This window comes from Anaeromyxobacter sp. K, from assembly GCF_000020805.1.
Classification (GTDB): domain Bacteria; phylum Myxococcota; class Myxococcia; order Myxococcales; family Anaeromyxobacteraceae; genus Anaeromyxobacter; species Anaeromyxobacter dehalogenans.
This window is the reverse complement of the sequence record NC_011145.1, coordinates 503790-728231: the sequence shown is the minus strand read 5'-3', so window position 1 is coordinate 728231 and position 224442 is coordinate 503790. Positions and strand designations below refer to the sequence as shown.

The window sequence follows — 224442 nt, the reverse complement described above, 5'->3', positions numbered from 1 at the left end:
GGCACCCTCGCCCTGCTTCGCCCCGGTGAGCGTCTGCTCGGCGATGGCGGCCACCATCTGCGCGTTCTCGGCGATCTGGTGCGAGGCGCCCTTCAGCTCCTCCATCGTGGCGGTGGTCTCGTGGATGGCCGAGGCCTGCGCGCTGGTGGAGGACTCGTTCTGCGTGGCGGCGGCGAGCACCTCGGCCGAGGAGGTCGAGAGCTGCAGCGCCGCCTCGCGGATCTCGGTGACGAAGCGCTTCAGCGTCTCCATCACCTGACCGATGCCGGCGATGAGCGGCGCGAGCGCCGCGTCGCTCACGCCCAGCCGCAGCGTGCCCGAGAGGTCGCCCTGGATGACCAGGCGGATCATCGCCTCGATGGCCTCGTCCACGCCGGCGGTGACGACCTGCACGCGCTGGCGCGACGCGTCGAGCTGCCCCGCCGCGTGGTCGGCGGCCGCGTTGGCGGCCTCGGCGATGCCGCGCAGCATCGGATCCGCGAACGCGGAGACGTCGAGCCGCGCCACCCCGTGCTCGCCGGCGGCGAAGGAGCGCAGGAACGCCTCGACCTGCAGCGCGTCGCCGGGGGCGACGCCGGTCTTGCGGGCGGGCCGCGCGGCGCGGGCGGGCTTCTTCTTCGGCTTGTCGAGTTCGGAGGGGTCGCGCATCGGTGTGGGCCTCTTCAGGCGGTGAGCTCGGGCGCGGCGGGGGAGCGCTCGCGCACCAGGGTGGGGAGATCGACGAGGAGCAGGGGCGCGTCGTCCAGCATGACGAGGCCGGTGACGGCGCCGGAGACGAGGCAGGCGGCGGCGAACGCGGGGAGCGGCTGGACGTCGGCCTCCGGCACGCTGCGGACCCCGACCACCTGGTCCACCACCAGCGTGCGCTCGGTCGCGCCCTCGTGGCTCGCCACCACGATGCCGCGCTCGCGCGCGAACGGCGCGCCCAGCGCGCTCTCCAGCACCAGGTCGTCCTCGGAGACGTCGCGCACCGCGCCGATCCGCACGGCGTCGTGCACCACGGCCGCGAACACGCGCGCGCCCACCTGAAACAGGAGGATCTCGCTGGTGGGCTCGGTCACGCCGCCGGGCCCCCCGCCGGAACGGCGCGCGCGCGGGCGGTCTCCACCAGGCGCGGCAGGTCGAGCACGGCCACCGTGCCGGCGCGATCGCGCCCGACGCCGGAGAGGAACTCGGCCACGCCGGAGGACTCGGCCGGCGGCGGCTCGATGGCGCGCCGCGGGATCGAGACCAGCCCCTCCACGCCCTCGGTCAACACCGCCACCTTCCACGGGCCACAGTGCACGATGGCAGCGCGGGTGCTGGCGCGGATGGGGACGGCGCCGTGGCCCACCAGCAGGCCGATGTCGAGCACCGGCAGCACCTCGCCACGGTGCGTGAACACGCCCGGGAGGAAGGCGGGCGCGGCGGGCAGCCGGGTGAGCGGCCCCAGGCGCACGACCTCGGTCACGAGCGGCGCCTCGAACGCGTAACGCGCGCCCAGCAGGCGGAGGCAGAAGTACCAGGCGTCGGCGCCCGTCGCGTCGGTGGGCTTCGGGTCGGCCATTCGGCGCGGGATTATCCGCGAGGGTGGGACGGCCGGGCAAGATCGGTGCTAATTTCTCCCGTCCCGAGGGAACGCGTGAAGGTCCTCATCTGCTGCGAGAGCGAGATCATCCTACAGGTGACCGGGATGGCGCTGGAGGCCGCCGGCCACCAGGTGGCGCTGGAGCGCGAACCGCACGCGCTGCTGGCGCACGTGCAGGGCGCGGCGGCGCTGCTGGTGGACGCGGGGCGCGCCCGGCAGGCGCCCGCGCTGCTGCGCGATCGCGGCTTCGCCGGCCGGTCGCTGCTGGTGGGTGAGGGTGCGCAGGAGGAGCTGGCCCGCGCCGCCGCGGAGCTGACGCTGGACGGCGCGGTGGCCTCGCCGGCCACGGACGACTTCGCGCAGCGCTTCACCGCCGCGGTGGGCGCCCGGCGGCGCGTCCTCATCGTCGACGACTCCGAGATCGTCGCGCGCCTGCTGCAGGAGGAGCTCGAGGCGAAGGGCTTCGAGATCCACTACGCGCCCGACGCGGAGAAGGCGACCTCGATCATCCTGAAGCGCCAGACCCGCCCCGACCTCATCCTCCTCGACGTCAACATGCCGAAGGTGGACGGCGGGCAGTTCTGCCGGTTCGTGAAGAAGAACGAGCGCTTCCGGTCGATCAAGGTGCTGTTCTGCTCGGGCGAGGACAAGGAGAAGGTCCAGCGCCTGGTGGCGGAGTGCGGCGCGGACGGCTTCCTCTCGAAGGGCGAGCTGCTCGGCAAGTGGATCGCCGAGAACGCCGGCTGACGCGGGGTCAGAGCGCGCCCGGCGAGCCGGCGGCGCAGGCCAGGTTGGCGGCGACGTCGGGGCCCGCGGGATCGCGCTTCACCGCCGCGGCCTCCGCACAGACCGGCGCGACGCCGCCCGCCCCGAAGCTCGCCACCATCGCCCCGCTCCCGTCGAGCAGCAGCAGCTCCGGCGGGCGATCGTTCGCGATCCCGCCGAGCAGCGCGGTGGCGCCGCAGGCGAGCACGCGCGTCCCCGCCGGCAGCGCGTACCGTCCGTCATAGGCGCCGCCCGCCAGCACCACCACCTCGCCCGGCGCGACCACCGCGTCCGGCGGGAGCGCGCACGAGGAGAGCGCGCCGGTGGAGGTGCGCTTGGCCAGCCGGTGGCCGTACAGGTCGAGCGGCCCCTCGCCCAGGTTGGCGAGCTCGGCGTACTCGCCGCCCGCCTCCGGCGTGGCCGCGTCGGCGCGGACCTCGGTCAGCGCCGGGGCCGGTGGAGGCCCGGCGGCGGCGCCGGTCTCGAACGTCGCGATCGACGGCCGGCGGCGACCGTCGGCGTCGAGCACCGGCCGGCCATCCGCCGCGCGGGCCCGCGACGAGAGCACGAGCGCGTATCCCGCGTGCGCGCGGAGCGGTGCGTCCGGCCGGAGCACCGCGCGCGTGCCGTCCGCATCCAGCGCCGCGCGCGCCGGCACCGCCTGCGCCAGGCCCGCCCCGCCCTCCTCCGACTCGACCGCGTCGAGCGCTGCCTTCACCGCGTCGGCCGGCACGAGCACGAGTCGCGCCCCGTCCGCCAGGCCGGCGGGGTCCACCGGCGCGCTGAACGTCACCGCCGCCTCGGCCAGCTCCGGCGCCACGCCGGGCCCGGCCGGCTCGAGCGCGATCACCCGCACGTGCGGCGCGGCCTCGGGCAGCCCGCAGCCCGCCGCGAGCGCCGCCGCCCAGACGACCGCGGGGAGCGCCGCGCGCCGCCCGCTCACCGGCCCGACCCGGCGGCCGCTCACCGCGCCACCCCGGCGCCGCCGGTCACCGCGTCCAGCTCGGCGCCGAGCCGCGCGATCTCCAGCTCCAGCTCGGCGCGCGCCAGCGCCTCCGCCGGCGGCGCGAGCACGAGCCGGACCCGGAGCCGCTGCCGCTCGAAGTGGAGCCGGGTGGCCCGCGCCACCGCCTCGTCCCGGCGCCGTGCGCGCGCCGCGTCCTGCGCCGCCGCCTGCAGCTCACCCGGCGCGGCCACCAGCCGCCCCAGGTCCCAGGTGGCGCGGAGGAGGAACGTGTTGCCGGGCGCGACGCGCAGGTAGTCCACCTCCCCCGAGCCCTGCAGCCCCACCACGCGGTTCGACTGCTCCTCGTGGCGGTACTCGGCGGTGATGCGCGGCAGGAGCGCCGCGAGCCGCGCGCGCGCCGGGAAGGAGCCGGACAGTGAGCCGGCGCGCTCGGCACGGCGTGCGGCCGCGGCCTGCAGCGCGGCGACCTCGGCGTCCGCCGCGTCGCCCGCGCCGGCGGGATCGGCGGCGCGGGCGATGGCGGCGGGGGGCGCGGCGTAGACGATGGCGTACGGCGCGCCGGCGGGCGGTGGCGCGGCGCGGGGCTGGGCGCGCGCGGGCGCCGCGGCGCAGAGCGCGAGCGCGGCCGCGAGGAGGTCGAGGTGGGGCGAGGCCATGCGGCCCGACGAGAGCACGGGGCGGACCAGCGCGCCGGGCCGTCGTTCCGCGGCCTTGCGCGGTGGGCATGGGACGCACCTCGGCCGCGCGGTACGCCGCCCGGGCGGTCACGCGTCCCGGGGACAGGTGCGTCCTCACCCACGCGCGCGCGACCCGAGGGGCCGCGGCGACCCGGCCCCGCACGCGCTCGCGGTGGAACGACTGCGGGTACGCGTCCGCGCCGGCCGGCGCAGGTGCCGCACCGGAGGGCGGAGGCGCGGCGCGGGTCGGCCGCATCTTGCCGCCGTTCCAGGGAAATCCGATCGGCCGCCGGGTGTGTGCGCGCTCCCCCGCGGCGACCACACCGTCCCGTGGCGCGGGGACGCCGCGTGGTGCCAGGCTTGCACGGAGTGCGAGGCCGACCTGGAGGCGAGATGGAGCGGAAGAAGATCCTGCTCGTGGACGACTCGAGCACCGTGCTGCTCATGGAACGCATGATCCTCGCGAAGAGCGCGTACGACGTGGTCACGGCGCGCGACGGGCAGGAGGGGATCGAGAAGGCGCGGGCCGAGCGGCCGGACCTCATCCTGATGGACGTGGTCATGCCGCGCATGGACGGCTTCGAGGCGTGCCGCAAGCTCCGCGAGCACGAGGAGACGGCCGCCATCCCGGTGATCATGGTGACCACCCGCGGCGAGCTCGCCAGCGTGGAGACCGGCTACGCGAGCGGCTGCACCGACTACGTCACCAAGCCCATCAACGGCCTCGAGCTGCTCGCCAAGGTGCGCAGCTGCCTCGGCCAGTAGCCGGAGCCCGACGCGCATGAGCGACATCCGTGGCAAGCCGGGCGGCACCGGCCGCGACCTGCAGCAGGTGAACGAGAAGCTGCGCGAGCTCATCAGCTCGCTCCGGACCGAGAAGGAGCGGCTCTCCGAGTCGCGCCACTCCGCCTCGACGCCCGCGCCCGTGCCGGCCGCCGCCGAGCCGTCGCCGCCCGCGGCGGTGGACCTCGAGAAGAAGCGGCTCGCGGCCGAGCTGGCGCTGGCGCGCGAGGCGGTCGAGCACGCCACCGCCGAGCGCGCGCGCCTGCGCGACCGGCTGGCGGAGATCGAGGCCGAGCACCAGCGCGTCTCCGACGACTACGTGGCGGTGGAGGAGCGCCACTCCGAGCTGGCGCAGCTGTTCGTGGCGCTGGAGCGGATCCACGGCGCGCCCACCCGCGCCGAGGTGCTCACCGCGCTCCAGGAGATCGTCATCAACGTGGTGGGGACCGAGGAGCTCGCGCTGCTCGAGGTGCGCGACGGCAAGCTGGTGCTGGCGCACGCGTTCGGCGTGGCGCCCGGCCCGCTCCGCGAGATCGCGCTCGGCGAGGGCGCCATCGGGCGCACCGCCCGGACCGGCCGGCTGTACGTGGCGGGCCGCGACGGCTCGCCCGACGAGGCGGACCGGGACCTCACCGCCTGCATCCCGCTCCGCGTCGGCGACCGCGTCACCGCGGTGCTCGCGATCTTCCGGCTGCTCGGCCACAAGCCGGGCCTGGGCGAGTCCGACCAGGCGGTGTTCGACCTGCTCTCGGCGCACGCGGGCCTGGCGCTCCACCTCCGCGCGCAGGCCGAGCGCGCCGGCGCGGCGAGCTGACCGTGACCCGCACCACCGGCGCAGCGCCGGATCGAGCAGCGCCGGCGGCCGGGGAGACCCCGGGCGGCGGCGGCCGCGCCCAGGTGTACCTGCACGCGGGCCAGATCGCCGTGGCGGCCGAGCCGACCGCGATCGTCACCGTGCTCGGTTCCTGCGTGGCGGTGTGCCTGCACGATCCGGTCGCGCGGGTGGGCGGGATGAACCACTTCCTGCTGCCGCTGCACGTCGAGCGCGAGCAGTCGGCGCGCTTCGGCACGGTCGCGGTCCCGCAGCTCGTCGAGGCGGTGGAGCGGGCCGGGGCGCGGCGGGCGCGCCTGGTCGCGAAGGTCTTCGGCGGCGCCAGCGTCATCGGCGCGTTCCGCGGCGCGCGCAACCTCGGCGACGAGAACGTACAGCTGGCCCTGCGCCTCCTCGAGGAGGCGCGCATCCCGGTGCTCGACCGCGACGTGGGCGGCGCGCGGGGCCGCAAGCTCATCTTCCACGTGGACGACGGCGCCGCCTGGGTGCGGCAGCTCTAGGGAGCGGTGATGGACGAGCTCGAGATCGATCGCGAGGCGCTGCTCGCCACGTTCCTGGCGGAGGCGGACGAGACGTTCGCGCACATGGAGCAGCAGCTCCTCGCGCTGGAGCGCACGCCGGAGGACGACGAGCTCCTGAACGCGCTGTTCCGCGACGTGCACACGCTGAAGGGCGCCGCGTCGCTGGTGTCGTTCGACGGCGCGCGCGACGTGGCGCACGACCTCGAGGACGTGCTGGAGCGCCTCCGCCAGAAGACGCTGGCGGTCACCGACCCCCTGGTGACGCTGCTGCTCCAGTCGGTGGACGTGCTCCGCGGGGCGGTGGCCGAGGCCGGCGCCGGCGGGGGCGGCGCCTCGGATGCGGTCCTGGCGTTCCGCGCCAGGCTGGCCGAGGCGGCCCGGGCGGCGGTGGCCGAGCGCGCCGCGCCCTCGGGCGCCGCCGAGGCGCCGGACGCGCACGAGCCGCACGCGCCGCACGCGGCCGCCGCGCGCACGCTCCGCGTCGACGTGGGCAAGCTCGACCGCATGCTCAACCTGTCCGGCGAGATCGCCATCGCGCGCGGCCGCCTGGGCGAGATGCTGGAGCGGCGCGGCGGGGTTTCGGCGGAGGACGCGCTCGACGCGCACCGCGAGGCGGACCGGCTCTACCTCGACCTGCAGGAGCTGATCATGAAGGCCCGCATGGTGCCCATCGGGCCGACGTTCCACCAGCACGTGCGCACGCTGCGCGACCTCGCCTCGAACCTGGGCAAGCAGGCCCGGCTGGTGATGGAGGGCGAGGACGTCGAGGTGGACACCGCGGTCATCGAGCACATCCGCGACCCGCTGCTGCACATGGTCCGCAACGCGCTCGACCACGGCATCGAGCGCCCCGACGAGCGCCGCGCCGCGGGCAAGCCGCCGGTGGGCACGCTCACGCTGCGCGCGTTCCACGACGCGGGCAGCATGGTGGTGCAGGTGCTGGACGACGGGCGCGGCCTGGACGTGCGGCGCATCGCGCAGCAGGCGGTGGCGCGCGGGCTCGCCTCCGACCCCGCCCGCATCGGGCCCGAGGACGCGGCCGGCCTGATCTTCGAGCCGGGCCTGTCCACCGCGGACGCGGTCACCGAGCTGTCCGGCCGCGGCGTGGGCATGGACGTGGTCCGGCGCAACATCGAGGCGCTGCGCGGCTCCGTGTCGGTGGAGAGCGAGCCGGGGCACGGCACCGCCATCACCCTGCGCGTCCCGCTCACCCTCGCCATCATCCAGGGCTTCAAGGTGGGCGTGGGCGGCGAGACGTACATCCTCCCGCTCGACGCGGTCTCCGAGTGCCTGGAGCTGCCGCCGGAGGAGACGCGGGCCGGCGCGCCCTGGGGCGTCATCAACGTGCGCGGGAAGCCGCTCCCGTACCTGCGGCTCCGCGACCACTTCAAGGTGGCCGGCGCCGCGCCGCAGCGCGAGAACGTGGTGGTGGTGCAGCACGGCGCCCAGGTGGCGGGCGTGGCGGTGGACGTGCTGCACGGCGAGAGCTCGACGGTGATCAAGCCGCTGGGCGGGCTGGTGGGCGCCGTGGCCGGCGTCTCGGGATCGTCGATCCTGGGCAACGGCCGGGTGGCCCTGATCCTGGACGTGGCGGGCATCCTGCGCGAGACGCTCCGCCGGGCGGCGGCGCAGGCGGCCGCCTGAGGCATCGCGAACCCGAGGGAGGAACCATGGCCGAGAGCACCGAGAGCGCGCAGCGCGCACAGTACCTGTCCTTCTCGCTGGGGGGCGCCGAGTACGGCGTCGGCATCCTCAAGGTGAAGGAGATCCTGCAGTACGAGACGATCACGCGGGTGCCTTCCACGCCGCGCTCCGTCCGCGGGGTCATCAACCTGCGGGGCGCGGTGGTCCCGGTGATCGACCTGGGCGTGAAGTTCGGCCTGGCCGAGACCGAGGTGACCCGCCTCACCTGCATCCTCATCGTCGAGGCGCTGCTCGAGGGCCAGCCCACGGTCGTGGGCGTCATGGCCGACGCGGTCCGCGAGGTGATCGAGCTCGGGTTCGACGACGTCGAGCCGCCCCCGTCGTTCGGCACGCAGGTCCGCGTGGACTTCCTGCTCGGCATGGGCAAGGTCGGCAAGCGCTTCGTGCTGCTGCTCGACCTCGACCGCGTCATCTCCGCCGACGAGAAGGAGTTCGCCGAGGCGGTGCGCGACGGGCTGCCCGAGGCCGAGGCGCCCGCCGCCGAGGGCGCGGGAGAGGCCGCCGCCGCGCCCGAGCCCGCCGCGGAGGCGCCGCCCGCCCCGTGAGCCGCGCCGCCGAGGAGGGCGCGCCCCGCCGCGCCGCGCTGGTCGAACCGCGCCCGCTCGCCACGGTGAGCGACCGCGACTTCCTGCGCTTCCAGGCGCTCATCAACCGCGAGGCGGGCATCTGGCTCGCGCCGGTGAAGAAGGCGCTGCTGGTGGGCCGGCTGGCGCGCCGCCTGCGCGAGCTCGGGCTGCACGGCTACGGCGAGTACTACGACCGCGTGGTGGAGGACGGCGCCGAGCGCGTGCGGATGCTCGACGCCATCTGCACCAACGAGACGCACTTCTTCCGCGAGCCGCGCCACTTCGACCTGCTGGCGGAGCGGATCGTCCCGGCCTGGGTGGCCGAGGCGGACGCGGGCCGGCGGCCGCGGCGGGCGCGCGTGTGGAGCGCCGCGTGCTCCACCGGCGAGGAGCCGTACTCGCTCGCCATGTCGCTGCTGGCCGGGCTGCCCGGCTGGGAGGTGGAGATCGTCGCCACCGATCTCTCCACCAAGGTGCTGGCGCGCGCCGAGGACGGGCTGTGGCCGGTGGAGAAGGCGAAGGAGATCCCGACGCCGTACCTGAAGGCCTACATGCTGCGGGGCTTCGGGAGCCAGGAGGGCCTCATGAAGGCCGGGCCGGAGATCCGCCGCCTGGTCCGCTTCGCGCGCCTGAACCTCAGCCAGGAGCCGTACCCGGCCATCGGGCACTTCGACCTCGTGTTCTGCCGGAACGTCCTCATCTACTTCGACCGCGACACCAAGGCCAAGGTGGTGAACCGGCTCATCGACCGGCTGGTGCCGGGGGGCCACCTGTTCCTCGGCCACGCCGAGAGCCTGGGCGGCCTCTCCACCCGGGCGCGCGCGGTCGTGCCCACCGTGTACCAGCTCGCCGCCGACGCGCCGCCGGCGCGTTCCGCCTGAGGTCCTGCCCGTGGCGCCGCGCATCCTGGTGGTGGACGACTCGGCGGTGGTCCGGATGGCGCTGTCCCAGATCCTGGGACGGGCCGGGCTCGAGGTCGAGACCGCCATCGACCCGCTGGTGGCGATGGACAAGATGCGCCGGGCCCGCCCGGACGCGATCGTCCTCGACATCGAGATGCCGCGCATGGACGGGCTCACGTTCCTCGACCGCGTCATGGCCCAGGATCCCGTGCCGGTGGTGGTGTGCTCGGGCCTGGCCGGGCCGGGGAGCGAGGTGGCGCTGCACGCGCTGGAGCACGGCGCGGTGGACGTCATCGAGAAGCCGCGCCTCGGGGTGAAGGGGTTCCTGGAGGAGTCGGCGCGGCGGATCGTGGAGGTGGTCCGCGCCGCCACGCAGGCGCGCCTGCGGGCCCGGGTCCGCGCGCTCCGCCCGCTGCCCCGGGCGCCGGCCGGCGCCCAGCCCCGGCCCGCCCCCCGGCTCGCGGCGCGGCCCGGGCGCGCCGAGCTGGTGGTGGTGGGCGCCTCGACCGGCGGCACCGAGGCGCTGCGCGTGCTGCTCGAGGCGATGCCGGCCGACGCGCCCGCCATCGCGGTGGTGCAGCACATGCCGGAGGTGTTCACCGAGCAGTTCGCGAGGCGCCTCGACAAGCTCTGCCGGATCGAGGTGAAGGAGGCCGCCGACGGCGATCGGCTGCTGCCCGGGCGCGCGCTGGTGGCGCCCGGCAACCGTCACCTCTCGGTGAAGCGCGCGGGCGGGCTGGTGGCGGTGGTGTCCGACGGCCCGCCGGTCTCGCTGCACCGGCCCAGCGTGGACGTGCTGTTCCACTCGGCCGCGCGCATCGCGGGACCGGGCACGCTCGCCATCCTGCTCACCGGCATGGGCGATGACGGCGCGGACGGGATGGTGGAGCTGCGGCGGGCCGGCGCGCACACGGTCGCGCAGGACGAGTCCACCTCGGTGGTGTTCGGGATGCCGAAGGAGGCCATCGCCCGCGGCGGGGCCGTCGAGGTGCTCCCGCTCCCGCGCATCGCGCCCGCCCTGCTGGCCTGGGCGCGATAGGCCGCTACTCGACCTCGTCGAGCCAGGCCATCTGGATGGCCTCGAGGACCTTCTCGCTCGACTTCTCCGGGTCGTCGGCGAAGCCGGGCAGCTCGCGGACCCAGCGGTGCAGGTCGGTGAAGCGCACCGAGAGCGGCGCCACGCCGGGGTGGCGGTCCGCCAGCTCGATCGCGATGTCCCGCACGTCCGTCCACTTCATGTTCGCCTCCAGCGCCGGCCGCGGCGGCCGCGGCTCACGACGCGATGCGGTTGCCGGGGATGCGGACCACCACGTCCTCGCCGCCGACGCAGGCCTGGCACCCGAGCCGCGAGCTGGGCGAGAGCCCCGCCGCCTCGTTCAGCTTGTCGTCCTCGCGGTCGCCGAGCTCCGAGAGCGAGGCGAGCCCCTGCTCGATCCACACGTGACAGGTGGTGCACGCCGCGACCCCGCCGCAGTTGTGCGGCAGGTCCACGTCCGCGGCCTCCGCCGCGTCGAGGATCGAGGTCCCCGCCGGCACCTCGGCCGACTTCCCGTCCGGGAGGAAGGTCACCCTCGGCACGTCAGCCCTCCTCCCCGTGTTCCTGGTCCTCGCCCTTCGCGCCGGTGGCCGGCGGGGCGTCGCCGAACTCGTCCACGCGGTGGCCGGCCATGGCCTTCGCCACGTGCTTGTCCATGCGCCGCTCCGCGAACGCCTTGGAGGCCGCGTCCACCGACTCGATCCAGGCCTTCACCGCCAGGTAGTCGGTGCCCTCCATGGCGGTGCGCAGGCCGCGCATCCGCTCCTCGACGGCGGCCCGCTCGTCGGGCCGGAGCAGCTCGCCGTCCATCGCGAACGCGGTCTCGAGCGAGGAGAGGATCCGGTCGCCCTCCACCCGCCACTCGCGCAGGAAGCGCTCGGACACGTCCTCCTCGGCGTGCTCGATGCTCTCCACCAGCATGTGCTCGACCTCTTCCTCGGTGAGGCCGTACGTGGGCTTCACCTGGATCCGCTGCTCGATGCCGGTGGTGAGCTCGCGCGCCGAGACCTGCAGGATGCCGTCCGCGTCCACCGAGTAGGTGATCTCCACCCGTGCGATGCCGGCCGGCATGGGCGGGATGCCCTTCAACGTGAAGCGGGCCAGCGAGCGGCAGTCGCGGGCCAGCTCGCGCTCGCCCTGCACCACGTGGATGACCATGCCGGTCTGGCCGTCGGCGTAGGTGGTGAACTGCTGGGTGGCGGAGGCCGGGATGGTGGAGTTGCGCAGGATGATCTTCTCGACCACCCCGCCCATCATCTCGACGCCGAGCGAGAGCGGGATGACGTCGAGCAGCAGCACGTCCTCGCGCCCGCCGCGGTCGAGCGCGTCGGCCTGCACCGCGGCGCCGAGCGCCACCACCGTGTCCGGGTCGAGGTCGGTGAGCGGCTCCTGGCCGAAGAGCGCCTTCACGTGGCGGCGCACCAGCGGCGTGCGCGTGGCCCCGCCCACCAGCACCACCCCGTCCACCTTCTCGACGCCCGCGTCGCGGAGCGCCGCCCGGCACGGGATCGTGGTGCGCTCCACCACCGGCAGGATGAGCGCCTCCAGCTCGGCCCGGGTCAGCCGCGCCCGCAGGTGGTGGCCCTCCGGCAGCTCCACCTCGGCCTCGACCGTCTCCTGGTCGGTGAGCGCCTCGCGGATCCGCTGCGCCGCCGCCACCGCGCCGCGCAGCACCGCCGGCGACGGGTCGGGGTTCGGCGGGGTGAGGCCGCCGTCGAGCAGCGTGCGCGCCACCAGCCGGTCGAAGTCGTCGCCGCCGAGGTGCGTGTCGCCGACGGTGGAGAGCACCTCGAACACGCCCTCCTCCAGCCGCAGGATCGACACGTCGAACGTGCCGCCGCCCAGGTCGTAGACCGCGAACACGCCCTGCGAGCGCTTGTCGAGGCCGTACGCCACCGCGGCCGCGGTCGGCTCGTTCAGCAGGCGCAGCACGTCGAGCCCGGCGAGCCGGCCGGCGTCCTTGGTGGCCTGGCGCTGCGCGTCGTCGAAGTACGCCGGCACGGTGATCACGCAGCCGCCCGGGGCGCCGCCCAGCGCCTCGCCCGCCGCGCGCCGCAGCACGCGCAGGATCTCCGCCGAGACCTCGATCGGCGTCACCGTGCGCTTACCGCCGCCGACGCGGAGGCGCACCATCGCGCCGGCCTCGTCGAACTGGTAGATGCCCCGGTCCTCCGGCCGGATGTCGCCCGGACCGCGGCCCATGAAGCGCTTCACCGACAGGATCGTGTCCACCGGCCGCTCGGGGGCGCGGCGCTTGGCGGCGCCGCCGACCTCGACGCTGCCGTCCGGCGGATAGAACACCGCCGACGCGAGCAGCGGCCTGCCCTCGTCCACCGGGAGGATGCGGGGGCGGTTCCGCTCGTCCACGTGGGCGACGAGCGAGTTGGTCGTGCCGAGGTCGATCCCGATCGCGCGGGGCATGGCTTTCTTCTACTACGGATCGCTAGGACGCGACCGCCGCGCTGGCGCGCTCCGCGTCCGCGATGATGTGGTCGTAATACCGGGCGCGGGAGAGCAGGCGAGCGATCTCGATCACCAGCTCCGAGAACCAGTGATCGTCCTCGAAGCAGCGCGCCACCTCGGTCTCGAGGGCCTGCAGGCGGGCCCGGGCGCGGGCCGCGATGTCGCGCAGGCCGGCCGCGTCGCGATCCGACTGGGCGAGCGCCATGTCCTCGCGCCACTCCAGCTGCTCCTCGAGGAACTGCGGGTCGGCGAAGGTCCTGCCCTCGGCGAACACGTCGGTGCCGGCCAGCTTGAGCAGGTAGGCGGCGCGGAGGCGCCAGTCCTTCAGGTAGCGGTGCGCGTCGTTCAGCCGGGTGGCGCGCTCCAGCGAGAGCCGGCGCTCGCGCGCCTCCGCCTTCGCGAAGCGATCGGGGTGCAGCGAGCGGGAGAGCGTGCGGAAGTTGCGGTCGAGCTCCGCGGGATCGAGCGCGAACTGGCGCGGCAGGCCGAGCAGCGAGAAGTAGTCCTCGGTGCGTCCGACCGGCTGGATCTTCTGGCAGCTCGGGCAGAAGGGGGTCTGCTGCTCCTCCTGCGCCTTGCAGCTCCAGCAGTGCGCCACGCGGCCTCCGTGGCCCCGATAACGATCGTTCCCGCCCTGCCTGCGCGCCGTGGCGCGGGGCGAAGCGGGAACGCGATCCAGCCGGGGCGGCTAGATCGTGAAGGACTCGCCGCAGCCGCAGGCGCTCTTCACGTTCGGGTTCCGGAACACGAACCCGGTCTGCATGAGCGTCTGCTGCCAGTCGATCACGGTGCCGGCGAGGAACACCGCGCTCTTCGGGTCCACGAACACGCGCGCGCCGTCGCGCTCGATGACCTGGTCGAACCTGGCCGGCTCGTTCGACCAGTCGATGAAGTACGACAGGCCCGAGCAGCCCCCGCCCTTCACGCCGAGGCGGAGCCCGCCCGCGGGCGTGCCCTTCTGCGCGCCCAGCGCCTTGATCTGCACCGCCGCCTTCTCGCTGATCTCGATCGCCGCCGCCATGTCCCGCGCTCCTAGATCCCGGACTTCAGCACGCCCTTCTCGATGAGCGCGCTGCGATCGCCCTGGACCGTGTTCGGCTTCACCGACGGCTCCCGGCCGTGCTTCTTCTGCCAGTCGGCCACCGCCGCCTTGATGGCATCCTCCGCCAGGACCGAGCAGTGGATCTTGACCGGCGGCAGGTTCAGCTCGTTCGCCACGTCGGTGTTCTTGATGGTGAGGGCCTCCTCCACCGTCCGGCCCTTCACCCACTCGGTCACGAGCGACGACGAGGCGATGGCCGACCCGCAGCCGAACGTCTTGAACTTCGCGTCCTCGATGACGCCGTCGTCGCTGACCTTGATCTGCAGCTTCATCACGTCGCCGCAGGCCGGGGCGCCCACCAGGCCCGTGCCGACGTCCGGATCGTTCTTGTCGAGCGAGCCGACGTTGCGGGGGTGCTCGTAGTGGTCGATGAGCTTCTCGGAGTACGCCATCGGTCGTTCCTTCCCTCGTTCCCGTCCACGTGGACCGGCTCGAGCAGTCCCGGTCCTAGTGTGGGTTCGCCCACTCGATCTGGTTCAGGTCGACGCCGTCCTTCACCATCTCGTAGAGCGGCGACATCTCGCGCAGCTTGCGGACCTTCTCGCCGAAGAGGCGGATCGCGTAGTCCACCTCCTCCTCCGTGCTGAACCGGCCCAGGCCGAAGCGGATCGACGAGTGGGCCAGGTCCTCCGACACGCCCATCGCCCGGAGCACGTAGGACGGCTCGAGCGACGCGCTGGTGCAGGCGGAGCCGGAGGAGACCGCCACGTCCTTCACCGCCATCATGAGCGCCTCGCCCTCGACGTAGGCGAAGCTCACGTTGAGGTTGCCGGGGACGCGGTGCTCCAGGCTGCCGTTCACGGTCAGGAGATCGAGCTCCTTCTCCAGGCCCTTGCGCAGCCGCTCGCGGAGCGCGGTGACGCGGACCGCCTCGGCGTCCCGCTCCAGCCGCGCCAGCTCGGCCGCCTTGCCCATGCCCACGATGCCGGGGACGTTCAGCGTGCCCGAGCGGAAGCCGCGCTCGTGGCCGCCGCCGTCCATCTCGGCGACGAGGCGCACGCGCGGCTTGCGGCGGACGTAGAGCGCGCCCATGCCCTTCGGGCCGTACATCTTGTGCGCGGAGATCGAGGCGAGATCCACGTTCATCGCCTCGACGTCGAACGGGATCTTGCCGATCGACTGCACCGCGTCGCAGTGGAACACCACGCCCGCCTCGCGGGCGATGCGGCCGATCTCGGCGATGGGGTGGACCACGCCGGTCTCGTTGTTCGCGTGCATCACCGAGACGAGGATCGTGTCGGGGCGCAGCGCCGCCTTCACCTTGGCGGGATCGAGCCGGCCGTCGCGCTCGGGCTCGAGGAAGGTGACCTCGAAGCCCTGCCGCTCGAGGGCGTGCATCGAGTCGAGCACCGCCTTGTGCTCGGTCTTGCAGGTGACGAGGTGCTTGCCCTTCGCCTGGTAGAAGTGCGCCGCGCCCTTGACCGCGAGGTTGTCGGACTCGGTCGCGCCGCTCGTCCAGACGATCTCCTTGGCCGAGGCGCCGATCAGCTTCGCGACCTCCTCGCGGGCTGCCTCCACCGCCTCCTCGGCCTTCCAGCCGAAGGCGTGGCTCTTCGACGCGGCGTTCCCGTACTCCGTGGTGAAGTACGGGAGCATGGCCTCCAGCACGCGCGGATCGACGGGCGTCGTCGCGTGGTAATCCATGTAGATGGGAATCTTCATCGCGCCCGGAACCTCTAAGATGCAGGGGCCTCGGCCGTGACCAACGTGGACGGCCGGGGTCGAGTATAAAGATTCACGTCATCGGGTCAAGCGGCCCCCCTCTACCAAACTATCGGGCGCGACAGGACTTTTTTTCTTAGATCTGCAAGGCCATTCGAATGCGCTTCGCCATCCGCACCCTCCTCGCCGCACTCACCTTCGCCGCCGTGGCGTGGATTCCAGACCTGATCGGTCTCGGACCCGCTGGGGGGTCGAGCGATCTGCGCCTCGGCGCACTGCTGGCGGAGGGGTCCGTGCTGGCGTTCGCGGTCGCGTTCGCCGGCGGCGTGGCGACCAGCCTCACGCCGTGCGTGTACCCGCTCATCCCGATCACCGTCTCGATCTTCGGCGCCCGCAAGGCGGGCTCCCGCGGCGAGGCGATGGCGGTGTCGGCGCTCTACGTGCTCGGCATCGCCGCCATGTACTCCGCCCTCGGGGTGGGTGCGGCGCTCACCGGCAAGGCGTTCGGCAGCGTGATGCAGAACCCGTGGGTGATCGGGTTCGTGGCGCTCGTGCTCGCCGCCATGGCGGCCTCGATGTTCGGCGCGTTCGAGCTGCAGCTCCCGGCCTCGATGCAGGCCCGCCTGAACGGCGTGGGCGGCGCGGGCCGCGCCGGCGCCTTCGCGATGGGGCTCGTCTCCGGGATCATCGCCGCGCCCTGCACCGGGCCGGTGCTCGCCGCCGCGCTCACCTTCGTGGCGGCCAAGGGCTCGGTCGCGTTCGGCTTCGGCATCATGTTCGCGTACGCGCTCGGCATGGGGCTGCTGTTCTTCCTCATCGGCGCGTTCTCCATCTCGCTCCCGAAGAGCGGGGCGTGGATGGAGACGGTGAAGTCGGTGTTCGGCGTGGCGCTGCTCGCGGCCGCGCTGATCTTCCTGAAGGACGCGTTCCCCGCGCTGAAGCCGCTGTTCTCGGCGGCCCGCGGCGCGGCGTTCGCGGCGGCCGCCGCGGCGGCGCTCGGCGTGCTGGCCGGCGCGCTCTCCGGCAGCTTCCACGCGCCCGCGCGGCAGCGGCTCGCGAAGGGGCTCGGCGTCGCGCTCCTGGTGGGCGGGATCGCCTACGCGGCCGGCGCGGCCGGCGCCCGCGAGCGGGCGCGCGCGCACGCGGGCTTCACGTGGCTCCACTCCGAGGCGGAGGCGCTCGCGCTCGCCAAGGCCGAGGGCCGGCCGGTCATCATCGACTTCTGGGCCGACTGGTGCACCGCCTGCAAGGAGCTGGACAAGATCGCCTGGGCGAAGCCGGAGGTGCAGGACGAGGCGGCCCGGTTCGTGGCGGTGAAGCTCGACGGCACCGACGGCTCGGACGCGTTCAACGCGCTCGCCGAGAAGTACGGCGTGGTGGGCATGCCCACCGTGATCTTCATCGACCCGCGCGGCCGCGAGGTGCCGGACCGGGTGATGGGCGCCATCTCCGCCCGCGAGATGGTGCAGAAGCTCCGCGCCGTGGACCGCGCCTGCGAGGGCCAGCCGTCGCCGGCGAAGCCCGCCGCGGTGCAGGGCGAGCCGGTCGCGATGGCCTGCGCCTCGCGCTGGTAGCCGAGGCGTTCGACCGGCCCGGCCAGCGGGGCGGGATCCGCTCCGGGGGAGCCCGTCGAGCCGAGCGGACGGCGCTGCCACGGTCCTGGGACGCGTCGCGCCCAGTCGCACTGTCCCGGCGGACGGGGGCGGCGCGATCCCGCGGCGACGCTCCTCCGGCCGGTGCTAGGAAGCGCGCGCCGCGTGCGGCGGATGGGCGAACGTGCCCGCCGCTGCGCGCGCGGGGGACATCCCCGGGGCGCCCCTCCATCGGCCCCGGCCCGGGTTCGACACCATGCGCTTCCGCACCGCGCTCGCCGCCGCCGCGATCGCCCTCTCCGCCGCCTGCTCCGGCTCGTCCGGCGCCCCCGGCCCGTCCGGCGGCCCGCCGCCCGCGCCGCTCACCGTGGTCGAGGTGGTCCCGGCCGACGGCGCCACCGAGGTCTCCCCGAGCGCGCCGGTGCGCATCACGTTCTCCGACGCGGTGGACCCGGCCACGCTGCCGGGCGCGATCGCGGTCGCCGGCGCGACCGGCACCGTGACCGTCGCCGGCGCGGTGGCGACGTTCACCCCGGCGGTCCTGCTCGGCGACACGACGTACGCGGCCCGCGTGAGCGCGGGCGTGCGGAGCCTGGCGGGCGGCGCGCTCGCCGCGGATCACGCCTGGTCTTTCACGACCGGCACGAACCGCGCGCCGGTGGCGGTCGCCGGGGCCGATCAGGACGTCGCGACCGGCGCCGCGGTCGCGCTCGACGGCTCGGGCAGCGTAGATCCGGACGGGGCCGGCCTCGAGCATGCGTGGACGCAGGTGGCCGGGCCGGACGTGACCGGTGGTGCGGGCGCGCTCCACGGGGTGGCGCCGGCGTTCACCGCGCCGGCGGAGGTCTCCACGCTGGTGTTCGATCTCACCGTCCGCGACGGCCAGTCGGAGAGCGCGCCGGACCGCGTCGTGGTGACGGTGCTGCGCAACCCCGCCGCCGCCGTGTTCGTCGCGCCCGGTGGCGACGACACCGCCGCCGGCACCCGCGGCGCCCCGCTCGCCACGCTGGGCGTCGCCCTCCAGCGGCTGAGCGCTCCCGGCGGCGCGGTGCCCGGCGCGGCCGTGTACGCCGCGGCCGGCACCTACTTCGGGCCGATCGTGCTCGCGAGCGGCGTCTCGCTGTACGGCGGGTTCGACGCGGCCACCTGGCTCCGCGACGCCGCCGCGCCGACCGTCATCGGGAGCTCGCTCCGCGGCATCGTCGGCACCGGGGCGACCGGGGTGGTGGTGGACGGCTTCACCGTCGCCGCCGCCGACGCGATCTCGCCGGGCTTCAGCTCGTTCGGCGCGTTCCTGGTGGACTCCGAGGTGACGTTCTCGCGCTGCTCGATCGCGGCGGGGAACGGCCAGGCGGGCGCGGCGGGCGGCCGCGGCGTGGACGGGGCGGCGGGGAACGCCGGGGGCTCCGGCGGCGGTGGCTCCTGCGACGGCGGCACGGTGGGCGCGGGCGGCGCGGCGGGGCTGGGCGCGTGGCCCGGCGGCGCAGGCGGCGCGGGCGGCGCCGAGGGCGCCAACGCGGGCAGGAACGGGTCCTCCGGCGGCGGCGCGAACGGGGGCGCCTCGGGCGGCGGCGGCGCGTACGGCAAGCCGGGCCAGCGCGGGCAGGACGGGTCGAGGGGCGGCGACGGCTTCCAGGGCCTGAACGGCGCGCCCGGCGGCGGGTTCGGCGGGCTCCTGCCGCTCCCCGACGCGTACCGCGCGAGCGACGGGTTCGGCGGCGGCAACGGCGGCGACGGCTTCGGCGGTGGCGGGGGTGGAGGCGGCGGCGGCCAGGGGCCCTGCGGGTTCCTGGAGTGCGACGAGGGCTCCGGCAACGGCGGCGGCGGCGGCGGCTCGGGCGGGAGGCTCGGCACCGGCGGCGGGGCTGGACGCGGGGGCGGCGCCTCCCTGGGCGTGGTGGTGGTCCGCGGCGCAGTGGTGCTGCGCGACACGACGGTGCGCGCCGGGAACGGCGGCGCGGGCGGCGCCGGGGGCGCCGGCGGCCTGGGCGGCGACGGCGGCCGCGGTGGGACCGGCGGCGCCACGTGCACCGGCGAGGTCGGCGGAGGCGGCAACGGCGGGGCCGGCGGGCGCGGCGGCGACGGCGGCTGGGGCGGCGGCGGAGGCGGTGGGCCCAGCGTCGCGCTGCTGAACGAGGGCGGCGCGGTGACGGTGGAGGGCGCGAGCACGCTCACCCCCGGCGCCGGCGGCGCGGGCGGCTCCGGGGCCAGGCCCGGCGCGCAGGGCGTCACCCACGCGCGCTGGGACCGCTGAGCGCGCAGCAGGAGTGGCGCCCCGACCGCTCCGCCGGCAGTGCGGGGGCGCAGCGGTGGCGCCACCAGCAGGGAGGGGCCCCAGCCGCAGGCTGGGGAGGGGTGCAACCCCTCCCCGCGGGGACCGCTCGCGCGCCCGCGCATGCGGGCGCGAGCGGTCACGGGCTCCGCGCGGCAGGAATGGGGCCCCGACGGCTCCGCCGGGCAGTGCGAGGGCGCAGCGGTGGCGCCACCAGCAGGGAGGGGCCCCAGCCGCAGGCTGGGGAGGGGTGCAACCCCTCCCCGCGGGGACCGCTCGCGCGCCCGCGCATGCGGGCGCGAGCGGTCACGGGCTCCGCGCGGCAGGAGTGGGGCCCCGACGGCTCCGCCGGCGGGGCGAGGGCGCAGCCCTCGTTACGATCAGAACGCCCGGAATCCGCCCACCACCAGGAACGTCAGCTCCCCGCGCGTCTCCTTCAGCGGCGCGTCGCCCGCGCCGGCGCGCACGCCCACGCCGGCGCGGGCCCCCAGCGTGAAGTCGCCATAGAACGGCGCCTCGTACGCGAAGGTGACCCGCGGCAGGAACAGCAGGCCGGCGTCGTGCCGGACGGTGAACACGAGCGGCAGCTCGCCCAGCGCCGACGCGACGCCGCCGCCGGCGCGGCGCGAGAGCGCGAGCCCGGGCGCGACCTCGAGCCCGCGGTCGGTGTGGTTCTTCGAGTCGATCCAGGTGCCGCCGAAGTTCGCGTACCAGGCCACGGCCAGGCGGGCGGCCACGTCGAGGCCGCTCGAGCGCCCCAGGCCGCGGCGGTACCAGCCGCCGAGGCGGAGCTCGGTCTTGGCCCAGTCCAGCGAGGCGAGCGCGCCCAGGTCGTCGATCCGGGTGAGGCCCTGGCCGTACATCGCGCCGAGCGACGGCCAGCCCGCCTCGACCTCGACGGCGGAGCCGCCGCCGAGCGGCTCGGCGGAGAGGAGCGAGCGGAGCGGGGCCCGGGCGGCGCCGTACGAGGCGGGGGCGGCCGGCGCCGGCGCAGGCTCGGCACGGGCGGGCGGCGGACGCGCGGGCGCGGGGGCCGGCGCGGGCCGGGCCTCCGGCGGCGCGGCGTCGGTGGGCGCGCCGGGGGGCGCGTCCTGGGCCGGCGGCGGCGGCGGGGGGAGCATCGCGCCGGGCGGCGGCGCCGGGCTGCGCTTCCCCTTCTCGGGCAGCGGCGGGTTGCCGCCGAAGGGCGCGTCGCCGGGGTTCGCCTGGGCGAGCACGGTGCCCGGGGCGGCGAGGACGAGGTGGAGCGCGGCGACGGTGGCGAGCATGGTGATTCCTCCGGAGTCGGCGGATTCTAGACGGCCGCTCCGGCTTCGGGAACGCTCCGCGAGCGAAGCGATTCCGCGTGCGTCGCGGCCGCAGCCCCGTGCGCGAGCGCAGCCCCGTTCAGAAGCCCCGCGACGGCGCGTTCCCGCGAGCGCAGCGAGCGCTGCCGGGGCGCCGGCGCGGAAGCGGCGCAGCCGCTCGCGCCGGCGCACGGGACCCGGCGAGCAAGGTGGGGCCCCACGGGGCTCCGCTCCGTGGGGCGGGGCGCAGGCCCCGTACTAGTTGACACCCCGGCCACCCCCGGCTAGAGAGGAGGCCCCTTCGCCCAGGTGGCGGAACTGGTAGACGCACCAGATTCAGGGTCTGGCGGCCTCAAAACCGTGGAGGTTCGAATCCTCTCCTGGGCACTGACCGGCGGGCGAAAGCCCGCCGGTCTTTTTTTCGCCTCCAGGCGCCGCTCCGGCCCGCTCCCGTGCCCGCCCGCGCCCCGATCGCCCGGCGCGCCCGCGGGCCCGGCCCGGCGCGTATTGACATCGCGGGCCGACTGCATATTTATGCACCCCCATGCATAGCCATTCGGCCGCGGTGATCGGCGCGTCCGGTTACTCCGGCCTCGAGCTCACCCGCCTGCTGGCGCGCCACCCGCACGCGCGCCTCACCGCGATCTACTCCGACCGCTGGAGCGGCGAGCGCGCCGGCGCGCGCCTGCCGCTGCCCGGCCCCGCCGCCTCGCTCGCGTACCTGCCGCTCGCCGAGGGCGAGTCGGCCGACGCGGACGTGGTGTTCCTCGCCACGCCGGCCGAGGTCTCGGCCGACCTCGTGCCGCGGCTGCTCGCGCGCGGGGCGAAGCTGGTGGTGGATCTCTCCGGCGCGTTCCGGCTCACCGACCCCGCCGCCTACCCGGCCTGGTACGGCTTCACCCACCCCGCCCCCGAGCTGCTCGCCGAGGCGCGCTACGGCTGCCCGGAGCTGGGCCGCGAGGCGCTGGCCGGCGCGCGGCTGGTGACGAACCCGGGCTGCTACGCCACGACCATCGCGCTGGCGCTCGCGCCGCTGGTGCGCAGCGGCGTGGCCTCGCCGGACGGCATCGCGGTGACCGGCCTCTCCGGCGTGTCCGGCGCCGGCCGCAAGTCGAGCGAGGACTACAGCTTCGTCGAGGTCTCGGACGACCTGCGCGCCTACCGGCTGGGCCGCCACCAGCACGTCCCCGAGATCGAGCAGACCGTGGCGCGCCACGCCGGCGCGTGCGGCCCCATCTCCTTCTCCCCGGTGCTCGTGCCCATCCGCCGCGGCATCCTCGCCACCGCGGTCCTGCGCCCCGCCCCCGGCGCGACGCAGGCCGACGTGGCCGCTGCGCTGGAGCGGGCCTACGGCGACGAGCCGTTCGTCTCGGTGCGCGCGCCCGACAAGGTGGCGGTGAAGGACGTGGTGCACACGAACCGCTGCCACGTGGGCGCGGCGCTGGACGCGCGCGCCGGCGCCCTGGTGGCGGTCTCCGCCATCGACAACCTGGTGAAGGGCGCCGCGGGGCAGGCGGTGCAGTCCATGAATGCCGCGCTGGGCTGGCCGGAGACGGCCGGCCTCGACCTGCTGGGAGGCTAGTGGTGAGGATCCCGAAGGGCTTCCGGTTCGGCGGGGTGGCGTGCGGCCTGAAGCCGCAGCGCCGCGACCTCGCGCTCGTCGTCTCCGACCACCCGGCCGCCGCGGCCGGCCTGTTCACCATCAACCGCGCCGCCGCCGCGCCGGTGATCGACGCCCGCACGCGCGTGCCGGCCGAGGGCATCCGCGCCATCGTGGTGAACTCCGGGAACGCGAACGCGCTCACCGGCCCGGCCGGCCTCGACGACGTCACCGTGATCCGCACCGCGGTGGCCGACGCGCTCGGGCTCCAGAAGCGCGCGGTGCTCACCGCGTCCACCGGCGTCATCGGCGCGCGGCTGCCGGCCATGAAGGTGGTCACCGCGCTGCCGGCGCTGGTGGACCAGCTCGGCGACCACCCGGATCTCGCCGCCGAGGCGATCATGACCACCGACACGCGGCCGAAGATGGCCGCGCGCGAGGTGACGCTGGGCGGGAAGACCGCCATCGTGACCGCGATCTGCAAGGGCTCGGGCATGCTCGCGCCGCAGCTCGCGACCACCATCTGCCTGCTCGTCACCGACGCGGCGGTGACGCCGCGCGCGCTGCAGGACGCGCTGGCGCGGGCGGTGGAGCGGACGCTGCACATGGTGACGGTGGACGGCGAGATGTCCACCAACGACACGGTCTACGCGCTCGCGAACGGGCTGGCCGGCAACCCCCGCATCTCCGACCCGGGGCCGGACCTGGATCGCCTGGAGACCGCGCTCACCGACCTGCTGGAGGAGATGGCCCGCGCCATGGCGGCCGACGGCGAGGGCGCCACCAAGCTGGTGGAGGTGGTGGTGTCCGGCGCCCCGTCCGACGAGGCGGCGCGCGACTGCGCCCGCGCCGTCGCCTCCTCGCCGCTGGTGAAGGCGGCGCTGTTCGGGGCCGATCCGAACTGGGGCCGGGTGCTCGCCACGGTGGGCGCGCGGGCCGGCGCCATGAACTACCCCATCGACCCGTACCGGGCGCGGGTGGTGCTGCAGGGCGTGACGGTGTTCGAGGGCGGCGCGCCGGTCGAGCTGGATCGCGAGGGGCTCCGGACGCGCATGCGCGACAGCCGCATCGACGTGCTGGTCGAGCTCGCCGACGGGACCGCGCGCGCGGTGGCCTGGGGCTGCGACCTCTCCTACGACTACGTCAAGATCAACGCCGACTACACCTCGCTCATCGTGCAGCGGCCCGACGGCGGCGTCGGCAAGGACGACCGCGTCTCCAACTACAGCCCGGCGTTCAAGCGGACCCTGCTCGCCGAGGCGCTGAAGTACATCGCCGCGTTCTCCGGGCAGGTGGCGGTCATCAAGTACGGCGGCGCCGCCATGGTGAAGGACAGCCTGAAGGCCGCGTTCGCCGAGGACGTGACGCTGCTGAAGAAGGTCGGGCTGAAGCCGGTGGTGGTGCACGGCGGCGCGCCGGAGATCACCCGCACGCTCGAGAAGCTGGGCGAGCGCAGCGAGTTCGTGGACGGGATGCGCATCACCGACGCGCAGAGCCTGCCGGTGGTGGAGATGGTGCTCACCGGCAAGGTGAACCAGGAGCTGGTGGCGCTGCTCAACGCGCGCAGCGCCGGCGCGGTGGGCCTGTCGGGGAAGGACGGCCAGCTGCTCCGGGCGCGCAAGGCGGTGCACGAATCCGGCCGCGACCTCGGCTACGTGGGCGAGGTGGTGGAGGTGAACACCCAGTTCCTGCGCATGTTCCTGGACGGCGGCTACGTCCCGGTGATCTCGCCCATCGGCCTCACCGACGACGGCACCGGCCTGTCGATCAACGCCGACGACGTCGCCGCGGCCATCGCGGTGGCGCTCGGGGCGCCGAAGCTCATCTACCTGACCGACGTCGCCGGGGTGCTGGAGTCGGCGCCGGACGGGCAGCTGGTCCGCCAGCTCACGCTCGCCGATCTCGACCGCCGCATCCAGGCGGGCGCCATCACCGGCGGGATGAAGTGGAAGGCCTGGGCCATCCAGACCGCGCTCCGCGGCGGGGTGGGCCGGGTGCACGTCCTCGACGGCCGGCAGCCGCACACCGTCATCGCCGAGCTCTTCACCGACCGCGGGGTGGGCTCGCTCCTCACCGCCGAATGACCTCCGCCGACCGCCGCCGCGACGCCGTCGCCCGCATCATCCGCGCCCGCCGCATCGGGACGCAGGAGGAGCTGCTCGCCGCGCTGGAGCGGGCCGGCTTCCGCGCCACCCAGGCGACGCTCTCGCGCGACCTCGCCCGCCTGGGCGCGCGCCGCGTCTCCGGGCCGGAGGGCGCGGTGTACGAGCTGGGCGCCGACGGCGCCGACGGCGGCCTGGCCGCGCTGCGCGGCCTGGTGAGCAGCATCGCCGCGAACGCGTCCATGGTGGTCATCCGCACCCACCCCGGCAGCGCGCCCGCCATCGCGCGCGCCATCGACCTGGCCCAGCCGCCGGAGGTGCTCGGCACCATCGCCGGCGACGACACAATCTTCGTCGCGCCCGCCGGCGAGCTGCGCCCGCGGCGGCTGGCGGCGCGGCTGGCCGAGCTGCTCGGCACCCCCTCCGCGCTGGCCGGCGACGGCGGCGAGCGGACCCACTGAGGAGCGCCGCGCGGCCCGAACTCGCGCTTTGCCGCCGCACGTACCCGTCGTAGGTTGTGCCGGCATGCGCCGCCCCCCCCTCCCCCGGCCCGCCACCCTCGTCGCGGCCGCGCTGCTCGCCGGCACGTCCGGCTGCGTCGCCCACATGCCCCGCTCCGACGAGCCCACCATGCTGCTCGAGCGCAGCTACGTGGGCGCGTCCACGGCGAGCGGCCAGTCCTTCGAGGCGGCGCCGGCCCTCCACGTGCTCCTGCACAACGGGCTCGACGACCCGGACGTCTTCGAGCGGGGCGGGTGGGCCAGCGCGCTCTCGGCCTCGTTCCTGGCCACGCTGCGCGTGTCGCGCGGCGACTCGGCGCCGGTGCGCACGCCGACCTACGAGCCGCACGCGAAGCTGCAGCTCTTCCATCTCGATCCGGCCGGTGCGCGCCCCGCGCCCTCGGCGCCGCAGCCCTGGATGCGGATGGCGGTGCTGGAGCTGGGCGGCGGCCACCGCTCGAACGGGCAGCGCGGGTGCTCGCTGGACGAGCACGTCCGCCGCCCGGGCGACGGCGACTGGGAGTGCGCCCCGGCCACCGACCCGCCCTCCACCGCGCTCAACCTCGACGACGGCAGCTTCACCACGAACTTCGTCGCCGGGGGCGCGTACCTGCGCCTGCTCCGGACCGGCGACCAGCCCGGCGCGTTCACCTCGGCGGTCACGGTGGGCGGCGGGCTCGAGTACGAGGTCGCCTGCGGCCTCGGCGCGTGCATGCCGCAGGGCATGCGCCGCCGCTTCGGGCCGGTGAACGCCCGGTACCTGGCCGAGTGGGAGGCGCTGGTGCTGCGCGGTCGCACGCGCCGCGTCCCGCTGCTCGGCACCGTCCACCTGGACAGCAGCGTGCGGGCGACGCTCTCGGGCAACGTGCACCTGGGGGCGGGGCGCGGCCCGTTCGGCGACCTGTCGGCGGAGGTGGCCATCCTGCCCCGCAACCCGAAGGGCATGGTGATGGGCCTCTTCGTGCGGCGCCACGTCGGGTACGACTATCTCAACATCCGCTTCGAGGAGCGGCTCGACGCGTGGCTGTTCGGCCTGGTGCTCGACCCGACGCCGCTCGACGGCGCGCGGCGCTGATCAGCCGGCGACCCGCTTCCACTCCTCGTTGGAGCGGAGCACGCAGTCCTCGATGGCGAGGCCGGCGAAGTAGTTGCCGGTGACGGCGAGCTTCCCGCCCGCCAGGCAGCGGTCCAGCTCCGCCACGATGTCCGCGTGCCCGAGCGCCGGCGACGGCAGCGTGGTCCGCCGCTCCACCGGCGTCCCCAGCCGCTCCACCGGCACGCGCAGCACCTCGCTCATGCGCTTCAGGCGCTGCTCGCGCGAGGTCCCGTCGCGGAAGTGGAACGCGAAGGCGCGCATCCGCGGGTCCGGGAACGGGTCGCGCGTCACGCACGAGAAGAACAGGTCGTCCACCGGCACCAGGAACGCGCACTCCGGCATCCAGCACTCGGCGCGCGGCAGGACCACGCCCATGCTGTCCACCCGGACCGTGCCGACCCGGCGGATCCCGGTGGCGAGCTCGTGGAAGTCCTGCTCGAGCATGGCCGCCGCCGCGTCGGGCGGCGCCGCCACCGCCACCAGCGGCGCCTCCAGCGTGCGCCCGTCGGCGGTGGTCACCGCGAAGCCGCCGGCGGTGCGCGCCACGCGGCGGACCTCGACGCCGGTCTCCACCGTCACGCCCTTGGAGCGGGCCGCCGCGTCGGCCACCAGCTGCAGGCCGCCGTCGAACCCGAAGCTGCGGACGAACTCCTCCCGCCGCGGCCGCTTCTTGAACAGCGAGCCGGCGCCCTCCAGCGGGAAGCCGTCCGCCTTCTGCGACGGCACCGCGGCGAAGAACGGCGAGATGACGCGGTCGTAGTTCCCGCGGCCGAGCAGCCGCGAGTAGTACGAGTAGACGGTCTCCCCCTCCTTCTTGCGGAAGATGCCGGCGGGGAAGTGCACCGCGGCCTCGAGCCAGCTCAGCTGGAGCAGGACCTTGGGCGGGGTGAGCCAGCGATAGGTCCCGTCGCGGAGCAGCCCGAAGCTGGCGCGGGCCGGGCCGCGCTGGACGATCTTCCCGGCCACGCCGCCGCCCACCGCGATGTCCAGGAACGCGCCGTAGCTGTTGTAGACGGTGTGCGCGCCCATCTCGAACCAGTAGCCGTCGGGGCGCCGCTCGGAGTGCAGGCACCCGCCGACGCGCCGGTCGCGCTCCAGGACCAGCACCTGCTTGCCCGCCTGCCCGGCCTTCCAGGCGAACGCGAGCCCGCTGATGCCCGCGCCGACCACGATGACGTCTGCCATGTCGATGGACCTTCCGCTGCGTGGCGTCCCCGCCGAGAGGACGAGGAAGCCTCGCAGAGAACGCCGCGACGCGCCAGAGGGCTTTTCGCCGGCCTCCCGCACGGCCGCGGGGCACGCCCGCGCGGCGCTGCGCCGCGCTGGCCGGGGCCGTTCGATTGATCTAGAGATCTCGGATGCGCTTGCGGATCGGCTTCATCGGCCTCGGGACGATGGGCGAGCCCATCGCCAACAACCTGCGCCGGGCTGGCCACGACCTCGCGGTCTGGAACCGCACGCCGGCCCGGGCGGACCACCTCGTGTCCAGGGGCGCGAAGCGCGCCGCCACGCCGCGCGAGTGCGCGAGCGGCAGGGACGCGGTGTTCACCTGCGTGTCCGACGAGCGCGCGCTCGACGCGGTCCTCGACGGACCCGACGGCGTGCTCGCCGGGCTGCGCGAGGGCGACGTGCTGGTGGACCTCACCACCGCGGGCGTCGCCTCCGCCCGCGCGGTCGCCGCCGGCGCGAAGGCGCGGGGCGCGCGCTTCGTCGCCTGCCCGGTGCTCGGCTCGAAGACGGCCGCGGAGCAGGCCCAGGTCGTGCTGGTGGCGGGCGGCCCCGGCCCGGCGCGCGAGCGGCTCCGCCCGGCGCTCCACGCGATCTCGGCCCGGCTGTTCGAGCTGGAAGACCCGGCGCAGGCCGCGCTGATGAAGCTGTGCGTGAACGCGGTCGGCGGCGCGATGATGACCGCGTTCGGCGAGGCGGTGGCGCTCGCCTCCGCGGGCGGCGTCGAGCCGTCGCGCCTGGTCGAGGTGCTGCAGGCGTCCGCCTTCCACTCGCCGCTCTACCTCATGAAGGGCGAGCTGGTGCAGAAGAAGGACTGGGCGCCGCGGTTCCGCATCGCGCTCGCGGAGAAGGACCAGCGCCTCGCGCAGGAGGCCGCGGCCGAGCTGGGCGCGCAGGTCCCGGTCAGCGAGGCGGTCCGCAAGCTGATGGCCGCCGCGACCGAGGCCGGCCGCGGGGACCAGGACGTCGCGGCGCTCGCCGACCTGTACCTGGAGTGGACGCGGAGGCGGTGACGCGCGTCGCGCCTACGGCGCACCTTCCGCCAGCGCGGGTCGCGGCGGTCCGGCTTGCTCGAGCGCCTCGGCCACGGCGCGGACCAGGTCGTCGAGGTGGAAGGGCTTCCGCACGTACCCGGCCGCCGGCGCGATCCGCTCCACCTCGCGCGCCACCTCGTCGGGCGGCGACGCCGACACGAACAGCACCCGCGGGCACCGCTCGCCGAGCGTGGCGCGCAGCTCCTGGAACAGGGTGGCGCCGTCCATGCCGGGCATGCGGAAGTCGAGCAGCGCGAGGTCGGGCGGGTTCCGCCGCGCGAGGACGAGCGCCTCGGCGGCGTCGCAGGTCGACACCGCGACGTGGCCCATCCGGCGGAGCGCCAGCTCGATGGCGCGCCGCACGATGTCGGTGTCGTCCACGATGAGAACCTGCGCCACGGCGTCCTCCAGCCCCCTGCCGTTGACGCGTTGCGTGCCGCGTGCCGGGCGCCGGCCCGTGTTTTCCGGAGGGATCCCAGGGCCGTCGCGCGACCCTGGGTCATTCGTTCCCGGGACAGCGGCCCCACCCCGTACGGTGCGTGCCGGTCGTACCCCGCGCGTCAGCGGTAGCGCGCCAGCGTGCGGCGCACCGTCTCGGCGAACGCGCGGCGCGCCGCGGCCGGCGCGACCACCTCGGCGCCGCCACCGAGCGAGAGCGCGAACCGGGTGGCCCAGTCGTTCCCGGCGCCGGCCACCTCCACCACGGCCCCGCCGCCCGGCGTCCGCTCCACCAGCGAGATGCCGGGACGCGACACCGCCCAGGGCGCCGCCTCCGCCCCGAGCCGGATCCGCACGGGCTCGCCGGCCGCCTCGGAGAACAGGCGGGCCCTGGCCAGCTCGACCTCGGTGGGCGGCTCGAAGCGCTCCGGCAGCAGCGTGCACTCCCGGATCCGGTCGAGCCGGAAGGCGAGCGCCTTCCCCCGCTCGGCGTCGTGGCCGTACAGGTACCAGTGGCCGAAGCGCTGCGCGAGCGTGTACGGGCGCACGGTCCGGTCGGTCTCGGCGTCGCGCGAGGCGGAGTGGTAGGCGAGGCGCACCGCGCGCCGCTCGGCGATGGCGCGCTGGAGCCGGCCCAGCACCGAGTCCCGCGCCGGCGGGGCGCCGGCGTAGATGCGCTCCACCAGCTCGTCGAAGCTGGCGCGCCGGTCGCGGGGGACCGAGTCGCGGAGCGCCTTCACGGCGCGCTCGCGCCCCTCGCCGCCCAGCGCGGCCGCGGCCGCGGCGAGCGCGGCGGCCTCGCTCTCGGTGAACCGCGGCGGGCGCGAGAAGCTCTGGTGCAGCGCCACGTAGACGCGGTCGCCCTCGACGTAGAGGTCGAGGAAGTCGTCGGGGGCGAACGGGGGCGAGCCGACCTCGAGCAGGAAGTCGAGGTCCTCGAGCAGCTCCTTCTCGGTGCAGCCGCAGCGCCGCGCCAGGTCGCGCACCGGGATGCCCGGGTGGCGGACCGCGTAGGGCACGAGGAACAGCACGCGGCGGAGCCGGTCGCGCGGGTCGGCCTTCTTCGGCGCCGCGGGTGCGCGGGCGGAGGGACGCGGGGCGGCGCGCGCAGCACCGCGGGCCGGCTTCGCCGCCGGCGGCGCCTTGGCGGCCGCCGCCTTCGTGGGCGCCTTCGCGGGCGCCTTCGCGCGCGCCCCGGAGGCGGGACGGCGCCGCGACCCGGCGGCGCTCACGCCAGCTCCTCCGCGAGCTGCTCGAGCACCGCCCGCGCGCGGTCGCGGAGCGCCTTCGGCGCGAGGAGCTCGGCTCCGTCGCCCAGCGCGAGCACGTGGCGCAGCAGCCCCTCGCCGTTGGTGGCGTCCACCTCCACCAGCGTGGCCGCGCCGTCCTCCCGCACGCGGGCGCGAGGGCCGAACGAGGCGAGCACCTCGGCCGAGACCGGCGGCTCGAGCCGCACCTTGCACCGCACCGGCGCGTGGACCGAGTACTCCCAGGCCTCGCGGGTGGCGTGATCGGCGAGCGAGAAGTCCTTGCGCGGCTGGAAGTCGGGGGTGCGCGGCGCGGACGGGTTCACCGTCAGCGACTCGATCCGGGACACGTGGAACGTGCGCAGGTCGCGGCGCAGGTGGCACCAGCCCACCAGGAACCAGGCCCCGCCCCGCTGGAACAGGCCGTACGGGTCCACGTCGCGCTCGGTCTGCTCGCGGCGCTCGGCGCCCAGGTAGGCGAGGTGCACGCGCTTCTTCAGCGCGATGGCGCGCGACAGCTCCTCCACGATGGGCCCGACCGCCGGCCCGGGGCCGTCGCCCTCGCCCAGCCGGCGCGCGGCGAACGCGGCCGCCTCGGAGGCGCCCGGCGCCCGGGCCGCGAACGACAGCTTGTTGAGCGCGTGGGCGAGATCGCGGGCGTACGGGAAGGTGCCGGTGGCGAGCGCGGCGGAGCCGGCCAGGTAGAGCAGCGCCAGGTCCTCGGGCGGGAGCTTCAGGTCCGGCAGGTAGAACTCGTCGCGGTCGATGAGGTAGCCGGCGGGGAGATCCTCGTCGCCGCTCGCGTAGCGCACCGGGATCCCGAGCTCGAGCAGGTCGGCCTTGTCGCGCTCGAACTTGCGGATCGCGGCCTCGCCCTTGCCGCCGTAGTCCTCGGGGAACTGCTCCTGGATCTCGCGCCAGGAGACCGGCTCGGCGGCCTTGAGGAGGAGCGCCGCGAGATCGAGGAGCCGCTGATCCTTCTGCATCGCGCGAGAACGTCGCAGAGCCCGCCCGGCCAGTCAATGTGCTAAACTGGCGGTTCCCCCGGGAGCGCGGGAGCGTGCTGATGGCAGGGCTGGGACTCGGTCCACCCGACTTCGCGCTGTTCGAGCTCGGCGATCCCGACGAGCGCGCCCGGGCCCTCGAGGAGGAGCTCCAGCCGAAGCTCCTCGCCCTCGGCGCCCAGTGCAGCTCGGGCCTCGCGCGCGTCGCCGGCAAGGAGCTGTTCGTCCACCCGGGCAAGCTGCCGCGCCGCCGCAACGCCGCGCCCGAGGAGGTGCTGGTCGCCTTCTCCGACAGCCCGAAGGGCTACCGCGGGCTCGCCTTCCTCGCCGTGGTCATGACCCGCGAGCACCTGCACGCCCGGGTGGGCGTCCGGGGCGACTCGCCGCGGCGCGCCGGCATGCAGCGCGCGCTCGAGCGCGAGGCCACCAACCTGGCGCGCAAGGGGAAGCCGTTCCGGAAGCTCCGCGAGTTCCTGGACTGGAACCACGAGGAGCTGCCCGAGCTGGCCCCGGCCCACTCGACCGCGTTCTGGCTGGAGATGGGCGAGGCGCTCGCGCCGGGCGGCGCGGGGCTCGACCTCGGGATCGCGTGGACGCAGGAGGAGGCGCGGAGCATCGCGCTGGGCGACCTGCTGGGCGTGTTCCGCGATCTGGCGCCCTTGTACAAGGTGCTCGCGAACGCCGAATGAACGGATGGCGGGCCGTGCCGCCCCGCCCCGCCGAGCGAAGCGCGTCGGGGCCCCACCCCTGGCTGCGCGGGTCCCGTGACCGCGGGCGCCCGCGTGCGCGGTCACGCGCGAGGTCCCCGCGAGCGCGGCTGCGCCGCGCCGCTGCCCTACGCCGCCGTCGATCCGCCGGGCTCGGGCTCGCCCTCGCCGTCGCCCTCCGGCGCGGCGGGCGGCGTGGCCGCCTCGGCGCGGGCGGCCTCCTTCTGCGTCAGGCGCCGCTCCTCGCGCGCGGCCTGGCGCACGGCCTCGACCAGCTCGTCGTGATCCTTGCGCAGTGCCTCGTGGCGGCGGCGCAGCTCGGCGTACCGGTCGCCGGCGAGCTCGAGCTCGCTCTTCTGGACGATGAAGACCCGCTTCTCGGTCTCGAGCCGGCCGCGGACGTTCTTCACGTCCTTCTCCAGGTCGGCCACGCGCTTGCGCGCCTCGGCGAGCTTCGCCTCGGCCTTGTCGGCCCGGTCCTTCTCCGCCGCGAGGCGGCCGTCGTCGACGGCCGGCGCGGCCGGGGCGGCGGGCCTCGGCGCGGGCGCGACCGGCGCGGGCGCGGCGACCTCGACCGGCCGGGCCTCGAGCCGCTTCACCGCGGCGGCGGCCTTCTCGAGCTCCTTCTCCAGCGCGCGCGCGCGGGTGGCCTGGTGCTCGGCCTCGGCGCGGGCCTCGGCGAGCCGGGCGGCGAGCTTGTCGATCTCGGCGCGGAGCGCCTGGGCGCCGCCGGCCTTCTTCGCCGCCTCCTGCTGCTCGAACGCCTTCTTCTTGGTGCGCTCCAGCTCCGCCTTCACGGCGGTGGCGTCGTCGCGCCGCTCCTTCGCCTCGGCGCGGGCGGCGCGCTCCGCCTTGCGGGCCGCCTCCAGCTCCTCGCCGCGCTTCACGTCCTCCGCGGCGCGCGCGGCCAGGGCGGCCCGGGCGGCGCTGGCGCTGCGGAAGGAGAGCACGGCGATGGCGATGCCGACGAGGGCGACGACGAGGGCGAGGCCGGTCATGAGGTGAAGGCTCCGGTGTGGGACTCCTTCACTACCCCAGGTGCTCGCGCCTGGGAAGCACCACGGCCATGCGAGCGGGCGCCCGGCGCGGCGCTTGCGGGTGGCGCCGGTTAGGAACGTTCCCGCCCGCCGCCGGGCCGGGCACGGTAGGATCGCCGGCTCCCCCATGCGACGCGTCGCCACCAAGATCTTCCTCACCTTCGCGGTCGCCCTGGCGGCGTTCGCGGCGGTGGCCGGGTTCGGTGTGGCGCGCCTCCACGACCTGCGGCGCGACCTGCGCACGCTGTCCTCCGGCTACATCCCGCTCACCCGGATCGCGGCGCAGCTCGACGTGAAGGACTGGGTCACCGCCCGCGCGCTGGAGGCGCGGGTGCTCGACCCCGCCGCCCGGCGGGCCTACCTCCCGGTGGCGAGGGCGCACTTCCCCGCGCTGGTGCGCGAGAAGATCGAGGAGGGCAAGCGCGTGGCCGCCGGCGCGCGGCTCAGCGCCTCCGGCGACGACGCCCACTTCCTCGGCGACGTGCTCGCCCGGCTGGACGGCCTCGCCGCGCGGTGGGCCGACTACGATCGCGAGGCGCGCGCGCTGCTCGACGCGCTGGAGGGCGGGGCGGGCCTGGGCCCGGGCGCGGCGGCGTTCGACGCGCGCGTGGCGGCGGTGCGCCAGCTGGAGAAGGGGCTCAGCCTGGACGTGAAGCTGCTGCAGGTCGCGCTCGAGACGCAGATCGCCGACCGCGTGCACGCCGCCGAGCGGACCGAGGGGAACACCGTCGCGCTGACGGTGATCTACTCCCTGCTCGCGCTGGCGGTGGGCGTGGGCGCGGCCGCCATCTCGCAGCGGCTGCTCGCGCCCATCCAGACCTTGACCGAGGGCGTGAAGGCGGTCGCGGCGGGCGACCTCACCCGCAAGGTGGAGGCGCGCGGCCGGGACGAGATCTCGGTGCTCGCGCACGAGTTCAACGCCATGGCGGCCTCGCTCGACCGGCAGCGCGCCGAGCTGCTCCGGGCGGAGCGGCTGGCCGCGGTCGGCCGCATCTCGGCGCAGATCACGCACGAGATCCGGAACCCGCTGAACGCCATCGGCCTGAACGCCGAGCTGCTCGCCGAGGAGATCGCCGCCCTGCCAGCGCCGCCGGCCGAGGCGACCGGGCTGGTGTCCGCGATCTCGCGCGAGGTGGACCGGCTGAACGCGGTGACCGAGGAGTACCTCCGCTTCGCGCGCCTCCCGCGCCCGCAGCTCGAGCGCCACGACCTGAACGAGATCCTGGGCGGCCTGCTCGACTTCCTCGGGCCCGAGCTCGCCGCCGCGCGCGTGGCGGTGCACCGCGCGCTCGCGCCCGGCCTGCCCGGCGTGCGCTGCGACGAGGGGCAGCTCCGCGCGGTGTTCCTGAACCTCCTGCGGAACAGCCGGGAGGCGATGCCCGGAGGCGGGACCGTCACCGTGGTGACCCGCCGGGCGGACTCCGGCGCGGCCGTCGAGGCCGAGCTGGGGGACACCGGGGGGGGGATCCCCCCAGGTGACCTGACGCGGATCTTCGAGCCGTTCTACTCCACGAAGGAACGCGGCACCGGCCTGGGGCTCGCGTTCACCCAGCAGGTCGTCGAGGAGCACGGCGGGACCATCCGGTGCGAGAGCACCGTGGGCCGGGGAACGATCTTCACCCTCCGCTTCCCGGCGGTCCAGGACAGGGTGGAACACGAGGTGGGTGCAGCCACATGAGGCGGTCGAGCCGGCAGGTGCGGGTGAAGCAGCGCAAGGATGCGTCGGAGAAGCGGGGCGGCGCGTTCCGCGTGGCGCTGCCGCGCGCCCGGGTGGCGGCGCGCGTCCGGCGCGCGCAGGAGGACTGGGGGGAGGTGCACCGGACCGTGCTGCCGAACGGCCTCCGCGTGCTCACCGCCCGCGCCCCCGGGCTGCACTCGGCCATGATCGCGCTCTACGTGCGCGCCGGCTCGCGCCACGAGACCGAGGCGCGCAACGGCGTCTCGCACTTCCTCGAGCACCTGTTCTTCCGCGGCTCGGTGGGCTACCCGGACACGGTCGCGATGAACGCCGAGGTGGAGGCCGCCGGCGGGAGCCTGAACGGGATCACCGCGCGCGACCACGGCTGCTACTACACGCCCATCCACCCCGAGGAGGTCGGCACCGGCCTGGCCGTGCTGGGCGACCTGATCCGGCGGCCGCTCCTCAAGGAGATGGACGTCGAGCGCGAGGTCATCCTCGAGGAGATCCTCGACGAGGTGGACGCGTCCGGCCGCGACATCGACCCGGACAACCTCTCGAAGAAGATCGTCTTCGGCCGCCACCCGCTCGGCTTCAAGATCGCCGGCACGCAGGAGATCGTGCGGCGACTCCGCCCGCGCGACGTGCGCGCGCACCTCGAGCGCTTCTACACCGGCTCGAACCTGGTGCTGGCGGTGGCCGGGCCGGTGCGGCCGGACCAGGTGGCGGACCTCGCCGAGCGGCACCTGGGCCGGCTCCCGCGCGGACAGCTGAGCGTGGACGTCCCGGCGCCGGGCTGGCCGGAGGGGCCGCGGCTCGAGATGGTGGAGCACGACGACGCGCAGGCGGAGTTCTCGCTGTCCTTCCCCTGCCCGCCCGAGCGCCACCCCGACTACCCGGCCCACATGTGCCTGCGCCGGATCCTCGACGACGGGCTCTCCTCGCGGCTGCCGTTCGAGATCGTGGAGCGGCGCGGCCTCGCCTACTCGCTGCACGCCGGCATCGACACGTTCGCCGACGCCGGCATGACGGTCATCGACGGCGCCTGCGCGCCCGCCAAGCTGCCGCGGGTCATCGAGGAGGTCCTGCGCGTGCTCGGCGGACTGGCCGAGCGCCCGGTGCCGGAGGAGGAGCTGCTCCGCGTCCAGCGGCGCCACCGCATGACGCTCGCCTTCTCGCTCGACTCCGCCGCCGACCTGGCCGGCTGGTACGGCGCCGGCGAGGTCCTGTCCGCGCCGGAGGGCTTCGAGGAGCGCTGCCGGCGCGTGGAGCAGGTGACCGCGGCCGACCTGCTGCGCGTGTCGCGCGAGACCTTCCGCCGCCGCAACCTGGTCGCGGTGGTGGTCGGGCCGTCGCGGCGCCGCGAGCGTGCGGCGGTGGAGCGCGTGGTCCACGGCACCGACGCCCTGCCGCGCTAGGCAGCGCGGGTGCGGCGCCTCCCGCGCGGCCGCGCCATTCACGCTGCGTGTCGCCCGCGAGGGCCGGCGGCGCGATCCGCTTGACCTGCGTCAGCGAGGCCCTTCCGCGCGCTGCCGCACGACCTTACCGTGGACGTGGCTGCGGGGGCCCGCCATGGCTTTGCACTGGACGAGCGTGCTGTCGATCGGCGTCCCCGAGCTGGACGCCGATCACCAGGAGATGTTCAGGCGGATGGACCGGCTGCACGACGCGATCCTCGCGGGCGATCGCTCGGAGGTCTCGCGCATGATCGCGTTCCTGCGCGAGCACGCGGTCCGGCACCTGGCGGCCGAGGAGACGATGATGCTCGCGATCGGCTACCCGGAGCGCGAGCATCACCTCCGCGAGCACGAGGCGTTCCTCGCCACCGTCCGCGAGCTGGCGCGGCGGCACGACGCGAACGGCCCGACCGCGGTGCTGGTGCACGACGTGGAGCGCGCGGTGTCGAGCTGGATCGAGGGGCACCTCGCCACGCACGACGTGGCGCTTGGCGCGTTCGCCCGCGAGCACCAGCGTCGCGGCCAGGTGGGCGAGCGCACGCCCGCGTAGGCGCCTCGGCGCGCCCTCGTCAGGCAGCGCGCACCGCGCGCAAGGGTGCGACCGGAGTGCGTCCGGCCGGCGGGCTTCATGCTAGGCTCGACGCTCCATGGCGGACTTCGTCATCCGCGCCGTCGAGCGCCTCCGGGAGGACCCCGGCTTCAGCCGCAACCGCTACTTCGTGGCGCTCTCCTCGCCCGAGGGGAAGCGGGCGCTGCGCATCCACCGGCACCTGCGCTCGCTCGAGCACGACCTCTCCGACGGCGCGACCGCCACGGTCGCGCACGACGCCGAGCGGGTGCGGCTCACGCTGCGCGGGAAGCGCGGCGCCCGCACCGCCTGGCTGACGCGCGCCGAGTACCGGCTGCTGCTCACCAGCCCGGTGGCCCGCGCCGCGCTCGCGGCGGGCGGGCTGGACCCCGCCGGCTAGCGCCGCACCGTTCGCGCAGCCCCCGCGGTCAGACCTCGAGGAAGCCGGACAGGAACTCGGCGGCCCGGCCGGCGATGCGGACCTTGCCGGCGTCCGGCTGGTCCTCGCACGCGAGCCGGCCGCCGCGCCGCGAGACCTGCAGCGCCTCCAGCGTCCGGCGGCCGAGCCGGTCCGCCCAGTAGGGCACCAGCGTGCAGTGCGCCGAGCCGGTGACCGGATCCTCCGGGATGCCGACCTGCGGGGCGAAGTAGCGCGACACGAAGTCCACGCCGGGCGTGCTGGCCGGCGCGGTGACCACGATGCCGTGGCCGGGCAGCTCCGACACGGCGCCGAGATCGGGTTTCAGCAAGCGCACCTCCTGCTCCGTCGCCAGCACCGCCAGGTAGTCGCGGCCGAGCAGCGTCGCGTCCGGCGCGCGGCCGCCGAGGGCCCGCACCAGGGCGGGCGGCGGCCCGGCCGGCGCCGGCGGGCGGCGGGGCAGCGAGAGGGCGATGCGGCCCGCGGCGTCGCGCGTGACCGTGAGCGTGCCGGCCTGCGTCCGGAACGCGACGGCGTCGCGCCCGCGGGCCAGGTGCTCGAACACCACGTGCGCCGAGGCGAGCGTCGCGTGCCCGCACAGCTCGACCTCGACCTCGGGCGTGAACCAGCGCAGGTGCCAGCCCTCGCCCTCGGGGACCAGGAACGCGGTCTCGGAGAGCGCGTTCTCGGCGGCGATGGCGAGCAGCGTGGCGTCGGGCAGCCAGGCGTCGAGGGGGCAGACCGCGGCGGGGTTGCCGGTGAAGACGCCGCCGGTGACGAAGGCGTCCACCTGCCAGATCGGGATGCGCATGCGGCCGTTCTACACGAGCGGCGTGCGCGCGCCAGCGCCCGCGAGGAGCGCGCGCAGTCCCTCGGCCGCGTCGCTGCCCTCGAACGCGAAGCCGCCCGGCGCCTCGCGCAGCACCTCCGGCACGCGCGCCTCCGACGGCCCGCACACCACCACCGGCAGCCGCTGCACCTTCACCAGCTCCTCCAGCAGCGGGTCGATCCCGTCGGCGGGCAGGAGCACCAGCGCGCCCACCGCGCCCGCCGCGAACGGCCGCCAGAGCGGCATGAGCGCGCGATCGCCCGGCAGCTCGGCGAGGTCCACCCGCACCCCGTCCGCGAGCGTGACGCGCCCCACCGTCCCGAAGCCACCGGTGGGCGGCTCCGGCTCGGGACGGAACCCCGGCACCGCCTGGAAGCGCGAGAGCGCGGCGCGGCGCGCCAGCGGCCCGCCGCCGGCCACCACGACCTTGCCGACCGTCTGCGGCCCGGAGGAGCGGCCGCGGGCGATGCGGGCGCGGAGCGCGTGCAGCTCGTGGGGCGCGAGGAGCTGGCCGCGCGGCTCCGGGGCGAGCGCCTCGCGCCGGCGGGCGTAGCCGTGCTCGAGCAGCGCGCCCACCGCGCGCATCGCCTCGAGGTCGGTGGCGCGGCAGCGGTCGAGCAGCTCCTGGAACGGGCGCGCGGCGCCGGACTGCAAGAGGCCCAGCACCTCCTCGGTGACCGGGTGCAGGCCGGCCGGGATCTCGCTGGGATGCACCGCCAGCTCCACGCCGTCCTCGGGCGCGGGCAGCTCCGGGAGCAGCCGCGCCACCTCGTCGGCCTGGCGCAGCCCCTCCAGCACCAGCTCCTCCACGCGCCGGTCGATCCGCTGCGCCGCGGGCGGCAGGCCGGGCAGGAACGCGAACTGGCCTTCACGGTGCGTGAGCAGCCGGTACAGCGCCTTCTCGCCGACCACCGTCCCCATGGCCGCGTCCACCACCCGCCCCTCGGCGAGCGCGATGGAGGCGCGGTCGCCCTCGCGCTCGACCGTGAGCGTGCCGGACTTGCGGTTCACCGAGAGGATCTGCAGCAGGTCCACGAGCGGGATCTGCGCCAGGTTGCCCTCGATCTCGCGCCCGTCGCCGGAGACCGCCCTCGACGCCTCGGCGCGGCGGAACACCTGCTCCACCCGCGCCAGCACCTCGTCCAGGTTGAACGGCTTGCGCAGGTAGAGCCCCAGCCGCGAGCGGTCCGGGTCGGACGAGACGCCGGTGATCACCACCGGGATCCGCTCGGTGCGCGGGTTGGTGCGCAGGATGCGGACGAAGCTGCGCGCGTCGAGCAGCGGGCAGTCCTCGTCGAGCAGGATGAGGTCGGGGAAGCGGAGGATGGCGGCCTGGAGCGCGCGCGAGCCGTCGCGGGCCGCGTGCACCTGGTAGCCGCGCTGGCGGAGCACCGGCGCCAGCGCGCGCACGGTGGCCGGGTCGGGATCGGCGACGAGGATCTTGCGGACGGTGGCCATTCGCGCGGTCGCTCAGATCGGCTGGAGGTCGTACGCGGTCTGCAGCTTCGAGACCAGCGCGTCCACCAGCGGCATGTCGGAGGTGTGGAAGGTCCGGCCGTCCGGGCCGGCGAGCAGCGCGTACGCGGAGCGCTCGGAGAGGAACAGCAGGAACTCGTGGCCGGCGAAGCGCTGGTCGCCGTCCACGTACACCTCGGTGACGAGCGGGTGCGGCGCCGCCTCGGCGTCGGTGCCGCGCGGGCCGAGCAGGTACACGCGGGCGGAGGGATCGCCGGCGCGCGCGGCCGGGTCGCCGGGCGGCAGCGCCGCCCGGACCGGCGACGCGGCGAGCGCGGTGCGCAGGCCGACGTAGAGCAGGCCACGGGCGCGCGGGTCGCGCGCGATCTCGCGGGCCGCCTCGCGCTGCGCGGCCGCGAACAGCTCCGCGTCCGGCTGCAGCCGCGCGCTGGCCGAGCTGTCCGGCAGGCGCGCCGAGCCGGAGAGCAGCACGTCGGTCAGCTCCCAGAACGCCCCCGGCTCGAGGTCGCCGAGGTGCAGGCGGCGCAGCAGCGACCCGCGCTGGTCCTGCACCCGGTCGCGCGCCCAGTGGAGCAGCTCGTCGAAGTCCTCCCCGTCCTTCGGGAAGCTGGCGGCGCCCATCGAGAGGAGCACCGGCACGCGCTCCTCCATGGTCCGGACCGACGCCTCGCGCCGGACCTCCTCGGTGGCGCGGCGCACGAACATGAGCGCGCCGAAGTAGTCGGTCTCGGGGAGCAGCACGTAGTACTCGCTCTCCGAGACCTTCGCGAGGATGTCCGCGTCGCGGACCGCCCGCCCCACCGCCGCCACCAGGTCGCGCATCAGCCGCCGGAACGGCTCGCGCCCCGCCTCCTTGCGGAGCTGCTCGACGTTGTCCACCGAGAGCACCACCAGCGAGAACGCCCGGCCGTAGCGGCGCGCCTTGTAGAACTCCTTGCCGGCGTAGTCGACGAAGTAGGACAGGTTGTACGCGCCGGTCTCGCGGTCGCGCAGCCCCACCCGCTCCACCGCCTGGAAGCGGCGCGCGTTCTTCACCGCGATGGCGGTGAAGTCGGCCACCACGAGCGCGGCCGCGTGCTCGTCCCGCCCGAAGCGCCCGCGGGCGCGGTCGGAGAGCAGCGCCAGGCCGAGCGGCTCGTCGTCGGCCACGAGCGGCACCAGGAACGCCTCGCCGCCCCAGCCGTCCGGCGCCAGGAACGGCGCGCCGCCGCGCAGCGCGTCGGCGAACGCGGGGTCGCGCGGGTCCACCCGGACCGGCAGCGCCGCCCGATCGACGAGCCCGCGGTAGCCGCGCAGCGCGAGCTGCCCCTTCTCGTCGGCCACCCACAGCGCCGCGCCCTGGGCGTCGGTGGTGCGCGCCAGCACCGAGAGCGCCAGGTCCACCAGCCGCTCGCCGTCGAGCGTGGCGAGGATCTGCAGGCCCTGGCGGTAGAGCGCCTGGGCCTTCACGAACTCGAGGTTCTCGGTGAGGAGCTGGCTGTGCTCGCGGCGGAGCCGCACCCGCGCCAGCACCCGCTCCGCCACGCGGAGCAGCTCCCCGGGCTCGAGCGGCTTCGTCAGGAAGTCGGAGCAGCCGGCCTTCATCGACTCGACCGCGAGCTTCACGTCCTCGCGCCCGGTGACCGCCACCACCTCCAGCTCCGGGTCGCGCCGCCGCGCCTCGCGGATGAGCCCCAGGCCGTCGAGGCCCGGCATCACCATGTCGGTGAGCAGCAGGTCCACGCGCTCGGCGGCGAGCACCTCCAGCGCCTCCTCCGCCGAGGACGAGGTGCGGACCGCGTGCCCGGCGCCGGTCAGCACGTCGCGGAACAGCTCCTGGAAGAACCGCTCGTCGTCGACGACCAGGATCCGCCCGTTCGCCATCTAGAGGTCCGTCTCGCCGGTGAAGGCGCGCTCGGCCGGGCCGCGCATGGTGACGCCGACGAGATCGGGGGCCACGGTGATGGCAAGCGCGCCGCCCGGCAGCCGGACCTCCACCGGCGCGGCGGCGCGGGCGAGGCCGCGCGAGACCGCGGCCACCGCGGCGGCGCAGGCCCCGGTCCCGCAGGCGTCGGTCAGCCCCGCGCCGCGCTCCCAGACCACCAGGTCGATGCCCGACGGGCCGGGCCGGGCGAAGCCCACGTTCACGCCGCCCGGCACGAGCCGCTCGAGCTCGGGGCCGACCGCGAGCGCGCGCGCCCGCTCCGGCGCGTCGAACAGCACCGCGTGCGGGTTGCCCATCGACACGCGCAGCGCCCGGAGCGCCTCGCCGCCCACCCGGAACTCCTGCTCGCCCTCGAGCCGCGCCGGGCCCATCTCCACCGAGACCGCTTCCACCGCGCGGTCCGCGCCGCGGTGGATGGTGCAGCGCTTCGGGCCGGAGTCGGTGTCCACGACGAGGTCGCCGTCGAGGCCGCGCGTGTCGGCGAGGTGCCGGGCCACGCAGCGGATGCCGTTCCCGCACATGGCGGCCACCGAGCCGTCGGAGTTGAAGATGTGCATGGTGGCCGTGGCGCCGGCGGTGCGCGGCGGCAGGACCGTGAGCACGCCGTCGGCGCCCACGCCGCGGCGGCGGTCGCAGATCCGCCGGGCGCGTTCGGCGTCCATGAGCGGCCCGTCCACCACCACGAAGTCGTTCCCGAGGCCGTGGTACTTCACGAAGGGCAGCGGCACGCGGCGCATCATATACCGGCGGCGCGCCCCGCGCTCCCGGTGCCCGCCGCGCCGGATCCGGCCCGGCCGCCGGACCGCGGGTGGCGCAGGGTGGTGCCCGGCGGCAGGCGCGGCCAGCCGCCGGCCGGCGCACGCGCGCAGGCTGGCGGCGCGGCCGTCCGCGGGGTAACCCTGGGACCGTGACCACCGCGCAGGCGTTCCAGCCCGAGCTCCTCCTCGCCGGCGGCTCCCTCCACGAGGGGGCCGCGCTCTCCGTCAAGGACGGCGTCGTCGCCGCCGTGGGGCCGCCGCTGCCCGGCTTCGAGCGCGTCCCGCTCCCCGGGCGCATCCTGGTCCCCGGCTTCGTCTCGGCCCACGGCCACTCCTTCCAGCGCGCGCTGCGCGGCCGGACCGAGGCGCGCGCCGGCGCGGACGGCCGGAGCGACTTCTGGGGCTGGCGCTCGGCCATGTACGCCGCCGCGCGCCGGCTCGACCCCGACCTGCTCGAGGCGGTGGCCCGCTTCGCGTTCTTCGAGCTGGCTCGGGCCGGTATCACCTGCGCCGGCGAGTTCCACTACCTGCACCTCGACCCCGACGGCCGGCCCTACGCCGACCCGTCGGAGCTGGAGCTGCGCGTGGTCTGCGCCGCCCGCGCCGTCGGCCTGCGGATCGTGCTGCTCCGCGCCGCGTACGCGCGGGCCGGCGCGGGGACCGACCCGGACCCGGCCCAGCGCCGCTTCGTGGAGCCGTCGCCGGAGGTGTTCCTGGAGCGGCTCGACCACCTCGCCCGCCAGGTCCGCAACGACGACGGCGTCCGCGTGGGCATCGCGCCGCACAGCGTCCGGGCCTGCCCGCCGGCGTGGCTCGCGGCGCTCGCCGACGCGGCGCGCGCGCGCGACCTGCCGCTGCACGTGCACGCCGCCGAGCAGCCGGCCGAGGTTGCCGCCTGCCGGGCCGAGCACGGCAAGAGCCCGGTGGCGCTGCTCGAGGCGGCCGGCGCGCTCGAGGCGCGCACCACGCTCGTGCACGCCATCCACCTCGACGACGCCGACGTCGCGGCCATCGGCCGCGCCGGCGCGACGGTCTGCGCCTGCCCGCTCACCGAGCGCAACCTGGGCGACGGGGTGGTCCCGGCCGACCGGCTGGTGGCGGCCGGGGCGCGCCTGGCGCTCGGGGTGGACGCGCACGCCGAGGCGGACCCGCTCGGCGAGGCCCGGGCGCTCGAGCTGCAGCTCCGGCTGGTGCGCGGCGAGCGGGCGGTGCTGGACGGGCAGCAAGGCACGCTCGCGGCGCGGCTGTTCGAGGCGGCGACCGCGGGCGGGATGGCGTCGCTCGGGCTCCCGGGCGGGCGGCTCGCGGTGGGCGAGCCGGCCGACTTCGTGCTCGTGGACGTGGACGATCCGTCCATCGCCGGGGGCGAGCGGGACGCGCTGCTGCCCTCGCTCGTGTTCGGCGCGCAGCCGGGGGCGGTGCGGAGCACGTTCGTCGCAGGGCAGCCGGTGGTCGAGGACGGGTGGGCGCCGCCGGGGCGGCCCACCGGCGCGGACCTGCTGAAGGACTTCCGGGCCGCCATGCGCGCCCTGTGGGGCGGCGCGTAAGAGAGAAGCGGCGCGGCGACGCGGCCTCGCGTAGGCTCGGGAGCGCATGGATCTCGTCCCGCTGCTCCGGTCCCTGGTCGCGCTCGACACGACCTCCGCCCGCACCAACCTGCCCGCGCTCGACCTGCTCGAGCGCGAGGCGCACGCCGCCGGCTTCGTCACGCGCCGCCAGCGCTGGACCGACGCCGCCGGGGTCGAGAAGGGCAACCTCGTCTGCCGGCGGGGGCCGGACGTGCCGGGCGGGCTCGCGCTGGTGGGGCACACCGACTGCGTGCCGTTCGATCCGGAGTGGAAGGAGGCGCTCTCGGGCGAGCTGGTGGACGGCCGGCTCGTCGGCCGCGGCTCCGCCGACACGAAGGCGTTCCTCGCCGCCGCGCTCACCGCGGCGCGCGCCGCCCGGCCCGGGCGCCTCCCGCTCACGCTGGTATTCACCGCCGACGAGGAGATCGGCTGCCTGGGCGCGAAGAAGCTGCTCGCGGAGGGCGCGCTCCACCCGGCCCACGCCATCGTGGGCGAGCCCACCCGCCTCACGCCCATCCGCGCGCACAAGGGCTACTGCGCGGTGGAGGTGGTGGTGAGCGGCATCGAGGGGCACAGCGCCTACCCCGAGGTCGGCGCCTCGGCCATCCACCACGTCGGCCGGCTCTGGCCCGAGCTCGAGGCCATCGGCGCGGACCTGACCCGCGAGACCGACCAGGCGTTCTCGCCGCCGTACACCACCTGGAACGTGGGCGTCATCCGCGGCGGCAAGGCCCGCAACATCATCGCCGGCGAGTGCCGCTTCACGTTCGAGTGGCGGCCGCTCCCCGGGCACGATCCCAAGCGCGCGCTCCGGCTGCTCGAGGACGCCTGCGGGCGCCTCGCGGCGGCGAGCGGCGGCAAGGTCGCGGTGAAGGTGATCCCGCTCCGCACCGACGCGGCCGCGGTGACGCCGCCCGATGCCGGCATCGTGAAGTTCCTCGAGGCCGAGAGCGGGAACGAGGCCGCCACCGTTCCGTTCGGCACCGAGCTGCCCGAGCTCATCGGCATGGGGGCCGAAGCGTGCGTGTTCGGGCCGGGCGACATCCGCGAGGCGCACCGCACCGGAGAGTCGGTGCCGCTCGACCAGGTCGAGCGGGCGGTGACGATCCTCGGGAACGCGATCGCGCGCTTCTGCGCGTGACCGTTTTACGCCGTCCGCTCATCCCGACCCTTCGACTCGGTCCGCTCATCCCGAGCGTAGCGCGGCCCACCGGGCCGCGCGGAGTCGAGGGACGCTCAGGGTGAGCGGGTGATTCCGGTGAACTCGCGCGGAGTCGAGGGACGCTCAGCGTGACCCTTCGACTCCGTCCGCTCATCCCGACCCTTCGACTCCGTCCGCTCATCCCGAGCGTAGCGCGGCCCACCGGGCCGCGCGGAGTCGAGGGACGCTCAGGGTGAGCGGGTGATTCCGGTGAACTCGCGCGGAGTCGAGGGACGCTCAGGGTGACCCTTCGACTCCGCCCGTGCCTTCGGCACGGGCTACGCTCAGGGTGAGCGGGTCAACAGAACTTCGCTCATGGTGAGCCCCGTCGAACCATGAGCGGGGCGCAGGGCCTGCCCCAGCTCACGGCACGATCAACGCGGCCGCGTCGAGGTCGAGCTTCACCCGCTCGATGGACTTCGCCACCACGTCGCGGTGGTGGCGCAGCACCGCCAGCGCCGCGTCGATCCGCTCGCGCGGCGCGCCGCCCGCGAACGCGGCCTCGATGAGCCGCTCCTCCTCGGCGTCGGCGTGCGCGACGAGCAGGCCCACGGCCTCCTCGCGGCGCCGCTCCATCACCAGCCGCGCCTCGCGCTCCGCCGCGGCGCGGGCCGCCTCCAGCGCGGCCGGCGGCGGCGCGCCCACCCGCGCGTCCTGCACGTCGTCGATCTCGTCCTCGAGCCGGTGCCCGGCGCCCGGCAGCACCCGGTTCCCGGCCTCCAGGTCCACCACCACCGCGATGGGCGAGAGGTCGAGGTAGCGCGAGGCCTGCCGCGAGGCGACCCGCGCGCCCGGCGCCACGTCGGCGGCGGTGGCGAGGCGCGGCTCGAAGCGCGCGTACAGCCCGCCCCGGCGCGGCGCCCACTCGCGCTTCACCGCGGCGCTCCGCCCGGCGTCGCCGTCGCGCACCAGCCCCAGCAGCGCCTCCACCAGCTTGTGGCCGGTCGCGTACCAGTGCAGCTCGTCGCGGGCGACCGCCGTCTCGCGCCAGAAGCTCCCCACGAACGTCTCCGGCTCGTCGGGGATCTGCATCCCCGGCAGCGCCTCGATGCGCATGCCCGAGCCGAGCGTGAACGCCACCTCGAACGGCTGGACGTTCTGGTCGGTGTCCACGTCCATGCCGACCCGTCGGCCCACGTCGGCGCAGACGTCCTCCAGCTCCTCCTCCAGCCAGCGCGAGAGCGTGATGAGCGACTGCTCCAGCGCGGCCCCCGCGCCGTCGCCGCCGTCGATGCCCTCCGGCGCGTCCTCGCCCATGCGCTCGAACGCGCCGCGCACCAGGCGCCCCAGCTCGGGCAGCGAGGCGGAGCGGATGTCGAGGAGCGGATCGCCCTCGTGCTGCGCCTTGCGGGCCGCGGCCACGCGGCGGGAGAGGTCCTTGCGAAACGCCTCGCGGGTGCGGTCGGAGCGCTTGCGCTGCAGCGCCGCCAGCTCCTCCGGCAGCGAGGCCAGCACCGCGTCCAGGCCGCCCACCGGCTCGTCGAAGATGCCGATCTCCTTCTCGTACAGGTCGGCCAGGAACGCCTCGTCGCCCGGCTCCACCGGCACGTGGATCTCGACGGGCCGCGTCTGGCCCAGGCGGTCGAGCCGGCCGATGCGCTGCTCCAGCACGAGCGGCGACGCCGGCAGATCGGCGCAGACCAGGTGGTGCGCGAACTGGAAGTTGCGCCCCTCGCCGCCGGACTCGCCGGAGAGGAGCAGCATGGGGCCCTCCGGATCGCGGAAGCGGGCCACCAGCCGGTCGCGCGCCTCGAGCGAGGGCGCGTCGTCGTAGAGGAGCGCCTCCAGCCCCGCCTCGGCGAGCCCGCCCTGCAGCCCGCGCAGCGCCTCGAGGTCGCCGCCGAACACGAGCACCTTCTCGCCCCCGCGCGCGAGCCCCGCGCAGAGGTCCACCAGCGCCTTCGGCTTCTCGCCCTCGCCCACGTCCACGCGGCGGAGCACACGGGAGGTGAACGCGCCCACCTTCACGCGGCGGTTGCGGATGAGCCGGGCCGACAGGCCGTAGCGCTCCGAGAGGTGCGCGAGGAGCGCGACGCGGTCGAGCGCCGGCTTGGCCTTCGAGAAGACCGGGTCGTCCGGCGCGAGCGCGCGGAGCCGCTCCGCCGCCGCGGCGAGGTCGCCGCCGGCGAGGAGCTCGCGGGCCACCTGCGCGTACGCCTCGTGCTGCTCCAGGCGGGCGAGGAAGTCGTCGAGTGAGGTGGACGGGACCGGCTCGACCAGCGAGAGCAGGCGGAAGTACTCGCGCGGATCCAGGCGCACCGGCGTGGCGGTGAGGAGGAGTACGCCGAAGGAGGCGCGGCAGATCGGCGCGATCCGGTCGTGCAGCGCGTCCTCCGCCAGGTGGTGGGCCTCGTCCACCACCACGAGGTCGAGCGGCAGGTCCGCCGCGGCCTCGGCCAGGTCCGGGTCGGCGCGGAGCGCCTCGAAGGAGACGATGGCGTGCGGCGAGCGGGCCAGCGCCGCCTCCGGGCCGCCCAGCGCCTCGATGCGCTCCGGGGTGAGGAGCGCGAACAGCGCGTTGAACTTGTGGAACAGCTCGGCGAGCCACTGGAACGCGAGGTGCTCCGGGACGACCACCAGGACGCGCTCGGCCAGGCCCAGCTGCCGCATGCCCGCGAACACCAGGCCCGCCTCGACGGTCTTGCCCAGGCCCACCTCGTCCGCCAGGACGAAGCGCGGCATCCGGTCGGAGAGGATGCGCCCCGCCGCGCCCACCTGGTGCGGCAGGACGTGCACGCGGGAGGAGAGCAGCGCGCCGAGCGAGTCCGCGCGGCGCAGCGCCTCCAGGCGATTCACGCGGGTGCGGAGCGCGAACGCGGAGGCCGTGGCCGGCTGGGCCGAGCCGAGCGCCTCGATCGGTCCCGAGGCCACCTGCTCGATCGGCGTGTCCGCCGGGACCTCGACCAGCGCCTGATCGCGGCCCGAGACCACCGTGATGCCCTCGCGGCCCGCGAACCGGACCGCCAGGCGGCGGCCCTCGTCGGCGACCTGCACCACCACCCCCACGCCCCATGCCCTCTGGGCGCGGTGGACCACCTTCATCCCTGCTTTCCAGGCCATCGCGCGCCCCTTACCATCGGCACCCAGGCCGGTCCAGCAAGACCGTTGCCTGATCGATCCCCCCGACCGGACGGCTGGTTCCGTCCCGGGCCCTCCCGTGAGAGAGCCCGTTGACACCGCCGGCGGGTCAAGCTAGAAACCCCACGCTTTCGCGCCTTGGGCGGATAGCTCAGGGGTAGAGCGTCGCCCTTACAAGGCGAGGGTCACAGGTTCGAAGCCTGTTCCGCCCACCAGTTCTTGGGGAGTTAGTTAAGTCGGTTATAACGCCGGCCTGTCACGCCGGAGGCCACGGGTTCGAGTCCCGTACTCCCCGCCACTCCACGAGGCCGGGACCCTGAGCAGGGGTCCCGGCCTTCGTCTTTTTGGCGTCGCGCGATCCGAGGTTCCTGCTTTGTGCGGGGACCTGCCTCCCAGCGCGGCCCACGCCCGCCGCCCACGCCCGCTCTCGCACGCCCTCGCACGCCCTCCGTCCCGCCCCGCTCACCCCGAGCGTAGGGCCCGGAGTCGAGGGGCCCAGCCGCCGAAGCGCGCGCATCGAAACCCTGACCAAGGCTGGCGCCTGGTCAAGCTTTCCATAGAAACCTTGACTAAGGCATCCCGCTGGTCAAGCTTTCCAGAGGATGTCCCGGTACGAGACCCGCTCCTGGCCCGCCGACCCGTCCGCGCCCGGCGGCCGCGCGGAGCGCCGCGCGTTCCGCTACCGCGCGTTCGTCCCGGACGCCATCGCAGAGCTCCAGCTCGCCCTGCCGTCCAGCGTCGCGGCGGCCGTGTCGACCGCGGAGCGCGCCGTCGACGCCCTGAACCGCGATCCCCCTCGCCTCGCCAGCCTGGAGGTGCTCGCCCGCCGGCTCCTCCGCGCCGAGTCGGTCGCGTCGTCCCGGATCGAAGGGCTCGTTCTCTCGCAGCGGCGCTTCGCGCGCGCCGAGGCCGAGGCGCCCGACGCCCGCGACGAGACCGCCCGATCCGTCCTCGGCAACGTCGCCGCCATGGAGCACGCCGTTGCGCTCGGCGCCGGCGCCAAGCCTCTCCGCCTGAACGACCTCCTCGAGATCCACCGCCACCTGATGCTGGCGACGACCACGCCCGAGATCGCCGGCAAGCTCCGCGTCCGCCAGAACTGGATCGGCGGCAACGCGTTCAACCCCGGCCGCGCCGAGTTCGTCCCGCCCGCGCCCGAGCGGGTGAAGGACCTCATGGACGACCTGGTCGCGTTCGTGAGCCGGACGGACCTCTCGCCGGTGGTCCAGGCCGCCATCGCCCACGCGCAGTTCGAGACCATCCACCCGTTCGCCGACGGCAACGGCCGCGTCGGCCGAGCCCTCATCCACGTCGTCCTGCGCCGGCGCGGGCTCGCGCCGCGCTACGTCCCGCCGGTCAGCCTCGTCCTCGCCGCCGACGCGAAGACCTACGTCGGCGGGCTGACCGCTTTCCGGGAGGACCGGACTGCGGAGTGGATCCTCCTGTCTGCGCACGCGATCGCGCGAGCCGCGGCGAAGGCTAGCGAGTTCGCGCTGCGCCTTGCAGAGCTTCAGGAACGCTGGCGGGAGCGTGCAGGTCGCCCGCGCCGGCACTCCAGCGCCGAGGCGCTCATCGTCGAGTTGCCCGCGCATCCCATCGTCACCGTCGCGACCGCCCAGGCGTTCCTCGGCCGCTCCAAGCAGGCCGTGAACGAGGGGATCGCCACGCTCGCAGACAAGGACGTTCTCCACCCGATCACGCTCGCGAAGCGGAACCGCGCCTGGGAAGCCCGCGACCTCTTCGACCTCATCAACGACTTCGAACGGGAGCTCGCGACCTCGACGGACGGCGACGAGCCGCCCCGGCCATCACCTCGCCGCGTTCGCTGATGGAGGCCTACTCCTTCGAACAAGCCGGCATCGAAACGACGTGGTTGCCCTTCGGCGTTCGCTCCTTCGCGCCTAGTCCCTGGATAACGACTTCGCCGTTGCGGTGCATGCGCCCGATGACGTCATTGAGGTCCGGAAGCGTGATGTGGCGCTTCAGGAGTACTTGCGGCCAGAGCACCTCATACCGCACGGGACCTCGATGAAGTACAGCGAGCACGTCCTGCGGAACGGAGGCCAAACCGTCCCCGTGCAGGCGGTCATACGAAAGATCCGCGACGGGCCTCGTATCGAGTAGAGAGAGTTGCGGGTTCCCCCTGTTCCTCGCTTCGTCCCGAACCTCCGCCGCCTCCAACCCGCAGACCTTCCTCTCCACATCACGGAAGAGCTTGATACTCGCGATGTGGTGAGCGCCTACGACGAGGCGGAACCACGTCCGCTCCTTCCGCGGGTGCGGGATAACGAGGTCCGCGACGAGCGGGACCCGGCACTTCGCCTTCACCTGGGATCGGTACAACTCGAACAGACCTTCCTCGTCTAGGCCGCTCGGAATCGCGCCTTCACCAAGCCCGAAGAACTCAGCAATCTGAGTTCGGAGAAACTCGCGCCGGTCGTCCTTGAACCGGTTCAGGTCGTTGAACATGACGTTGATGAGAACGTCACGGGTGGGCGCCGCCGCGAGAGGCGCGATGTACTTCATCGCGGCGCCGTTCCAGCCGGTTGGGTCGACGAAGAGGAAGGCCGGGTCGGAACCGATCCGCCTGTTAATTTGATCGACCGCAGCCCCGAACTCACCGGGGATCGCCACAACATCGATCCCGTGACTGTGCGTCTGGAGGTACGCCGAGAGCGCAGCGAAGGACCTTTCCTTCTTCTCGACGAAGATTGCCCCGAGGTCGACCTTGTGCCCCCCTTGCTCCCGCCAGGTGTTCGCGGCGTTGCGCAGCTCTGCGAGCCCGATCGCGACAGACGTGTCACTGAGCTCATCATCTGCGCTCTTCCACGGACCGGCAAAGCAGTCCACGTACCAGAGCTTCGTCGCCTTGTAGCGCGCGAAGGAGCCCAGCTTATGAGCCCAGGGCCGCAGGTACTCCTGAAGGACGCGGTGCTTCAGGTACGTCTGCTCTCGTCCCTCGTATTCTTTCCGAATCGCCACGCATCCCCCATCACGCGAGCGGCTATCAGAGTTCCGGGTTATACATCCGTTCAGAGGATCGACTCATGAGCGACCGGACCGCCATCGAATGGACTCACGCTACGTGGAATCCGGTCCGCGGCTGCACGAAGGTTTCCCCCGGTTGCAAGCACTGCTACGCCGAAACATTCGCGGAGCGATTCCGCGGCGTTCCGGGCCACCCCTTCGAACAGGGATTCGACCTTCGTCCCGTACCCGAGGCGCTTGAGCTTCCACTGCGCTGGAAGACGGGCCGCTTGATCTTCGTGAACAGCATGTCGGACCTGTTTCACGAGGACATCCCCGACACGTACATCAAGAGGGTGTTCGACATCATCGGCAGGGCTTCGCAGCACCAGTTTCAGATTCTGACGAAGCGCGCCGAGCGCATGCGGGCGTTCACTTCTACTACGAGTGTACCACCGAACGCATGGATGGGCGTCAGCGTAGAAACGGCCCAGTATCGCTGGCGCATCAAGGAGCTGCGCGGGGTGACGGCCTCGGTCCGATTCCTGAGTCTCGAGCCGCTCCTCGCGTCCGTCGATACCCTCGACCTTCGCGACATCCACTGGGTCATCGTCGGCGGCGAGAGCGGGCCCGGCGCAAGAGAGATGAAGCCGGAGTGGGTGCGGGACATCCAGCGGCAGTGCAAGCGCGCCGGTGTTCCGTTCTTCTTTAAGCAGTGGGGCGGCGTTCGGAAGGGCCTAAATGGCCGGACTCTTGACCGGCGCACGTTCAGTGAGATGCCACACGCCGCGAAGCGCCTCGGCCCTGAGTCGCGGGCAGGCTAATCGGCGAGCCCCTTCGTTCTACGCTGCCTCAACCAGCGGACGATCTATCGTCCGCAGCCGCGACTACCTTGCCCGTCACGAGTCGTGCGTCAACTGCGCGTACGATTCACGAGCTTGGCAAACGGGCCGTTCCCGCTCGCCCTAGACCTACACTTCCATTCACCCATAGCATCTCCGCCCTGCGCGCTCCGTGTATCCTCCCTCGGGGAGGTGATCGCATGAGCTGGTGGAATCGGAAGCCCGCCGTCGAGCAAGCGGGTTCGGTGCTGTTCCGCGGGAAGTGGGCGGCGCGGCCGGAGGACTTCGCCTCGGTCGCCGAGCACGGTGTGCGGCTCGGAGCGGTGGTGCGCGGCGCCGAGGGCGGCTGGACCGCGGAGCTCGAGCACGACCGCTGGGGCAAGGCGACGCTGGTGGTGCTGCCGGACCCGCCGCTCCCTCCGGGCAGCCTCGCCGACATGGACGGGCGGCTGACCGCCGCCGAGAAGGAGGCGGTGAAGTCGTGCCGGTACGCCGCGGCCGTCACCACCGGCTCGCGCTCGGGGAACGTGCTCGCGGACCGCAAGGACCTGCTGCGCTTCCTCCGCGCGGTGATGGGGCGCGAGGGCGTGGCAGCGGTCGATCATCAGGCCCAGGCGTTCTGGTCGCGGGACGGCCTCGACGACGAGCTCGCCCACGACGCGGACCTCGACATCGACGCGATCCACACGCTGCACCTCCTGTACGACCCGGACGCGCCCGGCGACGGCGACGGCGACCGGCGGGTGTTCTGGCTCCACAGCCACGGCCTGAAGGAGATCGGCTTCCGGGACTTCGACGTCCTCCATCCGGCGCCCGCGGTGAACGGCCACGCGCACGACCTGCTGCGCGCGCTCGCCTTCGGCGTGGTCGAGGGGCGGCTCGCGCCGGGCAGGGAGCCGATGCCGCTCGCCGATCGGGAGCAGGTCCTCGCGGTGCCCGCGCGCACGTTCCTCGCGGGCACGGGCCGCGACCACGCCGACTACCGCGCCAGCGTGGACGACGAGCACCTCGACGGCCACGTGGTCGTCTGCGACGCGGCGAGCGGAGGCTGGCTCGCGCGCCTGGTCGGCCGGGGCGGGCCTCGCCCGTCGCGCTTCCTCCAGGGCCCGCTGCCGGACGAGGTCCTCATCCACTACTCCACCTCCGCGACCGAGCTCATGGCGCACCGCGCCCGCGAGACGCTCGGGGTCCTCCGCGGCGCGGTCGAGGAGCTCGCCGAGTTCGAGTTCCCGGCGCTGGTGAAGCTCGGCCTGCGCGTGGACGGCGGGGCGGAGGACGATCGCGAGCACCTGTGGTTCCAGGTGCACGGCTTCCAGCCGGACGCCGTGGACGCCAGCCTCGTCAACGCGCCGTTCCACATCGCGCGCCTGAAGGAGGGCGACCGCGGCGTCCACCCCCTGGAGCTGCTCAGCGACTGGGTGATCTTCACGCCGGGCGGCCGCATCGATCCGCGCCAGACGCGCACGCTGCGCTTCATCCGCGACAACCTGCCGGAGCTCCGCAAGGCGATGAGCGCGGGCGCCTAGGAAGCCCGCTCGCGTCGCGCGCGGTGGGGCTCCATTCGTGCCAGCCCCGATGAAGCGGGCGTCCGGTCCCGGGGACGGGTAGGCGAGGCGCGCCACGACGCGGGCCTCGGGCCGCCGGGACGAGCGGCGAGGTCCCGCATCGGAAGGAGCGGGAGATGAAGACCCCGATCGCGCTGTCCATCCTGGGCGCGCTGCTGCTGCTGCCGGCAGGCAGCGCCAGCGCCGCGGAGAAGGCCGCCAAGGGCGGCGGCAACCAGACGTACCTCGTCACGACCACCCACACGCCGGAGCAGTGCCTCCAGGCGCTCGACGAGATGGCCGCCAAGAACAAGAAGATGCTCGGCAACATGGAGTGGGGCTGCAAGTCCGGGGATCACACGGGCTACGCGTTCGTCAAGGCGGCGAGCGAGCAGCAGGCGCTGGCGCAGCTACCGGAGACGAACCGGGCCACCGCGAAGGCGACCCCGGTCACGAAGTTCACCCCGGAGCAGCTGGCGGCGATCCACAAGCAGATGGGGAAGCAGGAGTCGCAGCAAGAGATGAAGCACTAGCGCGCGGCTCGCGGTGCTGGCGGCCGGCGCGGCGGGGCAGCGCGGCCCCTCACCGCGCCGGCGGCGCCCTCGGACCGGGCTCCACCACCTCGACGAGCGCACGCGTCTGCCGGTCGAAGGTGACGCGGAGCGGACCGACGGCACCGGGACGACTCGCGCGGAAGTGGACGTCCCAGACCGGGCCGCGGGGGTGCGCCTCGACCAGCACGCAGGCGTAGCCGCTCGCGCCGCACCAGCCGTAGCCGCGCTCCACCGCCTCCCGCCGCGCCATGGGGGGAGGTGGCGGCGGGGGAGGCGGTGGACGCGCGGGCACCACGACGACGGCGCGCGGGGGCGGCGGCGCCACGATGACGGTGCGCGGGTGGGTGACGACCACGGTCCCGGCGATGGCGAGGGACGAGAGGGCGGCGAGCGGGGCGATCATGGTTCGGCTCCGGAAGCGAGGACGATCGGCTCAGCGCTGCGAGGCGGCGGCCACGCGGTGGCCGTGTACCTCGATGGTCCCGGTGCCGCGGCGACCCTGGATCTCGGCGTGCGACTCGAGGCGCGCGATCGCGCCGTCGGCGTCGAAGGTGATGCGGGCCCGGGCCTCGGACACGCGCCCGCCCTCCCCGCCCCCCGGCACGACCTCGAGCGCGCGCTTCGCGCCGGTCGCCGGGTCCACCTCGACGACCACCGCGGAGATCGCGCCGCCGGCGGGCGACCTCACCTCGACGAGGACGCTCCCGCCCGGCCCCGCCGATGGGCGCACCGCGAGCTGCGCGCCGGGCACGGAGAAGGGCGCGAGCGTGAGCGGCGCGAGGAGCTGCACGCCACCGCGGCCGCTGCGCCCGCCCTCGCTCGAGCCGGAGAGCTGGCGGACCTGCACGCTCCCGTCGGTGGCGTAGGTGATCTCGCGGGTCCAGGCGAGCTCGCGGGAGCGCCGGCCTCCGGAGGCGCGCCCCTCGGCCTGGACCTGCACCGGCGATCGCGCCAGCGCGGCGAGCTGGGCGGCTTCCTTGGCGCGCGCCCGAGCCACGAGGTCGGCGTCGGCCGCCGACGCGGTCATGGGCGAGGAGAGCGCGAGCACGGCGAGGGCGAGCAGCGACAGGGGTTCGGTGTGCATGTCCCTTCGGACGCCGCCAGCCCGTGGCGCCCTACGCGCTGCCCCGCCATGATGCGGGGCCGTAGGGAGCGGGCGGGCGGCGGCGTCGAAGGGATGAGCGCGAGGAGAACGCGAGCGGGCGGGCGGCGTGCCGGATCGTCGAGAGGCCGACATGGAGCGGATCGTCCGGGAGACCGCGCCGCGGCTCTACCGGCTCGCCGCGCGCCTCACCGGCGATCTCGCGGACGCGGAGGACGTCTTGCAGGAGAGCTACGCGCGGGCCTGCGTCCAGCTCGCCGGCCGCGGCTTCGAGGGCCGGTCGTCGACCGAGACCTGGCTCCACCGCATCGTGGTGAACGCGTCGCTGGACGTCCTGCGCGCGCGCCGGCGCCGCAGCGCGCGCGAGTCCCGTGGCGCGCCCGTGGACGAGGTGCTCGACCCGAGCAGCTCGCTCGAGGCGCGCGCGGCGCTCCGCGAGCTGTCGACGTGGCTGGACGACCTCCCCGCCGAGCAGCGGGCGGCGCTGGTGCTGAAGGAGGTCGAGGGCCTCAGCGCCGGGGAGATCGCGAGCCTCCTCGGGTGCTCCGAGGGGGCGGTGGAGCAGCGGCTGGTGCGCGCGCGGGCGTTCCTGCGCGAGAGGAGGAAGCATGGCTGACCACGAGAGCGACGACGCGCGCCTGGCGCGGATCCGGAGCGCCACCGAGGCGCTCGCGCCGCCCGCGGGGCTGATCGCACGGCTGGAGGCGACGGTCGCGGCCCGGCTGCGCGAGCCGCCCGCCTGGATGCTCATCGCCGGCCGGGCCCGGCCGCTGGCGCTCGGCGCGCTGGCGCTCACCGCGGCCATGCTGTTCCTGGGCTGGCGCGCCGAGGGGCGCTTCGAGGAGCAGGTCGCGCGCTCCCCCTACGTCCTGGAGGCGCTGCCGTGACGCGCGCCCGCTGGCAGGTGGTGCTGGTGCTCGCGCTCGTGTTCCTCGCGGGCGGCGTGACCGGGGCGGTCACCTCGCGCGTCCTCGTCCAGCGCGCCGTGGCGCGCTTGCTCGACGCGCCACCGGAGCAGGTCCGCGCCCGCGCGATCCTCTTCCGGCTGAACCGCGAGCTGGACCTCACGCGCGAGCAGCGGGCCGCGCTCCGCGCGGTGATCGAGCGGCACCAGGCCGAGCTCGCCGCGGTCCGGCGCACCGTCGCCCCGCAGCTCGAGGCCGCGCGGCGGAAGCAGTGGGCCGAGATGCGCGCGCTGCTCGACGAGCGGCAGCGCCCGGGGTTCGACCGCACGGTCGAGGAGATCGAGGGGCGGCTGGCCCGGTCGATGGCGCCCCAGCCGCGCTCGGCGCCGGCGCCCATCGAATGAGGGCGCTCGGGGCGCCGCCGGTCTCGTCGCGCAGCTCCGGCCCTCACCCGAGCTGCGCCTTGATGAGCTCCGTGATCCAGCCCATGACCAGGCGCACGTGGCGCGGGACGTTGCGACCGTGGGGGTGGACGAGCGAGACGGGGAGCGGCTCGGCGGCGTGCTGGGGCAGGACCTCGACGAGGTCGCCGGCGGCGATGCCGGGGAGCACGCCGGCGCGCGGCGCCTGGATGATGCCGAGCCCGGCGAGACACGCCGCCTGGTAGGAGTCACTGCTGTTGACGGTCACGAGCGCGCGCATGGGCCGCTCGCGGTAGCGGGCGCCGTCCTGGTATTCGAAGCCCGGCGCGCCGACGCCGAACCGTGACGCGTAGTGCACCACGAGGTGCCGGTCGAGGTCTTCGAGCGAGCGCGGGGTGCCGTGCCGCCGCAGGTACCCGGGGCTGGCGCAGTTCATGAGCGGCATCTCCCCGAGCCGCCGCGCGACCAGCCCGGACGCATCGAGCTTGCCGATCCGCAGCACGCAGTCGAACCCCTCGCGGATGACGTCCACCCGACGGTCGGTGGTGGAGAGCTGAACCTCGAGGTTGGGGTGGGCGTCGAGGAGCGCGGGCAGCCTGGGGATGAACAGCGAGCGCGCCAGGCTCTGGGGCATGTCCACCCGCACGCGCCCGCCGAGCGCGCTGGGCGCGCGGAACATCCCGGCGAGCTCGTCCGCCTCGGTCACGAGCTGGCGAGCGCGGGCGAGGAGCGCCTCGCCGCTGGTGGTGAGGCGGACGGCGCGGGTGGAGCGCTGCAGCAGCTGGCTTCCCAGCTCGAGCTCCAGGTCCCGTACCGCGGCGGACACCCGCGCCTTGGAGAGGCCGAGGTGCTCGGCCGCCCGGGTGAAGCTCGCCAGCTCGGCCACCTTCACGAACATCCGCAGCGCGTCGAGGTTCATGACCTCATGTTCGCTTTTCAGAGACAGTGTGTCACCTCCTGCCGGGCTTCTCTCGGTGACTACCGGCTCCTACTGTTCCCCCACACCGAACGACAACCCCCGGTGCAGGAGGAAGGACCATGGCAGTCACCCCTCGGACCCCGATCGCGCTCATCACCGGCGGCAGCCGCGGCCTCGGGCGCAGCATGGCGCTGCACCTCGCCGCGCGCGGCGTGGACGTCCTCTTCACCTACCGCTCCGCGGCCGCCGAGGCGGACGACGTCCGCGACCGCATCCGCGCCCTCGGGCGCAAGGCGGTCGCGCTCCCCCTCGACGTGGCCGACAGCGGCTCGTTCTCCGCGTTCGCGGCCGCCGTGGCGGCGGAGCTGGAGCGAACCTGGGGGACCCGGCAGCTCGACTACCTCATCAACAACGCCGGGATCGCGCTCCACGCCAGCATCGCCGAGACCACCGAGGCGCAGCTCGACGAGATCTACGCCGTCCATCTCAAGGCGCCGTTCCTGCTCACGCAGCGGCTCCTCCCGCTCATCGCGGACGGCGGGCGCATCCTCAACGTGTCGAGCGGGCTGACGCGCATGACCTTCCCCGGCTCGGCGGCGTACGGCGCGATGAAGGCCGCGGTGGAGGTGTTCACGCGCTACCTGGCGAAGGAGCTCGGACCGCGCCGGATCACCGCCAACGTGATCGCCCCCGGCGCGATCGCGACCGACTTCAGCGGCGGGCGGGTCCGGGACGATCCGGAGGTGAACCGGATGGTCGCCTCGATGACGGCGCTGGGCCGGGTGGGCCTGCCGGACGACATCGGCGGCGCGGTGGCGCTCCTGCTCTCGCCCGAGGGCGCGTGGATCAACGGCCAGCGGATCGAGGCGTCGGGCGGCCAGGGCCTGTGACCTGCGTCCCGCCTCACTCCCCCGCCCCCGACCTTCGCTCGATCCGGCGGTCGGGGATGAACCAGAGCGCGGCGACGAGCGCGTAGACGGCGTCGGCGGCCCAGGTGCGGACGAACGAGAGCGCGATGGCGGTCAGGTAGAGGAGCGGCGACAGCTTCCCTTTGAGGTCCGCGCCGATCATCCGCCGCAGCGAGCCGCCGGCGCGGATGATGGCGCGCTGCAGGACGAGCCACGCCAGCGACGACGCGAGCAGGACCACGCCGTAGAAGGCCGTGGGCAGGGGCGACACGGGGTAGTGGTCGGCCCAGGCGGTGACGGCGGGGATGAGCGACAGCCAGAACAGCAGGTGGAGGTTCGCCCACATGACGCCGCCGGTCACGCCGTGGACGGTATGCAGCAGGTGGTGGTGGTTGTTCCAGTAGATGCCGACGTACACGAAGCTCAGCACGTAGCCGAGGAACGTCGAGCGCATCGCGGCGAGCGCCTCGAGCGAGTCGCCGGGCGGCACCTTCAGCTCGAGCACCATGATGGTGATGATGATCGCGAGGACGCCGTCGCTGAACGCCTCGAGTCGCTGCTTGTTCATGGGCCGCGCACCCGCATGGCGCGAGGATGAGATCGGGCCGCCGCGCCTCGACCAGCGGGATCGGGCGCACGCCCCGATTTTCGGGCCTCGCCGAGCTCACCAGACGGCGAGCCCGTCACGGCACCGTGGTCGTGCCGGCGCTCAGGGGACGACGATGGCGCAGGACACGCCCTCGCCGTACGCGGTCCGGCACAGGTTGCCCTTCCAGGTGTTCGGTCCGCTCTGCGCCCAGATGTCGTAGCCGGGGCTCGTCCCGAGCACGATGTTCGACGCGACCGTGTTCCCGGACGACCCGCCCACCTGGATGTTGAGCCCGATGCCCGAGAGCACGTTGTCGAGGACCTTGTTCCCCTCGATCCTCGAGCCGGTGATGTCCATGAAGCCGAGCCCCTGGATGCTGTCGCTCACCGCGTTGTCCACGATGGTGAGGCCGGTGCACCAGGCGGCCGTGATCCCGCCGCCCACGAACCAGTACATGGGGTGCCAGCGCCCGGCGCGGGTGACGTGGTTGCCGGCGACGGTGACGTCGGAGGCGTACTCGACGTTGATGCCGGCCTGGTCGTCGGTGAACACGCTGTCCTTCACGCTCCCGGAGTTGGGCACGTCGCCCGGCGCACAGTCGCCACACGCGAAGCCCACGCCGTCCTTGAAGCCGCGGATGTGCACCCCCTGGAGGTCGGCGTTCGTCACGCGCTCGAGCAGGATGCCGCTGTCCGGCGCGACGATCTCGTCGAAGTAGCTCGGGACGGGTCCGGACGCCGTCAGCGTCCGGATCGACACGCCGGCGCTGTTCCGCGCGACGATCGCCGGGCTGCGGCTGGCGAGCGAGATCGCGGCCATCGAGATGCGGACGTCGGTGCCGTTCCGGATCGCGATGGGCCCCGAGTCCGTCACCTTCACGTTGGTGATCCGCACGGCGCTGCTGTCGCGCACGAACACGCTCATGTCGAGCTGGTCCGCGAAGGCGAGGTTCTGGATGACCGCGCCGACCGTCCCGTGGCGGATCGCGACGCCGTACCGGAAGCCGACGATCGTGCCGTTCATCACGCGGACGTTCTGCAGGGTCAGGGTGTGCTCGGTCTTCACCCCCGACCACGCGGCGTCGCCCGGCGCCCCCGGGACGCTCGCGATCGTGTGGCCGCCGAGATCGATCGTCACGTCATCGGCGCCGATGACGAGCCCGCTCGTCTCGCAGGTCAGGTCCTTCTCCAGCGTCAGGCTCGCGGTGACCAGGTCGCCGCACTCGGTCGCGCGCGCGACCGCTCCTCCGAGTCCGAGCAGCACCGCTCCGCACGCGAGGGCCAGACGCCTTGCGACTGTCATCCTTTCCATGGTCTTCCCCCTGCGACGCCGACCGTCTCCGCAGCGGCCTCCAGGCGCCGCAAGAGAAGTCGAGCGCTGCCGGTGCGAGACGTCGAGCCGGCCCCTGGGGCCGGTGGATCGCGGTAGCGGCCCCGGGTGCGTCCGGGAGTCCGTCCTGGCCGGGCTCCCGCCGGATTGCACGCTTCGCGGCCGCGTGGCAGCATCCGCGCCCTTCAGGAGCGTTCCGCGATGCACCTCTTCTCCCCGGCCCAGGTGGCCGGGTACGTGGCCCTGGTCCTCGGGGTCACCGGCTTCCTCCAGCGCGACGACCGGCGCCTCAAGCAGCTCGTGACGGCGGAGTGCGTCGCCTACGTCTTCCACTTCGCGCTGCTGGGCCGGCCGCCGGCGGCGACGAGCGCGGGCGTGTCGGGCGTCCGCACGCTGCTCTCCATCCGCTACCGGTCGGCGTGGCTCGCCGCGGCGGCCATCGCGGTGAACGTGGCCCTGGCGATCGGGGTCGGGACCCGCGGGACGGGGTGGGTCCCGGTGGCGGGCTCGTGCCTGGGCGCGATCGCCGTCTTCACGATGCAGGGCATCCCGATGCGGCTCGTGCTCCTCACCAGCACGTTCGCCTGGCTCGCGAACAACCTCCTCGCCGGCTCGGTCGGCGGCACGGTGCTCGAGTCGCTCATCGCCGCCGCGAACATCACCACCATCGTGCGCCTGGCGCGCGCCGACGCGGGCGAGGCGCTCACGCGCCCCGGGCCCGCTCGCCCCGCGGGATGGTGAGGACGATCGAGACGATCGCGACGACGACCATCAGCTCGTTGAAGCCGAGCGCGACGATGGCGGCCTCGCGCACGGCGAGGTTGTCCTGCCGGCCCTGGAACGTGATCACGCCCTCGAGCCAGCGCACGCTCTGCGGCGCGGCCCGGAGCGCGGTGAAGATCGCCGCGGAGATGGCCACGCCGAACGCGGCGCCGAGGGACGAGGCCATCTTGTAGAGGCCGGACCCGGCGCCGGCCTGCGACGCGGGCAGGCTGGAGAGCGCCGCGTCGGTGGACGGCGTCGCGTAGAACGCCAGCCCGACGCCGAACAAGGTGTAGCCGATCACGGCCATCGCCTCGTACCGCGCCAGCATCACGTTGGACGGCGCGAGCAGCAGGATCGAGGCGCCGGTGATGACGCAGCCCCAGAGCATGGGCCGGCGCGCGCCGAAGCGCCGGAGCAGCTTCTCGCCCACGCGGATGAACGCGATGATGGCGACGGCGTAGCCCAGCGTCAGGACGCCGGCGCGCTGGGCGGTCATGCCACCGCCCACCTGCACCAGCTGCAGCGACACGATCAGCGTCCCGGCGACGCCGTTCAGCAGGAAGTTCGAGACGGTCGCGCCGGTGTAGGTCGAGCTCCGGAACAGGCCGAAGTCGATGAAGGGGCTGCGGGCCCGGCGCTCGACCCGGAGGAACAGCCAGCCGAAGACGACCGTGGCCGCGGCGAGGCCGAGCGACGCCGGGCTGGTCCACCCGAGCTGGTTCCCCTGCGTGACCACCACCTGCAGGGCCACCATCGCGACCATGAACGTGAGCACGCCGGCGAGGTCGAACCGGTAGTCGGCCGCGCCGCCGTCGGCCCGGCTCTCCGGCGTCCCGCGCAGCAGCAGCAGGCCGGCGACGGCCACGCCCACCGAGGCGAAGAAGATGTAGCGCCACCCCAGGTTCTGGCTCACGAGCCCGCCGAACAGGGAGCACACCCCGGAGCCGCCCCAGGAGCCGATCGACCACAGGCTGATCGCGCGCTGCCGCTCGGCGCCGTCCCAGTACGCCTTCACGAGCGCGAGGCTCGCCGGCATGATGCACGCGCCCGAGAGCCCCTGCAGCGCGCGTCCCGCCAGGAGGAACGCCGTCGCCAGCCCGCCGGCCGGCGCGAGGCCGACCAGCAGCGAGCCGGCGATGCTCGCCAGGAATCCCAGCCGGACCATCCTCACGCGCCCGACGCGATCGGCGAGGCCGCCCATCACCACGATGAAGATGCCGGAGAACAGCGCGGTGAGCGCGACGGCGATGTTCATCACGCTCTCGCCGGTGCCGAGGTCGCGGCGCATGTCGGGCGCGATGTTGAGCGTCGTCTGCGCGAACAGCCAGAAGGTCAGGACCCCCAGGATGATCCCGACCAGCAGGCGATCGTTTCCGCGGAACGGCGCGACGCCGTCGTTCGCCGTGCGGGTGCCGGCCGTGCCCATGCCGACGACGGTCGTCGCGCGCCGCCGCGGCGTCCAGCACCGATGCGCGGCTCTTTGGGGAAGCGGCCGGGCGAGGGGCACGACCCGGGGCGCAGCCGAGCCCCGGGGCCGATGCCACCGATGGGGAGGCGGGCGCAAGCGGTGGCAGGCGCCGTTCGCCGGGAGTAAATGGTCGGGCCCGAGCCGGAGGAGACCCAGACCATGACGAAGCCCCTGGAAGGAAAGGTCGCGCTCGTGGCCGGCGCGACGCGCGCGGCGGGGCGCGGGATCGCGGTCGAGCTCGGCGCCGCGGGTGCGACGGTGTACTGCACCGGACGCAGCACGCGGGCGCGGCGCTCGGAGATGGACCGGCCCGAGACCATCGAGGAGACGGCCGAGCGGGTGACGCGCGCCGGCGGGCGCGGCATCGCGGTGGCGGTGGATCACCTGATGCCGGCGGAGGTGCGCGCGCTGGTGGAGCGGATCGACCGTGAGCAGGGCGCGCTGCACGTGCTCGTGAACGACATCTTCGGCGGCACGAAGATGGAGTGGAACAAGACGGTCTGGGAGTCCGACCTCGAGTACGGCCTCCACACGCTCCGGCTCGCGGTGGACACGCACGCCATCACCGCGCACCACGCGCTGCCGCTGCTCATCCGCTCGCCCGGCGGGCTGATGGTGGAGGTGACCGACGGCACCGCCGACTACAACGCGCGGAACTATCGCGTGTCGTTCTTCTACGACCTCGTCAAGGCCGCGAACCTGCGCATGGCCTGGTCGCTCGGGCACGAGCTCGCGCCGCACCGCGGGACGGCGGTGGCGCTCACCCCGGGCTGGCTGCGCTCGGAGCTGATGCTCGAGGTGTTCGGCGTGACGGAGGCGAACTGGCGCGACGCGCTGAAGCACCAGCCGCACTTCGCCATCTCCGAGACGCCGGCCTTCGTCGGCCGGGCGGTGGCGGCGCTGGCGAGCGATCCGGACGTGGCGCGCTGGAACGGCCAGTCGCTCTCGAGCGGCCAGCTCGCGAAGGTCTACGGCTTCACCGACGTGGACGGCAGCCGGCCCGACGCGTGGCGTTACATGGTCGAGGTGCAGGATCCGGGGAAGCCGGCGGACGTCACCGGGTACCGGTGACGCGTGGCAGGCTGGCGTCCCGCGGACCCATTACGCGACCCGCGCCCTGGTGGCGAGGTACACTGTGCGTCCACGGAGGTGGCAATGGACCGTTCGCCCGAGCGCCGTACCGCGGCGATGATCTGGGGCGCGCTCGTCGCGGGCCCGGCGCTGTTCCTGGTGGTGGCGCTCGCGCTGCCGCTGGCCGGCGACCCGGCGCCGGGCATCGTGCAGCCGCTGCTCCTCGTGCTCGTCGCGCTGGTGCTGGTCGAGGTGCCGCTGTCGTGGCTGTGGGCCGTCCGGGCGCGGCTGGTCGGAAAGGCCGGCGGTGAGGCGATCAACGTCGAGGAGCAGGCGCGCACCCGGCTCATCATCGCCGCCGCGCTGTGCGAGGGCGCTGCGCTGTTTGCGGTGGTGGTGTTCATGGTGACGCGCGACCTGCGCGCGCTCGCGCTGTTCGCGATCGCGTTCGCGGGACTGATCTCGCACTTCCCCAGCGACCGCCACTGGGCCCGGCTGTCCCGGGAGCCCGGCGCCGCGAGCACGCGGTCGAACCCGCTCATGCGCGAGTAGCGCCGCCCGGGCGTCGCGGCGATCTCGGCGACCGCTCCGGGATGGGCGGTAGGCCGGCGATCGCCGCCGCGAGGCGCGGCGCGGCGAAGTCCACGAACGCGCGCACCTTGGGCGCGACCAGCCGCGCGTGCGGGTGGACGAGCTGGACCGGCACGGGCGGCGGGGCGAAGCGGCCCAGCACCGGGACGAGCCGCCCGGCGGCGATCCGCTCCGCCACCATGTAGGAGAGCGCGAGCGTGATGCCGTCGCCGGCCTCGGCGGCGTCCAGCGCCGCGAGCGCGTCGTTCACCACCAGGCGCGGCGCGACGGGCACCGCCACCGGCCGGCCGCCGTCCACGAAGCGCCACTCGCGCCCTGCCTGCAGGCCGGTGAACGCGATCGCCGCGTGCGCTCGCAGCCGGGCGGGCGAGGACGGGGCGCCGTGCGCGCGCAGGTACGCCGGGCTCGCCACCAGCACCCGCCGGATCTCGCCGACCTTCCGCGCCACCAGATCCGAGTCGGGGAGCTGGCCGATGCGCACCGCCACGTCCACGCCCTCCTCCACCAGGTTCACGACGCGGTCCACCAGCACGAGCGAGGCGGTGACGCCCGGGTGCAGGCCCAGGAACGCGCGCACCACCGGCGCGAGCGCCCACCGCCCGAACGTCACCGAGGCGGTGAGCGTCAGGTGGCCGGAGGGCGCCGCGCCCTCGCCGGCGGCCTCGCGCTCGGCGGTCTCGAGGTCCGCGAGCACCCGGCGCGCGGGGTCGAGGAACCGGAGCCCGGCCTCGGTGGGCCGGACGGTGCGGGTGGTGCGGTTGAACAGGCGCGCGCCGACCCGCCCCTCCAGCGCGGCGATCGCGCGCGTCACCGCGGGCGGCGAGAGGCGGAGCCGCGCGCCCGCCCGGGCGAACCCGCCCGCCTCCGCCACGGCCACGAACACCTGGAGCTGGTGCAGCCGGTCCATCGTTCCTCTCCGCGGAAGAATGCCTTGCGCGCACCACGTATTCTTTCGGGCGGCCGCCCGCGCCACCTTCTCTCGCGTCCGGGGGCACTCCCGCCCCCGCGTTGAACGAGAGAGGTCCACGTGATCCCCATCCCCCCGACCCGCCGCCCCGCGCGGCCCCTCGCCGCGGCGCTCCTCGCGGCGCTGGCGCTCGCCCCGGCCGCGCTGCCGTCCCGCACGGCCGCGGCCCCGGCGCGGCAGGCCTCGACCGCCGCGCAGGTCCGCTACCGCACCGTGAACCTCGACGGCGTGGAGGTCTTCTACCGGGAGGCCGGCCGCCCCGGCGCGCCGGCGATCCTCCTGCTGCACGGCTTCCCGACATCCTCGCACATGTTCCGGAACCTCATCCCGGCGCTCGCGGACCGCTACCACGTCATCGCGCCCGACTACCCCGGCTTCGGCCACTCCGCCATGCCGGCCCGCGACGCGTTCTCCTACACGTTCGACCGCTACGCGCAGGTGGTGGAGGCGCTCACCGAGCGGCTCGGGCTCCGGCGCTACGCGCTCTACGTGATGGACTACGGCGCGCCGGTGGGCTTCCGGCTCGCCACCGCGCACCCGGAGCGCGTGACCGCGCTCGTGGTCCAGAACGGCAACGCGTACGACGAGGGCATCCGCGAGTTCTGGGATCCCATCAAGGCGTACTGGGCCTCGGGCAGCGCCGCGGACCGCGAGGCGATCCGCTGGCTCACCTCGCTGAAGGCGACCCACTGGCAGTACACGAACGGCGCGCCCGACCCGTCGCTCGTCAGCCCGGACACCTGGACGGTGGACCAGGCCCGGCTCGATCGTCCCGGCAACCAGGAGGTCCAGCTCGACCTGTTCTACGACTACCGCACCAACCTCCCGCTCTACCCGGCGTGGCAGGCCTACTTCCGCTCGCACCGCCCGCCCACGCTGGTGGTGTGGGGGAAGAACGACGCCATCTTCGTGGCCGCCGGCGCGGAGCCGTACCGCCGCGACAACCCGTCGGCGGAGGTCCACCTCCTCGACACCGGCCACTTCGCGCTCGAGACGCACGGGCCGGAGATCGCGCGGCTCATCCGCGAGTTCCTCGGGCGCGCGGTGCCCGCGAAGGCGGCGGGGAACTGAGCCGGCCCGTCCCGCCCGCGTCCGGCCGCCGTCACGGCGCCGGGCGCGGGCGGGGCCGGCCCCCGCTCACGGAGCGCCAACCATGGGACACCGATTCGCCGAGCTCGCCTTCACGCCGTCGGTCCGCGCGGCGCAGGAGGCGATGGGGAGCCGGGCCGCGTACGCGCGGATGGAGGCCGGCCCCGACCACCACGACGCGCTCGGACCGGACGAGGCCGGGTTCATCGCCGCGCGCGACAGCTTCTACCTCGCGAGCGTGGGCGAGACCGGCTGGCCCTACGTGCAGCACCGCGGCGGGCCGCCGGGCTTCGTGCGCGTGCTCGGGCCGCGGACGATCGGGTTCGCGGACTACCGCGGCAACCGGCAGTACGTCACGGTCGGCAACGTCACGCACGACGACCGGGTGGCGCTGTTCTTCATGGACTACCCGGCGCGCACGCGGCTGAAGCTGCTCGGCCACGCGCGGCTGGTGGGGCCGGAGGAGCCGGCGCTCCTCGCGGCGCTCGGGCCCCCGCCCGCCGCGGCCCGGGTCGAGCGCGCCCTCGTGGTGGAGGTGGCGGCGTTCGACTGGAACTGCAGCCAGCACATCACGCCGCGGTGGACGGAGGCCGAGGTCGAGGCGGCGACCGCGCCGCTGCGGGCCCGCATCGAGGAGCTGGAGCGGCGCCTCGCCGACGCGGAGGCGGCGGGCGGACCTGGACGCCGCTGAGGCCGGGCGTACGCGGCGCGGCGCGCGCCGGCTCGAGCGCGCTGCGGTACAGTCCGGGGATGCGCCCTTTCGCTCCCGTCCGCGTCCCCGTCCTGCTGACGCTGTCGCTCTGCGCGTTCGCCACCCCGGCCGCGGCGGCCGATCCGGGCCCGGTGAAGCCCGGCGGCGCGGCGGCGGCAGCGGCGGCGCAGGCGCCCGACCGCTGGGCGGCGTTCCGTGGCTTCCTGGGCGTCTGGGAGGGCACGAGCCGCGGCGCCCCGGGCACCGGCACGGTGCGCCGCGAGTACCGCCTCGTCCTCGGCGACCGCTTCATCGAGGTGCGCAACGCCTCGACCTACCCGCCGCAGGAGGGGAACCGCGAGGGCGAGCTGCACGAGGACGTGGGCTACATCAGCCTCGATCGCGCGCGGAGCGTCCACGTGCTGCGGCAGTTCCACCTGGAGGGGTTCGTGAACACCTACGCGGCGCCGGCGGGATCGCCGCCGGCGAGCCCGCTCGTCTTCACCAGCGAGGCCATCGAGAACATCGCGCCGGGCTGGCGCGCCCGCGAGACCTATCGCTTCGAGGGACCGGACGAGCTCGTGGAAGTGTTCGAGCTGGCGGCGCCCGGGAAGGACTTCACGACGTACACGGAAGCCCGCCTGAAGCGGGTGCGCTGAGCCCGCGCCCTCGTCAGCCGTGGGTGCCCGCGGCGAAGTAGCGTCCGGGCGGCTCGCCCGTGACGGCCCGGAACTCGCGGATGAAGTGCGACTGATCCGAGTAGCCGGCCTGGTACGGCGCGCTCGACAGTGACGCGCCGCCGAGGTGGACCTCGACCGCGTGGTGCAGGCGCAGGAGCGAGGCGAGCCGCTTCGGCGAGGTGCCGACCACCCGGCGGAAGCGCTTCTCGAGCGCGTCCTGGCCGACGCCGAGCTCCCGGGCGAGCGCTGCGATCCGCAGGCAGCCGCGCCGCGCCCGGATGGCCTGGACCGCGGCGCCGACGAGGCGGTCCGGGGCGCGCGGGCCCCCGCGAGCGCGCAGGAACGCCTCCAGGCTCGCCACGCGCTCCTCGTCGCTGGCCGCCCCGGCGATCCGGGCGGCGGCGCGGTCCACGTCGGCGCGCGGGGCGAGCACGTCCGCCGGCAGCACGGCCCCGTACAGCTCGTCCACCGGGACGCCGAGGAGCCGGGCGGCGCCGTCCTCGCGGAGCTTCGCCACCACCAGGGCTCCGCCGGCGAACGTCCGGATGCGCCGGCTCGTGCCCCGCGGCCCCGTGATCGAAGCGTCCGGGATCCGCGTCGCCTCCCCGTCCTCGACGAGCGCGGCGGCGCCCCGGTAGCGGAAGGCGACCACCGCGCCCGGGTCGGGCAGGAGCGTGCGCGTCGCCTCCTCCGGCGCCTCCACGATCTGGAAGCAGCGGACGAGGTCCGCGAGCGCCGGTCCCGGCTGGAACGTTCGCACCTGCACGACCGGTACCTGGCGCCGGAAGGGGCCGGGCGCAAGGCCATGAATTCGTACAATCGCCCGGCGGGCGCGCGCGCCAGATCCCGGGGCATGACCCTGCTCACCACCCCGCTCGAGAGCGATCCTTCCCTGCAGTTCCGCATCGACGCGTTCGAGGTCCCCGAGGACGCGCGCGCCGAGTTCGAGGCGGCGATGCGCGGCAACCTCGAGGTCCTCGCCGGCCTGCCCGGCTTCCGCGGGCACCTCGTGTTCCGCCGGACCGGCGGGCCCTCGCGCTTCGGCCTCATCACGCTCGCGGTGTGGGAGAGCCGGGCGGCGCTCGACGCCGCCGCAGCGGCGGTCCGCGCGCACTACGAGCGGATCGGCTTCGACCGGACGGCGGCGCTGGCCCGGTGGCGGATCCGGTCCGAGCTGGGCGGGTACGAGGTGCTGCGCCCGCCGGAGTAGGCGCGACGCGTCGCCACGCCTACCGGTCCACCGTCCGCATCCGCTCGTCGTCGTAGCGAGGACCGGAGACGTTCTCCGGCGAGAGCGCCGCGTCCAGCTCGGCCCGTTCCTCGGGCGAGAGCGCGATCGTGGCGGCCGCGACGTTCTCCTCGAGGTAGCGGCGGCGCTTCGTGCCGGGAATGGGCACGACGTCCTCGCCCCGGTGCAGCAGCCACGCGAGCGCGAGCTGCCCGGGCGTGGCGCCCTTCCGCGCCGCGAGCGCGCGGACGGCGTCGGCGGCGCGCACGTTCGCGTCGAAGTTCGCGCCCTGGAAGCGTGGGTCGCGGCGCCGGAAGTCGGTCTCGGGGTACTCCTCGGCCCGGCGCACCGCGCCGGTGAGGAAGCCGCGCCCGAGCGGCGAGAACGCCACCAGGCCGATGCCCAGCGCGCGGAGCGCCGGCAGGATCTCCGGCTCGAGATTGCGCTCCCACAGCGAGTACTCGCTCTGCAGGGCGGTGATGGGGTGGACGGCGTGGGCGCGGCGGATGGTCCTCGCGCCTGCCTCGGAGAGGCCGAGGTAGCGCACCTTGCCCTCCTCCACCAGCCGGGACATGGCCCCGACCACGTCCTCGATCGGCACCGCCGGATCGACGCGGTGCTGGTAGAGGAGATCGATCCGGTCGGTGCGCAGGCGCCGCAGCGAGCCCTCCACCGCCTCGCGCACGTGCTCGGGCCGGCTGTCGAGCGCGCCGGTGCGCGCGCCGCCGCCGATCTGGAAGCCGAACTTGGTGGCGACGACCGCCCGGTCGCGCTTCCCGGCCAGCGCGCGGCCGAGCAGCTCCTCGTTGTGGAACGGTCCGTACACCTCGGCCGTGTCGAGGAAGGTCACGCCCAGCTCGAGCGCCCGGTGCAGCGTCGCGATCGACTCGGTCTCGTCGGCCTCGCCGTACGACTGGCTCATCCCCATGCAGCCCAGGCCGAGCGCCGAGACCTCGAGCCCCTGGCTGCCCAGCCTGCGTGTCGCGAGCGTCATGACGCCTCCTGGCTCACAGCGCCTCCCGTTCGCGTGGGGCCCGTCGCGAGGCACACGATGGCGTCGCCGAGCCGGGCACACGAGGACCGAGCAGCGCAGGCGTGCCCGTAGGCACGTCGAGCAGCACAGGGACGAGTCTGCCCGGCGCAGGCAGCCAGCGTGCGCCGCAGCAGGGCTCCCCGCGAATGGGCGGCGCTCCTCACAGGGTGATCACCTTCGCGGCCGCCAGCGTGCGCTGCGCGATCTCGCGCATGTTGCTGACGTGCCCGACCTCGAGCTTGCCGGTGAGCTGGAAGAACTCGAGGCAGGTGATGCACGCGAGCAGGTCCACGCCGGCGTCGTCGAGCTGGCGCAGCGCCTCCAGGTGCGCCGAGCCGGGCCCGAGCAGCCGCACCGCGCCGTTGTAGAAGACGATGGCCTCCGGCTTCGGCTCGAGCGAGGCGAGCGTGCGCAGGTAGTTCCCGAGCAGCTTCGCCCCGAGCCCGTCGTCGCCGCGCCCCATCTGCTCGGCGTTCACCACCACCACCGTGCCGCCCTGCCTCGCCGTCGCCTCTGCCATCGCTCCTCCCGATGCGCGCCGCGCGCGCCGCCGAAGCGGTCATCCATACACCCGGGAGGCGAGCGCGTGGGGACGGACGCAAGGGCCGGCGGCGGGGTGCGGCGGCTACCGCGCGAGGAGCGCCTCGCCGGCGGCGATGGCGCGATCCCAGGCGGCCGACCGCCGGAGCGCGTCCACCGGCAGGATCGGCCCCGGGGCGCCGGTGCGCTCGCGCAGCTCGAGCTGCCAGTAGCCGACGTCGTGCCACGCGCCCATCTTCCAGCCGACGCGCGGGTACACGCCGATGGGCCGGAAGCCGAGCGCCTCGTGCAGCCCCACGCTCCCGGCGTTCGGCAGCGTGATCCCGGCGTGCGCGGCGTGGAAGCCCTGCGCGCGGAGCAGCTCGAGGAGCGCGGTGTAGAGCGCGCGCCCGAGGCCGCCGCGGCGCCGGCCCTCGCGCACGTACACCGTCACGTCCACGCTCCAGCGGTAGGCGGCGCGCTCGTGGTGGCGCGAGGCGTAGACGTACCCGTCCACCCGGCCGTCCTCCTCGCACACCAGCCACGGCGCCAGCTCGAGCACCGCGGCCATCCGGCGCGCCATCTCCCCGGGGCCGGGCGGCTCCAGCTCGAAGGAGATGGGCGTGCCCGCCACCACCGCGCCGTAGATCTCCGCGACGTCCCCGGCGTCGTCGAGCGTGGCCATCCGGATCCGCTTCATGGCGTCCTCCGCGGGGCGGTGCCGCCCCCGACCCGCTCAACATAGCGCCGGCGCCTCGATTGACGCACCCGATGCACCGTATAGTTCGCATCGACGTCCTCGATGGAGGCGCGGCATGGACCGGGAGCAGCTGGCGGCGTTCGATCAGGTGGCGCGGGAGGCGAGCTTCACCCGCGCGGCCATCGCGCTCGGCCTCGGGCAGCCCGCGGTCAGCGCGCGCATCCGCGCGCTGGAGGACCAGGTCGGGGGCGCGCTCTTCACGCGGGGGCGGCGGGTGGCGCTCACCGCGCTCGGCGAGAGCCTGCTGCCGTATGCGCGGCGCGCGCTCGAGGTCCTCTCCGAGGGGCTGGAGGCGGCGCGGCTGGCGCAGGTCGGCCAGCGCGGCCGCGTGCGGCTCGGCACGCTCGGCTCGGTGGCGGGCGGGCTGGTGGGGCCGGCCCTGGGCGCGTTCGTCCGCGGCCACCCGGAGGTCGAGTGCCTGGTGCGGGCCGGCGACCACGAGCGGATCGTGGCGCTGCTGCTCGACGGGCTGGTCGATCTCGGGATCGTGACCTGGCCGTGCCCCGAGCCGGTCGCCGCCGAGCTGCAGGACGTGCTGCGGTTCCACGAGCCGGTGCTGCTGGTGGCGCGCCCCGGCCACCCCGTCACCACCCGCGCGGACCTCGCCGCCGACGAGCTGGTCCGGCTGGGCCGGCCCATGTTCCGCCTGCGCTGGTGGCAGGGGCAGCACCCGCTCCTCACCCGCCTCGCCGAGCAGGCCGGCACGCCGGTGGAGATCCCCATGGAGACGGCGCGCGCGCTGGCGCTGGAGGGCGCGGGGGTGGGGTTCTTCGTGCGGACCTACGTCGCGGAGGACCTGGCGCGCGGCACGCTGGTGGAGGTCGCCGTGCGCGACCTCCCGCCGGTGTTCCGCGACACCGCGCTGGTGCGGCGCCGGCGCGGCGGGCCGCTCTCGCCGGCCGCGGCCGCGCTGGTGGAGCTGCTGCGCCGGCAGGCGGCGGCGCTCGGGGTGCTGGAGGGCGGGCGCGGCCCGGTCAGCGCGGGGCGCCGTTCCCGGGGGGCTGCTCCGATCCGCCGCCAGGGCCGAAGGTGAGCTGATACGCGAGGTAGGCCTGCGCGGCGCGGGAGCCGAGCGCGCGGCCCGCCGACACGAGCACGTGGTGCAGCTCGCCGAGATCGAGGACCGCGCCGACGTTGAACCGCGTGTCGCCGCCCCCGCCGATCTCGCGCGCGCTCGAGTGGAACACCTCCGCGCCGAGCGCCACACCCTCGGCGACCCGACGCTGCGCCTGCCACCCCACGAGCCACCAGTTCCGGTTCCCCGCGCCCGGGTTCAGCCAGTACCCGCCGCCGCCGTAGGTGGTCCACTCGCCCAGGCTCTTCTGCACCCACACCGGCAGGAACACCTGCGTGCGCCCGGCGCCGAGCCCGCGACGATCGTCGCCGGTGGGCAGCTCGACCAGCGGGAACACGCCCACCTGCGGCCGGCGCTCGCCCTCGGCCACGAAGCGCCACTTCGCGCCCAGCTCGGTGTCGCCGGGCCCTGCGTGACCGGGCCCGCCCGGCGGCCGCACCCAGGCGAGCGGCGCGACGAGGTGGAGCTGCACGCCCGGGACGGCGCCGTAGTTCACCTCGAGGTGCGGGCAGGTGCCGCCCCAGCCGTCCGCGTGCGACCACTGGTCGGCGGTGGCGAGGTAGACCTCCCAGTGGCGGAACGGCACCGGCTCGGGATCGTCGGTGGTGTACGGCGGGCCGGCGAGCGGGCGCGCCGGCGCGAGCGCGGCGGCGCACGAGACGGCGACGGCGAGACCGACGGCGAGGGAGCGCGGGCGCACGGCGCGAGCCTATCCCAGGCGCGCCGAGAGCCAGCGCGCCGCCTCGCCCAGCGTCTCGGCGGTGACCTCGTGGGCGCCGTCGAGCTCGCGGTGGACGAGGCGCGGTCCGAGCGCGGGGGCGAGCAGGTCGCGGATGGCGCGACCGTGCTCCGGCGGGAGCACCGGGTCGGCGCGCCCGTGCAGCACCAGCACCTCCAGGCCGGCCAGCTCGCCCGCGGGCGCGGGCTGGCCCGGCAGCGGGCGGCCGGAGTGGAGCACCGCGCCGCGGACCAGCTCCGGGCGCGCCAGGGCGGCGGCGAGCGACATGGCCGCGCCCTGGCTGAAGCCGAACAGGAACGTGCGCGCCGGATCGGTGCCGAGCGCGGCGGGCGCGGCGGCCAGGAACGCCACCAGGATGTCGAGGCTGGCGGCCGCCTGCGCCGCGTCGTGGCGCGGCGGCGACGTCCGCCAGTCGATGGCGTACCAGGCGAAGCCCATGGGCTCGGCCTGGTTCGGCGCGCGCAGCGACACGACGAGGAAGCGCGGATCGAGGTGGGCGGCGAGCGGCAGCAGGTCGCGCTCGTCGGCGCCGATGCCGTGCAGCAGCACCAGCAGCGGCGGGTGCGCGGACGGGACGCGCGGCGGGCGCACCACGTGGACGAGCGGCAGCGCGGGTCGGGAGGTCATGGCCGGCGACGATCTAACGCGCCGGCGGGCGGCGCGCCTCGCCCGTGCGCGCCCTTGCGCCCACGCGCCGGAGGTGGTTCCTTGGCGCGCCGCACCCGCGGCCACGCAGCCCAGCCATGCCCGCCCCGAACACCGACCCCGCCCCGCCGCGCCCCGCCCCGTCTCCCCCGCTCGCCCGCGTGCACCGGCTGGTCTGGACGGCGCTCCTCGCGGCCTGCATCGCGGTGGGCGCCTGGATCCAGGTCCCCATCGGCGCGGTCCCCATCACGCTCCAGCCGCTGTTCGCGTTCCTGGCCGGCTACCTGCTCGGCCCGGCGCGCGGCGCGGCGGCGGTGGCGCTGTACGTGGCGGCGGGCGTGCTCGGCCTGCCGGTGTTCGCCGGCGGCGCCGCCGGGCTGGGGGTGGTGCTCGGGCCGACCGGCGGCTACCTGCTCGGCTTCGTGGTCGCGGCGGCGCTCACCGGCCTCGTCCCGCGGCGCGGCCCCCTCGGCTGGGCCGCCGGGCTCGCGGCGGGCGCAGCGGCGCTCGCGGCCGCCTACCTCGTCGGCGCGGCCTGGCTGGCGGCGGTGCTCCACCTCGGCGCGCGCCAGGCGATCGTGGCCGGCGTGGTCCCGTTCCTGCCGTTCGACGTGGTGAAGGTGGTGGTGGCGCTGTGGGTGGCCCGCCGGCTGCGGGCGCAGGGGCTCGCGCCGGCATGATCCGCGCGGACGGGCTCGGGTACGCGTTCGGCGCCGGCGGACCGGCGCTCGAGGCGATCGGCTTCGCGCTGCCGCGCGCCGCGCTCTGCGCGGTGGTGGGCGCGAACGGCTCCGGCAAGTCCACGCTGCTCGCGCTCCTGGCCGGGCTGTTCACGCCCAGCGCCGGCACGCTCGCGGTGGGCGGCGACGCCTCGCCCGGCGCCGAGGAGGCCATCCGCCGCCGCGCCGCGCTCGTGCTGCAGGATCCGGATCAGCAGATCATCGGCGCGACCGTGGAGGAGGACCTGCTGCTCGGCCTGCCGCCCGGCGACGCCGCCGCGCGCGACGCGGCCCGGGCGCTCGCGGCACGGCTCGGCCTCGCCGACCTCGCGGCGCCGGTCCACGCGCTCTCGCTCGGCACGCGGCGGAAGCTCTGCATCGCAACCGCGCTCCGCGACGCGCCGGAGGTGCTGCTGCTCGACGAGCCGTTCGCCGGGCTCGACTACCCGGCCATCCGCGAGGTGCGCGCGGTGCTCGCCGCGAACCGGGCCGCCGGCGTCACCCAGGTCGTGGCCGCGCACGACCTCGAGGCGCTGGCGGACCTCGCCGATCGCTGGCTGGTGCTGGAGCGCGGTCGGCTGGTGGCGGACGGCGCGGCCGAGGCGGTGTTCCCGCTGCTGCGGCGGCACGGGGTCCGGCCGCCGGGCGCGTGGCTCTCCGCGCACGGGCTCGACCCGTGGGCGTGACCGGGGCGCCGTCCTGGCCCGCCGCGCGGCGGGCGCGCGGTCCGCTCGCCGAGGTGGACGGCCGGGTGGTGCTGCTCCTCGCCTTGCTGTTCGGCGTGCTGGTGTGGCGCGCCGGCGCCGCGGCCAACGCGCTCTACGCGGCCGGCTTCGCGGCGGCGCTGGCGGCGTCCGGCGCGACCGCGCGCGAGGCGCGCCGGCTGGCGCGGTGGGCGGGCGGGTTCGCGCTCCTGTGGGGCGGCGTGAAGCTCGCGCTCGACCTCGCCGGCGGCGTCCCGCCCCCGGCCGCGCTCGCCACCGCCGGCCTCCTCTGCCTGCGGCTCGCGGCGCTGCTCCTGCTCGGCGCGGCGGTGAGCGCGCTCGTCACCCCGCGCGCGCTGGGGCTCGCGCTCGCGACGCTGACGCGGCCGGTGCTGCGCGATCGCGCCTGGACCGCCTCGCTCGCGCTCCTGCTCATGGTGCACTTCGTCCCGCGCGCGCTGGCCGCGTTCGAGGCCGCGCGCGCCGCCCTGCGGGCGCGCCGGGTCCGCCTGTCGAGGACCCGCGCGCTGGCGCTGGTGGTCGAGGCCGGCACGCGCAACCTCGCGCGCATGACCTGGGACCAGACGCTGGCGGTGGCCGCGCGCCGGCTCGATCGCCCGGAGGCCTGGACCGGCGCGCCCCCGCCCCGCGCCCGCGACTGGTGCGCCGGCACCGCGGTGGCGGTGCTCGCGCTGGCGGCGGCCGCGCTGCTCTGACTCAGGCGGCCCGGGCGCGCCGGGGCAGCGTGGCCCGGACCACCGTGCCCTTCCCGGGCTCGCTCTCGTAGCGGAGCGAGCCGCCGTGCATCGCGATCACCGACCGCACGTGCGCGACGCCCAGCCCGTTCCCCCCGGACCGGGTGCTGAAGAACGGCGTGCCCAGCCGCTCGAGCGCGTCGGCCGTGATGCCGCTGCCGGTGTCGCGCACCACCAGCTCGGCGCCCTCCGCCGACGACAGCACCTCCACCGCGACCTCCCCGCCCGGCGGGGTGGCCTCGATCCCGTTCGCGACCAGGTTGACGAGCGCCTCCTCGAGCCGCCGCGGATCGGCCTCGACCGTCGCGTCGCCGCGCGCCACCAGGCGCACCCGCGCCTCGCTCGCGCGCGCCGAGAGCCCCTGCAGCACGCCGGTGACGAGCGGGCCGACCTCGACCTGCGCCGGGGCGAGCTCGGCCATCCCGCGCGCCGAGGCGAGGTAGTCGCGCAGGATCCGCTCCATCCGCTCGACGGCCCGCGCCACCTGCTCGAGCCGCTCGTGCGACGCGGCCTCCCGCGGGTTGGCCAGCCCGAGCTGCACCAGCGCCTTCACCGCCGTGAGCGGGTTCTTCAGCTCGTGCGCGAGCGTCGCGCCGTCGAGGCCCTCGCCGCGGGATGCAGCCCGGTCCGCGCCGCCCGCCGCCGCTGGCTCGCCCGGTTCCCTCGCGTCCCTCATGGCTGCGACCTCCTCCCCGTCGCCCGCGGTCGCGGACGACGGGGAGATACCAGCGGGCGCGCGCCGGCTGAACGCGCAGGTTGGCGCAGGGCCCGCGCAAGAACGCGCACGTCACGCGCGCGGCCGGGTCGCCTCCCGTCTAGAACCGGTAACCGACCCCGCCGCCGATCAGCCACGGATCGACGCGGACCTCGCTCACCTTCGTCCCGCCCGCCTTCACGTCGGACCGGATCGTGACGTACTTCACGTCCGCGTTGACGTACCAGCGCCCGGTCACCTGCACGTCCAGGCCCGCCTGGGCCGCGAACCCGAAGCTGTAGTCCTCCAGCTCGAGCTTGCCCACGCCGGGCACGTTCAGGCTCGTGTCGGTGACGAGCGTGAGGTTCACGCCGGCGCCGAGGTACGGCTTCACCCGGCCGAGCGGCAGGTGGCCCTGCACGGTGAGCGTCGGGGGCAGGTGGCTGAACGTGCCGATCTTCGTGCCCGACAGCTTCACGTCGTGCTCCTGCGGGTAGGTCAGGATGAGCTCGGCCGCGAGGTAGCGGTTGAAGAACCAGGAGAGATCGACCTCCGGGATGACCTTGTCACTCACGGTGATCGCGTCCTTCGGGACGCCGAGGGCGGGGATCGCGTCGGACCGGTCGGACGGGGAGAGGTAGAGCGCCCGCAGCCGGACCATCAGGCCCGACTCCGGGGTGGGCTCCTGCGCCTTCGCCACCGGCGCCATCGCGAGCGCGAGCGCCATCACGAGCAGCATCCGCTTCATCGGGCTCTCCTTGGAGGCCGGGCGCGCCCGGCCGTCACGTTGTGTGCGCGGCCTGCTCTGCAACCGGGGCGCCGACGCGGAGGTGCGCGGGGCGACGGGCGTCCCGCGCGGTGGCCGGCGCCGGTGGGGCGGGCTTGCCGCCCGCGCGGTGGGATCGTCTTGCGCGTTCGCGGCGCGCGTGCGGCGGCGCGCCGCGGGGCACGAGGCTAAGAACATCGAGCCCGGCGCCCGCCACGCGCCGCGACCGGAGATCGAGGATGACGCCCGCCCAGACCGACCGAACGCTGACCCTGCCGCTCTCCCGCGACCTCGCGCTGCGCCGGCGCTTCATGGTGGTGGACGAGCCGCTGCAGGGGAACCTGCGCTTCGGCCTGCTGCTCGAGGCGCTCGACAAGCTCGCCGAGGAGGCCGCGCTCGACTACGCCCGCAGCGCGCACCCGCAGGCGCGGGTGGTCACCGCCGCTGTGGACAACATCCTCGTGCGCCACCCGCCCGACGTGGAGCGCGATCTCGAGCTGTCCGCGCGCGTGAACCACGTGGGCCGGACCTCGATGGAGGTGGGCATCCGGGTCACGCAGCCCGGCGATCCGCCGCTCCACGTGGCGTCCTGCTACTTCACCATGGTGGCCCGGCTCGGCGAGGGCGACGAGGCGCGCAGCGTGCCGCTGCCGCCGCTCGAGTACCCCGGCGAGCGGGCGCGCCACCGGGAGCGGCGGGCGCTGGAGCGGCGCGACGAGTACCGGCGCCACCTGGCCGCGTCGGACGAGCCGCCGGACCGCGCGGAGTTCGAGCTGCTCCGCGGGCTCCACCGCGCGCAGGACGTGCCCGGGTTCACCGGGCTGCTCGCGGCCGAGCTCGCGACCGACGCCTGGGAGCGGATGTTCCCGGAGCAGGAGAACGTGCCGCGGAAGATCTTCGGCGGCTACGTGATGCGGCGCGCCTACGAGCTGTCCTCGATCTGCGCCGAGCACGCCGCGCCGGAGCGGCCGGTGCTCGCCGCCGTGAACCGGGTGAACTTCTTCCACCCGGTGCGCCTCGGGGACACGCTCCACTTCTCCTGCCGCGTGGTGCACACCGCCGGCAGCTTCGTGTCGGTCGAGGCGAGCATCGAGCGGCGCAGCCGCGACCGGACCGTGCGCGCGCTCTCCAACTCGTGCCTGTTCACGTTCGTGAACGTGGACCGGGAGATGCGCCCGCGCGACGCGCTCGCGGTCTACCCGACCACGTTCGCCGAGGACGCGCGGCTGCTCGCGGCGCGCCGGCAGCACGCGGCGCTGCTCCGGCACGCGCACCGCGGCTGGATCTCCGAGGGCTGGACCTCGGAGGCGCCCGCCGGGGCCTAGCCGCCGCGCGCCTTCCGGGCGGCCCGCGCGAAGCCCGGGGCCGCGCGCCGGATCACCTGCTCGTCCACGCAGAAGGTGAGCCGCATGTAGCCGGGCATCCCGAACCCGCGCCCGGGCACGGCCAGGATGTTCTCCTCGAGCAGGAGCCGCACGAACGCCTGGTCGTCGCCGCCCGGCACCTCGGGGAAGAAGTAGAACGCGCCCTCGGGCAGGTGGAACGAGATCCCGGCCCCGGTGAGCGCCTCGGCCATGGCCCGGCGGCGCCGGTCGTAGACTCCCACGTCCACGCTCTCGTCCACCAGCGCCTCCACCAGCCGCTGTCCCACCACCGGCGCGTTCACGAAGCCGAGCGTGCGGTTCGTGAGCGTGAGCGCGTCCACCAGCACCTGCGCGTCGGGCATGGCGGGGTTCACCAGCAGGTAGCCCACGCGCTCGCCGGCGAGCGACAGGCTCTTCGAGAACGAGCCCACCACCAGCGAGAACGGGGTGAGCGGGAGGATCGCCGGCACCGCCGCGCCGCCGTAGGCGAGCCGGCGGTACGGCTCGTCGGAGACGAGGAACACCGGCCGCTCGCGCCCCTGGTTGACGCGCGAGAGCAGCGCCCCGAGCGCCTGCATGGTGGCGGCGTCGTAGATGCGGCCGGTCGGGTTGTTGGGCGAGTTGACCAGCACGACGCGCGTGCGCGGGCCGATGGCGGCCTCCAGCGCGGCGAGGTCGGGCGTGAAGTCCGGGACGATCGACGGCACCGCCCGGAGCACGCCGCCGAAGTGGCCGGCGTAGGCGCCGTACTCCACGAAGTACGGCGCGAAGCAGAGCACCTCGTCGCCCGGCTCCAGCACCGCGCGGAAGAACGTGACCAGCCCGCCGGCGGCGCCGCAGGTGAGCACCAGGTGGCGCGCCTCGACCGGCGCCTGCTGCTCGGCCGCGAGCCGGCGCGCCAGCGCGGCGCGCACCGAGGGCAGCCCGGCGTTCGGGCAGTAGCCGAGCCCCATGGGCGCGGTGACCTCTCCGGCGAGGTCGCGCAGCGCGGCGGCGGCCGCGGCCGGCGGCGGGACGTCCGGGTTGCCCAGGCTGAAGTCGAACACCTGGTCCGCGCCGATGCGCTGCTTCAGCTCCAGGCCGGCGTCGAACATGCGCCGGATCCAGGAGGCGCCCTCCATCTCGCTGCGGATCTGCCGGGTGACCACGTCCATGTTCGCCTCCGTGCCGGGCCGTCCGTTCTACACCATCCGGCGGCCGGGCGAGGCGGGGCGGCGCAGCGGCGGTCACGGGCCGGCCGCGGGCGGGCCGGCGGTGCGCTCCAGCGCGGCGCGATCCCAGCCGCCCCGGCTCGCGCCGGCCCGGTACGTGGCCTCGCAGAACGCCCGGATCTCGGCGGCCGGATCCGGCGCGGCGCGGACCGCCGCGTAGGGGAGCAGGAACTCGCCCAGGCGCCCGTCGTAGCGCGCCGCCGCTGCCCCCGGGTCCGCGTCGCGGAAGCCCGCCGGCTCGGGCGCCGCGTACGCGAACAGCACCGGCTCGTCCACGCGGATCCCGCTCATGGCCGCGCCGCCCGGCCAGAAGCCCCACGAGATCACCTCGTGCGAGTACGCCTCGCGCATCATCGCGTCGACGCCCGGCCGCGCCGGCGCGCGGCGCCCGGAGAAGCGCGTCGCCGCGAGATCGAAGCCTCCCCAGAAGAAGTGCACCGGGCTCTGCTTGCCGACGAACCCGTCGCCGAGCGCCTCGAGCGCCGCCGCGCAGCGCCGGAGCACCTGCCAGAACCGGTGCGCCGCCTCGGCGTCGTACGGCCGCGGCGCGTCGTCCCGATCGAACGGGACCGGATCCGGCACCTCGACCGGCACCGGCCACAGGCGGACGCGGACGCCGAGCGCGTCGAGCACGGCCAGGTACTCGTCGTAGAACGCGTGCACCGATCGCGTGACGAGCGGGATCGACACCGTGCGCCGCTCGGTCCGCACCACGAGCGCGTGCTCGACGAGGTCGAGCTCGAGGTCGAGGCAGCCGTCGCGGGTGGGGATGGCCGCCGCGCTGGCGAGGCCGCGGGCGGAGACCCGCAGCGCGACGTGCCACCAGTGGTTCAGCGGCGCGGCGCAGGCCAGCAGGGTCTTGCCCATCATCTGCGTCCACATGTGCAGCGCGTACCGGGTGGCGTCCCACTGGGCGAGCGGCAGCTCGGGCCAGGCGCCCGGGGCGGGATCTCGGGTCATCGGAGGACCTCCGGCCTCGACATGTGCGCCCGCAGCCCGGGCCGCCGCGCTCGGGCGGGGGCGCCGCCGATGGCCCAGCCCTGCGCGCCGGGGCCGGCGCGTCCCCTCGCGGTCGCCCGCTCGACAAGCCCCTCACCGATGGCAAAGTGGCCTCGCTGGACCAGCCGCGAGGGCACCGCATGCAGACCGGAACGGGAAGCGCCGACGGACTCCTGGAGTGCGACCTGGTGATGAAGGGCGGCATCACGAGCGGCGTCGTGTACCCGCTCGCGCTGGTGGAGCTGGCGCGCCGGTACCGCTTCCGCTCGGTGGGCGGGTCGTCCGCAGGCGCGATCGCGGCCGCGGCGGCGGTGGCGGCCGAGTACGGGCGCCAGACCGGCGCGACCGCCGAGGGCGCCGGCTTCGCCGGCCTGGCGGCGCTCCCGGCCAGCCTCGGCGAGCGGCTCCCGGACGGCCGCTCCCGGCTCGGCTCGCTGTTCCAGCCGTCGCGCCGCACCCGGCCCGTGCTGGAGGCGCTGCTCGGCGCCGCCCGCGGCCGGAGCGCGGCCGGCAAGGTGGCGCGCGCGCTCGCGCCGCTCGTCCTCGCGGCGCCCGGCTGCTGGGTGGCGCTCGCCGGGCTCCTGCTCGCCGGCGCGGTGGGCGCGCTCGCGGCGCGGCAGGAGGGCGCCGCGGCCGCGATCGCGGTGGCGCTCTCGGCCGTCGCGGTGCTGGTGCTCTCCGCGCTCGGCGCGATCGCGATGTCGGGCGCCGCGGCGCTCGGCGCCATCGCCGCCAACGGGCTCGGCGTGTGCAGCGGCTTCGCGCCGCCCGGCGGAGACCGGCCGCCGCCGCTCACCCCCTGGCTGCACGGGCTCATCCAGCGGCTGGCGGGCACGCGCGAGGTGCTCACGCTCGGCGACCTCGAGCGCCACGGCCTGCGCCTCGAGGTCACCACCACCAGCGTCACGCACCAGCGCCCGTTCCGCCTGCCGCTCCACCCCGACGACCCGGTGTTCTTCTTCCGCGAGGCGGAGTTCCGGGCGCTGTTCCCGGGCGAGGTGGTGGACCGGCTGGTGGAGGCCGGACGCGCCGAGGAGGCGGAGCGCCGGGCGCGCACCGACGGCCGGCGCGTGCGGCTCCCCGCGCACGATCCGTCGCTGGTGCTGTTCCCGCGCGGGCCCGGGCTGCCGGTGGTGGTGCTCGCGCGCATGAGCCTCAGCTTCCCGCTGCTCCTCGGGGCGGTGCCGCTGTACGGCGTGGACTGGACGCGCAAGCGGAACCAGCGGCGGCGCGCCCGGCCGGAGCTGGAGCGGGCCTGGTTCTCCGACGGCGGGATCTGCTCGAACATCCCCATCCACTTCTTCGACGCGGCCCTGCCCACCCGCCCCACGTTCGCGATCGACCTCCGCGAGCAGCACCCCGATCATCCCCTCGGCGCGTGGCTGCCCGCGAACAACGCCTCGGGCATCGCGCAGCGCTGGCACCGCCTGGGCGAGGGGCGCGCCGCGCCGCTCCGGTTCCTGGCCGCGGTGGTGACCACCATGCAGACCTGGGTGGACGAGATGCAGCTCGCCGCGCCGGGCTACCGCGACCGCATCGTGCACGTGTCGCACGCCGCGGACGAGGGCGGGCTGAACCTCGAGATGCCGCCGGAGGTGATCGAGCGGCTCGCCGCGCGCGGCGCCGCCGCCGGCGAGCGGCTGCGCGACCGGTTCCGCTGGGAGGACCACCGCTGGATCCGCTTCCGCTCGCTGCTCGACGTGATGCAGCGCTACGTGGCGCCGACCTGGACCGCGCACGCGCCCGGCACGGCGGGGCGGGCCGCGCTGCTCGAGCTGCTCGAGGCGCATCGCGGCCGGCGCGGCAGCTACCCGGTCACCGGGCCGCAGGCGGACTGCGCGCGCGCGGCGCTGCAGGGCGTGGACCGGCTGGTGGAGGCGACCGCCGCGACCGGCGGCGACCTGACCGAGCGGGCCCCCCGGCCGGCCCCGGAGCTGCGGGCGCGCCCGCGCGTGTAGCGGCCCGCCCCCGAGCCGCGCGAAACGGGGTAAGAGGAGGGCCGCAGGCCCACGCTCCCCGGGGACCCCGTGCTCGCAGCGATCACCCACGACCTCCACACCGCCGGCGAGGCCTGGCTGTTCCGCGCGCTGAACGCCGACGGCGGCCCCATCCTCGACGGCCTCATGGTGGTGCTGTCGTCGAAGCCGTTCGGCGCGGCGTGGGCGATCCTGCTGGCGGTGCTCATCGCGCGCGCGGTCCGCGGGCCGGCCGGGCTCCGCCTGGTCGCCGCGCTCGGCGCCGCCATCGCCATGAGCGACGGCCTCGGCTCGCAGCTCCTCCGGCCGCTGCTCGCGCGCCGCCGCCCGTGCTACGCGCTGCCGCCCGGCACCTTCCGCTGGCTGGCGCCCGCCGCCGACGTGGGCTCGCTGCCGAGCCTGCACGCGGCGAACTTCTTCGCCATGGCCACGGTGGCCGCCGCCGCCGGCCCGCGCCTCGGGCTGGCCGCGCTCGGCGTGGCGGTGCTGGTGGCGCTGAGCCGGGTCTACGTGGGCGTGCACTGGCCCACCGACGTGCTGGCCGGGGCGGCCTGGGGGGTGGTGTGCGGGATGGTGGCGCGCCTGCTCGCGACCCGGCTCTGGGCCGCGTGGGGGCGCCGCCGGGCGGCGCCGCCGCCGCCCGCGCCCTGAACGGACGTTCACCCGCCCGGGGCCTCGATCCCGGCGGTGCCCCGTGACACTCCTCGTGCGAACCCGAGCCGAGGAGCACCCGATGCCCGCCGTGAAGCACATCCCCGATGGCTACCAGGCCCTCACGCCGTACCTCGTCATGAAGGACGCCGCCCGCGCCATCGACTTCTACGCGAAGGTCTTCGGCGCGGTCGAGCTCATGCGCATGCCCGGGCCGGAGGGGCGCGTCGGCCACGCCGAGCTGAAGATCGGCGACGCGCGCCTCATGCTGGCGGACGAGCACCCGGAGATGGGCGCGCTCGGCCCGAAGTCCATCGGCGGCACGGCGGTCGGCCTCGTCGTGTACGTGCCCGACGTGGACGCCACCGTGGCGCGCGCGGTCGCCGCGGGCGCCACCGTGAAGGGCGCCGTGGAGGACAAGTTCTACGGCGACCGGATGGGCTCGATCGTGGATCCGTTCGGCCACCTCTGGCACGTGGGCACGCACAAGGAGGACGTCTCGCCGGAGGAGATGCAGCGGCGCATGGCGGCGCTGCCGCCCATGTGAGCCGTCACTGCGCCCGCGCTCCGGACGCCGGGAGCATCCGGAGCGCCAGGCGCAGGTGGCTGTCGATGGGATCGAGGAGCGGGACCTCGGTCCCCATGAGATCCATGAGATCGGTGCAGGCGACCACCAGCGCGTCGAGCGGCTCCCGCCTGGCCATGCGGCTCACGATCGCGGCGAGCTCGCCCTGCATCGCCGGCGTCTTCTCGCCGCGCGCGAGCGGCCCGAAGATGAGCGCGTCCAGGTCGTCGGTCCCGGCCTCGTCGGGGACCACCACCCGCACGCCGGCCGCCTCGAGCGCGTCGCGGAAGAACGGCTCGGAGACGGTGAAGCGCGTGCCGACGAGCCCGACCACGCGGTGGCCGGCGGCGCGCACGTCCTCGCAGGTCGCGCCCACCAGGTCGGCGATGGGCAGCGGCGAGCGGGGCCGGAGCGCCGGCAGGAACCGGTGCGGCGTCACCGCCGCGAACAGCGCCAGGGTGGCGCCGGCGCGCTCGAGCCGGCGGAGCGATCCCAGCAGGAGCTCCAGCGCGTCCGCGTCGGCGCCCGCCCGGAGCAAGGCCGAGAACCGGTCGATCCAGACGTGGTCCACGGCGATTCCCGGCCGGCCCGCGTCGAGCGGCAGCGCGGCGAGCCGGGCGGTGAGCTTCCGGTAGTAGTGGACGGTCCCCTCCGGACCGAGCCCGCCCACGATTCCGACGATCGGCTGCATGGCGATGACCTCGTGCTGATGGGTGTAACGGACGGGCGCCGGCCGGGCTCGGGCGCCGGCGGGCGGCAGGGCGGACGAGACGGCGAGCGGCGCGCCCATGGCGCCGTGGACGGGCCCTGCGGTCGCGATCCACGTCTCCATGCCGGCACCGTCCATGGCTGGGATCTGCCACGCGGGGCCGGTCGGGCGGGGCGCGGAGTTCGGTCTCGGAACGAGACCGTTCTAGGAGGGGACCGGCCCGCAGGCGCGGGCCTGGTCCTCGAGCCACCCCACCACCGCGGCGGTGGCGGGGCGGCCGCGCCCGTGCGGCGGGAGCACCAGCCAGTAGGCCGGGCCGATCGCCACCGACGGCTCGAAGGGGCGGACCAGCAGGCCGGCGGCCAGGTCGTCCGCGGCGAGCCGGTGCCGCGCCAGCGCCACCCCCTGCCCCTGCGCCGCGGCGCGGAGCACGAGGTCGGTCGAGGCGAGGCGCGGGCCCCGCCGGACGTCCAGCGAGGCGGGCCCGTGGGCGCGGCGCCACAGCTCCCAGGTCGCGCCCGGATCCCGGTCGTGCAAGAGCCGCAGCCGCGCCAGCGCCGCCGGCCGGCGCGGCGAGCCCGCCGCGCGCCAGGCGGCCGGGCTCATCACCGGGTACAGCACCTCGTCGAGGAGCGGCTCGCAGTCGAGATCGCGCCAGGGGCCGTGCCCGAGCCGGATCGCGAGATCCACCTCGCCGACGCCGGCGGTCCCCAGGTCCACCGGCCGCGGATCCACCAGCACCGAGACCTCCAGGTCCGCGTGGCTCGCCTCCAGCGCCGGGAGCCGCGGCAGGAGCCAGCGAGCCGCGAACGAGGCGGTGGTCGAGATCACCACCGAGCGCTCCGAGCGCGCCTCCCGCACCGCCGCCGCCGCACGCTCCAGCTCGCGCAGCGCGGCGAGCGCGGCCTGCCCGAGCGCCTCGCCCTGCGGCGTGAACGCGAGCCCGCCCCGTCCGCCCGGCCCGCGGGTCAGCGGCGTGCCCGCCCACGCCTCCAGCTCGGCCAGGTGGCGGCTCAGCGACGAGTGGGCCACGCCCAGCTCGCGCGCGGCCGGGCGCACGCCGCGGTGCGCGAACACGAGCGCGAGGGCGCGGAGCGCGTTCAGGGGCAGGTCCTTCACGGTCGCGAGAATAGACCGGCGGCGGGCCGGGCGCCCGGCCTTCGCGCGAGGCGCGGGCGGGAGTCGCGGTCAGCGCGCGTCGGCGGCGGGCCCGGGCGCGCACAGGCCGCCGCAGTCGGCGCCGCGGGGCGGGGCGCAGTCGTCGCGCGGGTCGTCCACGCAGGCGCGGTCGCCGGGGCAGCGGATCGCCGCGAAGCCGCCGCAGGGCACCGGCTCGACGCAGGCGCCCGGGCAGGCCGGGTCGGAGGGCCAGGTGCACGCGTCGCCGGGCACGTCCACGCAGACCTGGCCCTCGGGGCAGCCGGCGCCGCAGCCGCCGGTGGCGGCCGCCGCGCGCGCCGCCTCGCCGCGGTGGCCGCGGCCGGCCCCGCAGGCGACGAGCAGGGCCGCGACGCCCAGGATCGCGAGCAGCCGGGGCGCCATCACGGCTCCCGCACCGGCTGCCGCGGCCGGCTCGGGATGCGCAGGACGAACGCGGCGCCGCCCGCGACGAGCGCGGCGGCGGCGAGCAGCACGTACCGCGGCGGCCGCACCGCGAACGCCAGCCACGCGAGGCTCAGCGTCATGCTCCCGAGCGCGAGCGCCTTCACCCAGGCCGGGATGGCGCGATCCCGCTGCCACTTCTGCAGCGGCGGCCCGAAGAGCCGGTGCGTGTAGAGCCAGCGGTGGAAGCGCTCGGAGCTGGCCGAGAACGCCCACAGCGCCACCAGCATGAACGGCGTGGTGGGCACGATGGGCAGCAGGAGCCCGATCGCCCCCAAGGCGAAGGCCGTCCAGCCGAGCGCGAGGAGCAGCAGCCGGCGGGCCGGGGCGGCGGCGCGGGTCGCGGCGGTCGTCGGCTCCGGGTCGGGCGGCACGGGAGAGGTGTAGGGCCGACCGGCCGGGCCGCGCAAGGCGCATCGAGCCGGGGCCGCGGGCCGTGCCGGGCGCCGGCATTGCACCCGGCAGGGCGCCGGTGCCGGGACGGCGCGGCCCCGATCGCGGGCGCGAACGGGGCCGCTCGTCCGGCGCGCTAGTCGCAGTTCTGCGGCTGCGGGCACCGCGCCGGCCGCTCGTACTTGCACGTGCAGGGGCAGGCCTCCTTGCACGCCTTCAGCAGCGCGACGTTGCCCTTGTCCGCGCCGCGGCCGACCGGGAACTGCGCGTCGCAGGACTGGGTGCAGGCGCTCTCGCACGGGCCGATCCCGCAGCTCGTGTCGCCGCCCTCCTCCACGCAGCCGGTGGCGACCTGATCCGCCTCCTGCACCGCGGGCAGCATCGCGACCACCTGGTCGGCGGCGCACACGGTCTGGCCCAGGTCGTCCACGTAGCTCTGGCAGGCGCCGGACCTCGCGAACGCCTCCATGCCGACGGTCACCGGGATCGACTCCGGGCAGCCGAGCACCACGCGGACGCCGTCACAGCCGGTGTAGTAGTGCCAGCGGTTCTGGAACGGCGAGAGATCGGCGACGGTGTCCCAGACGTACCGCACCGTCCGGTCCTGCGGGTTCACCACCTCGGTGAAGTTGCCGGCGGTGACGCTGCTCAGCGTCGCCACCACGCCCAGATCCGCGGAGCAGGGGGTGGCGCCCGCCGCGAGGCGGGTGACGAGCGAGGTCTTGGTCCGGTCGAGCACGTTGCGCGTGCTGAACCAGCCCTTCGGCATGGGCTGCGTCTGGACGGCGGTGGTGCCGGTGGCGTCGATCTGCGCGCCCGCGAGCAGCAGCGGGCTGGTGTCGGCGGCGGCGAGCGCGGGCAGCAGCGCCGCGAGCCAGGTGAGCTTCTTCATGTGAGGTCCCCCCTCGAGTTCGTTCGGCCGGCGCGCCTGGAGGCGGCACCGGCATGCGCGGAAGTGTCCACGCCCCCTTCCGCGTGCGGCAGTCCCGCGATCCCGCGTCGCGAGCGCCACCGACGGGGCACACCCGCGTCGGGGAGGTTCGCCCCGCGTGGAGGCGACGCGGGCGCGGGGACGCTACGCTGCGTCGGTGGACACGCTCGCGCTCCAGGCCAACGGCCTCCGCTTCGCCGCGCTCGCCGACGGCCCGGGCGACGGTCCGCTCGCGCTGCTCCTGCACGGCTTCCCCGAGCTGGCCCGCTCCTGGCGGCACCAGCTCCCCGCGCTCGCCGCCGCCGGCTGGCGCGCGGTGGCGCCGGACCTCCGCGGCTACGGCGGCACCGAGAAGCGCGGGCCGTTCGACCTCGCCACGCTGGCGGCGGACGCGGCCGGGCTGGTCCGGGCGCTGGGGCGCGAGCGCGCGGTGGTGATCGGGCACGACTGGGGCGGCGCGGTGGCGTGGGCGGTCGCGGGCCGGCATCCGGAGGTGGTCTCGCGGCTCGTCGTCCTGAACGCGCCGCACCCGAGCGCGTTCGCGCGCGAGCTGCGCCGCAACCGCCGCCAGCTCCTCCGCTCGTCGTACATGCTGCTGTTCCAGGTGCCGCTCCTCCCCGAGTGGCTGCTCACCCGCGACCGTGCGGCCGGCGTGGCGCGCGCGCTCCGCGGCGGCTCGTACGTGCGCAGCGCCTGGCCCGCCGAGGAGCTGGAGCCGTACCGCCGCGCGTTCCTCCAGCCCGGGGCCGCGCGCGCGGCGCTCGGCTACTACCGGGCGGCCTTCCGCGGCCGGCGCTCGCCCGGGCCGCGTCCCCGGCCGATCTCCGCGCCCACGCTCATCCTGTGGGGCGTGGAGGATCGCTTCCTGGGCGTGGAGACGATCGCGCGGGCGAAGCTCGCGCCGTACCTCTCGCCCGGCAACCCGCCGGAGATCGTGCCGATCGAGGGCGCGGGCCACTTCGTGCAGAACGAGGCGCCGGAGCAGGTGAACGCGGCGCTGCTCCGCTGGCTCGGCCCCGGCGCCGGGAGGTCCGCGACGTGAGACGCCATCGCCTGCTCGTCCCCCCCGCGCTCGCCGCGGTCCTCGCGCTCTCGGCCCTCCCCGCCCCGGCGCGGCCCGCGCCGGCGGAGCTCCGGGTGAACCTCGCGGCCGACGGCGCCGTCACCGCGGGCGCGCTCGCGGCCGCGCTCGGGCTCCGCCTGCTCGAGCGCGACCTGCTCCCCGCCACCTGCCGCTGGTGCAGCCCGGGCCGCTTCGACGCCTGGGCGCACGAGACGCTGGCCTGGAAGCACCCGTCGCGCGCGGCGACCGCCTCCGACCTGCTCGGCGTGGGCGTGCCGCTCGGCGCGGCGGCGGCGCTGACGGTACCCGACCTCGCGGCGGGCGCGCCCCGGCGCGCGGCCGAGGACGCGCTGCTCCTCGCCGAGGCGGTCTCGATCGCGACGCTCGGCACCGAGCTCGTGAAGGTGGGCACCGACCGGATCCGGCCGGACGCCTGGGACGGCAGCGGGCCCGCGCGCGCGCTCGACTCGCGCGTGTCCTTCTGGTCGGGCCACACCGCCACCGCGTTCGCGGCGGCCGCCGCGGCGGGCACCCTCGCCACCCTGCGCGACGCGCCGGCGGCGCCGTGGATCGTCGGCGGCGGCGCGGCGGCGGCGGGCGCCGTCGGCTACCTGCGGCTGGCCGCGGATCGCCACTGGGCGACCGACGTGCTCGCCGGCGCGGGGTGGGGCACGGCGGTGGGGATCCTGGTGCCGTGGCTCCACTGGCACCCCGTCGCGCACGTGCGCCTGATGCCGTCGCCGGGCGGGATCGCGGGCGAGTTCTAGCTCAGCCGTCCCAGGTGTAGACGCGGACCGAGAGCGCGGGCAGGTCGAACGAGGCCGCGCCCGCCGCGTCGGCCGTGACCGCGGGCGCGGTGCCGGGCAGCCGCGGCGCGAGCGCGGCGCCGGGCGGGAGGCCGGTCACGGGGAGCGTGAGCGGGACGACGTCGTAGTTGAGCAGCACGAGCGCGTGCGAGGTCCCCAGCGTGCGGCGGAAGGAGAGCGTCGCGCCGGACGCGCGGGCGCCCTCGTAGCCGCCGCGGTCGAGCGCCGGCACCGACCTGCGGAGCCCGATGACCTCGCGGTAGAACTCGAGCAGCGAGCCGGCGCGGCCCTGCTCCGCCTCCACGTTGTGCGTGGCCGCGTTGGACGAGAGCGCGCGGAACGGCTTGCCGGTGGTGAACCCGGCGGTGCGCGCGTCGCCGGTCCAGCTCATGGGCGCGCGCAGCCGCCAGTCGCCGGAGAGCGAGGCGGCGCCGCCCATGCCGATCTCCTCGCCGTAGTAGACGAACGGGATCCCCGGGAGCAGCAGGTACGTCGCGGCCGCGAGCCGGTACCGCGCCTCGTCGCCGCCGAGCTGGTCCCAGGGGCGCTGGCCGGCGAACGCGTCGTGGTTGGAGAGCAGGGTGGACGCGGCGAGGCGGGCCGGGTCCTCGAAGTACGCCGCCACCCGCGCCACGGCCGCGGCGTCCCCGCGCGCCGCGCCCATCACGTCGTACTGGAGGCCGAACGCGAACGCGCTGCCGCAGGCGGCGGTGAAGCCGGCCGGGTCGTCCGGCCCCTCGCACACCATGAAGCGCCGCTCGTAGCCGTCGAGCAGCGCCCGCACCTCCGCCATCCGGACGTAGTTCTGCGGCTGGTCGTTCCAGGCGCCGGGCCCGTTCTCGTACAGCATGCCGACCGCGTCGAAGCGGAACCCGTCCACGCCGCGGTTCAGCCAGAAGCGCTGGCTGTCGGCGTGGTACGCGGCCACCGCCGGGTTCGCGAGATCGAAGTCCGGCATGTTCGTCGCGAACGGCGCGTAGTACCAGCCGCTGCCGGACTGGCGCCACGGGTTGCCGCCGTACACCGACCAGCCCGACGGCTGCGACGACCTCCACAGGTACCAGCCGCGGTACGGGTTCGACTTGTCGTCGGCGGAGTTGAGGAACAGCGGGTTGTTGGCCGCGCTGTGGTTCATGACGTAGTCGAGGATGACGCCGATGCCGCGGGCGTGGGCGGCCGCGACGAGCGCGTCGAGGTCCTCGAGCGTGCCGTACCCGGGCTCGACGCCGCGGTAGTCGGCGACCGCGTAGCCGTGGTCGTGGTCCTGGCTGGCTGTGACCGGCATGAGCCAGATGCCTCGCACCCCGAGGCCGGCGAGGTGGTCGAGCCGGCTCGCCAGCCCGCGCAGGTCGCCGACGCCGTCGCCGTCGGAGTCCTGGTAGCCGCGGACGTAGATCTCGGCGAACGGCCCGCGCTCCCAGCCGTCGGGGAGCGCGCTGCCGGGATCGGCGGCGGGCACCGGCGAGACGTCCACCGGCGGCGGAGGGGTGGAGCCGCCGCCGCAGGCGAGGGCGGCGAGCGCGATCGCGGCGAGGAGGGCGAGCGGGGTGCGGCGTGGCGATCGCGCGGGCGTCATGGGCGCCTCCGGCGGACCGGCCGGGCGCGGGAGCGCGTCCGGCGGGCGCTGCCCTGCTCTCTACGTGCGGACGCGGAGCGGCGTCAACGTCCCGGAGGTCGCGCGGCGCGCGGACCCGCTCACGGGCGGAACGCGCGCAGGAACGTCTGCACCGCGCGGCGCACCGTGGCGCGGACGTCGTCCGGCGAGGCCTCCTGGAGCACGCCCAGGTGCAGGCGCATCATCACGTCGCCGTGGCACAGGTTCACGAACTGCACCGCCGCGTAGTACGGATCGTCGAGCCGCAGCAGGCCGCGCGCCGCCCAGCGCGAGAGCGCCGCGGCGATGAGCTCGTGCGTGACCCGAGGCCCGCGCTCGTACAGCATCTTCCCGATCTCGGGCAGGCGGAACCCGTCGAGCGCGCTCCGGTACAGCGCCACCGCCTCGCTGGAGAGGAACTTCCCGAGCAGGCGCTCCCCGGCGGCCTGGAGGGCCGACTCGAGGTCGTCGCTCGTCTCGCCGAACAGCGCCTCGAGGTCGGACCGCATCTCGTGGGAGCCCTGCTCGAAGCAGGCGACGAACAGCGCGCTCTTGTCGTCGAAGTGGTTGTAGAGCGTGGCCTTGGAGACGCCGGTCCGGGAGGCGATCAGATCGACGCTGGCCCGCTCGTACCCGAGCTCCGCGAAGACCTTCCGCGCCCCATCCAGGATCTGCTGGCGCTTACCAACGCACCAATCGGGGGGTCTCTGGGCCTGATTCTCAGCCATGTCGGATGAACTAAACGGTTCAGTCTTGACTGTCAACCCTTGCCCAGCTAGTTTCCGGCCGCGCATTGAACTGAACGGTTTAGTCTTGACCGTTTCCGAGCGCGCGACTATCTGTACCGCCCTCCCGGGCTCACGGATCCGTTCCCCGGGCCTCAAAGGAATCGTGATGAACCCCTCCCTCCGCTCCTCTCGCGCCGCCGCGCGGCGCGCTCCCGCCCTCTTTTCCGGCAAGCGCGCCCTGGCGCTCGCCGCCCTCGCGCTCGCGGCGGCCGGCTGCGGCGGCAAGAAGCAGGACGCGCGCGCCCCCGGCCCGGTGGAGGTCGGCGTGGTCACCATCTCCCCGCAGGCGGTGACGCTCACCACCGAGCTGCCGGGCCGCGTCTCCGCCTCCAAGGTCGCCGAGGTCCGCGCCCGCGTGAACGGCATCGTGCTGAAGCGCCTGTTCACGGAGGGCAGCGACGTGAAGCAGGGCCAGCCGCTGTTCAAGATCGACCCGGCGCCCTATCAGGCGGCGCTCGACAGCGCCCGGGCGCAGCTCGCCCGCGCCGAGGCGACGCTCGCGTCGGCCAGGCTCACCTCCGAGCGCTACACCGAGCTCGTGGCCGCGAACGCGGTCAGCCGGCAGGAGCACGAGGACGCGGTGGCCGCGCTGAAGAAGGCCGAGGCCGACGTCGCCGCCGGCAGGGCCGCGGTGGACGCGGCCCGCATCAACCTCGGCTACACCACCGTCACCTCCCCGGTGAGCGGCCGGATCGGCCGCTCCGAGGTGACCGAGGGCGCCTACGTGCAGGCCGCGCAGGCCACGCTGCTCGCCACCGTGCAGCAGCTCGACCCCGTCTACGTGGACGTGACGCAGTCCAGCGCCGAGCTGCTCCGGATGCGCCGCGACCTCGAGGCGGGCAAGCTCCAGTCCGCCGGCGCCGGCAAGGCCAAGGTCGCGCTCACCACCGAGGACGGCCACGAGTACGGCCTGCCGGGCACGCTGCAGTTCGCCGACGTGACCGTGGATCCCGGCACCGGGTCGGTGAAGGTGCGCGCCATCTTCCCGAACCCGCGCGCCGAGCTGCTGCCCGGCACGTACGTGCGGGCGCGCCTCGCCGAGGGCGTGAACCCGGCGGCGCTGCTCGTCCCCCAGCGCGCCGTGGCCCGCAACAACAAGGGCGAGCCCACCGCGCTCGTGGTCGCCGGCGGCAAGGTCGAGCTGCGCAACCTGGTCACCGAGCGCGTCGTCGGCGACGCGTGGCTCGTGACCTCCGGCGTGAAGCCCGGCGAGCAGGTGATCGTCGAGGGCCTCCAGAAGGTGCGCCCCGGCGCCCCCGTCAACCCGGTCCCGGCGGGCGGCGCGAAGCAGGCGAACGCCGCGACCCCGGGCCAGCCGGCCCCGGCCGGCGCGGCGCGCTGAGGCGCCGGACAGCGTGACCGCGCGCGCGGCCGGACCCGAGCCGGCCGCCCGCGCACCCATTCCCTTTTCGCAGTCGAGGAGTCGTCGTGGCCAGGTTCTTCATCGATAGGCCCATCTTCGCGTGGGTGATCTCGATCATGATCATGCTGGCCGGTGGGCTCGCCATCCTGGGCCTGCCGGTCTCGCAGTACCCCGCCATCGCGCCGCCGGTCGTCACGGTGTTCGCGACCTACCCGGGCGCGAACGCGCAGACGCTGGAGAACTCGGTCACCCAGGTCATCGAGCAGAAGATGACCGGCATCGACCACCTCCGGTACATGTCCGCCGCGAGCGACAGCTCCGGCAACGCCAGCGTCACCCTGACGTTCGAGGCCGAGGCCGACCCGGACATCGCGCAGATGCAGGTGCAGAACAAGCTGCAGAACGCCATGCCGCTGCTGCCCCAGCAGGTGCAGCAGCAGGGCGTGCGCGTCCTGAAGACCGTCAGCAACTACCTGCTCATCGCCGGCCTCATCTCCGAGGACGGCAGCATGACGCGCGACGACCTGAACGACTACGCGTTCTCGAACATCGTCGACCAGATCAGCCGCGTCACCGGCGTGGGCGAGGTGACCGCGTTCGGCACGCAGTACGCGATGCGCATCTGGCTCGACGCCGACAAGCTCGCCAGCTTCAAGCTCACCCCGCTCGACGTGAGCGCCGCCCTCCGCGCGCAGAACGCGCAGGTGTCCACCGGCTCCCTCGGCGCCGCCCCGGCCGTGCCCGGCCAGCAGCTCAACGCCACCGTCACCTCGCAGACCCGCCTGCAGACGCCCGAGCAGTTCCTGAACATCCTGCTCCGCGTGAACCCGGACGGCTCGCAGGTGCGCCTGCGCGACGTCGGCACCGCGAACCTGGGCGGCGAGACCTACGAGCTCGAGAGCTACTACAACGGCAAGCCCGCCGGCGGCATGGGCATCCGCCTCGCCTCCGGCGCGAACGCGCTCCGGACCGCCGACCTGGTGCGCGCCAAGCTCTCCGAGCTGTCGCAGTACTTCCCGCCGGGGATGAAGGTCGTCTACCCGGTGGACTCGACGCCGTTCGTGCGGATCTCGATCGAGGAGGTGGTGAAGACCCTCGCCGAGGCCATCGTCCTCGTGTTCCTGGTGATGTTCCTGTTCCTCCAGAACTTCCGCGCGACGCTCATCCCCACCATCGCCGTGCCGGTGGTGCTGCTCGGCACGTTCGGCGTGCTGGCGGCGGCCGGCTTCACCGTCAACACGCTCACCATGCTGGGCCTGGTGCTCGCCATCGGCCTGCTGGTGGACGACGCCATCGTGGTGGTGGAGAACGTCGAGCGCGTGATGAGCGAGGAGGGGCTCTCGCCGCGCGAGGCCACCCGCAAGTCGATGGGCCAGATCACCGGTGCCCTCGTCGGCATCGCGCTGGTGCTCGCCGCGGTGTTCGTCCCCATGGCGTTCTTCGGCGGCTCGGTGGGCGTCATCTACCGGCAGTTCTCCATCACCGTGGTCTCGGCGATGGCGCTCTCGGTGGTGGTCGCCCTGACGCTCACCCCGGCGCTCTGCGCCACGATCCTGAAGCCCGTCGAGAAGGGGCACCACGCCGGCGAGACGGGGTTCTTCGGCTGGTTCAACCGGCTCTACGGCCGGGGCAGCGGGGTCTACGAGAAGTCGGTCGGCTGGATCCTGCGCCGCACCGGCCGCGCCCTGATCGTCTACGCCGTGCTGCTGGCTGCGCTGGGCGGCCTGTTCCTGCACCTGCCCACCGGCTTCCTGCCGGAGGAGGACCAGGGCTCGATCATCAACATGGTGCAGCTGCCTGCCGGCGCCACCATGGACCGGACGCGCACGGTGATGCAGGAGGTGACGCGCCACTACCTCGAGGACGAGAAGGACAACGTCGAGGCGGTGATGGCGATCACCGGCTTCAGCTTCTCCGGCCGCGGCCAGAACGCCGGCCTCGCGTTCGTGCGCCTGAAGGACTGGGCCGAGCGCCCGAAGAAGGAGCAGCACGCCCCGGCCATCGCCGGGCGCGCCATGCGGGCGTTCTCGCAGATCAAGGACGGCCTCGCGTTCGCGTTCGTGCCGCCGGCCGTGCCCGAGCTCGGCAACGCCACCGGCTTCGAGCTGCAGCTCCAGGACCGCGGCAACCTCGGCCACGAGGCGCTCATGGCGGCCCGCAACCAGCTCCTGGGCATGGCCGCGCAGGACCCGCGGCTCGCCAAGGTGCGCCCGCTCGGCCTGGAGGACACGCCGCAGTACCGCATCGACGTGGACCAGCAGAAGGCCGCCGCCCTCGGGCTCTCGCTCGCCGACATCAACGCCACCCTCTCCAGCACCTGGGGCATCAACTACGTCGACGACTTCGTGGACAAGGGGCGCACCAAGCGCGTGTACGTGCAGGCGGCGGCGCCGTTCCGCATGAAGCCGGAGGACCTGAACCGCTGGTACGTGCGCAACGCCGGCGGGCAGATGGTGCCGTTCTCGTCGTTCTCCACCGGCACCTGGGTGTACGGGCCGACCAAGCTCGAGCGCTTCAACGGGTCCCCGGCCATGGTGATCCAGGGCGAGCCCTCGCCCGGCCACAGCTCGGGCGAGGCGATGGCGGCCATGGAGGAGCACGTGAAGGCGCTCCCGCCGGGCATCGGCCTGGAGTGGTCCGGCCTCTCGTACGAGGAGCGGCTCTCCGGCGCGAACGCCCCGGCGCTCTACGCCATCTCGCTGCTGGTGGTGTTCCTCGCGCTGGCGGCGCTCTACGAGAGCTGGTCCATCCCGTTCTCGGTGATGCTGGTGGTGCCGCTCGGCGTGCTCGGCGCGGTGCTGTTCACCGAGCTCGCCGGGCTCGAGGCCGGCGTCTACTTCCAGGTCGGCCTGCTCACCACCATCGGCCTCTCCGCCAAGAACGCCATCCTCATCGTCGAGTTCGCGCGGGCCCTGTACGAGCAGGGCATGAGCCTGTTCGACGCCGCCGTGGAGGCGGCCCGCATGCGCCTCCGCCCCATCATCATGACCTCGCTCGCCTTCATCCTCGGCGTGCTCCCGCTCGCCATCGCGAACGGGGCCGGCGCTGCCGGGCAGAACGCCATCGGCGTGGCGGTGATCGGCGGCATGCTCTCGGCCACCTTCCTCGCCATCCTGCTCGTGCCGGTGTTCTTCGTGAAGATCGCCGGCAAGCGGAAGACGCCGCCGCCCGACCTGGTGGCCGGGCCGCGCGACGACGAGGACGAGGCCGCACCCAAGGAGATCGCCCATGCGTAGCCCGGGCCTCGCGGCGCTCGCCGCCCTGTCCGTCCTCGCCGTCTCGGGGTGCACGCTCGCGCCCCGCTACCAGCGCCCCGCCGCGCCCGTCGCCGCCGAGTTCGCAGGCGGCGCCGAGCCGGCCGCCGGCCCGGCCGCCGCCGACCTGGGCTGGCGCGACGTGTTCCAGGATCCCGGCCTGCAGGCCGTGATCGACCAGGCGCTGCGCGAGAACCGCGACCTCCGCGTCGCGGCGCTCAACGTGGAGCTGGCGCGGGCGCAGTACGGCATCCAGCGCTCCTACCTGCTGCCCACCGTGGGCGCGACCGGGAGCGGCAGCCGCGCCCGCACCGCCAAGGACCTCAGCTTCACCGGCGAGCCGTCGGTCGGGAACACCTTCTCGGCCGGCGTGGGCCTCACCTCGTTCGAGATCGACCTGTTCGGCCGCGTGCGCAGCCTGCGCAACCAGGCGCTGGAGCAGTACCTCGCGACCGAGGAGGCCCACCGCAGCGCGCACCTGGCGCTGGTGTCGGAGGTCGCCGTCCAGTACCTCGCCTCGCGGGCGCTGCAGTCGCAGGTGGCGCTGGCGGAGCAGACGCTGCAGACCGTGCAGCAGTCCTACGACCTCGCGAAGCGCACCTTCGAGGCCGGCCGCACCTCCGAGCTCGACTTCCGCACCGCCGAGGCGCAGGTGGAGACCGCCCGCGTGAACCTGTCCGCCTACCGGCAGCAGCTCGCGCAGGCGGAGAACGCGCTGGTGCTGCTCGCCGGCGGCCCGCTCCCGAAGGACCTGCCCGCGGCGACGCCGCTCGAGCAGCAGCCGCCGGTGGCCGAGCTCCCCGCCGGCCTCCCCTCGGACCTGCTGCAGCGCCGCCCCGACATCCTCTCGGCCGAGCACCAGCTCAAGGCCGCGAACGCCAGCATCGGCGCGGCGCGCGCGGCGTTCTTCCCGTCCATCTCGCTCACCGCCTCGGTGGGCACGGCCTCGACCGAGCTGTCCAACCTGTTCACCGTCGGCTCGGGCACCTGGGCGTTCTCGCCGCGCATCGACCTGCCCATCTTCACGGGCGGCCGCAACAAGGCGAACCTCGACGCGGCGAACGTCCGCAAGCAGATCGAGATCGCGAGCTACGAGAAGGCCATCCAGGCGGCGTTCCGCGAGGTGGCCGACGCGCTGGTGGCGCGCGGGCGCCTCGACGAGCAGCTCGAGGCGCAGACCCGGCGCGTCGAGGCGGAGCAGCGGCGCTACGACATCTCCGAGCTGCGCTACCGCAAGGGCGTGGACAGCTACCTGAACGTGCTCACCGCGCAGCGCGATCTCTACGGCGCGCAGCAGCAGCTCATCCAGACGCGGCTGGCCCGCTTCTCGAACTCGATCGGCCTGTACCGCGCCCTCGGCGGCGGCTGGCTCGAGCGCGGCGCCGCCGCCGCCACCGCGCCCGCCCCGGCCGCGCCCGCGTCCCCCGAGACGCCGGCGCCCGCCGAGACGGCCCCGGCCGCGCCGGCGCAGCAGGGCTAGAGCCGAGCCCGATGGATCTGGTCGCGTCGCGAGGCACACGATGGCGTCGCCGAGCCGGGCACACGAGGACCGAGCAGCGCAGGCGTGCCCGTAGGCACGTCGAGCAGCGCAGGGACGAGTCTGCCCGGCGCAGGCAGCCAGCGTGCGCCGCAGCAGCGAACCAGATCGAGCGGTCTCGGCCTTAGCGGCCGGTCCCGCCCGCGTCGCTCTCCGTTCCGCGCGCGCCGCCGTCGCCGGGGGCGACCACCGTCACCCGGTAGACGCGGCGCGCGCCGAGCGGCGACCCGCCCGCGGCCGAGCAGGTGGTGGTTCCCGGGCCGACGCCGCGCAGCGCGCCGCCCTCCGGCGAGTCCGCGCCCACCGCCACCTTCGGATCGTCGCAGAGGATCGCGCGCGGCGGGCACTGCACCGTGCCGGTGGGGCAGAGCGGCTTCACCTGGCCCACGTCCAGCGTGAGGGGGTACGGCGCGTCGGCGGCCGGCTCGCCCTGCGCGCGCGCGGCCGGCGCGGTGGCGAGCGCGAGGGCGGTGAGGCACCAGCGGGCGGCACGGCGGAGCACGGTCATGCTCGCGTCATATCGCATCGCGGGCCGCCCGGGCGCTCCAGGGCCCGCCTGCCCGCCCGCCGGCACCCAGGTTTTCTGAATGTGCCGGACCATCATTTTGTCATGGTCTAAGCGATGGCCGAGGCCCTAGATCCGCCGGGAACTTCTCCGGAGGAACGTCTTGGTCGAATCGATCGGCTCCCCCACCCTGTGGATCGGCTTCCTCGCCTTCGTCGCGCTGATGCTGGCGCTCGACCTGGGCGTGTTCCACCGGAAGGCGCACGTCATCCGCGTGCGCGAGGCGCTGGGCTGGAGCGTGGTGTGGGTGACGCTGGCGCTCGGCTTCAACGCGCTGGTGTGGTGGCAGTTCGGGGCCGACCGCGGCCTCGAGTTCCTCACCGGCTACCTCATCGAGAAGTCGCTCGCCGTCGACAACATCTTCGTGTTCGTCATCATCTTCTCGGCGCTGGGCGTGCCGCCGATCTACCAGCACCGGGTGCTGTTCTGGGGCATCCTCTCCGCGCTCGTCCTGCGCGCCGGGATGATCTTCGCCGGCACCGCGCTGCTGGCGCGCTTCCACTGGACCATCTACCTGTTCGGCGCGCTGCTGGTCGCGACCGGCGTGAAGCTGTTCCTCGGCCGCAACGAGGCGCCGGACCCCACCGGCGGCCGGCTGATGCGGCTGGTGCGGCGGGTCATCCCCTCGACCCACGCGCTGCAGGGGGGCCACTTCGTCACGATCGAGAACGGCCGTCGCGTGGCGACGCCGCTCCTGCTCGCGCTGGTGCTGGTGGAGATCTCCGACGTCGTCTTCGCGGTGGACTCCATCCCGGCGATCTTCGCGGTGACGCTCGACCCGTTCATCGTCTTCACCTCGAACATCTTCGCCATCCTGGGCCTGCGCTCGATGTTCTTCCTGCTGGCCGGCATGGTCGAGCGCTTCTCGGGCCTGAAGACCGGCCTCTCCGCGGTGCTGGTGTACGTGGGCCTGAAGATGCTGGCGATGGACTGGGTGAAGGTCCCTCCGGCGCTGTCGCTCGCCGTCGTCGCCGCGCTCCTCGTCGCACCCGTGCTGTTCGGCGCCTGGCGCGACCGCGCGCGCGGCCACCGCGCCGCCCCGGCATCGGGTAGAGTCCTCGGGTCGTCCAGCCCCGAGGAGAGCCGATGACCCGCACCCCCTGGATCGCCGCCGCGGCGCTCGCGCTCGCGCTGTCCGGCTGCGCCTCGGTCGCCGCGCAGCGCGCGCGCACCCGGTACCTGGAGGCCGAGCTCGACCGGCTCCGCTTCCCGCAGCCGGCGGAGGAGATCTGGGGCGACGTGCGCCGGCTGCTCATGAAGAACGAGTTCCCGCTCGCCGACGAGGAGGATCCGCGCGAGGGGATCCAGGGGCTGGTGGTGAACCTGTTCACGCCCGCCCGCCCCACCGAGATCGACAGGGCCGGGCGGCGCACGCTCGACACCGGGTGGCGGAAGGACCAGACCCGCGTGCACGCCGAGGCCGCGCCGGGCGAGGGGGGCGTGCAGGTGCGGCTGACCCGGCTGGTCGAGGACCAGACCGAGCACGGCCGCGGGAAGCCCTACCGCGACGTGGACCTGGAGCTGGAGCTGGCCCGCCTGCTGGCGCCGCAGGAGGCGGCGCGCATCGAGGCCGGGATCCCGAAGCCTCGATAGCGCCCGGCGCCCCGCCGGGCGCGGCGCCGACGCGCCCGCGCCGGTACATCCGCTCCCATGCCCCTCCTCGTCTCCGTCCGCGACCTCGTCTTCCGCTCCAAGATCCACGCCGCCGGCGAGCGGCTCGGCGTCGCCCTCCGCTTCGCTCCGCGCGGCGGCCGCCTGTCCGAGGCCGCCCGCGAGCTGGGCCAGGGCACGATCCTCGCCGACCTCTCCGAGCCCGGCGTCCTCGACGAGGTGCGGGCCACCCGCGCGGCCGGGCTGCCGGTCCGGATCATCGGCTTCCTCGGCCACGTGGAGGTCGAGCTGGCGGGCGCCGCCCGCGCGGCCGGGGTGGACGAGGTGATCTCGCGCGGCCAGTTCGTGCAGCGCCTGGACGCGCTCCTCACCGAGCACGCCTGACGCCCCCGGCGCCGCGCCGCGCGATCGCGGGTTGCCCGCCGAGCGGCCTGCTGCGATGTTGCGGGCCGTGTCCTCCGAGCTCGCCTACATCGCCCTGCTGTTCGCGCTGTTCGTCATCCCCAAGGCGCTGCAGCGCTTCCGGATCCCCGGCGCCATCACCAGCCTCCTGCTCGGGCTGGCGGCGGCCCGCGCCGGCCTCTTCACCGGCGATCCCACCCTGGCGCTGCTCGCCACGCTGGGCATCACCGGGCTGTTCCTGTTCGCCGGGCTGGACGTGGACGCGAAGGATCTCCGCCGCGGCGCCGCGCTGGTCGCGCAGCACCTCGTCATCCAGGCGCTCCTGCTCGCGGGCGTGGCGTGGGCCATCGCCGCCGCCACCGGCGTGGACTGGCGGCCGGCCACGCTGGTCGCGCTCGCGCTGGTGACGCCCTCCACCGGCTTCATCCTCGACTCGCTGCAGTCCTTCGGCCTCGACGCCGACCAGCGCTTCTGGACGCGCACCAAGGCGGTCGCCACCGAGCTGCTCGCGCTGGCGGTGCTGTTCGCGGTGCTCCAGTCCACCTCGGTGGCGCGCTTCGCCGGCGCCACCGCGGCGCTGCTCGCGGTGGTGGTGCTCATCCCGCTGGTGATGCGCGCGTTCGCGGTGGCGATCGCGCCCTGGGCGCCGCGCTCCGAGTTCGCGTTCCTGGTGATGCTGGCGGTGATGGCGGCGTTCGCCACCCGCAAGCTGGGCGTGTACTACCTGGTGGGCGCGTTCCTGGTGGGCGTGGCGGCGCGCCGCTTCCGCGAGCGGCTCCCCGCGTTCTCGTCCGACCGCCTGCTGCACGCGGTCGAGGTGTTCGCGTCGTTCTTCGCGCCGTTCTACTTCTTCAGCGCCGGCGCGCACCTGCACCCGGAGCTGCTCACCCTGTCGTCGCTGGCCACCGGCGTCGTCTACCTCGCGGCCATGATCCCGCTGCGCGTGGGCCTGGTGGCGGTGCACCGGAAGCTCGCGCTCCGCGAGCACCTGGGCCAGGCGCGGCGGGTGGCGACGGCGCTCGTGCCCACGCTCGTGTTCTCGCTGGTGCTGGCCGAGATCGTGATCGAGCGCTTCGAGGGCGTCCCGCCCTGGCTGGTCGGAGGGATCATCCCGTACGCGCTCCTCAACACCATGCTCCCGGCGCTGACGCTGGGCGCGACCGCGAGCTTCGACGAGGTCCACCTCGAGGTGACGGAGCCGGAGCCCGGGCCGGCGCTGGCCGCCGCGCCGCCCCCGGCCGGCCCGGGGCAGGCCGGCTGAGCGGACGCGGCGGGCTCACACCGCCGCGCTCGCGGCCGGGGCGGCCGGGGGCGGCTGCACCGAGCGCACGCGCAGCTCGACCTCGCGCCCGTCCGGCAGCGTCCAGGAGATGGACTGGCCGGTGGACAGCCCGAGCAGCGCCGCGCCCACCGGCGCGAGCACCGACAGCCGGCCCTCGCGCAGGTCCGCGGCGGTCGGGTAGACCAGCGTGACCTCGCGGAGGCGGCCGGTCGCGCCGTCCTCGTAGACCACGCGCGAGTTCATGGCGACGACGTCGGCCGGCACCTGGCCGTCGGGCACGCGCACGGCGCGGTCGAGCTCGGCGTCGAGCCGCTCCGCCGCGGCCGCGTCGCGGCCCTCCTGGTGCTGCTCCACCAGCGCCCGCAGGCGCTCGTGATCGGTCTCGCTGACGTAGATGCGGTCGCGGCTCATGGTTCCTCCAGTCGCTCGGTCCGGGCCTGGCCCGGGCGTGTCCAGCGGTGAATGCCCGCGCGCGGCCTCGAGCGGCGGCGCGACGAGCGGGCGGTCCTGCGGTGCTGCGGTGCGGGTGGGGCGCGCCTCGGTCCTGCGCTCTAGCGCGAGGAGATCGAGGCGCCCTGGCCGAGGAAGGCCGTGCCGTGGGCGCACGGGCGCCCGCTCGCGATCCGCCGGGGCGGGGCGAGGCAGGGGCGCCGGGAGGTGTGGACGGGCGCGTGCACGGTCCCTCTGATGTAGCCGCGCGCGCCGAGAAGATCAACCGCCCACCAGCCGCACCACCAGGTCCCGCTCCGCCGGGCAGGTCCCCCGGCCGTCGCAGTTGCTGGTGGTGACCCACAGCGCGCCGTCCGGGCCCTCCACCACCTCGCGGACGCGGCCCAGCCCCGACGGCGGATCGCCGGCGAGGTAGACCTCGTGCGCGCGCAGCCCGCCGCGCCCGTCCAGCACCACCCGGTGCAGGTGGCGCGAGCCGAGCGTCCCGAACAGGAAGCTCCCCCTCCACTGCGGCACCGCCGACCCGCGGTACACGCTCCCGCCGCCCGGCGGCGCGGCCCTGCGGAACGAGAGGATCGGCGCGACCGTGCCCGGCTCGGCGTCGCACCCGGACACCGCCGGCCAGCCCAGGTCGTCCCCCGCGCGCGCCACCGTCACCTCGTCCTGGCCGGTGCGCGAGCGCTCGCCGCTCGGCCCGTGGTCCGCCAGGATCAGCGTGCCGGCGTCGAGCCAGTCGAACGCCTCCAGGTTGCGGACGCCGGAGAGGAGCACCGGGCTGTCCGGCCGCGGGTTGCCGGGCGCGGGCGCGCCGTCGGGCGTGACGCGCAGGAGCTTGCCGCTCGGGCTCGCCGGGTCGCGGGCGCGGTCGGGGCGGCCGCCGTCGCCGGTGCCGACGTACAGCATGCCGTCGGGCCCGAAGCGGATGCGCCCGCCGTCGTGGTACCGGGCCGCGGGGATGCCGTCGAGGAGCACCTTCTCGCGCGTCGCCGCGCGGCCGTCGGCCGAGAGCGTCCAGCGCGACACCTGGTTCACCGGCGCGCCGCCCGCCTCGACCGTGGCGTACAGGTAGAAGCGCCGGTTCTCGGCGAAGCGCGGATCGGCCGCGATCCCGAGCAGCCCGCCCTCCCCGCCCGGCGCGATCGCCACCGTGGCCACCGGCTCCGGCTGGAGCTGCCCGTCGCGGATGAGGCGCACGCGCCCGGGCCGCTCGGTCACCAGCACGTCGCCGCCGGGGAGGAACGCGAGCCCCCAGGGCACCTCCAGGCCGCTCGCCACCCGCTCGACGCGGATCGGGATCGCGCCCGCCGGGCCGAAGCCCTCCTCCACCATCGTGCAGCCGGGGGCCGGCCGGCGGGCGGAGGCGGCGCCGCAGGCGAGCAGCAGCAGGAGCGGCGCGAGGGCCGGGCGGGCGGGACGCATGCCGTCGATGTAAGCAGCCGCGCCCGGCCGAGCGACCCGCCGGCGTCCGCGCCCCGCGCGGCGCCTCCCGCGGGCCGCGTGCCGGGACGCAGCGCTCGCCCGCCGCGGGACCGGACGATCACTCGCCGCCGGGCGTGCCCGGCGCCGGCGCGACCACCACCGGGTCGGCCTGCTCGGAGCGCGGCTCGAGCGCCTCGAGGTCGAGGAGGTGCCCGGACCGGCGCGCCTTCGTCTCCAGGTAGAAGCGGTTGTGCTCGCCCGGCGGGATGACGTGCGGGATGCGCCCGCTCACCTCGACCCGGTACGCGGTGAGCTGCCGGAGCTTCTCCGGGTTGTTGGTGATGAGCCGGATCGAGCGGAGCTCCAGGCCGTGGATCATGTGCGCCGCCACGGCATAGTCGCGCTCGTCGTCGCGGAAGCCGAGCGCGAGGTTCGCCTCGACGGTGTCGAGCCCCTGCTCCTGCAGCGCGTACGCGCGGATCTTGTTGATGAGGCCGATCCCGCGCCCCTCCTGGCGCAGGTACAGCAGCACCCCGCGCCCCTCGCGCTGGATCGCGGCGAGCCCCTCGGTGAGCTGGTCGCGGCAGTCGCAGCGGAGCGAGCCCATCACGTCGCCGGTCAGGCACTCGGAGTGGAGGCGCACCGGCACGTCCGCCGCGCCCACCACGTCGCCGTGCACCAGCGCCACGTGCTCCTTCGCGTCGCGGTTGTTCCAGAACGCGACGATCCGGAACGGGCCGGCGCGCGTCGGGAGCCGCGCCACCGCGACCACCCGGACGCAGACGCGGCCCGGCCCGAAGCCCTCGCACTCGTGATCCCGATCGCGCAGCACGAGCTGCGCCAGCGCGTCGCCGCCGCCGGTCATGCCCCCTCCCCCGCGAGGATCCGCCCCGCCAGCGCGCGGCCCGAGCGCCACGCCGCCTCGATCCCGCCGCCCGGGGCGAAGCGATCGCCCGCCACGCCCAGCCGCGCGCCGCCCGGCAGCGCCAGCAGCAGCGGCCGCGCCAGCTCCGCCGCGAGGTCGGTACGGGCCCAGCGCCAGCGGTGCGGGTGCGCGGTGCGCGGGTCCGCGGCCCACGGGCCGAGGAGCCGCGCCGCCTCGTCGAGCACGTGGCGCGGCCAGTCCGGATCGTCGAGGTGCTGGCGCGACCAGGCCGGGTGCGCCTGGTAGGTGAGCACGAGCAGCGGCGAGCCGGGGCGCTTGCTCGACTCGTGCGAGACGAGCTGGACGATGCGCGAGGTCTCCGGGTAGCTCACGTGCCAGGGCGGGCGCGGCGCGGCGGGCCCGTACGCGGCGAGCAGCGCGAGCGCGCAGTGGCTCGAGGCGGTCGCGAGCAGCGCCCGGGCGGCGGCCACGGCGGGCGGCGCGGGCAGCACGGTGGCGAGCAGCTCGTCGGCCTGCTCGGCGGCGAGCGCCAGCACCGCGATCTCGGTCTCCAGGAACGAGCCGTCGTCGAGCCGGAGCGCCACGGTGCCGTCGCCGGGCACGAGCCCGACCACCTTGCGCTGCAGGCGCAGCTCCAGCCCCTCCGCCAGGTGGCGCGGGAACGCGTTCACGCCCTCGGCGAACGCGCGGCGGACTTCACCCGGCGAGAACGCCTCCGGCTGGCAGGGCGGGCCGCTGCCGTGCACGTCGGCGGGCCAGTCGAGCCGCGTCGCGGGCACCGCGTCGAGCGCGGCCAGGAACGCCGGGTCGCGCCCGTGCAGGAACACCGCGCCGTAGTCCACCGGCTGGCCCTCCAGCGCGCGCGTGGCGCAGCGGCCGCCCACGCCGTGCGCCCGGTCCAGCACCAGCGCGCGCCGGCCGCCCTCCGCGAGCGCCCTCGCGCAGGAGAGCCCGGCCACGCCGGCCCCGACGATCACCACCGGCGATCCCTCGGTCCCCGCCATGAGCGGGAGTGTAGCCCGCGCGCGGGGCCCCGGTTCGCGCCACGGATCGGGCGCGGCGTTTCGCCGGACGGGTCGTGCGATCGCGACGCGGGGGACCGGCCGGGCGTCCGCACGTCGCCGCGCGTCCCGCGCCGCGGAACCTGTTGGGGCGGGCGTCGAACTGCCGCGGCGCCAGCCGCGCGTCGAGGCAAGATTCCCCCCGTCGGGTGCGCGCGAGCGTTCGCGCTGGCGCGGTGCACCTCGTGCCTCGAGACGATGAGCGACCCCAGCGATCACCGCCCGCACCCGGCCGGCCCGGGACACCTGCAGGAGCAGGAGCAGCTCCTCCGCCTGCTGGTGGACAGCGTGAAGGAGTACGCGATCTTCATGCTCGATCCGTCGGGCCACGTGCTCACCTGGAACCCGGGCGCGGAGCGGATCAAGGGCTACCCGGCGCACGAGATCGTGGGGCGGCACTTCGCGGTGTTCTTCACGCCCGAGGACGTGCGCCGCGGCAAGCCCGACGCGGAGCTGCTCGAGGCGGCCGAGCAGGGCTCGAGCGAGGACGAGGGCTGGCGCGTGCGCCGGGACGGCACGCGGTTCTTCGCGAGCGTGGTGGTCACCGCGCTCCGCGGCCCGGACGGCGCGCTCCGCGGGTTCGCGAAGATCACGCGCGACCTGACCGAGCGCCGGCGCGGGGAGGAGGCGCGGCGGAACCTGGCCGAGGCCCGCGAGGCGGTGCGGTCCCGCGACGACTTCCTGGCGGTCGCGTCGCACGAGCTGCGCACCCCGCTCACCTGCGTGCAGCTCGTGGCCCAGTCGCTCGCCCGGCAGACGCACGAGGGGCAGCCGGTCACCGGGCAGCAGGTGGAGCGGCTCCACCAGCTCCAGCGCCACGTGGCGCGGCTGGGGGAGCTCGTGAGCGGGCTCCTCGACCTCGCCGAGATGTCGCGCGGCGCCCTGCAGCTCGAGCCGGCCCCGTTCGACCTGTCCGAGCTGGTGCAGGAGGTGGCGGCGCGCTTCGAGCCCGACGTCCGGCGCAAGGGGACCGCGCTCAGCGTGCACGCCCCCGGGCCGATCCCCGGCCGGTGGGACCGCCGCCGGGTGGCCGACGCGATCGCGGCGGTGCTCGGGAACGCGGTGAAGTACGGCGGGCGCTCGCCGATCGAGGTCACCGCCAGCCGCGACGACCGCCGCGCGCTGGTCGTCATCGAGGACCGGGGGCCGGGCATCGCGCCGGAGGACCAGTCGCGCGTGTTCGAGCGGTTCGAGCGCGCCGCGCCGGTGGCGCACTACCCCGGGCTCGGCGTCGGCCTGTGGACCGCGCGGCAGATCCTGAACGCGCACGGCGGCGACATCGCGGTCGAGAGCGCGAGCGGCAAGGGGGCCCGGTTCTCGCTCCGCCTTCCGCTCGAGTCCCCCGCCTGACGGCGGGGGGCACCGCGAGGCAGGACGCCCGGGCGACTTCCGGTTACCATCCCCCCGTGCCCGCATCCCACGTTCCCGACACCTCCAGGGGCAAGCAGCCCGATCGCGGGGGGCCCCCCGCCCGCTCGCGCGCGCTCGCGCTCGCCATCCTCGTCCTGGCGCTGGCCGGCGCCGGCCTCGCCGCCGAGCTGACCCTCCTCCACGGCCGCGCCCACGCAGGCGGTGCGTCCAGCTTCTGCGCCATCTCCGAGCGCGTGAACTGCGACAAGGTCGCCCTGAGCGCCTGGTCGTCGCTGCTCGGGGTGCCCCTCGCGGCCTGGGGCCTCCTGGCGTACCTCGTCGTCGCCGCGCTCGCGCTCTCGGCGCTCCGGCGGCCGCGCGGGGACTCCGGATGGCCGGCCGGGCTCCTGTTCGCCGCGTCGGCGTTCATGGCGGCCGGGGCCGTGTTCCTGGCGGCGATCTCCGAGCTGGTGATCGGCTCGCTGTGCATCGTGTGCGCGGGCTCGTGGCTGGTGTCGTTCGCGCTCGCCGGCTGCTCGTTCGCCCTGGCGCGGCGCGCCGGCGGCCCCGCGGCCGCGCTCCGGGCCGACGTGGCCACGCTGCGCGCGCGCCCGCTCGCGTCGGCGACGGCCGCGCTCGCGCTCCTGGCCGCCTCGGGCGGGCTGCTGGCCCGCTACGCCGGCCCGCCGCCCGCCCCGGCGGGCGCGCCCGCCGCCGCGCCGGCCGCGAGCCTGGGCCCGCCCGGCTCGATCGTGCTGTACGAGTACAGCGACTACGAGTGCCCGTTCTGCGCCAGGAGCCACGAGGCCAACAAGCCCATCCTGGCGTCCCGGCCCGACGTGAAGGTGGTGCGGCGCCACTTCCCGCTCGACGACACCTGCAACCCGAAGCTCACCCGGCCGTTCCACGTGGGCGCCTGCGATCTCGCCCGCGCGGCCATCTGCGCCGAGGCGCAGGGCCGGTTCGAGCAGATGGACGACGCCTTGTTCCGCAACCAGGCGGAGAAGGCGCCGGTGCGGGAGCTGGCCCGGCGGATCGGGCTCGACCTGCCGCGCTTCGACGCCTGCCTCTCCTCGCCCGGGACCGAGAAGCGTCTCGCCGACGACATCGAGAGCGCCATCCAGGCCGGCGTGCGCGGGACCCCGAGCTACGTGTACGGCGGCAAGGTCTACCCCGGCGACCTCGCCACGCTGCTCGGCGCGAAGCCGGCGGCCGCGAGCGGCGGGTAGGTCGGGCCGGCCGCGCGGCGTCAGTCCCGCTCGCCGCCCTCCACCGCGAGCCCGTGGCTCGCGAGCAGCGAGTACAGGCGGCGCCGGGTCACCCCGAGCAGCCTCGCGGCGCGCGTCTTGTTCCCGCCGGCGCGCGCGAGCGCGGCCTCGATCACCTCGCGCTCGAACGCGTCCAGGCCGAAGCCCTCCACCAGCAGCTCGGCGGCGCGCCCGGCGGCCCGCGGCGCCGCGCCGGGCGCGACGTGCTCGGCGCGGATCTCCCCCTCGCCCGCCAGGATGAGCGCGCGCTCGAGCGCGTTCTCCAGCTCGCGGACGTTCCCCGGCCAGGGGCGCTCCAGCAGCCGCGCACGCGCGTCGGGGCCGAGCCGCTCGGGGGGCACGCCGTGGCCGGCCAGGTGGCGCTCGGCGATGGGCAGCACGTCCTCGCGCCGCTCGCGGAGCGGCGGCACGCGGATCGCGAAGACGTCGAGCCGGTAGTAGAGGTCCTCGCGGAACGCGCCCGCGCCGACCGCCGCGGCGAGGTCGCGGTTCGTCGCCGCCACCACCCGGGCGTCCACCGTCCGCGGCGCGGTCGCGCCGAGCGGCACGAAGCTGCGGTCCTGCAGGAACCGGAGCAGCTTCACCTGCGTGGACGGCGGGATCTCGCCGATCTCGTCGAGGAACAGCGTGCCCCCGTCGGCGGCGGCCAGGTGGCCGGGGCGGCGCTGCGCCGCGCCGGTGAACGCGCCGCGCTCGTGGCCGAACAGCTCGCCCTCGAGCAGCGTGTCGGGCAGCGCCGCGCAGTGCACCTCCACCAGCGGCCCGGCCGCGCGCCGGCTGCGCCAGTGGACGAGCCGCGCGAGCTGGCTCTTCCCGGTGCCGCTCTCGCCGAGCAGGAGCACGGTCGCGTCGGTGGCCGCCACCTGCTCGGCGGCCGCCACCGCCGCGCGCATGCCCGCGCTCTCCGCCACCAGGTCCGGGGCGAGGCGCGCCACCAGCCCGGCGCTCCGCGCCGCGGCGGCGCGCTGCTCGGCGAGCCGGCGCACCCGCAGCCGCAGCTCGTCCATCGGGAACGGCTTCGTCACGTAGTCGGCCGCGCCCGCCTTCATGGCCTCGACCGCGCTCTCGGCCGAGCCGTGCGCGGTCATCATCACCACCTCGGGCGGCGGGGTGCGCGCGCGCGCGGCGCGGAGCACCGCGAGGCCGTCCACCTGCGGCATGCGCAGGTCGGTCACGACCACGTCGAACGCCCCCTCGCCGAGCCGCGCCAGCGCCTCGACCCCGCCCCCGGCGCGCACCACCTCGTGCCCGTCCAGCTCCAGCATCTCCTGCACGAAGCGGCCGAGCTTGGGCTCGTCGTCCACCACCAGCACGCGGGACATGCGGCGATCCTATCCGGGCTCGAGCGGCAGGGTGAGCGCGAAGGCCGCGCCGGGCGGGCCCGGGTCGGCGAGCTCGAGCGCGCCGCCGTGCCGCTCGGCGATGCGCCGGGAGATGGCGAGCCCCAGGCCGGCGCCGCGGGCGCGGCCGCTCGCGAACGGCTCGAACAGGCGCGCGCGCACCGCCGCGTCCACGCCCGGCCCGTCGTCGCGCACCTCCAGCCGCGCCATCGGGCCGGCCGGGCCGCCGGTGACCGCGACCCGGCGCGCCCCGGCCAGCGCCGCGTTCTCGAGCAGGTTCGCGAGCACCTGGCGCACCCGCGCCGCGTCGGCGCGCACCCGGAGCGGCGGCACCGAGAGCGCCACCTCGACCGACGGGTGGGCGCGGCCCAGCGCGCGCGCCGCCTCCGCGGCGAGCTCGGCGAGGTCGGCCGGCTCGGCGGCGATGGCCGGGTCGCGCGCCAGGTCCAGGAAGTCCTCGGTGAGGCGGCGCAGCCGCTCCACCTCGCCGAGCACGTCGGCGAGCGCCTCCTGGTCGCGCGGCGCGAGCGCGGCCCCGGAGCGCGCGCGGACCAGCTCGGCCGCGCCGCGGATGACGCCGAGCGGGTTGCGGATCTCGTGCGCCACCATGGCGGCCATGGTCGCGAGCGCCTCGCCGCGGGCGGCCCGCGCCGCGGCCTGCGCCGAGCGGCGCTCCGCCCGCGCGAAGCCGGCCGCCCCGAGCGCCAGCGCCAGCGCGGCCAGCGCCGAGAGCGCCACCCCGGTCCACAGCGCCCGCCGCAGGCCGGCGCGCGCGGCCGCGAAGCCCTGCCCCGCCTCGAGCGCCAGCGCGGCCACCGGCGCGCCGTCCGGCCCGCGCACCGGGAAGTAGCCGGTCGCGACCGGGAGGTCCCCGACCGCATAGGCGAACGCCACCGAGGGCTCGCCGCGCAGCGCGCGCGCCACCCGCGCCGGGTCCGCCCGGAGCAGGTCGGCGCGCCCGCCGGCCGCGCCGGTGGCGTCGGCGAGCACCCGGAGGTCGCGATCGACGAGGTACGCGCCCTCCAGCCCGTTCGCGGCCATCACCGCGCGGAGCGCGGCCGGGTCCGCGCCGGCGCGGCCGAGCAGCTCGGCGGCGGTGGCGCCCGCGCCGGCGAGCCGCTCCTCGAGCACGCGATCCAGCGCTGCGGAGGCGGCGCGGTGGAGCGCGAGCGTCGCGCCGAGCGCGCCGGCCAGTCCGAGCAGGCCGGCGAGCAGCGGCGCGAGCGCGCGGCCCATCAGTACCCCGCCGTCCACTGCAGCCCGACGGTGGGCACGAGCTTGTCGTACTCGAGCGACGGGATGCTGGAGAGCGCGCGGCGGGCCTGCAGGCCCAGGCGCGCGGTGAGCCGGCGGCCCAGGTCGAGCTCGCCGAGCAGCGCCGCGTCGAGGTAGGTGTCGCGCCGCGTGTCGAGCAGCACCGGGTCCGCCGCGTCGTACGTGCGGAAGGAGGCGCCGACCTCGCCGGCGAGGCGGGCGCGCGCGCCGAGCGGCAGGCGCAGCTCGGCGCGGGGACCGTGCTCCACCCAGGACAGGTAGCCGACGTCGGCCGCGTCGCGGCCGGCGCCGTAGGCGAGGCCGAGCCAGGCCAGGCCGACCGGGAACGCCAGCTTCACCTCGCCGCGGGTGAGCACGCCGGAGAACGGATCGTACGCGCCCGAGTACGACTCGAGGCGCACGAACGCGGTCCCGGAGAGCACCGCCCGGCCGATCGGCAGGCCGGCCGACGCGAGCAGCCGGTGCGCGGAGAGGTATCGATCGCCCGCCAGCGTGCGGTAGCCGTAGGCGTACTCGGCGAGCAGCGAGGCCGCGCCGGCGCGCATCTGCCAGCCGGCCGCGCCGTCGAGCGCCGCGAGGTCGTAGGCGCCGAGCTGGAACTGCTCGTGCGCGGCGCCGCCGGCCCGGAGGTACGGGCCCGCCGCGCCGCGCGGCCGCCACAGCCCGGTCGCGCCGACGGCCCAGATGCCGTCCGCGTCGCCGCTGCCCGCGGAGCCGGGCGACGCCAGCGTCACGTTGGAGTCCCAGCCGCTCTCGGCCCAGGCCGACAGCACCAGCCGGCCGTCGCGGCTGGCGAGGCGCGACAGGTCGGTGGCCATGCGCGCCAGGGCCGGGCTGGCGGTGGCGGCGTCGAACAGCGAGGCCGCCTCGGCGCCCTGGCCGGCGCGGAGCGCGACGAGGCCGAGGTAGAGCCGGGCCAGCTCGCGGTGCGCCGGCACCCGCTCCGCCTCGCGGAGCAGCGGCCGCGCCGCGTCGTCCTCGCCCAGATCGTAGCGGCAGATGCCCTCCAGCAGCGCGGCGGACTCCCCTGCCCCGGCGGCGCGCGCGGCGGCGAACGCGTCGGCGGCCTGGCGCGTCTCGCCGGCGTCGAGCAGCCGCAGCCCCTCCTCGAACGGATCCGGGCCGGCCGGCCCTGCCGCGCACAGCTTCGCGAGCGCGGCGCGCGAGCGCGCGTCGGCGGGATCGCGCTCGGCCGCCGCCCGGAACGCGGCGGCGGCGGTGCCGCGGTCGCCGGCGCCGAGCGCCGCCTCCGCCACGGCGCGGTACTCGGCGGCGGCGGACGCGTCCGGCGCAGCGGCCGCGGCGACCGGCGCGCAGGGCGAGGTGGCCGCGGCGGCCGCGGCGAGCAGGAGGGCGGCGATCACGGGCGTGCCTCCGCCGCCTCGGCGCGGGCGGTGAGCCCGGCGAGCAGCTTGCGCGCGTCGTCGCGGCGGTAGCCGTCGCGCCGCCGGGCGGAGAGCCCCGCGGCCTCGCGGCAGAACGCGGCCGCGGCGGCGGGGCGCCGCTCGCCGCCCAGCGCCTGGCACCGCGCCAGGTAGAAGTCCACCGCGGCGGTGGAGGGCTCCGCGCGCAGCGTCCGGGCGATGTCGGCGCGGAGCCGCGCCGCCTCGGCGGCGACGCGCGGCCCGGAGCGCTCGCCGACGCCCGCGAGCAGCGCGTCGGCGCAGAGGTACAGGCGCGCGTCGTAGCACGCGAGCGCCTGGTAGTAGGCGATGAGCGCGTCGCCGCCCGCGGCCGCGCCGGTCCCGAACGCCTCGAGCGCCTCCTCGGGACGGCCCAGCTTGACCAGGGTCGCGCCGGCGTACGGCCGCGCGTCCGGATCGCCCATCCGCTCGGCGACCCGGAACTCCACCAGCGCCTCGGTGTAGCGCCCCTCGCGGAAATGGCGTGCGCCGGCGAGCAGGTGCTCGCCGGCGTCCGCGCCGGCCGCGAGCGCGACTCCGAGGAGGATCAGGGCGTGCATGCTCACGGCCGCACCGCTCAGTGCATCCCGCCGTGGTCGCCCGTGCCGCCGCCGGTGCCGGACCCGCCGTCCATGCCGCCGGTCCCGCCGTGGCCGCCCATGGTGCCGCCGTGCATCTCCATCAGGTGGCGCGCGCCCGCGGCCTCGCCGCACTCGCCCGCGCCGTTCATGCCCTCGCCGTGGCCGGTGCCGTGGTGCCCCTGCGCGCCCTCCGGCCGCTGCGTCGCGGCCTGGCCCGCCTGGTGCCGGAGCGCGTGCCGCTCGGCCGCGCGGGTGGCCTGCGCCTCGCGCGCCTCGGCCGCGCTGCGCTGGGCCATGCCCTGCATCGCCTGGCCGGGCAGCTCGGGGTGGGCGGCGCCCACCGGCGCGTGCTGCATCATCGCCTCGTGCATCTGGGCGCGCGCCTGGTCGTGCATCCGCGCGCGGGTCTGGTCCCCCGTGCCGGCGCCGTCGTGCAGCCGGTCGCGATCCTGCGCCATCTCACGGACCTGGTCGCCCATGGCGGTGGGATCCGCCTGGTGCGCCGGGTCCTTCGCCATCTGCCGGACCGGGTCGCCGATCCCGCTGCCGTCGTGGAGGCGGTCGTGCTGGCGGACCTGGTCGCCGGTGCCGGCGCCGGTGCCGTCGTGCAGGCGATCGTGATCCTGCTGCTGGACCGGGTCGGTGGTGGGGGTGGTCTGCGCGCGGGCGGCGCCGGAGGCGAGCAGCGCCGCTGCGGCTCCGATGATCCATCGCTTCATGGTGTCCTCACTGCGCCGCGACATGCGGCTCGACCGGATCCCAGAGCAACCCGCGTGCCGCACCGGATCTCGCGGGGTTGCGCCGCCCGGAGCGCCCCCCGGTGTACCGGATGGTACGCCCGCGCGTACGGGCCGGTACAGCGCCCCCGTTCAGCGGAGGGCGTCGGCCAGGAAGGTGCGCACCGCCTCCAGGGCGCGGGCCTCGACCTCCGCCTGCGTGGTGCCGCGGGCCCGGAGCGCGCGCACGCCCGCCTCGAGCGAGTGGTTCCCGTCCTCCACCACGTGCAGCGCGCTCGGCGCGCGCATGCGCCGGCGCACGCCCTCGAGCGCGTCGAGCGGGCAGAGCGGATCGCGGGTCCCCTGCACGAACAGGACGGGCGCGCGGAGCGCCAGCAGCACCTCGTCGCGCAGCGCGCCCGAGGCGCCGCGCAGCGGGTAGCCGAGGCACACCAGCGCCGCGACCTCCTCCTCGAGCGCGAGGTGGCAGCCGACGCGCGAGCCCATCGACTTCCCCGCCAGCACCACCGGCCGGCGCGAGCGGCCGCGCAGCGCCCGGAGCGCGGCCCGGTGCGCCTCGAGCAGCACCGGCAGCCGGTCCGGCGAGCGGCGGCCGGCGAGCCGGTAGGGGTAGTCGAAGCGGCCCACCTCGCCGAGGGCGGAGAGGTGCCCGGCCCAGCGCTCCATCCACGCCGAGGTGGACGGCGCGCCCGCGCCCGGCGCGAGCAGGACGAGCGGGCGCTGCCGCCGCGCGCCGCTCACGGCGCCTCCAGCGGGAGCTGGCCGTCGCGCGGGTCCACCGCGCGCAGCACCGCCGCCCCGTGGCGGCCCGCCGCCGCGCAGGCGTCGCGGAGCGGCAGCCCCGCCGCGAGGAAGAACACGAGCGCGCCGGCGAAGCTGTCGCCCGCGCCGTAGGCGCCGCCGACGGCCTCGGGCGAGGGCGGCGCCGGGAAGCGCTCCACCCCGGCGGCGGTCTCGATGATCCCACCGGCCGCACCCTCGGTGAGCACGAGCGCGGCCGGCGGCACCGGGTAGTCGGCGCGCGCGCTCACCTCGCGCGCGTCGAGGCGGCTCCCCACCACCACGTCGGCCGCCACGCCGGACCGGGCCAGCGCCTCGCGGCGGCGGGCGGTGACCACCAGCAGCCGCGCCGCCCGGGCGGCGCGGAGCGCGGCGGGATCCTGCGCGGTGAAGTACGCGGCGTCGCAGCCGGACAGCGCGCCCCAGGGCAGCGGGTCGTCGGCGCGCGGGTGCAGCGGCTCGCCGACCACCACGATGGTCCGCTCGCCGTCGGGCGTGAGCAGGACGAGGTCGCGGGTGTGCGGCTCGGCGCGGCGCGCCGCGTGCACGCGCACGCGCGCGCCGGCCGCGCCGAGCGCCCGCTCCACCTGCGCGCCGGCCTCGTCGTCGCCGAGCGCGGTGTACAGCAGCACCTCGGCCGGCGAGCGGGCGAGCTGCCAGAACGCGACCCCGCCCCCGCCGCCCGGGAACCAGCGCGGCGCCTGGAGGTGCGCGATCTCGCCGGCGCGCGGCACCGCCGGCACGCGGCCGATGGTGACGTGCTCGACGTGGCCGACGACGGCGAGCCGGAGCGGGGGGCGAGCGGGCGGCGTCATGGCCTGGGAGGTAACACGGCCCGGCGCCCGCGGCCCGTCCCGGCGCGGCGCAGTTGTGGGCGGGGCCGCCCTCCGGTAGCGTCGGCGCGCACGGAGGCCACATGCTGGAGCGCATCGGGATCTCGCTCGAGGACGGGCTGCTCGAGCAGTTCGACAAGCTGATCGCCGAGAAGGGCTACGTCAACCGCTCGGAGGCGATCCGCGACCTCATCCGCGACGCGCTGGTGCAGCGCGCGTTCACCGAGTCCTCGGGGCGCGAGGAGCGCGTGGCGGTGGTGACGCTGGTCTACGACCACGACTCGTCCAGCCTGGCGCAGAAGCTCGCGCACATCCAGCACGAGAACCACCGGGCGGTGGTCTCGGCGCTGCACGTCCACATGGACCCGCACAACTGCCTCGAGGTGCTGGTGCTCCGCGGGCGGGGCAAGGACGTCGTCGCGATGGGCGAGAGCCTGGTCGCGACCAAGGGCGTGAAGTACGGCAAGCTCGTGCCGGCCACCGCCGGGCACGACCTCGGCTGAAGGGCCCCCGCGCGCCGCCTGCGTCGTCCCGTCCGGTTGACCCCGCCGCGGGACTCCAGTATCACGCCCATCGGAATCGTGCTACGCGCCCGCGCCCCCGGCGTCCGGCGCCGGGAGCCTCGCCGATGCGCGCCGTGCTCGTCCTGCTGTCCCTGCTGCTCGCCCCCGCCGCCGCCCGCGGCCACGAGGTGCTGCACGAGCTGGTGCCCGGGCACGCCGCCGGGCTGCGCGTGTTCGAGTCCGACGGCGAGCCGCTCGGGGATCGCGCCTACGAGCTGTGGTCCCCGTCCGACCCGCGCGCGCCCTGGCAGGCGGGTCGCACCGACCGCGCCGGCTGGATCGCGTTCGTGCCCGACGTGCCCGGGGCCTGGCGGGTGAAGGTGGTCGATCCGGGCGGGCACGGGCTCGACACCACCGTGCAGATCTCCGGCGCGCAGGGGCCGACCGCGCCGTCCGGGCCCGGCGCGGGCTTCGTGCTGCGCCCGCTCGTCGGGGCGGCCGTCGTCGCGGCGATCTTCGCGGCGCTGTTCCTGATCCAGCGCCGCCGGGGCGCCCGCCCGTGAGCCAGCGCGCTGGCCGCAGGGGCTAGCCGATGCACGTCCCGGACGGCTTCCTCTCGCCCGCCATCACGCTCCCGGCCTACGCGGCCGCGGCGCCGCTGTGGGCGCTGGCCGCCCGCCGCCACCTCGGGCGCGACGCCGCCGACGCGCTGCCGGTGGTGGGCGCGCTGACCGCGCTCGCGTTCGTGGTGCAGACCCTCGCCATCCCGGTGCCGGGCGGCACCTCCACGCACCTCGTGGGCGTGACGCTGCTCGCGCTCCTGTACGACCCGCTGCTCGCGTTCCTGTGCCAGTCGCTCGTGCTCTTGCTGCAGGCGCTGTTCTTCGGGGCGGGCGGCGTCACGGTGCTGGCGGTGAACGCGCTCGCCATGGGCCTGCTCGGCCCGCTCGCCGGCTGGGCCGTGCACCGGCTGCTGCGGCGCCGGGCCGCGCGCGCCGCGGCGTTCCTCGGCGCGTGGGTCTCGATGCAGGTGGCGGCCGGGGCGGTCGCGCTCGTGCTCGGGCTCCAGCACCGGATCGCGCCGGAGTACTTCCCGGTGCCGTTCGCGGTGTCGGGGGCGGCGCTGCTCGCGCCCAGCCTGGCGGTGACCGGACCGGTGGAGGGGCTGTACACGCTGCTGGCGCTGGCGCTCCTCCGGAGGGCGGATCTCCGTGGCGCCGCCTGACCCGCGCCGCGAGCGGCTCCTGCTGGCCGGCTGGCTCGCCGCCGCGTTCGCGCTCTCGGCGGTGACCGACCTGCGCACCCTGGGCCTGGCGGCGCTCGCGGCCGCGGTCGCGTTCCGGCGCGGCCTGCCCCGCGCGCTGGCGCGGGTGGCGCGGCTGGTGCTGCCGGTGACGCTCGGCATGTCCGGGCTGTCCTGGGCCTTCCTCCGCCTCGGCGCGCCGGCCGCGCCGCCGCTCGCGCCGTTCCTCGCGCTCGCCGCGCGCACGCTCCTGCTCGCGTTCCTGGCGTTCTCGGTGCTCGCGCGGGTGAACCTGCTCCGCGCGCTCGCGCCCTGGCCGGCGGCCACGCGGCTGGTGGTGATCGCGCTCGCGCAGATCCACGCGCTCCGGCTGCTCGCCACCGAGTCCGCCGACGGCCTGCGCAGCCGCCTGCCGCGCCGGCCCGGGCCGCTCGACGTCGTGCGGAACGCGAGCGGCATCACCGCCGCGCTGCTGGTGCTCGCGGTCCGGAACGCGCGCGAGGTGTCCGACGCCATGCGGTCCCGGGGGTTCTAGCCGTGGAATTCGAGGTGGACGTCGGTCGGATGGCGCTGCGCGGGCGGCCGGTGCTGCGCGAGATCCGGTTCTCGGTGGCCGCGGGCGAGCGGGTGGTGCTGCTCGGGGTGAACGGCTGCGGCAAGACCACGCTGCTGAAGCTCATGGACGGGCTCGCGTTCCCGCAGGAGGGCGCGGTGCGCTGGCGCGGGCGCGCGCTCGACGCCGCCGCGCTCGCCGGGGCGGCGTTCCGGCGCGCCTTCCGCGGCGAGGTGGCGCTCCTGTTCCAGAACGTGGACGCGATGCTGTTCAACCCGTCGGTCGCCGACGAGATCGCGTTCGGGCCGCGGCAGCTCGGCGTCGCGGAGCCGGAGGTCGAGGCGCGGGTGGCCCGCTGGGCGGGCGCGTTCGAGCTCACCGCGCTGCTGGAGCGGCCGCCGTTCGAGCTGTCCGGCGGCGAGAAGAAGCGGGTGGCGATGGCGGCGCTCATGGCGGTCGGGCCGAAGGTGCTGCTGCTCGACGAGCCCACCGCCGGCCTGGATCCCGCGAGCGCGGGGCGGCTGGTGGACTTCCTGGCCGGGCTGGAGGGGGTGACCGTGGTCACCTCCACGCACCACCTGACGCTGGCGGAGGAGCTGGGCACGCGGGCGGTGCTGCTCGGGCCGGATCGCCCCGGCGTCCTGTACGACGGCCCCACCTCCGCGCTGCTCGGCGACGAGCGGGCGCTGGTGGAGAGCGGGCTCGCGCACCGGCACGTCCACGCGCACGGCGTCGAGGTGCACGCGCACTTCCACGTGCACGACACCGAGTAGCCGCGGGCGCGCGCCCGCGGGGATCAGCGGATGGGGATCACCACGGCGCCCGCCGGCTGCACGGGGCGGACGTGATCGGCGAGGCGGCGGTCGGAACCCGCCATGTGGCCGGCCAGGCCGGCGCGGAGCTCCACCGCGAACGCGAGCGCGAGGTCGTCCTCACCGCGCTCCAGCGCCCCCTGGATCTCGCGCATCGCCTCGAGGAGGGTGCGGTGCTCCGACGCGTGGTCGGCGAGCCCGACGAACGCGCTCGCCTGCATGAGCATCTCCTCGCTGCCGAAGTGGATGCCGCTGTACGAGAGGAGCTGGGCCGAGAGCTGCCGGGCCATCCAGGGACGCGCCTGCTCGATGGCCTCGGTCAGCGCGGTGACGAGCGCGATCTGCAGGTGGTGCTCGTGATCCATGGCCTCGTGGCCGAGGTCGAGCTTCTCGTTCCAGGCGTGCGCTTCGATCATGTCCGGGCTCCCGGCGCCTGGTCGGGCGCCTCGCCACAGTCCTTCCATCCGTACCCGCCAGAGGCAAGGCCTATCCGGGTAGGCCCGAACGAGCGAGCCTGGCGTGCGCAGGGCAGCTACACGGTGGGTGACGCCAGGTGAGCGGAGGGTGACGCGAGCCGGTGCCGCGGGCTCGGTTACCGGCCGCCCAGGCAGGGCGGGCGATCGCGGAAGCGGCGCTCGTACGGAACGTAGACCAGGCAGGAGCGCCCGCGGCCCTCCCCCGCGCACACCTCCTCGCAGGCGCGGTACGTCCGCGCGTGCGGCCGCGCCGTCGCGGCGCCGGTGCGCGCGTCCACGAGCCGGTCGTACGCCCCGCGCCGCCCCAGCCCGGCCTCGCCGGCCGAGTGCGCGCTCGAGACGATCACGTCCGGCACGCCCTCCGCCCACATGCCGGCGCCGGCGCGCTGCGCCTCCTGCTGCGCCGCGAGCAGCGCGGGATCGGCGGGCCCGTCCATCGCGAACACCGTCGCGAGCCCCTCGCGCACCAGCGCGCGCGACAGCCCGGGGCAGTCCACCAGCAGCCGCCCGTAGCGATCGCGCGCGCCGCGCCCGTGCACGCTGCGGCAGTCCCAGGTCCCGGCGGCCGCGCGCGGCCCGGCGGCGCGCGCCACCGCGAGCAGCGCCTCGGGCCGCCAGCCGCCCCAGCGGTGGACGGGGCCGTAGGTCTCGAGCGTGTTCACGCCGGCGAGCCGCGCGCGCTGGCCCGCGCGCGGGCCGGTGAGGAGCCGGAAGGTGTCGCCGTCGGTCCAGCGCACCGCGGCCGCCTCGCCGTCGAGCACCACCCGCCCGTCGGCCGCGCGCGCGGAGCGGCCGCGGCGGGCGCGGGCCTCCGACGGCGCGGCGAGCGCCAGGGCGAGGCAGCAGAGCGCGAGGAGCGGCGGTCGGGACCGGATCACGCCGCCAGGATCGCACGGCGGGCGGACACGCGTCAGCGGAGGCCGACCACCAGGATGACGAGCGTCACCGCCGACGAGCCCACCAGCGCCCAGCCCAGCTCGCGCAGCCGCTTCGGCGAGACGCGCACCAGGCACACCGCGATCGAGAAGAGCGCGGTGGGGAGCGTGGCGAGCGCGAGCGCGCCGGGCAGGCCGGCCGCGCTGAGCGCCACGGCCGCGAGCGCGAGCAGGCCGGCCAGCACGGCGTGGCGGCGGCCCGGGTCGGCCGCGCCCTTCGACCGGACGCGCACCAGGATCACCTGCACCGCGAGCGTGGCGGCCCCGAACGCGAGGATCCAGGCGAGCAGCGCGGCGAGGGCGGCCGGGTGCTCGGCGCCGGCGGCGAGCGCCACCGCGTAGCCGGCGGAGGCGAGCGCGGCGGCCACCGTGATCTCGCCGGCGACCGTCTTCTCGAGCCGGCGCCAGACCAGCACGCCCACCACCACCGCGAGCGCGGCCGGGAGCAGCAGCGCGAGCCGCGCGGCGGGCGGCGCGAGCGCGATGCCGGCGAGCCCGGTGGCGGCGGTCAGGGCGCCGAGCGCGGCGAGCCAGCGGCGGGCGCGCGCCCCGTCCTCGGCGACGGCGCGGCGGCCCCGCTGCCCGAGCACGATCAGCAGCGGCTCGTGCGCCACGAACGCGAGCACCACCGCCGCGGTGAGCAGCCAGGCGGCGGCGCCCGGCCGGGCGATGGCGAGCGCGGTGAGGAGCGGCATGGCGAGCTGGCCCCAGGCGCCGTGCTCGTGCGGCAGCATCGAGCGGCGCTTCGCCGGCGCGGCGGCGGGGGCCTGGGGGGCCTGGCGGGCCTGGGGGACGATGGGCTGGCTCGGCACTTCGCGGGCTCCGGAGGACGGGGATCACCCGTCGATGTAGCAAGGGGGCTGCCAGCCGCAACCCCCGGGTGATCCGCGGGTTTCCTGGTCGGCGCCCACCGCGCACCCGCCGGTCGGTGCAGGCCCCCACGGATTCCCGACGGTCCCGACCGCCCGGGGACCCTCCGGGCGGCACCGGGTCACTGGGTCAGCAGCGCCGGGTCGAGCGGCTCGGGCGGCGCGTGGAAGCCGTTCATCTCCCAGAAGACGCGCACGCTGCGCCCGGTGAACGCCTCGCGGCCCCCCGTCTCGGGCCAGAGGGTGCGGGTGTGGAGCGTGCCCTCGATGCCCACCCCGTGCTCGCCGGCGATCCGCACCACCACCGCCGCGTCGCCCGCGCCGATCAGCTCGTCGCCGCCGATGGTCCCGGCGCCGAAGAGCAGGTAGTTGCGCAGGCCCAGCCGCACCGTGGCGCGCTCCGCGGCGGTGAGCTGCAGCTCCAGCACCGACTGGCCTCCCGGGCCGAGCCGGTAGTCGCGCCCCTTGCCCTCGGCGTCGCGCGCCACCTGCCCGCCGCCGCCGATGAGGATCCCGGACACGATGGCGGTGCCCTCGACCCGCACGTCGTGCGCGAGGAGGCGGCCGCCGGAGGTGCCGAGGCCGAGCGCGCTGGTGGAGACGCGGAACACGCCCGGCGTGTCCAGGTCGAAGCTCCCGTACAGCCCGTAGACGCCGCGCCAGCCGGCCGGGTCGCCGTAGGTCGCGCCCGCCAGCAGGCCGCGCAGGATGAGGGTCGCGTCGGGGTTGGAGCGGCCGGCGTACGCCGCCTCCAGCTCGAAGTGGTCGAACGGCCGCTCGAAGCGGAAGGCCGGGTGCCACGCGAGCCCGTGCACCATCCGGAACGCCACCTCGGGCGAGGTCTCCCAGCCCGGCGGCGGCCCCGCCGCGTCCCACGCCAGGCGCGCGGCCACCGGGCCGGCCGAGAGCGTCCACGCGCGCGGCTCGTCCAGCTCGTCGTGGCCGTCGTGGAGCAGCCCGTGGTTGAGCGCGTCCATGGGCGCGAGCAGCCCGGCCCCGAGCTCGCGCCACGGGTTCCTGCCGTCGCCGCGCAGGATGCCCGCGAGGCGGAACAGCACCTCGCCGAGCACGATGCCGCCGATGGGCGTCGTGATCTGGTCGTTGATGGAGGGCGGCTCGGTCTCGCCGGCGATCTCCCAGACCAGGCTGGAGGCGATGGTGTACGGCGTCGAGCCCCAGAAGCCGAGGCCGGCGCTGCGCGCCGCGGTCATCGACCACATGCCCTGGTACGGGTGGCCGAACTGGTTGATCCAGAACTGGTCGTCGTCGAGCACCCAGGCGCTGCGGAGGTTGCGGCCGATCGAGTCGCCGGTGATGTCGGCCCAGGGCGCCTCGCCCACCCAGCGGTTCCAGCCCATCATCGCCAGCGTGACCGCGGCCGACTCCGCCGCCGGGAGGAACACGTTCGCGCCGGGCGGGAGCGGGTGCGGCGAGGGGTGCGGCGAGAGCGCGGGCGGCGGCAGCACCGAGGCCGGGAGCGTCGCCGCCGTGGCGGCGGGCGCGTCCGGGGCGCCCGCGCGCAGCGGCGCAGCCGACGCCGGTGCGGCCGCGACCTCGTCCTCGGCGGCGGGTGGAGGCGACCGCGGGTCCGCGGCGTCGTGGGGCTGCGGCCAGGAGAGCGCCAGGCAGGCGGCGGCGATCAGGACACGGCGTGCGGGCACGGCGGAGCCCCGCATCTAGCATCCCCGCGCGCGCCGCGCCAGCCACCGGCGATTGGCTTTGACCCGCCCGCGCCGGTCCGGTATCCGTGCGCTCCCCGCCCTGCGGCCCACCATGGAATCCATCCTCGGATCGTTCCTGCTCGTCGCCGCGAGCGAGATGGGCGACAAGACCCAGCTCCTCGCGTTCTCGCTCGCCACCCGCTTCCGGAAGCCCTGGCCCATCATGGCCGGCATCCTGGTGGCGACGCTCGCGAACCACGGCCTGGCATCTTCGCTCGGCGCCTGGATCTCGGCGAACGTGCCCGCGCGCATGCTGGCCGGCGTGCTCGCGCTCACGTTCCTGCTGTTCGGCCTGTGGACGCTGCGCCCGGACTCGCTGGAGGCGTCGAAGGGGCCGGAGCGCTTCGGCGCGTTCCTCACCACCACCCTCCTCTTCTTCCTCGCCGAGATGGGGGACAAGACGCAGCTCGCCACCGTGGCGCTCGCCGCCCGCTACGGCGACGTGATCCGGGTCACCATGGGCACGACGCTCGGCATGCTCGCGGCGGACGGGCTGGCGGTGTTCCTGGGCGAGAAGCTCGCGGCCCGCGTCTCCTCGGCGCGCATCCGCTGGGCGGCGGCCGGCCTGTTCTTCCTGTTCGGCCTCATCTCGGCCTGGGCGGCGATCGCCGGCTGATCCACCGCGGGATCGCGCGCGCGACCGGCGGGCGTGGCGGGTCGCGAGCTTGCGCCCGGCCGCCCGAGGGGCGAACCTTCCGACGTGCCGCCCGCGATCGTCGACGCCGAGGACCTCCGCATCCTGGGCCACCTGTGCGTCGCGCTGGTGGTGGGCGGCGCGATCGGCATCGAGCGCTCGTACCACGGCCGCCCGGCGGGCTTCCGGACGCACGCGCTCGTGTGCCTGGCCTCCAGCCTCCTCATGCTGCTGACGCTGTACCAGCAGCGGTGGTTCCCCTCCGCGGAGTCGGTGCGGCTCGACCCGACGCGCATGGCGCAGGGGATCATGACCGGCATCGGCTTCCTCGGCGCCGGCGTGATCTTCAAGGAGGGGATCACCGTCCGCGGCCTCACCACCGCCGCGTCCATCTGGATCACCTCCGCGATCGGCGTGATGGTGGGCAGCGGCATGTACTTCCCGGCGCTCGCCGCGACCGTGCTGACGCTGGGCGTGCTCTCGGGGTTCCGGCTGATCGAGGCGCGGCTGCCGGCGCACCAGTACGCCGCGCACCGCCTGCGCTTCCACCGCGACGAGGCGCTCGGCGAGGAGGCGGTGCGAGAGCTCCTCGCCCGGCACGGCTGCAAGGTGAGCTCGATGTCCTGGCGGCTCACCGACGAGGGGCGCTGCGTGGAGTACCGGATGACCGTCCGCACCTCCGACTCGCGCAACTTCTCCAGGCTGGCCGCGACGCTGCAGGGGCTCGCGGTGGTCCGCGAGTTCGTGCTCTCGCCCGCCGGCGACTGACCGCCCGCGCCCGCCGTTGCTCGCGCGCGCCGCGCGGCGCGCTGGCGTGCCGGGCGGCTCTCCTCCACAATGAGGGATCCCCAGCTCCGGTGCGTCCCACATGAACCTCCGTCTCCTCCCCGCGCTCGCCGCCGCGAGCCTGTCCCTCCTCGCCGCTCGCGCCGGCGCCGCCGACGCGCCGTGGGAGGGCGCGCCGTTCTCCGCCGACCCGAAGGCGATGCTCGCCGCCGCCCAGGCGCTCGCGCCGCCGAAGGCGGCCGGGGTGGACGTGCTGCTCGAGGAGGGCCGGTTCCGCTACGACGCGCGCGGCGCGCTCACGCTCGAGCACCGGCTGGTGTTCCGGCTGCTGACCGCCGAGGCGGCGCGGAGCTGGTCGCGGGTGGAGCGGTCCTACGCGCCCTGGCAGCAGGCGCGCCCGGAGCTGCGGGCCCGCGTGATCACCGCGCAGGGCGAGGTGCACGAGCTCGACCCGTCCACGCTCACCGAGCAGGGCGTCGCCGACCGCGCCGACCTCATGTACTCCGACCGGCGCGTGGTGGCCGGGCCGCTGCCGGCGGTGCGGGCCGGCTCGCTGGTCGAGGAGCTGATCGTGGTCCGCGACACCGCGCCCGCGTTCGACGGCGGCACGAGCGCGCGCTTCTTCCTGGCGCAGGCGCTGCCGGCGCGGCGGATCCGCGTGGAGGTGGCCGCGCCCGCCGGGCTCCCGCTGCGCTGGGTGGTGCGCGGGATCGACGCCGCGCCCAGGGAGACGAAGGACCGCGGCGAGCGCCGCCTGGTGATCGACCGCCGCGACGTGCCGGGCTGGACCGCGGTGGAGCCGGGCGCGCCGCGCGACACGCCGCCCGCGCCGTACCTGGCGTTCGGCTGGGGCCGGTCCTGGGCCGACGTGTCGGCGCGCTACGCGGCCACCTGGGAGCGCCAGCTCTCGGGCAGCGACCTCGCCGCGGCCGCGCGCGAGGCGCTCGGCGAGGGCAAGGCGCCGGATCGCGCCGAGGCGGTGCGCCGCGTGGTGGCCTGGGTCCACCGGAGCGTGCGCTACACCGGGCTCGAGCTGGGCGAGGCGGCGCTGGTGCCGGCCACGCCCGCCGAGGTGCTGAAGCGGCGCTACGGCGACTGCAAGGACCTGTCGCTCCTCGTCGCGGGACTGCTGCGGGCCGCCGGCCACGACGCGCGCCTCGCGCTGGTGCGCACCGACTGGCACGAGGTGAACCCCGAGCTGCCCGGCATCTCGCAGTTCGACCACGTGGTGGTGCGGGTGGAGGGCTCGCCGGCCATCTGGGTGGACGCGACCGACCCGTACACGCCGCCCGGCGTGCTGCCGCCGGCGGTCGAGGGGCGGCTGGCGCTGGTGACGCCCGGCGGGCGCGAGCTGGTCCGGACGCCGGAGCGCGCCGCGGCCGACAACCGGGTGCGCATCGTGCGCGAGCTGTTCATGGCGGAGAGCGGGCGCGGCCGGATCCGCGAGACGCGCGAGCTGGTCGGCGCGCTCGCCGCCACCGAGCGCGCGTTCCGGGAGCGGATCCCGCCGGAGCGGCGCGACGAGGTGGCCGAGCACTACGCGAAGGAGGTGCTCCGCGCCGGCGAGGTCCTCTCCGCCACCACCGAGGGCCTCGACGATCCGTCGGCGCCGCTGCGCATGGTGGTGGACGCGAAGGAGACGGACGCGGTGCGCACCGCCGACGACGAGGCCGCGCTGCCCGTCACGCCCGACCAGGTGTTCGACGCGCTGCCGGGCTTCCTCACCGGCGATCCCGAGGGCCACGCCGCGGCGCCGGCGAAGCGCACCGCCGACCTGCTCCTCGTGGTGCCCTACCAGTGGGAGGTGACCTACCGGATCCACGCGCCGGACGGCTTCAAGCCCCGCCCGCTGCCGGCGAGCACCACCGAGCGCTTCGGCCCGGCCACCTACTCGCAGGCGTACGCGCTCGAGCCGGACGGCACCGTGACGGCCACCTTCCGGTTCGACACCGGCGGCCGCCGCCTCTCCGCGGCGGACGCGGCCCGGCTCGGCAAGCGCGCCCGCGAGGTGGTGCGCGGCGGCTCGCCGGTGGTCGCGCTCGATCGCACCGCCGCCACCCTCCTCGCGGGCGGCAAGGTGCCCGAGGCGCTCGCGGAGATGCGGCGCCTCGCGGCGCTCCATCCGAAGGAGGCGCTCCACCACGTCCAGCTCGCCGCCGCGCTGGTCCGGGTCGGCTTCTCCGAGCAGGCCGCCGCCGAGGTCCGCCAGGCCATCGCGCTCGAGCCGGACAGCGCCTGGGCGCACCGCATCCTGGGGTGGATCCTGCAGCACGACGCGGTGGGCCGCTACCAGGGGCCGGGGCACGACCGCGCCGGCGCGCTCGCCGCCTACCGCAAGGCGAAGGACCTCGACCCGGATCACGCCGGCGGCCGGGCGGCGCTCGCCGAGCTGCTCGCGCGCGAGGCGAACGGCGCGCCCGCGGCGACCATCGGCGAGGCCATCGAGGAGTTCGAGGCCATCCGCTCCGACCTGCACGAGCAGGCCTTCGACGGCCCCTACCTGCGCACGCTGTTCGACGCCGGCCGCGACGCGGACGCCGAGAAGCTCGCGCGCGACGTGCCGCGGGGGCGCGAGCGCGACGCGCTGCTCCTCGCCGCGGTGGCGATGCAGCGCGGCGCGCCCGCCGCCGAGGACGAGGCGCGCGGCATGGGCGAGGGGCGCCGCGACGCGCTCCGCGACGCCGCCCGCCTGATGGTGGGGCGCCGCAGCTACGCGGCCGCCGCGGCGCTCGCGGGCGCGGCGGCGCAGGGGGCGCCGAACGCGGCCGAGATCCGGCAGCAGGCCGACCTGTTCCAGGGGCTGAAGCCCTGGGAGACGCTCGCGCCGCAGGGCAGCGAGGCGGCCCGGCTGGTGAAGCGCCTGTTCGTGGTGGCCCTCCGCGCCCCGGAGCCGGGCCGCGAGCTGCCGGGCATGGTGGCCCGCGCGCGCCTCGGGCCGGAGCTGGCGCGGATCGCCGACCAGGGGCTGGGCGGGCCGGTGGCCGGCGCGCGCCGCTCGCTGCACGAGCAGGGCATCCCGCCGGACGTGCTGCTCGACCTGGTGCTCTCGCGGGTGGAGATGCTGGAGGACGGCGACCCCCGCGCCGCGGTGCGCGTCCGGGTCCAGTTCCCGTTCACGCCGGGTGACGGACGGTCGGCCGTGTTCGTGGTGCGGGACGGCAAGGAGCCGAAGGTGCTCGCCACCGACACCGCCTGGCCCATCCTCGGCGCGGAGGCGCTCCGGCTGGCCGGCGCGGGAGACCTCGCCGGCGCGCGCCGCTGGCTGGACTGGGCGCGCGAGACGCTCCCCGGCGCGGAGTCGGATCCGTCCACCCCGGCCGGCGTGCTGGCGCGGCTGTGGCGCCCGGGCGCGGAGGCCGGCGCGCCCGAGGTGCGCCGCGCCGCCGCCGCGGTGCTGGCCTGGGCCGACGAGGCCGGGCGGACGCTGCCCACCCTCTCCGAGGCGCGCGCGCAGGCGGCCGATCCCGCCGAGCGCCGGGCGCTCGGGTTCGCGCTGGCGCAGGCGTACCGCGCCGCCGGCAAGCGCGAGGACCAGCTCCGCGTCGCGCGCGAGCTGCTCCAGGACGACCCGGCCTCGCGCGAGGCGTTCGCGCTCGGGGCGGTGGCGCTCGCCGACCTGAAGCGCCCCGCCGACCTGGAGGCGCTCGCCGCCGGCGTGCTGCAGCGCCTGCCCGACGATCCCGAGGTGCTCGGGCTGCTCGGGAACCTGCGGCTCGGGGCCGGGAAGGTGGACGAGGCGGCGAAGGCGTTCCGCCGCCTCATCGACGCCGGCAAGGCGAGCCCGCTCGTGCTCAACAACGCCGCGTGGCTGGAGCTGTTCCGCGCCACGCCGGGCAAGGACGCGCTGGACTGGGCGCGCCGCGCGGTCGAGGGCGAGCGCGGCCAGAACCACCCCTCGCTCAACACGCTCGCGGCCATCTACGCCGCGAGCGGCCAGCCGGCGGAGGCCCGCGAGGTGTTCCTGCGGTCGCTCGACGTGAGCGGCGACGCGCTCGAGCCGGCCGACTGGTTCGTGTTCGGCCGGATCGCCGAGGCCTGGGGCGTGCCGGAGGCGGCGCGGGCCGCCTACGCGCGGGTGGCGCCGGATCCGCAGGATCCCACCGCCCCGCACGCGCTCGCGCAGCGCCGCCTGGCGCTGCTCGGCCCGGCGCCCGCCGTCCCGGGCGCCCCGGCGCAGCCGGTGCCGGCGGGCCCCGCCCCCGCGCCGGCGGACGCGCCCGTCGTGAAGCCCGCCGGGCCCGCGCCCGCGCCGTCGCCGGCGGCCGCGCCGCCACCCGCGCCCGCCACGCCCGACGGCGCGAAGCCGGGGAAGAAGGCGCCGGCGCGGAGGAAGCTGGCGCCGCCCGCCCCGAAGGCGCCGGTGGCGGGCGAGCGGCCCGCCTAGCCGGCGTGCCGCACCCTCCGTGAACTGCGTCACGGGCGGGGGCGCATCGTCGCGCGGCAACCACGGACCTTGCGTCCGGCCGCACGGGCCGCGAGAGTGGCCTGTCCATGCTCGCCGCCGCCGGCCGCCCCGCCGCCCGCGTCGCCGCCGCGCTGCTCGCGCTGGCGCTCTCCGGCGGCGTGCGCCTGCTGCCGGCCGGGCCCGTGTCCGGGCCGCACCGGTGCTCGTGCCGGTCCCACGGCGAGGATCACCTCTGCGCCTGCGCGGTCTGCAACGCCCAGGCGCGCCGGGCGCGGAAGGCGGCGCGGCCCGAGGACCTGCCCCCCTGCCACCGCGACGCGGCCCGCCGCGCGGCGGCGCAGGAGGAGGCGCGGGCCCGGCGCGCGGCGCTGCCCGGCATCCTGCCGACCTGCGGCGACCCGGACGGCGGCCTGGCCGCCCCCGGCGCGCTGGATCCGTTCGCCGTCCCGGCCCGGTCGGCGCTCGCGCTCGCGGAGTGGCGCACCACACCCGCGGATCCGGCCGCCACGGCGCCGGAGCGGGCGCCGCGCCCCGCCGTGCCGCCGCCCCGGCCGTCCGCCGTGCGCGCGTCCTGATCCGGCGCGCCCCGCACCATCACGAACCGTGAACCTGCGGCCGCGGCCGCCGGCGCGAGCCGGCGTGCGCGCGGCGGACGTGTACCCGTCTGTCCGGAGGACCGATGTCCAGGAACTGGAAGCTCGCGCGGCTCGTGGCCGCGCTGACGCTCCTCCCCGCGCCCGGCGCGGCGGAGGAGCCCGCGGCGGAGCCGCGGACCGAGGTGCTGCTGGAGGAGATCGTGGTGAAGTCGCGGCGCGAGCCGCGCGCAGACGGGCTGGAGGTCCGCGAGGTGCGCGAGACGCCGGCCCGGGACCTGGGCGAGGCGCTGGAGCAGACGCTCGGCCTCGGCAAGGTCCGCAAGGCGGGCATCGCCAGCGACGTGGTGCTGCGCGGCCTGAAGCGCGACGACGTGAACGTGCTGGTGGACGGCACGCGCACGCACGGCGCCTGCCCGTCGCGCATGGACCCGCCCGCGTTCCACCTCGACTGGGCCGAGGTGGACGGCGTGGAGGTGCGGCGCGGGCCGTTCGACGTGAGCCAGCCGGGCGGGCTCGGGGGCATGGTGGACGTGCGCACCCGCGCCGCGCGTCCGGGGCCCGGCGCGGAGGTGAACCTCGGCGCGGGCTCGTCCGGCGCGATGGAGAGCAGCGCCGTCGCGTCCTACGGCGGCGGCCGCGCCTCGCTGCTGCTGGGCGGCGCGTTCAAGCGGAGCGACCCGTACCTCGCCGGCGACGGGCGGAACATCACCGAGGTGATCCCGGCGACGAGCACCGGCCGCTACCGGGACACCTCGGATCACCAGACCGCGTACGACGTCCGGAGCGGCTGGGCCAAGGTGGGCCTGACGCCGGCGGAGGGGCAGCAGCTCGAGGTCGCCTACACGCGCCAGGAGGCGGACGACGTGCTGTACCCGTACCTGCTCATGGACGGCATCCGCGACGACACCGACCGGGTGAACGCGACCTGGCGCGCCGGCGCGCTCGGGCCGCTCGCGTCGGCGCGGGCGCAGCTCTACTGGACCCGGGTGGCGCACGACATGGACGACCGCGACCGCTGCAGCTCCGCGGCCGATCCGGCCGCCTGCGCCGGCGGCCTCGCCGAGGCCTGGTCGATGCGCACCGAGGCGCGCACGCGCACGCTCGGCGCGAAGCTGGAGGCCAGCCTCGGCGAGGCCGGCGACGCGATCGAGGCGAGGATCGGGGCCGACCTCCTCGTCCGCAACTGGGACAACGAGACCATCCGCGTCCGGCGCGCCATGCCCGGTCAGCCGTACGTGGGGGAGGCGTCGATCCCCGACGTCACCCAGACCACCGGCGGCGCCTACGCCGAGCTGCGCCGCGCGCTCGCGCCGTCGGTGCGCGCCACCGCCGGCGCGCGGCTCGACGTGGCGGAGTCCTACGCCGGCGTGGACCGCCGCGACTTCTACGCCACCTGGCGGCCCGACACCACGCCGGAGCGCTCGCGCACCGACCTGCTGCTCGCCGGCAACGTCCAGCTCGACTGGGACGCGGCGCGCGGCCTGACGGTGTTCGCCGGCTACGGGCACGGCACGCGCCTGCCGGATCCGCAGGAGCGCTACATGGCGCTCGCGGGGCTGATGGGGAAGCCGGCCTGGGTGGGCGACCCGTCGCTCCGCCCCACGCGCAGCGACGAGCTGGACGCGGGGCTGCGCTTCACCGCCGACCGGCTGCTCGCGAAGGCGCAGGTGTTCCACGCCTGGGTCGAGGACGAGATCACGCTCGTCCCGCTCGCGCTCGCGAGCGGCGCGACGGCCAAGACCTACGCCGGCGTCAGCGCGCGCCGGGTGGGCGGCGAGGCGTCGGCGCGGCTGGCGCTGCCGCTGCGGCTCTATGCCGCCGCGGCGGTCGCGTACGTGTGGGCCCGCAACGACACCGCGGGGACGCCGCTCGCCGAGGTGCCGCCGCTCCGCGCGAGCGCGTCGCTCCGGTGGGACAACGGCCGCTTCTTCGCCGAGGCGGAGGAGCAGTGGGCGGCGCGGCAGGACCGGGTGGACCCGGCGCTCGGCGAGCGGCCCACCGACGCGTGGTTCATCACGAACCTGCGCGCCGGCGCCGCGTGGCGCGGCGTGAAGGCGTTCGTGGGCGTGCGCAACCTGCTCGACAAGACCTACGCCGAGCACCTGTCGTACCTGCGGGATCCGTTCGCGGCCGGCGTGAAGGTGCCGGAGCCGGGGCGGACGCTGTACGCGAACGTACAGTGGACGTTCTGACGGGGCTGCGCCCCGCCCCGCGGAGCGGAGCTCCGCGGGGCCCCACCGTGCTGCGCGGGTCCCGTTGACCTCGTGCGGCCGCCTTCGCGGGGTCGCACGAGGTCCCCGCGGGCGCGGCCTCCGCCGCGCGGCCGGAGCCGACGCCACCGGGGCCGCTCTCGCCCGCCCGGGCGGGAGCGGCCTCCGTCGCGCGGCCGGAGCCGCGTCAGCGCGCGGTGAGCGCGTCGGCGGTGACGAACCGGGGCGCGATGTCCACCGGCACGTCCTCGATCCGCGCGAGCGCGCGCGCCACCTCGGGCCGCACCACGCCCAGCTTCTCCAGCATGGCCTTCGCGCCGGCGCGGTCGCCCTTCGCCTGGATCGTCATGATCTCGCGGGTGAGCCCGGCGACGGCGTCGCGCATCTTCGGGCCGTCCACCGCGAACGTGCCGTCCTTGCGCGCCACGATGGCGCCGTGGTCGAGCAGCCAGTTGAGCTGGATGGCCATCCCCTTGCCGTGCGCCTCGTTCAGGCCGAAGCGGATGGAGCGGAACGCGCCGCACAGGAACGTGGGGTAGAGCGTGGCGCGCATGCGCCGGTCGAGCTTGCCGTCGTCGAGCAGCTTCTCCAGCGCGAACAGCCCGGCCACGTCGGCCTTCGCCTCCTCGAGCGCGCTGTAGGTGTCGGCCAGCGCGGCGCGGACCGTGACCTCCTCGCCGTTCACCTTCGCGTGGTGCGGGCCGAGCCCGTGCACCAGCTCGTGCATGAGGATGTGCGTGAAGAACGGGTCGAACGCGACGTGGGCGCGGTCGGCGGGCGACAGCAGCCGGCGCGCGACCGGCAGCAGCACCTTCTGGAACTTCGCCTCCTGCACGTTCTTCAGCATCACCCGCTTCGACCCCATGGTCCGGGTGACCCACTCGTCGTTCGGGAGGTTGTAGGCCGCGGTCTGCACGCCCTTCGCGGCGTCGCCGCCGGCGTAGACCTCGTTGACGACGCGGATGGGCGCGAGCGCGCCGATCTTCGGGTTCTTGAACGCCGCGTCGATGGGCAGCGCGTCCTCGATGCCCTGGAGCTCGGCGGCGAAGCGGGCCACCTTCGCGGTCTCGGCCTCGTCCCGCACCCCGATGAACGCCTCGAACGCCGCCTTGGCGTTGAACCAGCCGTCCTCGTAGACCTCGTACGGCCCGATGGTCGGCTCGACCGCCGAGTCGAGGCGCATCCAGGCCACGTCGGAGTCGCGGTAGGCGTTGCCGACGAACGCGGCCGCGCGCGCCTCGAGGAACGTGCGCAGCCCGGCGTCCTGGGTCGCCGCGGCGGCGTCGCGCAGCAGCGCCGCCGCCCGCGCCAGCTCGCCCTGGTACTCGAGGCTGTAGGGCACCGCCACGAGCTTGCCCGCCGCGTCGCGGCGGACCGTGGTGAAGAACCCCATGGCCCGATCCTTCTCCTCCGGCGCGAGCCCGGCCGCCCAGCGCTCGACCTCGTCCTTGCCGGCGCCCGCCGGGTAGAAGTTCGCCTGCTGCGGCTTCTCCGGGACGCCGGGCAGGAACGCGCGGTCCTCCTCGAGCCGGTCCCACGGCCCCTTGTTGCGCAGGAACAGGCGGAGCCGCGCCTCGCCGAGCGGGCTGCGATCCTCGACGAGCCGCAGCAGGAGCGCCTCGTTGCCGGCCCACACCTGCCGCAGGAACAGCGCGTCCATGATCCGGCCCGCCTCGACCAGCTTCGCGAGGGCGGTGCGCTCGGATGCGGGCAGCTTCGAGAGATCCACCTTCAGGTCCACCGGCGCGAAGCGGGCCTCGGCGCGGCGGAGCGCGGCGACGCCGGGCGGCGCGGCCTCGGCGGCGCGCGACGGGCCGGGCACCGCGGCGGCCAGGGCCGCGATCGAGGCGAGCAGCGAGGTGGAGAGGTTGCGGACGGCGTTCATGAGGGCTCCTCCGGGAGGCCCATGTTCTACACCGGCGCCGGTGCGCCGGGCGGGCCGGCAGGCGGTCGCCCCGGCGAGGTCGCGACCGGTCGCCTTGACCTGCCCGCGCCGCCCGGCCTTTACTGACCGCGTGCCGCTCCCGGAGCCCAGCATCGGCCTGCTCGTCCTCCTGGCGCGCCACGGCATCCGCGACGTGGTCGGCCCGCGCGCCGCCCGCCACCGGCTGACCGTGCAGCAGTTCTGGGCGCTGTACTGGCTCCTGCACCAGCCCGGCCTCGCGCCCGGGGAGCTCGCCGCGGCGATGCTGCTCGACGCGCCGGCCGGCTCGCGCCTGGTGAGCGAGCTGGCGAAGCGCAACCTGGTCGAGGCGCGGCCGGACCGCGTCGATCGCCGCCGTGCGCGGCTGTTCCTCAGCGAGAAGGGCGAGCCGCTGGCGCGCCGCGTGGCCGAGGACGCCGCGCGCTACCACGCCGAGTCGCTCCGCGGCATGGAGCCCGCCGAGGTGGCGGCGCTGCGCTCCGGGCTGCGCAAGCTCATCGACAACCTGGCCGCGCTGGCCGGTGCGCCCGCGCAGCCGCCCGCCGCCGCGCGCCGGAACGGCCGCGGCGCGCGCGCCGGCTGACCGCGCCGCGGGCGCGGCGCCCCGACATTTCCCGCGCCGCCGGATTGGCGCGGTCCACGCTCACGCATGGTCAATTCACGCCTTGCGGGCTCCCCGCGCGGTCCCGCACGCTCCGTGCGCGTGGATCGGGTTCTGCGCCCCGGATCCGCTCGGCCGCGCGGGCGAGGCCGGATTTTTTTCGATCCCGGAGCGCGCGCAAATTTTGTATCCGACCGGACAGGTCAATGTTGCGTCGCGGAGTCCAGAAATGCCATTTTTCGGGGGCTCCGTGCGCTTCTGTCCGGGTCGGCGTTGACGTCTGTCAATTCTGGACGCGTCCGCTCGGTGCGCGCTGGCGCGCCTGCGGTCATTCGTCCCACCGGCCGCTCCGCAAATCGTGCGCCGCCGGGAATCCCGTTTCCTTCCGCAATTTTGCCGCGTTGCAATTCCAATCCGGGGCGCTAGTCTCGCGCGCACCCGGAGGACGGAATGGACAATATCGGCTCCCAGATGATCAGCGGCCCGGAGACCAAGGGCGTCTCTCGCCGTGACTTCATCAAGGTGTGCAGCGTCGCTGCCGCCGCCGTCGGCCTGCCCGCTTGGGCCGGCGAGAAGATGGCGGAGAACGTCGGCAAGAAGAAGCCGTCGGTCGTCTGGCTCCACTTCCAGGAGTGCACCGGCTGCACCGAGTCGCTCCTGCGGACCAGCCACCCGGACGTCGGCGCGCTGATCCTCGACCTCGTCTCGGTGGACTACCACGAGACCTTGTTCGCCGCGGCGGGCAAGCAGATCGAGGCGGCGCTCGAGACCGCGAAGAAGGCGGGCGGCTACGTGCTCGTGGTCGAGGGCGCGATCCCGAAGAAGGACGACGGCATCTACTGCATGGTCGGTGGCAAGACCGCGGTGGACTCGCTGGTCGAGTGCGCCGAGAAGGCGGCGGCGGTGATCTGCATCGGCTCCTGCTCGAGCTGGGGCGGCGTGCCCTCCGCGGCGCCGAACCCGACGCAGGCGGTGGGCGCCCCGGAGATCCTGAAGGAGAAGGGGATCAAGAAGCCGGTGGTGACGCTGCCCGGCTGCCCGGCGAACCCGTACAACCTGCTCGGCACCGTGCTGCAGTTCGCGACGTTCGGGACGCTGCCCAAGCTGGACGAGAAGGGCCGCCCGGCGTTCGCGTACGGCCGCGTGATCCACGAGGACTGCCCGCGGCGCCCGCACTTCGACGCCGGCCGCTTCGCGCAGGCCTACGGCGACGAGGGCCACCGCAACGGGTGGTGCCTCTACAAGATCGGCTGCAAGGGACCGCAGACGCACGCGAACTGCTCGCTGCTCTCGTTCTGCGAGGTGCCGGGCGCGTGGCCCATCGGCATCGGCCACCCATGCGTCGGCTGCACCGAGCAGGGCATCGTCTTCAACGTGCCCATCAACCAGAACCTCCCCATCGAGCACCCCACCGCCCCGATGGCCTACCCGGCCATCCACCCCGAGCACGGGGTGGTGGGCGGCAGCCCGGTCGCGGTCGGCCTGGGCGGCGCGGTGATCGGCGCCCTGGTCGGCGCGGGCGTGGTGGCCTCCCGGAAGATGGCCGCCGCCGACGACGCAGACGGGAAGGAGTAGCGGCGATGACCATCTCTCGACGAGACCTGCTCAAGGGAGCGGTCGCCGCGGGAGCCGCCGTCGCCATCCCGGCCACGGCGGAGGCCCGGCACGAGATCGAGCCGCTCCCCGACGCGGTGGGCATGCTGTTCGACTCGACGCTCTGCGTGGGCTGCCGCGCCTGCCAGAGCGCCTGCAAGGCCTCGAACAAGCTCCCCGAGGACAAGGTGGAGGCGAACGGCGGCGTCTACGACGCGCCGAACGACCTGAACAGCACCACCAAGAACGTCATCAAGGCGTTCCCCGCCGGCGACGTGCAGCACTACATGAAGCAGCAGTGCATGCACTGCGTCGATCCCTCCTGCGTGTCCGTCTGCATGCTGGGCGCGCTGCACAAGGAGGGCGAGGGGAAGCGCGACTTCAAGGGCGAGAAGAAGGGCACCGGCATCGTCCTCTGGGACAAGTGGACCTGCGTCGGCTGCCGCTACTGCCAGATCGGCTGCGCCTTCAACGTCCCCAAGTTCGAGTGGTTCGAGGCGTTCCCGGCCATCGTGAAGTGCGAGCTGTGCCGGCACCGCCGCGACGAGCAGAAGACCGGCCCGTACGCGGTCGCGAACCCCGCCTGCTGCGAGGTCTGCCCGCGCGAGGCGGTCGTCTTCGGCTACCGCAAGGACCTGCTCGCCGAGGCGAAGCGGCGCGTCGCCGCCGACCCGCAGCGCTACAACCCGCACGTCTACGGCGAGCACGACGGCGGCGGCACGCAGGTGCTGTACCTCGCCGCCGCGGGGGTCCAGTTCCACGACCTCGGCCTGCCCGACCTCCCCGAGCGCTCGCAGGCCGAGTTCTCGGAGAGCGTCTCGCACGCGCCGTACCTGCACGGCGTGACGCCGATCGCGCTGTACGCGGCGATGGCCTTCGTCATCAACCGCAACAAGAAGAAGGAAGAGGCCGCCGAGCACGGCGAGGAGGGCAAGCGATGAGCGGCCACGACCACCCGCAGGCCATCGGGGGGAAGATGCTCGACCCCCTCATGAAGATCCTGCTCGCCGTCTTCGGCGTCTCCGCCGTGGTGATGGCGTACCGCTTCGTGATGGGCGTCGGCGCGGTCTCCAACATGACCGACGGCTTCACCTGGGGCATCTGGGAGCCGATCAACGTCGTCGTCTTCACCGGCATCGGCGCCGGCGCCTACGGCGTCGGGCTCCTCTGCTACCTGCTCAACAAGGGCCAGTACCACGGCCTGGTGCGGCCGGCGGTGCTGCTCGGCGCCATCGCGTACACCCTGGGCGGCAGCTCGATCATGATCGCGCTGGGCCGCTACTGGAACGCGGTGACGCTGCCCATCGTCCCGTGGTGGAACCTCAGCTCCGCGCTCCTCGAGGTCGCGGTCTGCGTGATGATGTACGTGATGGTCCTCTGGATCGAGGTGCTGCCGGCGGTCTTCGACGGCGCCGCCCAGAGCAAGTCGCCCCGGTGGTCCGCCATCGGGAAGAAGTGGGGCGCGCGCATGGCGAAGGCGATGCCCTACATCATCGCGCTCGCCATCCTGCTCCCCACCATGCACCAGAGCTCGCTGGGCGGCCTGTACCTCATCGCCGGCCCGAAGCTCCACCCGCTCTGGCACACCGCGCTGCTCCCCACCCTCTTCCTCGTCTCCTGCCTGTCGATGGGCTACGGCGCGGTGGTGGTGCTGGTGAACATCCTGCGGCTCAACTGGAACGCGAAGCAGGACCAGGCGCTGTTCGCCAGCATGTCCAAGGTGAACGCGGGCTTCCTGCTGCTGTACGTGGTGCTCCGGCTCGGCGACGTCGTCCTGAACGGCAAGCTCCGCTTCCTCGGCGCCGACTTCGCCACCTTCCTGTTCGTGGTGGAGCTGGCCCTGTTCATCGCGCCGGCGGTCATGTTCGTCATGCCCGGCGTGCAGCGGAACCGCGGCAAGCTGTTCGGCGCCGCGCTCCTGGCCCTGCTCGCCGGCGCCGTCTACCGCGCCGACACGTACATGACCATGTACCGGCCGGCCGGCTGGACCGCCGACGGCAAGTCCATCGCCGCGGGCTGGGACTACTTCCCGTCGCTCGGCGAGACCGTCGTCACCGTCGGCATGGCCGCGGTCGGCATGGCCATCTTCATCTTCATCTCCCGCCTGTTCCCCGTCGTCGTCGTCGACCAGGGGAAGAAGTCCACGATCGGCCGCGGCGAGGTCCGGGCCGCTTCCGGCCACTGAGGGGTGCCTAAATGAGCAAGCTCATCACCATCGACCCGGTCACGCGCATCGAGGGTCACCTCCGCATCGACGTCGAGGTCGACGGCGGCGCGGTCAAGAACGCCTGGTCCTCGGGCACCATGTGGCGCGGCATCGAGACCATCCTCCAGGGCCGCGATCCCCGCGACGCCTGGATCTTCACGCAGCGCATCTGCGGCGTGTGCACCACCGTGCACGCGATCGCCTCGGTGCGCAGCGTCGAGAACGCGCTCGGCCTCGAGATCCCGCTGAACGCGCAGCTCATCCGCAACCTCATCGTCACGGCGCACACGCTGCACGACCACATCGTGCACTTCTACCAGCTGTCCGCGCTGGACTGGGTGGACGTGACCAGCGCCCTGAAGGCCGACCCGGTGAAGGCGGCGCAGCTCGCCGAGTCGATCTCCAGCTGGCCGGGCAACTCGAAGCACGAGCTCGCGGCGGTGAAGGCGCGCCTCGAGGGCTTCGTGAAGGCCGGGCAGATGGGCATCTTCACCAACGGCTACTGGGGCCACCCGGCGATGAAGCTCTCGCCGGAGGTGAACCTGCTCGCGGTCGCGCACTACCTCCAGGCGCTGGAGATCCAGCGCAAGGCCAACATGGCGGTGGCGATCCTCGGCTCGAAGACGCCGAACATCCAGAACCTGGCGGTGGGCGGGGTCGCCAACGCCATCAACCTGGACAGCCCGGCCGCGCTGAACATGGAGAAGCTGTACCAGGTGAAGACCCTCATCGACGAGGTCGCCACCTTCATCCAGCAGTGCTACCTGCCCGACGTGGCCGCCATCGGCGGCTTCTACCCGGACTGGTTCAAGTACGGCGCGGGGGTGACGAACTACCTCTCGGTGCCCGAGCTCCCGCTCGACGAGAAGATGTCGAAGTTCGACATCCCGGGCGGCGTGCTCTGGAACGGCAAGCTCGAGGTCGCGCACAAGATCACGGGCTGGAACGACGACTACCTGAAGCAGAACGTGACGGAGTCGATCGCGCACGCCCACTACGACGGCGCGTGGGCCAAGGGGCCGTGGGAGGAGGACGACAAGCCGAAGTTCGCCGGTGAGTGGAAGCACGAGACGCCGGCGCCCGACCGCTACACCTGGGTGAAGGCGCCGCGGCTCGAGGGCAAGGCGGTGCAGGTCGGGCCGCTCGCCTGCGTGCTGGTGGGCCTCGCCTCCGGCCACGAGCCCACCACCCGGTGGGCCACCGCGGCCATCGGCGCGGTGAAGGCGGTCCACAAGATCGACCTCACCCCGGCCCACCTCCACTCCACGCTCGGCCGCCACGCGGCGCGCGCCATCCGCGCGGCCATGATGGCCGAGATGGCCCAGAAGCAGTGGAAGCTCCTGGTCGAGAACATCGGCAAGGGCGACACGCGCATCTGGGTGGACCCGATGGCGAACCTGAAGCCCGGCATCTACAAGGGCGTCGGCTTCCACGAGGCGCCGCGCGGCACGCTCTCGCACTGGTGCGTGATCGAGGCCGACAAGAAGGGCATGAAGCTGAAGAACTACCAGGCCGTCGTGCCCTCGACCTGGAACGCCGGGCCCCGCGACGCGAGCGGCGCCCTCGGGCCGTACGAGAAGTCGCTCGTCGGCAACCCCATCGCCGATCCGAAGCTGCCGCTCGAGGCGCTCCGCACGATCCACTCGTTCGACCCGTGCCTCGCCTGCGCGATCCACACCGTGGACGCGGAGGGTGAGGAGATCTCGCGGGTGAAGGTGCTGTAGCTTCCTGCGTCGAGTGGTACACCCGATCCCGTCCTCGACCGCCGAGGACGGGATCGGTCTTTTCGGAGGCCCCGCCGCGCGGGGAGGAGGCCCGGGGTGGCGCGCATCGCGGTGTTCGGCATCGGCAACGTGCTCACCGGCGACGACGCCGTCGGGCCGTACGTGGTGAAGGTGCTGGAGGCGGGCTGGGAGCTGCCCGGCGTCGAGGTGGTGGACGCCGGCACGCCCGGCCTCGACCTCACCGCCTACTTCGCCGGCCTCGACGCGGCCGTCCTGGTGGACGCGGTGAAGGCGCGCGCCGCGCCGGGCGAGCTGCGGACCTACTCGCGCGAGGACCTGGTGAAGCGCTCGCCGGTGCTGGCCGTGAGCCCCCACGAGCCCGGGCTGCGCGAGGCGGTGATGAACGCGGAGTTCATGGGCGTGTGCCCGGCCACCGTGCGCCTGGTGGGCGTGGTGGCGGAGCGGACCGATCTCGGGTGCGCGCTCTCCCCGGCGGTGCAGGCGGCGGTGCCGGCAGCGGTCGAGCAGGTGCTCTCCGAGCTCCGGGCGCTGGGCATCGCGCCGCGGCCCCGTGACCCGCCCGCCGAGCCGGACCTGTGGTGGGAGAAGGGCCGCGCCGGCTAGCGCCGTGCCCGCCCGCAGGGAATGCGCGACGGGCAAGCGGACGTTGATCGACCGGGTGGCTGCCGTGCGTTGCGGCGGCGAAACGCGCGGCGGTAAGCTCGCGCCGCCCCAGCACGGAAGGCCGAGGCGCACGCGCCGCGCCGCATGACCACGCAGCGGACCACAGACGGCGGGCCGGACCTCTCCGCCGAAGGGCGACGCATCGCCGTGAGCGGCACGGTGCAGGGCGTGGGCTTCCGTCCGTTCGTCTACCGGCTCGCGCACCAGACCGGCGTGACCGGCCGCGTCCGGAACGACGCCGCCGGCGTGACCATCGAGGCGTTCGGTACGTCCGCCGCGCTCGACGCGTTTCAGGCCCGCCTGGTGAGCGACCGCCCGCCTGCAGCCTCGATCGCCGCGCTGCGCGCCGAGGCGATCCCCGCCGAGGCGGCGCCGCGCTTCGAGATCGTGGAGAGCGGCAGGTCGGCCGAGCGCCGGGTCGCCATCCCGCCGGATCTCGCCACCTGCCCCGAGTGCCTGCGGGAGCTCGGCGACCCCGCCGATCGCCGCCACCGCTACCCGTTCACGAACTGCACCGCCTGCGGCCCGCGCTTCACCATCGCGCTCGGCGTCCCCTACGACCGGCCCGCCACCACCATGGCCGGCTTCCGGATGTGCCCGGCCTGCGCGCGCGAGTACGGCGATCCGCTCGACCGGCGCTTCCACGCGCAGCCGAACGCCTGCCCCGCGTGCGGCCCGCGCGTCGCGCTCCGCGACGCCGCCGGCGCGCCGCGGCCCTCCGCCGACCCGATCCGCGACTGCGCCGGCCTGCTGCGGGCGGGCGGGATCGCCGCGGTGAAGGGGCTCGGCGGGTACCACCTCGCCTGCGACGCGAGCGCGCCCGCCGCGGTCCGGACGCTGCGCGAGCGGAAGAGGCGCGAGGAGAAGCCGCTCGCGGTGATGGTGGCCGACCTCGACGCCGCGCGGGCGCTCGCCGAGGTCTCGCCGGCCGAGGCGGCGCTGCTCACGTCGCCCGAGCGCCCCATCGTGCTGTGCCGGCGCCGCCCGGGCGCGGCGCTCGCGCCCGAGCTCGCGCCGGGCAGCCCCATCGTCGGGCTCATGCTGGCGTACGCGCCGCTCCACCACCTGCTCCTCGCCGACGCCGGCGTGCCGCTGGTGATGACGAGCGCGAACCTCTCCGACGAGCCCATCGCCTTCGACGACGGCGAGGCGCTGGCGCGGCTCGCGGGCATCGCCGACCTGTTCCTGGTGCACGACCGGCCCATCGCGTCGCGCTGCGACGACTCGGTGGCGCGGGTGGTGGCGGGGCGGCCCATGGTCATGCGCCGCAGCCGCGGGTTCGTGCCGCGCCCGGTGCGCACCGCGCGGCGCTTCGCCCGCCCGGTGCTGGCGGCGGGCGCGCAGCTCAAGAACGCCTGCTGCCTGGCGCGCGGGGACGAGGCCACCCTGGGCCCGCACGTGGGCGACCTCGACGGCCTCGAGACCTACGGCGCGTTCGAGGCGGCGGTGGCGCGGCTGGAGACGTTCCTCGCCTTCCGCCCCGAGCTGCTCGCCTGCGACCTCCACCCGCTCTACCTCTCCACGCGCTGGGCCCGCGAGCGCGCCGCGGCGCTGGCGCTCCCGCTCGTCGAGGTCCAGCACCACCACGCGCACGCGGCCGCCTGCATGGCCGAGCACGGGCTCGAGGGCCCGGTGCTGGCGCTGTGCTGGGACGGCACCGGGCTCGGGACCGACGGCGCGTCCTGGGGCGGGGAGCTGCTGCTGGCCGAGGCGGCGCGGTTCGACCGGCTCGCCACCTTCCGGCCGGTGCTGCTCGCGGGCGGCGACCGCGCCATCCGCGATCCCTGGCGCATCGCGCTCGCCGCGCTGCTCGACGCGTTCGGCGAGGACGCGCCGCTCGACCGGCTCCCCCTGTTCGCGGGGGTGCCGGCGCGGGAGCTGGAGGTGGTCCGCCGCATGCTGGCCACCGGTCTGAACGCGCCGCCCGCGCACGGGGCCGGCCGCGCCTTCGACGCCGCGGGCGCGCTGGCGCTCTGCCGCCCGTCGACGCGCTTCGAGGGCCAGGTGGCGCTCGCGCTCGACGCGGCCGCCCACGGGCACGAGGCCCCGCCCTACCCGTTCGACCTCGACGCGTCCGGGCCGGTGGAGGCGCTCGACCTGCGCCCGCTCTGGCGCGCGCTCGCCGCGGACGTCCTCGCGGCCCGGCCGGCGGGGGAGATGTCGGCCCGGTTCCACGCGGCGCTCGCCGCGGCCGGCGCCGAGCAGGTCCGGCGCGCGGCGCGCCGGGCCGGGAAGCTGCCGGTGGTGCTGACCGGCGGCTGCTTCCAGAACGCGCGGCTCGCGGAGGCGATCCGCGCGCGGCTGGAAGGGGAGTTCGCGGTATACCAGCACGGCGAGGTGCCGCCCGGCGACGGCGGGATCGCGCTCGGCCAGGCGGTGGTCGCCGACGCGGTGGCCCGCGCCTAGCGCCGGCCGCTGGAGGAGACGGAAAGACATGTGCCTCGGGGTTCCAGGGAAGGTCATCGCCATCGACGGGCTCGACGCCACGGTGGACTTCTTCGGCGTGCGCAAGTCGCTCCGCCTCGACATCGTGGACGAGCCGGTGCAGGTCGGCGACTACGTGCTCAACCACGTGGGCTTCGCGATCCGGCGCATCCCGCCGGAGGAGGTCCAGGAGACGCTGGCGCTGTTCGATCAGATCCTGGAGGTCTCCGGCGCGAAGGAGGACCTCATGGCCGCCGACGTCCGGGGCGAGATGGCCGCCGGGAAGGACCAGAAGTAGGGAGGCCCCGCGATGTCGAACGAGGATCTCTTCCGGCAGCTCAAGTTCCGCGATCCGGCCCGCGCCCGCGCGCTCGCCGAGGCGCTCCGCCACAACATGGACGCCATCGGCCGCGAGGTGTCGGTGATGCACGTGTGCGGCAGCCACGAGCAGGCCATCGCCCGCTTCGGCCTGCGCGCGGTGCTCCCGCCCGGCCTGGAGCTCATCATGGGCCCGGGCTGCCCGGTCTGCGTCACCGACGGCCCCGAGGTGGACGAGGCGGTGGCGCTGGCCGGCCAGGGCGTGCGCGTGTGCACCTACGGTGACATGCTGCGGCTGCCCGGCACGGCGCGCTCCCTCGCCGACGCGCAGGCGGACGGCGGCAAGGTCGAGGTGGTGTACTCGATCTCCCAGGCGGCGGAGCTGGCGCAGGCGCACCCCGACGAGCAGGTGGTGTTCCTGGCGAGCGGCTTCGAGACCACCGCGGTGGCCACCGCGGCGGTGGCGCTCGCCTCGCCGCCCCCGAACTTCTCCATCCTCTCGGTCCACAAGTACGTGCCGGCGGCGATGGAGATCGTGGCCGCGTCGAAGGAGACGCACATCGAGGGCTACATCGCGGCCGGCCACGCCGCGATCATCACCGGCTGGGCGATCTTCGAGCCGTTCGCGGCCCGCACCGGCGCGCCGGTGGTGGTGGCCGGGTTCGAGCCGCTCGACATCCTGGCGGCGCTGGTGAAGCTCACCGAGCTCATCCGCGAGGGCCGGCCGGAGGTCGCGAACGTCTACCCGCGCTGCGTCACGAAGGAGGGCAACCTCCCCGCGCAGCGCTCGCTGTGGCGCGCGTTCCGCACCGTGACCGGCCGGTGGCGCGGCATCGCCGAGGTCCCGGGCGGCAACCTGGAGCTGGTGCCCGAGCTGGGCGCGCTCGACGCGCGCCGGCGCTTCCGGATCGACACCGCGGGCGTGCGCGACGCGGCGGCGGAGGAGGAGGCGAAGGGGTGCATCTGCGGCCGGATCATGCTCGGCCTCGCCACCCCGGAGCACTGCGCGCTGTTCGGCACCACCTGCGTCCCGGAGTCGCCGGTGGGCGCGTGCATGGTGTCGTCGGAGGGACAGTGCCGGATCTGGCACACGTACGGCGGCGTGCCGGATCTGCGCAAGGTCGGCTAGGCAGGAGGGCGCGGAGACCCATGGACACGAAGGCGCAGCAGAAGATCGGCCTGAAGCACGGCTCCGGCGGGCGCGCCATGCGCCAGCTCATCGAGGACGTGTTCCTCTCGCTCGCGTCGCCGGTGGACGGCATCGGGCTGTCGGCGCTGGACGACGGCGCGGCCATCCGCGTCGGCGACCGCTGGCTGGTGATCACCACCGACTCGCACGTGGTGCACCCCATCTTCTTCCCGGGCGGCGACATCGGCCGGATCAGCGTCTCCGGCACGGTGAACGACCTCGCCATGATGGGCGCCACCGAGCCGGTGGGGCTGACCTGCGCGGTCATCCTCGAGGAGGGCTTCCCGCGCGGCGACCTGGAGCGGGTGGTGGCGTCGATGCGCGAGACGGCGAAGGAGGCCGGCGCGCCCTTCGTCACCGGCGACACCAAGGTGATGGGCAAGGGCCAGGTGGACGGCATCGTGCTCAACACCACCGGCGTGGCGCTGGCGGACCGGGTGGTCTCGGACGCCGGGCTGCGCGCCGGCGACCTGCTCGTCGTCACCGGCTCCATCGGCGACCACGGCATGGCCGTGATGGCGCGCCGGCACGACCTGCGGCTGGAGGGCGACCTCCGCTCCGACGTCGCGCCCATCAACGGCCTGGTGCGCGCGGCGCTCGCCGCCGGCGGCGAGGACGTGGTCGCGATGAAGGACCCGACCCGCGGCGGCGTGGCGGGCGTGCTGCACGAGATGGCGGCGAAGGGCGGCGTCGGCATCGTGGTGGACGAGCCGTCGCTGCCGGTCAACGACGAGGTGCGCGCCGCCGGCGAGATGATCGGCATCGACCCGCTGCTCGTCGCGAACGAGGGCAAGGCGGTCATCGGCGTGCGGGCCCGCTCGGCCGACAAGGTGCTGGCGGCGCTGCGGGCGCACCCGCTCGGCGCGCGCGCCACCGTGTTCGCCCGGGCCATCGCCGAGCGGCCCGGCGCGGTCATCCTCGACACCGGGTTCGGCAGGCGGATGCTGGCCGAGCCCGAGGGGGAGCTCCTGCCGCGCATCTGCTAGGCAGGGCGAGCCGCATGCACGAGTATTCCCTGGTGGAGGCGCTGGTCCGGCGCGTGGAGCAGGAGGCGCGGCGGCGCGAGGCGGTCGCGATCCGCTCGCTCACCGTGAGCGTGGGCGAGCTCTCCGGCGTGGACCCGGAGCTGTTCCGCACCGCCTACGAGACGTTCCGCGCCGGCAGCCTGTGCGCCGACACCCCGCTCACCCTGAAGCGCCTGGAGGCGCGCTGGTCCTGCCCGACCTGCCGCGCCCCCATCGCGCGCGGCGCGGTCCTGCGCTGCCCGACCTGCGACGTCCCGGCCCGGCTCGACGAGGGCTCGGACGCGCTCACCCTCGACAGCATCGACATGGAGGTGCCCTGATGTGCACGACCTGCGGCTGCGGTGACCCCGAGCTCGTCCCGGTGGAGCTGCACGAGAAGATCCTGGCCGGCAACGATCGCGCCGCCCGCCACAACCGGGAGCACTTCCTCGAGGCCGGCGTCCTGGCGCTCAACATCATGGGCTCGCCGGGCGCCGGGAAGACCGGCGTGCTCGAGGCGACCGCGAAGGCCGCGGCGACGAAGGGCTGGAAGCTCGGCGCGGTGTCCGCCGACCTCGCCACCGACAACGACGCGCGCCGGCTCGAGAAGGCGGGCATCCCGTCGAAGGCGATCACCACCGGCCAGGCGTGCCACCTCGACGCCGAGCTGGTGCACCGCAGCCTGCACGACTTCCCCTGGCGCGACACCGACGTCTTCTTCATCGAGAACGTCGGAAACCTGGTGTGCCCGGCCATCTACGACCTGGGCCAGGCGGCGAACGTGGTGGTGCTCTCGGTCACCGAGGGCGAGGACAAGCCGCTCAAGTACCCGGTGATGTTCAAGGCGGCGGACCTGGTGCTGGTCAGCAAGGTGGACCTCGTCCCCCACCTCGACGTGGATCTCCCGAAGCTCCGCGACGCCATCGCGCACGTCATGCCGACCGCGAAGGTGATCGAGCTGTCCGCTCGCACCGGCGAGGGCATGGACCGCTGGATCGCGTGGCTGGAGGAGCTGCGGCGGCCCATCCTGAGGCCGGCGCACGCGCGGTCGCACACGCACACGCACGAGCACGGGCACGAGCACACGCACGCGGACGGCACGACCCACGCGCACGCGCACGACCACGCCGCCGAGCACACCCACGACCATGGCCATGGCCACGGTCACGGGCACCGGCACTAGCGGCCGGCGAGGCCCTGCGGCCTACCCCACCGACGCGGTCGAGGACGACCGCTCCTGGATCATCGCCGCGAGCCGGCCGAACGCCTTCTCCAGCGTCTCCAGCGAGGGGCCGAAGGAGAAGCGCACGTAGGAGCGGAACCGGGCGACGTGGCGGGCGCGGCGCTTGCCGGGGTTCACGTCGAAGAACTCGCCGGGCACCACGATCACCTTGCGGCGCAGCGCCTCGCGGAAGAAGCCCATGCCGTCGTTGAGCGGCGCCGGCAGGTTGGCGAGGTTGCCCCAGACGTAGAACGTGCCGTCCGGCGCGCGGTCGATGCGGACGCCCATGGTCTCGAGCGCGTCGAGCATGTGGCGGCGCTTCTCGCCGAAGCTGCGGTGGATGGCCTCGGTCTCCTGGCGCACCGCCTCCTCGGCGAGCAGCGGGATCGCGGCGCGCTGCAGCGGCTTCGAGCCGCCGCCGTCGAGGAACGAGCCGGCACTCGCCACCGCGTCGATGACCTTGCGCGGCCCGACCGTCCAGGTGACGCGCCAGCCCGGGTAGCGCCAGTTCTTGGTGAGCCCGTCGAACAGCACGATGGGATCCCGGTCCACGTCCTCGACGTAGCGCGCCGCGCTCTCCACCGGCAGCCGGCCCGGCGGCGCGGTCCAGACGTAGTGCGAGTAGAACTCGTCCATCAGCATGGCGCACTCGAGCTCGCGCGCCAGCTCCACCCAGCGCGCCAGCTCCTCGCCCTGCACCAGCTTGCCGGTGGGGTTGCACGGGTTCGAGAGCAGGAGCGCCGAGAGCCCGCGGCCGGTCACCTCGCGGCGCAGGTCGTCCACCGTGAACGCGTACCCGCGCTCGCCCTCCAGCAGGATGGGGATGGGCGTGAAGGTGCGGAACAGGTCGAGCAGCTCCTCGTAGGCGGTGTAGTCGGGCAGGAAGTGCCCCATGTTCACGCGCCCGAGGCTCGCCGCCGCGCGGGTGAGCGAGGTGCGGCCGCCGCCGGAGATGGAGACGTTCTCGGCCTTGTACTGGGACGGCAGGCCGCGGCGGTAGAGCCGGTTGTAGAGGCCGGCCACCTCCTCGCGCAGCTCCCAGAGGCCGGCGACCGGCGCGTACTCCTGGTCGTCCACCGACACGGCGACGGAGTGGACGCGGTCGGGCGCGCCGGACAGCGGGCCGGTCTCGGGCTGCCCCTGCCCGAGGTTGCACCACTCCGGATCCTGCATCGAGAAGCCGAGCTTGGTCGCCTCGGACGTCGCGTAGATGACGCCGGTGCGCGGGACCTGCCGGAACGAGGACAGCTTGCCGCCTTGCGGGATGGGTTCGTCGGTCACGGGAGCGCGAGATTACCACGCGCCCGCGAAGCGATCAGCGCCGCCGCGGGACGAGATCGCCGGCGTCCGGAAGGACGAGGACGTCCGGCTCCGCCTTGCCGACGATCTCCCGCGCGCTCGCGAGCGCCGCCTCCAGCGAGGGCGCGAACGTGGCGTAGGTCTCGCGGACGGTGGCCTCGGGCATGCCCGAGACGAGGAGCAGCGTGTAGCGCTCGGGCAGGAAGCGGCGGACGCCGAGCTGGAAGATGCCCTCGTTGACCGTCCTGAGCGGCCCGACGCCGCCGGGGCACTCCGCGCAGACGACGACCACGCCGCCCTCCCGCAGCAGCATCCCCGCCGGCGGGACCAGCTTCGAGGCCTGGTACAGGCTGCCGGAGACCGGCAGCGGCGCCGAGACCACCACCACGTCGGCGGGCTCGGCGGCGACCTCGCACCACGGCCGCGCCATGCGCACGCCGGCGCGGTGCGCGTAGACCACGTCGCCCGCCACCGCGCCCAGCACCACCCCGCCGGCCTCGACCACGTTCAGCATGTACGTGTCGCGCCCGAGCCGCCGGATCGCCTCCTCCAGATCCTCGCGGCACGGGTTGCCGTCGGCGCGGCCCAGGCTGGAGGCGGGGTCGGCCTTCAGCTTGTGGTTCTGGCGGATGTCGTCGTCGTGCCCGAGCCCGGGGAAGATCCCCTTCGCGCCGCCGCCCCAGCCGGCGAAGTAGTGCGGCTTCACCCGGCCGGTGGTGACGACGAGGTCGCTCTCCGCCACGCACCGGTTCACCCGCAGGCGCGTGCCGCGGCTGGTGCGGCCCATCTCCACCATCGACGCCTCGTCGCGCGCGTCGTGGTTCACCACGCGGTGCCGCCGGAACACGTCCTCCGGAAGCCCGAGCGCCTCGAGCGGCCCGGGACCGTGCGTGCCGTTCGCGACGCCGACGGTGAGGTGGTCGTCGGGCACCACCGCGAGCGCGCGCCGCACCGCCGCGAACAGCTCGGCGCGCGGCTCGTCGCGCGAGGCGTCGCTCACGATCACCAGCACGCGCGTGCGCGGGCCGGCCACCTCCTGCAGCGGCCGGGCGCCCTCCGGGTGCGCGAGCGCCGCGTCCAGCGCCGCGGGCAGGTCGGCCACCGCCGGCGCGGGCGGGGCGCCGAGCACGCGCGCCGGCACGCCGGAGGGGAACGGGAGCGGGCGGGTGCCGTAGCCGAGCAGGACGGGGGCGGACGCGCTCATGCGCCCATCCTACCGCACCCGCGCGGCGCGCCGCCGCACCGGCCCGGATTCCGGCGCGCGGCCCGGCGCCCGCGCCGTACACTGGGCGCGCTCACCCAGGGAGCCGGGGATCCGATGGCGAACGTCCCGGAGTGGCACGCGCTGTCCGCCGACGAGGCCCTCGCTCGGCTCGGCTCGGGACCGGACGGCCTCGATCCCGCGGAGGCGGCGCGCCGCCTCGCCGAGCACGGCCCCAACGAGCTGGCGCGCGGCCGCCGGGCGCCCTGGATCGCGCTGCTCGCGGCGCAGTTCAAGAACGTGCTGGTCGTCATCCTGATGGTGGCGATCGCGCTGTCGCTGTTCCTCGGCCACGATCTCGAGGCGCTCACCATCGGCGCGATCCTGGCGTTCACGGTCGTGCTCGGCTTCGTGCAGGAGCACCGGGCCGAGAACGCGCTCGCGGCGCTCCGGCAGATGGCCGCGCCGCACGCCACGGTGATCCGCGGCGGCGCCGAGCGCCGGGTGCCGGCGCGCGAGCTGGTGCCCGGCGATCTCCTGCTCGTCCACGCCGGCGACCGGATCCCGGCCGACGCCCGGGTGATCGAGGCGGTCAACCTGCAGGCCGACGAGGCGGCGCTCACCGGCGAGTCGGTGCCGGTGCCGAAGGTGGCCGGGCCGCTCCCCGCCGGCCCCATCCCGGTCGGCGACCGGACCGACATGCTGTTCGGCGGCACCGCCGCGACCTACGGACGCGGCCGCGCGGTGGTGGTGGCCACCGGCGCGAGCACGGAGCTGGGCGCCATCGCCCGCATGCTGGCGGAGGTGAAGCCGGCGCGCACCCCGCTGCAGCTCGAGCTGGACCGGGTGGGGACGCAGCTCGCGCGCGCGGCGGGCGTGGTGGTGGTGCTGCTCGCCGGGCTGGGGCTGCTGCGCGGCCAGCCGTTCCTCGAGATGGTCGTGTTCGCCATCGCGCTCGCGGTGGCGGTGGTGCCGGAGGCGCTGCCGGCGGTGGTCACCATCGCGCTCGCGCTGGGGGTGCAGCGGCTGGCGCGCCGGAACGCGCTCGTGCGCCGGCTGGCGGCGGCGGAGACGCTGGGCTCCACCACGGTGATCTGCTCGGACAAGACCGGCACGCTCACCCGCGACGAGATGACCGTCCGCGCGCTGCACGTGGACGGGCGCACGCTGGAGGTGACGGGGTCCGGCTACCGCGTGGAGGGCGACTTCCGCCACGACGGCGCGCCGGTGGACTCGCCGCCCGCCCTGCTCGCGCTGCTCGCCGGCGCCGTGCTCGCCTCGGACGCGAAGGTGGAGCGCACCCCCTCCGGCGAGCTGACGGTGTCGGGGGATCCGACCGAGGCGGCGCTGGTGGTGGCAGCGCTCAAGGCCGGCCTGGACCGCGCCGAGCTGGACGCGCGCGCGCCGCGGGTCGGCGAGATCCCCTTCACCTCCGAGCTGAAGCGGATGACCACGCTGCACCGCACCGAGCACGGGCGGGTGGCGTTCGTGAAGGGCGCGCCGGAGGTGCTCCTCCCCGCCTGCGCCCGGGTGGCGAGCGGCGAGGGCGAGCGGCCGCTCGACGAGGCCGGCCGCGCGGCGCTGGCCGAGGTGGTGCGCGGCATGGCGGAGCGGGCGCTGCGCGTGCTGGCGGTGGCGCGCCGGGAGGGCGTCTCGCTGGCGGAGTCCGACCGCGACCTGACGCTGCTCGGGCTGGTCGGGATGATCGACCCGCCGCGCCCGGAGGCGCGCGCGGCGCTGGAGCGGTGCGCGGCGGCGGGCGTGCGCGTGGTGATGATCACCGGCGACCACCCGGTCACGGCCCGCGCCATCGCGGCGGAGCTGGGCCTCCTGCGCACGGGCGCGGTGGTGACCGGGCCCGAGCTGGCGCGCCTCTCCGACGCGGAGCTGGCCGGGCGGGTGCAGGCGCTCGAGGTCTACGCGCGGGTCTCGCCCGCCGACAAGCTGCGCATCGTCACCGCGCTGCAGTCGCGCGGCGAGGTGGTGGCCATGACCGGCGACGGCGTGAACGACGCGCCGGCGCTCAAGAAGGCGGACATCGGCGTGGCCATGGGCATCACCGGCACCGACGTCACCCGCGAGGCGGCGGCGATGACGCTCACCGACGACAACTTCGCCTCCATCGTCGGCGCGGTGGAGGAGGGCCGCGCCATCTTCGCGAACGTGAAGAAGTACCTCATGTACCTGCTCTCCTCGAACGTGGGCGAGATCGGGCTCATGGCCGCCGCCACCCTGCTCGGCCTGCCGCTGCCGCTGACGGCGGTGCAGATCCTGTACGTGAACCTGGCCACCGACGGCCTCCCGGCGCTGGCGCTGGCGGTCGACCCGCCCGACGCCGACCTGATGCGGCAGCCGCCGCGGGATCCGCGGGCGGGGATCTTCACGCGGCCGGTGGTGGCGCTCATCGCCACCGGGGGCGCCTGGTCCACCGCCGTCAACCTGGGCCTGTTCGCCTGGGCGCGCGCCTCGGGTCGCGGCGACGCCGAGGCCATGACCATGTGCTTCATGTCGCTCGTGCTGGTGCAGTTCGCGAAGGCGTTCGCGTTCCGCTCCGAGCGGCACTCGGTGCTGCGGCGTCCCTTCGCGAACCGCTGGCTCGACCTCGCCATCGCCTGGGAGCTTGCCCTCCTGCTCCTGGTCGTCTACCTGCCGCCGCTGCGGGCCGCCTTCGGCACCTACGCGCTCCCGGCGGCGGACTGGCTGCTGGTGACGGGCGCGGCCCTCACGGTGCTGCCGGTGCTGGAGCTCGCGAAGCTCGCCGTCCGCCGCGCCACCCCGTCCGCGTGAAGCCCACCGGGGACGGATGCCGGACGGGGCGCCCGCGCGCCACGGCGAAACGTCCGGGTGTCCTGGTCATCGAATGCTGCGAGCGACACGGCAGCGCGTCCCGCGCGGCCCGGCAGCGGAGGTGAGCCATGATGAGCTGGAAGACGTGGAGGCTGGGAGCGGCCGCGCTGGCGGCCGCCGGCGTGGCGGCGTGCGGCGGCTCGAGCGACAGCGGGAGCGCGTCCAGCACGCGCCCGACGGCGGCCGGCTACTACATCCAGATCTCGGGCATGCGCTTCAACCCGCTCGATCTGAAGGTGCCGGCGGGCGCGACGGTCACCGTCATCAACGACGACTCGATGGCGCACTCGGTGACGAGCGAGGCGACGCCGGGGGCGTACACGCCCGGCGAGGTGAGCGGCATCGCGTTCGACACCGGCGCGTTCAACGGCGTGCACACGTTCAGCATCCCCGCCTCGGCCGCGCAGGGGACGGTCATCCCCTACTACTGCTCGACGCACCTGGGCGGCATGGCGACGCCGAACGGCAGCATCACCATCGATCCGGCGGCCCAGCCCGCTCCACCGCCCGCTCGCCCCGGCACCGGCGGCGGCGGTGGCGGCGGCGGTGGTGGGGGCGGCGGCTACTGAGGACTCCCGGTCGTCCGCTCGCCCAGGTCGAAGGGCGAGCGGACGGCCCCGCCGTTGCGGACGTTCAGCGGGGCGAGCGGATGGCCCGCCGCTGTTGAGGACGTTCAGCGGCGCGCAGGGATCGCCGCGAGCACCGCGGCGACCACGCGGTCGCAGCGCGGCGCGAGGAACCCGAACGCCTCGGGCGCGCTCTGGCCGACGCGCTCGGCGATGAGCTCGCGGAGCGCGAGGCGGGCGCGGTGGAGGCGCACCTTCACCGCCTCCTCGCCCAGCTCGAGCGCGGCCGCCACCTCCGCGGTGGAGAGCTGCTCGATCTCGCGGAGCACGTACACGGTCCGCAGGTGCAGCGGGAGCCGGTCCACCGCCTGCTCGAGCAGCGCCCGTGCCTCGTGCGTCGCCGCCTGGTCCTCGGGGCTCGGATCCGCCACGTGCTCCTCCTCGCCGACGCTTCCGCCCTCGGGCGGCTCTGCCGCGAGCACCAGCCGCCCGCGCCCGCGCAGGCGCATGAGCGCCTCGTTCACGCCGATGCGCACCAGCCAGGTCGGGAACGCCGCCTGCCCCTGGAAGTCGCCCAGGTGTGCGTACGCCTGGAGGTACGCCTGCTGCATCGCGTCCTCCACCTCGGCCTCGTCGCGCAGCACCGAGCGGATCGCCCGGTACAACCGCGGGTTGTGCCGGCGCATCAGCACCTCGAAGAGCGCCGCGTCCCCATCGAGCACCCGCGCCACCACCTCGTCGTCCGCGGGCGCCAGCGTGGGCACCACGCGGGTCCTGCCTGCCTGCACGGCCATGGAGCCTCCAGTCCCCTCGTCCATCCGATGCACGGGCGCCCGGATCGTTACCGCCGTAACGCCGCCGCCGCCCGTCGCATCCATGGGGCAGGAGGTTCACATGACCGACAGGACCGACAGGGACGAGATTCACCGGACGGCTCCCGCGTACTGGGCGCTCCGGATCGCGCTCGGCGTGGTGCCGATCGTGGCCGGGCTGGACAAGTTCACCAACCTGCTCGCCGACTGGGCGGGCTACCTCAGCCCGCTCGCGGTGCGGCTGCTGCCGGTGAGCCCGACGGCGTTCATGCGCGCCGCCGGCGTCATCGAGGTGATCGTGGGCGTCGGCATCCTGTCCGGGCGGGCGCGCACGTTCGGCTGGATCGCCATGGCCTGGCTCGCCGCCATCGCGCTCAACCTCATCGCGAGCGGCGCTTTCCTGGACGTGGCCGCGCGCGACGCGGTGATGGCGGTGGCCGCGTTCGCGCTGGCGCGCCTGGCGGCGGTCCACGAGCCGGTGCGGGCGCGACGTGCGGCGGCGGTCGAGCCGCAGGCGACGGCGGCGCACCCGGCGGCGACCCGGTCCTGAGGATCGGGAGGCGGAGACGGCGGGACCCCGCCTCTGGCGAGGCGGGGTCCCCGGGATCACGACGTGGGCTGGGGCGCTAGACCGCCTCCACCCCGGCCCAGGCCACCTCCTCCTCCGGCTCCTCGAACCGGACGGGCTCGACGGTGGTGAACTTCTCGGCGAACGTCATCAGCACGCCCTCGAGGTGCTTCTGGGTCCGGGTGCGCCGCTCGCGCTCGACCGCCTTCGGGTCCACCGGGACGAACTTCTCGTCCGGCGTGATCTTGAAGAGCGGCTGGCCCTTCTGCACCACGGTGCCGTCCGCGCCCTGCATCAGGACCTTCTCGATGGTCCCGGAGAACGGCGCGCGCACCGTGTTGAACATCTTCATCACCTCGATGATGTAGAGCGGCTGCCCCTTCTCGAAGTGCTGGCCCTCCTCGACGAACGGCGGCCGGCCCGGCGCCTCCTGCCGGTAGAACATGCCGCCGAACGGCGCCACCAGCTCGTCCGCCTTGGTGGCCGGCGGCGGGCACAGCACCTTCTTCATGCGCGCCTGCAGCTCGGGATCGTGCAGGTGCTCGGGGATGGTGACCTCGAGGTCGTCCTCCACCTTGAAGTCGAAGAAGCGCACCGACTCCGCCACCATGAACAGCAGGCCGAGCAGCTCGTTGCCCGCCTCGTAGCCGAGGTGGGCGGAGCGGATCTTCGTCCAGGTCTCGGCGTCGAAGCCGTCCTGCGGCTCCTCCTTCTGCAGGATCTCGTTGAGCTTGTAGTACTCCTCGCGCTTCAGGCCGAAGCGCTCGCGGAGCGCCACGTAGAAGCGCAGCGACTTCGTCAGCAGCTCGTGGTCGTGCTCCCACATCACCTGCGACGCGGGCCGCCGCGGGTGGAACGCCATGTTCAGGTAGGCGTAGGCGTCGTTGAGCACGCCCAGCGGGTTCCGGATCCAGAGCAGCTTCCCGTTCTCGATCCGGTAGTGGCGGCGGTTCATGCTCAGCCAGCCGGCGAACAGGTGCGGGTCGTCGAGGAAGCGGTCGATCACGCGGGTGAGCAGCGTCACCTTGCGATCGAGCACGTCCGTCATGGCCTTCTGCGCGGCCGCGTCGCCCGGGTTCTCGGTCGCCATCAGCTTCGCGTAGTGCTTCTTCATCTCGGCGAAGGCGTAGGCGGTGTCGAGCTTGTTCGCCTCGTCCTTCAGCATGCCCACCAGCGTGAGGTAGGGCACCACGAAGCGCGTGGTCGGCTTGGCGTTCACGCTCTGGCCCAGGAACCAGTTCACCAGGCCGTAGTGGAACTCCATGTTGGTGGCGAGCGTGGTGCCGCGCAGCTCCATGCGCGCCAGCACGCGCGCCATGTGCTTGTAGCTCTCCAGCCGCCGGTCGCCCTTGGTGAGCAGCAGCGCGATGTTCGAGTCGTACGCGCCGGCCACCTTGTACCGCATGAACATGCGGGTGTCGGGGTTGGGCATGCTGATGCCCTGGTCGTCCCGGATCTCGCCCTCGATGGGCTTCGACCAGTAGCGGATCACGCCGCCCGCGTGCGGCGACAGCGAGGCGTCGGTGGCGTTGAGGCGGGCCTCCACCGCCGCGCCGAAGCGCGGGATGCGGCGGGGCTTGGGCAGGCGCTTCTTGTGGCGCGCCAGCAGCGCCATGGCCTCGACGAGCGACTCGACCACGAACGTGTCGCTCGGGTCGTCCGGGTTCGCGAACTCGAGCGAGTAGCAGAGCTCGGAGACGCGGTGCTCCACCTGGATCCGGGTGTTGACCTCCATGAAGTAGTAGCGGTCGCGGTCGACGATGCACTCGAACGTGGAGGCGGAGTCGAGCCCCACCGCCTGGCCGAAGCGCGCGGCGTCGTCCTCCATGCGCTTCAGGATCTCGAGATCCACCGCGAGCGCCTTGGCGCGGGCCGTCTTCCCGTTGTTCGCGGCGCGCGCGATCGTGGCGGCGAGCGCCTCCTGCGTGACGGAGACCTCGAGCAGCTTCTGCTCGTGCATCTGCAGCGAGCAGTCGCGGCCGCCCAGCGAGACGCACCACTCCCCGTTGCCGAGGAGCTGGATCTCGTTGTGCCGGGTCTGCTCGATGTTCAGCTCGATGAGGACGTTCTTGTTGTCGCCGACGCCGGTGGCTTTCACCTCGCTCAGCACCTCGCGCACCATGGCGGGCGCCTCGGCCGCCGCCGCCGCGACGGCCTTGTCGTCGGCGTCCTTCGCGGTGAGCAGGGACGCTCCCAGGATGCGCTGGCCCTTGCCGCCGCCGCCGCCGATGGCCTTCAGGCGCACGCGGCTGCGCGGGTACTTCCGGAACATCTCCGCCACCTCGACCTGGACCTGCGCGCCCAGCTCGTCGATGGTGAAGAGGTCGAGGCCCCTGGCGTAGGACGCCTGGAGGACGTGCTCGGCGAGCACCGGGAGCTCCACCTTCTCGTCCGCCAGCACCTTCGCGTCGCAGGCGAGGCCCTCCGCCTCCACCAGCGCGAGCAGCTGCTTGCGGGTCCTGTGCTTCGCGAGCAGCGTGCGCGCCGCCACGTCGTTCACGCCGGGCGTGACGCTGACCTTCACCTCCAGCGCGGTGCGCTTCGCCTCGTCCTTCTTGCCGGCGCGCGCCTGCGTGATCGAGTTCGGGCCGATGAACTTCAGGCCGGCCCGCTCGATCGTGGCGACGAACTCCTCGTCCTCGGCCATGAAGCCGTAGCCGGCGAAGATGGAGTCGTACCCGTTGTCGAGCGCGATCTGGACGATCTGGTTCATCCGCTCGACGCGCTCCTCCTTCGTGGCGCCGGTGTAGTCCGGCACGCGGTGGACGCGGTCGTGGTTCGCGAGCTGGCGCAGCTCGGGGGCGAGCGCGTTGGCGTAGACGATCGAGTCCTTCTCGGAGAGCAGGATGCCGACGTGCGTGATGCCCATCTCGGCGAAGACGTCCATCGCCTCCTTGCGGATGGGACCGCGGCACACGATGAGCGGCTTCAGGTCCTCGCAGGCGAAGGAGCGCACCCAGGCCGAGGGCGAGCTGCCCAGGCGGCGGTCGCGGTGGATGAGCGGGTTGTTCCGGTAGTGGTCGACGTTGGAAGCCATGTCGTTCGGTTCTCCGGGTCTCGGGTCCGGTGCGCGGGGCCTAGTGGAACTCGCGCTGCGGGCCGCTCATCGGCGACGGCGTGTAGTGGCGGAGCAGGAAGTGCAGGTTCTGGCCGAGCACCTTGCGGAGGTCGGTCGGCATGACCAGCGACGAGATCGACCCGAGCGCCAGGCCTTCCTTCGGGTTCATCAGCTCCTTCTCGTAGCGGCGGCCCAGCGCGGCCTCCTCGCCCTTGAGCCACTCGGCCGCCTCCTTCTCGGCGTCCTTGCGGGCGGCCTCGCCCTCCATGCCGGCGGCCACGCGCTGCTGCGCGCCCTTCCTGGCGCGCTCGGCCGCGGCGCCGCGCATCTTGCGGAGCTCGTCCTTGTAGACGAACTCCTTGCCGGCCGGCCCCATCACCGCGAGGCGCGTGGTGGGGAGCGCCAGCACCACGTCGGCGCCGGTCGGGTAGTTGTTGTACGAGGCGTAGGCGCCGCCGAACGCGTTGCGCAGGATGAGCAGGATGCGCGGCGTGCGGACGTCCACGATCGCGTCGAGCATGGAGCGGCCGGCCTGCACGATGCCGCGCGCCTCCTGCTCGCGCCCGGGGAGGAAGCCGGTGGTGTCCTCCATGAAGATGATGGGGATGTTGTAGATGTTGCAGAAGCGCACGAACCTGGCGATCTTCAGCGCGGTGTCGCAGTCGATCTGGCCGGAGCCGATGGCGCTGTTGTTCGCGACGAAGCCGACCACGTGGCCGCCCAGGCGGCCGAACGCGGTGACCACCTCGCGGGCGCGCTCCGGCTGGATCTCGAAGAAGTCGCCGTAGTCGCACACCTGCTGGATGATGATCGACACGTCGAACGGCGTGTTGAAGCCGGTCGGCGAGTTGAACGCCTTCTTGAGCAGGGTGTTGATCTCCCAGGTCTTGCGGTCGAGCGGATCGCTCGTCTCCTGGAACGGCGCCATCGACCGGTTGTTGTCCGGGACGTAGTTCAGCAGGCGCACCGCCTGGCGGAGCGCGGCGAGCTCGTCGATGACGGTGAGGTCGGCCACGCCCGAGGCGCCGTGCACCTTCGGGCCGCCCAGGTCCTCCGGCGAGATCTCCTCGCCCAGCACCGACTTCACCACGCCCGGGCCGGTGAGGCCGAAGAACGTGTCGGCCGGCTGGATCACGAAGCTGCCCTGGCGCGGCAGGTAGGAGCCGCCGCCGGCGTTGAAGCCGAACATGCACATGATCGACGGGACCACGCCGCTGATCCGCCGCAGCGCGGTGAACGCCTCGGCGTAGCCGTCGAGGCCGCCGACGCCCGCCGGCACGTAGGCGCCGGCCGAGTCGTTCATGCCGATGAGCGGGATGCCCTTCTCGCCCGCCATGCGGAACAGGCGCGCCAGCTTCGAGCCGTTGGTCGCGTCCATCGAGCCGGCGCGGACCGTGAAGTCGTGCCCGTACACCGCGACGTCGCGGCCGCCGATGTTCAGGATGGCGGTGACGAGCGAGGCGCCGTCGAGGTTCTTGCCCCAGTTCTGGTAGAGGACCATCGGCTCCTTGTCCGAGAGGACGCGGATCCGCTCCCACACCGTCATGCGCTTCTTGATGTGCTGCTTCTCGATCTGGTCCACGGGGACCGAGCGGATGGGCCGCTGGATGAGCTCCCAGCCCTCCTGCATGGCCTCCTCGTAGCCGCCGGTGGCCCTGGCGATCTCGCCGGGGATGGTGAACTCCACCTTCTCGGGCGGATCGAGCGGGTTCGTCAGGGTCGGTTTGATCGCCTTCGTGGTCACGGGCACGGACCTCCAGGAGTGAGCTGGCGTCGACTGCGGCCCTGCGCGGAACCACCGCACTGCCCTGGATTCGAGCAGCGAACGGCGCGGACACCGCCCAGGAAAAAAAGGAGCAGAAGTGTGGCAAGGTCGGCTCCCCGGAGCAAGGGGGGTCCGTCTTTTGCCTCGGCGCGTCAAACACCGACCGGTGCGGTCTAGAACGCGCCGGCCGGCCGCTCGCTCCTTCACTCAGCGCGAATACGGTGCGGCCCCGCCGCCCTCCTCCGCCCTCCTCCGCCCTCCTCCGCCCCGCCGCTGGCCCGCGGCCCGCGTCGCCGCGTGCCAGCGCACCCGCGCACGGGTCAGGCCGCCACGGCCCAGGTCAGCCGTCCACCACCGAGGCGACCGACGCGAGCGCCGGGACGCGCCGGGTCACGACTGGCCGATGGGGCCGATGGGGCCGATGGTGCCGGAGTCAGGTCGAGCCGATTGGCCGATGGGGCCGATGGGGCCCGGAGTCAGGCCGAGCCGATGGCGCCGATGGCGGGCCGATGGTGCCGGAGTCAGGGGGGCGCGGTGCCGGCGGAGGGCCGATGGTGCCGGAGTCAGGTCGAGCCGATGGCGCCGATAGTGCCGGAGTCAGCCCGATCGCGGGGCGCGGAGGGGCGCGGTGTCGGAGTCAGCCGGGGGGCGCGGTGCCCGAGCGCGGTGTCGGAGTCAGCCGGGGGGCGCGGTGCCCGAGCGCCGATGGTGCCGGAGTCAGCCCGATCGCGGGGCGCGGTGCCGGAGTCAGGCCGCCACCGCCCAAGCCAGCCCAACGGTCACTGAGGCGACCGACGCGAACGCCGGAACGCGTCGGGTGACCAGCTCGAGCCCGGGACCCGCCGTCGCGGCGAGCGCGGCGACCGCGGCCGTGACCGCCGCCATCGCGGCCATGCTACCCGCTGCGAAGCCGGCGAGGGTGAGCGCCTTCACCGGCGCGCTCGCGTGTGCCAGCGGCAGGAGCACGAGCAGCGCAGCGGCGCCCGTGATCCCGTGCACCAGCCCCACCGAGAAGACCGCGCGGCGTAGGCCGCGGGTCGCGACGGCAGCCGCCGCGGTTCGCCTGCGGCGGAGCGCCCAGAGGTTCGCCAGGCCCATCGCGACCAGCGCCAGGCCCGCAACGCGCTCGGCCCACGCGTCCACCCCGTGCAGGCCGGTGCCAGGCCGGTGCCGGAGACGACCGCGAGCAGCGCCGCCCCGGCCGCGGCGGTACCCGCCGCGTGCCCTAACCCCCACACCAGCCCGATGCGCCAGGCCCGGCGCCCGTGCCCCACCGAGAGCGGCGCCAGGCTGAGCAGGTGGTCTGGGCCGGAGACGGCGTGCAGCGCGCCGAAGCCTGCGGCAGTGAGCGCGACGGTCATGGACGTCCTCCGTTCGTCCGCGGAGGCCGGCCGGCACCCGGGGACGCATGGAGGATGCGTCGGAGCGGCGATGACCTCCAATACATCGTTCGCTGTCTCCTGATAGGCCGCTGCTATCTGCGTCGCCCTGGCGCGCCCAACCGGCGGTGCCGTGAGGCGTGCAGCCCCTTGTACCGATCGTAAGATGCGCGGAACCGACGCCGTGTTCGATGAATGGAGCGGACCGATGGAACGATACGCGCTGGACGTTCAGTGGAACGAGGCACGTGACGCCGCCGGCGTCCTCCCGCAGTTCGCTCGGTTCCAGGCCGTAGCCCCGCCCAGACGCACGCGCGTCCGAGTTCCTCGCCGCGCTCATCGCCGAAGTCGCGGCGGACGAGCGGGTCGCGTGCGTGGCCAAAGGCGCCTTCGTCGCGCCGGCGGAGGTCCAACGCCGTGTCGTGACCCCCGGAATCACACCTGCCGGCGGGCGGCTTCTCCGCCGCGCCCCGCGCTCGCGGGCTTCCATGGACGCCGTCGCGCGGCTCGGGTGCGTGATGCGCGTCGCGCTGGATCACGCGTCGCTGGAAGCCTTCGCCGACGTGCCGACTATGCTGCGTTTCCTCGACGGCCGGGACGCGCCACAAAAGGCTAACGAGCATGGTTCGCCGGCTGGAGCTCGAGTGCATCGGCTCTGCGGCCGAGAGGGTTGAAGGTGCCGAAGTACGCCGCGGGTAATCAGACCGGAGGTGTGGGTCCGGCAGCGGAGTTGAGCACCAGCAAGACAGCAGCTTGGCGCCGTTAGGGCCGACGTGGCCCCTCGAGCCGTCGAGGACGCCAAGCCTCATCAGTTCAGCGCGCGTCCGGCCGGAATCTGCAGCACGCCACCCGCAACTCGGTATCCGGCGCCGCAGCCTCCCAAGGACATCCGCGCGGACGGCTCGCGTCAGAGCAAAGGGACGTTCCGTTGGCGCGATGCCGGCGGCGGTCAATCAGGTGGCGACAGGCCCGCCAACTCGAGTCGATGCATCACCCAGCTCGCGTCGCCGACGAACGGGAAGCTGACGAGCTCGACGCGACGCGTGCGAAGCGACTCGGACAGCGGCAGCGCGAAGAGCGCCTGGTACGCCTTTCGGCGCTCCTGAGGCGTCTTCCCGAGCGCCAGGTACTCCGGCGCATCGGTGATGAGTGGGTTCGGCTCCCCGAATGCGTAGTGGCGATAGCTCGACCACTTCCAGTCCTTCGGGCTCTTCACCAGCCCCGCTCGCACCGGGTTCAGGTCGCCATAGCGCATCACCCTGAGCTGGTGGGCACCGCCATCCTGGATGCGCGGCGAACGCATTCGCTCCATCACCACCTGACCGCGCCGGTTCCGCACCTTGTTGTACCAGCGCGCGAACAGACCGTTCACCGCCTGCCAAAAGCGGCTGAACTGCACCTGCTCTTGCCGGCACGTGCAGGTAACGTGCGGGTGGGTGCCCATCAGACAGTACGACCCGATCTCGATGCAGTAGCGGTCCTTGTACCGCCCCAGGAGCTCGAGGAACTTGTCGCGCGCGCCCACCTCTTCGAAGACGAACTCGAAGTCGTGCGCCCTCCAGGTGCAGTGGTTGGACGAGTCACGTTCCACCATCGCGAACCGCGGGACCCGGGCCATCCCCGCGTGCAACGCAAGTTCGGTACCACCACTGAGTGCGGCGATTCTCGCGAATCATCGGAGCCGTCTGTCCGCAGTGCGAACTCGATGGCCGCGGCGCGAACCATCTTCTGGCCTGATGGCGCGACTCCGGCACTGCTCGTTCTTGCCTTGTTGCCGTTGCCTGCCGGCGACTCCGGCACCGTTGCCCCTAACTGTCGGCCTCATGATTTAAGAACGAAATGCCCCCACGCGTCCCTTACGGCCCTAGACGTCGCCTCGCGATGACCCTGCTCGCCGCACCGCTCATCTTCTCCACCTACACGGTGGTGGACAAACTGGCGGGCAACGTTGCCCTACCCTGGGCGGAAACGGCGCGACTGAACCTCGGCTTTGCGTACGGATTCAGCGCATTTGCGGCCTTTTTGTTCGCGAGGCCGCGCCGCCATGGTTTGCCCGCCGGCGGAAGGGTAGTCCTCAGGATTCCAACTTGGCGCCGGTTCGCGTTCGCATCCATGATGCCCGGGTTCTTCGCACTTGCCGACCTGGATGTCGTGCTTCGAGGCGAGGCACCACTGGACGTCGTGGCGGCGCTCGCCGGGGTCGCGGCGGTTTGCCTCGCCGTGACGACCGAACGCCTGGCCTTTTTCGGTGAGGGAATCCAGCGCCTCTCCGGGCTCGGAGCGCGTCACCGCATCTTGTGGGGCGACATCTCCAAAGTCGAGGTCTCCCCCGCCTCCATCACAATCCACGGGAAGTCAGGCAAGACGATCGCGGTGGCTGGCCTGTGGCTCGACGGCTACCCTGAGCTGGTGGTGGCCGTGCTGGAGCGCGCGCCAAAGCAGGTGCTGCACGCGCTCGACGAGGAGCGCCGCGAGCAGCTCCTGTGTATTGCCGAGCTGATGGATCCCGCTGCTGCAGCGCGCCACCGCGCGGCGTTCCAGGGCGGCTGACCGCCGGGCACCGCCCGAAGCCGCAGGACGCCAAGGGACCCGCGACGCGCGGCGGGCCAACGGACCGCGCCGCGCGCCCGGGCCTCGCGAGGCCTCAGTCCTTGATGAGCCCCGCCGACTTCGCGGCCTGCTCGATGTTCTTGTACGCGTCGGGCGAGGTCGGGATGAAGCGGCTGGCGCGCTGGAGGTCGAGGATGGCCTTGTCCTCGGGCTTCGCGGGATCGAGCGCGAGGAACGCGGCGCGGAGCTTCTCGACGAGCTTCGGGTCGAGGTCGCCGCGGACGGTCCAGTTGTAGTCCTGGTACTCCGGCGTGGTGGACAGCACGCGCACCTTGCTCGTGTCCACCTTCTTCTCGTCCACGAGCCGCTGCCAGATCGACTCGTTGAGCGCGCCGGCGTCCACCTTGCCGGCCTCGACCCACTTCGCGGTCACGTCGTGCGCGCCGGAGTAGGCGACCTTGGCGAAGTCCTTGTCGGGATCGATGCCGGCCTGGAGCAGGAAGTAGCGCGGCATGAGGTGGCCGGAGGTGGAGCTCACCGAGCCGAACGCGAAGCTCGCGCCCTTCAGGTCCTTCAGCGACTGCGCCTTCGACGACGCGGGCACGATGAACTTCGAGTGGAACCGGGCGTCCTCGGCGCGCTGCACGATGGGGATGGCGTTGCCGGTGCGGCGCCGCGCCTGCACGAACGTGAACCCTCCGTACCAGACCATGTCGAGCTTGCCGGCGGCGAGGCCCTCCACGGTGGCGGCGTAGTCGGTCACCGGCACGAACTTCACTGGGATGCCGATCTGCTTCTCGAGGTACTTGCCGAGCGGCTCGAACTTCCGCTGCAGCTCGGTGGGCGACTCGTCGGGGATGGCGCTCACCCGCAGCGCGTCGAGCGCGCGGGCGGCGGGCGGGAACAGGAGGACGGCGGCGAGGGACAGGACGGCGATGCGATGCATGAAGGACGCTCCGAGGTTCCGGCGCGGGCGCGCCGGAGGTGAGAAGCATGCGGGCTTGGGCGGACGTGCCGGGGCGAACTCGCCCCGCGGGCCTCGCGGCCTCAGGCGTCGAGGGGGACGCGCTGCTCGATGCGCTGCACGCGGCTCACCTCCCCTCGCGGCTGCGGGCCGGGCTCAGGTCGCATTCGCGAGCCCGGGCGCGCAGGCGGCGCGCGGCGCGGCACGGCTCGCCGGGCCCGCCAGCATGCGGGCCCGGAGCCAGCCGGAGAACAGGTCCACCGCCGTCACCAGCACCACGATGGCGGCGACCAGCGTGAGCGTGCGGTGGTGCTGGAACAGGTTGAGCGAGACGTGCAGGAGCGCGCCGATCCCGCCCGCGCCGACGACGCCGAGCACCGCCGAGGCGCGGACCGCCACCTCCCAGCGGTAGAGCGTGTACGCGACGAGCTGCGGCCACGCCTGCGGCAGCGCGCCGAGCAGCGTCGCCGCGAGCGGGCGCGCCCCGGCGCCGCGGAGCGCCGCCACCGGGCCGGGCGGGACCTCCTCGAGCGCCTCGGCGTAGAGGCGCCCGAGCACGCCGGAGTTGTGGATGCCGAGCGCGAGCGCGCCCGCGAACGGGCCCAGGCCCACCGCGAAGATCGCCAGGAGCGCCCAGAGCAGCTCCGGCAGCGTGCGGAGCAGGTTCATGGCCCCGCGGGCGCCCGCCGCGAGCGCGAGGCGCGCGCCGGACCGCAAGCGCGAGTCGCCGGGCGAGCCGGCCAGGCCGCGCGCGCCGGGGTGCACCGCGGCGAGCGCGAGGCCCAGCCCGAGCACGGACGCGATCGCGCTCCCCAGGATGCTCACCGCCAGCGTCTCGGCCGCGGCGGGAACGAGCCCGCGCAGGAAGCCGGGCGAGAGGTCGGGCGGGAACATCGAGGCGAAGAAGGCCGCCGCGCTCCGCAGCGTGGCCCCGGAGAACAGCTCGCCGAGCGGCAGCTCGAGGTATGCGGCCGCGCCCGCAGCGAGCGCGAGCCAGGTGCCCACGATCGCTGCGCGCCAGCGGAGCGCGCCCGGACCGGCGGGGTAGAGCCCGCGGCTCCCGGCGAGGCGCCGGCGAGCCCACGCGGAGAGCAGGTCCACCGCGGCCACCACCGCGAACAGCGCCAGCACCAGCGTCGCCACCTCGTCGTACGCGAACATCTTCAGCGAGAGCTCGAGCTGCACGCCCATCCCGCCCGCGCCCACCAGCCCCAGCACCGCCGAGGCGCGGAGCGCGCAGTCGAGCCGGTAGAGCGCGTACGAGGCGAGCAGCGGCGCCGACCCCGGCAGCACCGCCAGCGCGAACGCCCGGCGCGGAGGCGCGCCGGCCGCGGCGAGCGCGCGGGCGGGCGCGCAGGGCGAGGACTCCCAGATCTCGGCGAACACCTTCCCGACCACGCCGGCGTACCCGATCCCGATGGCCGCGACCCCGGCGGCCGGCCCGAGCCCGAGCGCGCGCACGAACACGAGCGCCCAGACCAGCTCCGGGACGGAGCGCATCAGGTTGAGCACCGTGCGCGCGCCGACCCACGCCGCCCTGCGCAGCGGCCCCGGCGCGTCGCCGTCCGCGCGGGCGACGCCCGGTGCGGTCGCGAGCCAGGCGAGCGGCGCCGCGAGCACGAGCGCGAGCGTCATGCCTGCGAACGCGATCGCGACCGTCTCGCCGAGCGGCCGGACCAGGAAGCGGAGGAACTCGGGCGAGTGCGCCGGCGGCCAGAAGCCGCGCGCGAAGTCGGCCGCGGCCGAGCGCGCCTCCGGGCCGAGCAGCGCCCCGAGGCTCCCCTCCGACATGCGCCACGCGATCCCCAGCACCGCGGCGAGCACCAGCCCCGGCCAGCGGAGCAGGAGCGGGAGCGGCGGGCGCTCCTGCAGGACGGCCGCGCTCACGGTGGCACCTCGGCGCGCGCGACCTCCAGGAAGGCCCGCGCTGCCGCGCCCGGCCCCGGATCGCGCCGCAGCACCGCGAAGACGTGGCGCGGGATGGAGAGCCCCTCCACCCGAACGACGCGCACGTGCCCGCCGCGCAGGTCGTCCTCGATGGCGCGGCGCGACACGAACGCGACCCCCATGCCCGAGACCACCGCCGCCTTCAGCGCGACGAGCGCACCGGCCTCCAGCACCACCGCGGCCGGATCGAGCGCCGCCCCCATGTTCGCGAGGTGCTGCTCGACCACCGCGCGCGTGCCGGAGCCCGGCTCGCGATCCACCCGCGGCAGCCGGACCGCCGCCTCGAGCGCGATGGGCTCGGGCGGCAGCTCCAGCGCGGGCGCCGCCACGAGCACGATCTCGTCGCGGGCCACGTCCTCGTAGGCGAGCGAGGGATCCTCCTCGCGGGCGCCCACGAACCCGAGGTCGAGCGTCCCGGCGCGCACCGCCTCGGTCACGGCCGCCGAGTCGCTCAGGCTGAGGCTCACCCGCGTTCCCGGGTAGGCTCGCGCGAACGCGCGCACGATGGAGGGGAGGAGGTGCTCGCCGGGCGTGCTCGACGCGCCGATGCGGAGCGTGCCGCCGGGCGCGACCTCGGGATCGGAGGGCGGCCGCGCCGCGGGCGCGCTCGCCGGGAGGGCGGCGCCGCGGCGGGCCTCGTACAGCTCGCCGAGGTCTCGCAGCGTGAGCGCCGCGGCCGGCTTGTCGAACGCGAGCGCCCCGTCGCGCAGCGCCACCACGCGGTCCACGTGGGCGAGGAGCGGCTCGATGCGGTGCGTGGAGACGACCAGCGTCCGGCCCGCGAACGCGCGCGCCAGGAGTGCGGCGATGTCCGCGGCGCGAGCCGGGTCCACCGAGGCGAGCGGCTCGTCGGCGAGGATCAGCTCCGGGTCCTGGTAGAGCGTCCGCGCGATGGCGACGCGCTGCTGCTCGCCGCCGGAGAGCCGGTCCACCCGCTCGAAGATCTTGTCGCCGATGCCGACGTCGTCGAGCAACGCGCGGACCCGCGCCGCCTCGCGCCGCGAGACGAGCGCGGCGAGCGTGCGCGCGAGCGAGGTGCGGCCGAGCCGCCCGGCGACCACGTTCTGCATGGTGGTGGCCTGCGGGACGAGCAGGAGCTGCTGGTGAACGGTCCCGATGCGCGCCCGCAGGGCGCGGAGGCGGCGGGCGTCTGCGGCGGCGATCGGCTGCCCCAGCACCTCCACCATGCCCTCCGACGGCGCGAGCGAGGTGTCGAGCAGGCGGAGCAGCGTGGACTTGCCGGCGCCGCTCGGGCCGAGGAGCGCCACGCGCTCGCCGCGGCGGATCTCCAGCGTGAGCGGCCGGAGCGCGCGCACCGGGCCGTAGGCGCGCCCGGCGCCGCGGAGCGCGAGCGCCGGCCCCGGGGGCGCGGAGCGGGTGGCGTCCGGCCCCGCGACGGGACCCGCGCGGGCGGCTTCCAGGCGCTGCGGCATGCGGGGCTGTGTAGCGGCGGAACGGCGGCCGGGCAAGCTTCGCGCCACCCACGAGGGCCGTCAGCCGCGGACCACCCGCGTCTCCGGCACGGGCGGCCGCAACGTCTCCGGCACACCCGGCGGCGCCGGGGACCCCGTCTCCGGCACGCAGCCCCGGCGGGACCCCGCGTCTCCGGCACCGGGGGGTCGCGTCTCCGTCTCCGGCACACCGGCGTCTCCGGCGTCTCCGGCACCGGCGGCCCCGGCACCGGCGGCCGCGTCTCCGGCACCGGTTGCGCCGGCACCGGTTGCGCCGGCACCGGTTGCGCGGCACCGGTTGCGGCCCCGCGCCCGTGCGCGCCACCCCGCCCGCCGGCGGCTACCGCGCCTCGCGGAGCCCCAGCGCCTCGCGGATCTCGCGCGCCTTCGCCTGCACCTTGCCGGCGTTGCGCGGGCCCATGCGCAGGAGGTGCTTCTCCACGGCGCCCAGGTGCTCGAGCGCCGGATCCGCGTAGGCCCATCCGGCCCCGGCCTCCGCGTGCGGGACCACCTCGACCGGCCCGCCAGGGTGCGGCGCCGACTCGAGCCGGTGAAGCGCCCGCGCGGTGACACGGTCGAGCACGGCGTCCGGGTAGCCGAGCAGCCGGTAAGCGGTCTCGACGGCGGGCCGCAGCGCACGATAGGCGGCGGCGATCGCCTTCGCGTCGATGGACGCCACCGCGTCGCCGAAGCGGTCGTAGCGCGCGTACGACGCGGGGGCGATCACGCGCCGGCCGCCCTGCTCCGCCACCGAGAACGGTTGCTCCGGCACCAGGAACGGGAGCTGCTTCCGGGGCGAGACGCCCTCGGCCAGGTTGTCGGTGAGCACCGCCCAGAGCCGGACGAGGTCGCCGCCGGCGCCGATCCAGCGGCGGTACTCCGGATCCGCCGAGGCCGCCTCGAGGAGCGTCTTCACCCGCGCCGGGTCGGCCTGGACCGCGGCCGAAGGCGGCGCGGGGGGCGGCGTCGCCGCGGGGGCGGATTGCTCCGGCACCGCGGGAGGGGTCGCTGGCGCCGCGGGGCGGCGGTGGACCCAGAAGTAGGCGATGGCGCCGGCGACGGCCAGCGCCAGCACGATGGCCGCGAGGTCGCCGCCGCGAAGAGGGCGGCGCTCGCGCTGGGTGGGCTCGGGCATGTGAACTGGATCGCTCCGTTTGGCCGTGGGCGCCAGCCCCGCGTCGAGGCGAGCACCTCGATGTCAGACCATCCTGATATTGCGTTCAGGTCGAAAGATGGAGGTGCAACGATGCGCGAACGGATGAAGACCCCGGGCCCCTGCGGCCCCATCACCGGCAACCGCCGCCTGGGCGACCCGGTGCACGAGGTGCGGGCCGCCCTGGACCGCTCGCTCGATCCCGCGTGCCGCCGCCGCGCCGAGCGGCGCGTCCGCATGATCGCGGCGCTGCTCGACGGTGGAGCGCCGACGCTGGACGTGTGACGGCGCGCTTGACGCCGCGGCGTGCCGGCCGTTCTCTCTCGCCCATGCCGCCCCGCGCGCCGCGCCGCCGTCCCGCTCGCCCCGCCCCACCGCCCGCGGCCGCGTCCGCCCGCCGTGCGTCGCCGGACGCACCCGGGCGCTTCGACGCCGCCTACTACCGGCGCCACTACCGGGGGAAGGACCGCGTCCACTCGGCGCCGGAGATCGCGCGGCTGGCGAGTGGGGTGTGCGGGCTCGCCGGCTGGCTCGGGGTGGAGGTCCGCTCGGTGCTCGACGTCGGCGCGGGGACCGGGCTGTGGCGGGCGTGGCTGCGCCGGCATCGGCCCGAGGCCTCCTACCGCTCCATCGACGTGTCGCCCTACGCCTGCGCGCGGTACGGGCACGAGCAGCGCGACATCTCGCGGTGGCGGGCGCGCGAGCGCTTCGACCTCGTCGTGTGTCACGGGGTCCTGCACTACCTCGACGACCGCGCCGCGGCGCGGGCCATCGACAACCTGGGCGCGATGTGCCGCGGGCTCCTCTACCTCGAGGTGATCACCCGCGGCGACCTCGAGACGGTGGTGGACCTCGAGCGCACCGACACCGCGATGCACCGGCGCACCGGCGCCTGGTACCGGCGGCGGCTGGCGCGGCACTTCGTGCAGGTGGGCGCGGGCCTGTGGGCGGCGCGCCGGGCCGGCCTGCCGTTCTACGAGCTCGAGGCGGCGCGCGGCTGATGCGGCGCCGCCGGCCGCGCGCCGAGGGTGCGCGCGCACGCGCGGGTGAACGCGGGGCCGCGCGCGGTTAGATCCCCCGCACCATGACCTCCTCGATCCCGCAGCGGCGCCGCCTCGGCGCCACCGACCTGTCCGTCTTCCCCGTCTGCCTGGGCGGCAACGTGTTCGGCTGGACCGCCGACCGCGCCGCCAGCTTCGCCGTGCTCGACGCGTACCGCGAGGCGGGCGGCAACTTCGTGGACACGGCCGACGTGTACAGCGCCTGGGTCCCGGGCCACCGCGGCGGCGAGTCGGAGGAGATCCTCGGCGCCTGGCTGCGCGAGCGCCGCTGCCGCGACGAGGTGGTGATCGCCACCAAGGTCGGGATGGGCGGGCCGGACGCCGCGGCGGGGCTCTCCGCGGAGAAGATCCTGCACGCGTGCGACGGCTCGCTGCGGCGGCTCGGGGTCGAGCGGATCGACCTGTACTACGCGCACCGCGACGATCCGGCCACGCCGCTCGAGGAGACGCTCGGTGCGTTCGACCGGCTGGTGCGGGCGGGCAAGGTGCGCCACCTCGGCGCCTCCAACTACTCGGCGCCGCGCCTCGCGGCCGCGCTCGACCTCTCGGCGCGCGCCGGCCTTGCGCCGTTCGCGGTGCTGCAGCCCGAGTACAATCTCGTCTCGCGCGGCGGCTACGAGGGCGCGCTCGCGGACCTGTGCGCGGCGCGCGGGCTGGGCGTGTGCACGTACTACGCGCTCGCGTCCGGCTTCCTCACCGGCAAGTACGGCCCGGGCCTGCCCCCGCCCACCGCCCGCGCCGGCAAGGTGAACGCGCTCCTCGCCGACCGGGCCGCCATGGCGGTGCTGGCCGCGGCGCGCGAGGTGGCCCGGGCGCACGGCGCGACCGTGGCGCAGGTCGCGCTCGCGTGGCAGCTGCGGAGCCCGCGCGTCACCGCGCCCATCGCGAGCGCGACGAGCGCGGCGCAGGTGCGGGAGCTGGCCGGCGCCGTCGAGGTCGCGCTCACGGCCGACGACGTGGCGCGGCTCGAGGGCGCTGGCGGACGCTGACCGGCTGGCTCAGGCGTGCATGGGCGCGGCGCTCGCCGCCGGCGCCGCCGCACCCGCGAGCGACTTCCGGTAGCGGTTCAGGTCGCGGACGGTCTCGAAGCTCTCGCCGAGGAGCGCCGACAGGCTGCGCAGCATGGTCCGCACCACCCTCCGCTCGCAGCCCTCGTCGAAGCGGATCTGGCCGTCGAGCCAGCGGTCGAGCCAGCCCGGGTCGGGCAGCCGGCTCTGCACCGTGTCGCGCGGGAAGAGCTGCTGGTTGACGTGCAGGTTGGTCGGGTGGAGCGGCTTGCCGCTGCGGCCGCTGCTCGCCATGAGGACGCCGAGCTTCGCGAACGCCGCGCGCGCGGCGTCGCCGTGCCGCTCGATCGCCTGCCGCATGTAGCGGAGGTAGGCGCCGCCGTGGCGCCCCTCGTCCTGCGAGATGAGGCCGTACACCTGCTTCAGCACCGGCTCGGTGTGCCACTCGGCGGCGCGGCGGTACCACTGGGTGAGCCGGATCTCCCCACAGAAGTGCAGCGCGAGCGTCTCCAGCGCGGGCGCCGGGTCGAACTCGAACCGGACCGCGTGCAGCTCGTCCTCGGTGGGCACGAGATCCGGGCGGAAGCGGCGCAGGTACTCCATGAGCACGAGCGCGTGCTTCTGCTCCTCGTAGAACCAGATCGACATGAACGCCGAGAAGTCGCTGTCGTGCCGGTTGTCGCGCAGGAACATCTCGGTGGCGGGCAGCGCCGACCACTCGGTGATGGCGTTCATCTTGACCGTGAGCGCCTGCTCGTCGGAGAGCGCCGCCGGGTCGAAGCTCGACCAGGGGACGTCGTCCTCGAGGCTCCAGCGGGCGCGCTCCAGGGACCTGAACAGCTCGGGATACAGCACGTGGGCACCTCGTCGTCGGAAGGCCCACTTGCCTATGCGGGACGTGTGATGGGGGTGTCACGGCGGCGGCCCGCGAATGGGGCGTCCCATACGGCGCAGCTGGTCTGCCGCCGCGTCCGCGACTCCGGCACCCGATGCTCCACCGTCCGCGACTCCGGCACCCGATGCCCCTCGACTCCGGCACCCCATGCGTCCGCGACTCCGGCACCCGATGCACCGGCACCCGATGCATACGGCGCAGCTGGTCTGCCGTCCCCGTCCGCGACTCCGGCACCCGATGCCCTCTCCCCGGCCGGGGCTCGCAACGGCTACAGCAACCCGCGCAGGAAGGCCCGTGACTCCGGCACGCCGGCGAGGCGCAGGGGGGCGCGGCTCGGCGACGGCCCCACGTGGACCGCGATGGCGCCGGTCGGCAGGGCCGCGAACATGTCCTCGTCGGTCCGGTCGTCCCCCAGGGCGGCGAGCAGGCTGCCCTCGGGCGAGGCGGCCGCGGCGCGGGCGACCACCTTGCCCTTGTCCACGCCCTGCGGACGCACCTCGACCACCAGGGCGCCGGGCAGGATCTCCACCGGCGCGTTCGACAGCACCGTGGAGAGGTGGAGCATGAGGTCGTGCGCCTGCGCCGCCCCGAAGTCGGGGTCGGCGGTGCGGTAGTGCCAGGCGAACCCGGCCGACTTCTCCTCGACCAGCGACCCCGGCGTGCGCGCGGCGAACTCCTCCAGGATGGCGCGGGCCGGCTCGCGCCAGGCGGTGGACACCGGGGCGGCGAGCTGCCAGCCGTTGCCGGGCAGCTTCGACCAGAACCCGTGCTCGGCGTGGAGCCCGATGCCGAGGTCGCCGAACCAGCGGTCCACCGTGTCGCGCTGGCGCCCGGTGACGAGGTGCACGGCGAGGCGCGGGTGGCGGGCGAGCTCGCGAAGCAGGTCGCGCAGCTCGCGGTCGGGCCGCGCCAGCTCGGGGGTGGGCGCGAACGGCACCAGCGTGCCGTCGTAGTCGAGCAGCAGCGTCGCGTGCGGCGCCGCGCGGAGCCGGGAGAGCGCGTCCTGGACGGCCGCGCGCGGCGACACCTCCAGCCCCTGCGGCCGGACCGGCGCGGGGGCCTCGCGCAGCCGGTCGAGGAACGTCCGCGCCCACCAGTGGACGTCGTAGCGGGTGACGCGCCGCCGCAGCCCCGTCATGCGCGTGCGCCGCTCGTCCTCCGGCATCTCCAGCGCGCGCTGGATCGCCGCCGCGGTGCCCGCCTCGTCGTACGGGTTCACCTGCACCGCCTCGGCCAGCTCGGCCGCCGCGCCGGTGAACTCCGACAGCACCAGCACGCCGTCGCCGTCGTCGCGCACGGCCACGAACTCCTTCGCGACCAGGTTCATCCCGTCGCGGATGGGCGTGACCAGCATGACGTCGGCGGCGCGGTACAGCGCCACCACCTGCGGGCGATCGAGCCCGCGCGAGAGGTAGTGGATGGGCGACCAGGTCGGCGTGGCGAACGCGCCGTGGATGCGGCCCACCAGCCCGTCCACCTGATCCCGGAACTCCTGGTACGCGCCCACCTCGGTGCGCGACGGGACCGCCACCTGCACCAGCCGCACCTTGCCGCGCAGCTCCGGGTGCTCGCGGAGCAGCCGCTCGTAGGCGAGCAGGCGGCGCGGGATGCCCTTCGTGTAGTCGAGCCGGTCGATCCCCACGATGAGCCGGCTCCCGTCCCGGCGGAGCGCGCGGACCTCCTCGTCCATGTCGGCGCCGTGCGCGGTGCCGGCGAAGTCGGCCGCGTCCACGCCCATCGGGAACACGCCGATGCGGACCTCGCGCCCGCGCCAGCGGATGCGGTCCACGTCGGTCCACGCGCCCAGGACGCGCAGGACCGACGAGGAGAAGTGGCGCATGTAGGACGCCGTGTGAAACCCGATCAGATCCGCGCCGAGCATGCCCTCGAGCAGCGCCTCGCGCTGCGGGAGCACGCGGAACAGGTCGGACGACGGGAAGGGGATGTGCAGGAAGAAGCCGATGCGCGCCTCGGGGAGCCGCTCGCGCAGGAGCGCCGGCAGCCGCAGCAGCTGGTAGTCGTGGATCCAGATCACGTCGCCCGGCCGCGCGGTGGCCGCGACCGCGTCGGCGAAGCGCGCGTTGACCCGCTCGTACTCGGCGGCGCCGCCGATCTCCAGCGGCACCTCGCCGGGGAACGAGTGGAACACCGGCCAGAGCAGCGCGTTCGAGTAGTCCTGGTAGTAGCGCTGCACCTCCTCGGAGGTGAGGTGCACCGGCACGAGCCGCAGGTCCGAGAGCCGCGCCTCGACGCGCGCCTGCTGCTCGGGATCCAGCCCGGCCAGATCGCCCGGCCAGCCGACCCAGGGCCCGCCCCCTTGCTCGTGCGGGCGCCGCAGGCCCGTGGCGAGGCCCCCCACGCTGGGCACCACGCGAACGGCCTCGGCCGCACGCTCCACGGTGACGGGCAGCCGGTTCGACACGATCACCACGCGCGACATCGCACCTTCCCTTCGCAGGATCCGGAGATCCGCGCCCGGCGCGCTCGGGGCGCGGCAACCGGTCGCGGTGACCCCGGATCCTACCAGCCCGGTCCGTTGGTGTCCCAAACGATCCATGGGAGGGGCGCCAGGCGGACCGGGGGTGCTTTGACCGGCCGCCCTCCGGGCGCTACGGTGGTCGTCCCCCGCAGAGAGGAGGCCGGTCATGTGGGAAGCGGTCGCGATCACCCTCCGCGAGTCGTTCCAGCGGCTCGCCGTCAACGCCGCCCGGCTGGTGCCCGGCCTGCTCGCCACGCTCGTGTTCGCGCTGCTGTCGCTCGCGCTCGCGTGGGCCTGCGCGCGGCTCGTGCGCCGGATCCTGAAGGCGGTCCAGCTCGACCGGCTCCTGCGCCGGTGGGCGCCGGCGGAGGATCGCTCGCGCCTGCCCTCGCTCGTCACCGGGGCCACCCGCCTCACGTTCTGGCTCACGTTCGCGGTGGGCCTCGCGCTCAGCCTGACCTCGGTCGAGTCGCGCTGGACCAGCGCGCTCGCGGAGCGGGTGCTCACGTACGCGCCGAGCGTCATCGTGGCGGGCGTGCTGTTCGCCGCGGCGGTGGCGCTGTCGCGGTGGGTCGAGGCGAGCGTGCTGGTGAGCGCGGTGAACATGCAGATCCGCTCGGCCCGGCTGCTCGCCACCGGCGCGCGCTGGCTGGTGACGGTGCTGGGCGGCGCCATGGCGCTGCAGCACCTCGGGGTGGGCGGCGCGCTCGTCACCATCTCGTTCTCGATCCTGTTCGGCGGGATCGTGCTGGCGCTGGCGCTGGCGGTGGGGCTCGGCTCGCGCGAGGTGGTGACGCGCTCCTGGGAGCGGCGCCTGCGCGATCGCGACGAGGCGCACCCCCACGACGAGGAGCCGCCCCGCATCGCGCACCTGTAGCCGCGCGGCCGCTCTCACCCGCATCACGTTCCTCCGGGGCGGCCCCACCGGGACGTCGTCTCCTCGTTGCATGTTAGTGAGTACTCACTTACATCAACGGGGTGCAGAGCTCCTCCGCCAGCCGCAGCGCGCGCAAGCCCGGGACCGATCGTCGCCGCGAGATCGCCGACGCCGCGCTGCGCGTGATCGCCGCCCAGGGCGCCGCCCACTTCACCGCGCTCGCCATCGCGCGGGAGGTCGGCGTCTCCGACGCGGCGCTGTTCCGCCACTTCCCCACCAAGGACGCCATCGCCGCAGCCGCCATCGACCGGATGGAGGAGCTGCTGTTCGAGGGCTTCCCGCCCGAGGCGGCGGATCCCCTGGCGCGGCTGGGCGCGTTCTTCCGGAAGCGCGTGGCGGTCATCCGGGCCAACCCGGCCATCGCCCGCGTGTTCGCCTCGGACGACGTGGGCCTGGTGGGCGACGGCGCCGGGGCCGCGCGCCTCGAGGCGTTCCGCCGCCGGTCCACCGCGTTCGTGCGCGGCTGCCTCGAGGAGGCGCGCCGCGCGGGCGGCCTCTCGCCGGAGGCGGGGATCGACGAGGCGCTGGTGCTGGTGCTGGGCGCGCTGCTCGCGCTCGCCCACTCCCCCGGCGCCGCCAGCCGCCCGCCCGAGCTCGTCGAGCGCGTGTGGCGCACGCTCGAGACGTTCCTGCGCCGGCCCGACGGCCGCGCAGCCGCCGCGGAGCGCCGTCCTCCGCGGGCCCCCCGGTCACGACGGACAGACGAAAGGTGAAGCACATGAACCCGAAGCAGCTCGTTCCCCTCCTCTCCCTCGCGCTCGCCGCGCTGCTCGCCCCCGCCGCCGCCCGCGCGCACTGCGACACGCTCGACGGCCCGGTGGTGGTGGCCGCGAAGGCGGCCCTCGAGTCCGGCAAGCTCTCCCCGGTGCTGGCCTGGGTGCAGCCCGCGGACGAGGCCGAGATCAAGGCGGCCTTCGCGAAGACCCGCGCCGCACGCAAGGCCGGCGGCGAGGCCCGCGAGGTCGCCGACACCTGGTTCCTCGAGACCCTGGTCCGCGTGCACCGCGCCGGCGAGGGCGCGCCGTACACCGGCCTCAAGCCCGCCGGCGCCGACCTCGACCCCGCCGTGGTCGCGATGGACCGCGCCATCGCGAAGGGCGATCCGGCCGAGGTGGAGCGGCTGCTCCAGGCGGCGGTGCACCAGGGCCTGGAGAAGCACTGGACCCGGCTCGCCGCCGAGAAGGCGCCCGCCGACGACGTGGCCGCCGGCCGCCGCTGGGTGGCCGCCTACGTGCCGCTCGTGCACTGGGCCGAGGGCGTGAACGCCGCCGCCACCCAGGGCGGCGCCCACGCCGGGCACGCCGAGGCCGGCGCCGCGGATCCGCACGCCGCGCACGCGAAGCCCGGCGCCCGGGCACCCGCGGCCGACCCGCACGCCGCCCACGGCCGCGCCCCCGCCAAGGCCCCCGTGAAGCCGGCTGCGGACACGCACCACGCCCACTAGAAACGGTTCGCGCATCCGCGATCACCTGGGGTGCTCGCGGGTGCGCGCCGTCGATCGGCAACGTCGCCCCGGGGCGTGCCGCCCCGCGCTCGAGGTCCTGCAATGCCCACCCCGGCCGCCGAGATCGTCACCCGCTACGCCGCCGGCGCGGCGACCCATCCCAACGGCAAGCCGCTCGCTCCCGACGCGGCGGCCGCCTGGGCCGCCCTCGCCCGCCCCGACGCCGGCCGGCTCGGGGCGGCGCGGGTGCGCGACTCGGCGCGCCGGGAGTGGCTCCTGGAGGCGCACCGCGAGCTCGAGCGCGGGCGCTTCGTGGTGCTCCGCCCGGCGCACGGCGATCTCGAGCCGTTCCGCGCCTCGGCGGACGGCTACCGGCCCGAGGCCTACCTGCCCATCTCGGAGCAGGACTGGCTGCTGCTGGCGCTGCTCGCGGCCGGGCGCGACGGCGACGCCGGCCGCGACGATCCCGAGCTGGCTGGCGCCGCGTTCCCGCTGGTGGACCGCATGGTCCGCGAGGCCCAGCACCGGCAGCTCATGGGCGAGGCGTCCGACGAGGACGACGAGGAGGCGCCGTGAGCGCGCGCGAGGCCGGCCGGATCGAGCGGTTCCTCTCCGACGACCACCTGCAGCTGGACGGCCTGCTCACCCGCGCCGCGGCCGACCCGGCCGCGATCGACCGCCCGTCCTACGACGCGTTTCGCGGCGGCCTGCTGCGCCACATCGCGCTGGAGGAGAAGGTGCTGCTCCCGGCCGCGCGCGAGGCGCAGGGCGGCGAGCCGCTCCCGCTCGCGCGCCGCCTGCGCATCGAGCACGGCGCCATCGCGTCGCTGCTCGTCCCCACCCCGACGCACGCGCTGGTCGGCGAGATCCGCAAGATCCTCGAGCCGCACAACCTGCTCGAGGAGGCGCCGGACGGCCTCTACGCCACCTGCGATCGCCTGCTCGCGGCCCGCGCCGAGGAGATCGTCGCGCGCATGGCCGCGTACCCGCCGGTGAAGGTGGCCGCGTACAACGACGGGCCGCGGGTGTTGCGCACCGCCGAGGCGGCGCTGGAGCAGTCGGCGAAGCAGGCCGAGGCGCGGCCCGGCCCGCGGTAGTCAGCGCGCGGCCCGGGCGCCCGGCGCCGCCTCGCAGGCGTGCACCTCGATGGTGAGGTGTACCAGGTCCGGGAACGCGTGCAGCCGCTCCTTGTACTCGGCGGGCGCGCGCGGCGCGGTCGAGACCACCGACACGATCGCGGCGAGGTGGCGCGGGCCCACGCGCCACAGGTGCAGGTCCGCCACCCGGTCCTCGCCCTGCTCCAGCGCGGCGCGGATGGCGGCGCGGCGTCCCTCCGCGACCTCGGCGTCGAGCAGCACCGCGCCGGTGTCGCGCAGCAGGCCCACCGACCAGCGCGCGATCACCAGCGCGCCGACGATCCCCATCACCGGGTCCATCCAGGTCCAGCCGAGCACCCGGCCCGCGAGCAGCGCCACGATCGCGAGCACCGAGGTGAGCGCGTCGGCGAGCACGTGCAGGTAGGCGGCGCGCAGGTTGTGGTCCCGGTGCTCGTCGTGGCCGGGGGCGTGGACCGCGTGCGCGTGCGCGTCGTGGTCGTGGTCGCGGTGCGCGTGACCGTGCTCGTCGTGGTCGTGGTCGTTGTGCGCGTGACCGTGCGCGCCGTGGTCGTGCGCGGGGTGGTCGTCGTGGTCCTCGTGATCACCGTGGTCGTGCGCGTGCCCGTGGTCCTCGTCGCGCAGCAGGAACGCGCTGAACAGGTTCACGAGCAGCCCGAGCACCGCGACGCCGATGGCCTGGTCGAAGCGGATCGCGACCGGCGAGGCGAGGCGGACGGCGCTCTCCCCGAGCACGAGCAGCGCCACCACCGCCAGGCCGACCGCGCTCGCGAACCCGCCCAGCGCGCCCACCTTGCCGGTGCCGAAGCTGTAGCGAGGGTCGGCGGCGTGCCGCCGCGCGTACGCATAGGCGAACGCCGCCACGCCGAGCGCCGCCGCGTGCGTGCCCATGTGCCAGCCGTCGGCGAGCAGCGCCATCGAGCCGTAGACCATCCCGGCGGCGATCTCGCCCACCATCATCGCGAGCGTGAGCGCCACCACCCAGCGCGTGCGCCGCTCGCCGCTCGCTTCCACCGCCGTGCCGAACGCGTGGCCGTGCTTCCAGGGTCCGAGGTCCTCGAGGTGCATGGGGGCGGGAGTATAGCGCCCGCGGCGGCGGATCCGGGTCGAACGGGCGAGCCCGCAGGACCGCCGCCGGCGCCGCGGGAACGGCGTAGCCTGGAACCAGCTCGGAAACCGCGCGCCGAGCTGCGAAGGCCCGCCGTGAGGACCGATCGCGAGGAGGCGTCCCTCCTCCTGTCCGGGCGCTGGAACGAGGCCCGTACACGGCACGCGCGGCACGGGAAGTCCCCCGAGCCAAGAAGGGCCGCCACGGCGCACGGCGGCCCTTCGATCGTACCGGGCCTCTCGATCCACCCCGTGGCGCGACCGCGCGCCTGCTCGCCCGCCCGCACCACCCGAGCGGCCTGGCGACCCGGGCACCTCGGGGTGCGATCCTGTCGGCGAGGCTCCCGTGACCGCCGCGGTCCCGCCCCGTCCCCGCCCCGCCCCCCCCGGCGCGCTCGAGCTGCGCGCCTGGCACGAGGCCGGCCACGCGGTGGTGGCGCTCCTCGAGGGCTTCGAGCTCCGCCACGTCACCATCACCCGCCGCGGGGACGTGGGCGGCTCCTGCGAGTACCGCTACCGCGCCCGGCCCCCGCGCTCGCGCCGCGCCGTCGATCGCACGGTGCGCGCGGCGGTGGCGGTGGCGCTCGCCGGCAGCGTGGCGCAGGACGCGGCCGCGCTGGGCCGCGGCCTCGTGGCGGTGGACGCCCGCACCGGCCGCCGCTTCGCACCCTTCGCCCCCGGATCGGAGGACGACGCGCGCATCGCGCTCCGCTTCACCGCGCGCCTGCACCGGGGCGCCGCCGCGCAGCGCGCCTACCTGCGTCGCATGCGCCGCCGCGTGGAGCGGCTCCTCGGCGACCCGGTGGTGCGCACCGCGGTGGCCGGGCTCGCGCGCGCGCTGCTGCGGGACCGGACCCTGAGCGGCCCGCGCGCCACCGCGGAGGTGGGGCGCGCGGTGCGGAGGGTCGGCGAGCCCTCACGCGCGGAGACCGGAGGCGGCCACCAGCGCGGCGGCGCCCGCGAGCAGCGCGATCCAGGCCAGCGCCGCGGCACCGGCCAGGCGCCGCTGGAGCGCCGGGAGCGGGCCGGCGAGCGAGGGGACGCGGCGGAACGGCTGGAGCACGCCCACCGCGACGCCGGCCACGCAGCCGACCAGGACGGCCGCGTGGAGCGGGTAGCCCACCCAGCCCTGCTCCGGCTGCAGCAGGCAGAACGGGCAGCGGTGCCCCGGCGCCTCGTACACGTACGGTGACAGCCAGGCGATCACCCCCGCGGCCGCGGCCGGCCCCGCCAGCGCCGAGAGCGCGGCCACCGCCCGGGCGCCGCGCCCGGTCCGGCGCAGGGCGAGCGCCGCCAGCGCCGCCGCGCCGGGGACCGCGACCAGGAGCGCGCCGGCGGCGCGCGGCGGCAGCCAGGCCAGCCCCGCCCACCCGCCGCGCCCCTCCCGCCCGAACAGGCTGCCGCAGCACGAGGTGATGATCTCGGGCCGGAGCGCGAGGAAGTGCGCCGCCTGCAGCGCCGCCCCGGCCACCACCGGGATCGCGACGGCCGGGAGCAGCGCGTGCTTCACGCGCACCAGCGGCTGATCGGGCGCGAGCCCGTCGGCGCGATCGATCGCGAGCCAGGCCCCGGCGACCACCGTGGCCGCGACCTGGACGGCGAGCGCCGGCCAGCCGTACCGGCTCGCCGAGAGCGTGCCGGCCGCGCACATGGCCCCGGTGAACATGGGCGCGAGCGCGTCGGAGGCGTGGACGAACAGCGCCAGCGAGGCGAGCTGCACCGCGAGCGCGGTCCGCACCAGCACGCCGACCAGCAGCGCCCGGCGCTCCAGGCGGAGCTGGGCGCGGCTCCCGCTCGCCGGATCCCAGCGCCGCACCACCGGCGCCGCCCAGCGCAGCGCGTAGAGCAGGAAGCCGCTCGACGCCGCCGCCCCCGCCTGCAGCGCCAGCACCGGCGGGCTCAGGATCACGGCTCGGCCCCGGGGGCCACGATCCGGCCGTCGCGCATGCGCACCACCCGGTCCACGCAGTCCGCGGCGTACACGATGGGATCGTGGCTCGCGACGACCACGGTCCTCCCCTCCGCCTTCAGCCCCCGCACGATCTCCATGAGCGCGCGGGCCCGGGCGCTGTCGAGGTGCGCGGTCGGCTCGTCGGCGACGATCACCTTCGGATCGTCCACCAGCGCGCGCGCCAGCGCGACGCGCTGCGCCTCGCCGCCGGAGAGCCGGCCGGCGCGGACCCCGGCGCGCGCCTCCACCCCGAGCCGCGCCAGCGCCGCCCGCGCCCGGGCCTCCACCGCGCGGCGCGGCTCGCCCGACGGCAGGGCGGGCAGCATCACGTTCTCGAGCGCGGTGAGCGCGGGCAGGAGGTGGAACTGCTGGAACACGAAGCCGAACGTCCGCCGGCGCAGCGCCGCCAGGAAGCGCTCGGGCAGGCTGGTGAGCTCGCGCCCGTCGAGGAAGATGCGCCCCTCGGTGGGCCGAGCCATCGCCCCGAGCAGCGTGAGCAGCGTGGTCTTGCCGGAGCCGCTCGGCCCCACCAGCACGGTCACGGCGCCGCCGGCCACCTCCAGCGTGACGCGGTCCACCGCGGCGAGCGCGCCGGGGCGGCCCTCGTCGAACACCTTGGTGACCTCGCGGAGCTGGATCACGCGTCCCCCCGCATGAGCGCGTCGGGGTCCACCGTGGCGGCCCGCCAGCAGGGGACCACCGTCGCCGCGACGTAGGGGATCACCGTGAGGAAGAACAGCGTCCCGAGCGCCAGCGGCTCGACCGGCGGCGCGGGGCGCAGGTCCGGGTAGAGCGCCGCCCAGCCCTCCAGGATCGGGCGGAGCAGCGCCGCGCCGCCCAGGAAGACGTGCGCGTAGGCGGCGAGCGTCCCCACCGCGAAGGCGGAGAGCGACACCGCGGCGCCCTCCCACGCCTTCGCCGCGAGCACGTCGCGGGTGTCCCAGCCGAGCGCCTTCAGGATGCCGAGCTCGTGGCGCTCCTCGGCGGAGAGCCCGCTGGCCCGGTCCCAGGCCAGGATCGCGAACGCCAGCACCGCGCCGGCGAGCACCGCCGCGGCGAGCCCGCTGCGCCAGTCGAGCACGGCGTCGTAGGTGCGGATCATCTCGGCGCGCGTCACCACCCGCGCGTCGGGGAACATGCGGACGATCTTCTCGGCCAGCCTCGTCACCTCGTCCGGGTTCGGGACCGCCACCGCCACGTCGGTGAACCGGCCCGGCTCGGCGCCGAACAGCGCGCGGTAGTCGCCCTCCGAGACGAGCAGGAGATCGGACGCGACCAGCTCGACCGCCGGCGAGGCCACCGCCGCGACCCCGAGATCGAGCGCCTCGCCGTCGTAGGTGCGCAGCGGGAGGCGATCGCCCTCCTTCAGGCCGAGCACCCGCGCCACGCCTGGCCCGGCCACCGCGCCGCCCGGGGTGGCCCAGCCGCCGTCCGGCACCATCACGGTGAGGTTCGCCCCGCTCACCGGCTCGAAGTAGTAGCCCCACAGCCGGCCGCGCGCGGCCGACACCCCGCGCAGCGCGCCGAGCGTCTCCACCCAGCCGGCCGGCACCTGCTCGTGCCGCCCCGCCGCCATGCGCTGCACCACCAGATCCGGCGCCCCGCGGAGCGCGGCCCGCACCTGCTGGCGCAGGCCGCCGGTGAACAGCAGCACCGAGGCGAGCGCGAACACCAGGAGCGCGTGCACCGCGACGAGGGCGACGGTCTTCCCGCGACGCCGGCCGAGCGCGCCCAGCGCGAAGTCGAGCAGCGAGCGCTGCCGCTCCAGCGCCGCGCGCAGCCTCACCGCGCCCCCGCGGTGAGCGAGCCCGAGGGGAAGTGCTCGAGCGCGCGCGGGTGGTCCTGGAACGGCGCGAAGCGGTCGGCCTGCGAGAGGTGGCGGGTGTAGCGCGCGTCGTTGAACAGGCACGGATCGGTCAGCCCGAGCCGCGCCACCAGGCGCGCCCGCTCCTCCGCCGCCGGCCGGTCCGCGGCCCGCCGCGCGCGCGCGTCGGCGAGCGCGGCCGCCCCGAGCACGGCGGCGACGGCGAGCACCGCCAGGAACCGGTCGGAGCGCCGCAGGCTCACCGCAGCGCCTCCAGCACCGCGGGCGTGGCGTCGTCGAAGCGGAGGATCCGCTCGCCGCGGTGCTCGTTCAGGAACGCCTTGGCGTCGCCCTCGCGCGCGAACGCGACCAGCTCCGCGCCCATCGGCCCGCGCACGTCGCCGCCGATCACGTAGAACGCCGCCCGGCCGTCGATGGGCCGGGTCGAGTAGTAGTCGGTCACGAAGATCGCGGCGACGTCGCCCTGCGCGCGGCCCGGCGCGTGGCGCGGCAGGTCGTGCCAGTAGACGAGCAGATCCTTCACGCCGTCGAAGAACGCCACCTCGCCGTCGCGGTAGCGGATCGAGGCGACCCACTGCGGGAACCTCGCCACCAGCATGCCGCAGACGGCGCAGCGGTCCTTCGGGCCCGGGGACGTCGCGGCGGCGGCCGGGGTGCCGGCGGCCGGCTGGGCCGGCGCGGCGAGGGTGGTGAGCGTGGCGAGCAGGACGAGGGATCGCAGGGGGGACATCGCAGGGCTCCGTCGGTGGTCCGACGATGGTAGGCCCCGGCTCCCGGGCGAGGTGCGTGGCACGTCGTCGCGCGCGGCGGCTACAGCCCCGCGAGTGACAGCGCCAGCCGCACCGCGCCGCCGAGCGCCATCACCAGCACCGGGTTCACCCGGAACCGCACCAGCGTGAGCAGCGACGCCGCCGCGATGGCGAGCTCGACGCGTCCCTCCAGCGAGCGCCCCAGCGCCAGCGCCGCCGCCGCCATGAGCCCCACCACCGCGGGCGTGAGCCCGCGGAGCGCCGCCCGCACCGGCCGCCGCGACCGCACGCGCGCGAGCCACGCGCCGACCGCGAGCACCAGCGCGAGCGGGCCGGCGAACACCGCCGCGGTGGCGACCGCGGCGCCGGCGATCCCGTGGACGAGGTACCCGATGAACGTCGCCATCAGCAGCACCGGGCCGGGCGTGAGCTTGCCGATCGCGACCGCGTCGGCGAACTGCCGCGGACCGATCCAGTGCTCGGCGAGGACCGAGGCCTGCAGGTGCGGGATGATGGCGAAGCCGCCGCCGTAGGCGCCCAGCCCGGCGCGCAGGAACAGGAGCGCCATGGCGCCCAGCGCGCCGAGCGCGGGGACGGAGAGGAGCGCGAGCGCCGGCAGGCGCGTCGGGGTGTCGGCGCTGGCGGGAGCGGCCAGCGGGTCGTCCTCGCGCTCGGGCGCGGGCAGCGGCATCCCCTCGTCCGGCAGCGCCACCGGCGGCGGCGGGCGCCGGGCCCGCCGCTGGAAGCGCGCGAGCCGCATCCGCTTCACGCCGAGGTCGAGCACCAGCCCCGCGCCGATCCCGAGCGCCGCCATCTCGCCGGCCGAGGCGGCCGCGCCGAGCGAGAACAGGAGCGTCGCCGCGGCCACGCCCATCTGCCAGGGGCGCTGCACCGCGGCGCGGAGCATCTGCAGCGTGATCGAGGCCACGATGCCGACCACCGCCGCGTTCAGCCCGGCCAGGAGCGGCGCCGCGGTGGGCGTCACGCCGAGCCGCACGTAGAGCGCCGCGAGCGCGGTGACCCCGATCGCGCCGGGCGCGATGAACGCGGCGTACGCCGCCACCGCGCCGGCGGGCCCGTGGAAGCGCAGGCCGGTGTACGCGAGCGCGTTCGCGGCCGCGCCGCCCGGCAGCATCTGCGAGACGGTGGCGGTGACGGTGAACTCGCGGTCGGTGAGCCACCGGCGGCGCTCGACGAGCAGGTCGTGCATGGTCCCGAGCACCGACAGGCCGCCGCCGAAGCCGGTCAGGCCGAGCCACGCCGAGGCGCGCGCGAGGGCGGGGAGCGTGGGGCGCGGGCGCCGGGAGAGCGTCGCCGGCGCCGCGCCCGGCGGAGGTGTCGCGTGCGCGCCCACGCCCGGCCCAACCCGGCCGCCGCCGGCGGGATTCCCGCCGCCCCGCACGGCCCCGCCGCCGCCGGGCGGCGCGAACCCCTGCGGCGGCCCGCGGCTCTCACGCGCCATGAAGGTCCCCTGGTGGTTCCCCTTCGGCAGCGTAGCCGAGGTCTCGGCGGTCGAGCTGAACGATCGGCTGCGCGGGCGCCCGGCGCCCCAGCTCGTGGACGTCCGCACCGCGGCCGAGTTCGCGCAGGGGCGCATCCGCGGCGCGGTGAACGTGCCCATCGGGGAACTGCGCTCGCGCCTCGACGCCCTGAAGCTCGACCCGGCCCGGCCCGTGGTGGCGATCTGCCTGTCCGGGCACCGCAGCGTGCCGGCGGTGCGCCTGCTGGAGCGCGGCGGCTTCGAGGCCGCGCAGCTCGCGGGCGGGATGCTCGCCTGGCGCGGCGCGCGCCTGCCCGAGGTGAAGGGCTAGCCCCGTTCACCGTCGGTGATGGCTCAGTACGCCATCCCCAGCTCCTCGGCGCCGAAGGGCACGTCCTCCACCACCGTCGCGGCCTCGAGCGCCGCGCGGCCCATGCGCTCGCCGAGCTCCGCGCAGAGCCGCTCGCGCGCCTCGGCGTACGTCGCCCCCAGCGCGATCGCCTCGGGCATGCCGCACAGCGCGGCCCAGCTCCCGTCGGCCAGCGTCACGTACTCGATCACCAGGTGCACCCGCTCCGACTGCAGCCGCCGCCGCAGCCGCTCGGACCTCGCCTGCGCTCGTGCACCCATGCCCTGCCTCCTTGCCCCCGACCCAGTACGGAACGTCGCCGCTGGGCGCGCGTGACGTCCACACGGGCCCCGGCTCCGTCCGGTGCACACGTCCGGTGCGGAATCTCGGCCCCGATCCGCACGGCTCGTGCGGAAGGCGCCGCGCGCCCACCTCGTCCGACACGGTCTTTGGCGTGAGGCGGCCGCGGGACCGCCGCTGCCGGACGCGGACGGCGCATGTCCGACCGGCGCGTATCCTCCTGGCGTCCGTGGCCATCCGCATCCTCCACACCGCCGACTGGCACCTCGGCCACGCGCTCCACGGCGTGGACCGCGGCCCCGAGCACGAGCGCTTCGTGGCGTGGCTGCTCGACACCGTCGAGGCCGAGGCGGTGGACGCGGTCATCGTGGCGGGGGACGTGTTCGACGCCTCCAACCCGCCCGCCGGCGCGCAGGCGCTCTGGTATCGCTTCCTGGCCGAGGCCTGGCGGCGCCTGCCGCGGCTGCAGCTCGTGGTGGTGGGCGGGAACCACGACTCCGCCTCGCGGCTCGACGCGGTGGACCCGCTGCTGCGCGAGATGGGCCGCCTGCACGTGGTGGGGGGCGTGCCGCGCGCCGCCGCCGGCGCGCCGGATCTGGAGCGGCTGCTCGTGCCGCTGGAGGACGCGTCGGGCCGGCGGGCGGCCTGGGTGGCGGCGGTGCCGTACCTGCGCGCCGCCGATCTGGGCGCGGGCGCGGCCGACGACGACGCCGCCGAGGCCACCCGCCGGTTCTACGCCGCCGCGGTGGAGCGGGTGCGGGCGCGGCGCGCGCCGGGCGAGGCGCTCCTCGCCACCGGCCACCTCTATGCGGTGGGCGGGAAGACCTCGGAGCTCTCCGAGCGGCGGCTCGCGGTGGGCAACCAGGCCGCGGTGCCGGCCGACGCGTTCCCCGCCGACCTCGCCTACGTCGCGCTCGGCCATCTGCACCTCGCGCAGGCGGTGGGCGGGCGCGAGACGGTGCGCTACTCGGGCTCGGTGCTGCCGCTCTCCTTCGGCGAGCGCGGCTACCGCCACGGCGTGGTGGTGGCCGACGTGGAGGGCGAGGCGGTGCGCGCGCAGCGGGTGCTGCGCGTGCCGCGCTTCGTGGAGCTCGTGTCGGTGCCGGACGCCGAGGCGCCCGCGCCGCTCCCGGAGGTGCTCGCCGCGCTCGAGGCGCTGCCCGCGCGCGGCGACGGGCCGGACGCGCTGCGGCCGCTCCTCGAGGTGAAGGTGCGGCTGGAGCGGCCCGAGCCGGCGCTGCGCGCGCTGCTCGACCAGGCGCTCGCGGGCAAGGAGGCGCGCCTCGTGCGCATCGCCACCACGCTCGCCGGCACCGGCCGCGCGCTGGGCGACGGCGAGCGGCGCGCGCTCGGCGACCTCGTGCCGGAGGAGGTCTTCCGGCGAAAGTACGACGCCGACTACGGCGGGCCGCCGCCCGACGCGCTCCTGGAGGCGTTCCGCGCGCTGCTCCAGGAGGTCGAGTCGGAGGAGGGCGCGCGGTGAGGATCCTGGCCATCCGTGGCGAGAACCTCGCCAGCCTCTACGGCAAGTTCGAGCTTCGGCTCGACCGCGCGCCCATCGCCGGCGCCGGCATCTTCTCCATCGCCGGCCCCACCGGCTCGGGCAAGTCCACCCTGCTCGACGCGCTCTGCCTGGCGCTCTACGGCAAGACCCCGCGCCTGCGCGACCGCGCCGCCGGCAAGCGCGTCATGGTGGGCTGGTCGGAGGAGGGCGAGACCCTCGACATGAACGACGTCCGCGCGCTCGTGTCGCGCGGCACCGCCGGCGCCACCGCCGAGGTCGAGTACCAGGGCATGGACGGGCGCCGGTACCTGGCGCGCTGGCGCGTGCGCCGCGCGCGCGACCGGGTGGAGGGCGCGTTCCAGGCGCAGGCCATGACGGTCGAGGACCTCGACACCGGCGAGGTGCTGGCCGAGAAGGTCACGCAGGCGGTGGCCCGCAACGAGGCCGCCATCGGCTTTACCTTCGACGAGCTGAAGCGGGCGGTGGTCCTGCCGCAGTTCGAGTTCACGAACTTCCTGCGCGCCGACGCCGACGTGCGCGCCGCCATCCTCGAGCGCGTCACCGGCACCGCCGTGTACGGGCGGCTCTCGCAGGCGGCGCACCAGCGGCTCGGGCGCGAGCTCGCGGCGCGCCAGGCGCTCGAGGCCGAGCTGGGCGGCGTGAAGGTGCTGGACGCCGAGGCCCGCGCCGCCCTCCAGGCCCGGCAGGCGGAGCTGGCGCGGGCGCTCGAGGAGGCGAAGGCGGCGGCGCGTGCCGCGGAGGCCGAGGTCCGCTGGCACCAGCGGGACGCGGAGCTGCGCGACGGGCTGGAGCGCTCGGAGGCGGAGCTCGCCCGGGCGGCGGGCGCGGTGGAGGACGGGGCGACGCTGCGCGCCGAGCTGGCCGAGGTCGAGGCGGCCGAGCCGCACCGGGCGGCGCTCGCCGAGGCGGTCCGGGCCGAGCAGGCGCGGGCCGGCGCCGAGGCGCGGGCGGCGGAGGCGATGGGCGCGCTCGGGCGGGCGGAGGCGGACGCCGGCGCGGCGGCGCGCGGCGAGGCGGACGCGCGCGCGGCGCTCGAGGCGGCGGCGGAGGCGGAGGCGCGAGCGCGGCCGGAGCTGGCCGAGGCGCGCCGCCGGGACGAGGCGCTCGCGGCCGCGCTCCGGGCGGAGGCGGACGCGGGGGCGGCGCACGCGACCGCGCGCGCGGAGCAGGCGCAGGCGGCGGCCGGCGCGGACGCAGCGGCGCGGGCCCGCCAGGCGGCGGAGACGGCGCGAGACGCGGCCGAGGCGTGGCTCGCGGCCCACGCGGCCGAGGCATCGCTCGCGGCCGAGTGGAACCGGTGGGCGGCGCGGCTCGCGGAGCACGCGGCCGAGTGCGCTGGTGCCGCGCAGGCCGGGGCCGGGCTGCGCGGCGCGCGCGAGGCCGCGGCGGAGGCGGCGCGCGCGCTCGCCACGGAGGCTCGCGGCGCGGAGGAGACGGCGCGGCGGCTGGAGTCGGCCGGCGCGGCCCTCGCGGAGGCGGCCCGGGCGGCCGCCGGCGCCGACGCGGCCGCGCTCACCGCCGAGGTGGCGCGGCTCGGCGAGCTGCGCGCGCTGCTCGGCGAGGCGTGGAAGGCGGCCCAGGCCGCGGGCGTGGCGGCGGCTCGCCGCGAGCAGGCGCGGGCGGAGGCGGCCCGGGCCGAAGGCGAGGCGGACGCCGCGCGGCGGGCGCACGGCGCGGCCTCGGCCGCCGTGCACGCGGCCGAGGGCGGGGCGGAGCAGGCGCGCGCGGCGCTGCGGCGGGTGGAGCTGACGCTCGGGCTCGCCGATCGGCGCGCCGACCTCGCCGACGGAGAGCCGTGCCCGCTCTGCGGCGCCACCGAGCACCCCTATGCGCACGGCGCGCCGCTCCCGGCGCTGCTCGAGGCGCAGCGCGCCGCCGCGGCCGACGCCGAGGAGGCGGTGCGCGCGGCCACCCGCGAGCGCGAGGCGCTCGCCGCGCGCGCCTCCGAGCTCGCGGCGCGGGTCGAGGCGGAGCGGCGGAGCGAGGTTCGGGCGGAGGCGGACCGCGCGCAGCACGCGGCCGAGTACGACGCGCTCCGCGCGCGGCTCGCAGCGCCGGCGGGCGGTGCGCTCGAGCTGCCGGCGCACGCCGAGGGGGCCGCCGCCGCGGTGGAGGCGTGCGGGCGCGACGCCAAGGCCGCGCTCGAGGCCGCGAGGGTCGCGCTGGAGGCGGCGCGCCACGCCGCCGACGCCGAGCGCGCCGCACGCGCGGAGGTGGACGCGGCCCGCGAGGCGCACGACGCGGCGCGGGCGCGGCAGCGCGCGCTCGAGAAGGCCCGCGACGACGCCACCGCCGCCGTGGCGGCGCACGAGGCCGCCGGCGCGCGCCACGCCGCCGCGCTCGGGCGGATCGAGGCCGAGCTCGCCCCCGCGCTCGGGTTCCTGCCGGGCTGGCCGGAGGCGGCGCGGCGCGGGCCCGAGGCGTTCCGGGCCGCCTGCGCTGGGCGCGCCGAGGCATACGCCGCCCAGGTCCGGGCCCGCGACGCGGCCGCGGCCGACGTCGCCGCGCGCGCCACCGGCGCGGAGAAGGCCGCGGCGCTGGCCGCCGAGCGGGCCGGGCGGGCCGCGCGCGCCGGGGAGGCCGCCGCGGGCGCGGCCGCGGCGCGCGAGCGGGCCGAGGCCGAGCGGCGCGGCGTGCTCGCCGGGAAGCCGGCGGACGAGGTGGAGGGCGCGCTGCGGGCGGCGCTCGACCGCGCCCGGACCGCGCACGAGCGGGCCCGCGCCGCGCGCGCGGACGCCGACCGCGCGCACGCCGCGGCCGCGGAGGCCGCCCGGGCCACCGCGACCGCACGCGAGGACGCCGCCGCCGAGGCCGCCCGCGCCGGCGAGGCGCTCGCCGCTGCGCTCGCGGCGCTCGGCGTCGACCGGCCGGCGCTGGAGGCCCGGCTCGCCCGCGGCCACGCCTGGGCCGCGCAGGCGCGCGCCGAGCTCGAGACCCGCGCCCGGGCCGCCCAGGCCGCCGGCGCCGTGCGCGACGAGCGCCGCCGGCAGGTGGAGGCGCACGCCGCCGGCCGCCCTGCCGGCGATGCCGAGGACGCCCGCGCGCGCCACGCGGAGGCGGAGCGGGAGGCGGCCCGGCTCGGCGACGAGCACTCACAGGTGAAGCTCGAGCTGGACCTCGACAAGGAGGCGCGCGCCCGGCACGAAGAGGTGTCCGGCGCGCTCGAGGCCGCGCGCACCGCGGCGGATCGCTGGGAGCGGCTCGCCAAGGTGATCGGCTCCGCCGACGGCAGCCGCTTCCGCCGCTACGCCCAGGGGCTCGCGCTCGACGGCCTGCTCGCGGCCGCCAACGTCCACCTGCGCGACCTCGCCCGCCGCTACGAGCTGATGCGCGTCCCCGGCGCCGACCTCGAGATCCAGGTGATCGACCACGACCTGGCGGACGAGGTGCGCACCGTGAACGGCCTCTCCGGCGGCGAGCTGTTCCTGGTGTCGCTCGCGCTCGCGCTCGGCCTCGCGTCGCTCTCCACGCGCGCCGCGCACGCGCGGACGCTGTTCATCGACGAGGGCTTCGGGACGCTCGACCGCGACACGCTCGAGCACGCCATGGCCGCGCTCGAAGGGCTGCGCCAGACCGGCCGCACGGTCGGCGTCATCTCCCACGTCCCCGAGCTGCACGAGCGCATCGGCGTGCAGGTCACCGTCGAGCGCGTCTCCGCCGGCCGCAGCCGCCTGGTGGTGCCGGAGGGGTGATGCCCGCGGCCGCGGCGGGGAATGCGCTGCCCGACCCGGGCGCCGCGTCGTTCCCGCGCGTCCGCTTCGTCCCCCGCGTCCGCCGGCGGTTCGCCGCGGAGCCTGCGGCGCCGCTGCTCCGTGGTCCGCGCCGATGGGCACTCGGCGCTGAAGCCGGCGATCGGCTGGCCGTCGGGGTCGGTGACGCGGAGGCGGCGTGCGTCGAGCTGCGCACGCAGCTGCCGCCGGAGGAGCGGCGGGTGCTCGAGGCCGCGGCCCGCGCACGCGGGCGCTGGGCGCGCCGGGGGCGCTGGTGTGGGTGCCGACCTTCCACCCAGAGATCGCGCACGAGCGGTGGCCGCCGCGGGCCACCTTGACCAAGAGAGAATCCCTCCGCGACGCCAATGGGTTGCCGGCGCGCGCCGCGACGCCCCTTGGCGCTGGACGGTGAGTCACGTAGCGTGTCCTCACGTTGCGTGCGAGACCGGCTTGCGCTCGACGACGTGATGACCGCGAGCGGCGACGTCAGCATCGTCCTGGACGGCAGCACCAAGGTCAGGTGCGATCGTGTGCCTTCGTCATGATCCTTTGGGGGCGCCAGACGCTCGTCGGCAGCGGCGCCAACTCCGGAGGCGATGGGATCTCCTGCGCCCGTGACGCAGACGTCAGCGACCCGACGGCGCGATTCAAGTACGACGCTCAAGGGCGGCGCATCGCGCGCTGGGTTGCTGCGACCGGACAGTGGACGTACTTCGTGTTCGGCCCTTCCGGCGAACTGCTCTCGGAGCTGGCGTTCACGAACGATCCATCCCAGCCGTGGATGCCGCTCCGGGACTACGTTTGGCTCGATGGACGGCCGCTCGCGCAGCTCGAGTACGCGCCTTCGGCGGCTCCCCGGCCGTACTATTTCCATCTGGATCACATCGGCATGCCGCGGGCGCTCTCCAGCCTGGAGGGCGCGACCGTCTGGTCCGCGGCCACGAAGCCCTACGGGGAAGTGAGTGAGACGATGACGCCCGATCCCGTCACCGGGCGGCCGATCGTGACGAACCTGCGGCTGCCGGGGCAGTACGACGAGCGGCTGCTGAGGAGCGTCGGGCTCCAGGGGCCGTACTACAACTGGAGCAGGTGGTATCTGCCGGGGGTGGGGAGGTATCTGGAGTTGGACCCCATCGCGCTGGCGGGTGGGTTCAACGGCATCGGGTGGTTCGCGCCCGACTGGTACAACTACGGGGGTGGGAACCCCCTGAGATGGACCGACCCCACGGCCTACAGGTCCCGGATTCAGTCACGAACTAACGCAGGGCGCACTACGACCCTCTGGTGTGTCAGCCTGCACCGCGACGCCCGTTTCCTATCCCGTGGCCCCCTCCAATGTGGCCTTGGAAGCCGTGGAACGACCCGCAGCCTGACCCAGCGCCGAACGATTGCGCACCGAAGGGCAAGTGCTACTGCATGTGCCGGGGGGGGAAGGCTGGGGGCCGGCTCCGAACGGCGACGACGAGGAAGGCCGCAGGGTCAAGAACCAGAGCGACTGTCAGAGGCTGTGCGAAAGCCGGTACTCAGACGAGCACTTCGGGAACATCAAGGGCCGGTGCAAATGACAGGTCGTAGCGAGATTCTCCCGGCGTTGGTGTCGTTCGTCGTCGGCGCGAAGGCGGACGACCACTCTCGGCGCGTGGCGGCTACCGTGCTCCTGCTGGAGCATCCGGAGAACCCGGAACTCGCGCGGGCACTTCGCTCCGGCTCGGTTGCCGTCCATGAGCGGTTCCTGGCGCAGTATTGCGGAGCAGCACCGAAGGACTCGCTCACGGCGCTTGTTGGGACGCCACTAGTGCGCCGGCTCCGGCCGCATCTGTTCGAGAGCCTGTGGCGCGCCGCGCTCCGCGCCGCGAAGTCGGACGCGCGCAGGACTGCACTCGGAAGCGCGCTTGCAGCGTACCTGCGCGCGTGGCCTCGGGCAGCACGGCGCTTTCGGCAAGACGTGAGGTCGTATCTCCACTCCACGCGCCCGGCGCTGCGCCAGCGAGGGCTCGAACTCGCGGGTCTGCTGGACAAGATGGGAGGGGATGACCTGGCCGTGGTTCAGGGCTCGCTAGCTTCTCGGAGCCAGTACATCCGGATGGCCGCTCTCTTCGCCGTCTACCAGATGGCGTCCCGCGGTGCCTCCGCGCCTCCGGCGGCGCGCCGCTTCGTGGCGTCGCCGGTCATCAAAGAGACGGTGCGGGCGCTGGCGACGCGGGACCGAGACGCTGATGTTCGAGTCGGAGCGAGGAACTGCCTGGCGAGCCTTCCCTGACGCGGGTCCACGTGGTCCGGGGGGACACCGCCACCAGCACGCTCCAGGGCTACTGGCCCTCGTCGCCGCATGCGCAGGCCAGAACTCGCGTCAGGGGGTTCGTCGAGCCGCCGGAGGGCCGCGTCGGGCGCTCGTGCGGCTTCAAGCTCCCGAACGCCCTCGGGTTCGTCGTGCTCCTGCGGTGAAACGGCATCGGGCCGACAGAAAGTGACGAACCTGCGGCTCTCGGGGCAGTACGACGAGCGACTGCTCGGGCCGCTCGGACTCCAGGGGCCGTACTACAGCTGGAACCGGTGGTATCTGCCGGGGGTGGGAAGGTATTTGGAGCTCGACCCGCTGGCGGTGAAGGGGGACATCAACAGCGGAGGCAGCGATGCCCGAGAACATGAGGACGAGCTTCCTGAACGTCGACTGGACCTTAGGGCGACGGCTGGGCTTGCTCGCCTGGTGAAGGCTCTTCGGAGGGAAATGGTGGCGCTTCACGCTTCAGACCAGGAGGCGACTCTGGAGCTTGCAGCGCAGCCAGCCAACGTCGCCCAAGCGATTGACGACATCGTGACAGCGGTGCGCCGCCTACCCACGGAAGTAAGGGGCGTGTGGGATGCCTGTGAAATGAGGCGCATGGATGTGGGAGTGGCCGCGGGCTGTGCACCACACCAAATGCTGTTCATGGTGCCGCTTTCGACGCTGCTGAACATGTCCGCTATTGGTGCCGACCTCCTTTTCACGGTGTACGGGGCGGAAGCGTTGGGTCCAGCCAGGGGATCGAAGGTGCGTAAGGCGAGACGACCCGGACCCGCGAAGCGATCTTCAGGACGACCCCGTTCCAAGGGATCGCGAAGGAACACATAGGGAACCGCCCTAGGGAACCCGTACTGTATGATGGGACTGTTCTGCATGGCCTCACACAATTGTCAGGATTGGGCCGGCGAGACTTGCAAGGCGTATGCGCGCCTAAGCAAAGACCCAACGGTCCAGGAGGACTGCAAGCCATGCGGCAAGTGACGGAGTGGGGCGCCGCAGAAGGTTTCCACGTGGCTGAACTAGGTGTGCGGGGGTCGGCCGAATGCGTCGTCTCTTTCGAGAGTTCCCTGCCGCATGGCGGAGGCTAAGAATGCGTCGGGCTCTCGTGGTCGTGGCGGCATTTGCACTTATGGTGACTACTGCTGTCGCCGCCGTGTGCGCTGTTCGAGCTTTGACTTCGTCGACCCGCTATCCGCGCTTGCGACAACTGGCGCAACTGCTTTTCCCGCCCGGAGACCTCTACGGGCCCCTCGTCGAGATCCCAGTCAACCTGGCGAAGGAGGGAGTGACCATCGAGTTCGAGTACAGCCACAGATACCCGGGGCGCCATTCTCTCGACTTGGATGTACCCGTACCGGTCCGCACGGGCATGGCGTCGCCTGGAGTATCGGCGCTCTCTGTGGTTGCCGTGTGTGTTGACTCAACGGGTCGCCAGGTGGATGCACGCGGCAACTACATGAATCCCTATTGGCGCAATGACGGGTGGGGCGTCTCTATCCTTGTATACGACGTTCCAGACCAGTTGGCGTTGACGGGCCGTATCCGATGTCGCGTGTCCTGCTCCGGCGGGGCAGTGTTCGCGCGCGAGTTTCCGGCCCACCGCCTCGTGGTCAGGAAGCGGTCGGAGGAGTGATGCGCAAGGTAGTGTCCAGTTCGGTGGGCGGGCTCGAAGCACTGCTATCTCCGAGTTGGTGGCGGGTTCGAGACTACGAGCTTCTGGGCCGAGGGGCCGAAGGGTCAGGGCTTCGTCACCGGCGACAAGAACCCGAAGCCGGGCGACAAGTGCTACCCGATCACGCCCCCCGACGACGAGTCATGCACGTGTACGCCAGAGCGCACTTCATTTGATCAGTGTTTGCAAACCCAAATGGCGAAATGCGTCCAGCGTGAGTACGACATCGGGATCAACAACTGCTGCGACTGCGTTGCCCGAGCAATCGGCGCCTGCAACGGACGATTCGATGGACCCTGGCCTTTCAACCTTGGCTGGGGTCCGCCTAAGCCGTCAATCTGCAAGCGTCGTTGAGGACTTGTGCCCAAGGTGCAGGCGCTAGTGCTCGGGGTCATCCTGGCGTTGCTGGCGTCGCCTGTGAATCTGCTGCTGCTGCGGATGGACTGGCTGCCGGGGCCGGTTCCGCTGGCGCTGGTTCTCGCGGTAGATGTGGCCGCAACCCTTCTCCTCGGGCGAGTACTCGGTTCGCTATGCCGAGCGGCCCTGGTGGTCGCAGTTCTCGACCTTCCACTTCTGTTCCTTCTCGGAACGGCCGAGTCCGGGCCATGGGCGAGTGTGCTGGCCACACCGAAGTACATCATGCAGGCGGCGCTTGCCTGGGCGGGATGGGCACGCTCGAAAGCGGGTTGGGCGCGCTGGGCGAGCGTGTGTGTGGCCACTGGGGGAGCGCTGGTCGCAATTGCCTCGTGGTTGCCCTAACGGCAGGATTCAGGGGTACGGGCACCGTCCACCCGGTCCGCTTCGAGGACCGGAGCGTGGCCGGGCGTCCGCACCGGCGTCACCGGCCGCGTTGCCCACGGCGCGCCAGGCAGACGGCGACCCTCGTCTCCTCCACCTGCTCCGCCGAGTGGTTCCGGTACAATTCGGAGTTCGGGGTTCCGGGGTTCCCGAGCATGTCCGACCTCACCACGGCCGAGAAGCGGAAACTGGAGCGGCCGTTCAAGATGGGCTCTGGCTGCGTGCTGAACCTCTCGAACCGCACCATGGCAGACTTCATCGAGGAGCACTCCGGTCGCGACTACGCGAAGGACCACCCGCAGCGGGGCACGGGCTCGAAGGCATGAAAGCCCCGGACGTTGGAAACCAGCCGAGGTCATCTCGGAAGCAGGCCGGGAGGACGTTCCAGGCCGTGGTGTTCGGCATTCTCGAGTAGGGGAGCCGCGGGCAGCGGATGGTTCGTTCGCGCATTGACCGGGGCGGTGCTGCTGGATCGCTCCTCCTCAGGTTGGCCCCCAACCGAGCCGCCGCTTGCCGGCAATACCGTGACCGTGAGTGTCAGACGCTTGCGCAATGATGTGCGCAATGGATGCCGCGCTCGCCACCGCCGGATTGGACGCCGCCGCGCTGGACGCGGCGCTGGCGAGGCACGCGCCGCCGCGGGTCGAGCTGCCGCCGTTCACGCCCGCCGAGATCGAGGCCTGGTTCCGCGGGGGCGAGATCGAGGGGGACCTGGGCGAGCAGCTCCTCGTCTGGGCGGCGCGGGTGCGCGGGTGCATCGACGTCGAGCTGGCCGAGGGGCTCGCGGCGCTGAAGCGGGGCGACCGGCTGGCGGCGCTGGGCTGTCACTTCGACGACTACGCCCGCGAGGCGCTCGACCTGGGGAAGCGCGCGGCCGAGAACCTGGCGCGGCTGGGTGCAGGGTTGCCGGACCGGCCGCTGCTCCGGGAGGCGCTGCGCTCGGGGCGGGTCCGGCTGCGCGCGGGGGAGACGATCCTGGCGGTCGCCGTCGGTGACGCGGAGGCGGCGTGGGTCGAGCGCGCCGGTGAGGAGTCGGTGCGGGGGCTGGAGGCGGCGGTCCGGGCAGCGAGGGCACGGGACGACGCGTCCGGCCACGCGCGCGGCGGTACGGGCGACGAGGACGGGGCGTGGGTCGAGCTGCGCACGCAGCTGCCGCCGGAGGAGCGGCGGGTGCTGGACGAGGCGCTCTCGGTCGCCCGCGAGCTGGAGCCGGGCGCGAGCCGGATCGAGCAGCTCGAGGCGCTGGCGCAGGAGTACCTGGCGGAGCACCCGGGCGACCCGGATGCCGACGACGCTCGGCCGCTGGGGCCGGGGTTCCGGGCGCGAGGCCCCGAGCCGGCGAGGCGGGGCGCCGTGGCGAGCCTGGGGCGGGACGGCTGGGCGGACCTGCCTGACGTTCCGCCCGTGGCGGCGCCGGACCTCTCCCTTGATGACGGCCTGACCGCACAGGAGCTCGACGCGCGACTGCGCGCGCTGGCGGCGTGCCGTGCGGGATGGGACCGGCTCATCGGCCTCTGCGGGTACGCGGTGAAGCGGAGCGGGATGCACCGGCTCTCCGGCTACGGCAGCTTCCGCGAGTACGTGGAGGAGCGGCTGGGGCTGCCGGCGCGGGCGGTGGAGCAGCGCGTCGCGCTCGAGGCGCGGCTGGCGGCCTCGCCGGCGCTGGAGGAGGCGCGGCGGCGGGGCGTCTCCTACGAGAAGCTGCGCGTGCTGGCGCGGCTGCACGAGCCGGAGATCGCCCAGTGGATCCCGCGGGGGCTGGACGCCACCTGTGTCGCGCTTCGCCGCGAGGTGGAGGGCGAGCGCGAGGGGCAGCTGCGTGCGCGGGGGAAGCTGGTCACGACCCTGCCGCGCGGGGTGGCGGTGCTGCTCGCGGCAGCGATCGCCTCGGTCCGGGAGCGCCACGGGCACGCGCTCTCCACGGGAACGTGCCTCGCGGTCATCGCCTTCCACTTCCTCGCGACCTGGGGCGACGCGCCGGGGCGCTCACCGACGCGTTCCAGGCGCATCCGCGAGCGGGACTCGGGCTGGTGCCAGGTGCCGGGCTGCAGCCGGCACGCGGCGCACGCGCACCACATCGACTTCCGCTCGCACGGCGGCAGCGACGACCCGGAGAACCTGGTGGGCCTGTGCGCGTTCCATCACCTGCGCTGCATCCACGGCGGATACCTCCGGGTGCTGGGGCGGGCGCGGGGGGAGCTGGTGTGGCTGCTGGGCGGCCAGGTCTGGGCGGGACCGCAGCGTCCACCCGCGACGGGCAGCGCAGGCGATGCGGCGCCGGCGGCGTGCTGAGCAACGAGTGGCCCACGAGGACCGCGGCGCGGCGCGCGCCTGCGATCGGGTGCGCTCCGCTCACAGCCCCAGCAGCCGCTCCGCCAGGATGAGCGCGTCGCCGGGCCAGCAGACCGGCGGGCGCGGGCGCCGGACGCCGGGCGCGCCCTCCACCGGCCAGCAGCTCAGCACGGCGCGGCGCCAGCGCTCCGGGACGGCGAGCACGCCGTGCACGGCGCCGAGCAGCGCGCCGGCGATGGCGGCGTTCGTGTCGGTGTCGCCGCCGCGGCCGACGGTGTCCACCAGCCCCGCCTCGAGGTCGGGCGCGTGGCGGAGCTGGAAGAACGCGTTCTGCAGGGCGATGGTCACGAGCCCGGCGCTCGTCTCGAAGTCCTCCGGCGGGCCGGTCCGCGCCGCCGCGAGGGCCTCGCGCACCTCCGGGCCACAGCCCAGCTCGGCCGCGAGCGCCTCGCCGCGATCCGCCACCTCGGCGGCGGACGCGCCGGTCGCGATGGCGAACGCGACCGTGGCCGCGAAGACCGCGCTCGCGTCCTGGCACGGCGCGGCGGGGTGGGTGAGCGCGGCGTCCGCCCGCGCCCAGGCCGCCACCTCGGCGGCGGGCGAGGCGTGGCCGGCGATCCCGAGCGGCGACACGCGCATGAGCGCGCCGTTCGCGAGGCTCCCGCGCGACGCGGCGGCGCGGGCCGCCTCCGCCACCTGCTCGGCCCCGGCGCCCGCGGCCCGGAGGCGCAGCGCGGGCCGGAGCGCCGCGTCCACGGTCCGGCCGACGTCGAACGGCTCGGAGCCGAGCCAGTCGGCGTAGGCCTCCGCCACCCGCGCCGCGTCGAAGCGCCCGAACGCGATCACGGTGCGCGCGAGCGCCAGCGCCAGCTCGGAGTCGTCGGTGGGCTGGCCGGCGAGCGTGCTCCAGTGGCCGCCGTCGGCGAGGTCCCGCACGCCGCCCGGGTGCGTGGCCGCGATGCGCGCGGGGCCGGAGAACTCCACCTGCCCGCCCAGCGCGTCGCCGGCGAACTGTCCGAGCAGCGCGCCCTGCCCGCGGCGGAGCAGCCCGTCGTCGCGCACGGCGCGCCCGGCGAGCGGGGCGCACAGGCCCGGCGCCCCGGGCCCGTACGCCTGCGCCTCGACCCAGCTCCGGCTCGCCAGCCGCGCGGCCACCGGGGGCGCGCCGCCGAAGCAGAACGCCACCCGCCCCTCGCCCGCCGGCCCGTAGCGCACCTCGCGGCCGGCCTCGTCGAGGAGCACGCCGCCCGCGCCGCGGACCAGCGCGTGCCCGGCCGCGATGTCGAGCGCGCGGGGCCGGTGCAGCGAGATGGCGCCGCGAGCGTCGCCGGTCGCGACGAGCGCGAGCCGGTAGGCGATGCTGGTGAGCGGCCGGAAGCGCGCGGGCTGCACCGCCTCGGCGTTGCCGCGCGCCCGCTTCGCCGCCGACGAGGACACGAGCACCACGTCGCCGGCCCGGAGCGGCGCCGCGGACATGGGCGGGAGCGGCGCCCCGTTCCGCCGCACCGGCCCCTGCCCCTCGGCCCAGGCGAGCAGATCCTCCCCGCCGTGCGGCGCGGTGTGGGCGAGCACCACGCCGAGCACCGGCACGCCGCCCTGCACCAGGCCGATCGACACCGCGGCGCCGCGGTGACCGCGCTGGAAGTCGGCGGTCCCGTCGTTCGGATCGACGAGCCAGCACCGGCCGCCCGGCAGGGCCGGCGGCCGGTTGCGCTCGGGCCGCTCCTCGCCCACGAGGCCGTCGCCCGGGAACTCCGCGTCGAGCACGGCGCGGATGAGGTCCTCCGCCTCCTCGTCGGCGGGGCAGTGCCCCGGCTCGCCCCGGGGCCCGCCGGCCCGGAACAGCTCCGCCCGCAGCAGGTCGGCCGCGGCGCGGGCGGCGCGGAGGGCGGCTTCCAGGGCGCGGGACAGGTCGGTCACTCCTCCATGTGTATCAAGCGCGGCGGCGCCCGGCGGCGGGATCTCCGCCCCGCCCGGCCGCCCTCGGCCTCAGGGGGAGCGCGCCCGTGCCCGGTGACATCCGCCCGCCGGGCCCTTAGACAGGAGGCCGGGAGGGGACCGCGTGAAGATCGGCACCTGGAACGTGAACGGCATCCGCGCGCGCGAGGCGCAGGTGGGCGAGTTCATCGCCCGCGAGGCTCCCGACGTCGTCTGCCTGCAGGAGATCAAGGCGCCTCCGTCGAAGGTCCCGCCCTCGCTGTGCGAGCTCGAGGGCTACTGGTGCCTGTGGCACGGCGAGACCGCCTACTCCGGCGTGGCGCTGCTGGTGCGCAAGGCGATCGCACCCGAGCGGCCGGCCTTCGTCCACCCGCCGTTCGATCTCGAGACCCGCATCGCCACCTGCGAGCTGGGCGGCGTCACGGTGGCGTCGATCTACGTCCCGAACGGCGGGAAGGACCTCGCCGCCAAGCTCCGCTTCCTCGAGGCGATGGAGCGCTTCGCCGCCGACGCGCAGGCCTCCGGGCGTCGCCTGGTGCTCTGCGGGGACCTGAACGTCGCGCGCACCGACCTGGACGTTCACCCGAAGGAGCGAAAGGCGGGCGCCATCGGCCAGCTCCCGGAGGAGCGGGCGCTGTTCGAGCGCATCCTGTCGCGCGGCCTGGTGGACGTGGGGCGCGCGCTCGACCCCGCCAACGAGGGGCTGTTCACCTGGTGGGCGCCGTGGCGCAACCTCCGCCAGCGGAACATCGGCTGGCGCATCGACTACGTGCTGGCGAGCGCGTCGCTCGCGGCCAGCGCCACGCGCTGCCGGGTGCTGGCCGACTTCGGCACGAGCGATCACGCGCCGGTGGTGGCCGAGTTCCCCGTGGCCGCGTCGTCCCCGGCGGGCGCGACGAACGGCGCGAGCGCGGCCTCGTAGGCGGCGAGGAGCGGCGGGGGCACCGCCACGCGGCGGTGCTCCACCATCGCCTCGAGCATCTTCGCGTTCGCGGGCGCCTGGCCGCGGAAGTGGTTGTTCGTGACGACGTACACGTCGGGTGCGCGCGGCGAGGCGGCCATCTCGGCGATGCGCCCGGCCCACGGCTCGAGCTCGTCGGCGCCGTACAGGTAGTCGTAGCGCGCGTCGCGGGGCGCGCCCTTGCGGAACCAGTCGCGGTAGTTGCGGCCGTGCACGCGCACGTAGGCCACCGGCGCCGTGACCCGCGCCGCCGGCGCGAGCGAGCGCTGGAAGCGCGGCTGGTCCACGTTCACGAGCGCCACGCCCGCCGCGGCCAGCTCCTCGAGGACCTCCGGATCGTCCCACGACGCGTGGCGCACCTCGAGCGCGAGCGGCAGGCCGGCGAACGCGCGGAACAGCCCGCGCAGCCACTCCTCCGACGCCTCGCTGCGCTTGAACGACCACGGGAACTGGAGGAGCGCCGCGCCGAGCCTGCCCTCCTCGTGCAGGCGATCGAGCGCTGCCCGCGCCTGCGCGACCTCCTCGGCGCCGTACGCCTCGCGCTCGTGCGTGAAGCGCCGCCACACCTTCGCGCCGAAGCGGAAGGTGGGCACCTCACGCACCCGCTCGCACCAGCGCGCCGCGACCGCCGCCGGGAACGGCCGGTAGAACGTCGCGTCCACCTCGACGGTCGAGAACCAGCGCGCCAGATAGGCCAGGCGATCGAAGCGCTTGCCCTCGCCCGGCGGGTAGACCACGCCGGCCCAGTCCCGGTACTCCCAGCCCGCCGGCCCGTAGCGGATCACGCCGGTCGCGTAACGCGGGGTGAGCGCCCGTTCAACCCGCGGCCAAGGGACGCGGGCCGGGGACCCGCGTGCGGGTAGAATCCGCGCCGGCGCGGGAGGCCACTTGCCGGTCGAGCGACGGAGCGAGCGCACCTGGACCACACTGCCGACCACGCCGTGCGCGGCGGGGCGGCGCCACGCCTTCCTGCTCGTGCTGGCCGGCCCGCAGCTCGGGGACATCTACCCGCTCGCCTCGGACCGCGAGCTCGTCATCGGCCGGCGCGACGACTGCGACCTCCCCATCCACGACGACGGCGTGTCCCGCCGCCACGCGGCCATCCGCGTCGAGGGCGAGGGCGCGCTGCTGCGCGACCTGGGCAGCGCGAACGGCACCTACGTGGACGGCGCGCGCGCCGAGGGCGAGGTGCGGCTCGCCGACGGCGGCCGGGTGAGCCTGGGCGGTGCCACCGTGCTGAAGTTCGCCTGGGCCGACGAGCTCGAGGCGCGCTGGCAGATGAAGCTCGCCGAGATCGCGCTGCTCGACCCGCTCACCGGCGTGTTCAACCGGCGCCACCTCGACGACCGGCTCGCCGCAGAGCTCGCCGCGGCGCAGCGGCACGGCCGGTCCATGTCGGTGCTGCTCGTGGACGTGGACCGGTTCCGGGCCGTGAACGAGGCGCACGGCCAGGCCGCCGGCGACGAGGCGCTGAAGATGGTCGCGTTCGTGCTCCGCGGCGCGCTCCGGCGCGAGGACGTGCTCGCGCGCGCCGGCGGCGCGGCGTTCGCGGTCATCGCCCGCGAGACGACGCTCGCGGGCGGCCGGGCGCTCGGCGAGCGCATCCGGCGCGCGGTGGCGCGGAGCCGCTGCGCGTGGCAGCCGCAGGACGGCGGCGAGGCGGCCTCCATCGGCGTGAAGGTCTCGGTGGGCGTGGCCGAGGTCGCCGAGGGGCGCACGCAGCGCGAGGTGATGGAGTCGGCCGGGCGGGCGCTCCAGCTCGCGAAGCAGGCGGGCCGCAACACCGTGGTCGCGCTCCCGATGGCGCCGGCCGAGGGGCGGCCTGATCCGGCGCAAGCGGCCATGACGCGCGGCGGCGCGGCGCCTTGACGCTGGGGGGAGGGCCTGCGATCCTCGCGCCGTTCCGCCCCCCGGCGAGCCCGGCGGCGCCCGCGACGCGGCGCCGCCCGACGGCTCCGGGCGGCGGCGATCCGGAGGCAGCCAGATCATGCGGTCTCACGACGCACGGGCGGCGGCGATGGGCGGGACGGGCCACGCCGGCGGGGTGATCCACGTCCCGGCGGTCGCCGACGAGCCCGCCCCCGCGCCGGCGGATCTGGCGAGCCTCACGCAGGCGCAGCGCGCCGAGCGCGCGCTGGCCGAGGGCAAGCGGGAGCCGGAGATTCCCATCGAGCGCGCGTTCCTGCAGGCGGCGCTCGACTTCCGGCAGACCCTGCGCGTGCTGGTCTCGGCGGTGGTGCCGAAGTTCGCCGACTGGTGCTTCGTGGACCTCATCGACGGCGACGGGATCCCGCGCCGCGTCGAGGTCGCGCACGGCGATCCGACCAAGGCGCCGCTCGCCCAGGAGATGCGCTCGATCGCGTTCGGGCCGGGCTGGGCCACCCCCGGCGCGCAGACCATCCGCGACCGCGCCCCGCGCCTGTTCCGGCAGGTGACGACCGAGGTGATGGAGTGGGCCACCCACGGCGAGCGCCACCTGGCGGTGCTGCGCGCCATCAAGCCCAACTCGCTCCTCTCGGTCCCGCTCGTCGCGCGCGACCGCGTCATCGGCTCCATCACGCTCATCCGCTCGGCCATGCTCCCGGGCCTGGACGAGTCGGACCTGCTGTTCGCCGAGGCGCTGGCCGAGCCGGCCGCGCTCGCGCTCGACAACGCGCGCTGGTACCAGGTCGAGAAGGCCGGGCGCGGGGCCGCGCTGGAGGAGGCGGACCGCGAGCGGCACGACCGCGTCGAGGCGCAGCGCGGGGTGCTGCGGCTGCGCCGGATCGAGTCGGTCTCGGCCAGCCTCGCCTCGGTGCTCGCGCCGCAGGCCATCGCGCGGGTGGCGGTGGAGAACGGGCTGTCGGTGCTGGAGCCGGCCACCGCCATGGTGGTCCGCGCCGCGCCCGGCGCGAGCGTGCTCGAGGTGCTGCACTGCCAGGGCTGGGCGGACGACCTGACCATCGACCTGCGCGAGCTGCGGGCCGACTCGCCGGCGCTGCTCGCCGAGGCCTACCGCATCCAGACCGCGATCTGGGTCTCCAACCCGGAGGCGCTGGCGCACTCCTACCCGAACGCCGCCGAGCTGGCGCTCCGGGTGGGCGACCGCGCCTGGGCGGCGGTGCCGCTCCGCTGCGACGGCCGCACGGTCGGCGCGCTGGGCCTCGGGTTCGCGCACCCGCGCGATCTCGACGCGGACGAGAAGCGCTTCGTGCTCACGGTGGCGCAGATCGTGGCGCAGGCGCTCGAGCGCGCCCGGCTCCGCGACGAGGCGCGGTAGCCCCGGCTCAGCGCCGCGGCTCAGCGCCGGGTCGGGTGGAACGCGCCGGCGGCCTTCAGCACCCGCAGCGCCGCGAGCTGCGCGGTCAGCGACTCGGTGATCTGGCCGACCTCGGCGGTGCGGAGCTGGGCGGTCGCGTCGGCCTGCTCCACCGCGGTGGCGGTGCCGGCGCGGAAGGCGACGTCCACCAGGCGCTGGTTCTCGGCGGCGAGGTCGCGCTGCTCCTTCGCCTTCGCGGCGTTCGCGCGGGCGCTCTCCAGGTCGAGGTAGGCCTGCTCCACCTCCTGCCGCGCCTTCAGCTCGGCGCTCCCGCTCGACGCGTTCGCCTCGTCGATCTTCGCGTTCGCCTCGCGGATGTCCGACTCGCGCAGGCCGCCGTCGAGCACCTTCCACTGCAGCGCCAGGCCCGCCGCCCAGGCGTGGTTCGTGCCGGTGAAGCCGGCCTCGTTCGCGAGCGTGTAGCGGCCGAACGCGCCCAGGTTCGGCAGGTACCGCGCCACCGCCTGGTTCCGGGCGCCGCGCTGCAGCTCCACGTTGAGGCGGGCGGCCTGCACGTCGGGGCGATCCCGCAGCGCCGCCGCGACCAGCGCGTCCGCGTCGCCGGCCAGCACCGGCTCGGGCGGATCGACCACGTCGAAGTCCGGCCGGCGGTCGAGCAGCGTCGCGAGCGCGATGCGCGCGGAGGCGAACGCGTTCTGCGAGCGCTTCACGTCCTGCTCGGCGCGGGCCCGGTCGATCTCGGCGCGCAGCAGGCCCACCTTGGCGATGGCGCCCGCCTGGTAGCGCACCCGGGCGTCCTTCTCCTGCCGCGCGGCGATCTCGAGCAGCCGCTCGGACACCTCCATGGCCCGCCGCAGCGAGGCGGCGCCGTAGTACGCCTGCGCCACGCCGAACAGCACCTCGCGCCGCGCCGTCTCCACGTTCAGCCGGGCGATCTCCTCGGCCCGGCTCGCGTTGGGGATGGCGAACAGGAGCTGCGGCGCGAGCAGCGCCTGGGTCGCCTCGACCAGGCCGTTCAGCTGGTCCTGCGCCTGGATGGTGATCTTCGGAGAGCCGGGTCCGAGCGAGCCGGCCGGCAGCACCGCCTCGGTCTCGTTGCGCGTGTAGGTGCCGCTGGCGGTGACCTGCGGCAGGTACCCGGACCACGCCTTCCAGGAGAGCTCGTCGGCCTGGCGCAGCCGCGCCTGCGCCGCCTTGAGGTCCAGGTTCTGCGCGGCGGCGGCGGCGAGCGCGTCGTCGAGCGTGAGCACCGGCAGCGCGACCGGGGCGGCGGGGGCGGCGACCGGCGCTGCGTCGGGCGCGGGCGCGGGCGCGGGCGCGGCCGGCGTCGCCGCGGCGGGCGCGGGGGTCGAAGGGGTCCCGGGCGTCTGCGCGAGCGCCAGCGCCAGCGCCGCGGTGATCAGTGCGTTCATGCGTCCTCCCGCCGTTCGTGTTGCCTTCCGCCCGCGCCGCGGGGCGGCCGCGCGCGCGCCGTCCCCGGGGCTGCGGCCTCCGCCGCCGGCCGGAGCCGCTCGTCCAGCCGCGCCAGGATGCGGACCAGGTCGCGCCGGTCGCGCGGCTCCAGCAGCGCGAGCAGGCCCTCCAGGCGCGCCGAGATCTCCGCGTCGAGCGCGCGCCAGGCCGCCTCGCCGCGCGCGGCGAGCGACACCCGCACCACCCGGCGGTCGTCGCGGCTGCGCGCGCGCTGCACCAGCCCGTCGCGCTCCAGCCGGTCCACCACGCCGGTGATGGTCTTCTCGGTCACCGCCACGTGCCGCGCCAGCTCGCCCATGGTGAGCGCGCCGCCCAGGCCGAGCCAGAGCAGCGCGTGCACCTGCACCGGGGAGAGGTCGAGCCCGTGGCCGCTGCCGCCGATCGGATCGCGGAGCGAGCCGCGGCGCGACAGGCGCACCAGCAGCTCGCGGACGCGGCGGGCGTCGGCGGCCGGGCCGGGGCCGGGGCGGGCGGGGGTACTCCGCATTGCGGAGCACCCCTAGAGCGGACCGTCGCGCCTGTCAACGAAGACCTGGCGCGCCGCTCCGCCCCGTCCGGGCGGCGCGGGTCAGCGCGCGCCGCCCAGGTCCTCGATCTCCGCCTCGATGTCCCGGCGCTCCGGCGCGTCGGGCTTCAGCGCCAGGAACGTGCGGAACGCCTGGATCGCGCGCTCGCGCTGGCTGCGCTCCTTGTACGCGTACCCGAGGAAGTAGTGCGGCATCGCGTTCTTCGGGTCCTCGCGCGCGGCCCGCTCGTACAGCGGCAGCGCCGCGCGCGCCCCTTCCGCCTGGTGCACCTCCCGCGCGAGCGGGTACAGCACCTGCGCCGCGGCGGGGTCGGCCCGCTGCGCGGCGCGGAGCGTCCGCACCGCCTCGGCGTGCTTGCCCAGCTTGCCCTGGCACTCGCCCAGCTCGACGCGCAGCCGGGTGGCGCGCGGCGCGAGCTCGATGGCCCGCGCCAGCGGCGCGAGCGCCAGGTCGCAGCGCCCGTTCGCGGTGTAGAGCAGCGCCGTCCGCTCGTGCGGGTCGGGCAGCGCCGGGGCGGCCGCGGCGGCGTCCTGGTAGGCGTCGATCGCCTCCTGCAGCGCCCCCGACCGCTCCAGCGCCTGGCCGAGCTCGAGCCGCGGCTCGGCCGCGCCGGGCGAGAGCTCCACCGCCTTGCGGAGCCGCACCAGCGCGGCGGGCGTCTCGCCGCGCGCGAGCAGGGCGCGCCCGAACCAGAGCTGCGCCTCGCCCGCGCCGGGCGCCTCGCTGGTGGCGGCGCCGAGCAGCTTCACCGCCGCCTCGGCGTCGCCCCGCTCCAGCTTCACCGCGCCGAGGCGGGTGAGCGCGGCCGCGTTGCGCGGCTGCAGGTCCACCGCGATCGCGAGCGCCGCCTCGGCCTTCGCCAGGTCGCGCGCCGACCACTCCAGCGTCCCCAGCGCGAGCTGCGCCTCGGCGCTCCGCGGCTCGAGCGCGAGCGCCCGGACCAGGCCCTCGCGCGCCGCCGCCACGTCGCCGCGCGCCTGGGCGAGGCGGGCCAGGCCCAGCACCGCCGCGGCGTGCTCGGCGTCGAGCGCGAGCGCCGCCCGGTAGGCCGCCTCGGCGCCGGCCGCGTCGCCGTCGGCGGCGCGGAGCTCGCCGAGCGCGGCGTGCGCGGCGGGGTCGCGCGGCCCCTTCTCCACCGCCTGCGCGAGCGCCTCGCGCGCCGCCGGGAGGTCGCCGCGCGCGAGCGCGAGCCGCCCGAGCGCCACCCGCGGCTCCACCGCCGCCGCGTCGCGCGCCAGCGCCTCGCCATAGAGCGCCGCCGCCTCCTGCGGCTTGCCGGCCGCGGAGAGCGCCACCGCCTTGGCGACGAGGAGCGCGGGCGTCCCCGGCGCCGCGCGCAGCGCCTGGTCCGCGAGCTGGGCCGCGTCGAGCGCGCGCCCGGCGAGCGCCAGCGCACGCACCCGCGCCGCGGCCAGCGCCGGGTCGGACGCCGCCTCCGCCGCCACCGGGTCGGAGGCCGCCACCGCCCCGGCCGCGTCGCCGCGGCGCAGCCGCTGCCGCACCAGCGCCGCGCGGGCGGCCGCGAGGCGCGGGTCCGCGTCGAGCGCCGCGAGCAGCGCCTTCTCCGCGTCCGCCGCGGTGGCCGCCGAGCGGTCGAGCAGCGCCGCCTCCACCATGCGGGCCCGGCCCCGCTCCAGCGGCGCGAGGCGCGGCTGGGCCGCGTCGGCCAGCACCGGCGCGAGGTGCGTCCGCGCGCCCTCCACGTCGCCGGCCGCCTCGGCCAGCGCCGCCAGCTCGAGCCGGGCCGGCAGGTAGGCCGCGTCGGCGGCGGCGAGCTTCTCGAGCGTCGGCCGCGCCTCGTCGGGCTTGCCCCGCAGGAGCGCGGCGCGCGCGAGCCCCATGGGCGCGCGCGGCCCCTGCTCCAGGCTGCCCAGCCGCTGGAACGCGGCGGCCGCCTTCACCGCGTCGCCGCGCGCCAGCGCCGCGTCCCCGAGCAGCGCGAACGCCTGCGGGTCCGGCCTCGCCCGGGCGAGCGCCGCGGCCAGCGCGGCCTCGGCCGCGGCGGTGCCGGCGCCCGGGGCGGTCGCGAGCGCCACCGCCAGGCGCGCCTCCAGCGCCGGGAGGCTGCCCGGGTCGTCGCGCTCCAGCGCCTCCGCCGCGCGGCGGGCCTGGTCGAGCGCGGGGCCGGGCGCCGCGTGGCGCCGCTCCAGCGCGGCCACGGCCATGGCGTGGAGCGCCGCCGCCTCCGCCGACCCGGCGTCGGCCGCCACCGCCTGGGCGGCGAGGTCGAGCGCGCTCCGCTCCGAGGCGTGGTCGCCGCGGGCCAGGGCGGCGCGCGCGCCGGCGAGCTTCGGGGCGAGCGCCTTCGCGTCGCCGCGGCGCAGGTGACCGGTGAAGAACCAGCCGTGGCCGGTGAGCCCGGCGCCCAGGCCGATCGCCAGCACCGCGGCGACGGCGAGGCCGGCCGCGAGCGGCTTCGCGAGGCGCCGGGCCAGCGGCTCGCGCTCGCCCTCCACCACCTTGGCCGCGGCCATCCGGTCGCCGAACGGCTGCCCGCCGGGCGGGCGGGCCGCGGCCGCCGGCGGCGCGTGCGCCGCCTCCTGCGCCGCGAGCCGCTCCAGCTCGGCCGCGAACGCGGGCACCGCCGAGAGCGCCTCGAACGTGGCGCCGTCGGCGGACACGTCCTCGTTGCCGAGCAGCTCGCCCTTCGAGAGCATCTCGGCGATCTGGGCCTCGCTGAACGGGCCGAACACCTTGCCCGAGCGGCGGCGCACCCGGTACCCGTCGCCGTGCGTCGCCTGCGCCGGGGCCGTGGCCGGCCGGGCCGCCTCGCCGAAGAGCATCTCCAGCTCCTCGCTGGCGCCGGCGCGCGCCGCGCCGCTCGGGCCGCCCATGCCCGGACCGGCCGCGGGCGCGGCGAGCGACGCGCCGAGCCCGGCGTCCGCGAACGTGGCGTCCGCGAACGGGTCCGCCTGCGGCCCGGGCTCGTCCACCACGATGTCGGCGTCGTCCACCGGCGCCGGCCCGGCGTCGAGCGCGTCCGGCGTGCCGCCGGACGGCGGCGCCGCCGCCCCGCCGGAGAAGTCCACCTCGCCGAACCCGAGCGGCGCATCGTCCGCACCGGCGGGCGCGGGCAGCTCCACCGGCGCGGGCGTGCCGGCCGCGCCCGTGAGCCCAGGCTCCGGCGCGGGCCCGAACGCGAACGGCGACGGCGCCTCCGGCGCGGGCCCGAACGCGAAGGGAGAGGGCTCGCCGGCCTGGGCCGCGTCGGGCGGCGGGAGCGGGATGCTGCCGGTGCCGGACGGGGGCGGCAGGGGGATCCCGCCGGTCGCCGCGGAGGGCGGCGCGGGGAGCGGAACCCCGGCGGCGGACGCCGCCTCTCCCCCGGGCAGGGGGACGGCGGCGGCCTCGTCGTCCGGCCGACGCACCGGGAAGGACTGGTGACATCTGGGACAGCGGACCTTGACGCCGGCCGGCGTCACCCGCGCGTCATCGATCTTGTACGCGGCCTTGCAGTGCGGGCAGGTGACCCTCATGGCGTCGTCCGGGGCAGCGGGGCTCGTGGTGTGGATCCAGGAATCCCCAGGATTCTCGCGACCGTAACACCGGCGCCGCGCCCCATTCAAGGCGACACCGCCGCCGTCCCGTCGGGGCCGCGCACGTGATAGGACCGGGGCATGGCCGAGCTGTCCGAGGCGATCAAGGCACGGCTCCGCGCCTGGACCTTCGCGCTCGGCGGCCCCGGGACGCGCGGCCGGCTGGAGAAGCTCACCCCGCCGCGCAACGAGTACGGGGTCGACCCCTACGGCTTCGACAGCGAGTACGCGGTGGCCGCCATCGCGCCGCTGCTGTGGCTGTACCGCAAGTACTTCCGGGTCCAGGTCCACGGCCTCGAGAACCTGCCGACCGAGGGCCGGGTGGTGCTCGTGTCGAACCACTCCGGCCAGCTCCCCTTCGACGCGGCCATGATCGAGGTCGCCTGCCTCATCGAGCTCGACCCGCCGCGCGCGGTGCGGGCGCTGGTGGAGCGCTGGGTGCCGACGCTCCCCTTCGTCTCCACGTTCATGGCCCGCTGCGGGCAGATCGTCGGGACGCCGGAGAACTGCCGGCGGCTGCTCGCGGCGGACGAGGCGATCCTGGTCTTCCCGGAGGGCGTTCGCGGGCTCAACAAGCCGTTCAGCCAGCGCTACCAGCTGCAGCGCTTCGGGGCCGGGTTCCTGCGGCTCGCGCTCGAGTCCGGCGCGCCGGTGGTGCCCATCGGCGTGGTGGGCGCGGAGGAGCAGGCGCCGGCGCTGTTCGACCTGAAGCCCCTCGCGAAGCTGCTCTCGTTCCCTGCCTTCCCCATCACCCCCACCCTCCTGCCGTTCCCGCTGCCCTCGCGCTACCACATCCACTTCGGCGCCCCGATGCGCTTCCAGGGCTCGCCCGACGAGGAGGACGAGGCGCTCGAGCGCAAGGTGGCGGAGGTGGAGGCGGCGGTGCGGGGGCTGCTCGCGCGCGGCCTGGCCGAGCGCGAGCACGTCTACTGGTAGCGAACATGCCCGCCGATCCCGTCACCTTCCCCGGCATGCCGCGCACGGTCCTCGTCACCGGGATCTCCGGGAACCTCGGGCGCGCGCTCGCCAAGCACCTGCACACCGAGGCGCAGGTGGTGGGCCTCGACCGGCGGGCGTTCCCGGGCAAGCCCAAGGACATCGAGCACCACCAGGCCGACCTGCGCAAGGCGCGCTCCGAGGACGCGTTCCGCCGCCGGCGCGTGGACGCGGTGATCCACATGGGGATCATGCACGACCCGCGCATGCCGTTCAGCGAGGCCCACAGCTTCAACGTGGTGGGCACGCAGCGGCTGCTCGAGCTGTGCGTGCGCCACCGGGTCAAGAAGGTGGTGGTGCTCTCCTCGGCGAACGTCTACGGGCCGCGCCCGCAGAACTCGAACTTCCTGCCCGAGGAGACGCCGCTCATGGGCGCCGACCGGGCCAGCGACGTGCGCGATCTCGTCGAGGTGGACATGTACGCGCAGTCGTTCATGTGGCGCCACCCGGAGCTGGAGACGGTCATCGTACGACCGGTGAACATCGTCGGCCCGACCGTGCGCAACGCGCCCAGCAACTACCTGCGCCTCGAGTCGCCGCTGACGGTGATGGGCTTCGACCCCATGCTGCAGCTCATCCACGAGGAGGACGTCTGCCGGGCGCTCGTCCTCGCGCTCCGGCCCGGGCTGCGCGGCGTCTTCAACGTGTCCGGCCCGGGCGAGGTGCCGCTCTCGGCCGTGCTGCGCGAGCTGGGGCGCAGCCCGGTGCCGGTCCCGCACCCGCTCGTCCGGCCGCTCGTCCGGCGGCTGTTCGACGCCCGCCTGACCAGCTTCCCGCCGGACGAGGTGGACCACATCCAGTACCTCTGCGTGGTGGACGGCTCGCGCTTCGCCCGGGAGGCGGGGTGGGCCCCCCGTTTCTCCATGCGCGAGACCATCCGCAGCGTGCTGTGACCGTCGGGCCGCGTTATCGTCGCCCCATGCGTACCCCCACCCTGCTGCGCCTCTCCGCCCTGTGCGCCGGCCTGCTCGCGGCCGCCGCCGCGCGCGCCCAGGACGTGCCCTTCGAGCCCTCCGGCGAGGTCCGCGTCCTGGCCTGGGGCACCATGGGGACGAGCGCCGCGTTCGACGAGGGCCGCATCGTGGGACCGACCGTGAACCTCACCCGGCGCGAGGACGGCACCTGGGCCGGCGACCTCGCCGGCCGCAACATCGCGCTGGAGATCCGCGAGGGCCGGCTCACCGGGGCGAACGTGAACCTGGTGCTCACGCAGAAGGGCAGCGCGACGCACGGCGAGGGGCTGTTCTACGGCATCCGCTTCCGCTTCGACCTCGACGGCAAGCGGCTCTCGGCCCGCTTCGGCGACTGCACCGTGGACGCGAAGCGCCTCAAGGCGCCGGGCCAGCTCCGCGGCGACGCGGCGTGCCTGCGCCGCGGCGCCTCCTTCCCGTCCAGCTCGCGCGCCACCGTGCAGCTCATCGGCGACGCCGCGAACGAGCCGCCCCCGCTGCCGCAGCTCGCGCTCGCCCTGCTCGCGACCATGGCCGACTGAGCCCTTCGGCTCCGGGGAGCCGCTGGCGCCGCCCGTGCTCTCGGGTGCGCGGCGCTCCAGGGCCGCTCGTCCCGGGCGTCGCGCCGGCGCGCCGTCGAGGGGCGGGGTGGCGCGCCGCGCGCTTTCCGAACAGAATCCGGCCGATGACCGACCGCCTCTGCCGTGGCCTCCTCCCGCAGCGCGGGCTCCGCGCCGTCTTCGTTCGCGTGGGCGACACCGCCCGCATGGCGCGCGTGCTCCACGGGCTCTACCCGACGAGCGCCCACCTGTTCGCCCAGGGGCTGGCGGCCGGGGCGCTGCTCGGCGCCCTGCAGAAGGAGCAGGGCCGCGTCAACCTGCAGATCGAGTGCGACGGCCCGGTGGGCGGGATCTTCGTGGACGCCGACCGCGACGGCAACGTGCGCGGCTACGTGCGCCGCCCGGCGGTCCACTTCCCCGGCGATCCCGCCCGCGCGGCGCGCGCGGCCCTGGGCGGCTCCGGGTTCCTGTCGGTGCTGCGCGACCCGGGGAGCGGCCAGTACTACCGGAGCGCGGTGGAGCTCGAGGCGCTCGACGTCGCCCAGGACCTGCGCCGCTGGTTCGCCGCGAGCGAGCAGGTGGAGACGGCGCTCGACCTGGCGGTGGTGGGCCGCGAGGGCGAGCCGCTCGCCGACGTGGGCGGGCTGCTCCTCCAGAAGCTGCCCGACGGCGACGCGGCCGCGGTCCAGGCGGCGCGCGAGCGGCTCGCCGACGGCGCGCTCCGGGCCGCGCTGGCGCGCGGCGCCCCCGCACAGGAGATCATCCGGGAGGTGGCGGGAGACGGCTTCGAGCTGCTCGCCGACGAGGAGATCGCCTACCGGTGCGGCTGCAGCCCGGAGCGGGCCCGCGCGGCGGTGTCCGCGCTCGGGCGGGACGGCATCGCGCAGGTGCTCGCGGAGGAGAAGCAGGCGGTCATCTCCTGCGAGTTCTGCCGCCAGCGCTACGTGATCGGCGAGGCGGAGCTCCGCGACATCGCCCGGCGGCTGGCGGACGCGGACGCGGAGGGCGGGTAGCGGCGCCATCCGCCCCGCCGCGTGGTAGATTCCGGGCGCCCGTCACGGGCCGCCCGCGGCCCGAGTCCCGGAGGGACATCATCGCTTCCGCCACGAAGAGGAAGACCGTCCGCAGGCGTCCGCTCGCCCGCGGCAAGGCCGCCCGCACCGGCGCCGCCGCGCCGCGCAAGGCCGCGTCCCGCAAGCGCGCCGCGCCCCGCGCCAAGGTGAAGCGCCGTCCGGAGCAGCCGCTCGGCATGGGCGTCGCCGACGGCTTCGCGATGGACCGGCTCGCCGCCCCCGCCCACCTCCGCCGCGCGCCCAAGAAGGCGATGCGCGAGATCGGCTGGGCCGCGTTCGGCGAGGTGGCCCGCAGCCTCGCGGCGCGCATCCACGAGTCCTACCGGCCCGACGTGGTGGTCGGGATCGCCAAGGGCGGCGTGTTCGTGGGCGGGGCGCTCGCCGCCGCGCTCGGCGCCGAGTTCCAGCCGGTCCGCATCGAGAAGCGCCGCCGCGACGCGGGCGGCCCCGGCGCCCCCGCCTCCGAGCTGCCGCCGCTGACCGGGCGGCGCGTGCTGGTGGTGGACGACGTGGCCGCGACCGGCGCCACGCTCGCGAAGGCGCGGGCGGTGGCGCGCAAGGCGGGCGCCCGCGAGGTGCGCACCGCGGTCCTGGTGGTGCGCCCGAGCGGCGCCCGGCCCGACTTCCACGCGTTCGAGACCGACGAGCTCATCCTGTTCGCCTGGGACTACCAGCTCGACCAGCTGGGCGCGGCCGTGGATCCGGGCGAGGTCGGGGTCTAGCCGGTCGCGGCCGGGGAGCCATGAAGCGCGTCGTCATCGGCACGGCCGGCCACATCGATCACGGGAAGACCTCGCTCGTCCGGGCGCTCACCGGCATCGACACCGACCGGCTGCGCGACGAGAAGCGGCGCGGCATCACCATCGAGCTGGGCTTCGCGCACCTGGCGCTGCCCGACGGCTCGGTGGCCGGCGTGGTGGACGTGCCCGGCCACGAGCGCTTCGTCCGCTCCATGGCGGCCGGCGCGGGCGGCATCGACCTCGTGGTGCTGGTGATCGCGGCCGACGAGGGGGTGATGCCCCAGACCCGCGAGCACCTCGACATCTGCCGGCTGCTGGGCGTGCCGCGGGGGCTGGTCGCCGTCACCAAGGCCGACCTGCTGCCGGAGCTGGGCGCGGACTGGCTGCCGCTGCTCGAGCAGGACGTGCGCGAGGTGACGCGCGGCACGTTCCTGGAGGGCGCGCCCATCGTCCCGGTCTCCTCCGCGACGGGGGAGGGGCTGGACGCGCTGCGCGCCGCGCTGGCCGCGCTCGCCGCCGAGGTGCCGGAGCGGCCCACCGACGGCCCGCTGTTCCTGCCCATCGATCGCGCGTTCTCGATGAAGGGCTTCGGGACCGTGGTCACCGGCACGCTGCTCTCCGGGCAGATCGCCGAGGGCGACGCCGCCGCGCTCCTGCCCGCCTCGCCCGGCGGCGACGGGCTGCGGGTCCGCTCGGTCCAGGTGCACGGCAAGCCCACCCCGCGCGCGCTCGCCGGCCAGCGCACCGCGGTGAACCTGCCCGGCATCGAGCCCGCCGCCATCCGCCGCGGCCAGGTGCTGGTCCACCCCGGGGTCGTGCCGCCGTCGTCCATCCTCGACGCGGAGCTGACGCTGCTCGCGGCGGCCCCGAAGCCGCTCCGCCACCGCGCCAAGCTGCTCCTGCACGTGGGCACGGCGCAGGTCCCGGCGGTCATCTCGCTCCTCGATCGCGCCGAGCTCGCGCCCGGCGCCACCGCCCACGCGCAGCTCCGGCTGGCGGAGCCGGCCGCGGCGCTGCCGGGGCAGCGCTTCATCCTGCGCGGGTTCGCGGTGCTGGAGGGGCGCGGCAAGACGGTCGGCGGCGGGCGGGTGCTCGCGGTGGCCGCGCCGAAGCGGCGCCGCGGGCGGCCGGAGTCGCTCGCGCAGCTCGCGGTCCTCGCCGGCGCCGACCCGGAGGCGCGCCTCGCCACGGTGCTCGCCATGGCCGGACCCGCCGGCCTCGACCTGCCCGCGCTGGTGGGGCGCACCGCGCTCTCCCCGAAGGCCGCGCAGGCGACGCTGGACCGGCTCGGCGCGCGCGGCGGCGCGGTGCTGTTCGACCGCGAGCGGCGCGCCTACGTGGCGGGGACGGTCGCGCAGGAGCTGACCCGCCGGATGGCCGCGGCGGTGGCGGCGTTCCACCGCGACCACCCGCTCGCGGCCGGCATGGGGCGCGAGGCGCTGCGCGGGAAGCTGCCGCCGGTGACCGATCCGCGGCTGTTCCAGCGGCTGCTGGCGCACGCCGCCGAGCGCGGCGAGCTGGTGGTGGAGGGCGACGCGGTCCGCGAGAAGGGCCACGCGGCCGCGAGCGGCGAGAGCGCCGGCGGCGCGCTCAAGGAGAAGGTCGCCGCCGCGCTGGCGAAGGGCGGGCTCACCCCGCCGTGGCTGGCCGAGCTGCCCGGCGCGGTGGGCGCGAGCGCCCCGGACGTGCAGGCCGTGCTGAAGCTGCTCGCCGCGGAGGGGCGCGCGCTCCGCGTCTCGTCGGAGCTGTACTTCGACGCCGCGGCGGTGAAGACGCTCGAGGCGAAGCTGGTGGCCTGGCTGCGGGAGCGCCGCCAGATCACCACCCAGGAGTTCAAGGACCTGGTGGGCGCGACCCGCAAGCACGTCATCCCGCTGGCGGAGTTCTTCGACCGCGAGAAGGTCACGCTGCGGGTGGGCGAGAAGCGGGTGCTGCGCGGCGAGGGACGCTGATGGCGGAGCGGTTCCAGGCCGGCTCGCTGGTCGTGCGCGATCGGAAGATCGTGCACGCGAGCGAGGGCGCCGCGGCGCTCGCCGGCCGCACCGTGCCGGACATGGTGGGGCTGGACGTGCTCGACCTGGTCGCGCCCGAGGACGTGGCGCGGGTGGTGGAGCGGCACGAGCGGCGCCTGCGCGGCGAGGCGGCGCCGGCCGAGTACGAGGTCGGCGTCCTCCTGCCGGACGGCACCCGGCGGCCGGTGGAGCTGCGCGTCCGGGTGCACGGCGCCGACGTCATCCTGGAGGTGCGCGACGCGACCGCGCAGGCGGCCCGGCGGCCGCGCCTGGAGGCGCTCGCGGCGCTGGGCGCGGCGCTCCAGCGCGAGCCCAGCGAGGCGGCGGTGCTGGAGCGGCTGCGCGGCGCCGCCGACGAGCTGTCGGCGCTCGTGCTGCTCGCGCGGCCCGACGGCGGCGGGCTGCGGGTGGACTGGTCGGCGCTGCCGCCCCCTGCGGCCGCGCGGCTGGAGCGCGCGCTGGAGCGGCCGCTGGACGGGCAGCCCGGGCGCTGGCCGCCCATGTTCCGCGCGGCGTGGGACGCGGGCGCCGCCTACTCCGACGACCTCCCCAACGAGGCGGCCGCGTTCGTGCCCGAGGCGCGCGCCGCGGCGACGCGCGAGGCCATCGCCGCCATCGGCATCGCCCGCGCCGTGGCGGTCCGGGTGGACACGCGCGCCGGCCCGGCGCTGGGGCTGCTCGTCGCGGCGCGCTGGCTGCGGAGCGAGGACCTGGGTGCGCTCCGGCTGTTCGGCGCGCAGCTCGCGGCGGCGCTCGACGCGGCGCGGACCATCGCCGACCTCTCCCGCCACAACGCCGACCTGGCGCTCCTGAACCGGGTCGGGCGGCTGGCGGGGGACGCCCCCGACCTCGACACGTTCTTCGGCGAGGTCACCACCGTGCTGACCTCCGCCACCGGCTGCGCGGTGGTGGCCGTGTACCTGGTGGAGGACGGCGGCCGCGAGCTCGTCCGCACGTTCGCGAGCGGGACGAGCCCCGACGTGCAGGCGCGGCTGCAGCGCGTGCCCGTCACCGCGCGCATCGGCGAGGTGCTGCGCGACCGCGCGGCGCGCGCCGTCCCGGTGGACGACGCCGAGTCCGGCGCCGACGCGCTCCGCGCCCTGGGGATCCGCGCCGGCATCTGGGTGCCGCTGGTGGCCCGCGGGCGCGCCGTCGGCGTCATGGTGGTCGCGTTCCGCGAGGCGCTCGAGGCGGTGCGGCCCTGGCTCGGGCTGCTCGGCGCGGTCGGCCCGCACGTGGCCAGCGCGGTCGAGACGCAGGGGCTGCTGGGCGCGCTCCGCCGCCGGGTGGCCGAGCTCACGCTCATCAACGACGTGGCCATGGGCAGCGCGCAGCTCGACCCGGTGCTGCTGCTCGACACCTCGCTGCGCCGGGTGGTGGAGACGTTCCAGGCCGACACCGGCGCGGCGTTCGTCCGCGAGGGCGAGCGGCTCGCGCTGGTGGCCGGCCACGGCCTCTCGGCCGAGACGCTGCGGCGCACCGCCCGGCTCGGGCTGGGCGAGTCCCTGCCCGGCCTGGCGGTGAAGCGCTGCGCGCCGGCGCGGTACCCGGACGACGCCGACCCCACCGCGGTCCAGGTGGCGCAGGCCGAGGGGCTGCGGGAGGCCATGGCGGTCCCGCTGCTCGCGAAGGGACAGTCCGCGGTGGGCTCGATCGTGCTCGGGCGCCGCACCGCGCGCCCGTTCGCCGATCGCGAGGTGACGCTGCTCTCGGCCATGGCGGTGCAGATCGGCGTGGCGGTCGAGAACGCGCGCCTGTTCGCCGACGTCCGCCGGCGCCTGTCCGACCTGGAGGCGGTGCACGCGCTCGCGCTGCGCATCTTCGGGAACGCGCCCGGGGACGTGCCGGCGCTGCTCGACGACGGCTGCCGCGAGGTGGCGAGCGCCCTCTCCTGCCGCGGCGCCGCGGTGCTGCTGGTGGACCCGCAGGAGCGCTGCCTGCGCGGCGTGGGCGGCTGGGGCGGGCCGCTGCGCGCCGAGGCGCTGCGCATCCCGGCGGGCCAGGACCTGCTGGCGGAGGACGCGCTGCGCCGCGGCGCGCCGGCCTGGACCGAGGACGCCTCGCGCGACCCGCGCAGCGCGCTCTGCGGCCGCGAGGACCTGCCCCCCACCGCGCTGCTGGTCGTCCCGCTCACCTCGCGCCAGGCCACGCGCGGCGTCCTGTTCCTCCTCGACGACGCCGGGCGCAGCTTCTCGGATCCGGAGCTGGCGCTGGCGAACGCGCTCGGCGGCGAGCTGGCGGTCGGGCTGGAGAACGCCGAGCTGTACGCGGAGGCCAGCCGCCGGGTCGAGGACCTGTCGCTGCTGAACGAGATGAGCCGCACGGTGGCGGGCTCCCTCGACCTCGACCACGTCCTCTCCGAGGGCGTGGTGGCGGCGCGGCGGCTGCTCGGCGCCGGCGTCGGCGTGGTCCACCTGTACGACCCCGTCCACCTCTCGCTGCGCGCCGCCGCCGTCAGCCCGGGCGGCCCCGCCGCGCTGGAGCGGGCCTCCGCCGCGCTCGCCAGCGGCGAGGGGCTGAGCTGGCGCTCGGTGCGCGAGCGGCGCACGTTCGTGGTGGAGGACGTCGACGCCGAGGCCGCCGGGCTCAACCGGCTGCTGGTCGAGTACCACCGGGCGCGCGCCGCCATCGTGGCGCCGCTGCTGCTGCGCGGCGAGCCGCTGGGCGTGCTGGTGGTGGTGGACACCGAGCGCCCGCGCCGCTTCGCGCCGGCGGAGGTGGAGCGGGTCACGGCGGTCGCGAACCAGCTCGCGGTGGCGATCGAGAACGCGCGGCTCTACGCCGAGGCCCGCGGGCGCCTGCACGAGCTCTCCACGGTCATCGACGTGGCGCGGGTGGTGTCCTCGTCGCTCGACCTCGAGGAGGTGCTCTCGGCCGGCGCCGAGCACCTGAAGCAGACGCTGCAGGGCTCCGACTGCACCATCCTGCTCGACGACTACCGGCGGCGCGAGCTTCGGCGCGCGGCCACCCGCGGCGCGCCCATCGGGCCGGCCTCGGTGCCGCTCGCCGAGCGGTCGCTGGCGCGGGACGCGCTCGAGGCGCGCACCCCGATCGCCGGGCGGCTCGCCGAGCCCGGCGTGCCCGACCGGGCGCTGCTGGCGGTGCCGCTCCACGTGCGCGACCAGCCGGTGGGCGTGGCGCTGGTGGCCGCCGCCACCACGGACCGGACGTTCTCGCCGGGCGAGCTGTCGCGCGCCATGGCCATCGCCAGCCAGCTGGCGGTGGCGGTGGACAACGCGCGGCTCTACTCGGAGACCCGCCGGCGCGCCGAGGAGCTGGGGCTGCTCCACGAGGTGGGCCGCTCGCTGGTGGCCACGCTCGACTTCGAGCAGGTGCTCGACGCGGGCGTGCGGAACCTGGCGCGCATCGTGGACGCGCCGCGCGCGGTCATCGCGCTGTCCTCCCCGGGCGGCGAGCAGCTCCGGGTGCGGGCGGTGTGGGGGTTGCCGCAGGCCGCGGTGGGCGTGGACCTGTCGGTGGAGGCCGCCGCCCCGCGCCTCGCCGCCCTGGTGTTCGAGCGCCGGGAGCCGATCGCCATCGAGGACGCGGCGCGCGATCCGCGGGTGCGCGAGGACCTGTCGCTCGACCCGTCCATCCGCGCCATGCTCGGGCTGCCGCTGCTGGTGCGCGACCGCTACATCGGCGCCGCGGTGATCCTGGAGACCCGCGGGCCCCGGCGGTTCAGCCCGGCGGAGATCGAGCGGGGGGCCGCCATCGCGAACCAGCTCGCCGTCGCCGCGGAGAACGCGCGGCTCTACGAGGACCTGCGCCGCAGCTACGCCGAGCTGGCGCACGCGCAGCGCCAGCTCATCCAGCAGGAGCGGCTCGCGGCGCTGGGCGAGCTGTCGGCGGTGGTCGCCCACGAGGTGCGCAACCCGCTCGGCGTCATCTTCAACTCGCTCGGCTCGCTCCGGCGCATGCTGCGCCCCCAGGGCGACGCCCGGATGCTGCTCGACATCGTGGGCGAGGAGGCGGACCGGCTGAACCGGATCGTCGGCGACCTGCTCGACTTCGCCCGCCCGTCCACGCCGGAGGTCCGCCCCGAGCCGCTGGACCGGGTGGTGGAGGAGGCGCTCGCCACCGCGCTCGCGCAGAACGGCCAGCCGATCCAGATCCAGCGCGAGGTGGACCCGGCGCTGCCGCAGGTGCCCATGGACGCGCGCCTGGTGCGGCAGGCGGTGGTGAACGTGGCGGTGAACGCGGTCCAGGCCATGCCGCGCGGCGGCCGGCTCACCGTGCGGCTGCGGCGGGACGGCGACGCCGCGGTGCTCGAGCTGGAGGACACCGGCGCGGGGATCCCCGACGAGGTCCGCGGCCGCATCTTCGAGCCGTTCTTCACCACCAAGGCGAGCGGGACCGGCCTCGGGCTGGCGGTGGTGCGGCGGATCGTCGAGGGGCACGGCGGCGAGGTGACCGTGACCAGCCGGCCCGGCGCCGGCACCGCCTTCGCGCTGCGCTTCCCGCTCACCCCGCTCGCGGGGGAGGACGGCGGCCCGGTTGAAAAGGAGGCGGGGATTGGCTGACATTCCGGGACGCATGATCGACCCCGTTCCGCCGGAGGACCCGCGGGCGCCGCGGATCGCCGAGCCGCCCACCGGCGGCAAGGTGCTGGTCGTCGACGACCAGAAGAACATGCGCGCCACCACCGCCATCCTGCTCCGGCAGGCCGGCCACGCGGTGGAGGAGGCGGAGGACGGCGCGTCCGCCACGCAGCGGGTGCAGCACGAGAGCTTCGACGTCGTGCTCACCGACCTGCGCATGCCGACCGTGGACGGCATGGAGGTGCTGCGGGCGGTGCAGCAGGCGTCGCCGGAGACGCAGGTCATCGTGATGACCGCGTACGGCACCATCGAGTCGGCGGTGGAGGCGATCCGGCGCGGCGCGTACGACTTCCTGGCGAAGCCGTTCAAGGAGAGCGAGGTCCTGCTCCGCGTCGCCAAGGCGCTGGAGAAGCGGCGGCTGCTCGGCGAAGTGAACCTGTTCGCCGAGGAGTTCCGCAAGCGCTACGGCCTCGAGCACATCGTGGGCCGCTCGCCCGCCATGCGCGAGGTGCTCGACCGCGTGCTGCGCGTCGCGCCCACCGACGCGACCGTGCTCGTCACCGGCGAGTCCGGTACCGGCAAGGAGCTGGTGGCCCGCGCGCTCCACGTGACCAGCCGCCGCAGCGACAAGCCGTTCGTCCCGGTGAACTGCGCCGCCATCACCGACACGCTGCTCGAGTCGGAGCTGTTCGGCCACGCGCGCGGCGCCTTCACCGGCGCCACCCGCGCGCGCCGGGGCATGTTCGAGGAGGCCAACGGCGGCACCCTGTTCATCGACGAGATCGGCGAGACCTCCCCCGGCTTCCAGGCGAAGCTGCTGCGCGCGCTGCAGGAGGGCGAGATCCGCCGGGTGGGCGAGTCCAGCCCGGTGCAGGTCAACGTGCGGATCATCGCCGCCACCAACCAGGACCTGCGCCGCGCCATCGCCGAGCGGCGCTTCCGCGAGGACCTGTTCTACCGCCTGAACGTGGTGCCGCTGCGCATCCCGCCGCTCCGCGAGCGCCGCGAGGACGTCCCGCTCCTCGCCGCCCACTTCCTCCAGCGCTTCGTGCAGCGCACCGGCAGCGAGCGCGTGCTCACCCCGGAGGCGGTCGCCTCGCTCGTGGCCCACGACTGGCCGGGGAACGTCCGCGAGCTCGAGAACATCATCGAGCAGGCCGCCGCGCTCTGCACGGGCCGCGAGATCCGGGCCGCCGACGTCCAGATCGAGGCGCGGGCCGCGCCGGCGGGCGGCGCCGGGGTGACGCTCGCCGATGCGGTGGAGGAGACCGAGCGCCGGGCCATCACCGCCGCGCTGGCGCGCTGCGGGAACGACCTCGGCCGGGTGGCCCGCGACCTCGGCATCTCCGGCACCACGCTGTGGCGCAAGATGAAGCGCCTCGGCATCGAGGCGCGCGAGCACCCTCCGGTCACCTCCTGACGGGTTGCGTCGCCGGACCCCGGGGGCGTCGGGGCCCGGGTCCGTTTTCACTTCTGCAACGCCATCTTGCACTTACGAAATCACGCCCCCGACCTTCGAGGGATCCGGTCCAGGAGTGATCCCGCCGGCCAGGCGGGCAAGTGCCCGGATAGAGGGCCTATCCTCCCGGGCAGGCGGGCGCGCGCGGGCTGGCATCGTCATTGCTCTTCGGGACAGGGAGAAGTGCAAAGCAGCCTGTTGAAGTAGGTCCCCCCCCGCCACTTCAGCTGCGCTTTGCACTTCTTTTTCTTTTCTCCCGGAAGCGTCCCCATGGCGCAGTGCTTCCTGCTCGTGGATGCGGATCGGAACTTCCGGGAGGCCCTCGCGATCGCGCTCCGGCTGGACGGGCACCGGGTCGAGGTGTGCGTGGGCGCCGACGAGGCGCTCGCGCTCCTCGCCGCGGGTGGCGTGGACTGCTGCCTGGTGGACGCCCACATGCCCGGGGCCGACGAGGTGCTCGCGGCGGCCACCGCCGCGGGCGCGCGCCCGGTCATGACCGGGCCCTACGCCGACGTGCTCGAGCAGGCCGCCCGCCGGCACCCCGCCGCCACCGCGCTGCCGAAGCCGTTCCGCGCAGCCGAGCTCGCCGACGCGGGCCGCGCGGCGCAGTAGCCGGCCCACCCGCCCCGCCGCCCCCGCGGCGCGCCGCCCGGAGACGACGGCGCGGCGGCCCGGTCGCCCCGGCCGCCGCGCGTGAGGTGAGGCGTACGCCGGCGCTACAGGATGATGGCGCTCGCCGCCTGGGCCAGCCGGACCATCGGGTCGGCCACCACGCCCAGCAGGACCACCACCGCCACCGCCGCGGCGAGCGCGATGGTGAGCGACGGGGCCGAGAGCACCACCTCGCCGGCCTCGTCCTTCGACGGCAGGAAGTACATGTAGAGGACGACGCGCAGGTAGTAGTACGCGCCGAGCACGCTGGTGAGCACGCCCAGCACGGCCAGGCCGTAGAGGCCCGCGCCCATGGCCGCCTTGAAGATGTAGAACTTGCCGATGAAGCCGGCGGTGGGCGGCACGCCCGCGAGCGAGAACAGGAACACCGCCATGGCGAACGCGAGCGCCGGGCGGCGCCGCGCCAGGCCGGCGAAGCGGTCCAGGTCCCACGCGTCGGCCGGCTCGAAGTCGCCCCGGGTCCGCCGCTCCAGCGCCCCGACCACCGCGAACGCGCCGATGACGGTGGCGGTGTAGGCCGCGAGGTAGAACAGCAGGCCCGCGAGCGCCTTGTCGCGCGCGCCCGCCACCACCGCGGAGACCACGCCCACCAGCAGGTAGCCGGCGTGGCCGATCGACGAGTACGCCAGCATCCGCTTCACGCTGCGCTGCGGCAGCGCGAGCAGGTTGCCGAAGATCATCGTCAGCACGGCCAGCGCGGAGAGCACCGTGCCGAGCGAGGTGGACATGGCGGCCGAGCCGCTCTCGGTGGCCAGGAACAGGCGGACCAGCACCGCGAACGCGGCGGTCTTCACGCCGGCGGCCATGAACGCGGTCACCGGGGTGGGCGCGCCCTCGTAGACGTCCGGGGTCCAGGCGTGGAACGGGACCGCGGCGATCTTGAAGGCGACGCCGCCGGCCACCAGCGCGATGCCGGCGAGGTACAGCGCCGAGCCCTGGCCGCGCGGCAGCACCGAGAACAGCGTCGAGCCCGACGCGCCGTAGAGCAGCGCCGACCCGTAGAGCAGCAGCGCCGACGAGATCGAGCCGAGCACCACGTACTTGAACGCCGCCTCGGCGGGCTTCTTGCCGCGCCGCAGGAAGGCGGCGAGGCAGTAGGTGGAGAGGCTCATCACCTCGACCGCGATGAACGCGATGAGGAGGTCGGTGGCCATGCCCAGCAGCACCATGCCGGCGGTGCCGAACAGCGCCAGCGCGTAGAACTCGCCGCGCTCGGAGTTGCGGGCGTTCAGCCAGCTCTGGCCCACCAGGGCGGAGAGCGCCAGGCCGGCGCACAGCACCACCGTGACGAAGGCCGAGAAGCTGTCCACCACCGCCTGGCGCCCGAACACGTTGCCGGGCACCGGCATCCAGGCCGCGTACGCCGCGGCGGCGGCCGCGAACACCATGGTCAGGTAGGCCTGGTAGGCCCGCCGGCCCGAGGTGAGGAACACCTCGGTCATCAGCAGGACCAGCGCCCCCATCGTGAGGATCGCCACCGGGACCAGCGCGACGAAGTCCTGGGTCGGGAAGCCGCTCATGTCAGTAATTCCCTCCGGGCTGCTGGAGCGGGACCGGCGCCGGCGCGGGCAGCGGGGCGGGCTCCGCCGCCGGGGCCGGCGCGGGCGCGCGCACCATCACCGCCGGGACCGCGGTGCCGACCTGCGGGCCCTTGCCGAGGCGCGCCTCGGCCACCTGGAAGCGCTGGATGAGGCGGTCCACCGCCGGCTTGGCCGGCGCCAGGAACGGCCCGGGCAGCAGGCCCATCACCACGATCAGCGCGATCATCGGGGCGAGCACGAAGCCCTCGCGGACGGAGAGGTCCGGGAGGTGGTGGTTCTGCGGGTTCTGGTTCGGCCCGAAGAACACCTTCTCGACCAGCAGCAGCATGTAGACCGCGCCCAGGATGACGCCCAGCGCCGCGACGGTGGCGAACACCGCCGAGCCGCCCAGGCGCGAGAGCCAGGTGCCGGACAGGATCAGGAACTCGCCCACGAACCCGTTCGTGCCGGGGAGGCCGATCGAGGAGAGCGTCACGATCACGAACGCCGCCGCGATCACCGGCACGCGCTTGGCGATGCCGCCGTACTCGGAGATGAGGCGGGTGTGGCGCCGCTCGTAGAGCATGCCGACGAGGAGGAACAGCGCGCCGGTGGACACGCCGTGGTTCAGCATCTGGTAGACCGACCCGGTCATCCCCTCGGCGGAGAGGGCCATCAGGCCCAGCATCACGAAGCCGAGGTGCGAGACCGAGGAGTAGGCCACCAGCCGCTTCATGTCGGTCTGCACGAGCGACATGAGCGCGCCGTAGATGATGCCGATGACCGCCAGCACCGCCACCAGGTTGCGGTGCTGCAGCGCCGCCTCGGGGAAGAGCGGCAGCGCGTAGCGGAAGAAGCCGAACGTGCCCATCTTCAGGAGCACGCCGGCCAGGATCACCGAGCCGGCGGTGGGCGCCTCGGTGTGCGCGTCCGGCAGCCAGGTGTGCAGCGGGAACATCGGCACCTTGACCGCGAACGCCAGCGCGAACGCCAGGAACAGCCAGCTCGCGGCGCCGGGCGTCACCGCCAGCGCGCGCCGGGCCTCGACGTAGTCGAACGTGCCGCCGTCGTGGAAGTACACGTACAGGATGGCGAGCAGCATCAGCACGCTGGCCGCGAACGTGTACACGAAGAACTTCACGGTCGCGTAGAGGCGGTTCTGCGAGCCCCAGATCCCGATGAGCAGGTACATCGGGATGAGCATCGCCTCCCAGAACACGTAGAAGAGCACCAGGTCGAGCGCGATGAACGTGCCGAGCATGGCGCTCTCGAGCACCAGCAGCGCGATCATGAACTCCTTCACGCGGTCGCCCACCGCCTTCCAGGCGGAGAGCACCACCACCGGCATCAGCACGGTGGTGAGCATGAACAGGAGCAGCGCGACGCCGTCGATGCCGACGTGGAACCCGATGCCGATGGTGGGCATCCACGGGACCATGAGCTCGAACTGGAACTCGGGCGCGCCCGGGCTCGCGTCGAACCCGAACCAGAGCCCCAGCGACAGCGCGAACGTGACGAGCGAGGCGACCAGCGCGAGCGCCCGGTGCTGCGACGGCTCGTCCCGGGGGACGAGCACCATCGCGAGCGCGCCGAGGAGCGGGAGGAAGGTGACGACGGTGAGCAGGTTCACGAGCTAGCGCCCTCCTGCGCCGACCACGGTCCAGAGGATGACGGCGGCGGCGACCACCATGATCGCGGCGTAGCGCTGCACGTCGCCGTTCTGGGCCAGCCGGAGCACCGCCCCCGCGTAGCCCACCAGCCGCGCCACGCCGTTCACCACCAGACCGTCGATGGCGAACACGTCCACGATGCGCCAGAGCAGGTAGGCGGCGGTCTTGAGCGGCTCGATGACGACCATCTGGTACAGCTCGTCCACCCGGAACTTGTCCACCGCGAACTGGTACAGGCGCGGGAACGTGCGGGCCAGGGCGGCCGGGGCGGAGCGGAGCGCGCCCGCGTACATGAGGAACGCGACCAGCGTGCCCACCGCCGCGAGGCCCCAGGCCACCGCGAACGGCCAGGCCGGGTGCGCGCCGGCGTGCAGGTGGCCGACCTCGTGGAGCCGCTCGGTGCCGGCGGCGAACACCGGCTCGGTGAAGCGCGCGAACACCTCGGCGAGCGGGCCGTGGCCGGGCAGGCCGAGCACGAGCGCCACGATCGAGAGGATCGCGAGCACCCACAGCGGCACGTACATGACCGGCGAGGACTCGTGCGCGTGCGCGGCCGCCGCGGTGCGCGGCTTGCCGGTGAACGTCAGGAAGAACAGGCGCGACATGTAGAACGCGGTGCCGAGCGCGGCGAGCGAGCCGAGCACGTACGC

203 protein-coding genes and 3 tRNA genes (2 of these 206 running past the window's edge) are annotated in these 224442 nt (G+C 75.4%); 112 read left to right on the top strand and 94 right to left on the bottom strand.

Features of this window, described 5'->3' with window-relative positions:
* The 3 genes in view from ANAEK_RS03215 to ANAEK_RS03205 are tightly spaced (at most 14 nt apart) and all read right to left on the bottom strand, a layout consistent with a single transcriptional unit that may run on beyond the window.
* Positions 1–648 carry the 5' portion of a methyl-accepting chemotaxis protein gene (locus ANAEK_RS03215; RefSeq protein WP_012524716.1) on the bottom strand. It extends 612 nt beyond the left edge of the window, so the window shows 648 of its 1260 coding nt (coding positions 1–648); its start codon is at positions 646–648; its stop codon lies off the left edge, out of view.
* Positions 649–662: 14 nt separating this feature from the next.
* On the bottom strand, positions 663–1061 hold the full coding sequence (locus ANAEK_RS03210; RefSeq protein ID WP_012524715.1) for a chemotaxis protein CheW: 399 nt from the start codon (positions 1059–1061) through the stop codon (positions 663–665).
* Complete coding sequence (locus tag ANAEK_RS03205) at positions 1058–1546, bottom strand: chemotaxis protein CheW (RefSeq protein WP_012524714.1); 489 nt, start codon at positions 1544–1546, stop codon at positions 1058–1060. Before ANAEK_RS03205 ends, ANAEK_RS03210 begins: the two co-directional genes overlap by 4 nt.
* A 75-nt stretch (positions 1547–1621) precedes the next feature.
* Here ANAEK_RS03205 and ANAEK_RS03200 point away from each other — a divergent pair, with 75 nt between their 5' ends.
* Positions 1622–2314, top strand: a complete 693-nt coding sequence (locus ANAEK_RS03200) for a PleD family two-component system response regulator (RefSeq protein WP_012524713.1) — start codon at positions 1622–1624, stop codon at positions 2312–2314.
* 7 nt (positions 2315–2321) lie between these two features.
* Here the strand turns inward: ANAEK_RS03200 and ANAEK_RS03195 are convergent, their stop codons facing one another.
* Complete coding sequence (locus tag ANAEK_RS03195; RefSeq protein WP_012524712.1) at positions 2322–3299, bottom strand: lamin tail domain-containing protein; 978 nt, start codon at positions 3297–3299, stop codon at positions 2322–2324.
* Entirely contained in the window at positions 3296–3955 is a 660-nt protein-coding gene (locus ANAEK_RS03190; RefSeq protein WP_012524711.1) for a hypothetical protein, read from the bottom strand. Before ANAEK_RS03190 ends, ANAEK_RS03195 begins: the two co-directional genes overlap by 4 nt.
* Positions 3956–4369: 414 nt before the next feature.
* Here ANAEK_RS03190 and ANAEK_RS03185 point away from each other — a divergent pair, with 414 nt between their 5' ends.
* The 7 genes from ANAEK_RS03185 to ANAEK_RS03155 are packed head-to-tail and all read left to right on the top strand — an operon-like array spanning position 4370 to position 10323.
* Positions 4370–4741 carry a PleD family two-component system response regulator gene (locus ANAEK_RS03185; protein ID WP_012524710.1) on the top strand — a complete coding sequence of 124 codons (372 nt, stop codon included), beginning with the start codon at positions 4370–4372 and terminating at the stop codon, positions 4739–4741.
* 16 nt (positions 4742–4757) lie between these two features.
* The gene (locus ANAEK_RS03180) at positions 4758–5573 is read left to right on the top strand and encodes a GAF domain-containing protein (protein ID WP_012524709.1); all 816 of its coding nucleotides are present in this window, start codon (positions 4758–4760) and stop codon (positions 5571–5573) included.
* A gap of 2 nt (positions 5574–5575) precedes the next feature.
* Positions 5576–6091 carry a chemotaxis protein CheD gene (locus tag ANAEK_RS03175; protein WP_012524708.1) on the top strand — a complete coding sequence of 172 codons (516 nt, stop codon included), beginning with the start codon at positions 5576–5578 and terminating at the stop codon, positions 6089–6091.
* Between the two features lie 9 nt (positions 6092–6100).
* Positions 6101–7756 (top strand): chemotaxis protein CheA, encoded by a 1656-nt coding sequence (locus tag ANAEK_RS03170; protein ID WP_012524707.1) that lies wholly within the window; start codon positions 6101–6103, stop codon positions 7754–7756.
* A gap of 26 nt (positions 7757–7782) precedes the next feature.
* On the top strand, positions 7783–8361 hold the full coding sequence (locus tag ANAEK_RS03165) for a chemotaxis protein CheW (protein WP_012524706.1): 579 nt from the start codon (positions 7783–7785) through the stop codon (positions 8359–8361).
* The gene (locus ANAEK_RS03160; RefSeq protein WP_012524705.1) at positions 8358–9263 is read left to right on the top strand and encodes a protein-glutamate O-methyltransferase CheR; all 906 of its coding nucleotides are present in this window, start codon (positions 8358–8360) and stop codon (positions 9261–9263) included. The genes ANAEK_RS03165 and ANAEK_RS03160 overlap by 4 nt, the downstream gene beginning before the upstream one ends.
* Positions 9264–9273: 10 nt before the next feature.
* Positions 9274–10323, top strand: a complete 1050-nt coding sequence (locus ANAEK_RS03155) for a chemotaxis response regulator protein-glutamate methylesterase (RefSeq protein ID WP_012524704.1) — start codon at positions 9274–9276, stop codon at positions 10321–10323.
* Positions 10324–10327: 4 nt separating this feature from the next.
* Here the strand turns inward: ANAEK_RS03155 and iscX are convergent, their stop codons facing one another.
* The 7 genes from iscX to ANAEK_RS03120 all read right to left on the bottom strand — a co-directional run bounded on the left by iscX (position 10328) and on the right by ANAEK_RS03120 (position 15547).
* Positions 10328–10522 (bottom strand): Fe-S cluster assembly protein IscX, encoded by a 195-nt coding sequence (gene iscX, locus ANAEK_RS03150; protein ID WP_011419658.1) that lies wholly within the window; start codon positions 10520–10522, stop codon positions 10328–10330.
* 34 nt (positions 10523–10556) lie between these two features.
* Positions 10557–10862: a 2Fe-2S iron-sulfur cluster-binding protein gene (locus ANAEK_RS03145; RefSeq protein ID WP_012524703.1), complete on the bottom strand. Its 306-nt coding sequence runs from the start codon at positions 10860–10862 to the stop codon at positions 10557–10559.
* 1 nt (position 10863) lies between these two features.
* A complete protein-coding gene (gene hscA / locus ANAEK_RS03140) occupies positions 10864–12741 on the bottom strand; it encodes a Fe-S protein assembly chaperone HscA (protein WP_012524702.1) in 1878 nt (625 codons plus the stop codon).
* A 22-nt stretch (positions 12742–12763) separates the two neighbouring features.
* Positions 12764–13381: a Fe-S protein assembly co-chaperone HscB gene (hscB, locus tag ANAEK_RS03135; protein WP_012524701.1), complete on the bottom strand. Its 618-nt coding sequence runs from the start codon at positions 13379–13381 to the stop codon at positions 12764–12766.
* 90 nt (positions 13382–13471) lie between these two features.
* Complete coding sequence (locus ANAEK_RS03130) at positions 13472–13804, bottom strand: iron-sulfur cluster assembly accessory protein (RefSeq protein ID WP_012524700.1); 333 nt, start codon at positions 13802–13804, stop codon at positions 13472–13474.
* An 11-nt stretch (positions 13805–13815) separates the two neighbouring features.
* Positions 13816–14277 carry a Fe-S cluster assembly scaffold IscU gene (iscU, locus tag ANAEK_RS03125; protein WP_012524699.1) on the bottom strand — a complete coding sequence of 154 codons (462 nt, stop codon included), beginning with the start codon at positions 14275–14277 and terminating at the stop codon, positions 13816–13818.
* A 55-nt stretch (positions 14278–14332) separates the two neighbouring features.
* Positions 14333–15547 carry an IscS subfamily cysteine desulfurase gene (locus ANAEK_RS03120; protein ID WP_012524698.1) on the bottom strand — a complete coding sequence of 405 codons (1215 nt, stop codon included), beginning with the start codon at positions 15545–15547 and terminating at the stop codon, positions 14333–14335.
* A 158-nt stretch (positions 15548–15705) separates the two neighbouring features.
* Here ANAEK_RS03120 and ANAEK_RS03115 point away from each other — a divergent pair, with 158 nt between their 5' ends.
* Positions 15706–17121, top strand: a complete 1416-nt coding sequence (locus ANAEK_RS03115; protein WP_012524697.1) for a protein-disulfide reductase DsbD — start codon at positions 15706–15708, stop codon at positions 17119–17121.
* Between the two features lie 274 nt (positions 17122–17395).
* On the top strand, positions 17396–19393 hold the full coding sequence (locus ANAEK_RS23515) for an Ig-like domain-containing protein (protein WP_012524696.1): 1998 nt from the start codon (positions 17396–17398) through the stop codon (positions 19391–19393).
* 398 nt (positions 19394–19791) lie between these two features.
* Here the strand turns inward: ANAEK_RS23515 and ANAEK_RS03105 are convergent, their stop codons facing one another.
* Entirely contained in the window at positions 19792–20679 is an 888-nt protein-coding gene (locus tag ANAEK_RS03105) for a hypothetical protein (protein WP_012524695.1), read from the bottom strand.
* 321 nt (positions 20680–21000) lie between these two features.
* On the opposite strand from ANAEK_RS03105, the gene ANAEK_RS03100 reads away from it, so the two are divergent.
* From ANAEK_RS03100 to ANAEK_RS03080, 5 genes are all read left to right on the top strand, one after another.
* A tRNA-Leu gene (locus ANAEK_RS03100) sits at positions 21001–21084 on the top strand.
* A 157-nt stretch (positions 21085–21241) separates the two neighbouring features.
* A complete protein-coding gene (gene argC, locus ANAEK_RS03095) occupies positions 21242–22279 on the top strand; it encodes an N-acetyl-gamma-glutamyl-phosphate reductase (protein ID WP_012524694.1) in 1038 nt (345 codons plus the stop codon).
* 2 nt (positions 22280–22281) lie between these two features.
* Entirely contained in the window at positions 22282–24381 is a 2100-nt protein-coding gene (gene argJ / locus ANAEK_RS03090) for a bifunctional glutamate N-acetyltransferase/amino-acid acetyltransferase ArgJ (RefSeq protein ID WP_012524693.1), read from the top strand.
* A complete protein-coding gene (locus ANAEK_RS03085; protein WP_012524692.1) occupies positions 24378–24860 on the top strand; it encodes an arginine repressor in 483 nt (160 codons plus the stop codon). Before argJ ends, ANAEK_RS03085 begins: the two co-directional genes overlap by 4 nt.
* Before the next feature lie 64 nt (positions 24861–24924).
* Positions 24925–25974 (top strand): hypothetical protein, encoded by a 1050-nt coding sequence (locus ANAEK_RS03080; RefSeq protein WP_012524691.1) that lies wholly within the window; start codon positions 24925–24927, stop codon positions 25972–25974.
* On the opposite strand, the gene ANAEK_RS03075 is transcribed toward ANAEK_RS03080, so the two are convergent.
* Positions 25975–27180, bottom strand: coding sequence for an NAD(P)/FAD-dependent oxidoreductase (locus tag ANAEK_RS03075; RefSeq protein ID WP_012524690.1), 1206 nt, complete (start codon positions 27178–27180; stop codon positions 25975–25977). It lies immediately after the preceding gene.
* 173 nt (positions 27181–27353) lie between these two features.
* Here ANAEK_RS03075 and ANAEK_RS03070 point away from each other — a divergent pair, with 173 nt between their 5' ends.
* Positions 27354–28235 (top strand): NAD(P)-dependent oxidoreductase, encoded by an 882-nt coding sequence (locus ANAEK_RS03070; protein WP_012524689.1) that lies wholly within the window; start codon positions 27354–27356, stop codon positions 28233–28235.
* 12 nt (positions 28236–28247) lie between these two features.
* Here the strand turns inward: ANAEK_RS03070 and ANAEK_RS03065 are convergent, their stop codons facing one another.
* From ANAEK_RS03065 to ANAEK_RS03055, 3 genes are all read right to left on the bottom strand, one after another.
* Complete coding sequence (locus tag ANAEK_RS03065) at positions 28248–28655, bottom strand: response regulator (protein ID WP_012524688.1); 408 nt, start codon at positions 28653–28655, stop codon at positions 28248–28250.
* Between the two features lie 161 nt (positions 28656–28816).
* A complete protein-coding gene (locus tag ANAEK_RS03060) occupies positions 28817–29926 on the bottom strand; it encodes a YafY family protein (protein ID WP_012524687.1) in 1110 nt (369 codons plus the stop codon).
* Positions 29923–30927: a YafY family protein gene (locus tag ANAEK_RS03055; RefSeq protein ID WP_012524686.1), complete on the bottom strand. Its 1005-nt coding sequence runs from the start codon at positions 30925–30927 to the stop codon at positions 29923–29925. Before ANAEK_RS03055 ends, ANAEK_RS03060 begins: the two co-directional genes overlap by 4 nt.
* 80 nt (positions 30928–31007) lie before the next feature.
* Here ANAEK_RS03055 and ANAEK_RS03050 point away from each other — a divergent pair, with 80 nt between their 5' ends.
* Positions 31008–31634 carry a DUF1054 family protein gene (locus tag ANAEK_RS03050; protein ID WP_012524685.1) on the top strand — a complete coding sequence of 209 codons (627 nt, stop codon included), beginning with the start codon at positions 31008–31010 and terminating at the stop codon, positions 31632–31634.
* A gap of 146 nt (positions 31635–31780) precedes the next feature.
* On the opposite strand, the gene ANAEK_RS03045 is transcribed toward ANAEK_RS03050, so the two are convergent.
* Entirely contained in the window at positions 31781–32650 is an 870-nt protein-coding gene (locus ANAEK_RS03045; protein WP_012524684.1) for a hypothetical protein, read from the bottom strand.
* A gap of 166 nt (positions 32651–32816) precedes the next feature.
* On the opposite strand from ANAEK_RS03045, the gene ANAEK_RS03040 reads away from it, so the two are divergent.
* The 4 genes from ANAEK_RS03040 to ANAEK_RS03025 all read left to right on the top strand — a co-directional run bounded on the left by ANAEK_RS03040 (position 32817) and on the right by ANAEK_RS03025 (position 36792).
* The gene (locus ANAEK_RS03040) at positions 32817–34367 is read left to right on the top strand and encodes a HAMP domain-containing sensor histidine kinase (protein WP_012524683.1); all 1551 of its coding nucleotides are present in this window, start codon (positions 32817–32819) and stop codon (positions 34365–34367) included.
* Positions 34364–35785 carry a pitrilysin family protein gene (locus ANAEK_RS03035; RefSeq protein WP_012524682.1) on the top strand — a complete coding sequence of 474 codons (1422 nt, stop codon included), beginning with the start codon at positions 34364–34366 and terminating at the stop codon, positions 35783–35785. The genes ANAEK_RS03040 and ANAEK_RS03035 overlap by 4 nt, the downstream gene beginning before the upstream one ends.
* A 154-nt stretch (positions 35786–35939) precedes the next feature.
* On the top strand, positions 35940–36374 hold the full coding sequence (locus ANAEK_RS03030; protein ID WP_012524681.1) for a bacteriohemerythrin: 435 nt from the start codon (positions 35940–35942) through the stop codon (positions 36372–36374).
* A 97-nt stretch (positions 36375–36471) separates the two neighbouring features.
* Positions 36472–36792 carry a hypothetical protein gene (locus ANAEK_RS03025; protein ID WP_012524680.1) on the top strand — a complete coding sequence of 107 codons (321 nt, stop codon included), beginning with the start codon at positions 36472–36474 and terminating at the stop codon, positions 36790–36792.
* A gap of 28 nt (positions 36793–36820) precedes the next feature.
* On the opposite strand, the gene ANAEK_RS03020 is transcribed toward ANAEK_RS03025, so the two are convergent.
* The 4 genes from ANAEK_RS03020 to dapF are packed head-to-tail and all read right to left on the bottom strand — an operon-like array spanning position 36821 to position 41779.
* A complete protein-coding gene (locus tag ANAEK_RS03020) occupies positions 36821–37621 on the bottom strand; it encodes a PhzF family phenazine biosynthesis protein (protein WP_012524679.1) in 801 nt (266 codons plus the stop codon).
* A gap of 9 nt (positions 37622–37630) precedes the next feature.
* Complete coding sequence (locus tag ANAEK_RS03015) at positions 37631–39097, bottom strand: response regulator (protein WP_012524678.1); 1467 nt, start codon at positions 39095–39097, stop codon at positions 37631–37633.
* 12 nt (positions 39098–39109) lie between these two features.
* A complete protein-coding gene (locus ANAEK_RS03010) occupies positions 39110–40978 on the bottom strand; it encodes a response regulator (protein ID WP_012524677.1) in 1869 nt (622 codons plus the stop codon).
* Complete coding sequence (gene dapF / locus ANAEK_RS03005) at positions 40979–41779, bottom strand: diaminopimelate epimerase (protein ID WP_012524676.1); 801 nt, start codon at positions 41777–41779, stop codon at positions 40979–40981.
* A gap of 167 nt (positions 41780–41946) precedes the next feature.
* Between dapF and ANAEK_RS03000 the strand changes: the two genes are divergently transcribed.
* Both ANAEK_RS03000 and argE read left to right on the top strand, forming a co-directional pair.
* On the top strand, positions 41947–43344 hold the full coding sequence (locus ANAEK_RS03000; RefSeq protein WP_012524675.1) for a formimidoylglutamate deiminase: 1398 nt from the start codon (positions 41947–41949) through the stop codon (positions 43342–43344).
* A 46-nt stretch (positions 43345–43390) separates the two neighbouring features.
* Positions 43391–44506: an acetylornithine deacetylase gene (gene argE, locus ANAEK_RS02995; protein ID WP_012524674.1), complete on the top strand. Its 1116-nt coding sequence runs from the start codon at positions 43391–43393 to the stop codon at positions 44504–44506.
* A gap of 423 nt (positions 44507–44929) precedes the next feature.
* Here argE and ANAEK_RS02990 read toward each other — a convergent pair whose 3' ends face one another.
* Positions 44930–47626 (bottom strand): SNF2-related protein, encoded by a 2697-nt coding sequence (locus ANAEK_RS02990; RefSeq protein WP_041454021.1) that lies wholly within the window; start codon positions 47624–47626, stop codon positions 44930–44932.
* A 158-nt stretch (positions 47627–47784) separates the two neighbouring features.
* Here ANAEK_RS02990 and ANAEK_RS02985 point away from each other — a divergent pair.
* The 3 genes from ANAEK_RS02985 to ANAEK_RS02975 all read left to right on the top strand — a co-directional run bounded on the left by ANAEK_RS02985 (position 47785) and on the right by ANAEK_RS02975 (position 49473).
* Positions 47785–47859, top strand: a tRNA-Val gene (locus ANAEK_RS02985).
* 6 nt (positions 47860–47865) lie between these two features.
* Positions 47866–47942: transfer RNA gene (locus ANAEK_RS02980), tRNA-Asp, on the top strand.
* Positions 47943–48246: 304 nt separating this feature from the next.
* Positions 48247–49473, top strand: a complete 1227-nt coding sequence (locus ANAEK_RS02975) for a Fic family protein (protein ID WP_012524672.1) — start codon at positions 48247–48249, stop codon at positions 49471–49473.
* Positions 49474–49480: 7 nt separating this feature from the next.
* Here ANAEK_RS02975 and ANAEK_RS02970 read toward each other — a convergent pair whose 3' ends face one another.
* On the bottom strand, positions 49481–50626 hold the full coding sequence (locus tag ANAEK_RS02970; protein ID WP_012524671.1) for a three-Cys-motif partner protein TcmP: 1146 nt from the start codon (positions 50624–50626) through the stop codon (positions 49481–49483).
* Between the two features lie 65 nt (positions 50627–50691).
* Here ANAEK_RS02970 and ANAEK_RS02965 point away from each other — a divergent pair, with 65 nt between their 5' ends.
* From ANAEK_RS02965 to ANAEK_RS02955, 3 genes are all read left to right on the top strand, one after another.
* Positions 50692–51435, top strand: coding sequence for a DUF5131 family protein (locus ANAEK_RS02965; protein ID WP_012524670.1), 744 nt, complete (start codon positions 50692–50694; stop codon positions 51433–51435).
* 218 nt (positions 51436–51653) lie between these two features.
* Complete coding sequence (locus ANAEK_RS02960) at positions 51654–52979, top strand: DUF2314 domain-containing protein (RefSeq protein WP_012524669.1); 1326 nt, start codon at positions 51654–51656, stop codon at positions 52977–52979.
* A gap of 155 nt (positions 52980–53134) precedes the next feature.
* Positions 53135–53530, top strand: coding sequence for a hypothetical protein (locus ANAEK_RS02955; protein ID WP_012524668.1), 396 nt, complete (start codon positions 53135–53137; stop codon positions 53528–53530).
* A 49-nt stretch (positions 53531–53579) separates the two neighbouring features.
* On the opposite strand, the gene ANAEK_RS02950 is transcribed toward ANAEK_RS02955, so the two are convergent.
* Both ANAEK_RS02950 and ANAEK_RS02945 read right to left on the bottom strand, forming a co-directional pair.
* Positions 53580–53954 carry a hypothetical protein gene (locus ANAEK_RS02950; RefSeq protein WP_012524667.1) on the bottom strand — a complete coding sequence of 125 codons (375 nt, stop codon included), beginning with the start codon at positions 53952–53954 and terminating at the stop codon, positions 53580–53582.
* Between the two features lie 30 nt (positions 53955–53984).
* Positions 53985–54635: a hypothetical protein gene (locus ANAEK_RS02945; RefSeq protein ID WP_012524666.1), complete on the bottom strand. Its 651-nt coding sequence runs from the start codon at positions 54633–54635 to the stop codon at positions 53985–53987.
* Positions 54636–54786: 151 nt separating this feature from the next.
* Between ANAEK_RS02945 and ANAEK_RS02940 the strand changes: the two genes are divergently transcribed.
* The 3 genes from ANAEK_RS02940 to ANAEK_RS02930 are packed head-to-tail and all read left to right on the top strand — an operon-like array spanning position 54787 to position 55962.
* On the top strand, positions 54787–55269 hold the full coding sequence (locus ANAEK_RS02940; protein ID WP_041454019.1) for an RNA polymerase sigma factor: 483 nt from the start codon (positions 54787–54789) through the stop codon (positions 55267–55269).
* Positions 55262–55540 carry a hypothetical protein gene (locus tag ANAEK_RS02935; RefSeq protein ID WP_012524664.1) on the top strand — a complete coding sequence of 93 codons (279 nt, stop codon included), beginning with the start codon at positions 55262–55264 and terminating at the stop codon, positions 55538–55540. The genes ANAEK_RS02940 and ANAEK_RS02935 overlap by 8 nt, the downstream gene beginning before the upstream one ends.
* Complete coding sequence (locus ANAEK_RS02930) at positions 55537–55962, top strand: hypothetical protein (RefSeq protein ID WP_012524663.1); 426 nt, start codon at positions 55537–55539, stop codon at positions 55960–55962. The genes ANAEK_RS02935 and ANAEK_RS02930 overlap by 4 nt, the downstream gene beginning before the upstream one ends.
* Positions 55963–56005: 43 nt before the next feature.
* Here the strand turns inward: ANAEK_RS02930 and ANAEK_RS02925 are convergent, their stop codons facing one another.
* Complete coding sequence (locus tag ANAEK_RS02925) at positions 56006–56899, bottom strand: LysR family transcriptional regulator (protein WP_012524662.1); 894 nt, start codon at positions 56897–56899, stop codon at positions 56006–56008.
* A 119-nt stretch (positions 56900–57018) separates the two neighbouring features.
* Here ANAEK_RS02925 and ANAEK_RS02920 point away from each other — a divergent pair, with 119 nt between their 5' ends.
* Positions 57019–57789, top strand: a complete 771-nt coding sequence (locus ANAEK_RS02920) for an SDR family NAD(P)-dependent oxidoreductase (RefSeq protein ID WP_012524661.1) — start codon at positions 57019–57021, stop codon at positions 57787–57789.
* 13 nt (positions 57790–57802) lie between these two features.
* Here ANAEK_RS02920 and ANAEK_RS02915 read toward each other — a convergent pair whose 3' ends face one another.
* Both ANAEK_RS02915 and ANAEK_RS02910 read right to left on the bottom strand, forming a co-directional pair.
* Positions 57803–58375 (bottom strand): TMEM175 family protein, encoded by a 573-nt coding sequence (locus ANAEK_RS02915; RefSeq protein ID WP_012524660.1) that lies wholly within the window; start codon positions 58373–58375, stop codon positions 57803–57805.
* A gap of 141 nt (positions 58376–58516) precedes the next feature.
* The gene (locus ANAEK_RS02910; protein WP_232288354.1) at positions 58517–59659 is read right to left on the bottom strand and encodes a right-handed parallel beta-helix repeat-containing protein; all 1143 of its coding nucleotides are present in this window, start codon (positions 59657–59659) and stop codon (positions 58517–58519) included.
* 267 nt (positions 59660–59926) lie between these two features.
* Between ANAEK_RS02910 and ANAEK_RS02905 the strand changes: the two genes are divergently transcribed.
* A complete protein-coding gene (locus ANAEK_RS02905) occupies positions 59927–60466 on the top strand; it encodes a YgjV family protein (protein WP_012524658.1) in 540 nt (179 codons plus the stop codon).
* Here ANAEK_RS02905 and ANAEK_RS02900 read toward each other — a convergent pair.
* Positions 60429–61916, bottom strand: coding sequence for an MFS transporter (locus ANAEK_RS02900; RefSeq protein ID WP_012524657.1), 1488 nt, complete (start codon positions 61914–61916; stop codon positions 60429–60431). The two genes, ANAEK_RS02905 and ANAEK_RS02900, sit on opposite strands and share 38 nt — an antisense overlap.
* Before the next feature lie 201 nt (positions 61917–62117).
* On the opposite strand from ANAEK_RS02900, the gene ANAEK_RS02895 reads away from it, so the two are divergent.
* Both ANAEK_RS02895 and ANAEK_RS02890 read left to right on the top strand, forming a co-directional pair.
* Positions 62118–63029, top strand: a complete 912-nt coding sequence (locus ANAEK_RS02895) for an SDR family oxidoreductase (RefSeq protein ID WP_041454174.1) — start codon at positions 62118–62120, stop codon at positions 63027–63029.
* A gap of 84 nt (positions 63030–63113) precedes the next feature.
* A complete protein-coding gene (locus ANAEK_RS02890; RefSeq protein WP_012524655.1) occupies positions 63114–63581 on the top strand; it encodes a hypothetical protein in 468 nt (155 codons plus the stop codon).
* On the opposite strand, the gene ANAEK_RS02885 is transcribed toward ANAEK_RS02890, so the two are convergent.
* Complete coding sequence (locus tag ANAEK_RS02885) at positions 63568–64527, bottom strand: LysR substrate-binding domain-containing protein (protein WP_012524654.1); 960 nt, start codon at positions 64525–64527, stop codon at positions 63568–63570. The genes ANAEK_RS02890 and ANAEK_RS02885 overlap by 14 nt on opposite strands.
* A 120-nt stretch (positions 64528–64647) precedes the next feature.
* On the opposite strand from ANAEK_RS02885, the gene ANAEK_RS02880 reads away from it, so the two are divergent.
* From ANAEK_RS02880 to ANAEK_RS02870, 3 genes are all read left to right on the top strand, one after another.
* Positions 64648–65658 (top strand): alpha/beta fold hydrolase, encoded by a 1011-nt coding sequence (locus ANAEK_RS02880; protein WP_012524653.1) that lies wholly within the window; start codon positions 64648–64650, stop codon positions 65656–65658.
* An 82-nt stretch (positions 65659–65740) separates the two neighbouring features.
* Entirely contained in the window at positions 65741–66367 is a 627-nt protein-coding gene (locus ANAEK_RS02875; RefSeq protein ID WP_012524652.1) for a pyridoxamine 5'-phosphate oxidase family protein, read from the top strand.
* Positions 66368–66426: 59 nt separating this feature from the next.
* Positions 66427–67026 carry a hypothetical protein gene (locus ANAEK_RS02870; protein ID WP_012524651.1) on the top strand — a complete coding sequence of 200 codons (600 nt, stop codon included), beginning with the start codon at positions 66427–66429 and terminating at the stop codon, positions 67024–67026.
* Between the two features lie 13 nt (positions 67027–67039).
* On the opposite strand, the gene ANAEK_RS02865 is transcribed toward ANAEK_RS02870, so the two are convergent.
* The gene (locus ANAEK_RS02865; RefSeq protein WP_012524650.1) at positions 67040–67813 is read right to left on the bottom strand and encodes a helix-turn-helix domain-containing protein; all 774 of its coding nucleotides are present in this window, start codon (positions 67811–67813) and stop codon (positions 67040–67042) included.
* A gap of 87 nt (positions 67814–67900) precedes the next feature.
* On the opposite strand from ANAEK_RS02865, the gene ANAEK_RS02860 reads away from it, so the two are divergent.
* The gene (locus tag ANAEK_RS02860) at positions 67901–68257 is read left to right on the top strand and encodes an antibiotic biosynthesis monooxygenase (protein ID WP_012524649.1); all 357 of its coding nucleotides are present in this window, start codon (positions 67901–67903) and stop codon (positions 68255–68257) included.
* A 19-nt stretch (positions 68258–68276) separates the two neighbouring features.
* On the opposite strand, the gene ANAEK_RS02855 is transcribed toward ANAEK_RS02860, so the two are convergent.
* From ANAEK_RS02855 to ANAEK_RS02845, 3 genes are all read right to left on the bottom strand, one after another.
* Positions 68277–69269 (bottom strand): aldo/keto reductase, encoded by a 993-nt coding sequence (locus tag ANAEK_RS02855; RefSeq protein ID WP_012524648.1) that lies wholly within the window; start codon positions 69267–69269, stop codon positions 68277–68279.
* A gap of 199 nt (positions 69270–69468) precedes the next feature.
* On the bottom strand, positions 69469–69828 hold the full coding sequence (yedF, locus tag ANAEK_RS02850) for a sulfurtransferase-like selenium metabolism protein YedF (protein WP_012524647.1): 360 nt from the start codon (positions 69826–69828) through the stop codon (positions 69469–69471).
* A 105-nt stretch (positions 69829–69933) separates the two neighbouring features.
* Complete coding sequence (locus tag ANAEK_RS02845) at positions 69934–70527, bottom strand: arsinothricin resistance N-acetyltransferase ArsN1 family B (protein ID WP_012524646.1); 594 nt, start codon at positions 70525–70527, stop codon at positions 69934–69936.
* A gap of 115 nt (positions 70528–70642) precedes the next feature.
* Between ANAEK_RS02845 and ANAEK_RS02840 the strand changes: the two genes are divergently transcribed.
* Positions 70643–71620, top strand: a complete 978-nt coding sequence (locus tag ANAEK_RS02840) for a LysR family transcriptional regulator (protein ID WP_012524645.1) — start codon at positions 70643–70645, stop codon at positions 71618–71620.
* Here the strand turns inward: ANAEK_RS02840 and ANAEK_RS02835 are convergent.
* A complete protein-coding gene (locus tag ANAEK_RS02835; RefSeq protein ID WP_012524644.1) occupies positions 71562–72362 on the bottom strand; it encodes a hypothetical protein in 801 nt (266 codons plus the stop codon). The two genes, ANAEK_RS02840 and ANAEK_RS02835, sit on opposite strands and share 59 nt — an antisense overlap.
* A 9-nt stretch (positions 72363–72371) precedes the next feature.
* Positions 72372–73028, bottom strand: coding sequence for an alpha/beta hydrolase (locus ANAEK_RS02830; RefSeq protein ID WP_012524643.1), 657 nt, complete (start codon positions 73026–73028; stop codon positions 72372–72374).
* Between the two features lie 116 nt (positions 73029–73144).
* On the opposite strand from ANAEK_RS02830, the gene ANAEK_RS02825 reads away from it, so the two are divergent.
* From ANAEK_RS02825 to ANAEK_RS02815, 3 genes are read left to right on the top strand one after another with little or no spacing between them, the layout of a single operon-like run.
* A complete protein-coding gene (locus ANAEK_RS02825; protein ID WP_012524642.1) occupies positions 73145–73726 on the top strand; it encodes a biotin transporter BioY in 582 nt (193 codons plus the stop codon).
* Entirely contained in the window at positions 73723–74451 is a 729-nt protein-coding gene (locus ANAEK_RS02820) for an energy-coupling factor ABC transporter ATP-binding protein (protein ID WP_012524641.1), read from the top strand. Before ANAEK_RS02825 ends, ANAEK_RS02820 begins: the two co-directional genes overlap by 4 nt.
* A complete protein-coding gene (locus tag ANAEK_RS02815) occupies positions 74448–75185 on the top strand; it encodes a hypothetical protein (RefSeq protein ID WP_012524640.1) in 738 nt (245 codons plus the stop codon). The genes ANAEK_RS02820 and ANAEK_RS02815 overlap by 4 nt, the downstream gene beginning before the upstream one ends.
* A 1-nt stretch (position 75186) precedes the next feature.
* On the opposite strand, the gene ANAEK_RS02810 is transcribed toward ANAEK_RS02815, so the two are convergent.
* Both ANAEK_RS02810 and ANAEK_RS02805 read right to left on the bottom strand, forming a co-directional pair.
* Positions 75187–75900, bottom strand: coding sequence for a HAMP domain-containing sensor histidine kinase (locus tag ANAEK_RS02810; protein ID WP_012524639.1), 714 nt, complete (start codon positions 75898–75900; stop codon positions 75187–75189).
* Between the two features lie 139 nt (positions 75901–76039).
* Complete coding sequence (locus ANAEK_RS02805) at positions 76040–76666, bottom strand: OmpW family protein (protein ID WP_012524638.1); 627 nt, start codon at positions 76664–76666, stop codon at positions 76040–76042.
* 257 nt (positions 76667–76923) lie between these two features.
* On the opposite strand from ANAEK_RS02805, the gene ANAEK_RS02800 reads away from it, so the two are divergent.
* Complete coding sequence (locus ANAEK_RS02800) at positions 76924–78009, top strand: hotdog domain-containing protein (protein ID WP_012524637.1); 1086 nt, start codon at positions 76924–76926, stop codon at positions 78007–78009.
* Here ANAEK_RS02800 and ANAEK_RS02795 read toward each other — a convergent pair.
* Together ANAEK_RS02795 and ANAEK_RS02790 are read right to left on the bottom strand one after the other, a co-directional pair.
* Positions 78006–79202, bottom strand: coding sequence for a pyridoxal phosphate-dependent aminotransferase (locus ANAEK_RS02795; RefSeq protein WP_012524636.1), 1197 nt, complete (start codon positions 79200–79202; stop codon positions 78006–78008). The two genes, ANAEK_RS02800 and ANAEK_RS02795, sit on opposite strands and share 4 nt — an antisense overlap.
* 72 nt (positions 79203–79274) lie before the next feature.
* A complete protein-coding gene (locus tag ANAEK_RS02790; RefSeq protein ID WP_012524635.1) occupies positions 79275–80219 on the bottom strand; it encodes a DUF5996 family protein in 945 nt (314 codons plus the stop codon).
* A 179-nt stretch (positions 80220–80398) separates the two neighbouring features.
* Here ANAEK_RS02790 and ANAEK_RS02785 point away from each other — a divergent pair, with 179 nt between their 5' ends.
* From ANAEK_RS02785 to ANAEK_RS02775, 3 genes are all read left to right on the top strand, one after another.
* Positions 80399–82216, top strand: a complete 1818-nt coding sequence (locus ANAEK_RS02785) for a patatin-like phospholipase family protein (protein ID WP_012524634.1) — start codon at positions 80399–80401, stop codon at positions 82214–82216.
* A 69-nt stretch (positions 82217–82285) separates the two neighbouring features.
* Entirely contained in the window at positions 82286–82885 is a 600-nt protein-coding gene (locus ANAEK_RS02780; protein ID WP_012524633.1) for a phosphatase PAP2 family protein, read from the top strand.
* A gap of 82 nt (positions 82886–82967) precedes the next feature.
* Entirely contained in the window at positions 82968–83432 is a 465-nt protein-coding gene (locus ANAEK_RS02775; RefSeq protein WP_012524632.1) for a VOC family protein, read from the top strand.
* 4 nt (positions 83433–83436) lie between these two features.
* On the opposite strand, the gene ANAEK_RS02770 is transcribed toward ANAEK_RS02775, so the two are convergent.
* The 5 genes from ANAEK_RS02770 to ANAEK_RS02750 all read right to left on the bottom strand — a co-directional run bounded on the left by ANAEK_RS02770 (position 83437) and on the right by ANAEK_RS02750 (position 87046).
* A complete protein-coding gene (locus ANAEK_RS02770) occupies positions 83437–84282 on the bottom strand; it encodes an aspartate/glutamate racemase family protein (protein WP_232288353.1) in 846 nt (281 codons plus the stop codon).
* Between the two features lie 81 nt (positions 84283–84363).
* Positions 84364–85278, bottom strand: a complete 915-nt coding sequence (locus ANAEK_RS02765) for a LysR substrate-binding domain-containing protein (RefSeq protein ID WP_012524630.1) — start codon at positions 85276–85278, stop codon at positions 84364–84366.
* Positions 85279–85347: 69 nt separating this feature from the next.
* A complete protein-coding gene (locus ANAEK_RS02760) occupies positions 85348–85701 on the bottom strand; it encodes a hypothetical protein (protein ID WP_012524629.1) in 354 nt (117 codons plus the stop codon).
* Positions 85701–86135 carry a YbaN family protein gene (locus tag ANAEK_RS02755; protein ID WP_012524628.1) on the bottom strand — a complete coding sequence of 145 codons (435 nt, stop codon included), beginning with the start codon at positions 86133–86135 and terminating at the stop codon, positions 85701–85703. Before ANAEK_RS02755 ends, ANAEK_RS02760 begins: the two co-directional genes overlap by 1 nt.
* A 155-nt stretch (positions 86136–86290) precedes the next feature.
* The gene (locus ANAEK_RS02750) at positions 86291–87046 is read right to left on the bottom strand and encodes a hypothetical protein (protein ID WP_012524627.1); all 756 of its coding nucleotides are present in this window, start codon (positions 87044–87046) and stop codon (positions 86291–86293) included.
* Positions 87047–87242: 196 nt separating this feature from the next.
* Here ANAEK_RS02750 and ANAEK_RS02745 point away from each other — a divergent pair, with 196 nt between their 5' ends.
* Entirely contained in the window at positions 87243–88127 is an 885-nt protein-coding gene (locus ANAEK_RS02745; RefSeq protein WP_041454172.1) for an alpha/beta fold hydrolase, read from the top strand.
* Positions 88124–88915 (top strand): phosphatase PAP2 family protein, encoded by a 792-nt coding sequence (locus ANAEK_RS02740; RefSeq protein WP_012524625.1) that lies wholly within the window; start codon positions 88124–88126, stop codon positions 88913–88915. Before ANAEK_RS02745 ends, ANAEK_RS02740 begins: the two co-directional genes overlap by 4 nt.
* A 1-nt stretch (position 88916) precedes the next feature.
* Here the strand turns inward: ANAEK_RS02740 and ANAEK_RS02735 are convergent, their stop codons facing one another.
* Together ANAEK_RS02735 and ANAEK_RS02730 are read right to left on the bottom strand one after the other, a co-directional pair.
* Positions 88917–90530 (bottom strand): alpha-amylase family glycosyl hydrolase, encoded by a 1614-nt coding sequence (locus tag ANAEK_RS02735; RefSeq protein WP_012524624.1) that lies wholly within the window; start codon positions 90528–90530, stop codon positions 88917–88919.
* A gap of 119 nt (positions 90531–90649) precedes the next feature.
* Positions 90650–91276 (bottom strand): TetR/AcrR family transcriptional regulator, encoded by a 627-nt coding sequence (locus tag ANAEK_RS02730; protein WP_012524623.1) that lies wholly within the window; start codon positions 91274–91276, stop codon positions 90650–90652.
* Positions 91277–91442: 166 nt separating this feature from the next.
* Here ANAEK_RS02730 and ANAEK_RS02725 point away from each other — a divergent pair, with 166 nt between their 5' ends.
* The 3 genes from ANAEK_RS02725 (at position 91443) to ANAEK_RS02715 (ending at position 97433) form a co-directional block, all read left to right on the top strand.
* A complete protein-coding gene (locus ANAEK_RS02725) occupies positions 91443–92678 on the top strand; it encodes an efflux RND transporter periplasmic adaptor subunit (protein ID WP_012524622.1) in 1236 nt (411 codons plus the stop codon).
* 86 nt (positions 92679–92764) lie between these two features.
* Entirely contained in the window at positions 92765–95935 is a 3171-nt protein-coding gene (locus ANAEK_RS02720) for an efflux RND transporter permease subunit (protein ID WP_012524621.1), read from the top strand.
* A complete protein-coding gene (locus tag ANAEK_RS02715) occupies positions 95928–97433 on the top strand; it encodes an efflux transporter outer membrane subunit (protein ID WP_012524620.1) in 1506 nt (501 codons plus the stop codon). The genes ANAEK_RS02720 and ANAEK_RS02715 overlap by 8 nt, the downstream gene beginning before the upstream one ends.
* A 181-nt stretch (positions 97434–97614) precedes the next feature.
* On the opposite strand, the gene ANAEK_RS02710 is transcribed toward ANAEK_RS02715, so the two are convergent.
* Positions 97615–97998: a hypothetical protein gene (locus ANAEK_RS02710; RefSeq protein ID WP_012524619.1), complete on the bottom strand. Its 384-nt coding sequence runs from the start codon at positions 97996–97998 to the stop codon at positions 97615–97617.
* 220 nt (positions 97999–98218) lie between these two features.
* Here ANAEK_RS02710 and ANAEK_RS02705 point away from each other — a divergent pair, with 220 nt between their 5' ends.
* From ANAEK_RS02705 to ANAEK_RS02690, 4 genes are all read left to right on the top strand, one after another.
* On the top strand, positions 98219–99145 hold the full coding sequence (locus ANAEK_RS02705; RefSeq protein ID WP_232288469.1) for a TerC family protein: 927 nt from the start codon (positions 98219–98221) through the stop codon (positions 99143–99145).
* On the top strand, positions 99142–99648 hold the full coding sequence (locus tag ANAEK_RS02700) for a hypothetical protein (protein WP_012524617.1): 507 nt from the start codon (positions 99142–99144) through the stop codon (positions 99646–99648). Before ANAEK_RS02705 ends, ANAEK_RS02700 begins: the two co-directional genes overlap by 4 nt.
* 57 nt (positions 99649–99705) lie before the next feature.
* Positions 99706–100050, top strand: a complete 345-nt coding sequence (locus ANAEK_RS02695; RefSeq protein WP_012524616.1) for a hypothetical protein — start codon at positions 99706–99708, stop codon at positions 100048–100050.
* A gap of 67 nt (positions 100051–100117) precedes the next feature.
* Positions 100118–101329, top strand: coding sequence for a cation:proton antiporter (locus tag ANAEK_RS02690; protein ID WP_232288352.1), 1212 nt, complete (start codon positions 100118–100120; stop codon positions 101327–101329).
* A 15-nt stretch (positions 101330–101344) separates the two neighbouring features.
* Here the strand turns inward: ANAEK_RS02690 and rnk are convergent, their stop codons facing one another.
* The 4 genes from rnk to ANAEK_RS02670 form a co-directional block, all read right to left on the bottom strand.
* The gene (gene rnk / locus ANAEK_RS02685) at positions 101345–101761 is read right to left on the bottom strand and encodes a nucleoside diphosphate kinase regulator (RefSeq protein ID WP_012524614.1); all 417 of its coding nucleotides are present in this window, start codon (positions 101759–101761) and stop codon (positions 101345–101347) included.
* Between the two features lie 300 nt (positions 101762–102061).
* Entirely contained in the window at positions 102062–103219 is a 1158-nt protein-coding gene (locus tag ANAEK_RS02680; RefSeq protein WP_012524613.1) for a sorbosone dehydrogenase family protein, read from the bottom strand.
* Between the two features lie 118 nt (positions 103220–103337).
* Positions 103338–104084, bottom strand: a complete 747-nt coding sequence (gene ribA, locus ANAEK_RS02675) for a GTP cyclohydrolase II (RefSeq protein WP_012524612.1) — start codon at positions 104082–104084, stop codon at positions 103338–103340.
* Positions 104081–105109: an NAD(P)/FAD-dependent oxidoreductase gene (locus ANAEK_RS02670; protein WP_012524611.1), complete on the bottom strand. Its 1029-nt coding sequence runs from the start codon at positions 105107–105109 to the stop codon at positions 104081–104083. Before ANAEK_RS02670 ends, ribA begins: the two co-directional genes overlap by 4 nt.
* Before the next feature lie 255 nt (positions 105110–105364).
* Between ANAEK_RS02670 and ANAEK_RS02665 the strand changes: the two genes are divergently transcribed.
* Both ANAEK_RS02665 and ANAEK_RS02660 read left to right on the top strand, forming a co-directional pair.
* A complete protein-coding gene (locus tag ANAEK_RS02665) occupies positions 105365–106516 on the top strand; it encodes a PAS domain-containing sensor histidine kinase (protein WP_012524610.1) in 1152 nt (383 codons plus the stop codon).
* Between the two features lie 56 nt (positions 106517–106572).
* Positions 106573–107745, top strand: coding sequence for a vitamin K epoxide reductase family protein (locus ANAEK_RS02660; RefSeq protein WP_012524609.1), 1173 nt, complete (start codon positions 106573–106575; stop codon positions 107743–107745).
* A 20-nt stretch (positions 107746–107765) separates the two neighbouring features.
* Here the strand turns inward: ANAEK_RS02660 and ANAEK_RS02655 are convergent, their stop codons facing one another.
* The 7 genes from ANAEK_RS02655 to ANAEK_RS02625 all read right to left on the bottom strand — a co-directional run bounded on the left by ANAEK_RS02655 (position 107766) and on the right by ANAEK_RS02625 (position 114715).
* Positions 107766–109106, bottom strand: coding sequence for a sigma-54 dependent transcriptional regulator (locus ANAEK_RS02655; RefSeq protein ID WP_012524608.1), 1341 nt, complete (start codon positions 109104–109106; stop codon positions 107766–107768).
* Positions 109107–109115: 9 nt separating this feature from the next.
* On the bottom strand, positions 109116–110360 hold the full coding sequence (locus ANAEK_RS02650) for a PAS domain-containing sensor histidine kinase (protein WP_012524607.1): 1245 nt from the start codon (positions 110358–110360) through the stop codon (positions 109116–109118).
* The gene (locus ANAEK_RS02645) at positions 110360–111763 is read right to left on the bottom strand and encodes a hypothetical protein (RefSeq protein WP_012524606.1); all 1404 of its coding nucleotides are present in this window, start codon (positions 111761–111763) and stop codon (positions 110360–110362) included. Before ANAEK_RS02645 ends, ANAEK_RS02650 begins: the two co-directional genes overlap by 1 nt.
* A complete protein-coding gene (locus ANAEK_RS02640; protein ID WP_012524605.1) occupies positions 111760–112362 on the bottom strand; it encodes a hypothetical protein in 603 nt (200 codons plus the stop codon). The genes ANAEK_RS02645 and ANAEK_RS02640 overlap by 4 nt, the downstream gene beginning before the upstream one ends.
* Positions 112363–112379: 17 nt before the next feature.
* Positions 112380–113102, bottom strand: a complete 723-nt coding sequence (locus ANAEK_RS02635) for a hypothetical protein (RefSeq protein ID WP_012524604.1) — start codon at positions 113100–113102, stop codon at positions 112380–112382.
* 150 nt (positions 113103–113252) lie between these two features.
* Complete coding sequence (locus ANAEK_RS02630; protein WP_012524603.1) at positions 113253–113861, bottom strand: alpha/beta family hydrolase; 609 nt, start codon at positions 113859–113861, stop codon at positions 113253–113255.
* Entirely contained in the window at positions 113858–114715 is an 858-nt protein-coding gene (locus ANAEK_RS02625; RefSeq protein WP_012524602.1) for a PfkB family carbohydrate kinase, read from the bottom strand. The genes ANAEK_RS02630 and ANAEK_RS02625 overlap by 4 nt, the downstream gene beginning before the upstream one ends.
* Positions 114716–114816: 101 nt before the next feature.
* Here ANAEK_RS02625 and nikR point away from each other — a divergent pair, with 101 nt between their 5' ends.
* The 5 genes from nikR to ANAEK_RS02600 all read left to right on the top strand — a co-directional run bounded on the left by nikR (position 114817) and on the right by ANAEK_RS02600 (position 117805).
* The gene (gene nikR / locus ANAEK_RS02620) at positions 114817–115236 is read left to right on the top strand and encodes a nickel-responsive transcriptional regulator NikR (protein WP_012524601.1); all 420 of its coding nucleotides are present in this window, start codon (positions 114817–114819) and stop codon (positions 115234–115236) included.
* A gap of 125 nt (positions 115237–115361) precedes the next feature.
* Complete coding sequence (locus ANAEK_RS02615; RefSeq protein WP_012524600.1) at positions 115362–115799, top strand: hypothetical protein; 438 nt, start codon at positions 115362–115364, stop codon at positions 115797–115799.
* Between the two features lie 29 nt (positions 115800–115828).
* On the top strand, positions 115829–116461 hold the full coding sequence (locus ANAEK_RS02610) for an energy-coupling factor ABC transporter permease (RefSeq protein ID WP_012524599.1): 633 nt from the start codon (positions 115829–115831) through the stop codon (positions 116459–116461).
* On the top strand, positions 116448–117014 hold the full coding sequence (locus ANAEK_RS02605) for a hypothetical protein (RefSeq protein WP_012524598.1): 567 nt from the start codon (positions 116448–116450) through the stop codon (positions 117012–117014). Before ANAEK_RS02610 ends, ANAEK_RS02605 begins: the two co-directional genes overlap by 14 nt.
* A gap of 2 nt (positions 117015–117016) precedes the next feature.
* Positions 117017–117805 carry an energy-coupling factor ABC transporter ATP-binding protein gene (locus ANAEK_RS02600; protein ID WP_232288351.1) on the top strand — a complete coding sequence of 263 codons (789 nt, stop codon included), beginning with the start codon at positions 117017–117019 and terminating at the stop codon, positions 117803–117805.
* Between the two features lie 23 nt (positions 117806–117828).
* Here the strand turns inward: ANAEK_RS02600 and ANAEK_RS02595 are convergent, their stop codons facing one another.
* The 4 genes from ANAEK_RS02595 to ANAEK_RS02580 all read right to left on the bottom strand — a co-directional run bounded on the left by ANAEK_RS02595 (position 117829) and on the right by ANAEK_RS02580 (position 121785).
* Positions 117829–118260 carry a bacteriohemerythrin gene (locus tag ANAEK_RS02595; protein WP_012524596.1) on the bottom strand — a complete coding sequence of 144 codons (432 nt, stop codon included), beginning with the start codon at positions 118258–118260 and terminating at the stop codon, positions 117829–117831.
* A gap of 176 nt (positions 118261–118436) precedes the next feature.
* On the bottom strand, positions 118437–119198 hold the full coding sequence (locus ANAEK_RS02590; RefSeq protein WP_012524595.1) for a thermonuclease family protein: 762 nt from the start codon (positions 119196–119198) through the stop codon (positions 118437–118439).
* A 32-nt stretch (positions 119199–119230) separates the two neighbouring features.
* On the bottom strand, positions 119231–120067 hold the full coding sequence (locus tag ANAEK_RS02585) for a YwiC-like family protein (RefSeq protein ID WP_012524594.1): 837 nt from the start codon (positions 120065–120067) through the stop codon (positions 119231–119233).
* Positions 120068–120246: 179 nt separating this feature from the next.
* Positions 120247–121785 (bottom strand): DUF3943 domain-containing protein, encoded by a 1539-nt coding sequence (locus ANAEK_RS02580; RefSeq protein ID WP_232288350.1) that lies wholly within the window; start codon positions 121783–121785, stop codon positions 120247–120249.
* Positions 121786–121897: 112 nt separating this feature from the next.
* Here ANAEK_RS02580 and ANAEK_RS02575 point away from each other — a divergent pair, with 112 nt between their 5' ends.
* From ANAEK_RS02575 to ANAEK_RS02555, 5 genes are all read left to right on the top strand, one after another.
* On the top strand, positions 121898–122461 hold the full coding sequence (locus tag ANAEK_RS02575) for a TMEM165/GDT1 family protein (protein WP_012524592.1): 564 nt from the start codon (positions 121898–121900) through the stop codon (positions 122459–122461).
* Between the two features lie 84 nt (positions 122462–122545).
* Positions 122546–123247 carry an MgtC/SapB family protein gene (locus ANAEK_RS02570; protein ID WP_012524591.1) on the top strand — a complete coding sequence of 234 codons (702 nt, stop codon included), beginning with the start codon at positions 122546–122548 and terminating at the stop codon, positions 123245–123247.
* A 100-nt stretch (positions 123248–123347) separates the two neighbouring features.
* Complete coding sequence (locus tag ANAEK_RS02565) at positions 123348–127649, top strand: DUF3857 domain-containing protein (protein ID WP_012524590.1); 4302 nt, start codon at positions 123348–123350, stop codon at positions 127647–127649.
* Positions 127650–127756: 107 nt separating this feature from the next.
* Entirely contained in the window at positions 127757–128245 is a 489-nt protein-coding gene (locus ANAEK_RS02560; RefSeq protein WP_012524589.1) for a hypothetical protein, read from the top strand.
* A 104-nt stretch (positions 128246–128349) separates the two neighbouring features.
* Positions 128350–130458: a TonB-dependent receptor gene (locus ANAEK_RS02555; protein WP_012524588.1), complete on the top strand. Its 2109-nt coding sequence runs from the start codon at positions 128350–128352 to the stop codon at positions 130456–130458.
* A gap of 205 nt (positions 130459–130663) precedes the next feature.
* Here ANAEK_RS02555 and ANAEK_RS02550 read toward each other — a convergent pair whose 3' ends face one another.
* The gene (locus ANAEK_RS02550) at positions 130664–132361 is read right to left on the bottom strand and encodes a DNA mismatch repair protein MutT (RefSeq protein ID WP_012524587.1); all 1698 of its coding nucleotides are present in this window, start codon (positions 132359–132361) and stop codon (positions 130664–130666) included.
* A gap of 130 nt (positions 132362–132491) precedes the next feature.
* Here ANAEK_RS02550 and ANAEK_RS02545 point away from each other — a divergent pair, with 130 nt between their 5' ends.
* From ANAEK_RS02545 to hypB, 12 genes are all read left to right on the top strand, one after another.
* Positions 132492–132983, top strand: coding sequence for a MarR family winged helix-turn-helix transcriptional regulator (locus ANAEK_RS02545; protein ID WP_012524586.1), 492 nt, complete (start codon positions 132492–132494; stop codon positions 132981–132983).
* 468 nt (positions 132984–133451) lie between these two features.
* Positions 133452–134576, top strand: coding sequence for a hydrogenase small subunit (locus ANAEK_RS02540; RefSeq protein WP_012524585.1), 1125 nt, complete (start codon positions 133452–133454; stop codon positions 134574–134576).
* 5 nt (positions 134577–134581) lie between these two features.
* Positions 134582–135535: a hydrogenase 2 operon protein HybA gene (gene hybA, locus ANAEK_RS02535; RefSeq protein ID WP_012524584.1), complete on the top strand. Its 954-nt coding sequence runs from the start codon at positions 134582–134584 to the stop codon at positions 135533–135535.
* On the top strand, positions 135532–136779 hold the full coding sequence (locus ANAEK_RS02530) for a Ni/Fe-hydrogenase cytochrome b subunit (RefSeq protein WP_012524583.1): 1248 nt from the start codon (positions 135532–135534) through the stop codon (positions 136777–136779). Before hybA ends, ANAEK_RS02530 begins: the two co-directional genes overlap by 4 nt.
* Before the next feature lie 11 nt (positions 136780–136790).
* Positions 136791–138524 (top strand): nickel-dependent hydrogenase large subunit, encoded by a 1734-nt coding sequence (locus ANAEK_RS02525; protein ID WP_012524582.1) that lies wholly within the window; start codon positions 136791–136793, stop codon positions 138522–138524.
* Positions 138525–138620: 96 nt separating this feature from the next.
* Positions 138621–139148: a hydrogenase maturation protease gene (locus ANAEK_RS02520; RefSeq protein ID WP_012524581.1), complete on the top strand. Its 528-nt coding sequence runs from the start codon at positions 138621–138623 to the stop codon at positions 139146–139148.
* 144 nt (positions 139149–139292) lie between these two features.
* On the top strand, positions 139293–141614 hold the full coding sequence (gene hypF / locus ANAEK_RS02515; protein ID WP_012524580.1) for a carbamoyltransferase HypF: 2322 nt from the start codon (positions 139293–139295) through the stop codon (positions 141612–141614).
* Positions 141615–141642: 28 nt separating this feature from the next.
* Positions 141643–141930 (top strand): HypC/HybG/HupF family hydrogenase formation chaperone, encoded by a 288-nt coding sequence (locus ANAEK_RS02510; protein WP_011419534.1) that lies wholly within the window; start codon positions 141643–141645, stop codon positions 141928–141930.
* Between the two features lie 12 nt (positions 141931–141942).
* Positions 141943–143079 carry a hydrogenase formation protein HypD gene (hypD, locus tag ANAEK_RS02505; RefSeq protein WP_012524579.1) on the top strand — a complete coding sequence of 379 codons (1137 nt, stop codon included), beginning with the start codon at positions 141943–141945 and terminating at the stop codon, positions 143077–143079.
* A 20-nt stretch (positions 143080–143099) separates the two neighbouring features.
* On the top strand, positions 143100–144125 hold the full coding sequence (hypE, locus tag ANAEK_RS02500; protein ID WP_012524578.1) for a hydrogenase expression/formation protein HypE: 1026 nt from the start codon (positions 143100–143102) through the stop codon (positions 144123–144125).
* 14 nt (positions 144126–144139) lie between these two features.
* Positions 144140–144484 carry a hydrogenase maturation nickel metallochaperone HypA gene (locus tag ANAEK_RS02495; RefSeq protein WP_012524577.1) on the top strand — a complete coding sequence of 115 codons (345 nt, stop codon included), beginning with the start codon at positions 144140–144142 and terminating at the stop codon, positions 144482–144484.
* A complete protein-coding gene (hypB, locus tag ANAEK_RS02490) occupies positions 144484–145326 on the top strand; it encodes a hydrogenase nickel incorporation protein HypB (RefSeq protein WP_012524576.1) in 843 nt (280 codons plus the stop codon). The genes ANAEK_RS02495 and hypB overlap by 1 nt, the downstream gene beginning before the upstream one ends.
* Before the next feature lie 21 nt (positions 145327–145347).
* On the opposite strand, the gene ANAEK_RS02485 is transcribed toward hypB, so the two are convergent.
* Both ANAEK_RS02485 and ANAEK_RS02480 read right to left on the bottom strand, forming a co-directional pair.
* Positions 145348–146646, bottom strand: a complete 1299-nt coding sequence (locus ANAEK_RS02485; protein ID WP_012524575.1) for a pyridoxal phosphate-dependent aminotransferase — start codon at positions 146644–146646, stop codon at positions 145348–145350.
* Between the two features lie 34 nt (positions 146647–146680).
* A complete protein-coding gene (locus ANAEK_RS02480) occupies positions 146681–147868 on the bottom strand; it encodes a lactate racemase domain-containing protein (protein WP_012524574.1) in 1188 nt (395 codons plus the stop codon).
* A gap of 114 nt (positions 147869–147982) precedes the next feature.
* On the opposite strand from ANAEK_RS02480, the gene ANAEK_RS02475 reads away from it, so the two are divergent.
* Both ANAEK_RS02475 and ANAEK_RS02470 read left to right on the top strand, forming a co-directional pair.
* The gene (locus ANAEK_RS02475; RefSeq protein ID WP_012524573.1) at positions 147983–150652 is read left to right on the top strand and encodes a cation-translocating P-type ATPase; all 2670 of its coding nucleotides are present in this window, start codon (positions 147983–147985) and stop codon (positions 150650–150652) included.
* A gap of 128 nt (positions 150653–150780) precedes the next feature.
* Positions 150781–151281: a hypothetical protein gene (locus ANAEK_RS02470; protein WP_012524572.1), complete on the top strand. Its 501-nt coding sequence runs from the start codon at positions 150781–150783 to the stop codon at positions 151279–151281.
* Positions 151282–151385: 104 nt separating this feature from the next.
* Here ANAEK_RS02470 and ANAEK_RS02465 read toward each other — a convergent pair whose 3' ends face one another.
* Positions 151386–152072 (bottom strand): RNA polymerase sigma factor, encoded by a 687-nt coding sequence (locus tag ANAEK_RS02465; protein ID WP_012524571.1) that lies wholly within the window; start codon positions 152070–152072, stop codon positions 151386–151388.
* 100 nt (positions 152073–152172) lie between these two features.
* Between ANAEK_RS02465 and ANAEK_RS02460 the strand changes: the two genes are divergently transcribed.
* Positions 152173–152640 (top strand): DoxX family protein, encoded by a 468-nt coding sequence (locus ANAEK_RS02460; protein ID WP_012524570.1) that lies wholly within the window; start codon positions 152173–152175, stop codon positions 152638–152640.
* A gap of 76 nt (positions 152641–152716) precedes the next feature.
* Here the strand turns inward: ANAEK_RS02460 and ANAEK_RS02455 are convergent, their stop codons facing one another.
* The 4 genes from ANAEK_RS02455 to ANAEK_RS02440 all read right to left on the bottom strand — a co-directional run bounded on the left by ANAEK_RS02455 (position 152717) and on the right by ANAEK_RS02440 (position 160478).
* Entirely contained in the window at positions 152717–155695 is a 2979-nt protein-coding gene (locus tag ANAEK_RS02455) for a biotin/lipoyl-containing protein (RefSeq protein ID WP_012524569.1), read from the bottom strand.
* A 40-nt stretch (positions 155696–155735) separates the two neighbouring features.
* Positions 155736–157460, bottom strand: coding sequence for an acyl-CoA carboxylase subunit beta (locus ANAEK_RS02450; RefSeq protein WP_012524568.1), 1725 nt, complete (start codon positions 157458–157460; stop codon positions 155736–155738).
* Positions 157461–158228: 768 nt separating this feature from the next.
* On the bottom strand, positions 158229–158624 hold the full coding sequence (locus tag ANAEK_RS23245; protein ID WP_232288349.1) for a hypothetical protein: 396 nt from the start codon (positions 158622–158624) through the stop codon (positions 158229–158231).
* Positions 158625–159809: 1185 nt separating this feature from the next.
* Positions 159810–160478 carry a transposase gene (locus tag ANAEK_RS02440; RefSeq protein ID WP_012524566.1) on the bottom strand — a complete coding sequence of 223 codons (669 nt, stop codon included), beginning with the start codon at positions 160476–160478 and terminating at the stop codon, positions 159810–159812.
* Between the two features lie 263 nt (positions 160479–160741).
* Between ANAEK_RS02440 and ANAEK_RS02435 the strand changes: the two genes are divergently transcribed.
* On the top strand, positions 160742–161410 hold the full coding sequence (locus ANAEK_RS02435) for a hypothetical protein (protein WP_012524565.1): 669 nt from the start codon (positions 160742–160744) through the stop codon (positions 161408–161410).
* A gap of 94 nt (positions 161411–161504) precedes the next feature.
* On the opposite strand, the gene ANAEK_RS02430 is transcribed toward ANAEK_RS02435, so the two are convergent.
* From ANAEK_RS02430 to ANAEK_RS23590, 4 genes are all read right to left on the bottom strand, one after another.
* Positions 161505–162356 (bottom strand): putative selenate ABC transporter substrate-binding protein, encoded by an 852-nt coding sequence (locus ANAEK_RS02430; RefSeq protein ID WP_012524564.1) that lies wholly within the window; start codon positions 162354–162356, stop codon positions 161505–161507.
* Positions 162357–162530: 174 nt separating this feature from the next.
* Positions 162531–164261 carry an ABC transporter permease gene (locus ANAEK_RS02425; protein ID WP_012524563.1) on the bottom strand — a complete coding sequence of 577 codons (1731 nt, stop codon included), beginning with the start codon at positions 164259–164261 and terminating at the stop codon, positions 162531–162533.
* Positions 164258–165754 (bottom strand): LysR substrate-binding domain-containing protein, encoded by a 1497-nt coding sequence (locus tag ANAEK_RS02420; protein WP_012524562.1) that lies wholly within the window; start codon positions 165752–165754, stop codon positions 164258–164260. The genes ANAEK_RS02425 and ANAEK_RS02420 overlap by 4 nt, the downstream gene beginning before the upstream one ends.
* Before the next feature lie 358 nt (positions 165755–166112).
* Entirely contained in the window at positions 166113–166907 is a 795-nt protein-coding gene (locus ANAEK_RS23590) for a DUF3014 domain-containing protein (RefSeq protein WP_012524561.1), read from the bottom strand.
* 111 nt (positions 166908–167018) lie between these two features.
* Between ANAEK_RS23590 and ANAEK_RS02410 the strand changes: the two genes are divergently transcribed.
* The 3 genes from ANAEK_RS02410 to ANAEK_RS02400 all read left to right on the top strand — a co-directional run bounded on the left by ANAEK_RS02410 (position 167019) and on the right by ANAEK_RS02400 (position 168975).
* Positions 167019–167210 carry a hypothetical protein gene (locus ANAEK_RS02410; protein WP_012524560.1) on the top strand — a complete coding sequence of 64 codons (192 nt, stop codon included), beginning with the start codon at positions 167019–167021 and terminating at the stop codon, positions 167208–167210.
* 44 nt (positions 167211–167254) lie between these two features.
* Entirely contained in the window at positions 167255–167926 is a 672-nt protein-coding gene (locus ANAEK_RS02405) for a class I SAM-dependent methyltransferase (protein WP_012524559.1), read from the top strand.
* Between the two features lie 83 nt (positions 167927–168009).
* A complete protein-coding gene (locus tag ANAEK_RS02400; RefSeq protein WP_012524558.1) occupies positions 168010–168975 on the top strand; it encodes an aldo/keto reductase in 966 nt (321 codons plus the stop codon).
* Positions 168976–168984: 9 nt separating this feature from the next.
* On the opposite strand, the gene ANAEK_RS02395 is transcribed toward ANAEK_RS02400, so the two are convergent.
* Positions 168985–169848: a ferritin gene (locus tag ANAEK_RS02395; protein WP_012524557.1), complete on the bottom strand. Its 864-nt coding sequence runs from the start codon at positions 169846–169848 to the stop codon at positions 168985–168987.
* 308 nt (positions 169849–170156) lie between these two features.
* Complete coding sequence (locus ANAEK_RS02390; protein WP_012524556.1) at positions 170157–172328, bottom strand: bifunctional alpha,alpha-trehalose-phosphate synthase (UDP-forming)/trehalose-phosphatase; 2172 nt, start codon at positions 172326–172328, stop codon at positions 170157–170159.
* 205 nt (positions 172329–172533) lie between these two features.
* Here ANAEK_RS02390 and ANAEK_RS02385 point away from each other — a divergent pair, with 205 nt between their 5' ends.
* The 5 genes from ANAEK_RS02385 (at position 172534) to ANAEK_RS02365 (ending at position 175845) form a co-directional block, all read left to right on the top strand.
* A complete protein-coding gene (locus ANAEK_RS02385) occupies positions 172534–173244 on the top strand; it encodes a hypothetical protein (protein WP_012524555.1) in 711 nt (236 codons plus the stop codon).
* 101 nt (positions 173245–173345) lie between these two features.
* Positions 173346–174017 carry a TetR/AcrR family transcriptional regulator gene (locus ANAEK_RS02380; RefSeq protein ID WP_012524554.1) on the top strand — a complete coding sequence of 224 codons (672 nt, stop codon included), beginning with the start codon at positions 173346–173348 and terminating at the stop codon, positions 174015–174017.
* Between the two features lie 5 nt (positions 174018–174022).
* Positions 174023–174748, top strand: coding sequence for a DUF6448 family protein (locus tag ANAEK_RS02375; RefSeq protein ID WP_012524553.1), 726 nt, complete (start codon positions 174023–174025; stop codon positions 174746–174748).
* Positions 174749–174850: 102 nt separating this feature from the next.
* Positions 174851–175324: a hypothetical protein gene (locus ANAEK_RS02370; protein WP_012524552.1), complete on the top strand. Its 474-nt coding sequence runs from the start codon at positions 174851–174853 to the stop codon at positions 175322–175324.
* Positions 175321–175845: a hemerythrin domain-containing protein gene (locus ANAEK_RS02365; RefSeq protein WP_012524551.1), complete on the top strand. Its 525-nt coding sequence runs from the start codon at positions 175321–175323 to the stop codon at positions 175843–175845. Before ANAEK_RS02370 ends, ANAEK_RS02365 begins: the two co-directional genes overlap by 4 nt.
* Here the strand turns inward: ANAEK_RS02365 and ANAEK_RS02360 are convergent, their stop codons facing one another.
* The 7 genes from ANAEK_RS02360 to chrA all read right to left on the bottom strand — a co-directional run bounded on the left by ANAEK_RS02360 (position 175846) and on the right by chrA (position 182957).
* A complete protein-coding gene (locus ANAEK_RS02360) occupies positions 175846–176931 on the bottom strand; it encodes a cation diffusion facilitator family transporter (RefSeq protein WP_012524550.1) in 1086 nt (361 codons plus the stop codon).
* A 955-nt stretch (positions 176932–177886) separates the two neighbouring features.
* Entirely contained in the window at positions 177887–178879 is a 993-nt protein-coding gene (locus ANAEK_RS02350) for a hypothetical protein (RefSeq protein ID WP_012524549.1), read from the bottom strand.
* Positions 178876–179562, bottom strand: coding sequence for an ABC transporter ATP-binding protein (locus tag ANAEK_RS02345; RefSeq protein WP_012524548.1), 687 nt, complete (start codon positions 179560–179562; stop codon positions 178876–178878). Before ANAEK_RS02345 ends, ANAEK_RS02350 begins: the two co-directional genes overlap by 4 nt.
* Positions 179559–180707 carry an ABC transporter permease gene (locus ANAEK_RS02340; protein WP_012524547.1) on the bottom strand — a complete coding sequence of 383 codons (1149 nt, stop codon included), beginning with the start codon at positions 180705–180707 and terminating at the stop codon, positions 179559–179561. The genes ANAEK_RS02345 and ANAEK_RS02340 overlap by 4 nt, the downstream gene beginning before the upstream one ends.
* Positions 180704–180988, bottom strand: coding sequence for a hypothetical protein (locus tag ANAEK_RS02335; RefSeq protein WP_012524546.1), 285 nt, complete (start codon positions 180986–180988; stop codon positions 180704–180706). Before ANAEK_RS02335 ends, ANAEK_RS02340 begins: the two co-directional genes overlap by 4 nt.
* Entirely contained in the window at positions 180985–181476 is a 492-nt protein-coding gene (locus ANAEK_RS02330; protein WP_012524545.1) for a nitrous oxide reductase accessory protein NosL, read from the bottom strand. Before ANAEK_RS02330 ends, ANAEK_RS02335 begins: the two co-directional genes overlap by 4 nt.
* A gap of 80 nt (positions 181477–181556) precedes the next feature.
* The gene (gene chrA, locus ANAEK_RS02325; RefSeq protein WP_232288348.1) at positions 181557–182957 is read right to left on the bottom strand and encodes a chromate efflux transporter; all 1401 of its coding nucleotides are present in this window, start codon (positions 182955–182957) and stop codon (positions 181557–181559) included.
* On the opposite strand from chrA, the gene ANAEK_RS02320 reads away from it, so the two are divergent.
* Positions 182956–183306, top strand: coding sequence for a rhodanese-like domain-containing protein (locus ANAEK_RS02320; protein WP_012524543.1), 351 nt, complete (start codon positions 182956–182958; stop codon positions 183304–183306). The two genes, chrA and ANAEK_RS02320, sit on opposite strands and share 2 nt — an antisense overlap.
* Positions 183307–183329: 23 nt before the next feature.
* On the opposite strand, the gene ANAEK_RS02315 is transcribed toward ANAEK_RS02320, so the two are convergent.
* A complete protein-coding gene (locus tag ANAEK_RS02315; RefSeq protein WP_012524542.1) occupies positions 183330–183605 on the bottom strand; it encodes a hypothetical protein in 276 nt (91 codons plus the stop codon).
* 248 nt (positions 183606–183853) lie between these two features.
* Here ANAEK_RS02315 and ANAEK_RS02310 point away from each other — a divergent pair, with 248 nt between their 5' ends.
* The 6 genes from ANAEK_RS02310 (at position 183854) to ANAEK_RS02290 (ending at position 195905) form a co-directional block, all read left to right on the top strand.
* Entirely contained in the window at positions 183854–185107 is a 1254-nt protein-coding gene (locus ANAEK_RS02310) for an exonuclease SbcCD subunit D C-terminal domain-containing protein (RefSeq protein WP_012524541.1), read from the top strand.
* Positions 185104–188841, top strand: a complete 3738-nt coding sequence (locus tag ANAEK_RS02305) for an AAA family ATPase (protein ID WP_012524540.1) — start codon at positions 185104–185106, stop codon at positions 188839–188841. Before ANAEK_RS02310 ends, ANAEK_RS02305 begins: the two co-directional genes overlap by 4 nt.
* 559 nt (positions 188842–189400) lie before the next feature.
* Positions 189401–191119: an RHS repeat domain-containing protein gene (locus ANAEK_RS22715; RefSeq protein ID WP_012524539.1), complete on the top strand. Its 1719-nt coding sequence runs from the start codon at positions 189401–189403 to the stop codon at positions 191117–191119.
* 2077 nt (positions 191120–193196) lie between these two features.
* Complete coding sequence (locus ANAEK_RS02295; protein WP_232288347.1) at positions 193197–193574, top strand: hypothetical protein; 378 nt, start codon at positions 193197–193199, stop codon at positions 193572–193574.
* A gap of 194 nt (positions 193575–193768) precedes the next feature.
* Complete coding sequence (locus ANAEK_RS22960) at positions 193769–193939, top strand: hypothetical protein (RefSeq protein ID WP_012524537.1); 171 nt, start codon at positions 193769–193771, stop codon at positions 193937–193939.
* Positions 193940–194177: 238 nt separating this feature from the next.
* The gene (locus tag ANAEK_RS02290) at positions 194178–195905 is read left to right on the top strand and encodes an HNH endonuclease signature motif containing protein (RefSeq protein ID WP_012524536.1); all 1728 of its coding nucleotides are present in this window, start codon (positions 194178–194180) and stop codon (positions 195903–195905) included.
* Positions 195906–195965: 60 nt separating this feature from the next.
* On the opposite strand, the gene ANAEK_RS02285 is transcribed toward ANAEK_RS02290, so the two are convergent.
* Positions 195966–197825 (bottom strand): inositol monophosphatase family protein, encoded by a 1860-nt coding sequence (locus tag ANAEK_RS02285; RefSeq protein WP_012524535.1) that lies wholly within the window; start codon positions 197823–197825, stop codon positions 195966–195968.
* A 142-nt stretch (positions 197826–197967) separates the two neighbouring features.
* Here ANAEK_RS02285 and ANAEK_RS02280 point away from each other — a divergent pair, with 142 nt between their 5' ends.
* Positions 197968–198765 carry an exodeoxyribonuclease III gene (locus tag ANAEK_RS02280; protein ID WP_012524534.1) on the top strand — a complete coding sequence of 266 codons (798 nt, stop codon included), beginning with the start codon at positions 197968–197970 and terminating at the stop codon, positions 198763–198765.
* Here ANAEK_RS02280 and ANAEK_RS02275 read toward each other — a convergent pair.
* On the bottom strand, positions 198684–199589 hold the full coding sequence (locus ANAEK_RS02275; protein WP_012524533.1) for a DUF72 domain-containing protein: 906 nt from the start codon (positions 199587–199589) through the stop codon (positions 198684–198686). The two genes, ANAEK_RS02280 and ANAEK_RS02275, sit on opposite strands and share 82 nt — an antisense overlap.
* A 103-nt stretch (positions 199590–199692) precedes the next feature.
* On the opposite strand from ANAEK_RS02275, the gene ANAEK_RS02270 reads away from it, so the two are divergent.
* The gene (locus ANAEK_RS02270) at positions 199693–200673 is read left to right on the top strand and encodes a GGDEF domain-containing protein (RefSeq protein WP_012524532.1); all 981 of its coding nucleotides are present in this window, start codon (positions 199693–199695) and stop codon (positions 200671–200673) included.
* A 118-nt stretch (positions 200674–200791) separates the two neighbouring features.
* Entirely contained in the window at positions 200792–202063 is a 1272-nt protein-coding gene (locus ANAEK_RS02265) for a GAF domain-containing protein (RefSeq protein WP_012524531.1), read from the top strand.
* 20 nt (positions 202064–202083) lie between these two features.
* Here ANAEK_RS02265 and ANAEK_RS02260 read toward each other — a convergent pair whose 3' ends face one another.
* From ANAEK_RS02260 to ANAEK_RS02250, 3 genes are all read right to left on the bottom strand, one after another.
* Complete coding sequence (locus tag ANAEK_RS02260; protein WP_012524530.1) at positions 202084–203475, bottom strand: TolC family protein; 1392 nt, start codon at positions 203473–203475, stop codon at positions 202084–202086.
* Complete coding sequence (locus tag ANAEK_RS02255; protein ID WP_012524529.1) at positions 203472–204023, bottom strand: MarR family winged helix-turn-helix transcriptional regulator; 552 nt, start codon at positions 204021–204023, stop codon at positions 203472–203474. Before ANAEK_RS02255 ends, ANAEK_RS02260 begins: the two co-directional genes overlap by 4 nt.
* Positions 204024–204104: 81 nt before the next feature.
* On the bottom strand, positions 204105–207539 hold the full coding sequence (locus ANAEK_RS02250; protein ID WP_012524528.1) for a tetratricopeptide repeat protein: 3435 nt from the start codon (positions 207537–207539) through the stop codon (positions 204105–204107).
* A gap of 141 nt (positions 207540–207680) precedes the next feature.
* On the opposite strand from ANAEK_RS02250, the gene ANAEK_RS02245 reads away from it, so the two are divergent.
* From ANAEK_RS02245 to ANAEK_RS02205, 9 genes are all read left to right on the top strand, one after another.
* On the top strand, positions 207681–208535 hold the full coding sequence (locus ANAEK_RS02245) for a lysophospholipid acyltransferase family protein (RefSeq protein ID WP_012524527.1): 855 nt from the start codon (positions 207681–207683) through the stop codon (positions 208533–208535).
* A 5-nt stretch (positions 208536–208540) separates the two neighbouring features.
* Positions 208541–209488, top strand: a complete 948-nt coding sequence (locus ANAEK_RS02240) for an SDR family oxidoreductase (RefSeq protein WP_012524526.1) — start codon at positions 208541–208543, stop codon at positions 209486–209488.
* Positions 209489–209514: 26 nt separating this feature from the next.
* Positions 209515–210087 (top strand): hypothetical protein, encoded by a 573-nt coding sequence (locus ANAEK_RS02235; RefSeq protein ID WP_012524525.1) that lies wholly within the window; start codon positions 209515–209517, stop codon positions 210085–210087.
* A gap of 143 nt (positions 210088–210230) precedes the next feature.
* On the top strand, positions 210231–211118 hold the full coding sequence (locus ANAEK_RS02230; RefSeq protein ID WP_012524524.1) for an Hsp33 family molecular chaperone HslO: 888 nt from the start codon (positions 210231–210233) through the stop codon (positions 211116–211118).
* 206 nt (positions 211119–211324) lie between these two features.
* Positions 211325–211900 (top strand): phosphoribosyltransferase, encoded by a 576-nt coding sequence (locus tag ANAEK_RS02225; RefSeq protein WP_232288346.1) that lies wholly within the window; start codon positions 211325–211327, stop codon positions 211898–211900.
* A 20-nt stretch (positions 211901–211920) separates the two neighbouring features.
* Positions 211921–213870, top strand: coding sequence for a selenocysteine-specific translation elongation factor (gene selB / locus ANAEK_RS02220; protein ID WP_012524522.1), 1950 nt, complete (start codon positions 211921–211923; stop codon positions 213868–213870).
* On the top strand, positions 213870–218453 hold the full coding sequence (locus ANAEK_RS02215; RefSeq protein WP_012524521.1) for a GAF domain-containing protein: 4584 nt from the start codon (positions 213870–213872) through the stop codon (positions 218451–218453). The genes selB and ANAEK_RS02215 overlap by 1 nt, the downstream gene beginning before the upstream one ends.
* Before the next feature lie 13 nt (positions 218454–218466).
* Complete coding sequence (locus ANAEK_RS02210) at positions 218467–219891, top strand: sigma-54 dependent transcriptional regulator (RefSeq protein ID WP_157376667.1); 1425 nt, start codon at positions 218467–218469, stop codon at positions 219889–219891.
* Positions 219892–220200: 309 nt separating this feature from the next.
* Positions 220201–220542 (top strand): response regulator, encoded by a 342-nt coding sequence (locus tag ANAEK_RS02205; protein WP_012524519.1) that lies wholly within the window; start codon positions 220201–220203, stop codon positions 220540–220542.
* A gap of 104 nt (positions 220543–220646) precedes the next feature.
* Here the strand turns inward: ANAEK_RS02205 and ANAEK_RS02200 are convergent, their stop codons facing one another.
* The 3 genes in view from ANAEK_RS02200 to nuoL are tightly spaced (at most 3 nt apart) and all read right to left on the bottom strand, a layout consistent with a single transcriptional unit that may run on beyond the window.
* Positions 220647–222122, bottom strand: coding sequence for an NADH-quinone oxidoreductase subunit N (locus tag ANAEK_RS02200; protein ID WP_012524518.1), 1476 nt, complete (start codon positions 222120–222122; stop codon positions 220647–220649).
* Position 222123: 1 nt separating this feature from the next.
* Positions 222124–223752 carry a NuoM family protein gene (locus tag ANAEK_RS02195; protein ID WP_012524517.1) on the bottom strand — a complete coding sequence of 543 codons (1629 nt, stop codon included), beginning with the start codon at positions 223750–223752 and terminating at the stop codon, positions 222124–222126.
* 3 nt (positions 223753–223755) lie between these two features.
* Positions 223756–224442 carry the 3' portion of an NADH-quinone oxidoreductase subunit L gene (gene nuoL / locus ANAEK_RS02190; protein WP_012524516.1) on the bottom strand. 1344 nt of this gene lie beyond the right edge of the window, so the window shows 687 of its 2031 coding nt (coding positions 1345–2031); the start codon falls outside the window, past its right edge; its stop codon occupies positions 223756–223758.

Excerpts from the sequence above, each read along its gene's own strand:
- ANAEK_RS02670 (WP_012524611.1), bottom strand. The coding sequence starts at position 105,109 with ATGGCGGGGACCGAGGGATCGCCGGTGGTGATCGTCGGGGCCGGCGTG.
- iscU (WP_012524699.1), bottom strand. The coding sequence starts at position 14,277 with ATGGCGTACTCCGAGAAGCTCATCGACCACTACGAGCACCCCCGCAAC.
- ANAEK_RS03180 (WP_012524709.1), top strand. The coding sequence starts at position 4,758 with ATGAGCGACATCCGTGGCAAGCCGGGCGGCACCGGCCGCGACCTGCAG.
- ANAEK_RS03045 (WP_012524684.1), bottom strand. The coding sequence starts at position 32,650 with ATGACCGGCCTCGCCCTCGTCGTCGCCCTCGTCGGCATCGCCATCGCC.
- ANAEK_RS03185 (WP_012524710.1), top strand. The coding sequence starts at position 4,370 with ATGGAGCGGAAGAAGATCCTGCTCGTGGACGACTCGAGCACCGTGCTG.
- ANAEK_RS02925 (WP_012524662.1), bottom strand. The coding sequence starts at position 56,899 with ATGAACCTCGACGCGCTGCGGATGTTCGTGAAGGTGGCCGAGCTGGCG.
- ANAEK_RS02655 (WP_012524608.1), bottom strand. The coding sequence starts at position 109,106 with ATGTCCCGCGTGCTGGTGGTGGACGACGAGCCCAAGCTCGGCCGCTTC.
- hypB (WP_012524576.1), top strand. The coding sequence starts at position 144,484 with ATGTGCACGACCTGCGGCTGCGGTGACCCCGAGCTCGTCCCGGTGGAG.
- ANAEK_RS02905 (WP_012524658.1), top strand. The coding sequence starts at position 59,927 with ATGCACCTCTTCTCCCCGGCCCAGGTGGCCGGGTACGTGGCCCTGGTC.
- ANAEK_RS02860 (WP_012524649.1), top strand. The coding sequence starts at position 67,901 with ATGACCCTGCTCACCACCCCGCTCGAGAGCGATCCTTCCCTGCAGTTC.
- ANAEK_RS22715 (WP_012524539.1), top strand. The coding sequence starts at position 189,401 with ATGATCCTTTGGGGGCGCCAGACGCTCGTCGGCAGCGGCGCCAACTCC.
- ANAEK_RS23515 (WP_012524696.1), top strand. The coding sequence starts at position 17,396 with ATGCGCTTCCGCACCGCGCTCGCCGCCGCCGCGATCGCCCTCTCCGCC.
- ANAEK_RS02230 (WP_012524524.1), top strand. The coding sequence starts at position 210,231 with ATGACCGACCGCCTCTGCCGTGGCCTCCTCCCGCAGCGCGGGCTCCGC.
- ANAEK_RS02680 (WP_012524613.1), bottom strand. The coding sequence starts at position 103,219 with ATGCGTCCCGCCCGCCCGGCCCTCGCGCCGCTCCTGCTGCTGCTCGCC.
- ANAEK_RS02265 (WP_012524531.1), top strand. The coding sequence starts at position 200,792 with ATGCGGTCTCACGACGCACGGGCGGCGGCGATGGGCGGGACGGGCCAC.
- ANAEK_RS02210 (WP_157376667.1), top strand. The coding sequence starts at position 218,467 with ATGATCGACCCCGTTCCGCCGGAGGACCCGCGGGCGCCGCGGATCGCC.
- ANAEK_RS02385 (WP_012524555.1), top strand. The coding sequence starts at position 172,534 with ATGTGGGAAGCGGTCGCGATCACCCTCCGCGAGTCGTTCCAGCGGCTC.
- ANAEK_RS02240 (WP_012524526.1), top strand. The coding sequence starts at position 208,541 with ATGCCCGCCGATCCCGTCACCTTCCCCGGCATGCCGCGCACGGTCCTC.
- ANAEK_RS02475 (WP_012524573.1), top strand. The coding sequence starts at position 147,983 with ATGGCGAACGTCCCGGAGTGGCACGCGCTGTCCGCCGACGAGGCCCTC.
- ANAEK_RS02440 (WP_012524566.1), bottom strand. The coding sequence starts at position 160,478 with ATGGCCCGGGTCCCGCGGTTCGCGATGGTGGAACGTGACTCGTCCAAC.
- ANAEK_RS02360 (WP_012524550.1), bottom strand. The coding sequence starts at position 176,931 with ATGCACCTCGAGGACCTCGGACCCTGGAAGCACGGCCACGCGTTCGGC.
- ANAEK_RS02530 (WP_012524583.1), top strand. The coding sequence starts at position 135,532 with ATGAGCGGCCACGACCACCCGCAGGCCATCGGGGGGAAGATGCTCGAC.
- dapF (WP_012524676.1), bottom strand. The coding sequence starts at position 41,779 with ATGATGCGCCGCGTGCCGCTGCCCTTCGTGAAGTACCACGGCCTCGGG.
- ANAEK_RS02960 (WP_012524669.1), top strand. The coding sequence starts at position 51,654 with ATGAGCTGGTGGAATCGGAAGCCCGCCGTCGAGCAAGCGGGTTCGGTG.
- ANAEK_RS02495 (WP_012524577.1), top strand. The coding sequence starts at position 144,140 with ATGCACGAGTATTCCCTGGTGGAGGCGCTGGTCCGGCGCGTGGAGCAG.
- ANAEK_RS02555 (WP_012524588.1), top strand. The coding sequence starts at position 128,350 with ATGTCCAGGAACTGGAAGCTCGCGCGGCTCGTGGCCGCGCTGACGCTC.
- ANAEK_RS02525 (WP_012524582.1), top strand. The coding sequence starts at position 136,791 with ATGAGCAAGCTCATCACCATCGACCCGGTCACGCGCATCGAGGGTCAC.
- ANAEK_RS03055 (WP_012524686.1), bottom strand. The coding sequence starts at position 30,927 with ATGCAGAAGGATCAGCGGCTCCTCGATCTCGCGGCGCTCCTCCTCAAG.
- ANAEK_RS02260 (WP_012524530.1), bottom strand. The coding sequence starts at position 203,475 with ATGAACGCACTGATCACCGCGGCGCTGGCGCTGGCGCTCGCGCAGACG.
- yedF (WP_012524647.1), bottom strand. The coding sequence starts at position 69,828 with ATGGCAGAGGCGACGGCGAGGCAGGGCGGCACGGTGGTGGTGGTGAAC.
- rnk (WP_012524614.1), bottom strand. The coding sequence starts at position 101,761 with ATGAGCCGCGACCGCATCTACGTCAGCGAGACCGATCACGAGCGCCTG.
- ANAEK_RS02575 (WP_012524592.1), top strand. The coding sequence starts at position 121,898 with ATGGAATCCATCCTCGGATCGTTCCTGCTCGTCGCCGCGAGCGAGATG.
- ANAEK_RS03170 (WP_012524707.1), top strand. The coding sequence starts at position 6,101 with ATGGACGAGCTCGAGATCGATCGCGAGGCGCTGCTCGCCACGTTCCTG.
- ANAEK_RS02665 (WP_012524610.1), top strand. The coding sequence starts at position 105,365 with ATGAGCGACCCCAGCGATCACCGCCCGCACCCGGCCGGCCCGGGACAC.
- ANAEK_RS02805 (WP_012524638.1), bottom strand. The coding sequence starts at position 76,666 with ATGAAGCGGATGCTGCTCGTGATGGCGCTCGCGCTCGCGATGGCGCCG.
- ANAEK_RS02635 (WP_012524604.1), bottom strand. The coding sequence starts at position 113,102 with ATGAAGCGATGGATCATCGGAGCCGCAGCGGCGCTGCTCGCCTCCGGC.
- ANAEK_RS02435 (WP_012524565.1), top strand. The coding sequence starts at position 160,742 with ATGACCCTGCTCGCCGCACCGCTCATCTTCTCCACCTACACGGTGGTG.
- argE (WP_012524674.1), top strand. The coding sequence starts at position 43,391 with ATGGATCTCGTCCCGCTGCTCCGGTCCCTGGTCGCGCTCGACACGACC.
- ANAEK_RS02595 (WP_012524596.1), bottom strand. The coding sequence starts at position 118,260 with ATGATCGAAGCGCACGCCTGGAACGAGAAGCTCGACCTCGGCCACGAG.
- ANAEK_RS02760 (WP_012524629.1), bottom strand. The coding sequence starts at position 85,701 with ATGGCGCCCCGGCTGCTCGCGATCCTGGGCGTCGCGGCCCTGCTCGTC.
- ANAEK_RS02375 (WP_012524553.1), top strand. The coding sequence starts at position 174,023 with ATGAACCCGAAGCAGCTCGTTCCCCTCCTCTCCCTCGCGCTCGCCGCG.
- ANAEK_RS02830 (WP_012524643.1), bottom strand. The coding sequence starts at position 73,028 with ATGACCTCCCGACCCGCGCTGCCGCTCGTCCACGTGGTGCGCCCGCCG.
- ANAEK_RS02615 (WP_012524600.1), top strand. The coding sequence starts at position 115,362 with ATGCGCGCCGTGCTCGTCCTGCTGTCCCTGCTGCTCGCCCCCGCCGCC.
- ANAEK_RS02370 (WP_012524552.1), top strand. The coding sequence starts at position 174,851 with ATGCCCACCCCGGCCGCCGAGATCGTCACCCGCTACGCCGCCGGCGCG.
- ANAEK_RS02795 (WP_012524636.1), bottom strand. The coding sequence starts at position 79,202 with ATGGACGTGGTCACCCGGCAGATCCGCAGCGAGATGGAGGGCGCCTCC.
- ANAEK_RS02705 (WP_232288469.1), top strand. The coding sequence starts at position 98,219 with ATGCTGGCGCTCGACCTGGGCGTGTTCCACCGGAAGGCGCACGTCATC.
- ANAEK_RS03080 (WP_012524691.1), top strand. The coding sequence starts at position 24,925 with ATGCGCCGCCCCCCCCTCCCCCGGCCCGCCACCCTCGTCGCGGCCGCG.
- ANAEK_RS02315 (WP_012524542.1), bottom strand. The coding sequence starts at position 183,605 with ATGGGTGCACGAGCGCAGGCGAGGTCCGAGCGGCTGCGGCGGCGGCTG.
- nikR (WP_012524601.1), top strand. The coding sequence starts at position 114,817 with ATGCTGGAGCGCATCGGGATCTCGCTCGAGGACGGGCTGCTCGAGCAG.
- ANAEK_RS02465 (WP_012524571.1), bottom strand. The coding sequence starts at position 152,072 with ATGGCCGTGCAGGCAGGCAGGACCCGCGTGGTGCCCACGCTGGCGCCC.
- ANAEK_RS02290 (WP_012524536.1), top strand. The coding sequence starts at position 194,178 with ATGGATGCCGCGCTCGCCACCGCCGGATTGGACGCCGCCGCGCTGGAC.
- ANAEK_RS02840 (WP_012524645.1), top strand. The coding sequence starts at position 70,643 with ATGGACCGGGAGCAGCTGGCGGCGTTCGATCAGGTGGCGCGGGAGGCG.
- ANAEK_RS02895 (WP_041454174.1), top strand. The coding sequence starts at position 62,118 with ATGACGAAGCCCCTGGAAGGAAAGGTCGCGCTCGTGGCCGGCGCGACG.
- ANAEK_RS02800 (WP_012524637.1), top strand. The coding sequence starts at position 76,924 with ATGACGCCCGCCCAGACCGACCGAACGCTGACCCTGCCGCTCTCCCGC.
- ANAEK_RS02610 (WP_012524599.1), top strand. The coding sequence starts at position 115,829 with ATGCACGTCCCGGACGGCTTCCTCTCGCCCGCCATCACGCTCCCGGCC.
- ANAEK_RS02250 (WP_012524528.1), bottom strand. The coding sequence starts at position 207,539 with ATGAGGGTCACCTGCCCGCACTGCAAGGCCGCGTACAAGATCGATGAC.
- ANAEK_RS02640 (WP_012524605.1), bottom strand. The coding sequence starts at position 112,362 with ATGCACGCCCTGATCCTCCTCGGAGTCGCGCTCGCGGCCGGCGCGGAC.
- ANAEK_RS03015 (WP_012524678.1), bottom strand. The coding sequence starts at position 39,097 with ATGGCCACCGTCCGCAAGATCCTCGTCGCCGATCCCGACCCGGCCACC.
- ANAEK_RS02410 (WP_012524560.1), top strand. The coding sequence starts at position 167,019 with ATGCGCGAACGGATGAAGACCCCGGGCCCCTGCGGCCCCATCACCGGC.
- ANAEK_RS02975 (WP_012524672.1), top strand. The coding sequence starts at position 48,247 with ATGTCCCGGTACGAGACCCGCTCCTGGCCCGCCGACCCGTCCGCGCCC.
- ANAEK_RS22960 (WP_012524537.1), top strand. The coding sequence starts at position 193,769 with ATGTCCGACCTCACCACGGCCGAGAAGCGGAAACTGGAGCGGCCGTTC.
- ANAEK_RS03035 (WP_012524682.1), top strand. The coding sequence starts at position 34,364 with ATGAGGCGGTCGAGCCGGCAGGTGCGGGTGAAGCAGCGCAAGGATGCG.
- ANAEK_RS02820 (WP_012524641.1), top strand. The coding sequence starts at position 73,723 with ATGATCCGCGCGGACGGGCTCGGGTACGCGTTCGGCGCCGGCGGACCG.
- ANAEK_RS03030 (WP_012524681.1), top strand. The coding sequence starts at position 35,940 with ATGGCTTTGCACTGGACGAGCGTGCTGTCGATCGGCGTCCCCGAGCTG.
- hypD (WP_012524579.1), top strand. The coding sequence starts at position 141,943 with ATGTCGAACGAGGATCTCTTCCGGCAGCTCAAGTTCCGCGATCCGGCC.
- ANAEK_RS02420 (WP_012524562.1), bottom strand. The coding sequence starts at position 165,754 with ATGCCGCAGCGCCTGGAAGCCGCCCGCGCGGGTCCCGTCGCGGGGCCG.
- ANAEK_RS03025 (WP_012524680.1), top strand. The coding sequence starts at position 36,472 with ATGGCGGACTTCGTCATCCGCGCCGTCGAGCGCCTCCGGGAGGACCCC.
- ANAEK_RS03105 (WP_012524695.1), bottom strand. The coding sequence starts at position 20,679 with ATGCTCGCCACCGTCGCCGCGCTCCACCTCGTCCTCGCCGCCCCGGGC.
- ANAEK_RS03190 (WP_012524711.1), bottom strand. The coding sequence starts at position 3,955 with ATGGCCTCGCCCCACCTCGACCTCCTCGCGGCCGCGCTCGCGCTCTGC.
- ANAEK_RS02390 (WP_012524556.1), bottom strand. The coding sequence starts at position 172,328 with ATGTCGCGCGTGGTGATCGTGTCGAACCGGCTGCCCGTCACCGTGGAG.
- ANAEK_RS02320 (WP_012524543.1), top strand. The coding sequence starts at position 182,956 with ATGAAGGTCCCCTGGTGGTTCCCCTTCGGCAGCGTAGCCGAGGTCTCG.
- ANAEK_RS02730 (WP_012524623.1), bottom strand. The coding sequence starts at position 91,276 with ATGGCTGAGAATCAGGCCCAGAGACCCCCCGATTGGTGCGTTGGTAAG.
- ANAEK_RS02935 (WP_012524664.1), top strand. The coding sequence starts at position 55,262 with ATGGCTGACCACGAGAGCGACGACGCGCGCCTGGCGCGGATCCGGAGC.
- ANAEK_RS02625 (WP_012524602.1), bottom strand. The coding sequence starts at position 114,715 with ATGACGCCGCCCGCTCGCCCCCCGCTCCGGCTCGCCGTCGTCGGCCAC.
- iscX (WP_011419658.1), bottom strand. The coding sequence starts at position 10,522 with ATGAAGTGGACGGACGTGCGGGACATCGCGATCGAGCTGGCGGACCGC.
- ANAEK_RS02695 (WP_012524616.1), top strand. The coding sequence starts at position 99,706 with ATGCCCCTCCTCGTCTCCGTCCGCGACCTCGTCTTCCGCTCCAAGATC.
- ANAEK_RS02405 (WP_012524559.1), top strand. The coding sequence starts at position 167,255 with ATGCCGCCCCGCGCGCCGCGCCGCCGTCCCGCTCGCCCCGCCCCACCG.
- ANAEK_RS02560 (WP_012524589.1), top strand. The coding sequence starts at position 127,757 with ATGCTCGCCGCCGCCGGCCGCCCCGCCGCCCGCGTCGCCGCCGCGCTG.
- ANAEK_RS02455 (WP_012524569.1), bottom strand. The coding sequence starts at position 155,695 with ATGGCTTCCAACGTCGACCACTACCGGAACAACCCGCTCATCCACCGC.
- ANAEK_RS02885 (WP_012524654.1), bottom strand. The coding sequence starts at position 64,527 with ATGGACCGGCTGCACCAGCTCCAGGTGTTCGTGGCCGTGGCGGAGGCG.
- ANAEK_RS03020 (WP_012524679.1), bottom strand. The coding sequence starts at position 37,621 with ATGCGCATCCCGATCTGGCAGGTGGACGCCTTCGTCACCGGCGGCGTC.
- ANAEK_RS02430 (WP_012524564.1), bottom strand. The coding sequence starts at position 162,356 with ATGCATCGCATCGCCGTCCTGTCCCTCGCCGCCGTCCTCCTGTTCCCG.
- ANAEK_RS02480 (WP_012524574.1), bottom strand. The coding sequence starts at position 147,868 with ATGAGCGCGTCCGCCCCCGTCCTGCTCGGCTACGGCACCCGCCCGCTC.
- ANAEK_RS02900 (WP_012524657.1), bottom strand. The coding sequence starts at position 61,916 with ATGGGCACGGCCGGCACCCGCACGGCGAACGACGGCGTCGCGCCGTTC.
- ANAEK_RS02200 (WP_012524518.1), bottom strand. The coding sequence starts at position 222,122 with ATGAGCGGCTTCCCGACCCAGGACTTCGTCGCGCTGGTCCCGGTGGCG.
- ANAEK_RS03130 (WP_012524700.1), bottom strand. The coding sequence starts at position 13,804 with ATGGCGGCGGCGATCGAGATCAGCGAGAAGGCGGCGGTGCAGATCAAG.
- ANAEK_RS23590 (WP_012524561.1), bottom strand. The coding sequence starts at position 166,907 with ATGCCCGAGCCCACCCAGCGCGAGCGCCGCCCTCTTCGCGGCGGCGAC.
- ANAEK_RS03040 (WP_012524683.1), top strand. The coding sequence starts at position 32,817 with ATGCGACGCGTCGCCACCAAGATCTTCCTCACCTTCGCGGTCGCCCTG.
- ANAEK_RS02205 (WP_012524519.1), top strand. The coding sequence starts at position 220,201 with ATGGCGCAGTGCTTCCTGCTCGTGGATGCGGATCGGAACTTCCGGGAG.
- ANAEK_RS02890 (WP_012524655.1), top strand. The coding sequence starts at position 63,114 with ATGGACCGTTCGCCCGAGCGCCGTACCGCGGCGATGATCTGGGGCGCG.
- ANAEK_RS03010 (WP_012524677.1), bottom strand. The coding sequence starts at position 40,978 with ATGGCGAACGGGCGGATCCTGGTCGTCGACGACGAGCGGTTCTTCCAG.
- ANAEK_RS02870 (WP_012524651.1), top strand. The coding sequence starts at position 66,427 with ATGCGCCCTTTCGCTCCCGTCCGCGTCCCCGTCCTGCTGACGCTGTCG.
- ANAEK_RS02990 (WP_041454021.1), bottom strand. The coding sequence starts at position 47,626 with ATGGCCTGGAAAGCAGGGATGAAGGTGGTCCACCGCGCCCAGAGGGCA.
- ANAEK_RS02770 (WP_232288353.1), bottom strand. The coding sequence starts at position 84,282 with ATGGAGACGTGGATCGCGACCGCAGGGCCCGTCCACGGCGCCATGGGC.
- ANAEK_RS02940 (WP_041454019.1), top strand. The coding sequence starts at position 54,787 with ATGGAGCGGATCGTCCGGGAGACCGCGCCGCGGCTCTACCGGCTCGCC.
- ANAEK_RS02235 (WP_012524525.1), top strand. The coding sequence starts at position 209,515 with ATGCGTACCCCCACCCTGCTGCGCCTCTCCGCCCTGTGCGCCGGCCTG.
- ANAEK_RS02915 (WP_012524660.1), bottom strand. The coding sequence starts at position 58,375 with ATGAACAAGCAGCGACTCGAGGCGTTCAGCGACGGCGTCCTCGCGATC.
- ANAEK_RS02510 (WP_011419534.1), top strand. The coding sequence starts at position 141,643 with ATGTGCCTCGGGGTTCCAGGGAAGGTCATCGCCATCGACGGGCTCGAC.
- ANAEK_RS03070 (WP_012524689.1), top strand. The coding sequence starts at position 27,354 with ATGCGCTTGCGGATCGGCTTCATCGGCCTCGGGACGATGGGCGAGCCC.
- ANAEK_RS03120 (WP_012524698.1), bottom strand. The coding sequence starts at position 15,547 with ATGAAGATTCCCATCTACATGGATTACCACGCGACGACGCCCGTCGAT.
- ANAEK_RS03075 (WP_012524690.1), bottom strand. The coding sequence starts at position 27,180 with ATGGCAGACGTCATCGTGGTCGGCGCGGGCATCAGCGGGCTCGCGTTC.
- ANAEK_RS02255 (WP_012524529.1), bottom strand. The coding sequence starts at position 204,023 with ATGCGGAGTACCCCCGCCCGCCCCGGCCCCGGCCCGGCCGCCGACGCC.
- ANAEK_RS02775 (WP_012524632.1), top strand. The coding sequence starts at position 82,968 with ATGCCCGCCGTGAAGCACATCCCCGATGGCTACCAGGCCCTCACGCCG.
- ANAEK_RS02845 (WP_012524646.1), bottom strand. The coding sequence starts at position 70,527 with ATGAAGCGGATCCGGATGGCCACGCTCGACGACGCCGGGGACGTCGCG.
- ANAEK_RS02710 (WP_012524619.1), bottom strand. The coding sequence starts at position 97,998 with ATGACCGTGCTCCGCCGTGCCGCCCGCTGGTGCCTCACCGCCCTCGCG.
- chrA (WP_232288348.1), bottom strand. The coding sequence starts at position 182,957 with ATGGCGCGTGAGAGCCGCGGGCCGCCGCAGGGGTTCGCGCCGCCCGGC.
- ANAEK_RS02810 (WP_012524639.1), bottom strand. The coding sequence starts at position 75,900 with ATGAGGGACGCGAGGGAACCGGGCGAGCCAGCGGCGGCGGGCGGCGCG.
- ANAEK_RS02245 (WP_012524527.1), top strand. The coding sequence starts at position 207,681 with ATGGCCGAGCTGTCCGAGGCGATCAAGGCACGGCTCCGCGCCTGGACC.
- ANAEK_RS03115 (WP_012524697.1), top strand. The coding sequence starts at position 15,706 with ATGCGCTTCGCCATCCGCACCCTCCTCGCCGCACTCACCTTCGCCGCC.
- ANAEK_RS02330 (WP_012524545.1), bottom strand. The coding sequence starts at position 181,476 with ATGTCCCCCCTGCGATCCCTCGTCCTGCTCGCCACGCTCACCACCCTC.
- ANAEK_RS02735 (WP_012524624.1), bottom strand. The coding sequence starts at position 90,530 with ATGACGCCCGCGCGATCGCCACGCCGCACCCCGCTCGCCCTCCTCGCC.
- hybA (WP_012524584.1), top strand. The coding sequence starts at position 134,582 with ATGACCATCTCTCGACGAGACCTGCTCAAGGGAGCGGTCGCCGCGGGA.
- hypF (WP_012524580.1), top strand. The coding sequence starts at position 139,293 with ATGACCACGCAGCGGACCACAGACGGCGGGCCGGACCTCTCCGCCGAA.
- ANAEK_RS02855 (WP_012524648.1), bottom strand. The coding sequence starts at position 69,269 with ATGACGCTCGCGACACGCAGGCTGGGCAGCCAGGGGCTCGAGGTCTCG.
- ribA (WP_012524612.1), bottom strand. The coding sequence starts at position 104,084 with ATGACCGGCGGCGGCGACGCGCTGGCGCAGCTCGTGCTGCGCGATCGG.
- ANAEK_RS02825 (WP_012524642.1), top strand. The coding sequence starts at position 73,145 with ATGCCCGCCCCGAACACCGACCCCGCCCCGCCGCGCCCCGCCCCGTCT.
- ANAEK_RS02965 (WP_012524670.1), top strand. The coding sequence starts at position 50,692 with ATGAGCGACCGGACCGCCATCGAATGGACTCACGCTACGTGGAATCCG.
- ANAEK_RS02470 (WP_012524572.1), top strand. The coding sequence starts at position 150,781 with ATGATGAGCTGGAAGACGTGGAGGCTGGGAGCGGCCGCGCTGGCGGCC.
- argC (WP_012524694.1), top strand. The coding sequence starts at position 21,242 with ATGCATAGCCATTCGGCCGCGGTGATCGGCGCGTCCGGTTACTCCGGC.
- ANAEK_RS02725 (WP_012524622.1), top strand. The coding sequence starts at position 91,443 with ATGAACCCCTCCCTCCGCTCCTCTCGCGCCGCCGCGCGGCGCGCTCCC.
- ANAEK_RS03205 (WP_012524714.1), bottom strand. The coding sequence starts at position 1,546 with ATGGCCGACCCGAAGCCCACCGACGCGACGGGCGCCGACGCCTGGTAC.
- ANAEK_RS02540 (WP_012524585.1), top strand. The coding sequence starts at position 133,452 with ATGGACAATATCGGCTCCCAGATGATCAGCGGCCCGGAGACCAAGGGC.
- ANAEK_RS02400 (WP_012524558.1), top strand. The coding sequence starts at position 168,010 with ATGACCTCCTCGATCCCGCAGCGGCGCCGCCTCGGCGCCACCGACCTG.
- ANAEK_RS02875 (WP_012524652.1), top strand. The coding sequence starts at position 65,741 with ATGGGACACCGATTCGCCGAGCTCGCCTTCACGCCGTCGGTCCGCGCG.
- hscA (WP_012524702.1), bottom strand. The coding sequence starts at position 12,741 with ATGCCCCGCGCGATCGGGATCGACCTCGGCACGACCAACTCGCTCGTC.
- ANAEK_RS02790 (WP_012524635.1), bottom strand. The coding sequence starts at position 80,219 with ATGACCCGAGATCCCGCCCCGGGCGCCTGGCCCGAGCTGCCGCTCGCC.
- ANAEK_RS02920 (WP_012524661.1), top strand. The coding sequence starts at position 57,019 with ATGGCAGTCACCCCTCGGACCCCGATCGCGCTCATCACCGGCGGCAGC.
- ANAEK_RS02650 (WP_012524607.1), bottom strand. The coding sequence starts at position 110,360 with ATGGGCCGCGCGCTCGCGCCGCTGCTCGCCGGCCTGCTCGGACTGGCC.
- ANAEK_RS02785 (WP_012524634.1), top strand. The coding sequence starts at position 80,399 with ATGCAGACCGGAACGGGAAGCGCCGACGGACTCCTGGAGTGCGACCTG.
- ANAEK_RS02460 (WP_012524570.1), top strand. The coding sequence starts at position 152,173 with ATGACCGACAGGACCGACAGGGACGAGATTCACCGGACGGCTCCCGCG.
- ANAEK_RS02700 (WP_012524617.1), top strand. The coding sequence starts at position 99,142 with ATGACCCGCACCCCCTGGATCGCCGCCGCGGCGCTCGCGCTCGCGCTG.
- ANAEK_RS03050 (WP_012524685.1), top strand. The coding sequence starts at position 31,008 with ATGGCAGGGCTGGGACTCGGTCCACCCGACTTCGCGCTGTTCGAGCTC.
- ANAEK_RS02955 (WP_012524668.1), top strand. The coding sequence starts at position 53,135 with ATGAAGACCCCGATCGCGCTGTCCATCCTGGGCGCGCTGCTGCTGCTG.
- ANAEK_RS03085 (WP_012524692.1), top strand. The coding sequence starts at position 24,378 with ATGACCTCCGCCGACCGCCGCCGCGACGCCGTCGCCCGCATCATCCGC.
- ANAEK_RS02565 (WP_012524590.1), top strand. The coding sequence starts at position 123,348 with ATGAACCTCCGTCTCCTCCCCGCGCTCGCCGCCGCGAGCCTGTCCCTC.
- ANAEK_RS02950 (WP_012524667.1), bottom strand. The coding sequence starts at position 53,954 with ATGATCGCCCCGCTCGCCGCCCTCTCGTCCCTCGCCATCGCCGGGACC.
- ANAEK_RS02715 (WP_012524620.1), top strand. The coding sequence starts at position 95,928 with ATGCGTAGCCCGGGCCTCGCGGCGCTCGCCGCCCTGTCCGTCCTCGCC.
- selB (WP_012524522.1), top strand. The coding sequence starts at position 211,921 with ATGAAGCGCGTCGTCATCGGCACGGCCGGCCACATCGATCACGGGAAG.
- ANAEK_RS02215 (WP_012524521.1), top strand. The coding sequence starts at position 213,870 with ATGGCGGAGCGGTTCCAGGCCGGCTCGCTGGTCGTGCGCGATCGGAAG.
- ANAEK_RS03165 (WP_012524706.1), top strand. The coding sequence starts at position 7,783 with ATGGCCGAGAGCACCGAGAGCGCGCAGCGCGCACAGTACCTGTCCTTC.
- ANAEK_RS02945 (WP_012524666.1), bottom strand. The coding sequence starts at position 54,635 with ATGCACACCGAACCCCTGTCGCTGCTCGCCCTCGCCGTGCTCGCGCTC.
- ANAEK_RS02550 (WP_012524587.1), bottom strand. The coding sequence starts at position 132,361 with ATGAACGCCGTCCGCAACCTCTCCACCTCGCTGCTCGCCTCGATCGCG.
- hypE (WP_012524578.1), top strand. The coding sequence starts at position 143,100 with ATGGACACGAAGGCGCAGCAGAAGATCGGCCTGAAGCACGGCTCCGGC.
- ANAEK_RS02750 (WP_012524627.1), bottom strand. The coding sequence starts at position 87,046 with ATGAAGAAGCTCACCTGGCTCGCGGCGCTGCTGCCCGCGCTCGCCGCC.